Raw genomic sequence first — 224,653 nt, forward strand, 5'->3', positions numbered from 1 at the left:
CGTCTTGCGGATGATGTAGAGCTTCCGCTCGAGCGCATCCGTCACGACGATGTCCTTGCCCCGCCCGATGAAGATCATGCGGATGAGCGGCTCACTCGCCTTCACGGTCGGAGAAATAGGCATGTTGCCGTCGACCGGGACGTCGCGCCAGCCGAGCACGACCTGGCCTTCCGCCTTCACCGTGCGTTCCAGTTCCTGTTCGCACGCGAGCCGCGAAGCATGTTCCTTCGGCAGGAAGATCATGCCGACGCCGTATTCGCCGGCAGGCGGCAAAGTCACGCCTTGCTTGGCCATCTCTTCGCGATAGAAGCCGTCCGGAACCTGAATCAGAATGCCCGCGCCGTCGCCCATGAGCGGATCGGCGCCGACGGCGCCACGGTGATCGAGATTCTCGAGGATCTTGAGACCCTGCTGAATGATCTCGTGGCTCTTTTTCCCCTTGATATGGGCGACGAAACCGACGCCGCAAGCGTCATGTTCGTTGGCAGGGTCATACATGCCCTGCGCGGCGGGAGGCGAACCGACTGCCGGTTGCTGATGATCGTTCATGGGGACACCGTCTCTACTGTGAGGGGCCGACTCGGCCGTTGAACCATTTTTTATGTCGCCCGCGGCGTTTATTTCGACTTGGAAGCCGCGAAGCCGGTCGTGCAACGGGCGCGCTGCGCCGCAAAAACCGCCGGAAATCGAAATATACGCGACCAATCAAAGAGATGGCAAATAAAATATGATGATGCGTCACTAATTATCGATATGGTGCACGTATGCCCCAAAATATTGGTTCCATATCGATATTGGGCAAAAACAAACGGCGCGCCCGAATTTTCGTGCCGCCGTCCTTTTGAAGCGTCGTTTTCCGCGATGCCCGTGGTTATTGAGATTGAGGCGTCTCGCGCACTTTACGCGGCCGTCCGCGCGGCAATGGCGACACGCGCCGATTCGCCGCACGCGATGCCCAATCGCGATACGCATCGCTGCCGAGCACCCAGCCTTTCAGTGTGGCTTGCAGGAGACGATTGGCCTCACGCTCGTCGAGCGGCTGATCGCACAACTCCTTGTAGGCATGCTGGCGTTCGAACGGCGTGTTGCCGAGCGACCAGAAAAGCGGATGATCCGTGATCAGTCCGTCGAGCGTCAGCCCTATATGGTGCCGAAAACTCGACCACTTGTAGTCCTGCGGCGCGGCAACCAGACCCGCGCGAACCGGCGCGGTTTCAACCACGCGCGTGGCAAGCAGGAAATAACGTTCACCCTCGATGACCGTTGCGCGATATCGCCCTTCCCACAACGTCCCGCGCCGCGTGTAACGGCGATTGAAATGCGCCACGTAACGACGCCCGACTGCCTGCATCGCCTTGGGAAGGCTGGATTCGTCGCGCGGCGTGACAAGCAGATGCACCGCCTGCGGCATCAACGCATATGCATGAATGGAAAGATGATGATCACGTGATGCAGTTCTCAAGCAGTCGATGAAAAGCTCGTAGTCCTGGTCGTCGACGAAGGCAGGTTGCTGGTCGAGACCGCGCAGGATGACATGCTGCGGCTGATCGGGAACATAAAGTCGTGCAAGCCGTGCCATTCTGGATATTCCATTGATCGCGTTTGTGTTACCCCAATCGGGGACCTTGTGGAGATGTTGAGGCAGCGTGGACGAAACACATGCAAATGCCATGCAACACGATTCCAACGCCGCACACGTCTTAGGGAAAATGCTCTACGGCGACGCTATGGTTACTTTGAAATCTTATGCTCATAATGAGCGTGCTTTTCTGGAGGAGCACAAATTGAAAATAAAACAAGTCATGGTGGGAGCAGCGGCATTTGCGTGTGTAGCCAGCGCGGCGCACGCACAGTCGGCGGGTTCCTTCTACGCAACCGCTGGCTGGTTTCACTTCGCCCCGCAAGACAGCAGCGGCCCGCTCAAAGAGACAAGTGTAGGCGGATCTCCCGTCAATATCGACGTACAGGGCACGGGCGCCGGCATTTCAAGCGCGGATACGGCAGGCTTCACGCTTGGTTACTTTGCCACCGACCACATTGCGGCGGAATTCGAAATGGGCATTCCGCCCTCCTTCGACCTCGAAGGCACAGGCTCGTTCTCGCAATACGGCAAGCTCGGCAGCGCGAAACAATGGAGCCCAACGCTGCTTTTCAAATACTTCTTTAATGCTCCTCAAGCGAAGTTTCGTCCGTTCGTCGGCATTGGCGTAACGCGCACCTGGTTCACCGACGCCAAGATCACGAACTCATCGTTCGAAGGCAACGTCCTGCATGGTCCGACCTCCGTCGACACGGATAGTTCGTGGGCGCCGGTGTTCAACGTGGGCGCCGTCTATAACTTCACGGAGCATTGGTTCGCGGGTTTTTCCGTGTCGTTCATTCCGTTGAAGGCAACGGCGACTTTGAACTCGCAAGCGCAGACGCCGGTTGGCACGTTGAACGTGCAGTCGAAAGCGAAGATCACGTTGAATCCCATCGTGACTTATTTGCGTGTCGGCTATCGTTTCTAAGAACGCTGGATTAACCACGGCGTTCCCGAAATTTTATTTGCGGGCATGCAAATAAAAGCGCCGCCATGCATGAAGCGTGGCGGCATTTGATTTTACCGGCTCTTGTAAATGTGACCCGCGCATTTGCGGAGTTTGCGCATTTATTACGCTGTCGCAACGCCGTTCACCGACAGTCTTGCTGGTGACACGACCGTGCGCGCCCATGGGCATCGAATTTGCTGCATCATCGATTTCCCGCTCTTCGCGAGCGGTGTGGTCATCCATCCACGATTCATCCATCGACGGAGCGATCTATGAACGCATTGCCTAACACGCGAGACGCCATCGGAGATTCCTGGAGCAGCACCAACCGCCGTGCGCGCCGTATGGCGCGTCATGGCCGTGATGCCGCCGAGGACATCAGCGGCGAGTTGCGCGCGCTGCTTTCCGATCTCGAAGAAACGCTGTCGAACGGCGCATCGGCCGATGCCGCCATCTTGCGCAAGCAAATAAGTTCGCAACTGGACGGCGCACGTTCCCGTCTGAACGACACGCACGCCGCGCTCAGACAACGCGCCGGCGCTGCTCTAGACGACGCCGATGCGTATCTGCACGAAAAGCCCTGGCAGACGATTGCACTCGTCGGCGGCCTGGCGCTCGTCGCGGGCGTTTTGCTGGCCCGCGCTCGCTGACCGAACGAGCGGCGCCAGTATCAATGGTGCCGCGCGCGTCGTTCAACTTCCCGCGAGAAAATCCGCACCAATGATATCGATGCGATCCGTGCAGATCGCATCGACTCCCCATTGGGCGAGCAACTTCACGCGCTCAGGTTCATTCGGTGTGTAGGCAAGTACGCGCAAGCCCGCGTCCTTGATTTCGCGAACGAGTGCTTCGCTCAAATGCCGGTGACTCGCATGCAGCGACACGCATGCGAGTGCCGACGTTTGTTCGCGCCAGTCGACCGGAACTTCCTCGTACAGCATGCCGCGAGGAAGCTCTGGTGCCGCGTTGCGCGCGGCTTGCAGCGCCACGTATGAAAACGACGACAGCAACGGCGCTGGTTCCGCACTCGCCCACAAGCGCGCCGTCTCACGCGCGACAAGCTCACCCGTTTCGACTTCGCGTCCAGGACACGGCTTGATTTCCACGTTTGCCGCCATATCGAGTTCCGCGCAACGCGCGTGTACTTCAGCGAGCGTCGGCATATGCGCGCCCGCGAATGGCTTGCCGAACCACGAGCCCGCATCGAGTGCACGGATCTGCGCGTAAGTCATCGAGCGCGCGGGTCCATGACCGTTCGACGTGCGATCGACGTCATCGTCGTGCAGCAGAAAAACCACATTGTCGGCCGAGAGCTTTGCATCGAATTCGATCATGCGCAGACCGCGCCGCGCGCCTTCGTCGATGCCTTCGAGCGTGTTCTCGGGCGCGAGCTTGCCGCCGCCGCGATGCGCGACGATTGCGGGATAAGGCCAGGTTCTCATCGCGGATACTCCCTTCAGTCGACGCGCCGACCGCTCGCCGGATCGAAGAAATGCAGTTGTTGCGGCGGCACGGACACCGCCAGCTTTTCGCCACGCTGCGGCCGGTGCGTATGCGGCAAACGCGCCGCCACGTCGTGCTTGCCCCACTTGCCGTGCGCGAGATTGTCGGCGCCGAGCAGCTCGGTGGAATCGACATCGAGCGTCGCGCTCGCCGCGCCGACGATGCCCGGTGTCATATGCTCGGGACGAAGGCCGATGATCCACTCGCGGCCGTGCATCGTGCCGTTCAAACCGGCAGCGCCCGCAACCGGCAGCTTCGGTCCGCCGTCCGCCACCTCGAACGTCGAGCCGTTTTCCGACAAGCGCCCTTCGAGCAGATTCATCGCGGGCGAGCCGATGAAGCTCGCGACGAACACCGTCGCCGGCCGCTCGTAGACTTCGGTCGGCGCGCCGATCTGCTCGGCGTGTCCCTTGTTCATGACGATGACGCGTTGCGCGAGCGTCATCGCTTCGATCTGGTCGTGCGTAACGTAAAGGCTCGTGGTTGCGAGTCGCGCGTGAAGGCGTTGAATCTCGAGACGCATTTGCACGCGCAGTTTGGCGTCGAGATTCGAGAGCGGTTCGTCGAAGAGGAACACGGCCGGTTCGCGCACGATCGCGCGGCCCATGGCAACGCGCTGGCGCTGCCCGCCCGACAGTTCGCGCGGCTTGCGCGCGAGCAGCGGTTCGAGTTCGAGAATGCGCGCCGCATTCGCCACGCGGCTCTCGATAGTCGCGCGATCCGCGCCGCCGATCTTGAGCGCGTAAGCCATGTTCTGCGCGACGCTCATATGCGGATAGAGCGCGTAGTTCTGGAACACCATCGCGATGTCGCGATCCTTTGGCTCCAGCTTGTTGACGACCTTGCCGCCGATCTGGATCTCGCCCTCGGACACGCTTTCGAGCCCCGCGACCATGCGCAGCAACGTCGATTTTCCGCAGCCCGAAGGACCGACCATGACGACGAACTCGCCATCCGCGATTGCCACGTCGATGCCATGCAGCACGAAGTTCTTGCCGTCGTAGCTTTTCCTGACCGCCTTGAGATTCAACGCAGCCATCGATCAGTCCCGCAGCGCGCCGCACACCGTCGCGAAATGCGCGACCGCGATGCCCGGCTCATAGAAGCGATGCAGCAGCGCGCGCCATTGCTGGTAACCCGCCGATTGCCGAAAGCCCGGATCATGCGCCGCGACCGAATCCCAACGCACCAGCAACACGTATTGCGAGCCGTTGCCGGCGTCCGCCCCGCGCACGAGCTCATGCGAACGATAGCCCGGCTGCGCCGCGATGATCTTCTGCGCTTCGTCGAAAGCGGCTTCGAATGCGCTTTCCTCGCCGGCCATGACCGGCAACTGCGCGATTTCGAGAATCATGTCTGAAGTCTCCCGTTTGAGCCCGAGCGGACGCTTTCTGTTCTCGGGCGTCATGCCAAGGTGGTTGCGTTATTTTTCCGAATCGACGAGGCCGCGCACGAACCAGCGCTGCATCGTCAGGACGACCGCGAGCGGCGGCAACATGGCGAGCAAGGTCGCGGTCATGACGAGATGCCACTCGGTCGCGGTATCGCCTGATGCGATCATGCTCTTGATGCCCACCACCGCGGTTTGCAGCGACTGCTCGTTGGTGATGAGAATCGGCCACAAATACTGATTCCAGCCGTAGATGAACGTGATGACGAAGAGCGCCGCGATGTTCGTCTTCGACAGCGGCAGCACGACATCCCAGAAGAAACGCAGCGGCCCCGCGCCGTCGATGCGCGCCGCTTCCATCAGTTCGTCCGGCAGCGTCATGAAGAACTGGCGGAACAGAAAGGTCGCGGTCGCCGATGCAATGAGCGGCAGCGTAAGCCCGGCGTACGTGTTCGACAGATGCATCGACGACACGACCTGCACCGTCGGGAAAATACGCACTTCCACCGGCAGCATGAGCGTGACGAAGATCAGCCAGAACGCTAAGTTCTTGAACGGAAAGCGGAAGAACACGATCGCATACGCCGAGATGATCGACACCGCGATCTTGCCGATGGAGATCACGAGCGCCATCACGAGGCTGTTGATCAGCATGCGTCCGAAAGGCGCCGCCGCGTTGCCGCTGCCGTGCGTCCAGATGTTCGCCACGTTTTCGAAGAGATGCGTGCTCGGCACGAGCGAGAGCGGCACGGTGAAGACTTCCTTCGAATTCATCGTGGCCGCGCAGAACGCGACATACACCGGAAACACGATCAGCGCGACGCCTACGAGCAGCACCGCGTGACAGAAGATATCGAAGCCGCGTCGGTTCTCGATCATGAATATTGCACCCTGCGTTCGACGAAGCGGAACTGCACGATGGTCAACGCAACGACGATCACCATCAGCACGACCGATTGCGCGCCCGAACTACCGATGTCGAGACCCTGAAAGCCTTCCGCGAAAATCTTGTAGATGAGTGTCTTGGTCGACTGCGCCGGGCCGCCGCCGGTGGCGGCGTCGATCACGGGGAAGGTGTCGAAGAATGCATAGACCAGATTCACGACGAGCAGGAAGAAACTCGTCGGCGAAAGCAGCGGTAGCGCAATGCCGAAAAAGCGTCGCACGGGACCGGCGCCGTCGATGGCCGCGGCTTCGATCAGCGACTGCGGAATTGCCTGAAGTCCCGCATAGAAGAACAGGAAGTTGTAGCTGACCTGCTTCCACACCGACGCGAGCACGACGAGAAACATGGCCTGCGTGCCGTTCAGTGCGTGGTTCCACACGATGCCCTGCTTCGCGAGCGCATACGTCACGAGCCCGATGCTCGGGTTGAACAGAAACGACCACAACACCGCCGCAATCGCGGGCGCGACGGCATATGGCCAGATGAGCAACGTCTGATACGCTTTCGCGCCACGCGTCACGCGGTCGGCGCACGCGGCGAGCAGCAGCGAGATCACGAGTCCCGACACGGTAACGAGCGCGCAGAAGATCATCGTCGTATTGAACGACGACAGATAAAGCGGGTCCGCGAAAAGCTGCTTGAAGTTCGCGAGGCCGACGAATTCGCTCGACGTGCCGAACGCGTCCTGACTCTGCGTGGATTGCCAGAGCGCTTCGCCCGCCGGCCACAGAAAGAACAGCGCGGTGATCGCGAGCTGAGGCGCAACGAGCAGATACGGCAGGACGCTCGTATCGAAACGAGACCGTTTTTCCATCGATGTATCCTGAAACGGCGCCCGCGAGAAACACGCGGGCGCGCTGCGTCATGGGCGCTTAACCACCGCTCTTTTCGAAGCGGCGCAGCAGTTCGTCACCGCGCGAAACCGAAGAATCGAGCGCCTGTTGCGGCGTCTTCTTCTCCGCCCAGACCTGCTCCAGTTCTTCATCGACGACGGTGCGAATCTGCGGCATGTTGCCAAGACGCAAACCCTTGGTGAAGGCGAGCGGCGGCTTGTTCAGCATCTGCTTGATGGCGATATCCGCGCCGGGATTCTTGTCGTAGAACCCCTGCTTCTGCGTGAGTTCGTAGGCCGCTTGCGTGACCGGCAGATAGCCCGTGTCCTGATGCCACTTCGCCGCGACCGGCGGCGAAGTCAGATAAGCGAGAAACTTCGCGACGCCCTTGTACACGGCCGGGTCCTTGCCCGACAGCACCCAGAGACTCGCGCCGCCGATGATCGCGTTCTGCGGCGCGCCCTTCACGCTCGCGTCGTAAGGCATCATGCCGACGCCGTATTCGAACTTCGCGAACTTGTTGATGGTCGCGCGCGAGCCCGACGAGTTCGTGATGATGCCGCAATCGCCGCTATAGAACTTCGAGACCGGCTCGTCCCTGCGGCCCACGTAGGTGAAGTTGCCTTCTTTCGCCATCTTCTGCAGGAAGGCGATATGCGCGACTTGCAGCGGCTTGTTGAAGTCGAGCTTGGCGTCGAGCCCGTCGAAGCCGTTGTTCTTCGTCGCGAACGGCGCCGCATGCCACGCGCTGTAGTTTTCGAGCTGAATCCAGCTTTGCCAGCCCGACGAATAACCGCACGAGTAACCGGCGGCCTTTATCTTCTTTGCGTCGGTTTCGACATCGGCCCAGGTCTTCGGCGGCTGGTTCGGGTCGAGTCCCGCCTTCTTGAAGGCGTCCTTGTTGTAGTACAGAACCGGCGTGGAGCTGTTGAACGGCATAGAGATGAGATGGCCGGTCTTCGCGTCGCTGTAGTAACCGGAGATGGTCGGCACGAAGGCCTTCTCGTCGAGCGGCACGCCTGCCTGCTTGAAGACGTCGTAGACCGGAACGACGGCTTTCTTGCCCTGCATCATCGTTGCCGTGCCGACTTCGTAGACTTGCAGGATCGCGGGCGCGTTGCCGCTGCGAAACGCCGCGATGCCCGCCGCGAGCGTCTGATCATACGTACCCTTGAACACGGGGACGATCTTGTAATCGCTTTGCGACGCGTTGAAGTCGTTGGCGATGTCGTTGACGCGCTCGCCGAGCGCGGCTTCCATGGCGTGCCAGAACTGGATTTCCGTCGCGGCCTGCGCTGCGGTGCTGCCGGCGAACGCGAGCACGGCAGCTGCTGCGATCGAGCGGAACGAGGGCATGCGTCTCATCGAGAAAGTCTCCTTGAATTGATTCTTGCGCGTTGAAACGCGCGATATTAGTTGTTGTCGATGACAAACAGGCGTTGATACTCCTTCAGTGCATAGCGGTCGGTCATGCCCGCGATGTAATGCGCGACGAGCCGCGCCTGCGAGCTGTCGTGGCCGGTTGAACTCGCGTCGTTGGCCGACTCCTCCACCGCGGCCTGACGCGCCTGATAAGCGGGCGGCAACAGGCGCGGGTCGTCGGTGAACGCGTCGAAGAGACCCGTCACGACGCGCTTCGCCTTGTTTGCCATGCGCATCACGCGATAGTGCCGGTACAGGTTCCTGAACAGAAAACGCTTGAGCGCGGCAGCTTGCGCGGCAATTTCATCGCTATGCGCGACGAGCGGCGGCGCGTTGCGGATATCGTCGATGGACTTCGGCGCCACGCGCGTGAGATTGCGGCTCGTCGCCTCGATCAGATCGACGATCAACGTGTTGATGATGCTGCGAATGGTCTCGTGAATCAGCCTGCGTCCGCCGATATCCGGATACGCGGCGCGCGCGACATCGAAATGCGTATGCCAGAGGCTGACTTCGGAAAGCTGTTCGAGCGTGATGAAGCCGGAGCGCAAGCCGTCGTCGACATCGTGATTGTTGTAGGCGATTTCGTCGGCGACATTGGCGATCTGCGCTTCGAGCGACGGCTGCTTGCCCGTGAGAAAGCGTTCGCCGAGATCGCCGAGCTTGCGCGCATTTTCGCGCGAGCAATGCTTGAGAATGCCCTCGCGCGTCTCGAAGCAGAGGTTGAGGCCGTCGAATGCGCCGTAATGCTCTTCGAGCTGATCCACCACCGCGAGGCTTTGCAGATTGTGCTCGAAGCCGCCGTGATCGCGCATGCATTCGTTGAGCGCGTCCTGGCCCGCGTGACCAAACGGCGTGTGGCCGAGATCGTGCGCAAGCGAAATCGCTTCGACCAAATCTTCGTTCAAATTCAGATTGCGAGCGACCGAACGCGCGATCTGCGCGACTTCGAGACTATGCGTGAGACGCGTGCGAAAGAGGTCGCCTTCGTGATTGACGAACACCTGCGTCTTGTATTCGAGCCGCCGGAATGCAGTGGAGTGCACGATGCGGTCGCGGTCGCGCTGGAATTCGGTACGGGCGGCAGGCGGCGCTTCGGCGTACCGGCGTCCGCGCGACAACGCCGAATGCGCCGCGTACGGCGCGAGATACGCTTCGAACGAGCCCGATGGCGGCCCGCTCGACGGAAGTAGACTTTCTATTTCGCTCACCGGCTGCTCCGCTCAAGTCGTGGTTCCGGTTGTCTCCGGCATTGCCGCCGGGTCGGCGCCGATCCGATACTCAGACGCTTGCGGCGAGCGTCTCGCGCACGGCGTGGTCGGGCGCCTTTGCTATTTCGACCTCACCGAAGCGGGTCAGCAAAATGAACTTGATCTCGCCGGCTTCGGCTTTCTTGTCGACCTTCATCAGATCGATATAACGCCCCGCGCCGAGCGTGGGCGCCACGACCGGCAGCTTCGCGGCTTCGATCACGCGCACGAGACGCTTGCGCGCGGGCTCATCCAGTTTGCCGAGGCGCACGGAAAGATCCGCCGCCATCACCATGCCGCAGCCCACCGCTTCGCCGTGCAGCCATTCGCCGTAGCCCAGGCCCGCTTCGATGGCATGCCCGAAGGTATGACCGAAGTTGAGAATTGCGCGGCGTCCGCCTTCGCGCTCGTCCGACGCCACCACCGACGCCTTGATCTCGCACGAACGCTTGACCGCGTGAGCAAGCGCTTCTTCGTCGCGGTCGTTCAGCTTCGCGATGTTCGCTTCGATCCACTCGAAGAACTCGGCGTCCGCGATTGCCGCCGTCTTGATGACTTCCGCGAGTCCCGCAGCCAGTTCACGGTCTGGCAGCGTGCGCAAAGCGCCGATGTCCGCGATCACCGCTTGCGGCTGATAGAACGCGCCGATCATGTTCTTGCCGAGCGGATGATTGATGCCCGTCTTGCCGCCCACCGATGAATCCACTTGCGAGAGCAAAGTGGTCGGCACTTGAATGAACGGCACGCCGCGCATATACGATGCCGCCGCGAAGCCGGTCATGTCGCCCACCACGCCGCCGCCGAGTGCGATCAGCGTGGTCTTGCGGTCGGAGCGTTCGCTGAGGAGCGCGTCGAAGATCGTGTTGAGCGTTTCCCAGTTCTTGTGCGCTTCGCCATCCGGCAGCACGACGGTCGTCACCTTCTTGCCGAGCGTGGCGAGTGCGGCGCGGAGTTCGTCGCCGTAGAGCGGGTCGACGGTGGAGTTGGTGACGATGGCGACCGACGCGCCCTTGATATGCGGCGCGAAAAGCTCCGTGCGACCGATGAGGCCCGCACCGATATGAATGGGATAGGCGCGTTCGCCCAGTTCGACGTCGACGGTAATCGAGGGGGAAATCATGACGGACATTATGACTGAGCCGGTTTGATGACGCCGGCCACCTCCAGTTGCATCAGGACCATGTTGACGAGCGCGTTGACGGTAGGTCGGCCGGTTTCCACGACGAAATGCGCGCACTCGTTATAGAGCGGATCACGCGTCTGAAAGAGCGCTTCCAGCTTGCCGCGCGGATCGTCGGTCTGCAAAAGCGGCCGGTTCTTGTCGCGCCGCGTGCGCTGCCAGAGATCGTGCGGATTCGCACGCAGATAGATGACGACGCCGCGATTCTTCAGATGTTCGCGATTCTCCGGACGCAGCACCGCACCGCCGCCCGTAGCAAGCACGATACCGCTCTTTTGCGACAGCTCGTCGATAACGTTGGCTTCGCGCTGACGAAAACCCGCCTCGCCTTCGAGCTCCCAGATCACCGGGATGCGCGCGCCGGTGCGCGCCTCGATTTCCTGATCCGAATCGATGAATGAGCGCTGCAAGCGGCGCGCAACCGCGCGGCCCACGGTGGTTTTACCCGCCCCCATGAGTCCGACGAAAAAGATGTTCGCGTTCGCGTGCCCTTCCTGCAACTCGGTTTCCTTCAAGTCAATCGAATTTTGTTCGTGCGGCAGCTTAAGGGCAAATAGCCCGCTTTGTCGAGTCGGGCCGCCCGCTCGCGGCCCCGCTTTCCGCTTCTTTCCGCCTTCATCCACTCGAAGCAATGACGTGCGGCGTAATCAGGATCACCAGCTCGTTGCGCGAGCTGCGGCGCGCGTCATGGCGGAACAGCCAGCCGAGCCACGGCAGCTTCGACAGTCCGGGCACGCCCGTGACGTCGTTGCGCTCGTCTTCCGAGTAGATGCCGCCGATCGCCACCGTGCCGCCGTCCTCGACCTCCACGCGCGTCTGGACGTGCTTGGTGTTGATGGCCGGTCCCGCGTCGGTCTGCTCGCCGACGCTGTCTTTCGCGACATCGAGATCAAGGATGACGTGCCCGTGCGGGGTAATCTGCGGCTCGACCTCCAGTTTGAGCGCCGCGCGCCGAAACTGCACGCCGGAAACGCCGTTGCCCACTTTCGCCTGATACGGCAGCTCCGTGCCCTGCTCGACCAGCGCCTTCGCGCGGTCAGCCGTCACCACACGCGGCCGGGAGACTATCTGACCGCGTCCCTCGGCTTCGAGCGCGCTCAGTTCGATGTTCAGAAGCCGCGTGGCCTGAGCCGCGAACAGCGTGAGTCCGGCCGTGGCGGCGTCGAAACCGTTGATCGGCCGCGCCGATAAATCGTACACGACGCCGTCCTTGCCGCCCGAGAGACCGCGCGCCGGGTCGTTCACGCCCGCGACGCCCAGCTTGACGCCAAGCGTGCGCGAAATGCCCGCCTCGCCTTCCAGGATCTTCGCTTCTATCACGACCTGCGGCGTGGGCTTGTCGATCTGCGCGACGAGTTCGGCGATTTGCTTCACGCGCGCGTCGAGGTCCGTCACGAAGAGCAGATTGGTGCGCGTGTCGGCCATGGCGGAGCCGCGTTTGGACAGCACGCGCTGGCTCCCGGAGCCTGTCAGCAGCTTGCGGACGTCTTCCGCGCGCGGATAGCGCAGCACGAACGTGCGGCTCGCGAGCGGTTCGAGATCGGCGGCGCGCGCGTGCGTCTCGTAGCGCAGCTTCTCGCGTGCGGCGAGTTCCGCGAGCGGCGCGACCCAGATCACGTTGCCGTGCTGCTCCATGGCGAGGCCGTTCACGTCGAGCAGCGTGTCGAATGCGCGGCGCCACGGCACGGCGACGAGATTGATCGACACCTGGCCGCGCACCTTGTCGCTCGCGATGATATTGAGCCCGCTGAAGCGGGCAAACGCATGCAGCGCGGCGCCCAGGTCGGCGTTCTTGAGATCGAGCGTGATCGGCTTGCCGTCGTCGGCGCTGCCGGGCGATTGCGTGCTCAGACGTTCGGGCTGCGGCATCGGCACGGGCGGGCCTTCGAGCGACTCGCTCGTTTCCGTCGATGACTTCGCGGCAGCCACGGGCTCCGCACTCTGCGCGACGGGCGGCGACAAGAGCGCGGGCGGCGCGCTCGTATCGATGGCGAACTGGTCGGTCGACAAAGTCTCGTAGCCCGCGGGCAACGGCGGCAAAGGCGCAATGGGCTCGCTTTGATCGGCTTCGGCCCAGACCGCGTGCGACGCGAAAACGAGCGCCAGCGCCAGAACGAGTCTCTTAAAACGAAAAGTTGGCGGCGCGATCACTTGCGATCCTCCGCGAAACTCAGCGTGCGCGAAGCGCCGTCGTCACTCGCGAGCTCGACCGCGCGCGGCCGCACGCGTCCGAGCCATTCGTCTCCGATCTTCTCGCCGGGCCGGAAGTCGCCAACGCCCTCGCTGCTCTGCATCAGCGCCATCGCGCGATGACGTCCGAGAAGCGTCCCGACGAGCAACAAGTCCGCGCTGCGCGAAAAGCCACCGGCGCTTTCCTTGCCGAACGGATCGATGACGAAGGCGTTCGTGCGCGCCGGTTCGGGCAGCGGCACGGCCGGAAGATCGTCGTGAATGCGCAAGGTCGTATCGATGGAAAGTACACCCGTCTGCCGCCGGATTTGCACGCCTTCCGGTATGACGAGACGCGGCAAACCCGCGAGCGCCTCGATGAACCGCTTCATCTCAGCAAAGCCGCCTTCCGCGCGAAACCGGAGCGCGCGCGGTGCCTGGACCTCGGCGAGTTTCGTCTGAAGCGGCTCGATCTCCGTTACGTGCAACCCGCTTTGCGCGGCGAGACTGGCTACGGCGTGCAGCGCATCGGCGGCAGTCCAGTGTTCGGGGTTCAGACCGCCCGCCGCCACGCGTTTGCGCAGATCGGGCAATTGCGCCTCGATACCGCGCAGTTGGCCTGCTTTCTCCTGCGCGGCGGAGAGCGCCGCGTGGCTTGCATCGAGATCGATCAGACCGGCCGCGCGCCAGCCCTGCACGCCGATGACGCAGATGATCGCCGCGAGAAGCATCGCGCCGCAGAGCGTCCATCGAAGCGGCCATTCATGGAAGGCCGCGACTGAGCGCAGACGGCCGGCATCGTTAAAGGAAATCGTGTTCATTGACTGCTCCCGTGAGCGGTGTTGGTCGTGCGGCGGACGGCGAGCGCGGGTTGCGCGGTCTTTGCCGCCGCCGCGGTTTCGCGTGCGTAGCGCACCAGCGCCGTGAATTCGTAGCGTTCGACGTTCGATACGGCATCGCGCCTCGCCGGCGCCGGCGTGGTTGGCCGCCGCTTCATCTCGATCACTTCCACCGACTGCACGTCGCGCACGTCCTCCAGACGCTTGAGCCAGTTCGCCGCCGCTTGCGAATCGGGCGCGAGCGCCGCGAGTTCGACTTCGTCGGTCCGTTGCGAGACGCGTTGCAGCTCGACGCCGGGTTGCCGGGGCGCGTCAGCCAGCGCGTCGAGAAGCGCGAGAAAACGGTCGCGCGGCGCGGCAAGCGGTTGCGCGTTTTGGCGCGCGCGCCGCCGGTCGGCTTCGGCACGCGTGAGCCGTGCGTGCTCTTCGAGCTGCGCGCCCGATGTCCGTAGCGACGCTTCCAGCGCGAGACGCCGTTCATCCAGACGCGCGCGCTGCAAGGCATCCCAGCCCGCGACCGCGCCGACCGCCGCGCATCCGGCAAGACTCGCCGCCGCGAGAATCGCGAGCCGCTGACGGCGCATCTCGCGGCGCTTGCGCAAGCGGTAAGGAAGCAGGTTGAAGCCTTCGACCACGCTCGCGCCGCTCATTGCAGCACCTCGCGCAACGCCAGACCGAACGCCACCGCGAAGAGCGGCGAATGTTTGAGCGACGCATCGATGCCCGCCACGCCATTGCAATACGGCGCGCACTCGAACGGCAGCGCCGGGCAGCCGAACATCTTCGCCAGCGCGGGAAGTGGCAGCGCGGCCTGCGCCATCAGGTCCGCTTCGCCGCCGACGTACACGCAGTCGAGCGGCGCATCGGTGCCAGCGAGATCGCGGAGCGCGTCGGCGAGACATGAATGCTCGGGCGCCGGATACCGCACTTCGGACTCGACACCGTGAGCGCCGGCGACCCAGCCGTGCAGCCCCGTCTTTTCGAGCCAGCAAAGCATGAAGCGCGCATCCGGACCGAGCTCCACCTTGCCGGAATGACGCATTGCGCGCATGGCGGCCGCCGGTTCGCCGTCGATGGCGGACAGCGCGATTCCCGCCGCAGCCGCCGTTTCGACGCGCGCCTCGACATGCCGGCGCGCGGTGGCGGCAATCGCGACTTGCGCGCGGCCGTCCTCCTGCGTTTCGACTGACCAGTCGACCGCGAGCGCGCCGCGTTCGATGCCCGAGATGCGCTCGGCCTCCGCGAGCACGGCGGGTTCGAGCACGCCGCGCGGATCGCCGTCCGCCACGAGCGCGGGCGCATCGCGCGTCTCCAGCAACGCGGTGAGCGGCACGCGCGTGGTGAGCGTCGCGGACGACGGCAAGCCCATTGCGCAACGCAGCGCGCGCGACACGCCGTTCTGCGGCAAGCGCTCGACCGTATCGCAGAGCGCCGCGATCACGGCGGCGCGATCGACGAACTCGCCGTCGATCACCGCGCCCGGTTCGAGCGCCACCCAATCGATATGCTCGACGCACACCGCCGAGGGCGAACGCACGCGCTTGCTGAGCACCACTATCCGCACCGCGCTTTCGCTCACATCGATACCCGCTGCAAAGCGGCGCGTAACTGTCAATAAGGCCTTGTTCATGACTCACTCCATCGTCTCTTGCGCGCCGAACCTTTCGAGCGCTTGCACGAGAAGAATTGTGGTGAGCCGCGCGTCTTTCGAACATTCAGCCAAATGGCTAACGCGTGTGTTTGGCGCGTTTCAGAGGTGCTTATCCGCACGATCCCGCGTATCTTGAAGGGACGAAGTTCCGAAGCAGGAGAAACGGGACCGAAGCACGCCCGCGATTCGTCGCAAGTCTTAAGAAAGGCTCGAAACCCGGACGGCTATAATCCCGAGACTGTTTTTTGGTGGTGCCATGCAATCCTCTTCCCCGACCAACCCGCCATCCAAACCGCCCGAAGGTCAGACGACCAGGCGACCGTGGTATTTGCGGCTGCTTTCCGCGCTTGTCATCAGCTTTCTCGCGCTAATCGTTTGCGCGGCGCTCGTGCTCGGGTATGCGCTCGTCGTCGCGATGCCGAACCTGCCTTCGCTCGATGCGCTCACTGACTACAAGCCGAAGGTGCCGCTGCGCATCTATACGGCGGATCACGTGCTGATCGGCGAATTTGGCGAAGAGCGGCGCAGCGTCGTGCGCATTCGCGATGTGCCGGACCATCTCAAGAAAGCGGTGCTCGCCATCGAGGACTCGCGTTTCTACGACCACGGCGGCGTCGATCTCACCGGCATCCTGCGCGCGGGCACGGTGGCGCTGTCGAACGGTCACGCGTCACAGGGCGCAAGCACGATCACCATGCAGGTCGCGCGCAACTTCTTCCTGTCGAGCGAGAAGACCTACACGCGCAAGATCTACGAGATGCTGCTCGCTTACAAGATCGAGCGCGCGCTGACGAAAGATCAGATTCTCGAGGTCTATATGAATCAGATCTATCTCGGACAGCGCGCGTATGGTTTTGCGAGCGCCGCCCGGGTGTACTTCGGCAAGGATCTGAAGGACATCTCGCTCGCGGAAGCCGCCATGCTCGCCGGTCTGCCGAAGGCGCCGTCGGCCTATAACCCGGTCGTGAATCCGAAGCGCGCGAAGGTGAGGCAGGAGTACATACTTCAGCGCATGCGCGAACTCAACTTCATCACGCAGGACGAATACGACCAGGCGAAGAATCAGCCGCTCGTCGTGAAGGGACAAGGCCGCGAGTTCAGCGTGCATGCCGAATACGTCGCGGAAATGGTGCGGCAGATGATGTACGCGCAGTACAAGGAAGAGGCGTACACGCGCGGTCTCAATGTCGTGACCACGATCGATTCCGCCGATCAGGACGCCGCCTACCGCGCGGTACGCAAGGGGCTGATGGACTACGAACGCCGGCATGGATATCGCGGGCCCGAGGGTTTCATCGATCTGCCCGCGAATGCGGACGACCGCGAGCAGGCTATCGACGACGCGCTTGCCGAGCATCCGGACAACGGCGAGATCGTCGCGGCGGTGGTCACGTCGGCGAGCACGAAGGAAGTGAAGGCGAGCTTCATCGACGGCAACGTGGCGACCATCAACGGCGCCGATCTGCGCTTCGTCTCCAATGCGCTCTCCACGCGCGCACAGCCCAATGCCCGCATTCGTCCTGGCGCAATCGTGCGGCTCATGAAGAACGACGACGGCGAGTGGATCATCACGCAATTGCCGCAAGTGGAAGGCGCGCTGATCTCGCTCGTGCCGCAGGACGGCGCCATCCGCGCGCTTGTGGGCGGTTTCGACTTCAACAAGAACAAGTTCAATCACGTGACGCAAGCGTGGCGTCAGCCGGGATCGAGCTTCAAGCCGTTCATCTATTCGGCGTCGCTGGAAAAAGGCTTGTCGCCCGCGACCATCATCAACGATGGTCCGCTCTACTTCACCGCCGCCGAAACCGGCGGTCAGGCGTGGGAGCCGAAGAACTACGGTGGCGGCTTCGACGGACCCATGACCATGCGCTCCGCGCTGCAGAGGTCGAAGAACATGGTGTCCATCCGCATTTTGAACACCATCGGCACGAAGTACGCACAGCAGTACATCACGCGCTTCGGCTTCGACGCGGACCGGCACCCCGCGTATTTGCCGATGGCGCTCGGCGCGGGTCTCGTCACGCCGCTGCAGATGGCGACGGGCTACGCGGTGTTCGCCAATGGCGGGTATCGCGTGAATCCGTATCTGATCGCCGATATCACCGACCCATACGGCGCGGTCGTTTCGCATCCGCAACCGCTCGTCGCGCAGCAAAGCGCGCCGCTTGCCATCACGCCTCGCAACGCGTTCGTGATGAATAGCCTTTTGCAAAGCGTCGCGCAGCACGGCACGGCGGCCAAGACGAATCAGTTGAAGCGCACCGACCTCGCAGGCAAGACCGGCACGACGAACGATTCGCGCGATGCCTGGTTCGCGGGCTATCAGCGTTCGCTCGTGGCGATTGCGTGGATCGGCTATGACAATCCGCGCACGCTCGGCGACAAGGAAACGGGCGGCGGTCTCGCACTGCCTGTGTGGATGGATTACATGGCGCGCGCGCTGAAGGGCTTGCCCGAGTACAAGCCGATGACGCCGCCCGACGTGACCTCGCTCGGTGGCGAACTGTACTTCGACGACATGACGCCGGGCCACGGCTTCATCGCGACAATCGGCGTGAGTCAGGCGTCGTCGGCCGCGGGCGTGTCGGGCGTCACGGCTCCGGCGCCCGAAGTCGGCGAGCAGGAAAAGCAGGACATCATGAATCTGTTCAAGGGACAGTGACGTTCCTTGCCGGGCGCGCCTTACTTCGCTGAAAAGCGAACGGGCTCGCCCGCCTGTTCGGTCGAATACTTCGTGAGCGTGGCGAAAAACTCGCTGTTGTCGCGTGTGTCGCGCCAGGCGCCATCCACGTATTTGTAGTGAAAACCGCCCGCCTTCGCGGCTAGCCAGATCTCGTGTTTCGGCGGCTGAAGATTCACGATCACCTTCGTGCGGTTCTCGAATTCCAGCGTGAGCACATTGCCGCTACGCTCGAATTCGATATCGGCTTCAGCCCGATCCACAGCACGTTCGATGGCCGTCAGCGCGGCCTCTGCCAAGCTCAGGTATTCCTGGTCTGTCATGCTAAACTCCATCGATTCAATGGTACAGGGACGGTCATGCGAGTCGTTTTCAGGATGAGCGCGATTGTAGCGGCTTTGAGCATGAGCGCCGCGGCAACACTCGCACTCGGCGGTTGTGGACAACGTGGTCCGCTCTATCTTCCCACTGTCCCGCCACTGCCGCAGCGTCCTAGCGACCTTCAGGATACGCCGCCTTCCGCTTCCGTCGACAAGGCAAGCGCTGCATCGGCTGCGAGCGAGACTGGCGACATTCCCGATACCTCCGGCGCGCCGCTGTCGCTTTCGCCGGACACCACTCTGAAACCGGCGCCCGCCGGGTACTGACCTAAGCCTCACGCGCACCAAGCCGCGTACATCCGAATCCACGCATGAACGATTCCGCATTCCACTACGTCGACGGCGCGTTGCACGTCGAAGGCGTCCCCGCCGCGTCGCTCGCGGAACAGTTCGGCACGCCGCTTTACGTCTATTCGCGCGATGCACTGACGCGCGCCTATCGCGCTTACGCCGATGCCTGCGCGGGCCGCAAGGCAACGGTGCACGTCGCGGTCAAAGCGAACAGCAACCTCGCGGTGCTCAACGTGTTCGCGCGCCTGGGCGCGGGCTTCGACATCGTGTCGTCGGGCGAACTGGCGCGTGTGCTGGCCGCGGGCGGCAAGGCTTCCAACACGGTTTTCTCGGGCGTCGGCAAGAGCGCGGCCGAGATGCGCGAGGCGCTCGAAGCGGGCGTGAAGTGCTTCAACGTCGAGTCCATTCCCGAGTTGCACGCGCTCAACGAAGTCGCGAAGTCGCTTGGCAAGAAGGCGCCCGTGTCGCTGCGCGTGAATCCCGATGTCGACGCCAAAACGCATCCGTACATCTCCACCGGTTTGAAGTCGAACAAGTTCGGCGTGGCCTTCGGCGACGCGCGCGCGACGTATCGTGAAGCGCATGACATGGCGAATCTCGATGTCGTGGGTATCGACTGTCATATCGGTTCGCAGATCACCGAAGTGAGCCCGTATCTCGATGCCGTCGACAAGCTGCTCGACCTCGTCGAACAGATCGAGTCCGACGGCATGAGCATTCGTCACGTGGATGTCGGCGGCGGTCTCGGCATTACATACGACGACGAAACGCCGCCGGATATCGGCGACTTCGTGCGCACGTTGCTCGCGCATTTCGAAGAGCGCGGCCACGGTCAGCGCGAAGTGTATTTCGAGCCGGGACGCTCGCTCGTCGGCAATGCGGGTGTGCTGCTAACGCGCGTCGAGTATCTGAAGCCGGGTGAAGAGAAGAACTTCGCTATCGTCGATGCCGCGATGAACGACCTCGCGCGTCCCGCCATGTACGAGGCGTTTCATCGCATCGTGCCGGTCATCGAACGCAAGGCAAGCGCGCGTTTATACGATGTCGTCGGCCCGGTTTGCGAAAGCGGCGACTGGCTTGGACGCGATCGTGAACTGGCCGTCGAGCAAGGCGACTTGCTCGCCATTCTTTCGGCGGGAGCGTATGGCTTCGTCATGAGCTCGAACTACAACACGCGTGCGCGCGCCGCTGAAATCATGGTCGATGGCGAACGCGCGCGCGCGGTGCGCGAACGCGAAGAAGTGAAGCAGTTGTTCGCGGGCGAATCCATTTTGCCGGACTGAATCTTCGTGCCGTGAGCCAAAAAAGCGATGCCATGGCATCGCTTTTTTTTAAGCGCTCAACCGGCGTCGTTCGACTCGTCCTTTGAGCCACGCGATCAGCCGCCAGCCCAGCAACACGATCACGATTGCGCCGTAAATCTTCGGCAAGGCGAAATCGTGCTTGCCGGCCTTCATCCACCAGAAATGCAGGATGGCCAGAATGGCGACGAGATAGATGATCCGATGCAGCATCTGCCAGCGGCGGCCGAGCTTGCGGACCATCGCTTTCGGCGATGTCACCGCGAGCGGTATCAGCAACACGAACGCGGCGAAGCCCACGGTGATGAACGGCCGCTTGCCGATGTCCTTCAACATCGCGGCGGCATCGAACCATTTATCGAACCAAATGTATGTCGTGAAGTGCAGCACGGCGAAGAAGAACGCGTAAAGGCCGATCATGCGGCGAAAGCGCACGAGCGCCGTCACGCCCGTGAGCCGGCGCACCGGCGTAATGGCGAGCGTGATGCAGAGATAGACGAGTGTCCAAAGGCCGGTCGAACGCGTGATGAACTCGATCGGATTCGCGCCCAGTCCGCCCATGACGCCGAGCAACACAATGCGCGCCAGCGGATAGAGCGCCGCGATGAACACGATCACTTTTGCGGGCGCGATCCAGCGCGGCCCGGACCGCACGTTCGCGCGCGTTTGCGATCCCTTGAGTTCGGATACAGTGGGCATCGTTCAGAAGTTTTTCTTGAGGTCCATGCCCTGATAGAGCGACGCAACCTGATCGCCATATCCGTTGAACATGAGCGTCTTGCGCTTGGGCGCAAAGAAACCGTCCTCGCCAATACGCCGCTCCGTCGCCTGACTCCAGCGCGGATGATCCACGCCAGGATTCACGTTCGAATAGAAGCCGTATTCCGTCGGCGCGTATAGATTCCAGCTCGTCGGCGGCTGCTTTTCGACGAAGCGAATCTTGACCAGCGACTTCGCGCTCTTGAAGCCGTATTTCCACGGCACGACGATACGCACCGGCGCGCCGTTCTGATTCGGCAGCACTTCGCCATACAAGCCGACGGTGAGCAAGGTGAGCGGATTCATCGCTTCGTCCATGCGCAGGCCTTCGGAATACGGCCATTCGAGGATCGGCGTCGAAAGACCCGGCATCTGCGAAGGATCGGCAAGCGTGATGAACTGCACGTACTTCGCGCTGCCAGTAGGTTCCGCGCGCTTGATGAGCTCGGACAGCGAGACGCCGATCCACGGAATGACCATCGACCAGCCTTCGACGCATCGCAGGCGATACAAACGTTCTTCGAGTGGCGCGAGCTTCAGAAGCTCGTCGATGTCGTAGGTTTTCGGATTCTTGATCGCGCCTTCGACCGACACTTTCCACGGCCTCGGCCGCAACGTGCCCGCGTGTTCGGCGGGATCGCCCTTGTCGGTGCCGAACTCGTAGAAGTTGTTGTAGCTCGTGATGTCCTTGAGCGACGTCGCCTTGTCGAGCGCGATGAACTTCGGATTCGCTTTCGCCGCGAGTTTCTGGCCCTTCGCATCCGGCGATGTAAACGCCGCATTCGCGATGCCGCTCACGCCAGTCAAGCCAGTCGCCGCCAGCGCGCCGATCGAACGCAGCGCACGCCGCCGATTCTCGAACACATCGCGCGGCGTGATTTCGTGCGCGGCGATATCGTCACCATAAAGCGCGCGATTACGTCTGATCCACATGGAGCCATACTCCCTTTGCTTGCGCGGCATTGGATACGCCGCCCATCCATTCATATACGTGCAAACAGCAAACCGGATGCCGCTATTCCATCACAAGACAAAAAAAAACCGCCAGCGCGACGCATGGCGGTTTCTCTTCTTTCGATGGCGCGAGATCAGAGCTTGCCGTAACTGTGCAGTCCCGAAAGGAACATGTTGACGCCCAGAAACGCGAAGGTCGTGACGATCAATCCCGTCAGCGCCCACCACGCCGCCGCCGCGCCGCGCAGGCCCTTCATCAACCGCATGTGCAGCCACGCCGCGTAGTTCAGCCAGACGATCAGTGCCCACGTTTCCTTCGGGTCCCAGCTCCAGTAGCCGCCCCACGCTTCGGCGGCCCACAGCGCGCCGAGAATGGTCGCGATGGTGAAGAACGCGAAACCGACCGCAATGGACTTGTACATCACGTCGTCGAGCACTTCCAGCGACGGCAGACGGTCGGCCAAAAAGCCGCGCTGCTTAGCCAGATACGCGACGGAAACCATCGCGGAAAGCGCGAAACTGCCGTAGCCGATGAAGTTCGCCGGTACGTGAATCTTCATCCACCAGCTTTGCAGCGCGGGCACGAGCGGCTGAATCTGCTGCGCGTCGCGGGCAATCGAATACCACATCAGGAAGCCGACCGCCGCGCTGATCACGAGCAGCACGAACGCGCCCATCTGACGCGTCGCGTAATGCTGTTCGTAGTAGAGATAGAACAGTGACGTGATGAGGCAAAACAGTACGAACACTTCGTACAGGTTCGAGATGGGGATGTGTCCGACATCCGCGCCGATCATGTACGACTCGTACCAGCGCACCATCAGGCCCGTGAAGCCCATGAGCACCGCGACCCACGTCATGCGCGAGCCGATTGCTCCGCCCGTCTGCGAGCGCGACACGAGGCCGATCCAGTAAAAGAGCGTCGCCAGGATGAAGAGCGCGCTCATCCATAGAATCGCGGATTGGCTCGACAGGAAGTATTTGAGGAAGAAGTTGGTTTCGGCGCGCGCGAGGTCGTGCTGATAGAGCTGGATCGAGAACAGCGACATGACCGCGATCGTCGCGATGAGCAGCCGCGCCGGTTTCCAGCGCCAGCCGAGCACGACGAAGGTCGGCACTGCGGCGACCAGCACCGCCATGTCGTACACGTCCATGAACGCGTGATAGCGGTTGAGCGCGAAGCCCGCGCCCGCGACCATCGCAATGGCGAACAGCCAGTCGATTGCGCCCAGGCGTTTGAGGAACGGACGATCGTCGAAAACGGCGACATCGGGCAGGCCCGACGACGATGATGCCGGACGTTCCGTCTTGGGCTGCGCGTGGGAGGAGGTCTGAGAAAGGTCCATGATCTTACCGTGTTGATACTTCCGAGCCGGAGGCCGCGGATGGCTCGTGTGTTTGCGTCGCCGATGCTTTCGACGGATGCTGCGCCGCCGGATCGATTGGCGTGGTGCCGAGCGCCGCCGCGACCGTCGCGCGCGTACGCTCGAATTCCTTCTCGAAATCGAGCGTGCGGCGCGCCGTGGACATTGCCATCAAAACGCTCGCACCGCCTTGCCCTGAATCTTTGAGCCAGAACCAGAGCCGGCGTTCACGCACGTAAAACATCGAGAAAATGCCGAGCACGAGCAGGAGGCTGCCAAGATACACCACTTTTTTGCCCGGTGCGCGCGTTAGCTGGAATACCGATGCTTGCACCTGTTTGAAGGTGTCGAGCTGCAAAAATACCGGCGATCCGTACAGAAAGCTGTCGGAAAGCGCGTTGATGGACGACTGAACGAAGGCGCTGTTTTTCTCGTCCACTTTTGCGGCCGGCTCGCCGTTTTGTTCGCGGGAAATCTGCCAGACGTCCCACATTGCGCCTTCCAGCATGCGCATGAGCAAACCGGCGGCCTTTTCTTGCTCGCCCTTCGGCACCGAACGATCGATGAACGCCGCGATACTTTGAAATCCGCCGCTCATTTGCGGATTCGTGGACCCGTTGCCCGATTCATCCGCGCCGGCGAAAAGATTCAGCACGCGGATCGCGCTTTCGTCCAGGTGCTTCTGCAAATCGCCGTTTTCCTGGGGCACGGAACGCTGCGCGAACCGATGCGCAGCCTCGATGCGCGTCGCGGGCGTGGCAAGCGCGGCGCGCAGATTCATCCATTCCTTCACCGTGCCTTGCTCGTCGGCAGGAATGCGCAAGTAGCGGAACGGATCGCTCGGGCTCAGGCGCATGCCGGCGAGGAACATCCGCTGACCGCTGACATCGACCGGCAACATGTAGTTGCTGTACTCGCGCGCCTGACCGTCCGTGCCGCGCACCTTGTACTGCACCGATGGGCCGATATTGCGCAGATCCGTCGGCTTCGACGTCTTTGCGCCGGAGCCGAGGCGCTCGTCGAACGCATCGCGCAAGGTTTCCTTCTTGCCGACGCCGCGTGCGTCCGGCGCACCGTTGCCGTCCGTCATGTTTTCGACGTTGATTGCGCGGAAATCGGTGAATTCGACCGTTTGGCCTTGTGCACCGGCAATCTGCTGATTCACGGGCGCAGTGCCGCCGATCGTACCGTTGAAGGGCGTGGTTTTCGCGCTGCCGCTGCTCATGGGCCAGGCGGTCATCTGCATCTTCGAGCCGCCGTCCTGAAAACTCGACTGATAGATCGACACGCCGTCGTACGTGAACGGCTTGTTCACTTCGACGCGCGCCGGAATGCGCTTGCCGGTCTTGTGGTCGATCACCACGATGTCGCTAGCGAACAGCTTCGGCATGCCGGTCGAGTAGTAATCGACGATGAATTTGTCGAGTTGAATCGAGAACGGCAAGTCCTGAATGATCGAGCCGTCCTGCTGATTCAAGATTGCCGTGCCGACGTATTGACCTTCCGGCACCCACGCGTAACCGCGAAACGTCGGATTCGACACGGACAGGCGATGCTCCGCCGGAATGTCGTTGATGACCGCGTTGGTCTGAATGGGCGTCTTGTTGAAGAGCCACATCTGCAGCTTGATGGGCAGATTGCTGTCGAGCAGCCCGCCGACGCAAATGATCACGATAGCCAGATGCGCCGAGATGTAGCCGATCTTCGTGAGCGCCCCGCGCTTGCCCGCGATGAGCGTCGAGCCTGCGTCAATCTGACGCGTGACAAAGCGATAACCCATCTTCGCGGAAAGACGTTCGAGCGTGGCGGCCGTCTGCGCGCGATCCGCGCTGACCACGAATTCACCCTTGTGATGAAACGCGCGCAAGCCGCCTTCGTGAACGCGATCCTTCCAGCTTTTGAGGTCCGCGATCATTTTCGGGCCGTTGCGAATGACGCATAGCGAGACCGAAATCACGAGAAAGATCAGGATCAGCATGAACCACCACGCGCTGTACACGGTGTAGATGCTGATGCCGCGGAAGATGTCCGCCCAGAACGGGCCGAACTGATTGACGTAGTTGGGGTACGGGTCGTCTTGCGTAAGCACCGTGCCGATGATGCTTGCTATGGCCAGTACGACCAGCAAGGCGATGGCGAAGCGCATCGAACTCACGAGTTCGACAAAATGCCTGACTGCGCGACGGCTCGACTTCGACTGCAATCCCGATGTGGTGACGCTCATTCAAACTCCGACTGACAGCAAAAAAGGGTGGCGACGCGAGCGGTCTCGTCGACCGACGTCCCACCCTTTTCTTGTTTTCGCGCCGGCCTCGTTGGACCGGCTGCTTAATGTTTGCTCAGTGGCAACTTACGGGCAACGCTTGGGGCAACTCAGTATCGACGATTACCGGGTTCGATGCCGAAGAACGCATGCCCTGCCCGGATCAATGCAAACCGGCGATGTAATCCGCCACCGCTTTCATCTCCGTTTCGCTCAAACGGGAGGAGATGGCATGCATGGGCTCGCTATTGTTACGCGTGCCTTGCGCGAATGCATTCAACTGCGCCACCGTGTAATCGCCCCACTGCCACGACAGCCGCGGATATTGCACCGGGATACCCATGCCTGTAGCGCCGTGGCACGCCGCGCACGCCGGCACACCCTTGTCCGCGATGCCGCCGCGATAAATCTTCTGCCCGAGCACAACGTCGTTCTTGTCGCGCGCAAAGTTGGGCTTGGCCTTCTGCGACGCAAAGTATGCGGCGACGTTGATCATGTCCTGATCCGACAACGCGCCCGCAATGCCCGCCATGATCGGATTGTTACGCGTCGGCGCCTTGGCTCCCGGCTGCGTCTTGTAATCCTTCAACTGCTTGACGATGTATTCAGCGTGCTGGCCCGCGAGCTTGGGAAACGCCGCGCCAGCGCTGTTGCCATCCGCCGCATGACACGCCGCGCACACCTGGGTTGCAATGGCCTGACCTCGGGCCACATCCGGCTTTGCCGGTTGCGCGGGCTCCGCCGCGTTTGCTGATGCTGTTATCAATCCACCGAAAGCCGCCGCTGCCTGAATCAACATCAGAGACCTGTACAGTCGGTTCATTCGCGTACCCTGTTTTTCGTCTTGTGAGAATGTGAGGTTCTGCAAAAAACGACGGCGGCAAACCGGGAACGGCCACAACATGACCCGAACGAAAGGGCTCAAAAGACGCCCTTAAAACTGTCTCGCTCCATTGTGGGTGCGCTTGCAACCCGGGTCTTCCGTGCCCGTGCGGATCTTTAAAAAACCGTCGTATTGTACAATAACCCGCTACACGCAAAGACGCCAGTCGGGGCATGCCCAGTATTTGCCGGGTTCTCAAGGCTTCATGTTTTCGCAGCTCTCTCAGTCGACCCGCCAAATGCCATTTCTGCTCCATCAAGCTCGCTTCTTCACCACTGTCAATCACCTTCGTGATCTGCCGCCGACGCCGCAACCTGAAATCGCTTTCGGCGGCCGTTCCAACGCAGGCAAGTCCACTGCGATCAATGTGCTCTGCAATCAAAAGCGGCTCGCGTTCGCCAGCAAGACGCCCGGACGCACGCAGCACATCAACTACTTCTCCGTCGGGCCTGAAGACGAACCGACCGGCTTTCTGGTCGACCTTCCGGGTTACGGCTATGCCGAAGTGCCAGGCGCCGCAAAGGCGCACTGGCAGCAATTGCTTTCGACGTATCTGCAAAGCCGCGCTCAATTACGCGGCATGATCCTGATGATGGACTCGCGTCGTCCGCTCACCGAGCTCGACCAGATCATGATCGACTGGTTCGCGCCCACCGGTAAGCCCATTCACGCGCTGCTCACCAAATGCGACAAATTGACGCGACAGGAGATGACCAACGCCCTGCGCGCGACGAAAAAAGCATTCGGCGAGTACAAGGATGCGGGCTATCGCGGTGAATTGAGCGTGCAGCTTTTTTCAGCGCTCAAGCGCACGGGACTGGAAGAAGCGCATGAGCTTATTGAAGGCTGGCTCGCGCCTAAGCAAGCGGCTTCGGAAGACGTCGCGGAGTGAAAATCAACGCGTGCGGCATGAAAAAAACCCGCCGCATGACGGCGGGTTAACAGCCTGATCGATAACGACAGGCACCCGCTCAGGGAGGAGAAGCGGGGAGTTTAGCGCGAAGCGCCTTCCTCGATCGGTATGATATACCATTGTCTCAAAACGTTTCCGGACCGCTCCGAGCGCTTGCCCGGTAAGGCTTCGAGCATATTCGAAGCGCGTTTTCATCCTCGTCCCCGAAGCACTTCAAACCGAGCCAAGTCATGAGTTTCTATCCCCATCATCGCCCGCGCCGCATGCGCCGCGATGATTTCTCACGCCGTCTGATGCGCGAGAACATCCTCACCACGAACGATCTAATTTATCCCGTGTTCATCGTCGAAGGCACCAACGTGCGGCATGCCGTGCCGTCGATGCCCGGCGTCGAGCGCACGTCCGTCGACTTGTTGATGAGCGTGGCCGAGCAGTGCGTCGAACTGGGCGTGCCCGTGATCTCGCTCTTTCCGGCAATCGAGCCGTCGCTGAAAACACCGGATGGACGCGAGGCGATCAATCCCGAAGGTCTGATTCCGCGTGCCGTGCGCGAACTGAAGAAGAACTTCCCGACGCTCGGCGTGCTCACCGATGTCGCGCTCGACCCGTACACGAGTCACGGCCAGGACGGCGTGCTCGACGAAGAAGGCTACGTGAAGAACGACGAGACGAGCGAGATTCTCGTCGATCAGGCGCGCACCCAGGCAGAAGCAGGCGTGGATATCGTGGCGCCGTCGGACATGATGGACGGGCGCATCGGCGCCATTCGCGAGATGCTGGAAAGCGACGGCCACATCCACACGCGCATCATGGCTTACGCGGCGAAATTCGCGTCGGCGTTCTACGGCCCGTTCCGCGATGCCGTCGGCTCCGCCGCGAATCTCGGCAAGGGCAACAAGATGACGTATCAAATGGACCCGGCGAACTCTGATGAAGCGATGCGCGAAGTGCGCATGGACATCGAGGAAGGCGCGGACATGGTGATGGTCAAGCCCGGCATGCCGTATCTCGACATCGTGCGGCGCGTGAAGGACGAGTTCCGCTTTCCGACGTACGCCTATCAGGTGAGCGGCGAGTACGCGATGATCAAGGCCGCCGCGCAAAACGGCTGGCTCGATCACGACAAGACGATGATGGAAGCGCTGCTCGCGTTCAAACGCGCGGGCGCGGATGGCGTCTTGACCTATTTCGCGCTGGATGCCGCGAAGATTTTGCGGGCGTCGAAGTAAGTCGTTTCAGGGCGGTGCGCAATGCATCGCCCTTCGTCATCCGTTCGCCGGATTGACTTTATCGAGGCTTTTCAAAAACGTATCCGCGGATTCATAGCCAACCACGCGCGCGACCTCGTTGCCTTGCGCATCGAAAAAGATGATGCCGGGCGGGCCGAACAGCTTGAAGCGCTTGAGCAAGGTCTGATCATCGGTGTTGTTCGCGGTCACGTCCGCACGCAACAGATTGAGTTGCGCGAGACGCGCCTGAACGCGGGCGTCGGAGAAAGTCAGGTTCTCCATTTCCTTGCAGGACACGCACCAGTCGGCGTAAAAGTCGAGCATGGCGGGACGTGCCGCCGATTTCACCGCCGAATCCAGTTCCGTCGATGACTTGACCGGCGCGAAGATCGGCCCCGATGCTCGTGCCGTCGCGCCTGCATTGCTGCCGCCGCGCGCGGCTAGTACGGCTAGCGGGCGCAACGCATCCGTCGATCCCGCCGCAAGACCGACCAGCAACGCCGCCGCCCAGATGGCAAACGCGGCGCCCAGGCCGCGCCCCAGCCGCTTCCAGACGTTGACCGGCGCGATCGCGCCCGAAGCAAATAGGCCGAGCGATGCCGCCGCGACCAGCAGCCAAAGCGCGGCGAGCAACATTTGCGCGATGCCACCGATGACTGGCCACACGATCCACAAAGCGGCCGCAAGCAACGCGACGCCGAAAAACACCTTTACGCCGTCCATCCAGGCGCCCGCTCGCGGCAGCACCGACCCCGCGCCGAGACCGATGATCAGCAACGGCACACCAAGCCCGATACCCATGGCGAACAGCGCGGCCCCGCCGAGCACGGCGTTGCCCGTGTGCGCGACAAACGCGAGCACGGCGAAAAGCGGCGCGGTCATGCACGCGCCGACGACGAGCGCCGACAAGGCGCCCATCACGGCGACCGCCGCGAACTTACCGCCGCCGCGTTTCTGAGACGCCTCGTTGACGCCGCTTTGCCAGCGCTCCGGCAACGCGATATCGACTCCCGAGATCAGCGCGATCGCGAAAACCGCGAGCAGGATGCCGAACGCGCCCAGCACCCACGGGTTTTGCAGCCACGCGCCGAGGCTCTGACCGACGAGCGCCGCGGCAATCCCAAGCGCGGTATAGACAAGCGCCATGCCGACGACGTAGGACACCGACAGCGCAAAGCCACGCGTGCGCGTGACGCGCGCACCTTCGCCGACGATGATCGCGGAAAGAATCGGGATCATCGGATACGAGCAAGGCAACAAGCTCAACACCATGCCCGCCAGAAAGTACAAGCCGACCACAGCGAAGAAGCCGCCGCCTTCGAGCATCGACTGCGCGTAGTCGGCGCTCGTCGCGCGTTCGAACCAGGATTGGGACGACGCAGTGTTTGTCGCTGGAGACGTCGCAGAACCGGCACCCGCAGCTTGCAACGCGTCGCCCTTGACGCGATAAACGCGCTCCATCGGCGGATAGCAGATGCCCTGATCCGCGCAACCTTGCGACGTAACCGATAGCTCGAACGGCCCCTTTGCCTGAGTCACCGGGATGCGGATGAGTAGTTCGCCGCGATAGGTTTCGACGTCCTTGTTGAATGTCTGGTCGAAATGAACCTTGCCGGCGGGCAGTTGCGCCGCGCCGATAATTGCCTCGCCGCTTTTGACCGCGAAGGCAAAGCGCTCGCGATACATGTAGTAGCCGTCGGCGATCTTATAACGCACGTCCACTTCACCCGGCTGTTCGGACGCACTGAACTTGAAGGCGACGGCGGGATCGAGGAAGTCGTCCGCGGCGTGCGCGGCGTTTATCGCCAAAGGCAGAAAGGCGAGCGTCGCGGCCATCATCAGCCAACGCAAAACGAGACGAGGAAGATCAAACATGAAGAGGACGCTGCGTTTCTGCATTGACCCATTGTCCATATCCCGGCGATGCATCGGCCTGCCAGACAAGAGTTTCGGGCGTTTCATAAGGATGCGCCGCCGCGACGAAGCGCTGCAATTCGGCGCTGCACGCAAGGCTCGTCTTGAAGAGCAACTGCACTTCCCGCGATGTCTCCAGTGCGCCCTTCCAGTGATATTGCGATTGCACTTCGCCGAGTCTCGTCACGCACGCAGCCAGGCGCGCCTCGAGCACCGCTTGCGCCAACGTGTCGGCAGCGTGTGCATCGGGAACGGTGGTCAGCATAAGGACGACAGGGACATTCACTTCGGGCTCCGGTGCGGCGCGGCACGTGAGACTTGTGGATCGGGCCTTATCGTAGCACTCCGCTCACTTCGACGACCGCAACGACTCCGAAGCCCACAATGCAAAAAGGCCAAGCTACGCTTGACCTTTTCGTTCACCACCAACCGAATTTATTCAGCTTCCTGAACTTCTTCGGTTTCTTCGACTTCCGGGCGGTCCATCAGTTGAACCAGCGCCATCGGTGCGTTGTCGCCAACTCGGAAACCAAACTTCAGGATGCTGAGGTAGCCACCCGGACGGCTTGCGTAACGCGGGCCGAGGACGTCGAACAGCTTTGCGACGGAGTCACGATCGCGCAGGCGATTGAAAGCCAGACGACGATTTGCCAGCGACGGCTTCTTGCCGAGCGTGATGAGGGGCTCGACGACCTTGCGCAGTTCCTTGGCTTTCGGCAGCGTCGTCTTGATGACTTCGTGCTCGATCAGCGAGTTCGACATATTACGGAGCATTGCCAGACGGTGGCTGCTCGTGCGGTTCAGTTTCCGCAAACCATGCTTATGGCGCATTTCAGTTCCTTAAACGAGTTTTGATCCAGCTCTTCTATTGCGCTCTAAAGTGGCGCACGGGCCGGTCGAAGAAAAAGCAAGACGCGGATTTTAAAGCAAAATCCGCGTCTTTGCCAGTAACGCGATTGACTCTTGCGCTTACTTGTCGAGACCAGCCGGCGGCCAGTTTTCGAGCTTCATGCCGAGCGTCAGACCGCGCGAAGCCAAGACTTCCTTGATTTCGTTCAGCGACTTGCGGCCCAGATTCGGCGTCTTCAGCAGTTCGTTTTCCGTACGCTGGATAAGATCGCCGATGTAGTAGATGTTCTCGGCCTTCAGACAGTTCGCCGAGCGAACCGTGAGTTCCAGGTCATCCACCGGGCGCAGCAGGATCGGATCGATCTGCGGCGCACGCGACGGCGCTTCCGCTGCCGCTTCCGTGCCTTCCAGCGCTGCGAAGACCGACAACTGATCGACCAGAATACGCGCCGATTGACGGATCGCTTCCTCCGGCGAGATCACGCCGTTGGTTTCGATGTTCATCACGAGCTTGTCGAGGTCGGTACGCTGTTCGACACGCGCGCTTTCCACGGCATAGCTCACGCGGCGAACCGGCGAGAACGACGCGTCAAGCACGATACGACCGATGATCTTGGCCGATTCCTCGCCATAACGACGCACGTTGCCCGGCACGTAGCCACGGCCCTTTTCAATCTTGATCTGGACGTCGAGCTTGCCGCCCTTCGAGAGGTGGGCAATCACGTGACCGGGATTGATGACCTCGCAATCATGCGCGAGTTCGATATCGCCAGCCGTGACGAGGCCTTCGCCTTCCTTGCGCAGCGTCACCGTGACTTCGTCGCGGTTATGCAGCTTGAAGACGACGCCCTTCAGGTTCAACAGCAGGTTGACCACATCCTCTTGCACACCGTCGAGCGTCGAGTATTCGTGCACTACGCCTGCGATCGTCACTTCGGTCGGCGCGTAGCCCACCATCGACGACAACAGCACGCGCCGAAGCGCGTTGCCCAAGGTGTGGCCATAGCCGCGTTCGAACGGCTCCATAACCACTTTCGCATGGCTCTCGCCAAGCGATTCAACTGCAATGATCTTGGGCTTCAACAAACTGGTTTGCATAGGTTTTCCTTTTCAATACCCTCGGCTCGTTACACCGATAAGGCTGACCGGTAACAACCTGAAAAAAACAGCCGAGGCCGCCCTCTTGCCACCGGCAATCAGGGTCCCCGGCTGCCAATCCGGTTACCGCGCGATTAACCGCGCGATTAACGCGAATACAATTCGACGATCAGGCTTTCGTTGATGTCGCCAGCGATATCGCTGCGTTCCGGCATCGACTTGAACGTTCCTTCGAACTTCTTGGCGTCGACCGACACCCAGCTCGGCATACCGCCTTGCTCGGCGAGCGACAGCGCTTCGACGATACGAGCCTGCTTGCGCGACTGCTCACGCACGGAGATGACGTCGCCCGATTTCACTTGCAGCGACGGGATATTCGCGACTTGGCCGTTCACGACGATCGACTTGTGGCTCACGAGCTGACGTGCTTCAGCGCGCGTCGAGCCGAAGCCCATGCGATAAACGACGTTGTCCAGGCGCGATTCGAGCAATTGCAGCAGGTTCTCGCCCGTCGGACCCTTGCGGCGGTCGGCTTCAGCGAAGTAGCGGCGGAACTGACGCTCGAGCACGCCATAGATACGCTTCACTTTTTGCTTTTCGCGCAACTGAGTGCCGTAGTCGGACGTACGTGCGCCCGAAATGCGGCCATGTTGACCAGGCTTGCTGTCGAGCTTGCACTTGTCGGCGAGCGAGCGGCGTGCGCTCTTCAGGAACAGATCGGTGCCTTCACGGCGGGACAGCTTGGCTTTGGGACCGGTATAGCGTGCCACTTTGAATCCTTAAAAATTGATCACGCAAACTTTCGTCTGCGCTAGTTCGAACCCTATAGGCCGAACGGTGGGCTTAGTGAAATGCGCGAAGCAGATGCATAACGCACGAAGCCCGCCGACGCTTTCGCATCGACAGGAAACATGCGGTCGCGAATCAACTGATGCGCGACGTTAGATACGACGACGCTTCGGCGGACGGCAGCCGTTGTGCGGGACCGGCGTCACGTCGGAGATCGCGGTGATCTTGATGCCAAGACCATGCAGCGCGCGCACCGCCGACTCACGGCCAGGGCCGGGGCCCTTGATCCGCACTTCGAGGTTCTTCACGCCGTATTCCATTGCCACGCGGCCAGCCGATTCTGCTGCAACCTGAGCTGCGAAAGGCGTCGACTTACGCGAGCCCTTGAAACCCTGGCCGCCCGAGGTCGCCCATGCCAGCGCGTTACCTTGACGATCGGTGATCGTGATAATGGTGTTGTTGAACGACGCGTGAACGTGAACCACGCCCTCGGCGACGTTCTTCTTGACCTTCTTGCGAACGCGTTGCGCCGCGGAGTTGTTCGAAGCCTTAGCCATTACGTTTTCCTGTAACTGTCAGTTCCGCTTACTTCTTCAGCGATTGCGCTGCACGACGCGGACCCTTGCGAGTACGGGCGTTGGTGCGCGTGCGCTGGCCACGCAGGGGCAGACCCTTGCGATGACGCATGCCGCGGTAGCAACCCAAGTCCATCAGGCGCTTGATGTTCATCGTCACTTCACGGCGCAGATCGCCTTCGACGATGAACTTGCCCACTTCGTCACGCAGCTTTTCGAGGTCTGCGTCGGTGAGGTCCTTGACCTTCTTCGAAAATTCCACACCAGCAGCACTGCAAATGCCGCGGGAACGCGTGCGACCAATGCCGAAGATTGCCGTCAGGCCAATCTCGGTATGCTGGTGATTCGGGATGTTAACCCCTGCGATACGAGCCATTGTTTTTCCTCAAACAAAAAGCGCAAGCAAAAAGCGCGGCGTTCAGCCTTGACGCTGTTTGTGGCGCGGATCAGAGCTGCAAATCACGCGCACAACGCCCTTGCGCTTAATGATCTTGCAATTGCGGCAAATGCGCTTAACCGATGCCATCACTTTCATGATATTACCCTTTTTTCAAATCACTTCGCCCGGAACACGATCCGTGCACGAGACAGATCGTAAGGCGTCAATTCAACCGTAACCTTGTCGCCCGGTAGGATACGGATGTAGTGCATCCGCATCTTTCCGGATATGTGTCCCAGGACGACATGGCCATTTTCCAATTTCACCCGGAAAGTAGCGTTGGGGAGGTTTTCAATGACCTCACCCTGCATCTGGATTACATCGTCTTTGGCCATAGTCCTAACTAGCGCATCGGGACGTTGCCGCCCTTGAAGTTTGCCTTCTTGAGCAGCGATTCATATTGTTGCGACATAACGTACGACTGCACCTGAGCCATGAAGTCCATCGTGACGACGACAATGATCAGCAGCGACGTTCCACCAAAATAAAACGGCACGTTCCAACGCAACACCAGAAACTCAGGCAACAGGCACACAAACACGATGTAGATCGCACCGGCCAGCGTCAGACGCGTGAGGATGCGGTCGATGTACCGTGCAGTCTGATCGCCCGGACGAATACCCGGAACGAACGCACCGCTCTTCTTCAAGTTGTCGGCGGTTTCCCTGCTGTTGAACACCAACGCGGTGTAGAAGAAGCAGAAGAACACGATAGCCAACGCATACAGCAGCACGTACACAGGTTGACCGGGCTTGAGGGCTTCAGCCACGCTGTGCAGCGTGTTCGCGAACCAGCCGGTACGCGCTCCCGAACTGAACCCGTTCAGGATGGTTGCCGGGAAGAGAATGATCGACGACGCGAAGATCGGCGGAATCACACCCGACATGTTCAGCTTCAGCGGCAGATGTGACGACTGTCCACCGTAAATCTTGTTACCGACCTGGCGCTTCGCATAATTCACGAGGATCTTGCGCTGACCGCGTTCGATGAACACGACCAGATACGTAACCGCCGCGATCAACGCGACGATGATGATCGCCGAGATGATGCTCATCGAACCGGTGCGAACCAGCTCGAACAGACCGCCGATTGCATTCGGAAAGCCTGCCGCGATACCACCGAAAATGATGATCGAGATGCCGTTGCCGAGACCGCGCTCCGTGATCTGCTCACCAAGCCACATCAGGAACATCGTGCCCGTCACCAGCGTGACCACCGTCGTCAGCCGGAACACCATGCCGGGATCCAGTACCAGGCCGGGCTGATTTTCCAGCGCCACCGCGATACCGAAAGCCTGAAAGGTTGCCAGAACCACCGTGAAGATCCGCGTGTACTGCGTGATCTTTCGTTGACCTGCCTGTCCTTCCTTTTTCAACGCCTCCATTTGCGGCGACACGATCGACAACAACTGCATGATGATCGAGGCCGAAATGTAGGGCATGATGCCCAACGCGAAAATCGTGAATCGTGACAGCGCGCCACCCGAGAACATGTTGAACATGCCAAGGATGCCGCCCGACTGGCTTTGGAACAACTTCGCCAGCTGATCCGGATCGATGCCGGGAACCGGAATATGCGCACCAATGCGGTAGACAACCAACGCCAGCAGCAGGAACACTGCACGCCGACGCAGATCGCCAAATTTCGCCGCGCTTCGACCGGGTTTTGCGAGACTCGGGCTGTTAGCCAAGAACCTTCTCCGATGCTAGTGCTAGTAACGGCGAAATCGCGTTACTCGGCGAACGAGCCGCCAGCGGCTTCGATTGCTGCACGGGCGCCCTTCGTTGCCGTCAGACCCTTCACCGTGACCTTGCGGGTGATCTCGCCGGTCTTGATGATCTTCGCGCTCTTGATGAGCTCGCCGACCAGACCCGCTTGCTTCAAAGCCAACAGATCGATTTCGTCGACCGGCAGCTTCTCGAGATCAGCCAGGCGCACTTGACCGACGAATTCCTTCGTCAGCGAAGTGAAGCCGCGCTTCGGCAGACGACGCTGCAGAGGCATCTGACCGCCTTCGAAGCCGACTTTGTGAAAGCCGCCCGAACGCGATTTCTGACCCTTGTGGCCGCGACCTGCAGTCTTGCCGAGGCCCGAACCGATGCCGCGACCGACGCGACGCTTAGCGTGCTTCGCGCCTTCTGCCGGTTTCAGGTTATTCAATTCCATGTTCAACTCCTTGGATCCTAGTCGGCGGCCTTAGCCGATGACCTTAACGAGGTACGAAACCTTGTTGATCATCCCGCGCACTGCCGGCGTGTCCTGCAGCTCGCTCACCGAGTTGAGGCGACGCAGGCCGAGGCCACGCACCGTAGCGCGGTGCGTTTCGCGGGTCCCGATCAGGCTCTTGACGAGCTGAATCTTGACAGTTTTCTCAGACATGATGACCTCGAGGCTTAGCCCAAAATATCTTCGACGGACTTGCCGCGCTTCGCCGCGATGTCGCCCGGCGTGGACTGCTTACGCAGACCGTCGAGCGTTGCACGAACGAGATTGTACGGGTTCGTCGAACCGTGGCTCTTGGCCACCACGTTCTGCACGCCCATCACGTCGAACACTGCGCGCATCGGGCCGCCTGCGATCACGCCAGTACCGTCCTTCGCCGGAGCGAGGAGGACTGCGGAAGCGCCATGCTTACCGTGCACTTCGTGTTGCAACGTACCGTTCTTGAGCGGCACCTTGAACATGTTGCGGCGGGCTTGCTCCATTGCCTTTTGAACGGCGACCGGAACTTCCTTCGCTTTGCCCTTGCCCATGCCGACGCGGCCATCACCGTCGCCAACCACGGTCAGTGCGGCAAAACCGAGAATCCGGCCACCCTTTACGACCTTGGTCACGCGGTTGACCGAAATCATCTTTTCGCGCAGGCCGTCGTCGCGTTCGTCAGCCTGAACTTTCGCTTGCATCTTTGCCATGACGAATTCTTCCCTTAGAACTTGAGCCCGGCTTCGCGCGCGGCATCAGCCAGCGCTTTCACGCGGCCGTGGTAGCGGAAACCCGAGCGGTCAAAGGCGACGGATTCGATGCCGGCAGCCTTCGCCTTCTCGGCAATACGCTTGCCGATCAGGGTTGCAGCGTTGATGTTGCCGCCCTTGCCCGACTTGTCAGCCAGTTCAGCGCGCACTTCGGCTTCCAGCGTCGAGGCGCTTGCAAGCACCTTCGTGCCGCATGCCGAGAACACTTGCGCGTAGATATGCGTATTCGTGCGATGCACGGCGAGACGCGCGACCTGCAGCTCAGCGATCTTGATACGCGTCTGACGAGCGCGGCGCAGGCGAGATTGAGTCTTATCCATGATTGCGCACCCTTACTTCTTCTTCGTTTCTTTGAGGATCACGACCTCGTCGGCATAACGCACGCCCTTGCCCTTATAGGGCTCCGGCGGACGATAGCCACGAACTTCCGCCGCGACTTGGCCGACTTTCTGCTTGTCGATCCCCTTGATCACGATTTCGGTCTGCGTCGGGGTTTCAGCCTTGACGCCTTCCGGCATCTGGTGCACCACGGGGTGCGAGAAACCCAGCGACAGATTCAGCTTGTCGCCTTGCGCTTGTGCACGATAACCGACGCCAACCAGCGTCAGCTTGCGTTCGAAACCCTTGGTGACGCCATGCACCATGTTCGCCACCAGGGCGCGCATCGTGCCGGACATCGCGTTCGCTTCGCGGCTTTCGTCAGCCGGCGCGAAATTCAACGTACCGTTGTCGTTCGCCACGCTCACCAGCGGATTGCCCGCTTGCGAAATCGTGCCGAGCGGACCCTTGACGGTGATGACGTCGCCCTTGACGGCCACTTCGGCGCCTTGCGGCAACGCGATCGGGCTCTTACCTACTCGAGACATGTTTCTTCTCCCTTCGGCGTTAAGCGACGTAGCAGATGACTTCGCCACCGACGCCGGTCTGGCGCGCCTTGCGGTCAGTCATCACACCCTTCGGCGTCGAGACGATTGCAACGCCCAGGCCATTCATCACCTGAGGAATGTCGTTGCGACCGCGGTACACGCGCAGACCAGGCTTCGAGACGCGCTCGAGGCGCTCGATAACCGGACGGCCAGCGTAGTACTTCAACGCGATGTTCAATTCCGACTTCGCACCTTCAGCCTTCACTGCGAAATCGTCGATATAACCTTCGTCCTTCAAAACCTGCGCAATCGCAACCTTGACTTTCGACGAGGGCATAGTCACCGAAACCTTCTCAACCATCTGCGCATTGCGGATGCGAGTCAGCATATCGGCGATAGGATCACTCATGCTCATTTATGTTTCTCCTATTACCAGCTCGCCTTGGTGAGGCCAGGGATTTCACCGCGGAATGCGATTTCGCGGATCTTGCTACGCGCGAGTCCGAACTTGCGGAACGTGCCGCGAGGACGACCCGTGATCGCGCAGCGGTTACGCTTGCGAGTGGGGTTCGAGTTACGCGGCAATTGTTGCAGCGCGAGACGGGCGATATAGCGTTCTTCGTCCGACTTGCTTGCGTCGTCGATCACAGCCTTCAGCTCAGCACGCTTCGGAGCGTACTTGGCTGCGAGGCGTGCGCGCTTCTTTTCACGTTCGATCAGTGCCAGTTTAGCCACGGTAACCTCAGTTTCTGAACGGGAACTTGAAGCCGGCGAGCAGCGCCTTTGCTTCGTCGTCACTCTTCGCGGTGGTCGTGATGCTGATGTTCAGCCCACGCAGCGCGTCGATCTTGTCGTAGTCAATTTCGGGGAAAATGATCTGCTCTTTCACACCGATGTTGTAGTTACCACGACCGTCGAAAGCACGGCCCGAGACGCCACGGAAGTCGCGCACACGGGGGAGCGCAACCGTCACGAAGCGGTCCAGGAATTCGTACATCGCTTGACCGCGCAGCGTAACCATCGCGCCGATCGGGTAGCCTTGACGAATCTTGAAGCCCGCGATTGCCTTGCGCGCCTTCGTGATAACCGGCTTTTGGCCAGCGATCTTCGTCAGGTCGCCCACGGCGTTTTCGATAATCTTCTTGTCAGCGACCGCTTCGCCAAGACCCATGTTGAGGGTGATCTTGGTGATGCGCGGCACTTCCATGATGGACTTGTAGCCGAACTTTTCAACCAGTTGCGGCACAACCGTTTCTTTGTAAATTTCTTGCAGACGAGCCATTTTTTAACTCCGCGTCAGGCGTTAAGCGTGGCGCCGGTCGACTTCAAGAAGCGAACCTTCTTTCCATCTTCGACCTTGATGCCCACACGCGACGCCTTGCCATTCGCGTCGACCAATGCGACGTTCGAAATATGCAGCGGCATCGTTTTGGCTTCCACACCGCCCGTCGTACCCTTCATCGGGTTCGGCTTCACATGCTTCTTGACGAGGTTGATACCCTCGACCGTGACATGCTCTTCCGCAACGACCAGCACGGTACCGCGCTTGCCTTTGTCCTTGCCGGTAGTGACGATAACTTCGTCACCCTTGCGAATCTTGTTCATCGCGACTCCTTACAGCACTTCCGGCGCGAGCGAAACGATCTTCATGAATCGTTCGCTACGCAGTTCACGCGTCACCGGCCCGAAAATACGCGTGCCGATCGGCTCGAGCTTCGTGTTCAACAGTACGGCGGCATTGCCGTCGAACTTGATGAGCGAGCCATCCTGGCGACGCACGCCTTTGGCCGTGCGAACGACCACGGCGTTATAAATTTCGCCCTTCTTTACGCGTCCGCGCGGCGTCGCTTCCTTGACGGTCACCTTGATGATGTCGCCAATGCTAGCGTAACGACGCTTCGAACCGCCGAGCACCTTGATGCACATGACTTCACGCGCACCCGTGTTGTCGGCCACTTCAAGCCGAGTTTCGGTCTGGATCATGGTTTATCTTTCCCAACTTAATCCGGTCACACCACCATGGCGCATCCGGTCAGTCTTGGTCCCGTCAGCCAATCGGCTGCTTGGGTTAGAACAGGCAGCGAGGGCAGACGAAACCCGCCATCGCAATCCGGTGAATCTGTCGACTCAGGCTGGCGCCTGAACCGGCTTCCCCCACCAGTTTCGCCCGCGACGGGGCTCCCACAAAGAGGGAAGACCGAGATTATAACAAATAATCTCGGTCTTGCAAGCGAAACTTACTGCGACGCTAGGTACTGCATCGCGGCACTACAACTACAGACTTAGATCACGCGCGCCGCTTCGACCAACTTCGATACAACCCAAGCCTTCGTCTTCGAAATCGGACGAGTTTCTTGAATTTCGACGAGATCGCCTTCGTTGTACGTATTCGCGTCATCATGCGCGTGGTACTTCTTCGAACGCACGACGTACTTGCCGTAGATCGGATGCTTCACGCGGTGCTCGACCAGAACGGTGACCGTCTTGTCCATCTTGTTGCTGACGACCTTGCCGACCAGCGTCCGCTTGAGCGAGGTTTTTACGCTATCGTTCATTTCTGGTTCGCCTTCTCAGTCAGGACGGTCCGCACACGTGCGATGTCGCGACGAACCTTCTTCAGCTGGCTCGTGTTCGTGAGCTGCTGGGTCGCGAGTTGCATGCGCAGGCCGAATTGCGCCTTCAGCAGGTCCGTCAGCTCTTTATTGAGCGCGGCCTGGTCTTTCTGGTGAAGTTCAGATGCCTTCATCATTTACTCCTTAGGCGCCGAGCTGACGCACGACGAAGTACGTCTTGAGCGGCAGCTTGGCTGCAGCCAGACGGAACGCTTCGCGCGCCAGTTCTTCGGTGACACCGTCCATTTCGTACAGCATCTTGCCCGGTTGAATTTCAGCGACGTAGTACTCCGGGTTACCCTTACCATTACCCATACGTACTTCTGCCGGCTTCTGCGAAATCGGCTTGTCCGGGAAAATGCGGATCCAGATCCGGCCACCACGCTTGATGTGACGCGTCATTGCACGACGCGCGGCTTCGATTTGACGCGCGGTCAAACGGCCGCGACCGATAGCCTTCAGACCGTATTCACCGAACGACACCGCGTTGCCGCGCGTCGCCTTGCCGGTGTTACGACCTTTCTGCTCTTTGCGATACTTTCTGCGTTTCGGTTGCAGCATCGTTATTCTCCACTCTTCGCGTCACCGCCAGCGCCGCCACGACGGGGACCGCCGCGACGAGCACCTGCCGGAGCGCCTTCGCCATCACGGCGCGGACGGCGATCGCCACCCGGACGTGCGTTGCGGCGCGGACGCTTGTCTTCCGCCACTTCTTCCACCACCGGTGCTTCATTACGGCCCAGCGTGTCGCCCTTGTAGACCCACACCTTCACGCCGATGATGCCGTACGTGGTTTTCGCTTCCGACGTTGCGTAGTCGATATCGGCACGCAGCGTATGGAGGGGCACGCGACCTTCGCGATACCACTCGGTACGAGCGATTTCGATACCGTTAAGACGGCCCGCGCTCATGATCTTGATACCTTGCGCGCCAAGGCGCATGGCATTCTGCATCGCACGCTTCATCGCGCGACGGAACATGATCCGGCGTTCGAGCTGTTGCGTGATCGAGTCAGCGATCAGCTGAGCATCGGTTTCCGGCTTGCGAATTTCTTCGATGTTGACGTGAACCGGAACGCCCATGCGCTTCTGCAGTTCAGCCTTCAACAGTTCGATGTCTTCGCCCTTCTTGCCGATGACCACGCCCGGACGCGAGCTGTAAATCGTGATACGCGCGTTCTTTGCCGGACGCTCGATGATGACGCGACCAACCGAAGCGTTCTTCAGCTTCTTCTTCAGGTACTCACGAACACCGATGTCTTCCTGGAGCATCGCCGCGAAGTTGCTGTTGTTCGCATACCAGCGCGAAGCCCAGTTGCGGCTGACGGCCAAACGGAAGCCAGTCGGATGAATTTTTTGTCCCATCGTATGGCTCCTTAATTCCCGACCGTCACAGTGATGTGACAGGATTGCTTCTCGATGCGGTTACCACGACCCTTAGCGCGTGCGGTAAAACGCTTCAACGAAGCAGCCTTGTCGATATAGATGCTCGTGATCTTGAGCTCATCGATATCGGCGCCTTCGTTGTGTTCCGCATTCGCGATCGCAGACAGCACGACCTTCTTGACGATACCCGCCGCCTTCTTCGGCGAGAACGTCAGAACGTTCAACGCCTTGTCGACCGGCAAACCACGAATCTGGTCAGCCACAAGGCGCGTCTTCTGCGCCGAGATGCGGGCACCGCGATGAATTGCTTTCACTTCCATCTTGATAGCCCCTTATTTCTTGGCCTTCTTGTCGGCCGCGTGACCCTTGAACGTACGGGTCAATGCGAACTCGCCAAGCTTGTGGCCGACCATGTTTTCCGTGACATACACCGGAACGTGCTGACGGCCGTTGTGAACAGCGATCGTCAGACCGATGAAGTCCGGGAGAATCGTCGAGCGACGCGACCAGGTCTTGATCGGCTTCTTGTCGCGCGTAGCTGCAGCCGACTCAACTTTCTTCAGCAAATGAGCGTCGCAGAACGGACCTTTTTTAGCAGAACGTGTCATTGCCTACTCCTTAACGCTTGTGACGGCGCTGGACGATCATCGTCGTCGTGCGCTTGTTGCTACGGGTGCGATAACCCTTAGTCGGCGTGCCCCACGGGCTCACCGGATCGCGACCTGCAGCCGTCTTGCCTTCACCACCGCCGTGCGGGTGATCGACCGGGTTCATTGCAACGCCGCGCACCGTCGGACGGATACCACGCCAGCGGTTCGCGCCAGCCTTACCGATTTGACGGAGGCTATGCTCTTCGTTGCCCACTTCGCCGATCGTTGCGCGGCACTCGACGTGCACGCGGCGAATTTCGCCCGAACGCAGACGAACCTGCGCGTAGACGCCTTCGCGCGCCAGCAGCATTGCGGACGTACCAGCCGAACGCGCGATTTGCGCGCCCTTGCCCGGCAGCATTTCGATGCAGTGGATCGTGGTACCGACGGGAATGTTGCGGATCGGCAGCGTGTTGCCTGCGCGAATCGGCGCTTCCGAACCGGACATGAGCTGCGCGCCAACGACCACGCCCTTCGGGGCGATAATGTAGCGACGCTCACCGTCTGCGTACAGAACCAGCGCGATGTTCGCGCTACGGTTCGGGTCGTACTCGAGACGCTCGACCTTTGCCGGAATGCCGTCCTTGTTGCGACGGAAGTCGACGATACGGTAGTGTTGTTTATGACCACCACCCTTATGACGCGTGGTGATGCGGCCGTTGTTGTTACGGCCGGCGGTCACGGACTGCGAATCGAGCAGCGCCGCAAACGGCTTGCCCTTATGCAGATCCTTGTTGACCACCTTGACCATCGCGCGGCGACCCGGCGAAGTCGGCTTAACTTTAACGATTGCCATGATTACTTGGCCTCCGCTTCAAAGTTGATTTCCTGGCCGGGCTTCAAGCAGACGTACGCCTTCTTCACGTCCTTGCGCTTGCCGTTGAAGCGGCCAAAGCGCTTGGCTTTACCCTTCGTGACGAGCACGTTGACGGAATTGACTTCGACCTTGAACAGCAGCTCGACAGCAGCCTTTACTTCCTGCTTCGTGGCGTCCGGGGCGACTTCGAACACGACTTGTTCGTTCTTGTCGGCCACCAGCGTCGCCTTTTCGGAGATCACCGGCGCGAGCAGAACTTGCATCAAACGATGATCGTTTTTGCGAATCTCGCTCATGACAGCAACTCCTCGATCTGAGCGACCGCAGCCTTCGTGATCAGAATCTTCTTGAAGTAGATCAGCGAGAGCGGGTCGGCGTAACGCGGCTCGACAACGGCCACGTGGGCCAGATTGCGCGACGCGAGGTACAGGTTCTCGTCGACCGTATCGGTGATGACTAACACGGAATCGAGACCCATCGCCTTGAATTTATCGGCCAACAGCTTGGTCTTCGGCGCTTCAAGCGCGAGGTCTTCGACCACCGAGATACGGCCTTCGCGAGCCAATTGCGAGAAGATCGAGCAGAGACCTGCGCGATGCATCTTCTTGTTGACCTTGTGCGAGAAGTTTTCTTCCGGCGAATTCGGGAAGATACGACCACCGCCACGCCACAACGGGCTCGACGACATACCGGCACGAGCGCGGCCCGTACCTTTCTGACGCCACGGCTTCTTGGTGGTGTGCTTGACCTGCTCACGATCCTTCTGAGCGCGGTTGCCGCTACGTGCATTGGCTTGATAAGCCACGACGACCTGGTGAATCAGGGCTTCGTTGTAATCGCGACCGAACACGACGTCCGATGCGTTCACGCCAGCAGCTTCCTGACCATTGGCATTCAGGAGCTTAAGTTCCATTATTTCGCTCCTTTCACAGCACGCGTCTTGACGGCCGGCGTCACGAATACCTTGCCGCCCTTCGCACCCGGAACCGCGCCGCGAACCAGCAGCAGATTGCGGTCGGCGTCGATGCGAGCGATTTCGAGATTCTGAACCGTGACGGTTTCGTCACCGAGGTGACCCGTCATGCGCTTACCCGGGAACACACGACCCGGATCCTGCGCCATACCGATCGAACCCGGAACGTTGTGCGAACGCGAGTTACCGTGCGAGGCACGACCTGAGGCGAAGTTGTAACGCTTGATGGTACCGGCGTAGCCCTTACCAATCGACGTACCTTGCACGTCGACCTTCTGGCCAACTTCGAAAATGTCCGTACCGATCACAGCGCCGTTCGCCAATTCGGCGGCCTTCGCGGATTCGATCTGGAATTCTTTGAGGATTTCACCAGCTTGAACGCCGGCTTTGGCGAGGTGACCCGCCAGCGGCTTCGTCACGCGCGATGCGCGGCGAGCACCGAATGCAACCTGAACGGCGGTATAACCATCCGTTTCAACGGTCTTGATCTGCGTCACGCGGTTGTCCGACACGTCCAGCACGGTGACGGGAATCGAGTCCCCTTCAGGCGTGAAGATACGGGTCATGCCAACCTTGCGACCTACGAGTCCAAGGCTCATCGTTTTCTCCATTCCCGACTGCGATTGGTCGGGGCTGATTACAAAATGTCCACTTCGTTACGAGAAACTGGGCGGACTTTTTTGCGCAAGTGCGCGAAAAGCCTTGGAGTATAACAAGGCTTTCCGTTTTCTGCAAGCAATCAAAGACTTAGCTTCACCCGAAAACCCGGTGAAGCTTTAGAGGCTTACTGCAGCTTGATTTCGACGTCGACGCCAGCCGGTAGGTCGAGCTTCATCAGCGCGTCGACCGTCTTGTCGGTCGGATCGACGATGTCCATCAGGCGCTGATGCGTACGGATCTCGAGCTGATCGCGCGACGTCTTGTTGACGTGCGGCGAACGCAGAATGTCAAAGCGCTGAATGCGCGTCGGCAGCGGCACCGGGCCACGGACGATTGCGCCAGTACGCTTTGCCGTATCGACGATTTCGGCTGCCGATTGATCGATCAGGCGATAGTCGAATGCTTTCAGACGGATACGGATTTTTTGATTCTGCATGACGATTCCTTAAAAGAGCGAGGCGATGTTGCACCGCCGATTTGGCAAAAGAGCGAGAGACCGGGCATTCGCTTGGTGCGAACACCCGGCCTCGGTCACGTTACTTCAGTACTGCAACGACAGGTGAGCCCGAGATTTTACTCGATAATCTTGGCAACCACACCTGCGCCGACGGTACGGCCGCCTTCGCGGATAGCGAAGCGCAGACCTTCTTCCATGGCGATCGGTGCAATCAGCTTCACCGTGATCGACACGTTGTCGCCCGGCATCACCATTTCCTTGTCCTTCGGCAGCTCGATCGAGCCCGTCACGTCCGTCGTACGGAAGTAGAACTGCGGACGGTAGTTGTTGAAGAACGGCGTGTGGCGGCCGCCTTCGTCCTTGCTCAGCACGTACACTTCGGCCGTGAAGTGCGTGTGCGGCGTAATCGAACCCGGCTTGGCCAGAACCTGGCCACGCTCCACGTCTTCACGCTTCGTGCCGCGCAGCAGGATACCGACGTTGTCGCCCGCTTGACCTTGGTCCAGCAGCTTGCGGAACATTTCCACGCCCGTGCAAGTCGTCTTCACCGTCGGCTTGATACCGACGATTTCGATTTCCTCGCCAACCTTCACCACGCCGCGCTCCACGCGACCCGTCACCACCGTGCCGCGACCCGAGATCGAGAACACATCTTCCACCGGCATCAGGAAGGCTCCGTCCACTGCGCGCTCCGGCGTCGGGATGTACGTGTCCAGCGCGTCGGCCAGATTCATGATCGCCACTTCGCCCAGCTCGCCCGTGTCGCCTTCCAGCGCCAGCTTGGCCGAGCCCTTGATGATCGGCGTGTCGTCGCCCGGGAAGTCGTACTTCGACAGAAGCTCGCGCACTTCCATTTCGACGAGTTCGAGCAGCTCGGCGTCGTCCACCATGTCGCACTTGTTCAGGAACACGATGATGTAAGGCACGCCGACCTGACGCGCCAACAGGATGTGCTCACGCGTTTGCGGCATCGGGCCATCAGCGGCCGAGCACACCAGGATTGCGCCGTCCATCTGCGCTGCGCCCGTGATCATGTTCTTCACATAGTCAGCGTGGCCCGGGCAATCGACGTGTGCGTAGTGGCGGTTAGCCGTTTCGTACTCGACGTGCGCGGTGTTGATGGTGATACCACGTGCCTTTTCTTCCGGCGCTGCATCGATCTGGTCGTATGCCTTCGCTTCGCCGCCGAACTTCTTGGTCAGCACCGTCGTGATCGCTGCCGTCAGCGTGGTCTTGCCGTGGTCAACGTGACCGATCGTGCCCACGTTCACGTGCGGCTTGGTCCGCTCGAATTTACCTTTTGCCATGATTACCTTCTTTCAGAGATTGTTTATCGGTTAAAAGCTTGTGGCTCGCCGAATGACTTGCAGGGCTTACTTGCCCTTGGCGTTGATGATCGCTTCGGCAACGTTACGCGGAGCTTCAGCATAGTGCTTGAATTCCATCGTGTACGTAGCACGGCCTTGCGACAGCGAGCGCAGCGAGGTCGAGTAGCCGAACATTTCCGACAGCGGTACTTCGGCGCGAACGATCTTGCCGCCACCGATCATGTCTTCCATGCCCTGGACGATACCGCGACGGCCCGACAAGTCGCCCATCACGTTGCCCATGTAATCTTCCGGCGTTTCGACTTCCACGGCCATCATCGGTTCGAGGATGACCGGGCTTGCCTTGCGCATTGCTTCCTTGAAGGCCATCGAACCGGCCATGCGGAACGCGTTTTCGTTCGAGTCGACGTCGTGGTACGAACCGAACGTCAGGTGAACCTTCACGTCGACGACCGGGAAGCCAGCGAGCACGCCCGACTTCAGCGTTTCCTGGATACCCTTGTCCACCGCCGGGATGTATTCGCGCGGAATCACACCGCCCTTGATCTCGTCCAGGAACTCGTAGCCCTTGCCCTGCTCGTTCGGCTCGAGCGTGATGACCGCGTGACCATACTGGCCGCGACCACCCGACTGCTTGACGAACTTGCCGTCGACATCGGCAGCCGTCGCGCGGATCGTTTCGCGGTACGCAACCTGCGGCTTGCCGACGGTTGCTTCAACGCCGAATTCACGCTTCATCCGGTCGACCAAAATTTCGAGGTGGAGCTCGCCCATACCCGAGATGATGGTCTGGCCCGACTCTTCGTCCGTTTGAACGCGGAACGACGGATCTTCCTGAGCCAGACGGTTCAGCGCCAGACCCATCTTTTCCTGGTCGGGCTTCGTCTTCGGCTCGACTGCCTGCGAAATCACCGGCTCCGGGAAAATCATGCGTTCGAGAACGATCGGGCTCTGCGGGTCGCACAGCGTGTCGCCCGTGGTCGCTTCCTTCAGGCCCACGGCTGCCGCGATGTCGCCTGCGCGCACTTCCTTGATTTCTTCGCGCTGGTTCGCGTGCATCTGCAGAATACGACCCAGACGTTCCTTCTTGTCCTTGGTCGCGTTCAGCACGGTGTCACCCGAATTGACCACACCCGAATACACACGGAAGAAGATCAGCTGACCGACGAACGGGTCGGTCATGATCTTGAATGCCAGCGACGAGAATTTTTCGTCGTCGGCAGCACGGCGCTCGCCCTTCTCACCGTTTTCGAGTTCACCCGTAACCGGCGGAATGTCGACCGGCGACGGCAGGAAGTCGATCACGGCGTCGAGCATGCGCTGCACGCCCTTGTTCTTGAACGCGGTGCCGCACAGCATCGGCTGAATTTCGCACGCGATGGTCCGGTCGCGGATCGCCTTGACGATTTCCGCTTCGGTCAGCTCTTCGCCGCCGAGGTACTTTTCCATCAGTTCTTCGCTGGCTTCGGCAGCCGACTCGATCATCTTCTCGCGCCACTCGTTGCACGTGTCGACGAGTTCAGCCGGGATGTCGACGTAGTCGAACTTCGTGCCCTGGGACGCTTCGTCCCAAATGATCGCCTTCATCTTGAGAAGGTCGACCACGCCCTTGAAGTTTTCTTCCGAGCCGATCGGCACGACGACGGGAACCGGGTTCGCCTTCAGACGCGTCTTCAACTGGTCATAGACCTTGAAGAAGTTTGCGCCAGTGCGGTCCATCTTGTTGACGAACGCGAGACGCGGAACCTTGTACTTGTTAGCCTGACGCCACACGGTTTCCGACTGCGGCTGCACGCCGCCCACTGCACAGTAGACCATGCACGCGCCGTCGAGGACGCGCATCGAGCGCTCCACTTCGATCGTGAAGTCGACGTGCCCCGGGGTATCGATGATGTTGATGCGGTGCTCGGGATAGTTGCCGCCCATGCCCTTCCAGAAGGCCGTGGTAGCAGCCGACGTGATGGTGATGCCGCGCTCCTGCTCCTGCTCCATCCAGTCCATCGTTGCAGCGCCGTCGTGAACTTCGCCGATCTTGTGGTTCACGCCCGTGTAAAACAGGATGCGCTCGGTCGTCGTCGTTTTGCCGGCGTCGATGTGAGCGCTAATACCGATGTTGCGGTAGCGCTCGATAGGTGTCTTGCGAGCCACTTTGGATCCTTTTTTGGTCGACCCGCCGACTCGATCTATAACGAGCCGACAGCGTCCTAACACAAACGGGCGAGGCGCCTGGAGTAGCGCACCCGCCCTTATTTTTCCGTTTGCCCTACGAGCGGGAGCTTAGAAACGGAAATGCGAGAATGCCTTGTTGGCCTCTGCCATGCGGTGAACTTCGTCGCGCTTCTTCATCGCGCCGCCACGGCCTTCTGCCGCTTCGGAGAGTTCGCCTGCAAGACGCAGGGCCATCGACTTTTCGCTGCGCTTCTTCGCGGCTTCACGCAACCAACGCATCGCCAATGCCATACGACGCGAGGGACGCACTTCGACCGGAACCTGGTAGTTGGCACCACCAACGCGACGGCTCTTCACTTCGACCACCGGCTTCACGTTGTTGAGCGCAACCGTGAACACTTCCAGCGGGTCCTTGCCACCCTTGGTCTGGATCTGTTCAAAAGCGCCGTACACGATACGCTCGGCAACCGACTTCTTGCCTGAGAGCATCAGCACGTTCATGAACTTGGCTACATCTACGTTGCCGAATTTCGGGTCCGGCAACACTTCCCGCTTGGGGACTTCGCGACGACGCGGCATGATTCTTCCTTTACCTTTTCAGTTGGAGCCGACTCCGAACGAGTCTTTAAGCTCCGCGGCCACCAACAAACCCGATCCATCTTTTCGACAAAACCAGCTTGGCCGGGTGACCACTTACTCGATAGCACTGGCATTCCAGCACCACCGCCTAAACCGCCTTACGGCGACCTCAAACTACAAGCAGACGACTGCAGACCGGCGACTTACTTGCCAGCCTTGGCGCGCTTCGCACCGTACTTCGAGCGAGCTTGCTTACGATCCTTGACGCCCTGGGTATCCAGCGAGCCGCGAACCATGTGGTAACGCACACCCGGCAAGTCCTTGACACGACCGCCGCGAATCAGCACGACCGAGTGTTCTTGCAGGTTGTGGCCTTCACCACCGATGTACGAAATAACTTCGAAACCGTTCGTCAGGCGAACCTTCGCAACCTTACGAAGTGCCGAGTTCGGCTTCTTAGGCGTCGTGGTGTACACGCGAGTGCACACGCCACGACGCTGGGGGCAGTCCTGCAGGGCCGGCGACTTGCTCTTCGTCGTTTCCGACGTGCGGCCTTTGCGAACCAATTGATTGATGGTTGGCATCGTTTATTCCTGAAAATGATCAAATTCGGCGCGATTCTCGACGGGCAAAGCGTCGGAAAATGCGCGTCTAACGTTCTCGAAGAAGCTCGATCCCTTGTCGTACGCGGCGCTAAGCCGGTTCCGAAAACGGACCAAGAACGAGAACCTAGCATGATATGCTGAAAATCCCAATTGGGTCAACACGTTGCGCGCATTTCGGAGGACCGCGCGAAGCGTTGGCTTATTCAGTCGTCACGACATCCAGCAACTCGTCGCCGAAACGCTCCAGCTTGCGCGCGCCGATGCCCGGGATATGACGCAGATCATCCACCGTATCGGGATCGCTTCGAGCTATTTCGGCAAGCGTGGCGTCATGAAAAATGACGTAGGCCGGCACGCCGTCGCTCTTGGCGGTCTCTGCGCGCCATATGCGCAGACGCTCCCAGCGAGACTTCTGCCGCTGCGACATGCCCGTGGTGGGATCGGCGCGTTCCCGCGTGCGTCCCGACGATTGCCGGCTACGCACCGGCTTCACGTATTTGCGCAGCGTGACGTGCTCCTCGCCTTTCAGCACGGGCTTGCTCGCATCGGTGAGAACGAGCGCGCCGAAGCCGTCGTGGTCGATCGCCAAATAGCCAAAAGCGACGAGCTGCCGAAACACCGCGCGCCACTCTGGCTCGGAAAGCGCGGCGCCGACGCCGAACGTCGATAAATTTTCGTGTCCGCGCTGTAGGACCTTTTCGCTGCGCGACCCGCGCAGAATGTCGATCAGATGTCCCGCGCCGAAATGGAAGCCGCTCGCTTTGCGCGCGCGGAAGACGCAGGACAGCGCCATTTGCGCTTCGCGCGTGGCATCGAACGACGCGGGCGGTTCCAGGCATGTATCGCAGTTGCCGCACGGTTCGCTCGTCTCGCCGAAATAAGCCAGCAGCCGCACGCGCCGGCAGGCAGCCGTTTCGCACAAGCCAAGAAGCGCATCGAGCTTGCCGGTCTGTACGCGTTTGTGAGCGTCGTCGGCTTCGGATTCGTCGATCATCTTGCGCTGCTGCACGACATCGCCGAGTCCGTAAGCCATCCATGCGTTCGCCGGCATGCCGTCACGACCCGCGCGTCCGGTTTCCTGATAGTAGCCCTCGACGCTCTTTGGCAAGTCCAGATGCGCGACGAAGCGCACATCCGGTTTGTCGATACCCATGCCGAACGCAATCGTCGCGCACATCACGACGCCTTCCTCGCGCTGAAACATCTCCTGATGCTTCTGCCGCGTCTCGAATTCCATGCCCGCGTGATACGGCAGCGCGCGCACGCCCTGACCCTTCAGCCACTCGGCGGTCTCTTCCACCTTGCGACGCGACAGACAATAAACGACGCCTGCGTCCGTCGTGCCGTCCGTATTCGTATGCTCGGCGCGGATGAAATCGAGTAACTGCGAGCGTGCGTTGTCTTTCTCGACAATCCGGTAACGGATATTCGGCCGATCGAAACTCGATACGAAGATACGCGCGTCGTCGAGCGCCAGCCGATGCACGATCTCGTCGCGCGTGATGGCGTCCGCGGTCGCCGTGAGCGCGATGCGCGGCACCGAAGGGAACCGTTCGTGCAGCACGGAAAGCTGGATGTACTCCGGTCGGAAATCGTGTCCCCATTGCGACACGCAATGCGCTTCGTCGATGGCAAAAAGACCCACGCGCGCGCTTTCGAGCAATTCTAGAAAGCGCGGCGTCATGAGACGTTCGGGCGCCACATACAAAAGGTCGATGGTGCCGTTGCGCAGCGCGCGCTCCGTGGCGGCGGCCTCCGCGCCGGAGAGCGTCGAGTTCAAGTACGCCGCGCGCACGCCAAGCTCGGTGAGCGCCGCGACCTGATCCTGCATCAACGCAATCAACGGCGACACGACGATTCCCGCGCCGAAACCCGCCTCCTTGCGCACGAGCGACGGAATTTGATAGCAAAGCGATTTGCCGCCGCCCGTCGGCATGAGCACGAGTGAGTCGCCACCGTTGGCGACGTGTTCGACGATATCCGCCTGCTGTCCGCGAAAAGCCGGATAGCCGAAAACTTCCTTGAGGATCTGCAGCGGACGGGACATGGACGGGAGACGCTCACTACAACATGGAGATACCGAATTCTAACAACGCATGCTCGCCTGCCGAGGCGCTCGTTGCAGCGTTAGCCAATCGGCAGAGTGGAAATCGTCGAAAACGAACCGGCGAAAAAAAACCGCCCGGCTGAAAGCCGAGCGGTTCGATGTTGCAACCGACAATCCAGCGAGAGAACTTACTCGTTGGTATGCGGCGCCTGCTCCGTTGCCGGGGTTTCCGGCGTACCGAAATCGAATGCCTCTTCGGCAGCGATCTGGTCGAAGCGTTCGCGATCCGACATTTCCTTGCTCTTGCGCGCCTTGTGGAACGCGAGACCAGTACCAGCCGGAATCAGACGGCCGACGATCACGTTTTCCTTCAGGCCACGCAGATCATCACGCTTGCCCATGATCGCCGCTTCGGTCAGCACGCGGGTCGTTTCCTGGAACGACGCCGCCGAGATGAACGAATCGGTCGACAGAGAAGCCTTCGTGATACCGAGCAGCACGTTTTCGTACGTGGCCGGACGCTTGTCGTCCGCGGTCATGCGGTCGTTCTCATCGAGCATGTCCGACCGCTCGACTTGTTCGCCCGGGATGAAGCGCGTGTCGCCGTTGTCCGTGATCTGGACCCGACGCAGCATCTGACGCACGATCACTTCAATGTGCTTGTCGTTGATCTTCACGCCTTGCAGACGGTACACGTCCTGCACTTCGTCCACGATGTAACGCGACAGCGCCTCGATACCCTGCAAACGCAGGATATCGTGCGGATCGGCAGGACCGTCGACGATCATTTCGCCCTTGTTGACGACCTGACCATCGTGCACCAGCACCTGCTTTTCCTTCGCGATCAGGAACTCGTGCTGATTGCCTTCGAGGTCCGTGATGACGAGACGCTGCTTGCCCTTCGTGTCCTTACCGAACGACGTCGTGCCCGTGACTTCCGCCAGAATGCCGGCGTCCTTCGGCGAGCGCGCTTCGAACAGTTCGGCCACGCGCGGCAGACCACCGGTAATGTCACGCGTCTTCTGCGCTTCAACCGGAATACGTGCCAGCACTTCACCAACCTGCACTTGCTGACCATCCTTCACGGTGATCAGTGCGCCGACCTGGAAGCCGATCTGCACCGAATGCTCGGTGTTCGGGATCTTCACTTCCTCGCCGTTCGCGTCGAGCAGCTTCACCTGCGGACGCACGCTCTTCGAAGCCTGCGAACCACGGCGCTTCACGTCGATTACGACGAGCGTCGAAAGACCCGTGACGTCGTCGATCTGCTTCGCGACCGTCACGCCTTCCTCGACGTTTTCGAACTTCACCGTACCGCCCCACTCGGTGATGATCGGACGCGTCAGCGGATCCCATTGAGCCAGTTGCGAACCGGCCTTGATCTGCGCGCCGTCGAGTTGCAGCAACGTGGCGCCGTACGGGATCTTGTGACGTTCACGCTCGCGACCGAGGTCGTCCGCGATGATCGCCTCGCCCGAACGCGAGATAACGACTTGCTCGCCCTTCGCGTTGGTGACGTAACGCATCGTGGCCGTGAAGCGCACCGTACCGTTCGACTTCGCTTCGACCGTCGAAGCAACCGCCGCACGCGATGCCGCGCCACCGATGTGGAACGTACGCATCGTAAGCTGCGTGCCCGGTTCACCGATCGACTGCGCCGCGATCACACCAACCGCTTCGCCGACGTTCACGCGCGAACCACGACCCAGGTCGCGGCCATAGCACGAAGCGCACAAGCCATAACGCGTTTCGCAGGTCAACGGCGTGCGCACGCGCACTTCGTCGATACCGAGGCGTTCAATTTCCTCGACCGCGTCTTCATCGAGCAGATCGCCCGATGCGTACAGCGTTTCCTGCGTTTCCGGATTGACGACGTCCGCCACCGCGACGCGGCCGAGAATACGGTCACGCAGCGCTTCGACGACTTCACCGCCTTCGACCAACGCCTTCATCGCCACGCCGTTCGACGTGCCGCAATCTTCTTCGACGACGACCAGATCCTGCGTCACGTCGACGAGACGGCGCGTCAGGTAACCCGAGTTCGCCGTCTTCAACGCCGTATCCGCCAGACCCTTACGTGCACCGTGCGTCGAGATGAAGTACTGCAGCACGTTCAGGCCTTCGCGGAAGTTCGCGGTGATCGGCGTCTCGATGATCGAGCCGTCCGGCTTCGCCATCAGGCCGCGCATACCGGCAAGCTGACGAATCTGCACCGCGGAACCGCGCGCGCCCGAGTCGGCCATCATGTAGATGGAGTTGAACGATTCCTGACGCGTTTCCTTGCCGTCACGATCCGTCACCGGCTCCGTTGCGAGCTGTTCCATCATCGCCTTGCCGACCGCCTCCGACGTTGCCGACCAGATGTCGACCACGTTGTTGTAGCGTTCTTGCGCGGTGACGAGACCCGACATGTACTGACGGTCGTATTCCTTCACCTTCTTCGCGGCGTCACCGACGATCGTCTCTTTCTGCGGCGGCACGAGCATGTCGTCCACGCAGATCGAGATGCCGGCGCGCGTTGCAAGACGGAAACCCATTTGCATCAGCTGGTCGGCGAAGATCACCGTTTCGCGCAGACCGCACTTGCGGAACGCCGTGTTGATCAGACGCGAAATTTCCTTCTTCTTCAACGGCTTGTTCAGCACGGTGAAGGGCAGCCCCGGCGGCAGAATCTCCGACAGGATCGAGCGGCCGACCGTCGTTGCGAACAACGAGATCTTCGGCACGAACTTCGGCGCGCCTTCGCTCTGGTCTTCGTTGTGGACCATTTCCGTGATCCGCACGTTGACGCGCGATGCCAGCTCGACTTCCTTGTTCTCGTACGCGCGAATCACTTCCGACACGCCCGTGAACGTCATGCCTTCGCCCTTGCCATTCACCGCTTCACGCGATGCATAGTAAAGACCCAGCACGATATCCTGCGACGGCACGATCGACGGGTCGCCGTTGGCCGGGAACAGAACGTTGTTCGACGCGAGCATCAGCGTACGCGCTTCCATCTGCGCTTCCAGCGACAGCGGCACGTGAACGGCCATCTGGTCACCGTCGAAGTCGGCGTTGAACGCCGCGCAAACGAGCGGGTGCAGCTGAATTGCCTTACCTTCGATCAGCACCGGCTCGAAAGCCTGAATGCCGAGTCGGTGAAGCGTAGGCGCGCGGTTCAGCATGACCGGATGTTCGCGAATGACTTCTTCGAGAATGTCCCACACCACGGGCGTCTGGTTCTCGACTTCCTTCTTCGCGGCCTTGATGGTCGTAGCTACGCCCATCACTTCCAGCTTGTTGAAGATGAAAGGCTTGAACAGTTCGAGCGCCATCAGCTTCGGCAGACCGCACTGATGCAGCTTCAACGTCGGGCCGACCACGATCACCGAACGGCCCGAATAGTCGACGCGCTTACCGAGCAAGTTCTGACGGAAACGACCGCCTTTACCCTTGATCATGTCGGCGAGCGACTTCAGCGGACGCTTGTTCGCACCCGTCATTGCCTTACCGCGACGACCGTTGTCGAGCAGCGAATCGACGGCTTCCTGCAGCATCCGCTTTTCGTTGCGGACGATGATTTCAGGCGCCTTCAGTTCGAGCAGACGCTTCAACCGGTTGTTACGGTTGATCACGCGGCGATACAGGTCGTTCAGGTCCGACGTCGCGAAACGGCCGCCATCCAGCGGCACGAGCGGACGCAGTTCCGGCGGCAGCACCGGCAGCACTTCGAGCACCATCCAGTCAGGCTTGATGCCCGAACGCTGGAAAGCCTCGAGCACTTTAAGGCGCTTTGCGTACTTCTTGATCTTCGCTTCCGAACCCGTGTTCTTGAGTTCGGTGCGCAACATCTCGACCTGTTCGTCGATGTTGATCGAACGCAGCAGTTCGCGCACGCCTTCCGCGCCCATCTCGGCGCGGAATTCGTCACCGTACTCTTCGACCTTGTTGTAGTAATCCTCTTCGGTCATGATCTGCCGCGCTTTCAGCGGCGTCATGCCCGGATCGATCACCACGTATGCCTCGAAGTACAGCACGCGTTCGATGTCGCGCAGCGTCATGTCGAGCACCATGCCCAGACGCGACGGCAGCGACTTCAAGAACCAGATGTGCGCAACCGGCGAGGCCAGTTCGATATGGCCCATGCGTTCGCGACGCACCTTGGCGAGCGTCACTTCGACGCCGCACTTTTCGCAGATCACACCGCGGTGCTTCAGACGCTTGTACTTGCCGCAAAGGCATTCGTAGTCCTTGATCGGACCAAAAATCTTCGCGCAGAACAGACCGTCCCGCTCCGGCTTGAAGGTACGGTAGTTGATGGTCTCCGGCTTCTTCACTTCGCCGAATGACCACGAACGGATCTTGTCGGGCGAAGCCAGACCGATCTTGATCGCGTCGAATACTTCTTCTTGCTGGACTTGCTTGAATAGATCGAGCAGAGCTTTCATTGCTTTCTCTCCGTAGTCCGATTAGTTGCGGTCGAGATCGATATCGATACCGAGCGAGCGGATTTCCTTCACCAACACGTTGAAGGATTCCGGCATGCCGGCGTCGATCACGTGATCGCCCTTGACCAGGTTCTCATAAACCTTGGTCCGGCCTGTCACGTCGTCCGACTTGACCGTCAGCATTTCCTGCAGCACGTACGACGCGCCGTACGCTTCGAGCGCCCACACTTCCATTTCACCGAAACGCTGGCCACCGAACTGCGCCTTACCACCCAGCGGCTGCTGCGTGACGAGCGAGTACGGGCCGGTCGAACGCGCGTGCATCTTGTCGTCGACCAAGTGATGCAGTTTCAGGTAGTGCATGTAGCCAACCGTGACCGTACGCTCGAACGGTTCGCCCGTTCGGCCGTCGTGCAGCGTAACCTGATTCTTCGAAGGCGTCATGCCGAGGTTCTTCGCGATGTCATCCGGATAAGCCAGATTCAGCGCGCGCGACATCTCGTCTTCCGTTGCGCCGTCGAACACCGGCGTTGCGAACGGCACACCTTCGCGCAGGTTCTTCGCCAGTTCGACGATTTCGTCGTCGGAGAAGCTTTCCAGCTCTTCCTTGCGGCCCGACTCGTTGTAGATCTGGGTCAGGAACTGACGCAGTTCTTCGATCTTCGCCTGACGCTGCAGCATTTCGCCGATACGCCAGCCGAGACCCTTCGCGGCCCAGCCCAGATGCACTTCGAGAATCTGACCCACGTTCATCCGCGACGGCACGCCGAGCGGATTCAGCACGACGTCGGCCGGACGGCCATCGGCCATGTACGGCATGTCTTCGATCGGAACGATCTTCGACACGACACCCTTGTTACCGTGACGACCCGCCATCTTGTCGCCAGGCTGCAGACGACGCTTGACCGCGAGATACACCTTGACCATCTTCAGCACGCCCGGCGGCAGTTCGTCGCCCTGCGTGAGCTTCTTGCGCTTTTCCTCGAACGCGAGGTCGAACTGGTGACGCTTCTGTTCGATCGAGTCCTTGATGGCTTCGAGCTGCGCCGCTGCTTCTTCGTCCGCGAGGCGGATATCGAACCAGTGGTAGTGATCGAGGTCTTCGAGGTACGGAAGATCGATCGCCGTGCCCTTCGCCAGCTTCTTCGGACCGCCGTTCGCGACCTTGCCGTTCAGCATACGTGCGAGACGCGAGAAGGCGTCGCCTTCCACGATACGCAACTGGTCGTTCAAGTCGAGGCGATAGCGCTTCAGTTCGTCGTCGATGATCTGTTGCGCGCGCTTGTCACGCGTGATGCCTTCGCGCGTGAACACTTGCACGTCGATCACCGTACCGCTCATGCCCGAGGGCACGCGCAGCGACGTGTCCTTCACGTCCGACGCTTTCTCACCGAAGATCGCGCGCAGCAGCTTTTCTTCCGGCGTCAGCTGGGTTTCGCCCTTCGGCGTGACCTTGCCGACCAGCACGTCGCCCGCTTCGACTTCCGCGCCGATGTACACGATGCCCGACTCATCCAGACGGCCAAGCTGCACTTCCGCAAGGTTCGAGATGTCGCGCGTGATTTCTTCCGGTCCGAGCTTCGTGTCGCGAGCCACGACGTTCAGTTCTTCGATGTGGATCGACGTATAACGGTCGTCCGCCACGACTTTTTCCGAGATCAGGATCGAGTCTTCGAAGTTGTAGCCGTTCCACGGCATGAACGCGACCAGCATGTTCTGACCGAGCGCGAGCTCACCCAGATCCGTGGATGCGCCGTCGGCCAGCACGTCGCCGCGCGCAACCTTGTCGCCCACCTTGACGATCGGACGCTGGTTGATGTTCGTGTTCTGGTTCGAACGCGTGTACTTGATGAGGTTGTAGATGTCCACGCCGACATCGCCGGCGACGGCTTCATCGTCGTTCACGCGAATCACGATACGGCCGGCATCGACGTAATCCACGACACCGCCGCGGAATGCTTGCACCGTCGTACCCGAGTCGACCGCGACCGTGCGCTCGATACCCGTACCGACCACGGCCTTTTCAGGACGCAGACACGGCACTGCCTGACGCTGCATGTTCGAACCCATCAACGCGCGGTTCGCGTCATCGTGCTCAAGGAACGGAATCAGCGATGCCGCCACCGACACGATCTGCGACGGCGCCACGTCCATGTACTGGATGCGGTCCGGCGTGACCATCAGCGTTTCGCCTGCTTCACGCGACGAAACCAGTTCGTCGGTCAGCGTGCCGTCTTCGCCCACGGCGGCATTCGCCTGCGCGATCACGTAACGGCCTTCTTCGATCGCTGACAGATAGTCGATCTGATCCGTCACCTTGCTATCCACGACCTTGCGATACGGCGTTTCGAGGAAGCCGTATTCGTTCAGGTGCGCGTAAAGAGCCAGCGAGTTGATCAGGCCGATGTTCGGACCTTCCGGCGTTTCGATCGGGCACACGCGGCCATAGTGGGTCGGGTGCACGTCCCGAACTTCGAAGCCAGCGCGCTCACGCGTCAAACCGCCCGGGCCAAGTGCCGAAACACGGCGCTTGTGAGTGATTTCCGACAGCGGGTTGGTCTGGTCCATAAACTGCGACAACTGCGACGAACCGAAGAACTCGCGAATTGCCGACGAAATCGGCTTCGAGTTGATCAGGTCGTGCGGCATCAGATTTTCGCTTTCGGCTTGACCGAGGCGTTCCTTCACTGCGCGCTCGACACGCACGAGACCCGCGCGGAACTGGTTCTCCGCCAATTCGCCGACGCAACGCACGCGACGATTGCCCAAGTGGTCGATGTCGTCCACTTCGCCCTTGCCGTTACGCAGCTCGACGAGAATCTTGATGGTCGCGAGGATGTCGTCGTCTTGCAACGTCATCGGGCCGATGATTTCATCACGGCCAACGCGGCGATTGAACTTCATGCGGCCGACCTTCGAAAGGTCATACGCGTCTTCGCTGTAGAACAGACGGTTGAACAACGCCTCGACTGCTTCCTCGGTCGGCGGTTCGCCCGGACGCATCATGCGGTAGATCGCGATACGCGCGGCCATCTTGTCGGCGGTTTCATCGATACGCAGCGTCGACGAGATATACGGGCCTTGGTCCAGATCGTTCGTGTAGAGCGTCTGGATTTCCTTGACCTTCGCCTCGCGCAGCTTTTCGAGCACCGTCTCCGTGATTTCCTCGTTGGCGTTCGCGATCACTTCGCCCGTTTCCGGATCGATCACGTTCTTCGCCAGCACGCGACCGAGCAAATAGTCCTCGGGCACCGAGATGAACTTCGTCTTGGCGTTTTCGAGGTCGCGAATGTGCTTCGCGTTGATTCGCTTGTCCTTCGTGACAATGACATTGCCATCGCGGTCCTGGATGTCGAAGCGCGCGACTTCACCGCGCAGACGCTCCGGCACGAATTCCATTTGCGCGCCTTCGCCCATCAGCGCGAAGTTGTCGAACACGAAGAAGTTCGCGAGGATTTGCTCCGGCGTCATGCCGATAGCCTTGAGCAGAATCGTGACCGGCATCTTGCGGCGACGGTCGACGCGGAAGTACAGCACGTCCTTCGGGTCGAACTCGAAGTCGAGCCACGAACCGCGGTAAGGGATGATACGAGCCGAGAACAACAGCTTGCCGGAGCTATGCGTCTTGCCCTTGTCGTGCTCGAAGAACACGCCAGGCGAACGGTGAAGCTGCGACACGATCACGCGCTCGGTACCGTTGATGACGAACGAACCCGTCGGCGTCATGAGCGGAATTTCGCCCATGTACACTTCCTGTTCCTTCACTTCCTTGACCACCGGCTTGCTCGGCGATTCCTTGTCGAGCAAAACCAGACGCACCTTCGCGCGCAAGGCGGAGCAGTACGTCAGGCCGCGCTGCTGACATTCCTTAATGTTGAACGCGGGCGGCGACAGCATGTAGCTGACGAACTCGAGACGCGCAAACCCGTTGTGCGAAACGATCGGAAAAACAGAGGTAAATGCAGCTTGCAGGCCTTCCGCCTTGCGCTGCGTGGAGGACGTATCCGCTTGCAGAAACGTCTGGAATGATTCAAGCTGGGTCGCCAGCAAAAAGGGAACTTGGTGAACGATGGGGCGTTTCGCGAAACTCTTGCGAATACGCTTCTTCTCGGTGAAGGAATATTGCATACGATCTCCGAATCACGGCGGGCGTTGGCGAGGCGGGATACCTCGACGTCACGGCCCGGTGTTCACCGACTGAGATTCGCGCGAATGTCCGGGGAGGACGCGCGAATCTAGAAGCTTGGTGGTTGGCCGCTACCAACCGCTGGCTGACGGCAGCGGATGCCTGTGTTTCCCGCTACCCGACCAAACTTGCCTTCTGCAGTCGCTTCAGAAGACAAAGAGAACTGCCGGAAATTCATGCTGACCCGACTGTTCTCTTTGGCCTCTGCGAGGACATTTATGCCTGATTACACGCATAAAAACTCTGCCCTCACAAAGCACAAAAAGGCCGGCGGTGGAAAACCGCCAGCCTCAACACAGCGCAATGAAACTTACTTGATTTCAGCTTTCGCGCCTGCGTCTTCCAACTTCTTCTTTGCTTCGTCAGCAGCAGCCTTCGGCACCGCTTCCTTGATGGGCTTCGGTGCACCGTCGACCAGGTCCTTCGCTTCCTTCAGGCCAAGACCCGTCAGTTCACGAACGGCCTTAATCACGGAAACCTTGTTCGCGCCAACTTCGAGCAGGTTTACGGTGAACTCGGTTTGCTCTTCAACAGCAGCAGCAGCGCCGCCGCCTGCGGGGCCAGCGACTGCAACAGCAGCTGCCGACACGCCAAACTTCTCTTCGAACGCCTTGACCAGCTCGTTCAGTTCGAGAACCGACATCGAGCCAACGGCTTCGAGGATGTCTTCTTTTGCGATTGCCATTTGAAATACTCCTAGATTGAATTCGGATCGAGCTAGCGATCTAGCTAATACCTAACTGAGCGACTGGCGCCCAAGCGTGTGCGTTATGCAGCTTCGCCTTGTTTCTTTTCTGCCAGCGCGGCCAAAGCGCGCGCAAAGCCGGAAACAGGTGCTTGCATGACGAACAACAACTTGGAGAGCAGTTCTTCGCGGCTCGGGATGTTGGCCAGCGCTTGCACGCCTGCCTTGTCCATCACCTTGCCTTCGTAGGAACCAGCCTTGATGATCAACTTGTCATTGCTCTTGCCGAAGTCATTGACGACCTTGGCAGCGGCAATGGCATCTTCCGAGATGCCGTAGATCAGAGGACCGGTCATCTGCTCAGCCAGCGAAGCGAACGGGGTACCTTTGACGGCGCGACGCGCCAACGTGTTCTTCAACACGCGCAGATACACCTGTTGCTCACGCGCTTTCGCGCGCAGCTTGGTCAGATCGCCAACCGTGATCCCACGATACTCAGCGAGCACCATCGTCTGAGCCTTCGCGACTTGCGCGGCGACTTCAGCGACGACTGCCTGCTTACTTTCTTTGTTCAGTGGCACGGTTAAACCTCCAGATTCGATGCACTCGGGTTACCAACCCTCATGCACCACGTTCGACAACGGCGTCCGACTGTTAGGAGTATCTCGATCGATTGGTGTTCGCATCACAGCGCACGACAACCGACTTCAACCACTGCAAAACCGTTTCGGGTTCGCCATCTGCGTTGGCTTGAATTAAGGCAGTGTCCAACCGCGACGCCACCACCAACGGTCTTTGACAACCGGTTGCTCGATTTAGACTGCAACCTCGCAACCGCCCAAAGCCCTTTACAGCGCGGTCTCAAGACCGCGCCCAAATTCTTTACTGCTGCGCGAGCGTGGCTTGATCCACGCGTACGCCGACACCCATCGTGCTCGACAGAGCGATCTTGCGCAGGTACACGCCCTTACTCGTGGCCGGCTTGGCCTTTTGCAGCGCGTCGACCAGTGCTGCCAGGTTTTGACGCAGCGAAGCAGGTTCGAACGATGCACGACCGATCGTGCCATGAATAATACCGGCCTTGTCGACGCGGAACTGAACTTGACCAGCCTTCGCGTTACGCACAGCTTGCGCGACGTCCGGCGTGACCGTACCGACCTTCGGGTTCGGCATCAGGCCGCGGGGGCCGAGGATCTGGCCCAACGTACCGACGACGCGCATCGTGTCCGGCGAAGCGATCACGACGTCGAAATTCAGATTACCAGCCTTAACTTGCTCGGCCAGGTCTTCCATACCCACGATGTCTGCGCCCGCTGCACGTGCTTGCTCGGCCTTTTCGCCTTGCGCGAACACAGCAACACGAACCGACTTGCCCGTGCCTGCCGGCAGAACGACCGAACCGCGAACCACTTGGTCCGACTTCTTCGCGTCGATGCCGAGTTGGACTGCGACGTCGATCGACTCGTCGAACTTGGCGCTCGCGCATTCCTTCACGAGAGCCAATGCGTCGTCGATCGGGTACAGCTTCTGGCGATCAACCTTGCTTGCGAATGCCTGAAGGCGCTTAGAAAGCTTAGCCATTTACACGCCCTCCACAGTGATGCCCATCGAACGGGCGCTGCCGGCGATCGTGCGCACGGCGGCGTCAAGATCAGCTGCCGTAAGATCCGGCATCTTGGTCTTCGCGATTTCTTCCGCTTGAGCGCGGGTGATGTTGCCAACCTTATCGGTGTGCGGCTTTGCCGAACCCTTATCGACTTTGGCTGCCTTCTTGATCAGAACGGTAGCGGGCGGCGTCTTCATGATGAACGTGAAGCTCTTGTCCGCGAATGCCGTAATCACGACCGGCACCGGCAGACCCGGCTCCATGCCCTGAGTCTGCGCGTTAAACGCCTTGCAGAACTCCATGATGTTCAGGCCACGCTGGCCCAGTGCCGGACCGACCGGCGGCGACGGGTTGGCTTTACCTGCAGGAATCTGCAGTTTGATAAAGCCGATGATTTTCTTTGCCATTTTGAAAACCTCTGCTGAACGCGGAAACGTTCGATGAGTGATAGCGCGCGTTCAACAACGATGCCTACTGACGCTCCTCAACAGCCATTACGCGGACTGTAAGCGCAAAATCGCGCGAGAACCCAAAGGCCTCACGCGATAAAACTTTTTAAACCTTTTCGACCTGACCGAACTCGAGTTCGACCGGCGTCGAGCGCCCAAAAATCGTGACAGACACACGGACTCGGGACTTTTCGTAGTTCACTTCTTCGACGTTGCCGTTGAAGTCGGTGAAAGGACCTTCCTTCACTCGAACCATCTCGCCAACTTCGAACAACGTCTTGGGCCTAGGCTTTTCGACGCCTTCCTGCATCTGCGACATGATCTTTTCGACTTCACGCGGCGAGATGGGACTCGGACGATTGCGCGCTCCACCAACAAAGCCGGTGACCTTCGCAGTGTTCTTCACCAGGTGCCAGGTTTCGTCCGTCATCTCCATTTCCACCAGGACGTAACCGGGGAAGAAACGACGCTCAGTAACCGACTTGTGACCGCCCTTGACCTCAACCACCTCTTCGGTCGGGACGAGAATTTGACCGAACTGATCTTGCATGCCTGCTCGGTCGATACGCTCCTGAAGCGCACGTTGCACGCTCTTCTCCATTCCGGAGTAGGCGTGCACCACATACCAACGTTTTCCGCTCGGGGATGCCGGAGTATCGCTCATATCATTTCCAACCCAGAATCGCCGAGAAAATCACCCATTCGATCGACTTATCGCTAAGCCAAAGGAAGATGGCCATGATTAAAACAAACGCGAAAACCACGAGGGTCGTTTGCGTTGCTTCCTTGCGGGTGGGCCAGACAACCTTGCGGACTTCCTTATAGGAGTCTTTCGCGAAGGCGATGAAGCCCTTGCCCGGCGTCGAGAGGAGGCCGACTGCGACACCCGCGATGACACCAACAGCCAGCGCTGCGCCGCGGACGTACCACTCTTGGCCTGACAGCCAGAAGAAACCCACGAACCCGGCCAAGACCAACAATACGCCCGCCACCAACATCAACTTGTCGCCGGAAGTATTTACAGTTTCGACGGAAGGATTCGCCATAACACCTTAAGCAGCGCCACTTGGCGCAATAATTTGGCAGGGGCAGAGGGAATCGAACCCCCAACCTTCGGTTTTGGAGACCGACGCTCTGCCAGTTGAGCTATACCCCTAAACCATTTGGGGTCGACGGTTTCGCCGACCCCGAAAACTACAGACTACCGAGAGATTTCTGGCTCTTACTCGATAATCTTGGCAACCACACCTGCGCCGACGGTACGACCGCCTTCGCGGATAGCGAAGCGCAGACCTTCTTCCATGGCGATCGGTGCAATCAGCTTCACCGTGATCGACACGTTGTCGCCCGGCATCACCATTTCCTTGTCCTTCGGCAGCTCGATCGAGCCCGTCACGTCCGTCGTACGGAAGTAGAACTGCGGACGGTAGTTGTTGAAGAACGGCGTGTGGCGGCCGCCTTCGTCCTTGCTCAACACGTACACTTCAGCCGTGAAGTGCGTGTGCGGCGTGATCGAACCCGGCTTGGCCAGAACCTGGCCACGCTCCACGTCTTCACGCTTCGTGCCGCGCAACAGGATACCGACGTTGTCGCCCGCTTGACCTTGGTCCAGCAGCTTGCGGAACATTTCCACGCCCGTGCAAGTCGTCTTCACCGTCGGCTTGATACCGACGATTTCGATTTCCTCGCCAACCTTCACCACGCCGCGCTCCACGCGACCCGTCACCACCGTGCCGCGACCCGAGATCGAGAACACATCTTCCACCGGCATCAGGAAGGCGCCGTCCACTGCGCGCTCCGGCGTCGGGATGTACGTGTCCAGCGCGTCGGCCAGATTCATGATCGCCACTTCGCCCAGCTCGCCCGTGTCGCCTTCCAGCGCCAGCTTGGCCGAACCCTTGATGATCGGCGTGTCGTCGCCCGGGAAGTCGTACTTCGACAGAAGCTCGCGCACTTCCATTTCGACGAGTTCGAGCAGCTCGGCGTCGTCCACCATGTCGCACTTGTTCAGGAACACGATGATGTAAGGCACGCCGACCTGACGCGCCAGCAGGATGTGCTCACGCGTTTGCGGCATCGGGCCGTCAGCGGCCGAGCACACCAGGATTGCGCCGTCCATCTGCGCTGCGCCCGTGATCATGTTCTTCACATAGTCAGCGTGGCCCGGGCAATCGACGTGTGCGTAGTGGCGGTTAGCCGTTTCGTACTCGACGTGCGCGGTGTTGATGGTGATACCACGTGCCTTTTCTTCCGGCGCTGCATCGATCTGGTCGTATGCCTTCGCTTCGCCGCCGAACTTCTTGGTCAGCACCGTCGTGATCGCTGCCGTCAGCGTGGTCTTGCCGTGGTCAACGTGACCGATCGTGCCCACGTTCACGTGCGGCTTGGTCCGCTCGAATTTACCTTTGGCCATTTTCGACTCCTAACAGGATTTTCGCACCTTGCGCCACGCGCAACTTACTAGACTAATACTTCTGGTGCCCATGGGCAGGATCGAACTGCCGACCTCTCCCTTACCAAGGGAGTGCTCTACCACTGAGCCACATGGGCACTACAAACCGACACTGGAGCGGGTGAAGGGAATCGAACCCTCGTCATAAGCTTGGAAGGCTTCTGCTCTACCATTGAGCTACACCCGCTTGGGCTGGATTCCCTACCGCTTAAATTCTGGTGGAGGAGGTTGGATTCGAACCAACGTAGGCGTAAGCCAACAGATTTACAGTCTGCCCCCTTTAGCCACTCGGGCACCCCTCCGCAGAGAACTATCGATTATGGGGAAGAAACACGGTGTTGTCAAGCTTTCCGCGCGACCCGCATTAACTGAGGCTCTCACTTATAGTTGAAAGCGAAACGCAAAAACCCCACCTGTTTGGGGGTGGGGTTTTTGTTGCTGCATAAGGAGCCTGACGATTACCTACTTTCACACGGGAGATCCGCACTATCATCGGCGTGGAGTCGTTTCACGGTCCTGTTCGGGATGGGAAGGGGTGGTACCAACTCGCTGTGGTCATCAGGCATGACTTGTTGTCGTGCGCCGGTTGGGCACACAACCAATCCGGGAAGAAGCAGTAAATGTTGGGTGGCGATTGTCGCACACGCATAACTCGCCAGTGGTTCAAACACACTGGTTATAGGATCAAGCCTTACGGGCAATTAGTATCAGTTAGCTCAATGCATTACTGCACTTACACACCTGACCTATCAACGTCCTGGTCTAGAACGACCCTTCAAGGGGCTCGAAGCCCCGGGGATATCTCATCTTAAGGCGAGTTTCCCGCTTAGATGCTTTCAGCGGTTATCTCTTCCGAACATAGCTACCCGGCGATGCCACTGGCGTGACAACCGGTACACCAGAGGTTCGTCCACCCGGTCCTCCGTACTAGGAGCAGCCCCTTCAAATATCCAACGCCCACGGCAGATAGGGACCAAACTGTCTCACGACGTTTTAAACCCAGCTCACGTACCTCTTTAAATGGCGAACAGCCATACCCTTGGGACCGGCTACAGCCCCAGGATGAGATGAGCCGACATCGAGGTGCCAAACACCGCCGTCGATATGAACTCTTGGGCGGTATCAGCCTGTTATCCCCAGAGTACCTTTTATCCGTTGAGCGATGGCCCTTCCATACAGAACCACCGGATCACTATGACCTGCTTTCGCACCTGCTCGACTTGTCGGTCTCGCAGTTAAGCACGCTTATGCCATTGCACTATCAGCACGATTTCCGACCGTACCTAGCGTACCTTCGTACTCCTCCGTTACACTTTGGGAGGAGACCGCCCCAGTCAAACTGCCTACCATGCACTGTCCCCGATCCAGATCATGGACCAAGGTTAGAACCTCAAACAAACCAGGGTGGTATTTCAAGGACGGCTCCACCGAAACTAGCGTTCCGGTTTCATAGCCTCCCACCTATCCTACACAGATCGGTTCAAAGTCCAATGCAAAGCTACAGTAAGGTTCATGGGGTCTTTCCGTCTAGCCGCGGGGAGATTGCATCATCACAAACACTTCAACTTCGCTGAGTCTCGGGAGGAGACAGTGTGGCCATCGTTACGCCATTCGTGCAGGTCGGAACTTACCCGACAAGGAATTTCGCTACCTTAGGACCGTTATAGTTACGGCCGCCGTTTACCGGGACTTCAATCAAGAGCTTGCACCCCATCATTTAATCTTCCGGCACCGGGCAGGCGTCACACCCTATACGTCCACTTTCGTGTTTGCAGAGTGCTGTGTTTTATTAAACAGTCGCAGCCACCAGTTTATTGCAACCTCTTCACCCTTCCAGCGCAGGCTGGTTAAGCTACAGAGGCGTACCTTATCCCGAAGTTACGGTACCAATTTGCCGAGTTCCTTCTCCCGAGTTCTCTCAAGCGCCTTAGAATACTCATCTCGCCCACCTGTGTCGGTTTGCGGTACGGTCACTATTAGACTGAAGCTTAGAGGCTTTTCTTGGAACCACTTCCAATTGCTTCGCTTCCGAGGAAGCTCGCGCCACACCCTTGAATTATGTGCCCGGATTTGCCTGAGCACCTTCTCCAATGCAGCGACCGGGACGTCCAACACCCGGACAACCTTCCGCGATCCGTCCCCCCATCGCATCTAACAATGGTGCAGGAATATTGACCTGCTTCCCATCAGCTACGCATTTCTGCCTCGCCTTAGGGGCCGACTCACCCTACGCCGATGAACGTTGCGTAGGAAACCTTGGCTTACGGCGAGGGGCTTTTCACCCCTTTATCGCTACTCATGTCAGCATTCGCACTTCCGATACCTCCAGCACGCTTTTTCAACGCACCTTCGCAGGCTTACGGAACGCTCTCCTACCATGCATATAAATATGCATCCGCAGCTTCGGTGACTGGCTTGAGCCCCGTTACATCTTCCGCGCAGGACGACTCGATCAGTGAGCTATTACGCTTTCTTTAAAGGGTGGCTGCTTCTAAGCCAACCTCCTGACTGTTTTTGCCTTCCCACTTCTGTTTCCCACTTAGCCAATCTTTGGGACCTTAGCTGGCGGTCTGGGTTGTTCCTCTTGACACCGGACGTTAGCACCCGATGTCTGTCTCCCGTGATTGCACTCTTCGGTATTCGGAGTTTGCTATGGCGTAGTAATCCGCAATGGACCCCACAACCATGACAGTGCTCTACCCCGAAGGTGATACACGAGGCACTACCTAAATAGTTTTCGGAGAGAACCAGCTATTTCCAAGTTTGTTTAGCCTTTCACCCCTATCCACAGCTCATCCCCTAACTTTTTCAACGTTAGTGGGTTCGGTCCTCCAGTACGTGTTACCGCACCTTCAACCTGGCCATGGATAGATCACTTGGTTTCGGGTCTACGCCCAGCAACTGATCGCCCTATTCGGACTCGCTTTCGCTACGCCTGCCTTAATCAGTTAAGCTCGCTACTGAACGTAAGTCGCTGACCCATTATACAAAGGTACGCCGTCACCCCTTGCGAGGCTCCGACTGTTTGTATGCATGCGGTTTCAGGATCTATTTCACTCCCTCCCGGGGTTCTTTTCGCCTTTCCCTCACGGTACTGGTTCACTATCGGTCGATCACGAGTATTTAGCCTTGGAGGATGGTCCCCCATCTTCAGACAGGATTTCACGTGTCCCGCCCTACTTGTCGTACCCCTAGTTCTTCCACGCTGTTTTCGCTTACAGGGCTATCACCTGCTATGGCCGCACTTTCCAGAGCGTTCAGCTAACAACACAGATAAAGAGTACAGGCTGATCCCATTTCGCTCGCCACTACTCTGGGAATCTCGGTTGATTTCTTTTCCTGCGGTTACTTAGATGTTTCAGTTCACCGCGTTCGCTTCACTAAGCCTATGGATTCAGCTTAGGATGACCCATTCGGGCCGGGTTTCCCCATTCGGATATCGGTGGATCAAAGCTCGTTTGCCAGCTCCCCACCGCTTTTCGCAGGCTACCGCGTCCTTCATCGCCTGTGATCGCCAAGGCATCCACCACATGCACTTGTTCGCTTGACCCTATAACGAGTGTGTCTGCCAGCATTGCTGCCTTCAAGCCCACCGTCATAGGTTGAGTATTCGCGTTGTGCCGTATTCCAGCAATCTTTCGATCACCTTTTCATACTTGATACAATCACAACCCTGATTACCCTACTCACACCCATCTCTAAGTGCTTTCGAATAATCTCTTTACTACTTCTTCCAGATTGTTAAAGAACGACAGCCGATAGCGTGATCAATTCGATCACCTACCCGCGCTGACTGGCTCAATCGCCAATGCGCAACGTTGAACCCCGCGTTCAGCGCTGTGCATTGAGGATTGGTGGAGGATGACGGGATCGAACCGACGACCCCCTGCTTGCAAAGCAGGTGCTCTCCCAGCTGAGCTAATCCCCCGTGTGTGCCTGACTCAGTCTGCTCGCTTGGTCGTTTTAAGCACCGCTTGCTCGGGTGGTGGGTCTGGTTGGATTCGAACCAACGACCCCCGCCTTATCAAGACGGTGCTCTAACCGACTGAGCTACAGACCCTTAGCCTGTCTTTCTGACAGCCGATAAGCGTGAACACTTGAGTGGGCGAGCGTTTAAGCTCGAGAAAGGAGGTGATCCAGCCGCACCTTCCGATACGGCTACCTTGTTACGACTTCACCCCAGTCATGAATCCTACCGTGGTGACCGTCCTCCTTGCGGTTAGACTAGCCACTTCTGGTAAAACCCACTCCCATGGTGTGACGGGCGGTGTGTACAAGACCCGGGAACGTATTCACCGCGGCATGCTGATCCGCGATTACTAGCGATTCCAGCTTCACGCAGTCGAGTTGCAGACTGCGATCCGACTACGATCGGTTTTCTGGGATTGGCTCCACCTCGCGGCTTGGCAACCCTCTGTTCCGACCATTGTATGACGTGTGAAGCCCTACCCATAAGGGCCATGAGGACTTGACGTCATCCCCACCTTCCTCCGGTTTGTCACCGGCAGTCTCCCTAGAGTGCTCTTGCGTAGCAACTAAGGACAAGGGTTGCGCTCGTTGCGGGACTTAACCCAACATCTCACGACACGAGCTGACGACAGCCATGCAGCACCTGTGCGACGATTCTCTTCGAGCACCCCAGGCTCTCACCCGGGTTTCGTCCATGTCAAGGGTAGGTAAGGTTTTTCGCGTTGCATCGAATTAATCCACATCATCCACCGCTTGTGCGGGTCCCCGTCAATTCCTTTGAGTTTTAATCTTGCGACCGTACTCCCCAGGCGGTCAACTTCACGCGTTAGCTACGTTACTAAGGAAATGAATCCCCAACAACTAGTTGACATCGTTTAGGGCGTGGACTACCAGGGTATCTAATCCTGTTTGCTCCCCACGCTTTCGTGCATGAGCGTCAGTATTGGCCCAGGGGCTGCCTTCGCCATCGGTATTCCTCCACATCTCTACGCATTTCACTGCTACACGTGGAATTCTACCCCCTCTGCCATACTCTAGCCTGCCAGTCACCAATGCAGTTCCCAGGTTAAGCCCGGGGATTTCACATCGGTCTTAACAGACCGCCTGCGCACGCTTTACGCCCAGTAATTCCGATTAACGCTCGCACCCTACGTATTACCGCGGCTGCTGGCACGTAGTTAGCCGGTGCTTATTCTTCCGGTACCGTCATCCACACCCGGTATTAACAGGTAGGTTTTCTTTCCGGACAAAAAGTGCTTTACAACCCTAAGGCCTTCTTCACACACGCGGCATTGCTGGATCAGGGTTGCCCCATTGTCCAAAAATTCCCCACTGCTGCCTCCCGTAGGAGTCTGGGCCGTGTCTCAGTCCCAGTGTGGCTGGTCGTCCTCTCAGACCAGCTACAGATCGTCGCCTTGGTAGGCCTTTACCCCACCAACTAGCTAATCTGCCATCGGCCGTTCCTATAGCGCGAGGTCCCGAAGGATCCCCGCTTTCTTCCGTAGATCGTATGCGGTATTAATCCGGCTTTCGCCGGGCTATCCCCCACTACAGGACACGTTCCGATGTATTACTCACCCGTTCGCCACTCGCCACCAGGGTTGCCCCCGTGCTGCCGTTCGACTTGCATGTGTAAGGCATGCCGCCAGCGTTCAATCTGAGCCAGGATCAAACTCTTCAGTTCAATTCCTGTTACTGTTTTCGGTTGTTTTACCAACCGGTCGCTCACTCAACGTACTGACGATGATTAATCCGTCTTTCGACAGATAAACCTTCCTCTAATACTGTGTGAGACTTGATAACTTTCGCTAAACATCCCAACCCCGAAAGGTCAGAACCGCTCGCGCCATCAAGTGCCCACACTTATCGGCTGTTAGTTTTTAAAGAGCACATTCGCCAAGACTGCCTGCCAAGCGCGCCAAGCATTTTGCTCAGCACCGCTTCGTCTTGCGTCGCTGCATCTGCAGCAGAGAAACGAGATTATGAGGAATCTTTTTCTCGTTGTCAACAGCTTATTTCCGCTTTCGCATCAAAATCTGCCGACTTCGAGGCCGCCTGTTTCGCTGGCGGCTCCCGTCTTGCGACGAGGAGCGAAATATTAGGCGATGCGAACGCCAATGGCAAGACAGCGAGCCAACTTTTTTTGAAGCACCTCAATGCGCCGCTTTTGCCTGCCCAAACACCATGTCGAAGGGAACGGCTGCGGCCATCGCTGCGTAGCCGGCATCGCTTGGATGGATGTGGTCGCCGCTATCGAAACGCCGTTGCAGGACGTTCGGGCGCGCCGGATCGCGAAGCGCTTGATCGAAATCGATCACGCCATCGAACGCATGGCTCGAACGGATCGACGCGTTCACCGCCGTCCGGATGGCCTCGCGTTCCGGCGGCAGCGCTGCGGGCGTGAGCGTCGCGCCGTAGATCTTGATGCCGCGCTGATGCGCCTGCGCGATCAGCCGCTGGTATCCGCGCACCAGCGCGTCGGCGTTGACTTCCGTGTGCGGCGCGTCGCAGTCAAGTCCAGCGTGCGCGGGCATCGCCGCAAAGTTGATGTCGTTGATGCCGATCAACACGATGATCGCCCGCACGCCCGGCTGGCGCAGCGCGTCGCGCTCGAAACGGCTGACGAGCGCCTCTCCATAGCACGGCGAATTGCTGAGGAGCCGATTGCCGCTGATGCCCGCGTTCACTATCGCCGCCTGACCGCCACTTTTCTGCGCGACCTGTCTGGCGAGCACATCCGGCCAGCTTCGGTTGGCATTCAGCGTCGAGCGCATGCCGTCCGTGATTGAATCGCCGATTGCCACCACCGTCTGCGCGGACAGATGCTCGACCGACACATTCGTCAGCCACGCGTATTGGGTAAAGCGCGTGCGAAACGCATCGGCGGAAGCGTCGTTTGCGTGATTGCCGGGCGACGAAACGTAATTCACCTGGCTCGAGACCCGATGCCACGCCACGAGTTTCTGGTCCTTACCCATGAATGTGCTCACAGCGAGTGGCTGGAACGCGGTGACATCGAACGCTATGGGATCGCTGGTCGCCTGGCCGCCTGGCGGAACGGTTACCGCGTTGTGTCCACCGAACGCCACTGGCTTCGCGCTACCCGCGCGGATGGCCGGACTGCTGCCGCTGACGGCATTCGAGACGCTCATCGATTCGATGACAAGCGGCTCCGTTCCATACAGATTGCTGACGCGCAGCCGAAGTCGTTTCCCGTCGAGTTGCGGATAGATCAACTGCCGAACCGTCCGCCCGCCCACTTCAGGTGCCCGGTACAGCGGCGGCAGATTGGCTAATTGGGGAATGGACTGCAAAACAGTGCCCCAGGCGCTGACCCAATGTTCGTTGGCCGCGGCGTCGGCGGATTCGGCGGCGAACGTCTGCGGCGCGAAGGCGAATTGCGCGGCAAGCGCGGCCGCGCACAGCGAGGCAATGATTCTGAATTTCATTCGGCGATGGCGTTCCGACGAGCGCTCGATTGTGACAAAACGTGGATTGTGCCTGATCGACCGCGCCCAATTCGCCTTCAAAACTCGAAAGGTGCGACCGGCGCGAGTGAAATGGCATCAAAATGCTGCCAGTTCACTTTGCGGCCGGCAGCCGCTGGCCCGCACATCAAAAGACAACAATGCAATCTAAAAGCACGCCTCACGCCGACACTCCGCCAATCCTGCACTGGGAAGAGGACGGCGAAGAACGCTCCGCCCGCTGGCGTTCGGAAAGTAGCAACCCGGCGCCAAAGCGCATTGTCATTGGCGACGACCAGATGACGGCCGACAACGCGTATCGCCTTGCTTGCGAAGGAACCGGCATTCTTTGGCGCGGAGATTATCAGAACGCGCGGCAGTTGCTTCAGGCGATGGCGCGCCGTATCGACAACAAGCCGCGCAAGCCGAAAAAGGCGGCGGCGGAGAGGGAAAAAGCGGCGGCTGCTTCGCCGGTCGATACCTTCAATCTGCATCGTCTGGCGCAGTCGCAACGTGCGCGAACGCTGGCGATGCTGCTTCTGCCGCTAGACAAGCAGTATGCGATTCCGCTGCGCCGCGCGCCGAATGTACAGGAAGCGTGCGAAGAAGCGTACGGCGCGGCTCGTGACGCGTCGGTGGTTTCGTTGCGGGAAGTGCTCGGGCTGGTCGGCGCGCACGAGTGGCGCAAGAAAGGCGTGGATGTCGCGGCGGTGGGCGGGAAAATTCATCCCTATTACGGCGTTTTCTCGCCTGTGCGCGGCGAATATATCAACCTCGTTGCCAATCAGCCGCTTCCGTCGACTTCGCTGGCCTTCGATATCGGCACCGGTACGGGCGTTTTGGCGGCGGTGCTTGCACGGCGCGGCGTCGAACGAATCGTCGCGACGGACCTCGATCCGCGTGCGTTGGCTTGTGCACGCGAGAACATCGGGCAGCTCGGGCTGAATCGCCAAGTGAATGTGGTCGAAGCGAATCTCTTTCCTGAAGGACGCGCGCCGCTCGTCGTGTGCAATCCGCCGTGGCTGCCCGCGCGGCCGAGTTCGGCGATCGAGCACGCGATCTACGATCCCGAAAGCCGCATGCTGCGCGGTTTTCTCGATGGCCTCGCCGCGCATCTCACGCCCGGCGGCGAAGGCTGGCTGATTCTGTCCGATTTCGCCGAGCATCTCGGGCTGCGCACGCGCGCGCAGTTGCAGGAGTGGATCGACGCGGCGAAATTGAAAGTGGATGGCCGCATCGATATTCGGCCGCAGCATCCGCGTGCATTCGATAAAACCGATCCGCTGTATGCGGCGCGCTCGAAGGAAGTGACTTCGTTGTGGCGCTTGGTGGCGGCCTGAGCGCGCTTCAGCCGCGCGACGCCAGCCACGCGAGCGCGCCTTCCCCAGCCACGAGCCCGCTCGCAAAACACGCCGTCAATAAATAACCGCCTGTCGGCGCTTCCCAGTCGAGCATTTCGCCCGCGCAGAAGACGCCGGGCAGCGCGGTAAGCATCGAGCGCTCGTCGAGCGCTTCGAACGCCACGCCGCCCGCGCTGCTGATCGCCTCGGCGATCGGACGCGGGCGTAAAACGCGCAACGGCAGCGCCTTGATGCGTGCGGCGAGCGTTTCGGGATCGCCGAATTCCGCCTTTGTCAGACATTCCCGCAGCAATCCCGCTTTCACGCCGGTCAGATGCAGGCGGCTTTGCAAATGACTCGACAGCGAGCGCGCGCCACGTGGATGCAGCACCTCCGCACGCACCCGCTCGGCGGAAAGCTGCGGAACGAGATCGAGCAGAATGGTCGATGCTCCGCCGTCGTTTTCGGCGAGCCGATTGCGGATTGACGCCGACAGCGCGTAAATCAGACTTCCTTCGATACCGTGGTCCGTAATCAGCGCTTCGCCTGTGCGCCAGTCGAGCCGGCCGTCCGCGCGCGTCACACCGATCGCCACCGCCTTGAGCGGTTCGCCCGCGAAGCGGCTTTGGAAATGCGGCGACCAGTCGGTATCGAAACCGCAATTGGACGGCACGAAAGGCCGCACTGGCACACCGCGCGCGGCGAGATGCGCGATTGCGCCGCCATCCGAGCCGAGTTGCGGCCAGCTCGCGCCTCCCGCTGCGAGAATCAGCGCGTCGTGACGAATGCACTTTTCCCCGTCGGGCGTCGCGAAGCGCGAGATCGAGGCGCCGTCGTCGGTGAAACCGAGCCATCGATGCCGCATATGCTGCGTCACGCCGGACGCGCGCAGCCGATGCAGCCAGGCCCGCAGCATCGGCGCGGCCTTCATGTCGCGCGGAAAGACGCGGCCGGAACTGCCGACGAACGTTTCCACGCCAAGGCCGTGCACCCATTGGCGAAGCGCGTCGGCATCGAAGCGCGCGAGGAGCGGCGCGATTTCGGCACTGCGCGCGCCGTAGCGGCCTAGAAACGCGTCGGCGGCTTCGGAGTGCGTCAGATTCATGCCGCCCTTGCCCGCCATCAGGAATTTGCGGCCGACCGATGGCATCGCGTCGAAGACATCCACGCGCGCGCTGCCCGCCGCGAGCGCCTCGGCGGCCATGAGCCCGGCCGGTCCGCCACCGACGACCGCGACGTTCACCGTTTCGATGTTTTCTGCTGACGCCATGCTGAATGGAAAAAGAGAAAGAGCCGCGATTGTCGCATCCGCGCCGATGAAACTTGCAGCCTGAAAAGCCCGCCGGCGCGCGTAAGTCATTAAATAACAAAAAAGAATTTGGTCGCGGCAAGCCCTGCCAGTAGCATCGCGCGATTCGCTGCATCAACACTTTTTCACTTTCCGCCTGCTTATGTCCGTCTCACTCGCGTCCGAACGCGCTTCCGCTCCGGCCGCCGCCGATGCGCGCCCCGTCATCCGCAGCGCCGCCGATGTCTCCAGCCTCGTCAATCGTGGCGCCGCCATCGGCAGCGACGCGCGCGTGGTCGTCGCCATCGCGCTCGGCGGCATTTTCCTCGATGCCTACGATCTCGGCGCGCTCGCGTTCGGCATCAAGGACATCGCCCGTGAGTTCTCGCTAAGCCCGACGGGAACCGGTTTCGTCGCATCGGCGATCACGTTCGGCGCGATCATCGGCGCATTTCTCGGCGGCTATCTCACCGACAAGATCGGCCGATACCGCGTCTTCATGGCGGACATGTTCTTCTTCGTGATCGCGGCCATTGCCTGCGCGTTCGCGCCCAACGCGTGGGTGCTCGGCGGCGCGCGCTTCGTGATGGGGCTGGGCGTTGGCATCGATCTTCCGGTGGCAATGGCCTTTCTCGCCGAATTTTCGCGTCTGCAAGGCCGTGGCAACAAGGCCGCGCGCGTCGCCATGTGGTGTCCCACCTGGTACGCCGCGATCAGCGTGTCCTATCTGCTGGTGCTCGGTTTGTACGCGGTGCTGCCGGCGCATCACGCAGGCTTGCTGTGGCGGCTGATTCTCGGCTTCGGCGCTGTGCCGGCCATTCTCATCATCGCAATTCGCAGCCGTTACATGAGCGAGTCGCCCGTATGGGCCGCGAATCAGGGCGATCTCAAGGGCGCCGCCGAGATTCTCAAACGTTCGTATGGCGTCGAGGTTCGCGTCGAAGCGGCTGCGTCGACCGTTCCAAAGGCGCGCAAGGCGACGTGGAGCAACTACGGCGCGCTTCTGCGTGGCGTGTATTTACGCAGGACCGTGCTCGCGACCGTCATTGCGATTGCATCGTCCTTCGCCTACAACGCGGTCGCGTTCGGCTTGCCGGTGATCATTTCGAGCTTCCTCGCGCAGTCGATGCTCACCACGATTCTCGCCTCGCTCGCGCTCAATCTGCTGTTCGCGTTCACGGGCGGCCTGTTCTCCGTGCGCACCGTGCCAAAGTACGGCGCGTGGAATCTGACCGTGATCGGCTACGCGTTTCAGTTGGTGGCGCTCGTCGGGCTCGCTGTCGTCGGCAAGCCGGCAACCGGTGCGCAGGTGGCGATCGCGATCGCGCTGCTCGCCGCGTTCTTGCTCGGCCAGGGCGTCGGACCGGGCTCGCACAGCATGACGTTTGCGTCGCTGAGTTATCCGACGTCATTGCGCGGCGTGGGCGTCGGCTTCAATCAGACGTTGATGCGCGCTAGTTCCACCGTGTCCCTATTCCTGTTTCCGGTGCTGTCGGCGGCGTTGGGCACAAAGGTGTTCTGGATCATCGCGGTTGCGCCGCTTCTCGGCTTGATCGCGCTGTTCGCGGTGCACTGGGAACCGTCCGGCTACGACGTCGATGCCGAGGATTTCGCCGCCAGCGGCACGCGATAAGGCGTCTCTCGGCTAGAACGGCGTGGCCTCGCGGTCGCGCCGTTCGCGCTTCTGAAATGGTTTGCCGAAGCGCGCCAGCCCACAGCCGGTCGCAAATCGATTCGCGTAGACTGATTGCTGCTCGTCCGAGCGGCAAAACGCGAGTCCTTCTGGCAAATCCACAACAATGACCACGATCCACGTCACCAATGGCGACAGCGCGGCCCTGTCTCTCACCGAAGCGCTTCGACTAGCCGACCGTCCAGACCGTGTCATCCCTCTGCGCGACGATCTCGCGGTCGGCCCGCTCAGAGACGTCGACGACACTTCACTCACGCGCGCAGCGTTTTGGCGTCAAGTGCTCAACAGCACGAATGAATTCGAGGACGAACTCGAAGCGCAGCAGGCGCTCTTGACACGCCTCGTGCGCGGCGACGCGCAGATTGTCGTGTGGCACGGACAGAGCGCGGCCGACCAGCTCACCTTGCGGCGCGTCGCCTACCATCTGCGCAACGTGCCGCAACGTCTTAACGAGGCGAAGCTCAACTACGACGACCTGTCGATCGAAGCATCCGACGCGCATTCAGATCCGCTCCGGCGTGCCGATCGCGCAACCGCTGTCGGCATGTTTTCACCTGGACAGTTGCTAAAGAAGTTGCCGAGCGCCGCGCCGATTTCGGTGCTGCGCATTAGCCGGCTGGCGCTCGAATGGCAGGAGGCGAAGCATGCGAGCGCGGAGACACGTCGGCTGCGCGACAACATGCTGGTTTCGGGAAGCTGGTTCGACGTCGACGAAGCCCTGCTCGACCTAGCCAGCCCCGAATGGCAGCCCGCGCGGCGGATCGCCGGTGGCGCAATGGCGCGCCGCTTCGATTTCCTTCTCAGCGATTCGATCGCTTTCTGGCGATGCCGCGAACTCGTCACGGCGGGCCGGCTTAAAATACGCGGCACGCCGTCGGATATCGTGCAGGCCGAATTGCGGCGCTAAAACCGACAAGAACGCATCTTCCGACCCATGGCCCGAACCAAAGCGCCCGATCACGAGACGCAACGCGAACAGATTCTGGAGCTTGCCGCCGCGAAATTCGCGCAGACGAGTTACCCCAGCACGTCGATGGCCGACTTGGCCGCCGCGAGCGGCACGTCGAAAGCGCGCCTCTATCATTATTACGAGAGCAAGGAAGCGATTCTTTTCGATCTGCTCGACCGCTACACCAAGCGGCTGATGCTGATCATCGCGGAAGTGGAAGCCGCGAGCCAGCGACGCGGACTGGGCGAGCGCGAGGCTTTCGCCGAACTGGTGCGGGCGTTCCTTGCCGAATACGAGACCTCTCATAGCCGGCACGTCGCGCTATTGAACGACGTCAAATATCTGGAAGACGTGCAGCGCGAGATCGTTCTGGATCGCCAGCGGGATATCGTCGCTGCGTTCGCGCGGCAACTGGCGCGCGCGTATCCGAAGCGCGTAACGAGAGAAAATCAAACCGCGCTGACCATGATGGTTTTCGGCATGATCAACTGGACTTTCACGTGGCTCAAACCGGGCGGCAGGCTCGGATATCGTGAGTTCGGCGAGCAAGTCGTCGCGATGATCGAAAATGGCCTGAACACCGACGCCTGAGCGATATTGCGTCGCAGCATGAAGCTGTTGCACGCTGACACATTCTATAAGACATTGATTTCTTTAGATTACAAACGTTTTCCGTAGCTATTTAGAACGTCTCCTCCAGCTTTGATTAAGGGTTTTCCCGTACCCGCTTTCCTCGATTGGGCTAAAATCGTTTTTGCTGTGCAACATGCCCGCATCACCGAGGAGAATCATCGTGGAATTGAACATCGACCGCACTGCCGCGCAGATAGTCGCTAGCGATCCGCTGCTTGCATCCGCGAGTCTGCCGGTTCTGGTCCGCGAGTTGTCGTCGGCTGATCGCGAACGGCTGCAGACACACTTCCTCGCGCTCGACGAAGACGACCGACTGCTGCGTTTCGGGCAAATCGTGCCGGATCACGTCATCGAGAATTACGTTCGCAACATCAACTTTGCTAACGACACCGTTTTCGGCGTATTCGACAACGCGCTGCAGTTGATCGGCGTCGGCCATCTGGCCTATCTTCCGGTCGATGGCGAAAAGCGCACCGCCGAATTCGGCGTCTCAGTTCTCGAAAGCGCGCGTGGCCGCGGCATCGGCACCAAAATGTTCGAGCGCGCCGCCATGCGCAGCCGCAATTCGAAAGTCTCGCAGCTCTACATGCATTGTTTGTCGCGCAACAAGACCATGATGCACATCGCCCGGAAATCGGGGATGAAGATCGAATACGCGTATGGCGAAGCGGACGCGTATCTCTCGCTCGCGCCCGCCGATCAAGGCAGCATCATGGCCGAGATGCTTCAGGAACAGGCCGCCGTCTTCGATTACGCGATCAAACGGCAGGCACATCGGGCGTCAAAGGTTTTTCAGGCGTTCATGCCTGCGGCAACCGTGGCCTGAATCGCAGTCCACGTATCTCACCAAAGAAAGGGCGGCTCTGACCGCCCTTTTTTCATTTCAACGCAACGGCAGCGCCGTCGTGTCCTTGATTCGTTCGAGCGAGAAACTCGAACGCACGTCGATCACCGAAGGATGGTGCAGCAGCCGTTCCTGCATGAAGCGCGAAAAGTGCTCCATGTCGCGTACCTGAACGCGCAGCAGAAAGTCCATTTCGCCAGTCATCGCGTCGCACGCGACGACTTCGTCCCACGCGCGCACCGCGTCGCGAAACAGATCGGCATGCGTTGGCGGATTCTGCGACCCGGCCGCGAGTGGAACGCCGCCGCGTTTTTCCAGTCGCACGTTGATGTAGGCGAGCAGCCCAAGCCCGAGCTTTTTCGCGTCGAGCAGCGCGACGTAGCCGCGAATCACGCCAAGTTCTTCCAGGCGCCGAATGCGCCGCAAGCACGGACTCGGTGACAAACTGACTCTATCCGCGATTTCCTGATTCGAAAGCCGGCCGTTTTCCTGAAGAATCGCGAGAATCTTCCTGTCGATAGTGTCGAGTTCTATTTCGGGCACGTTCTGGCTCGTTTGAAGCGTGAGACGGCAGGTTGTTGCGCAATCTTAGAAACACGCGATTTGTTTCGCAAGCTTTTGCTTCTCCAGCTTGACTAGACTGTCTCGATATCGAAACGAACATCAGGAGACACGCGCATGACCGCATCGACTTGGGAAAATCCCGTTGGCACCGACGGCTTCGAATTCATCGAATACACCGCGCCCGATCCCGTCGCGCTCGGCAAACTGTTCGAGCAAATGGGTTTCACCGCCATTGCGCGGCACCGTCACAAGGACGTGACGCTTTACCGGCAAGGCGAAATCAATTTCATCGTCAATGCAGAGCCGGATTCGTTCGCGCAGCGCTTTGCGCGCCTGCACGGCCCGTCGATTTGCGCCATTGCATTCCGCGTCGCCGATGCCGCTCAAGCCTACAAACGCGCGCTGGACTTGGGCGCGTGGGGCTTCGACAACAAGAACGGCCCGATGGAATTGAACATTCCGGCGATCAAGGGAATCGGCGATTCGCTGATCTACTTCGTCGATCGCTGGCGCGGCAAGAACGGCGCGCAGCCGGGCAGCATCGGCGACATCAGCATTTACGACGTCGATTTCGAGCCGATTCCCGGCGCTTCGCCGAATCCGGTTGGCAACGGCCTCACGTATATCGATCACCTCACGCATAACGTGCATCGCGGCCGGATGGTCGAATGGGCCGAGTTTTACGAGCGGCTTTTCAATTTCCGCGAAGCGCGTTATTTCGACATCGAAGGAAAAGTGACGGCTGTCAAGTCCAAGGCGATGAGCTCGCCCTGCGGCAAGATCCGTATTCCGATCAACGAAGAAGGTTCGGAAAATGCCGGCCAGATTCAGGAATATCTGGACGCGTATCGCGGCGAAGGCATTCAGCACATCGCGCTCGGGACGGACGACATCTACAACACGGTCGACGGCCTTCGCGCGTCGAAAATCGCGCTTCTCGATACCATCGACACTTACTATGAACTCGTGGACCGGCGCGTGCCGGACCACGGCGAATCGGTCGCGGAACTAAAGAAGCGCAAGATTTTGATCGACGGTGTGCACGACGAAATCCTGCTGCAAATCTTCACCGAGAACCAGATCGGGCCGATTTTCTTCGAGATCATTCAGCGCAAGGGCAATCAGGGCTTCGGTGAAGGCAACTTCAAGGCGCTGTTCGAATCGATCGAACTGGATCAGATGCGCCGTGGCGTGCTGAAAGACACGACCGCCAACTAGTAACCAGCGTAAGCGCTAAAAGAAGAAGGGACATGACCTTTCAGGTTCATGTCCCTTCTTCTTTTCCGCGGTTCGTTCGACAGCGCCGAACCGCGAAGAATAGAGCGATTGGCTTTATGCGGCCGTGTCGTCGCTGCGTTCGGATTCACGGCGCATGCCGGCGCCGGTCTGTGCCGACGGCACGCGGACTTGCGAAACTCGCGAAACGGGCGATGCCGCGTTTTGCGGCGCATTCGCACGCGCACCGCCAATCGGTGCGTTGATAGCGAAAAAGGCCGCCGAGACCATTAAAAAGCTCTGGATGTGACGTTGCTTCATTTTTTATTGACTCCCTCTGACTGCGATTTACGGCACTTGCAACGACCGCCGCATTCCTTCCGGAATGGCGCGCATTCCCCACAAGCGCTCATTTAGACATGCGTCCGCGCATGGGTTCCGCGATTCGGTCGAACTTGCACGCCGTAACAAAACTGTCCTGAATCGCCCACTTGCGGCAACGTTTTAATGCAAAGCGCGAGTAAGTGCGTATTTTTCAACGGGTTAGTACCACTGTCTGAAATCCGTGAGCATCGGCAAACTGGGAAGTCCCGGCCTGAGCGTTCACAAGACGCTGCGGCCCGGAACATGCTTTGGTGATCCCAAACTCGGGTGGAGGAGTACACAGAATGAACGCCCCGCTAGACGCAGAACAAAGAGCTTCGCTAGAAGCCGCACTCAAATCCGTCACGCTAGACGACAAATACACGCTGGAACGCGGCCGCGCCTATATGAGCGGCATCCAGGCGCTGGTGCGTCTGCCGATGCTGCAGCAAGAGCGCGACAAAGCCGCTGGCCTTAACACCGCTGGATTCATTTCCGGTTATCGCGGGTCGCCGCTCGGCGGACTCGACCAGTCGCTCTGGAAGGCGAAAAAGCATCTCGCCGGACATCAGGTCGTGTTTCAGCCCGGCGTCAACGAAGACCTCGCGGCCACCGCCGTTTGGGGCTCGCAACAGGTCAACCTGTACCCGAGCGCCAAATACGACGGCGTCTTCTCGATGTGGTATGGCAAGGGTCCGGGCGTCGACCGCACCGGCGATGTCTTCAAACACGGCAATTCGGCTGGTTCGGCGACGCACGGCGGCGTGCTCGTGCTCGCTGGTGACGACCACGCCGCGAAGTCATCGACGCTCGCGCATCAATCCGAACACATTTTCAAGGCGTGCGGCCTGCCGGTTCTGTTTCCGTCGAACGTGCAGGAATATCTCGACTTCGGCCTGCACGGCTGGGCGATGAGCCGCTACTCCGGCCTCTGGGTCGCGATGAAATGCGTGACCGACGTGGTGGAATCGTCGGCGTCGGTGGATATCGATCCGCATCGCACGAAGATCGTGATTCCGACCGATTTCGCCATGCCCGACGGCGGCCTGAACATTCGCTGGCCCGATCCGCCGCTCGTGCAGGAAGCGCGTCTGCTCGACTACAAGTGGTACGCCGCGCTCGCCTACGTGCGCGCGAACAAGCTGGACCGCGTGGAAATCGATTCGCCCAACGCACGCTTCGGCATCATGACGGCGGGCAAGGCGTATCTCGACGTGCGTCAGGCGTTGACCGATCTCGGTCTCGACGACGCCACCTGCGCGCAAATCGGCATTCGTCTCTATAAGGTCGGCTGCGTGTGGCCGCTCGAAGCGCAAGGCGCGCACGAATTCGCGCGCGGTCTCGACGAGATTCTGGTGGTCGAGGAAAAACGCCAGATTCTCGAATACGCGATCAAGGAAGAGTTGTACAACTGGCCCGATGCGCAACGTCCGCGCGTCTTCGGCAAGTTCGACGAGAAAGACGGTGCAGGCGGCGAATGGTCCGTGCCGATGGGCAACTGGCTGCTGCCCGCGCACTACGAACTCTCGCCGGCGATCATCGCGAAGGCCATTGCGACGCGTCTCGACAAGTTCGATCTGCCCGCCGATGTACGCGCGGGCATCGCGGCGCGCATTGCCGTGATCGAGGCGAAAGAGAAAGCGCTCGCGCGTCCGCGTGTGGAAGTGGAGCGCAAGCCGTGGTTCTGCTCGGGCTGTCCGCACAACACGTCGACGAACGTGCCTGAAGGCTCGCGCGCGATGGCGGGAATCGGCTGCCACTACATGACGGTGTGGATGGACCGCAGCACGAGCACGTTCAGTCAGATGGGCGGCGAAGGCGTCGCGTGGGTCGGCCAGGCGCCATTCACGAACGACAAGCATGTCTTCGCCAATCTCGGCGACGGCACCTACTTCCACTCCGGCCTGCTCGCCATTCGCGCGGCGATCGCGGCGAAGGTGAACATCACCTACAAGATTCTTTATAACGACGCCGTCGCGATGACCGGCGGCCAACCCGTCGACGGCGTGCTGACCGTGCCGCAGATCACGCATCAGCTCGCGGCGGAAGGCGCGGCGCGCATCGTCATCGTCACGGATCAGCCCGAGAAGTACACGCCGAGCACGGGACTCGCGCCGGGCATCGACGTGCATCATCGCGATGAACTCGACGACATTCAGCGGCAACTACGCGAGATTCCCGGCACGTCCATCCTGATCTACGACCAAACCTGCGCGACCGAAAAGCGCCGCCGCAGAAAACGCGGCGCGTTTCCCGATCCGGCGAAGCGCGTGGTGATCAACGAAGCGGTCTGCGAAGGTTGCGGCGACTGTTCGGTGAAGTCGAACTGCCTTTCGGTCGAACCGCTCGATACCGAGTACGGCACGAAGCGGCAGATCAATCAGTCGAGCTGCAACAAGGACTATTCGTGTCTGAACGGCTTTTGCCCGAGTTTCGTCACGGTCGAAGGCGGTCAGTTGAAGAAGCCGAAGGCGACGACTGTCGAAGCCGGCGGCATGCCGGCCCTGCCCGCGCCTGACCTGCCGGATATCGGCCGGCCATATGGCGTGCTGGTGACGGGCGTCGGCGGCACGGGCGTCGTGACCATCGGCGCGCTGCTTGGCATGGCGGCGCATCTGGAGCAGAAAGGCGTGACCGTGCTCGACGTCACCGGCCTCGCGCAGAAAGGCGGCGCGGTGATGAGCCACGTGCAGATCGCCAACCGTCCGGGCGATATTCACGCAACGCGCATTGCCATGGGCGAGGCGGATCTCGTCATCGGTTGCGATGCGATCGTCACCGCCAGCGACGAATGCGGCTCGCGCATGCAGCCGGATCACACGCGCGTGGTCGTGAACAGCGCGCAGACGCCGACCGCTGCGTTCATCAAGGACCCGAACTGGCGCTTTCCCGGCGCGAGCGCGGAAGCCGATATCCGTGCGGCGGCGGGCGAACATGTCGCGCTCGTCGATGCCAACCGCTTCGCCGTCGCGCTGATGGGCGACGCCATCTACACGAATCCGTTCGTGCTCGGCTACGCATGGCAAAAAGGCTGGGTGCCGTTGCGGCATGAATCGCTCGTGCGCGCGATCGAATTGAACGCCGTACAGGTCGAAAAGAATCTGGCCGCGTTCGAATGGGGCCGTCGCGCCGCGCACGATCTCGACTCGCTACGCAAGCTGACCGAAGCGCAACGCGGCAGCGCACCGGAAGGCGCGGGCAAGATCATCGCGCTGCACACGCCGAAGGCGCTCGACGCGCTCATCGACAAGCGCCTCGACTATCTTGCGAAGTATCAGAACACCGCGTATGCAACGCGTTATGGCCGACTCGTCGCGTCGGTGCGTGCCGCCGAGGCGGAACTCGGCGTCGGCGATGGCCAGTATCAATTGACCGAAGCCGTCGCGAAGAATCTGCACAAGCTGATGGCGTACAAGGACGAGTACGAAGTCGCGCGTCTCTATGCGGACCCCGCTTTTCTCGACAAGGTGAAGAACAGTTTCGAAGGCGACTGGAAGATCAAGTTCCATCTCGCGCCGCCGAGCATGTCGAAGAAGGACCAGCACGGCCATCTGGTGAAAAAGCAATATGGCCCGTGGATGATGTCCGCCATGCGCGGGCTCGCGAAGCTCAAGTTTCTGCGCGGCACGGCGCTCGATCCGTTCGGCAGAATCGAGGAGCGGAAGATGGAGCGCGCGCTGATCGTGGAATACGAGGCGCTGGTGAAGGAGCTGATCGGTGGATTGACGCCGCAGAAGCTGGCGCTTGCCATCGAACTGGCGAATCTGCCGGATTCGATGCGCGGTTACGGCCACGTGAAGGACAACAACGTGAAGGCGGCGCGGATCAAGTGGAATGCGCTGCTGACGCGGTGGAGAAACAACGAGGGCGGTCAGGCGCGACAGGTAGCGTAAGGCCTGGGTTACGCGCTGTTTGAAACAGAAGGGCGATCCGCGAGGACCGCCCTTTTGTCTTTCGTGCGTCAAAAGAGAAGCGGCAACCTCTTCACGAGAAGCCGCCGTTTTGCCCCTTACTTGTTATTTGCCACCTTCGCGTTCGCCGAAGCCACCGCCGTCATATTGATGATCCGTCGCACGGTCGCGGCCGGCGTCAGGATGTGCACGGGCTTTGCCGCGCCCAGCAGGAACGGTCCGACCGTCACGCCCTCGCCGCTCACCATCTTGAGCAGGTTGTACGTGATGTTCGCGGCTTCCACGTTCGGCATGATGAGCAGGTTCGCTTCGCCGGTGAGCGTCGTGCCGGGGAACGAAGCCTTGCGTACCGCTTCCGACAACGCGGCGTCGCCGTGCATTTCGCCATCGACTTCGAGGTCCGGCGCGCGTTCGGCGATCAGCTTGCGTGCTTCGGCCATCCGCTTGCTCGACGCGCTCGGCACGCTGCCGAAGTTCGAGTTCGACACCAGCGCCACCTTCGGCGAAATGCCGAAGCGCTCGATCTCGCGCGCGGCGAGAATCGTCATGTCGGCAAGCTGCTCGGGCGTTGGCGTTTCGTTGACGTAGGTATCGCTGATGAAGAGATTGCGCCCTTGCAGCATCAGCAGATTCATCGCCGCGAAGTTGTTTGCGCCTTCGGACTTGCCCAACACCTGATCGATGAACTTGAGGTGATCCTGATACGTGTCGATGAGACCGCAGATCATGCCGTCGGCGTCGCCGGTATGAACCAGGATCGCGCCGATCAGCGTGTTGAACTTGCGCAGCGCGGCCTTCGCGCTTTCGGGCGTCACGCCTTCACGCGCGGCGATTTCGTGATACGCCTGCCAGCTCTTTTGATAACGCGGATCGTCTTCCGGGTTCACGATCTCGAAATCGACGCCAGGCTTGAGCTTCGAGCCCATCTTCTGCAGACGCATTTCGACGACAGCCGGCCGGCCGATGATGATCGGCTTCGCGATCTTCTCCAGCAACACGAACTGCGCGGCGCGCAGCACGCGCTCGTCTTCACCTTCCGCAAACGCGATGCGCGCGGGCGCAGCCTTCGCCGCCACGAACACCGGCCGCATCACCATGCCGGTGCGATACACCGTCGCGCCGAGCGTCTCGCGATACGCGTCCATGTCCTGAATCGGACGCGTCGCCACGCCCGAATCCATCGCGGCCTGCGCCACGGCCGGCGCAATCTTGATGATGAGTCGCGGATCGAACGGTTTCGGGATCAGATATTCCGGGCCGAATTCGAGCGAATGGCCTTCGTAGGCTTTCGCGACTTCATCGCCCTGGTCGGTTTCTTCCGCGAGTTCGGCGATCGCGCGCACGCACGCGAGCTTCATCTCTTCGGTAATGGTCGTGGCGCCCACGTCCAGCGCGCCACGGAAGATGAACGGGAAGCACAGCACGTTGTTGACCTGATTCGGATAGTCCGAACGGCCAGTCGCGATGATGCAGTCCGGCCGCACCTTCTTCGCTTCCTCCGGACGAATTTCCGGCTCGGGATTGGCAAGCGCGAGAATCAGCGGCTTGTCGGCCATCACCTTGACCATCTCGGGCTTGAGCACGCCCGCGCTCGAACAACCAAGGAAAACGTCGGCCTGATCGATGGCATCGGCGAGCGTACGCGCGTCGGTGGTCGCCTGATAGCGCTCCTTCGACACATCGAGGTTGCCGCGCCCTTCGTAGATCACGCCCTTCGAATCGACGACGAGCGTGTTCGACTTCTTCAAGCCCAGATCGACGAGCAAGTCCAGACACGCGATAGCGGCTGCGCCCGCGCCCGAACAGACGAGCTTGATTTCGTCGAGCTTCTTGCCGACCACTTTCAGGCCGTTGAGAATTGCCGCCGACGCGATGATCGCCGTGCCGTGCTGATCGTCATGGAAAACGGGGATCTTCATGCGCTCGCGCAGCTTCTTCTCGATATAGAAGCATTCCGGCGCCTTGATGTCTTCGAGGTTGATGCCACCGAGCGTCGGTTCGAGCATGGCGATTGCATCGACGAGCTTGTCGGGATCGGTCTCGTCGAGCTCGATGTCGAACACGTCGATGCCCGCGAACTTCTTGAACAGACACCCTTTTCCTTCCATCACCGGCTTGGCCGCGAGCGGACCGATGTTGCCGAGGCCGAGCACCGCCGTGCCGTTCGTCACCACGCCGACGAGATTCGCGCGCGAGGTGTATTTCTGCGCGTCGAGCGGTTCGTCGAAGATCGCCATGCATGCGGCGGCCACACCCGGCGAATACGCAAGCGATAAATCCAGCTGATTGGAAAGCGGTTTGGTCGGCGTGACGGAGATCTTGCCCGGACGCGGATATTGGTGATACGCGAGAGCGCTTTGCTTCAGTTGTTCGTCCATGATTAGCCTGAGACGTTAGAAATATTTTGAACAGGGTTCACACCGCCGACGACCGCTCAACATTGAGTGTGGAGTGTGATTCGATGGACCAATGTCTTCAGTCGCCCGGCGCATCGGATAGACGCGGCGTGCCGCCCGTAAGGATCAAACGGGACGGCCGGAGCTTCAATTTTTGGGACGACCAGTGTACACCTCGCCTTCCAGATGGCGCGCAGCAGCATTTTCCCTAGGCCGAACGGTCAATCAGTCGAGTTCGGCGCCGCGTTTTTCGGGAATGAGAAAGAGCGTGGCAAATATATCGAGTAAATAGATCGATGCCAGCAAGGCGAGCGCAGTCGCGAACGAATACTTCGCGGCAAGCGCGCCAACCACGACCGGACCCAGTCCGCCGACCGCGCGGCCGATATTGAACAGCACGTTTTGCGCGGTGGCGCGCGCCTCGGTCGGATAGATTTCGTAGATGAGCGCGCCGTAACCGCCGATCATTCCGTTGACGAACACGCCCATGACCGCGCCGCCTACCAGCAACGCGCCGGGGCTCGTCAAGTTCGAATAGACGAAGACCATTGCCACCGCGCCGATCTGATAGAAGAGAAACGCGGGCTTGCGGCCGAAGCGGTCGGCCGCAACGCCGAAGAGCCAGATGCCGAGCGCCATGCCGAGCACGGTGACGGCGGTCCAGAGACCCGACTTCGTGAGCGAATAGCCGAAGGTCTTGGATAGATAACTGGGCAGCCAGATCATCAGCCCGTAATAGCCGAAATTCTGCACCGAGCACAGCACGATCACGCCGAGGCTCGCACGCGTCGTGCGCGCGGTGTCGAAGAGACGTCCGAGCGGCAGCTTGCGCGGCGCGTGCTTCGCGCGACGTTCCGTGAAGAGCACGGGTTCGGCGACCTTGCGCCGCACGAAGAACGACGCGACCGCCGGCAACAAGCCGACGGCGAACATGCCGCGCCAGCCGATCATCGGCAGCAAAAGCGGCGTGAGAAGCGCGGCGGCAAGCACGCCGAGTTGCCAGCCAAGCCCGACATACGAGGACACGCGCGCCCGCAGCCGAGCCGGCCATGCCTCGGCGACGAGCGCCATGCCAATGCCGAACTCCCCGCCCAGCCCAATGCCCGCGATGGTGCGATAGACCAGCAAGTCGCCGTATCCTCTTGCAAGCGCGCACAGGCCGGTGAAGACGGCGAACAGGAGAATGGTCCAGGTCAGCATGCGCACACGGCCGAAGTAATCGGAGAGCATGCCGAACACCACGCCGCCCGCGACCGCGCCGGCCAGCGTCCACGTGACGAGCGACCCTGCCTGCGCGGGCGTGAGGTGCAGATCCACGGCGATCGCGGGCAGCATGAAGCCGAGGATCAGGAGATCGAAGCCATCCATCGCATAGCCGAGAATGGAAGCGATGAGCGCGTGCAGCGGGTGGCGGTGATTCGGGGTATCGACGGAAGGGGAAGCGGGAGTCATGTCGGAGCACGGCGGGCGAAGTTGCGCGAGTTTAAGTGCGACGACCACGCGGCTACAAGACGCTCAAAAAATAGGCGCTGTCCCGAGCGCCGCTCGCCCGAACGTCTCACCTCGGGTAAAATTTCGGCCTACGCGCGCAGGAACCGCACGAACGCCGTCCAAAAGCGGCTCGTTCTGCCTGTTAATGCGCCAGGGCCCCACGCGGCCGCCTCCCGCTTCGACCAAGCGCCACCATCCAAGTCCAAGGATTCGCCCATGACAGGCTTCGATCGCCAGACGATCTCCGACACCACCGCCAAGATTTTGCTCGAAGTACAGGCGGTGCACTTCAACGCGGAAAAACCGTATATCTTCACGTCCGGCTGGGCGAGCCCGGTGTATATCGACTGCCGCAAGCTGATTTCCTATCCGCGTGTGCGTCGCGGTCTGATGGAAATGGCCGAGGCGACCATTCTGCGCGACGTCGGCTACGAACAAATCGACGCGGTTGCAGGCGGCGAGACGGCGGGTATTCCTTTCGCGGCGTGGCTGGCGGATCGCCTGATGGTGCCGATGCAATACGTTCGCAAGAAGCCCAAGGGTTTTGGTCGCAACGCGCAGATCGAAGGTCTTCTGACCGAAGGCCAGCGCGTGCTGCTGGTGGAAGACCTGACCACCGACAGCCGCAGCAAGATCAACTTCATCAATGCGCTGCGCACGGCCGGCGCAACGGTGAACGACTGCTTCGTGCTCTTTCACTACAACATCTTCAAAGAGAGCGTGTCAGTGCTGAAGGATATCGACGTGAATCTGCACGCGCTCGCGACGTGGTGGGACGTGCTGCGCGTCGCCAAGGAACAAGGCTATTTCGAATCGAAGACGCTGGATGAGGTCGAGAAATTCCTGCACGCGCCTGCCGAATGGTCGGCGGCACACGGCGGAGCGACGGCTGCGCCGCAATAAGTCTTTAAAGCAATCGCTGGTTGAGAATCGAAACGAAAAAGCCGCTGACATGACATCAGCGGCTTTTATCAATTCGTCCAGCGGTTAAATAGTGCGAACCTAATTTGAATCTGGAATGGGCACGTCTTCCACGGAACCGTCGCCCGAATATGCCGAGAGATTCATCAAGCCATTACTTTGTGCATACTGAAACAATTCGGAATCTCGCTCGATACCCAGTTTGCGCATAGCGGTGTTCTTTTGCGTGCTGATGGTTTTAATACTGCGCCGCAATTGCCCCGCTATTTCAGTGATCGTCATGCCCGAGACGAAGAGCCGCACCACTTCGAGTTCACGCTTGGAAAGAATCACGCTGCGTTGCTGACCGCTTCCGCTCATTCCCATGCTGTCGAGCGCCGCCTTGACCGATGGCCCGAGATACTCCTGACCGCGCATGACGTGCTGAATTGCCCAGCCGATATGGTTCATGTCGTCGGCTTTGTTGATGATCGACATGACACCGACTTCGCGCAGACGTTTGAGCAAGGCCGGGTTTTCGAGCATGGTCAGGACAACGAGTTTTACCCGGGGAAATTGCCTGCCGATATAGCCGAGCAGCGGCATGCCATCGCCATAAGAGCCGCCCGGCATTGCAAGATCGGTTACGAGAACGTCGCAATGCGATTTTTGCAGCAATTGAATAAGCTCGGTGGATTGCTTGGCCTGACCAATGACGTCGACCTCCGGAAACTTGTTGAGCGCCTGAGTGGCGCCGAACAAGATGACCGGATGATCGTCTGCAATGATGACTTTTATTCGCTGGCTCATTTACTGCCCCAGAATATTGGTTCGTCTGATGCCGCGCGAATCACTGTCGGGATATTCATTTTCTCTTTGATAGCTGCCGAAGTCGCCGCCGTCAAGGCGTCATCTCGTTTTTAATTTCAGACACATTTGAACTGCGCCATAGGTTTAGTCTCAAGGTGCAAGCTTTTAATGCTTTGTTGCAATGTTAAACTGCAACTTGGCATGAAGCGCATCACTGAGACAAAAAACATCGTTGCAGCCATCGAAACGCTGATATAAGGCGCAACGACACTGACAGGAGTCAGCTACATGCGCCTCGCATGTCGAACCGAGAGTCCGGCCGGTCTTACGTTATTCGCACTCTCGACGTGGATATTGGCGGTGATTTTCATGCCACAAGACGCCGTGGCAGAACCGGCATTCACCGTTTCAAGCGTCGACTTAGTTCCGGGAAAGCCGGTTTCGCGCGATCTTCTTTTCAATGAATCCGACTGCAAGGGCGGCAATCGCTCACCGCAGCTTTCATGGCACGGCGCGCCCACCGATACGCGCAGTTTTGCGATCACCGTATTCGATCCTGACGCCCCTGGCCGCGGCTGGTGGCATTGGGCCGTCGCCGGCATTCCGGCGGGTGTGACGCATATACCGGCCAATGCGAGCGCCGCCGGCGCGCTGCGCAAAATGAGCGCGGTGGAAGCCCGCAACGACTGGGACACCGACGGTTACGGCGGTCCGTGCCCTCCGCCTGGCAAGGCGCACCGCTATATCGTGACGGTGTATGCGCTGCGCAGCGACGACCTGCGACTGCGGCAAGGTACGCCCGCGCTGATGTTCGAACACGAAATCCGCACGGTAAGCATCGCTTCGGCGCAGTTGACGTTCACTTACGGCCGGTAATGAACGGGCCGGCAAGCGTAACCCTGCCGCATCCGTGTCCGCAGAACGAAATTTGTCTTTGCTAGACTGGTTCCGCTCGCCCGCCGCCTTCGTCGAGTGATGGCTTCCATGCCGTCGTCGCGAAGAGCAAACCCACACGCGTGCAGTCGAGACGCACCGCGAATTCATCGCGGCTAAAGGAAACCATGTCGAACATCATCATCGTTTATCACAGCGGCTACGGCCACACGAAGAAAGCCGCCGAAGCCGTGCTGGCCGGCGCCACGGACGCAGGCGCCAACGCCAAACTGATCGCAGTCGGCGATCTCGACGACGCCGCCTGGGCCGACCTGGATGCCGCCGACGCCATCGTCTTCGGCTCGCCGACGTACATGGGCGGCCCGTCCGCCGACTTCAAGAAATTCGCCGACGCCAGTTCCAAACCCTGGTTCGCGCAAAAATGGAAAGACAAGATCGCGGCTGGCTTCACCAATTCCGCGACCATGAACGGCGACAAGTTCCTGACGATTTCCTACTTCGTCACGCTCGCCATGCAGCACGGCATGATCTGGGCGGGCACCGGCATGATGCCGTCGAACACGAAGGCCGCCACCCGCAACGACCTGAACTTCGTCGGCGGCTCGACCGGGTTGCTGACGCAATCGCCCGCGGATGCATCGCCGGACGAAGCGCCGCCGCCCGGCGATCTCGAAAGCGCCCGCGTTTTTGGCGCGCGAATCGCTGCCGTGACTGCTCGCTGGACCGGCAAGTAAGGCGCGCGCGCCGCTTGGGCGGCGCGTTTGACAGCCTGCACGCGCTCGTTGCGGACAACGGACATCAACGCGTCTCGGAAACGCCTTAAAATGTCCGTTTTTGCGGCGAGCGCGTAGGCGTTGCAACCATTTGCGTCGTCGCGCCGAACCAGTGAGATCGAGATGACCACGAAAGTATTTGTCGACGGACAGGAAGGCACCACCGGCCTTAAGATTTTCGAATATCTGTCGGGACGCCGTGACATCGAAGTGCTGCGTATCGACGACACGAAGCGCAAGGACGTCGAGGAACGCCGCCGCCTCATCAACGCATCCGACGTGACCTTTCTGTGCCTGCCGGATGTCGCCTCGCGAGAATCGGTTTCGCTTGTCGACAAGGACAACGCTCGCACCGTCATGATCGACGCCAGCACCGCGTTTCGCACGCAGGACGACTGGGCGTACGGTCTGCCCGAACTGTCGCGCGCGCAGCGGGAACGTCTGCGTACTGCGAAGCGCATCGCCGTACCGGGCTGCCATGCATCGGCGTTCGTACTGTCGGTACAACCGCTCGTCGCGGGCGGTCTCGTATCCGCCGATTTCGACGCGCACGCCTATTCGATCACCGGCTACAGCGGTGGCGGCAAGAAGATGATCGCCGAATACGAAGCCGGCGGCGACGCGCGTCTGGCGAGTCCGCGTCCGTACGCACTCGGCCTCACGCACAAGCATCTGCCGGAAATGTCGGTGCGCACGGGTTTGAAGCGCGCGCCGATCTTTACGCCAATAGTCGGCCCGTTCCTGAAGGGTCTGGCGGTGACGACATATTTCTCCCCCGACCAGCTCGCGCGCAAGGCGAAACCGCAGGACGTGCGCGATATGCTCGCCGAGTACTACAACAACGAGCCGTTCGTGCGCGTGCTTCCGTTCGATGCCGAAAGCAATCTCGACAACGGTTTCTTCGACGTGCAAGCGTGCAACGACACGAACCGTGTCGAGATTTTCGTGTTCGGCAACGAAGAGCGTTTCGTGACCGTGGCGCGGCTCGACAATCTTGGCAAGGGCGCATCCGGCGCGGCGATTCAATGCATGAATCTGGCCATCGGTGCCGACGAGGAAGCCGGGCTCACGCGCTGATCGTTATCCCTCGGAAAGCAGAAAAGCCGGTTCGCTTTGTCAGCGGATCGGCTTTTTTATCGGCTGCATCATTTGTTGCGGACGAAAAAAAGCCCGCCTAGTTTGGCGGGCTGAATCCATATCAGTGGAGACATGGAGGAGACAGGAGTAACTATATCGTTAAATTTGATGCGATGCAACATCTCCGTTGCATGCGATCAACACGGAATGTTTCACGGCTGCGTCATCGAGAGAATGAACTGCAGTTGATCCGATGAAATTGGCTTCACGAGATGTACGTCGAAGCCCGCATCCATCGTTAGTTCGCGGTGTTGCGGCTGCCCCCAACCCGTGAGCGCAACGAGCATCATCGCGTGACCTGTGGGCGTGCGGCGCAAATCACGCGCGGCGGCCAGCCCATCCAAAAGCGGCGCGCCAATATCCAGAATCACGACATCCGGCGAAAACTGCGCGGCCACGTGCACGGCTTGCGCGCCATTGGCGGCGAGCGCCACTTCATGCCCCATTCCATTCAGGAGATTGGCGAGACCGCTCAGGGCGTCGTCGTCGGCGTCGGCTATGAGGATGCGCTTCGTCACGATAGCCTCACCGGTTGCCGTAGATTTCGAGCTTCAGCTTGTTCTCGCCCGCCTGCGATGCCGCGATCTCCGTGCGCGCGCCGCGTGCGCCAAGATAAAAGTGCTGGCGCGCGGGCGAATTCTGATCGTGGGTGGCGTCCGGCAGACAGGAAGCGATGTCCGCCGCGACGCTTTGCAGCGCATCGGCGCTTGCTCCGCCGTGCGGCGTCCAGGTGCATCGATAGTTGCTTTGCGACGCCGCGCAGCTAGCGCCGTCGCCGTATGCCAACGCGACGGGCCGTCCATCGATTGCGGAGAGTGACGAGAAATTCGGCGCCGCCGCCACGATGCGCTTCAGCGCATCGCACGGGCTCGGGGTGTCGTCGGCGTGAGCGGGCGCGCTCGACAAGGCGCCCCAGCAAAGCGCGGCGAAGGCGATGCGGTTCGATGGCATGACGTCTCCCAGTTATTTTTAATTACGTTCGATGCATAGCCATCCCAGCAAATCACGAACCCGTTAGAACAGACGTTTCTTTTCGACGATCATCGTCCCGCGCGGCGCGCCGCCACTTGCCCGAGCACCGCGAAGTCCTTTTCGCCGTCGCCGTGGGCAAGCGCGTCGACGAGGTTGTCGCGCACCACGCTCGCGACCGGCAGCGGCACGTTGACCGCGTCGCCCGCGGCTATCGCGAGGCGCACGTCCTTCAGACCGAGCCGCGCCTTGAAGAGCGCGGGCTCGTAACGACGCTCCGCGATCATCTTGCCGTAGCCCTGATAAACCGGCCCCGGAAACAGCGAATTCGTGATGACGTCGAGCAACGTCTGCGCCTCGATGCCGTGTCCGCTCACGAGCGCGGCCGCTTCGCCGAAACTTTCTATCGCAGACGCCAACATGAAATTCGCCGCCAGCTTGAGCACGTTGGCGTGCTGCGGTTCGTGGCCCACGCGCCAGGTTTTTTGACCGAGCGCGTCGAAGACGGGTTGCACGCGCGCGATGTCGGCATCGGCGCCGGCCGCGAGAATGTTGAGCTTGCCCTCCGCCGCGACATCCGGCCGGCCAAGCACGGGCGCGGCCACGTAAGCGACGCCATGCTGCGCGTGCAATTGCGCGAGTTCGACGGCGAGCGCCGCCGAAATGGTCGCCATGTTCACGTGCACGAGGCCTTTCGGCGCGTGCTTGAGCAAGCCGCCATCGATCAGCACGGAGCGCAGCGCTTGATCGTCCGCGAGCATCGAAAAGGCGGCGTCGCCGGCAAATGCCTGCTCGGGGGTATCGACCACGGATGCGCCCTGGTCCGCGAGCGAACGCGTCTTGTCGCGCGAGCGGTTCCAGACGCGCACCGTGTGGCCCGCTTTCAGCGCGTTGACGGCCATGGCCGCGCCCATTTCACCCAGACCGATGAATCCGATATCCATGCTTACGCTCCATTCGTTGATTGCCGACCGAGCGCCAGTAGAGCACATCGACTGGCAGCACGCCGAATCCGCCGATGCGATACTCCCTGCATGGTCACGGCGCGCTTTCACTTCCATCGCGAACTGAACGACTTTCTGGCGCGGCCCCAACGCGGGCAGGCATTCGCTTGCGCCTGTCCGCCGTCTTCGTCGGCCAAACACATGATCGAAGCGCTGGGCGTGCCGCACACGGAAGTGGCGCTGATCGTGCGCAACGGGCATCCGGCCGGCTTCGACGCGCCAATCGAAGAAAACGATGTCATCGAGATCTATCCCGCGCGGCGCGTGCCGCCCGGCATGGCCGACGGCGCACGGCTTTTGCGGCCGGCGCTCGTCGCGGAAAATCTGCGCTTTATCGCCGATGCGCATCTCGGCGGCCTCGCGCAACTGTTGCGGCTCGCGGGTTTCAACACGCGTTACGACAACAACTTCGCCGACGATGAAATCGAGCGCCTTTCGCACGATGAAGCACGCATCGTCCTTACGCGCGACCGCGAATTGCTCAAGCGAAAAAATGTGCTGCACGGCTGCTACGTGCGCGCACTGCATGCCGACGAGCAATGGCGTGAAGTGGCGGAACGTCTCGATCTCGCGCCGCATGTGCGCGCGTTTCGCCTCTGCCTCATGTGCAACGCGCCGCTGCGTCGCGCGGCAGCGAGCGAGATCGACGACCGCGTGCCCGAAGGCGTGCGCGAACGGCACACGCGTTTCGTGACTTGCGATGTCTGCCGCCGCGTCTTCTGGGAGGGCTCACACTGGAAGCGCATGCGCGAGCGCATCGACGGACTCGCGGATGCAAGCCGCGTGTGAACCTCCACGTACAATACGGCCCCTGCCTATCAAAACGCCGCAACGGAGCATCGCGTGAACAAATTTCAACTGGAACAAACCAAGGCGTTCAAGCTCGCCAACGACCTGAAGCAAGGCGGCAAGCCGCGCGTGGGCGCAGCGGAAGCGCCGAAACTGGATCGCCGCGAGCAGCGCAAGCTGGATCAGGCCAAGGGTCTCGTGCCGTTTGCCTGCAAGCTGGACGAGAAGCTCGTGACGCAATTGAAGGAACGCGCCGCGAACCACGAAGGCGGTCTCTCCGAAGTCCTGGCGGAATTGCTCGTCGCAGCGGGTCTGGAGCGTTGAAGCGTCGCGCAGGCGCTCGACCGCCTAGCGGATGCCGTCACGCGCCTCGTCGACATCGACGTGACGCGTCGCCGGAATGCAGGCCACGGCGATGATCGAAAGCACGAGTCCCGCCATCACGTAGAAGGTCGGCGCGAGTTGCGAGCCCGTCGTCTTGATGAGCCACGTCACGATGAACTGCCCGAAGCCGCCGAACAGCATCACGGCGATGTTGTACGCGAGCGCAAGCCCGGTCGAGCGGATATGCGCGGGAAACAGCTCCGCGATCAGCGCGCCGAACGGCCCGTAGTAACCGGACAGCGTGATCGACAAGAGCGCCTGCACGACCACGAGCCGCGCCACGCTCGGCTCGGCGGCGAGCCACGCGAAGAGCGGATAGATGATCACGAGCGTGATGAGAAGCGACCACAAGGTCAGGCCCTTGCGTCCGATTCGATCCGACCACGCGCCCGCCACCGGCGAAAGCACGGTCAAGATGAGATTGCCGACGATCAGCGCCGTGAACGACTGCCCGAGCGGCAGCTTGAGTTGCTTGACCGCGAAGGTCGGCAGATAGGCGATCAGCACATAGACCGTCACCGTCAGCGCGATCACCGAACCGAGCCCGCACAGCACTTCGCGGCTGTGATTGCGGAAGACTTCACCAAGCGTCGCGCGGCGCGCGGTCTTCTTCGCGTGCAGGAACGCTTCGGTATCGGCCATGTTGCGCCGAATGTACAGGCCGATCGGCCCGATGATCAAACCGAGAACGAACGGCACGCGCCAGCCCCATGAATCGAGCGCTTCGGGCGACAGTCCGCGCGTGATCGCCGCGCCGACGAGCGCGCCGAGCAAGAGCGCCGCCGCCTGACTCGCCATCTGGAAACTGCCGTAGAAACCGCGTCGGGAAAACGGCGCTGCTTCGATCAAGAGCGCGGTCGCCGTTCCGAACTCGCCGCCGGCGGAGAAGCCCTGCAACAGCCGCGCGAACACGATCACGAGCGGCGCGCCGATCCCGATTGCCGAGTATGGCGGCGCTATCGCGAGCAGCAGAATGCCGATGGTCATCATCGCGATGACCAACGTGAGCGCCGCCTTGCGCCCCGCGCGATCCGCATAAAGACCCAGCACGATGCCGCCGACCGGCCGCATCACGAACGCGACGCCGAAGGTCGCGGTGGTCAGCAAAATGGATGAGTAGTCGCTATAGCTCGGAAAGAACAAGCGGGCGATGACGACAGTCATGAAGCCGAACACGGTGAAGTCGTACCACTCCAGCGCATTGCCGATGACCGCGGCCGCGACGGCGCGCGCATTCAATGGTCTGCCTGCCATGCGAATCCCTTTGGTTTGTCGATCATTGGGTTTCGTGCCATCGGACGGACCCCCGTTGGCCGCGTCGTGCGCGTATCGCCCGGCGCATCGAATGCATTTGCTCAGGCGAGGCGTAAGGCTGAATTTGCCTTGGCGAGTGTAAAGACCATGCGTTTGCTTATCAAGCGGCTACAACGCAAAACGCGCCGGGCAATGCCGCCAGGCGCGTTCGTCGTCCAACGAGGGAAGCTCAGGCCTTCTTTACATACGCGCCGCACCAGCCCTTCGAGGCGACCTGCTTGTTCGCGAACATCGGACACGGCGCGTAGGCATCGGCGGCCTTGCCTTGATAGAACTGGCAGTTGCCGCAGTCTTCGCCGGCGGCGTACTTGGCGAACTTGGCCTTATCGACCTTGGTCGCGTCTTCCTTGTAGCCGAGCGCCTTGGCGGTGGGATCGTTTTCGTCGACCTTCGGTGCGTCGGCGAAAGCGGCTTTCGAGCCGAGCGCGAACGTCGATGCAACGCCCACGCTGGTGATGAGAAACGTACGACGAGATGCCTTCATGGTGACTCGCTCCATGTTGTATTGGGGGAAAACGCCGTTCTGACGACGGCGATGCCCGAGCATAACAATCCGGAAGCGAATCGATGAAGCCAAATGTTATAGATAAGAACCCGGGGGAATCGCGGCTAACGCATCATGTCCGCCACGCGCTCGGCGATGGCGAGTGAAGCTGTCAGTCCGGGCGATTCGATGCCGAACAGATTCACGAGTCCCGGCACGCCATGCGCGGACTTGCCTTGAATCATGAAGTCGGCGGCTGCCTGCCCCGGACCCGAGAGCTTCGGCCTGATGCCCGCGTAGGCCGGCTGCAGCGCGTCGTCGGGCAGACCCGGCCAATACGCACGAATCGCGGCATAGAAGGAATCGGCGCGGCGCGGATCGACATCGTAATTGAGCGACTGCACCCATTCGACATCAGGACCGAACTTGGCTTGGCCGCCCATGTCGACGGTCAGATGCACGCCGAGTCCCGCTTCATTGGGCATCGGATAGATGAGCCGTTCGAACGGCGCGCGCCCGCTCACGCTGAAGTAGTTGCCCTTCGCGAAGTAGAGCGGCGGCACGTGACGATCGTCGAGACCGCGAATCTTGCTGGCGATCCTGTTCGCGTGAAGCCCCGCGCTGTTGATCAGAAACGACGCCCGGAAGCGCGCCGGGGCATCGCCGCCGGTCTCGACGATAAAGCAGCCCTCGCGCGCGTCGATGGCCGCCACCGGCGTATGAAACACGATGTTCGCGCCGTGATTCTCGGCATCGCCTTGTAGCGCCAGCATGTACTGGTGACTGTCGACGATTCCCGTACTCGGCGACCACACCGCCTCGACGCACGTCAGTTGCGGCTCCATCTCCGCCGCCTGTGCGCCGCTGATCCGCACGAGACCTTCCACGCGATTTTCCAGGCCCTTCTGTTCGATGCCCGCAAGCTGCGGAATCTGATTGCGCGCCGTGGCAACGAGCAGCTTGCCGCATTGCCGATGCGGCACGCCATGCTCGCGGCAGTATTTGTACAGCATTTCGCGCCCACGCACGCACAGCTCGGCTTTCTGCGATCCACGCGGATAGTAGATGCCCGCGTGAATCACTTCGCTGTTGCGCGAACTGGTGCCAATGCCGATCGCCTCGCCCGCTTCCAGCACGATCACTTCGCGCCCGCGCATCGCCAGTTGCCGCGCAATCGCAAGCCCAACCACGCCCGCGCCGATTACCACGCACTCGATCCGATCCATGTCCGTTCCGTCGCAAGATAGCTCGCAACCATTCTACGTTCTTGACTATTGCGAGTTGCACAACAAACGCATGGCAATTGAACCGAATTACGGAGCAATGCAGAAAAAGGCATGAAACTGGCCGTCCGATGACAAAAAAGCCATGTTTCCATGGCTTTTTTGGCAATTCCAAAAATTCGCGCGCTTTAAAAACCGATCGCTTTCTTGCGTGAATTACGGTCGAGCTGGATATCGCGCGCCTCGACGTGATGTCGTCCGTCGATACGCGCGTTGCCAAACGCGTTGAGCATCGCGCGCCGCATGCCGCGTGGCGAGGCTTGCGTGAGCGCATCGAGCGGGGCATCGCCGAGCGTTTCGGGAAAGCGCCGGCCCCACGCGTGCGTCGTGCGGATGTCGTCGTAAATTGCCTGCGCGATACGACGCGCGCCGTCGCGATCCGGCGCGGGAATCTCGTAGACGTTCATGCGGTTCATGATCGGCTCGGGAATGGCGCGCGCGTCGTTGGCCGTTGCAATCCACACGACGTTGCCCGCGTTGATCGGCACTTCCGCGAATTCGTCGATGAAAGTCTGCGCCGTGTCGTGTTCGAGCAACGCGTAAAGCGCGCCGAGCGGATCGTATTGCGCGTCGCCGGTGGCCTTGTCGATTTCATCGACGGTAATGACGGGGTTCGCGTAGCTGCCGTTCACGAGGGCGTCGAACACCTTGCCTGGCTTGGCGTTGCGCCATTGCGACGACGCGCCCGAGAGAATCCATCCGGCGGTGAGCGAACTCATCGCCACGTAATGCGACGTGGTCCCGAGCATTCGCGCAAGCTGCTTCGCAAAATGCGTCTTGCCGATGCCGGGTTCGCCGAGCAACAGCATTGGCATGAGTTCGAGGCGGTCCTCGGTTTCGAGGCACAGCGCGATCTGCTTGCGAATGTCGTCGAGCGGCTCCTCGAAGTTCGGCAGGGAAGCCGCAAGGTCGTCGATGCACGGCATGCGATTCGGCTTCACGCAGAAGCGCAGATTGCCGACCTTGAGCATCTTCTCGTAAGTGGCGCGCAGGGCGTCGCTTGCGCCTTCGGACAAATCGTTGAGCGCGGTTTCCACGTCGTCGAGACTGTAGACCTTGCTGAACGATGCCACCGCCAGTTCCTGTTTCACCACGGCTGTCGTCATGTCACGCCCCGTCATTGTTTTGGTCGACAAAGCCAGTGTAGCGACGACAAAACACCACGCAAGCGAGCAGTCTCGCGGGTCTGCTGCCAATTCCGCCGCATAGCGCAGGCGCGAGTATCATCGTTCGTCCCACGTGTGAGCGTGCCGCGAGCGGGTTCGAAACGTGCTGTTTTTCTGCGGCGTTTTTCCAACCTGGCTGCGAAGTGTTTTGCGCGGCCCCAGATGTCGGGTTTTGGTAAGGATTCTGGCTGAACCGTAGCCGTGCAGCCCGGTCAGAATCAAGTCGCCGAGGAAACGCCGATCCAGCGGCTTTTCGCCCAAGCAGATCACGCGCAAAAGCGAAACGCCGCCATCCGAACCGCCCGTGCGCCGGAGAAGCCTTCAATGCAAAGAACAACACGAACCGTCTTGCCGTTCCCCTTTCGATTTGTGCTTGCTGCAAGCGCGTGCCTCGCGGTGGTATCGGCGGGACCTGCCTGGGCGCAGTCAAGCACGCCGCAGCCTGTCGACTGGGAGTTGCAGGTCGTGCGCGACGGTCAGCAAATCGATTCGTTTTCCGCCACGACGAATGTCGGCCAGGCGCGCACCGATACGCATCACAACATCACGCAGAATCAGGTCGGCTGTGCGAATCAGCCAGCGGGCGACATCGATCTCACGCGCACCATCACCGTTTCGCCGACGCACGCAAGCGCCGACGACATCACGCTCGCCATCGACGCTCAGGAAACGCTTCAGGATGATTCCTCGCGGAGCACGGCGGCCGGCTGCAAATTGCCGCCGGTGCCGCGTCAGGTGAGCGGATCGCATCCGGGGCTCGTGCTGAAGCCCGGCGAATGGGGCGAATGGAAGATCGTCGACAGCAATCCGACGCTGCTGTATCGAGTGCGCGCGAGCATGGCTTCGGCACCAGCAACGCAATGACGGCCTTCGTGACATAAAGTAGAGAGGCCGCGCCACCACACAACGAACGCATGCGAAACTCAGAACATCTTCCGCCAGGTCCATCCACGCACAACGGCACGCCGGATTTCACCGCCGTAAGCTGGAACCTCCACAAGGGCCGCTCACCGCTCGGACTGCGCGCCTGGAACGCCATGCAGCGGTGGGTTCAGACCACCAACGCCGACGTCTATTTTCTCCAGGAAGCGATGGCGCGGCGCATGCCGCAGCCCGTGCTCGCAAGCGGTTTCGGCAACCCGCTTGCAGCGCCGCTCGACGATGTCTGGCATTGCCAGGCCACCGAAATCGCCACCGCGCTCGAATTGCAGATCGCCCTCGGGCCGAACGTGTTCAAGCCGTCGTGGCGGCACGGCAACGCCATCTTGTCGCCGCATCCGCTGGATCTATCCGGGCGCTGGGACATCTCGGCGCATCGCTTCGAAAAGCGTGGCTTGCTGGTCGCGCGCGCCACTTTCGCCGGGAAGGCCATCACGCTCTTGTGCGCGCATCTGGCGCTCACGCGTTCCGCGCGTCTGCGTCAGATGAACTGGATCGCGCACTGGATTGCGAAGGAAGCGCCGGAAGGCCCGCTCGTGCTGGCAGGCGATTTCAACGACTGGCGCAACGATTCCGTGCCGCTATTTCGCGAACTCGGCATGAGCGAGGTCGCGACGATGCTCGGCGAATCCGGCCGCACCTTTCCGGCGTTCTCGCCCGCGCTCGCGCTCGACAAGATGTTCGTGCGCGGTCTTAAGCCTGTCGAATGGCTCGTGCCGACGCAGGACACCGCATGGCTGTCCGATCACTTGCCGTATATGGCGAGACTGCGCGTCGAGGAATGAGGCGGCGTCAGCCGAGCAGCGCTTCCAGAGCGTCGATGGAAACCGGCTTGGTGAGGTGATGATCGAAGCCGGCATCGATCGAATTCTGCCGATCCGCGTCGCTGCCGTAACCGGTCAGCGCGAGCAGCAAGGCGTCGCGCGTGACGGGGCGCTTGCGCATCTCGCGCGCCACGTCGAAGCCGTTCATGCCCGGCAGACCGATATCGAGCAGCACCACGTCGGGTTTGAAATCGTCGATGGACTGCAGCGCGCGCGGACCGTCGTGCTCCGTGCGCACTTCGTGGCCCAGTGCCTCGAGCAGCATCGACATGGCAAGCGCGGCGTCCTCGCTGTCGTCGACAATCAGAATGCGCCGGCTCGACGCCGCGCCGCCGGTCGCTTCGGCGGTGGTGTTCATGCGTGTCCTCGTACATTTTCAAGATGGCGAGGCGACTGTAGCACAACGCCCGAGCCTGATGAAATGAGGGCGCAAGGCAGCATGCGACAGCTCTGCTATCGTGGACTTTTCCGCGCACGCCGGCGTTCCCATGTTCGATCTCTTCGACGACATTCCCAAACCCGATATCGTGTGGCACCCGGACTGGATCGACTCCGACGCCGGTTCCGATCTCATGGGCGAGCTGATCGCGGAAGTAAGCTGGCAGCAGGACACGATGAACACGCCCCGCGGCCGTTTGCCGCTGCCGCGCCTGACCGCGTGGCAAGGCGAGCCGGATGCCGTCTATGTTTACTCGGGCATCCGCAACGTGCCGCAGCCGTGGACGCCCGCCGTCGCCCGGTTGCGCGATGCCGCTCAGGACGTGTGCGCCGCGCGTTTCAACAGCGTGCTCCTCAACCGTTATCGCACAGGGCTCGACAGCATGGGCTGGCACGCCGACAAGGAACGCGAGCTCGGGCCCGAGCCGGTGATCGCGTCGGTGAGTCTTGGCGCCACGCGTGCATTCGAATTCCGCCACGCGCGCACGCATGCCACGCACGCGCTCGCGCTGACGCACGGCAGCCTGCTCGTGATGCGCGGACGCACGCAGCTCGAATGGGTGCATCGCGTGCCGAAGGAGCCGGGCGCGCGCGGCGAACGCATCAACCTGACGTTTCGCTGGGTCGACGCATCGAAGCGGCGTTGAACTTCAGGGCCGCCGCGCGACGAAATCGATCTCGACGAGCGCGTCGCGCGCAAGGCCCGTCACGCCGATGCACGTGCGCGCCGGCAGCGGCTTCGGCAGAAAGTAGGAGCGGTACACGGCGTTCATCGCGTCGTAGTCGCGCTTGAACTCGGTGAGGAAGATGCGCGCGCTCACCACGCTGTCGAGCGTGAGGCCGAGTCCCGTCAGCACGAGGATCAGGTTATCCATCACGCGGCGCGTCTGCGCGGCGACGCCCTCGGGCAGCGGGGCGTTGTCGTCGTTGGGGTCGGTCGGCATCTGGCCGGTGAGGAAAACCCAGCCGTCGGCTTCTGCCGCGTGGGAAAACGGGCCGACAGGCGTCGGCGCGGCATCGATCATCGAGAATTTGGGACGGTGGTTCACGTTGTCTCCTTGCAAGGAACCGGCACGTTAGCCCGCCAAAATATCCCGCGCGCGTCCGGACCTTTGATGCGAAGATGCAGCGTCCCTTTCAGTCCTGTTTCTTCGCAATGCTTCCTCAACCCATTCTCATCGATGCCGTCGTCCGCATGCTCGTCGCGGTGCTGATCGGCTGCATCATCGGCGTCGATCGCGATCTGCACGGCAAACCGACCGGCATGAAGACGCTCGGGCTCGTGTCGCTAGGTGCATGCATCGCGACCATGTGTGCGCTCGGATTTGCCACCGAGCCGCTCGCGCACAACACCGAAGTCTCGCGGGTGGTGCAAGGCATCGTGACGGGCATCGGCTTTCTGGGCGCGGGCGTGATCATTCAGAATCCGCGCGAGAACCGCATTCGCGGGCTGACCACGGCGGCTTCCATCTGGGTGACGGCGGCCGTGGGCATCCTGTGTGGGCTCGGCGTATGGAGTCTCGCGCTGATCGCCACGGTGATTCTCATCGTGCTGCTGACGGTTGGGCGGATCATCGAGAAAGGCTTGCTGAAGCGCTGGATGCGCAAGCCGCCGAGTCAACGTCCGGCGGGCATTGGCGAGGAAGAGTGACTGGCGGAATTGCCTGTGCGCATCGGCGCGCTCTCGCATCATTCAATGAACAACGCGGCGCAACCTTGCGGCCCGCCGCGTTTCCAGGCGCAGAAAGTCGATGCGCTTACCAGCCGTGATGTTCGCGCCAGCGTTCTTCGCGATGCATCTCATGCCGCCAATGACGCTCGCGCTCGTGGCGTCGCCATTCGTGTTCGCGCCAGCGTTCATCGCCGTAGCCGTATCCGTATGCGGGCTGCACGTAGACCGGCTGGGCCTGCGCATAAACCGGCACGCCGACGCCTACCGCGACATCGACATGCGCCGATGCTGCCGTCGATACCGCCAAACCCCCGAGTCCTGCCAACGCGATTGCCACAGTTGCAAGCTGCTTTTTCATGTCGCCTTCTCCTTGCCCCGATTGCGTGATGTCGAGTGCAGTCTAGAAGGCGATTCCTGACACAGGTGCAACAGACCCGCGAGAAAGGTAACGTCAGGTAACGGTCAAGTCAGAGCAAGCGTTTGCCTGCTTCGTCGATAACCACTTCGCCGTCTTCCTTTGCAAAAGGTCCTTTTTGCGGCTCCGGCAAAAGATCGATCACGAGTTCCGATGGACGGCACAGTCGCGCGCCTTTCGGGGTATCGACGAAGGGACGATTGATGAGGATTGGATGCGCGAGCATGGCGTCGATGAGTTGCTCGTCGGTGAGACTCGTGTCGCCCAAGCCGAGCTCGGCGTAGGGCGTGCCCTTTTCGCGCAGCGCTTCGCGCACGGAAAGCCCGGCGCGCGCGATGAGCGAAGTGAGCGTCGCGCGATCCGGCGGCGCGGTCAGATACTCGACGACTTTCGGCTCGATGCCCGCATTGCGGATCAGCGCGAGTGTGTTGCGCGAGGTGCCGCACTTCGGGTTGTGATAGATGATGACAGTCATGTCGGCGATGTCCTTGATGATCACATTCGGCATTCTAGGCCGACCTCACGATGACGCGCACGCCCGGCTTGCGTCAGGCCACCGACCGGATTGCCAGCGATGCAGCAAATACCCTGTTCAATCGCGGCTGCGCGGCCTATAACGAAGTGTGCAATGCGGCATGTCCTGGGTGCATCATCCGCCAGCGGTCTTACTGGCGTTCGGCCCTGACTGCTTCGCAGTCGCCTTCGAATTGCATATCTACAAGTCCAGCAAGTGGTCGCATGGCAGAAGCCGACCGGAACCGGCCCTGACGCCTCTTCGCGCACTGCCATCGAGTAGAACGCACCGTGGCACGTCGTGTGCGAACGACGGTTCGCTACAACGAATAGCGCGACCCGGCCATTGTCGGTTCGTGCATCTCATTCAAGGAGTCGATATGAAAACACGTCTCGTCGCGACGGCGCTTGCCGCCTCGCTACTGGTGGCTGTTGGCAGCGCCTCGGCGCAGGAAACGTATTACCGCACGGCGCAGGTGCCGGGACAAACCACGGCGGATACCTCGTCGCAACCGGCGATGCAAGGCAGCACGCAAGGCCAAACGGGCGATATGTCGTATGGCGGCGCGCCCGCCTCTCGTGGCGCCACTGGCGCAATCGGCACGACCGGAACCAACGCGGGCATTTCCAAGCCGTGCGTGCGCGGCCCGCCCTGCGACATATTCTTCGGCAACTGAAGCAGCAAGCGCGGCCTGAAAGTTGCGCTAGCATCCGGTGCATGATCCCGTGCGCTCGCATTCTCGTATGCGGGCGCCCTTTCCTTTTCCCTTTGGAACGATCGCCATGCACCGAGACGAATTCCTCGCCCTTCTTCCCGAGGAGGGCTTTCAAGAAGTCGTGACCGTCACGCGCGAGCCGAACGGCGCAATGGATATTCACGCGCATCCCTTCGAAGCCAAGGCGCTAATCGTCGAAGGCGAGATCACCATCCGCGTTGGCGATGACGAGCGGCTGTATCACGTCGGCGAGATCTTCCAGCTGTCCGCGAATCTCGAGCATGAAGAACGCTACGGACCGCAAGGCGTGACCTATCTGGTCGGGCGCAAGTAAGCCGCATCGGCGAACACACGACATCGAGGACGACATATGGCCACGCGAAAGACGGCGCGGATTCGCGTCGGTATTGGCGGATGGACGTTCGAGCCCTGGCGCGGCACGTTCTATCCGAAGGGACTCGCGCAGAAGCAGGAGCTCGAATACGCGAGCCGCGCGCTCACGACCATCGAGGTGAACGGCACGTTCTATGGCTCGCAAAAGCCCGAGACCTTCGCCAAATGGCGCGATGAAGCCCCGGACGACTTCGTGTTCTCGCTGAAGGCGCCGCGTTACGCGACCAATCGCCGGGTACTCGCCGATGCGGGCGAAACCATCGAGCGTTTCTTCAAGAGCGGCGTGTTGGAACTACAGAACAAGCTCGGCCCGATCAACTGGCAATTCGCAGCGACCAAGAAGTTCGATGCCGATGACTTCGGCGCTTTCCTCAAGCTGCTGCCCGCGAAAGTGGAAGGCCGCGCAATTCGTCATGCCGTCGAAGTGCGACACGAGAGTTTCAGCGATCCGGCATTCGTGGCGCTGGCGCGAAAGCATCGCGTGGCGATTGTCGTCGCGGGAGACTCGAAGTATCCGCAAATCGCGGATACGACCGCACCATTCGTCTATGCACGCATCATGGGAACGACAGAGAAGCAGAAGCAAGGTTACTCGAAGGCCGCGCTCGATGGCTGGGCGAGCCGCGCGAAAGAATGGGCGGCGGGTGGCGTGCCTGAGGATATGGCGAGGGCATCGACAAGCGCGGGTGCGAAGGTCGGTTCACGGGATGTGTTTCTTTACGTCATCAGTGGTTATAAGGAGCGCAATCCCGCTGCGGCAATCGCACTGACCGAACGAATCAATGGGACGACGTAATTCGACTGAGGCGAACGTTTCGCGGGTAGCGACCGGTGACGGTGTCTTTGTCGCTTCGTAGGTAAAGAGCCGTCACCGGATTTATGTCAGTTCACTTTCACAGGCGGTAGCAGGGTGTTGTAACCAAATGCCGTTCGGCCGATAAGGATCAATGCAAGTCCCAATGTCGCAGCGACGGCGAAGATTACGCCGAAGATTCCAGACGGCGAGAAATGTGCCGAAAGCACGGTAACTAGCGCTGCACTAAGCGGGATGGAGCACATGTTCATCAAGCCAATGACACCCGTGGTTTTTCCAAGGTGTTCTTTTGGAATGATCTGACTACGCACCGTGCGGATATAGACGCTGAAAGCGCCATCGCAAGCCATTAGCGCACTGTATCCCACCAAATAGACTGCATATTGGTTGGATAGCGCGAGTACCAGACCAGCCAGAATCATCGCGCAGAATGAACTGATGCCGAGCGCAGGCAATCCGAGTTTTCGCGCGATGCGCGGTACAAGCGTGCATGCCCCAATCGACGCAATGGCTGCCACGGTCTGAAGCAGGCCGAAGCGGCTTTCCGGCAATCCAAAGACTTTTACGACGACGGCCGCACTGACTACCAGCGCCGCGCCGTATACGAGGTTGACGACCCAAGTCAATGCCGAAAGATGGAACAACACCTTGTTCTGCATTAATACCTTCAGCGCTTGCTGATTAGACTGGCGTAATGCTCGCAGAGAAAAAGATTGATCGGCCGGCATGGGCTGCGTCTTGAAACCAAAAAGGATCACCGACGCTGTACCGAACATCGCAGCGCCAAGCATGAGAAGTGGATTCAAGCCATCCCACACCGAAATGAGTGCCGCAAGCGCGGGCCCTGCCACTTGCGTAATCTGCTCGACTGCCTGCAGCATGGAATGCGCCTTCGGTAGTTCTGAAGCCGCCAGATTGCGCGGAAGCATGGCCTCGGAGCCGACGAATGAAAGAATATAGGCGATTGAGAGAAAGGCCATCATCACGGACAGAACGCCGAACGTACTTACACCACATGCGATGAGTGCAAGCGCAATAATCAGCACTAAAGCTCTTCCAAATTCGATTCCGGAAAACAAATGCCCTGGCTTGAGCCGATCTGCGACAAACCCGGCCAAAGGAAAAAACACGATTCTCGGAATCCACTCGATGACAAACGCGAGTCCGGAATATTTGAGCTCACCGGTGCTTTTGAAGATGGTCAACGGGACGGCGAACAAGAGAAATTGATCAGCAAGGGCGCTGAGGAAGCGCGCAGCGACGAATCGCTTTAGGCGGAGAGTGGCGTGCTGCATGGCATCGATGATTGTCCGTTGAAGGCCGGGCGATTGCCCGAAAGCAAGAAAATTGTTCAGGTCTTGGCTCGGGGACAAGCAAGACCCGACTTCACCCTTTTCAATGTTCAGAACGCTTGATGGAGAAGATGTCGCGAGAAAGTTGCCGAGCAATTTGCAAATGCTCGTCAAAATCGTGTTCAGGCTTTCTGGCATTCCAGAAGAATTCAACAGACCCCTCGCGGGCGCGCCACGACAATGGCTTCTCCGACATGTCGAGAGGCTTTGCGGTGACCTGCATATTGACGACTGCATCCGGCAGTTCTTTGAGAATACGCACTCGTTCGATCATTCCCTGCGGCGCTTTCAAGAAGGCAATCGCAGAGAGGCCACGTGAGCGGGGGCTGTCTGACAGCGTAACGGGCATTCCCAAATAAGATGCGACGTGCAATTGATAAGGGTTGACGCCATAGCATCGTTCAACGAGATCCATAATCGCATCGCCGCCCGTACGTGCGCCGACTTCAATGATTCGGACATCGCCGTTTTCAGTGATCCGCGCTTCGAAGTGTGCTATGCCATATTGAATGCCAAGTGCCTTGCAAGCGCGTTCAGCTACATCACGCAAATTCTTGTTGCCGCTTTGCACAGATGGGACCGAGTGTCCAGTTTCGACGAAATAGGGTTCCGGTCCGAGGTACTTGTCGGTCACTGCAATAACTCGATGTATATCACCCTGGTTGAATACCTCGACGCTGACCTCATTGTCAGACTGGATGTATTCCTCCACGACAAATACGTCTTCCGGCGTCATATAGGCGCCGTTCAAGGCCTTGATATCTGCCACACATTGGCTGAATGCCGATTCAATGGCGTCGTAACTTGTTACCTTGATGACGCCTACACTCCCGGCAAGTTCGCGCGGTTTGATTACAACGGGCAGACCAATATCCCTGGTCAATTGCTTCAGTTCGTCGAGAGTGGCGAACGCGCCGAAACGCGGCACAGGCAAGCCCGCCTCGGCCAGCACCTGTTTCATCAGGTATTTGTCCCGACACTTGTTCACCGTGTCAGCGGAATTATGGTTTAGTTGGTAGTGACGCGAAACCTCCAGCGCACTTCGTACCGTGAAATCATTCATGGGAATCACCGCGGCCGGACGCGCGCCAAACTCCCGTTCATGGTGGAGCACGGCCGCGAGGACGCCTTCGGGATCGGACACATCGGCGGAGATAAATCCGTCGAAGAATTTGATTGTGTTAGACGTACGCGTCTTGGCCAACGTCAACACTCGCATGCCGTTGGATGCGCGTAGTGCGCCTGCCAGGACTCGCTCCCGGAGCGGAAATTCGCCGCCGAGAATCAGGATATAAGGTTCGTTCTGTTCAATCATCAATATGCTCCTTGTGTATCATTTAGCTGTGGCCGAGTCGGGACGATTCGTTTCATCGCCGAAGGATCATGCGAAGACCAGGCACTCACGAGTGGCGCGATCGCGAATGCCCCATAGGTTGTTACGTATGTTTGCGCGTAAAAGCCATCGGTCCAGACCGTCGTAAGAGGCCTCGAATTCGGTACGCGCATGCACTCCCTTCCGATTATTGATAAGCAATGCCTGGCCCGGGCGCAGACCTACTCCGTTGTTTTCGCCTACTTGTTGACATGCATCGAGCAGTGTCCGCAATGCATGCTCAGATTCCATATCAATGGCCCGCACTCCATTAGCCGCGACAAAAATCTCTGGAAAGTTCTCTGGGCCCGAAAGAATAGGAACCGGTGCCGACCAAACCTTTTCCCCGTTTGTCGCACCGTGAATCAACAGCGTGTAGTTGCTTGGAGCCGCCATTAGAAAGCGCGCCTGACGAAGGATCACAAGCGTATTTGCGTCCAAGCGGGATGCCACGTCGCGCGCATCGGCGTAGAGTGTTCGCGCAGTGCCGGCCTTATCCGCACGCAAGCAAAGCAGGAGAAGAAAGTCCGGATTGTGCGAATTGAATATCAACGACTCGTCATACATTGAATCGTTGTGAAAGTTCAGGAAGATCTTCGAGCTGCGATTCGATTGCGTGTATTCACCGCCTCGCATTGGAACGACGTGATGGACGACTTGGCCATCTTTCTCGGATAAATAGCCGACCGGTATTCCGATCAACTGAGCCAAACCAAGCAGCGACTTCTCCGACTTATCGGCAAGCGTCACGCCGACTTGCCCTTGAACTGGTGTTGCTGGCAACGGGTCGTCTATTGGAAGTCCGTCAATGAGCATGACACCGGCACTCGACGGATCACGTCCAAACTGAAAAATCTCGAACAAGAGTCCGTCGGGTAACGTTGCAAACACGCGATAAAGACTCGCCAAAGCCTTCGAATAGTTCCCGTGCGGCGGTTCGATATGTATATAAGCATCACTAAGCGCTGCTCGTTCTGTTTCTGTCAAAGAATAGGTTTTCAACGCAATGCTCCCAACTCGATAAAGAATAAGTGCGATCAGGCGACGCCGTCCGTTCCTTCCACCGCGAGTGCTTCCTGATTTTTATGACGACAGAACCACATAATGTCGGCCTCAAGTCTGTAGAAGATGTCCTCTTCGAGAACATGGCCGAGGGCTTTGAGGTGACGTCGTTTCAAATGCGAAGGAATCGGCAAGTTTCCGAAATCGAACATGCGTATTGCGCCGTCTGGAGCCCGCATCGGCACCACCTGCGAAAGCGCGTATCGACTTGCGCTAAAGGGCACGTCAAGCTGACCGGTGGAGAATGCGCGACATATCGATTCGATGAGATTGTCTGCGTCGAGAACTGGCGAGAGCAGCGCCGAGACTTCCGCGAGTATCCAGGCCAACTCATCTTCTACGCTGTCTTTTTGCGCATTGACCAGATCGAGAATCCAGCTGTTCGCGGCTTTACTTAAGAGCACTCCACTGACGTTGGCCTCCAAAGAAGGCACACCAGCCGACTCTTGGTAAGTCTTGTTGATCGTTTTTACTGCGCCGCCTGCTTTGGCCACCATCGCACCACGCAAGATCAGCGCGTCACAATCTTGCCGTTCGCGAGGGAATGCACCCATGAATTGATGAAAAACAGGGAAAACGTCGTCGACGCAGTCCGGCAATAAAAGCTCGGCCAAACGAGGTATGGCCCGCAACATTGCGATGTCTTGCACGGTGTTCCCCGTCTGGCACACAGCAATTGAAAGACAACGTACTCCGGCTGTGTGCGCCAAAATCGCCTCGAGAAAAGCGATTGCCAACTGAATGGATGGTGGCATTAACACGGCGGTTAAAGTACCGAAAAACTCTCGGTCCACGATCACGCCTCGGCGCGCGAGTTCGCCGCACTTTAAATCGACTTCGCTCCACCAATTCAGTGAGTCGCGCAGCGGCACGTCCTTGCAATACGGAATGTTGTAACCGATCCCACCGCCCTCGAACGCGCTGAATCCCGAAGCGAGCGAGACCTCGTATAACAGCCGGGGATCGGGCGAGCCATGACGGATCTGCACGGGCGCGATTACCGTTTCGTTCAGTTCTCTGCCAAGCCGCCATCCATGCGCGACCAGAGGGTAGCCATTTAGTTCGTTTGGCCGCTCTCTTGCAAGCTGGGTGGCAACATCGAACCGTTTTAGACGGGTATGGGCATCGATCGTGATCGTGGCGATATCGGGAGCAGCGTATTCTTCCAGTCCTGCGATCAGACCGCGCATGTTATCGTGACCACCCACACCGCAGCGTGGTTGAACCAGCATTCGACCGCTGCGCCGTGCTTCGAGCAACCGGTCATACACGGTCTCTTTCGGCAGCCTCTGCAAATAGTCGATCACTTCAGCCGTTTCCGGTGCCTCATGTCCAAACTGTCTGGCGTGCTGAATATATTCATCAAACATGGGGCACTCCTTCCGTACGGTCCCACACCGCAAGCATTCGACTAAACGGCGATCTCTCAATGGAAGCGGCTACGTCACCTGAGTTGGGCTTCGCGCAGTATCGTGCGTGCTGTTCCAGACTACGCTCGGCTAGCTGTATAGGCGGTACGAGCTCGTACAGGACCTTCCCTTCGGCGAGACAAACGGTCAGAAGTCGGCCTTCGATTGGCTGCAGGTCGAGGCCGTGGTCATCGATCAGAAAGCGCGACGAGTCAAAAAACCCGCACGTCACAACAAGTTTTTCGCTGCCGTCTTTGTCCTCGACCATGAGGTTCGGTACGCCCGCCTGATTGAGGACTGCGGCGCCCTTGTTTCGCATGTTCGTTGTTCCTGCGAAACAGCGCGAGCGCGTGTCTGGAATTACCGCCGGTACAAAGGGCGAATCCGAATCGATAACAGTACCGGCAGAAAATTCATCGTGATTTGCTCGGCAAACGATGCGTACACGACGCTGCGCGGCGTGCTCCACACCGCGGTGATGAAGCACTTTTGCACCGCAACGCGACATCGTCATTGCTTGCGTGTACGAAAGTGCCGGCAGCAGATGGGCATCCGTGACCGTGCTCGGGTCGCAACTATAGACACCCGGAACGTCGGAGAATATTTCTACCTCCTCACAGCCGAAAGCGGCAGCGAGAGCAATGGCCGATAAGTCGGAACTGTTTTTCCCCATCCATGTTGTTTCGCCGGTCTCCTCAGCGGACGCCTGACCGCCCGGAATCACAATGACGTCATGATGGTCGAGGGAGCGCGCTACGGGTTGGATATCGACCGACGTCAGGCGCGCACGTGAATAATTCAGGTCGGTCCGTATTCCGATCTGACTTCCAAGCGAGACCGTTGCATTCACGCCGGCTGCCTGCAAAGCGCTGGCAACCATGACGGCGCCAATACTGTCCGCAAGCGGAAGTCCGGCATCGATCAAACGGTCCGACGGATTGTCATTCAGCCCAAGCAAAGTGCTTCGATACTGTTCCGTCAGTCCAGTGGGTGCGCTCACCACGAATATCACGCGATGCGCGGGGCTTCGATGTTGCAATTCCTGCCGGAGCCACTGACAGACGAAGTGCATGCGCGCCTGGTCTGAGAATGAAGAGCCGCCGAACTTCATCACACTGAGAGGATAATTTCTATTCATGCCGATCTCGTCTTTCGTGTGCCTCACGCGTTGGCAAATCCGCGCGAATTGCGGAGGTCAAAGCGCTGCTGGGCAATCAGCGTCTCCGCGATTTGAACTGCATTGAGCGCAGCACCGATCCGAATGTTGTCGGACACCACCCAGAACCAGAATGCGTCAGCGTTCTCAGGATCTCGACGGATTCGACCAACGTGCACGAAATCGGATGAACCGACCATTCGAGGCGTCGGTACATCGGTCGCGTTCGCACCGTCATATACCCGAATCTCGGGCGCGGCACGCCAGAGCATTTTCAATTGCTCTGTATCTACCGCATGGCTACATTCGACATAGTTCGCAGCACTGTGACAGTTCCGCACCGGAACGCGCACACAAGTCGCGCTGACATGAATCTGCGGCGCCTCCAGAATCTTGCGGGTTTCCTGCACCATCTTCCGCTCCTCCAAGGTAAATCCATCCCCCTCCAGCACATCGATGGAAGGAACCACGTTGAAGCCAAGCGGAACGACGAATCGGCTGTGTACTGGCTCCTCTGTATCTCCGTCGAGGATTTCCCTGACGGAATCGTTGAGCTCATCAAGCCCTGTAAGTCCGGCGCCGGAGGCAGCCTGATAAGTGGCCGCGATTACTTTTCGCACCGGATTGATCCGGTGTACGGGATCAAGCAAACGAACGACAGGAATCGTGGAGCAGTTTGGATTGGCGATAATATTTGACTGTGGCCGGGTCGCCAATACGTGCGCATTCACTTGTGGGACGAGAAGCGGCGTGTCGCCATCCATGCGAAACGCATTCGTGTTGTCGATCACGAGCGCGCCCTGAGCAGCGGCGCGACGAGCGTGATGTCGGCTGACGGTCGAGCCGGCCGAGAAGAAGGCAATATCGACTTCACTAAAATCGAAATGCTCGAGATCAACCACGCGCCGGGCCTCGCCACGAAAGCAAATCTCCTTTCCGGATGACCGACTCGAAGCGGCAACGCCGACTAACTCGGCGTCGATATTTCGTTCCTCCATGAGGCGCAACAATTCCTGACCCACGGCACCTGTGGCGCCTGCGATAGCGACTTTGACAATGGATTTGCGCATGATTCGGTTTCCTCTTTTTATTCGAATTAACCTACGAACTCGGGTGTCTCGACCTGAAACGGCAAAACTGCTGGCGCCAGATTCGAAAGCACATGCATGACTTCTCTTGGATGCCTCAACACCATGTCGACGCCTAATGCATGAAGGTCCTGAACGACCTGGTCGCTCTTGACTGCTCCAACGGACAAATTTCCGCCAACGATGATGGGAGCGGTGACGTCGTAGCGAGCACGCAACTCGGGCAGATCGGCCAGATCGGCTCTCGCGTGACCGTTCAAGCTACCGATCAGAATTGCGACTAAATCGTCTGCTTGGCTCGCCGCCTGCATGAATTCCTCGCTGGAAGTGCAGGCGCCAAGATTTATTACCTTGAAGTTTTGGCGGCGTAGGTACATTGCGATCAAATGATTCGCGACCACGTGCGGATCGCTGACGGCAACGCCAAGCACGATGGTTCCTCGATTCTTCGCAAAAGGCGAATTACCGGAATACGTTGTGTCTGTTTTTTGAAGGGACGGCACGTTGAGCTCCTTTTCTTTTTATCAGCCAAAAGCAACGTATGGGCAGCGCTCTCCCGCGTTGCGAATGGCAGCCTCAAAAATCTTTCAAGTCAGTGAAATTCCGGGGAGATTAGAAGACCCCCTCGCGACCACAGATCGTTTTTCAGCCGGGGCAGCTTTAGGGGAGATGCATGTCCAAGATGCGCAGCGAAGATATCCGCGTAGTTTCCAACCTGCTGAACGATACGTAGCGCAAACCTTGGCTGGAGCCCGAGTGTCTTTGATTTGTCCTCGGAAGCATTCAAGAACTCACGAACATGAGCCGGTCCCTTTTTAGCGAGGTCGTCGCAATTCCCTGCGTTAATTCCGAGCTCCTCGGCTTCGATGAGAACGCGCATGATCCACGCAATCGCCCGTTGCCACGCAGGGTCTCCATAACGAATTACTGGGCCCATTGCTTCCTTGGATATATGATCGTCCAGAATGACATGAGCGTCCGGGTCCGGCAGTCGGAGACGTTCGCCAGTCAGGGGAATACGGTCGAGAGCGTACAACGTGCATTCGCCTTCGGCGTACGCTTGTAAAGCTTCGGCTGGCGTTGCGTAGGAACGCTGCACATACGCGAGTTCGCGCGCGCCGAAATAGCGTTCGAGGTTGACCTGCGTGGTTGCACCGCGCTGGACGGCAACGATGCGATTCGCCAGCACACGGACACCCTGCCTGGCGTCCAACCCAACCATGTCCACCGCTTTCACCATTAGCGCTTCCCCGTCGTATAACATTGCCTTCGGGAAGATCACGCCGTGCTCCAGTTCACGACCCAACGTGGCACTTGCGTTGAACGTTCCGACGTCAACTTGTCCGGATGCCACCGCAACGCAACGCTGATCCGGCGCTATTGGAAAAAACTCGATTGCCGAGGCGTCTCCAAGCACGGCAACCGCAATAGCGCGAGCGAGTTCAACATCGAATCCTTGCCAATGTCCGGTTTGCGGATCGCGAGAGGAAAGACCGATGATTCCCTTGCTCACGCCTGCCAACAAGTGACCGCGCCTACGAATTTCTCGAAGCACGGATGCTGTTTCGACAAGTGGTTGGTCCTGCATGCCCGCCTCGATTTCCGTTTAGACCAGAACGATTATCGATGCGGCAATGAGCCCATGAAACTTAGTTTTTCTTTGGGATGCTTAGAATTACTGTCTATCTCTATTTTAAGCCAGCTGATCAAGTCGCTGCTGAGTCTGAACCGTTTGAAGCATGACCCAATCTCGAAGTGTACGAGCGATGGACGTTAAACCAACGAACGATGGATAAACCAAAAAATAGCCGAGTTCGGTTTCAAAACTCGGCTCATCCAGTGCGACCAAAAGCCCTTGATCCAGCAGGCCACCAATCAACACATGGCGTCCGAGCAAAAGTCCGCAGCCACTGACCGCAGCTTCAATCGAGGTGTTCGCGTCGGTACAAATCATTTTTCGCTCCGGCGGTCTTGGCGCAATACTTCGCTTTGCGAACCAGTCATTCCACGTCACTTGCTCCCCTGACCGCATACCGACATCGAGAATAAAGCAGACTTCATCGAAGCTGCCCTCCGCAATTTTTGTTTCTATTTCGTCTTTGAGCGAAGGGGCGCAGACGGCCTGAAAACGTTCTTTGAAAAGAAGGTCGGCGCTTAGTGGCTCGTAACGTCCAGAGCCAAATCGAAAGGCCATGTCGAATGATTCATTCGAGAAATCGACGAGCCGTGGGGAACCGTCGACGTATAGCTCGATTTCTGAATTTTCCTTGAAGAAAGCAGGCAACCTGGGATTGAGCCATCGGCTGGCAAACGCAGGGAGCGCGCTGATCGCTATGCGCGAAGACTGCTGTTCCGTTGGCCGAAACGCACGCGAGATGAGGTCAAGCGCATTGGAAATGTCGGCAATGGCACTTTTACTAATGTCGGTTGGAATAAGCTGATGCTTGCGCTGAAGAAATAGCCTACGGCCGATATAGTCTTCCAATGTTCTTATTTGTTGACTTATTGCCGATGGCGTAACGTTGAGTTCGTGAGCGGCCTGCGTTAATGAACCCAAGCGAGCAACAGATTCAAATACTTTTACCGCATTTAGCGGCGGCAACCGTCGGCGGATCTTCCGCAATTCGCCGTGCGCCTGTGGTTCGAACGCTTCTACATTGAGTGGCGCGTCTGCGCTTTTTGTCGCCAAGATAATGCCTCAAGCGTGGAAGGTTCAGTACGCCGGGGTCAGAGTCTCCGTTCATTAAGGAACGGCGCAAAAAGGCTGCCATCCAACAAAATTTTTTATTTGACCCCCTAGTCAAACGACTTTAACCACGCCTTAGGTGTTCTGACACTAGAAATTTCCTAATTCAAATAAATGTGCGCCAACAAATGCTTGGTTTTTCAAAGCGGGTTGCGCCACTAGTGCCAGACAGTCATCGACGCAAGGTTCTACTACTGATTGCTCCTTCCCTCGCGACAAAAATGCCCCGCCCCCAAACGAAGCATTTTCGCCGCAGTCCCTTAGATCACTGCCCGCTCATCGCACCATGCAAGGCCTCTTGTTATCGAACTTCCAGTTCGGAATCAGATACTGCATGGCGACGCCATCATCGCGCGCGCCGAGTCCGTGTTGCAGATACAGCGCGTGCGCCTTCTCCACTTCATCCATATCGAGTTCTACGCCTAAACCCGGCTGCTCCGGCACCTTCACCTTGCCGCCCACGATTTGCAGCGGATCTCGCGTCAGACGCTGGCCATCCTGCCAGATCCAGTGCGTATCGATCGCCGTGATCTTGCCCGGCGCGGCGGCGGCCACATGCGTGAACATCGCGAGCGATACATCGAAGTGGTTGTTCGAATGCGATCCCCACGTAAGACCCCAGTCGTTGCACATCTGCGCGACGCGCACCGAGCCTTGCATGGTCCAGAAGTGCGGATCGGCAAGCGGAATATCGACGGATTGCAACTGGATTGCGTGGCCCATCTGCCGCCAGTCGGTCGCGATCATGTTGGTGGCCGTCGGCAGGCCAGTCGCGCGGCGGAATTCGGCCATCACTTCGCGGCCCGAGTAACCGTTTTCCGCGCCGCACGGATCTTCGGCGTAGGCCAGAACGTCGCGCTTGTCGCGACACAGGCGGATGGCTTCGGCAAGCGACCACGCGCCGTTCGGATCGAGCGTCACGCGCGCTTCCGGGAAGCGTTCCGCGAGCGCGGTCGTCGCCTGCATCTCTTCGTCGCCGGATAGCACGCCGCCCTTCAACTTGAAATCGTTGAAGCCGTAGCGCGCCTTCGCGGCCTCGGCCAGACGGACGACCGCTTCCGGTGTCATCGCTTCTTCGGTGCGCAGGCGTTCCCAGTCGTCGCGGCCATCCGCGCCGCTCGCGTACGGCAGGTCCGTCTTGTTGCGATCGCCGACATAGAACAGATAGCCGAGCATCTCCACTTCGTCGCGCTGCTGCCCTTCGCCGAGCAACGCCGCGACCGGCACGCCCAGATGCTGACCGAGCAAATCGAGCAGCGCCGCTTCGAGCGCGGTGACGGCGTGGATGGTCGTACGCAAGTCGAACGTCTGCAGGCCGCGGCCGCCCGCGTCGCGATCCGCGAATTGCGTGCGCACGCGGTTCAGCACCGCCTGCATGTTGCCGATGGATTGCCCGACGACGAGCGCGCGCGCATCGTCGATCGTCTTGCGGATGCTCTCGCCGCCCGGCACTTCGCCGACGCCCTGATTGCCCGCGCTATCGGTGAGGATCACGATGTTGCGCGTGAAGAACGGCCCGTGCGCGCCACTCAGGTTCATGAGCATGCTGTCACGGCCCGCGACCGGTACGACGCGCAGGTCGGTGACTTTGGGTGTGGCGTTCGCTTGAGGTGCTTGAGTGGACATGGTCGGGGCTTCGTTGGGTTGGTTTGCGCTGCGCTTGTTTTCGCGCGAGAGCACATTGAGTCGCGGCACCGATGGCACGCGGAGAACCAAGACGATGTCTCGCGCGCCGCAACGCCGGTATCCATGAAAGTGACGTAGCGCGTCTTCGTCGTCGTTCCGCGCAATATACGATCAGCGGTTCGCGCGCGTTATGTGACATGCAAAAGCACGCCGATACCGTTATATGTTGTCAGATGACATGGTATCGCGAGTCGTCATGAACACCAATTCGGCGTTTACCCTGTCGCGCTTAAGTCCTTTCGTACAAGCCCTCTACAGCGCTCGATCCTTCTAGCAGTTCGAATGGGCAAAGGCCAATTAAGACGTCCGACAACTAATAGCGAGTGCGCCCGCGTCGAGCCTCACGGCAAGGGCCAAGCTCCAACGAGCCAGCCAAAAACAAAAGCCGGCGAACGCCGGCTTGTCGACGACAGTTGAACCGGCGTCTTACTTCTTTTCCTGCCCAATCTCATGATTCGCCATGATCTCCAGCGCGCGAACCATTCCCGAGTGATCCCACGCCTTACCGCCATGCGCGCTGCACGAGTTGAACAACTGCTGACACGTCGCCGTGTTCGGCAGCGACACGCCAAGCGACTGCGCGGTCGCCAGTGCCAGATTCAAGTCCTTCTGATGCAATTCGATCCGGAAGCCCGGATTGAATGTGCGCTTAGTCATTCGCTCGCCGTGCACTTCGAGAATGCGTGACGACGCGAAGCCGCCCATTAGCGCGGTGCGAACCTTCTCGGCATCGACGCCGGCCTTCGACGCCAGCAGCAGCGCTTCGCCGACTGCTTCGATGGTTGCCGCGACGATCACCTGATTCGCCACCTTGCAGACCTGCCCGGCGCCCACTTCGCCGATCAGCGAGATGTTCTTGCCCATCATGTCGAAGTACGGCTTGACCTTGTCGAAGGTCGCCTGCGTGCCGCCGACCATGATGGTGAGCGATGCCGCCTTCGCGCCGACTTCACCGCCGGAAACGGGCGCATCGAGGTAATCCGCGCCGCGCTCGCGCACCTTCGCCGCGAACTCGCGCGTGGCGATGGGCGAAATCGAGCTCATATCGACGACGATCTGACCCGCGCGCAAGTTCTGCGCGACGCCGTTCTCGCCGAACAGCACGCGCTCTACGTCGGGCGTGTCCGGCACCATCAGGAAAATGATGTCGGCCTGGGCGGCGACATCCGCCGGGCTATCGCACGCCTTGGCGCCCGCGCCGGTCAGATCGGCGGGCACGCCGCTGCGCGTGAATGCCGCAAGTTCGACGCCGTTCTTGAGGAGATTGGCGGCCATGGGATTGCCCATGATGCCCAGTCCGATAAAGCCTGCCTTTTGCATTGTGTCGCTCCTTGGTCGGTTTTCAGATTCGATTCTCGAAGTCAGCCGCGGGTCTTGCCACCCGCGCAGCTTACTCCTGGATGAAGTGCTTCTTCACGCCCTGCGCGGCGTTCCGGAGCAGCCCCAGGTCGGCGCAGACCGCGACCATCGTGCAGTCCAGCGCGAGATAGCGCTCGGCTTCCTGCTGCACTGGCGCGAGAATGCCGCTCGACTTGCCAGCCGCGTGCACGCGTTCGAAGACATGTTTGATGGCGGCTTGCACGTCCGGATGATTCGCATTGCCGAGATGTCCGTACGATGCCGCGAGATCCGAAGGCCCGACGAAGAGCGCATCGACGCCGTCGACGGCCGCGATTTCGTCGATGGCTTCGACGGCCGCGCGGCTTTCGATCTGCACCGCGACGGCGATGTTGTCGTTGGCCAGGTCGAAGTAATTGGGCACCGTGCCATACCGGTTGCCCCGATGCCCGACCGACACGCCGCGAATGCCCTGCGGCGGATAGCGCGTGGATGCCACGGCGCGGCGAGCGTCGTCGGCGCTATCGACGAACGGAACGAGAAAGTTGACGAAGCCCGCGTCGAGCAAGCGCTTGATGGCGACGGCGTCGTTGGCCGGTGGCCGCACCACGGGCGCACTGACGCTGTCTTTCAGCGCCATATGCTGCGGAATCAGCGTGATGGAATCGTTGGGCGCGTGCTCGGCGTCGAGCAGAATCCAGTCGAAGCCGACAACGCCGAGCAATTCCGCGACGATAGGACTGGCAAGCGACGTCCAGCATCCAATCACTTTCTTGCGTGCGAGAAGCGCCGCCCGGAAGGTATTGGGCAAAGCTTGATAAGGTGCCGTTGATGACATGGTGTCTCCTTGAGCGACTGTCTTTCGATGAGAAGCCGGTGTCTGAGATTGCGAATGTCATCAGACGTCTTAACACAGGGTACTGTGTTTTCATCCACATTAGACAGCGGAGTTAACCCTTAATCCTTTTTCCGGCGACGTTTAAAGCGGTATCGTTAAGCGCGACAAGTTATATGACATCCTATTTGTTAAGCGCTGCGAGCGCTGGAATCGCCGAATTGACGAACGAACGGCGTGACGACATGATGCGTTGTCTGACATCCAAGTTACAGGCTGCCCACGGCGCGGACAGGATGTCCGACCACACCATTCTTCCCAACATCGAAAGAACATGGCGAGTTTGACCGATAAAGTTGTCACCACGTTGTTCGAGGACATCGAGCGCGGCGTTCTGCGACCTGGCGACCGAATTCCGACCGAAGCCGCGTTGATGAAGCAACTGTCGGTGAGCCGGTCGGTGGTGCGCGAAGCGGTGTCGCGGTTGCAGGCGGCGAATGTCGTCGAGACGCGGCATGGCGTCGGCACTTTCATTCTGGCGCCGTCCGGGCGCGAGACCGTTCGCTTACCGGGCGTCGAGTTGTCGAACCTGCTGGACATCATGGCGATCATCGAGTTTCGCATCGACCTGGAAGGCGCGGCCGCCGCGCTCGCCGCGGCACGCCGTACGGAGCAGCATCTGAAGCAGATTGCCGCGACGCTCAGAAACTTCGAGGATCAACTGACGAGCGGCAGCACCGATGTTCTCGAACACGACGTCGAGTTTCATCTGCAAATTGCGCGGGCAAGCGGCAACCGATATTTCTACGACGTCCTGAGCCAGATGGGCCGAGGCGTAAGTCCGCGCACGCGGCTTGGCCGGGCGGAGTTGGCAGAGCTGGATCAGATCGAACGCCTGCGCAATGTTCTGAATGAACACAAGGCGATTTATCGGGCGATCGTGCGTCAGGACAGCGACGACGCACGCGCCGCGATGCGCCTGCATCTTAGTAACAGCCGTGAGCGGTTGAAAGACGTGCATGCGTCGGCTGCGGTCTGAAACATCGCACGGGTTTTGAGCAGCGCGCCTCGTCTGTCTAAGTTAACAAAAGGATTCGTATGTATACGTAGTAATAGTTAACAAGCACGAGGCGTTTCAGTGGATAAGTACCGTCGTGCTTTTCCGATCAACGAGTTGGCGCTTTAACAAGTCCGGTATGGCGAGCGCGTTTGCGGACGGAAGCTGGGACAACTTTCGGTGTTTGCGGGTTAACGCGAAGTTATCCAGAAACCGCCAACAGACGAACAGTCGAGCTGTTGACAGGGTTGTCCACAGGCGTGAGGCCACGCGCACCTGGTTGGTCGAGATCCTCTTGGTCATGGCGTCGAGGGTTTCGACGGTTATCGGCAGGTGGTCGGCGTAGCGTTTGAAGTCCGATGCGATGGCCGCGATTCGATCGATGGAGGGCGCAGCGACACGTGGCGCGATGCCGGTCTTGCTGGCGAGCTTCATGAGATGCTCGCGCGTCACGGCCCTTGCCTCTCCACAGACATCCATTTGATGCTCGCCGCCCGGACCTGAATTAAACGTGAGGTCGTACGCGGGTGGAAACTGCCAGCGGCCATCCGCGTCCATCACGAAGAATAAGTTCTTGGCGTGATCGTCGCGATTGTCGAAGACGACGTCGAACACGCATCGCTCGAAGGCCTGAAGTACTTCGCGTGCATCGCGCGTCATGAACAGCGTGAGTCTCAAGAGCGTGACGTAGTGCATCTGAGGGACGCGAAAGTCGGCGTGCGCCACGCCGGCTGCCGTATGCATGGGACGCGCATGCCGCTCGCGCGATCGAATCGTTCGATACCAAAGGCGGCCATGGAATCGCCGAGATCGAAATAAGCCGTGACGGGCATTCGTAGCTCGCACGCAGTTGCAATGGCGCCGTACATGGCCTCGACCGCGCAGACTTCCTTGTGATCGGAGCGCGGCTTGAGTTCGAAAGGGAGATCCAGATTGTCGGCAAGGCCCAACATGCCATTGCGACGCGGATAAAAGAATCGAGCGACCCTTGTCCGCCGCGTTCGATATCGCGCAGTGCACGCGTCGTTATGCCGGCGCGGCTTGCCACGTCTTCCCTGTTGGAGATTTTGCAAGGCGATGAGCGCGCAGGCGCTGGCCTAATTCCTCTGAAATCTCAGCTGAGCTTGCTAAGTTAAAGCGCATTTTTTTGCCGGATAAATGCAAAGATTGACGCTTACCGGCGTTGTTTTACCGCTTAGAAAAGGGTGCCACTTGTTTCAGGATATGCCCATCCAACAAAAACGCCCCCGAAGGGGCGCTTTACAAAACCCGCGACAGCACCAACCCAACTTCACTCCACCGTCACCGACTTCGCCAAGTTCCGCGGCTTATCCACATCCGTCCCACGCGCACAAGCGGTGTGATACGACAGCAATTGCAGCGGCACCACATGCAAAATCGGCGAGAGCGCGCCGTAATGCTCGGGCATGCGGATGACATGAATGCCCGCCTCGCTGACGATGCGCGTATCCGCATCCGCGAACACATAAAGCTCACCGCCGCGCGCCCGCACTTCCTGCATGTTCGACTTGAGCTTTTCAAGCAGCGTATCGTTCGGCGCGACGGTCACGACCGGCATCGCCTCGGTCACCAGCGCGAGCGGCCCGTGCTTCAGTTCGCCCGCCGGGTAAGCCTCCGCGTGGATATACGAAATCTCCTTGAGCTTCAACGCGCCTTCCAGCGCGATCGGATAATGCAGCCCGCGCCCGAGGAAAAGCGCATTCTCCTTGCGCGCGAATTCCTCCGACCACGCGATGATCTGCGGCTCCAGCGCCAGCACGCTATTCAACGCCGCCGGCAAGTGACGCAACTGACCGAGATAAGCCGCTTCCTGCTTTGCATCGACGAAACCGCGCAGCTTACCGAGCGTCACCGCCAGCACGAACAAGCCGACGAGCTGCGTCGTGAACGCCTTCGTCGACGCCACGCCAATCTCCGTGCCCGCATGCGTCAGGAACGCGAACTCGGTCTGTCGCACCATCGCGCTCGTCGCAACGTTGCAGACCGCGAGCGTGTGCTTGTGGCCGAGCGATTGCGCATGCTTGAGCGCGGCGAGCGTGTCGGCGGTTTCGCCCGATTGGGATACCACCACGACCAACGCTTTCGGATTCGGCACCGACTCCCGATACCGATACTCGCTCGCAATCTCGACCTGCGTCGGAATCTTCGCGATCGATTCAAGCCAGTACTTCGCCGTCAAACCCGCGTACGAACTCGTGCCGCACGCCAGAATGAGCACGCTGTCGATTTCCGCGAACACCTCGCCGGCCGTCGCGCCGAATAGCTCCGGGTCGAAGTGATCGGCTTGCGGAATCGTGTCGGTGATAGCGCGCGGCTGCTCGAAGATTTCCTTTTGCATGAAATGGCGATACGGCCCAAGCTCCACGGCGCCGCCGTACGCCGTCACCACGCGCACTTCGCGCTTCGCGGGCAGACCCGCCCGATCGAAAATCTTCACGCCATCGAGCGAAAGTTCGACGACATCGCCTTCTTCGAGGAACGAGAAACGGTCCGTGCTGCCCGCAATGGCGAGCGCATCGGACGCGAGGAAATTCTCGCCATCGCCCAGACCGACGACGAGCGGCGAACCCTGCCGCGCGCCCACCACCGTATGCGGCTGATCCTTATGAATGACCGCGATGGCATACGCGCCATGCAATTGCGCGACGGCTTCGCGCACGGTCTGGAACAGATCACCGCGATACATGCTGTGAATCAGATGCGCGATGACTTCGGTATCCGTCTGCGATACGAACTCGTAGCCCTTGCCGCGCAGCATCTCGCGCAACGCCTCGTAGTTCTCGATGATGCCGTTATGCACGAGCGCCACGGTATCGCGCGAAAAGATGGGGTGTGCGTTGTCGGTGACGGGCGCGCCATGCGTAGCCCAGCGCGTGTGCGCAATGGCCGTCATGCCGGCGAGTCCCGATTGCTTCACCTGTTCGTCGAGATCGGCCACGCGGGCGACGCTGCGCGCGCGGCGCGGCTCGCCGTTGCTCAATACGGCGACGCCGCACGAGTCGTAGCCGCGATATTCGAGGCGTCGCAGGCCTTCGACGAGCACCGGGACGATATTACGTTGCGCAACCGCGCCGACAATTCCACACATGGCGTTGATCCTTTCAGACTTAGTTTCGTGCGCGCGCCGCAATGCAGTCCGCGCGCGTTGTTCAGACCTTCTTCGCCTTGACCGGGCGAACGTAGCCCGGCTTGCTGACCTGCACTTTCTCGTTCAGCACGAGTTCGCCTTCGCCGACATCCTTCCACACGGTCGTGCCCGCCGCGATGGTCACGCCACGACCTACGCGCACGGGCGCGACGAGCTGCGTATCCGAGCCGACGAACACGTCGTCTTCGATGATCGTGCGATGCTTGTTCGCGCCGTCGTAGTTACAGGTAATGGTTCCGGCGCCGACATTTACCCGCGCGCCGATGTCCGCGTCGCCGATATAGGTCAGGTGGTTCGCCTTGGAACCGTGGCCTAGCACCGCGTTCTTCACTTCGACGAAGTTGCCGACGTGCGCTTCGTCGCCAAGCACCGCGCCCGGACGCAGCCGCGCATACGGCCCGAGCACGACATTCGCGCCGGTCTTGCCGCCTTCGATATGCGTGTACGCGTCCACGCGCGCGCCTGTGCCGATGGTGGCATTGCGAAGCACGCAGTTCGGACCGATGGTCACGTTATCCGCCAGCGTCACGCGGCCTTCGAAGACGCAATTCACGTCGATGAAAACGTCCGCGCCGCATTCGAGCGTGCCGCGTACGTCGATGCGGGCCGGGTCCGCGAGCGTCACGCCCGCTTCGAGCAGCGCGTAAGCCACGTTGCGCTGATGCACGCGCTCCAGTTCCGCCAGCTGAATCTTGCTGTTTACACCGAGCGTTTCCCATTCGGCATCGGGCTGCGCCGTCACCACTTCGACGCCTGCTTCGATGGCGCGCTCGACTACATCGGTGAGATAAAACTCGCCCTGCGCGTTGTTGTTCTTAAGCGACGCGAGCCACGCTTCGAGCGTGCGCGTGGGCGAAACGACAATGCCCGTGTTGATCTCCGCAATCCGCCGCTCTTCCTCGCTCGCATCTTTCTGTTCGACGATCTTCTGCACGGAACCGCTGGCATCGCGCACGATCCGGCCGTAGCCGGTCGGATCAGCCACCGTTACCGTCAGCACGCCGTAGCGTTCGCCGCCGGCAGCATCGAGCAGGCGTTGCAACGTGCTTGCGCGCGTGAGCGGCACGTCGCCGTAGAGCACGAGCGTCGGCACGGAGGGATCGAGCAGCGGCAGCGCCTGTTGCACCGCGTGGCCCGTGCCGAGTTGCTTGTCCTGGACGGCGAACTGCACGTCGGGCGCGCCGACGGCTTCGCGCACTTTCTCCGCGCCGTGACCGATCACCACGACGAGCCGCGTTGGCGAAAGCGTGCGCGCCGTGTCGATGACATGCGCGAGAAGCGGCTTGCCCGCCAGCGGATGAAGGACCTTCGGCAGAGCGGAGCGCATGCGCTTGCCCATGCCGGCAGCCAGAATCACGATGTTCATTGACGGATTTCTTGCGAAGAATGGTTGCGGCCAATATAGCACGCAGGCCTTTTGACGCAGTGCGGTAAATGCCACGCTGCGCCTTGTCGGGAAAGGCTCAAAGGTCGTCGAACTGCACGATTGAAATCGCGTTTGCCGGCCCGGACGGTTCGCTCGCGCACGGTTCTTCGTCGAAGGCAATATCGCCATTTGCGTCCGCCTCGCCCGTCGCGCGCAATCCGGCGAACGGAAAGAGCTTGTGATCCATCAAATGAGACGGCACGACATTGGTCAGCGCGTTGAACATGTTGTCCACTCGACCGGGAAAACGCTTGTCCCAATCGCGCACCAGCGCCTTCATTTCCGCGCGCTTCAAGTTGGGCTGACTGCCGCACAGATTGCACGGGATGATCGGAAACTCGCGCAACTCGGCGTATTTTTCCAGATCGGTTTCCTTCACGTAGGCAAGCGGGCGAATTACGATGTTCTTGCCATCGTCCGATTGCAGCTTGGGCGGCATGCCCTTCAGCTTGCCGCCATAGAACATGTTGAGCAACAGCGTTTGCAGAATGTCGTCGCGATGATGCCCGAGCGCGATCTTGGTCGCGCCCAGTTCGCCCGCCACGCGGTACAGAATGCCGCGCCGCAGCCGCGAGCACAGCGAACACGTCGTCTTGCCTTCCGGCACCAGCCGCTTGACGATGCTGTACGTATCCTGGTTCTCGATATGAAACGGAATATCGAGCTTGCTCAGATATTCGGGCAGCACATGCTCCGGAAATCCCGGCTGCTTCTGATCCAGATTGACGGCCACGAGTTCGAAGTTGATCGGCGCGCGCTCGCGCAGGCGCATGAGAATTTCGAGCATCGCGTAACTGTCCTTGCCGCCGGACAGACACACCATGACCTTGTCGCCTTCCTCGATCATGTTGAAGTCGCCGATCGCCTCGCCGACTTGCCGCGCGAGCCGCTTGAAGAGCTTGTTGTTCTCGTAGGCTTCCTTCTGCTGACGGCGCGTCAGCGCTTCGCGCGCGGGCTTTTGCTCGTCGGGCGCTTGCAGTGTCTCGGGCGCGTTCATGCTCGTTCCTCTTTGATACGGAAGACTTCGACGCCCACCGCGTCGCAGTCGGGATACACGTCGGGTTTTTCTGTCGATACCACCACGGCCCGCACATTCGGATGCGCGAGCAGCGCGGCGGCGACATCGTCGCAGAGTGTTTCCTGCAGATGGATGTGGCCGCGCTTCACGCGCTCGGCGATGGTCGAGCGCATGAAGTCGTAGTCGACGACTTCGGCGAGCTTGTCCGCGACGGGCGTGGACAGCGCGAGCGGCACGAACAGTTCGACGTTGATCACGACGCGTTGCTCGCCGCGCTTCTCGAAGTCATGCACACCGATATTGATGCGCACTTCGTAGTTGCGCAGAAAAAGCCGCCGGCAATCGGCCAGCCGGGGATGCGAAAGTGCGGCAAGCATGGGTTCGTTCCAAAAGTTGATACGCGGCGCGCGGGCTACAGCTTCGGCGCGCCGAACAGGTACATCACGTCGCGCGGGCTCGGCACGAGATGCTGGCCGCCATCGACCACGAGCGTCGTGCCGGTCATGCCGTGCGCGTTCGCCAGAAAGCACGCGGCCTCCGCGACGTCGCGCACCGTGGACGCCCGCTTGAGCGGCGTCACGCGATGCGCCGCCGCGAACGATTCCGGCGTCTGCCCGGCGGAAATCAGCGTCAGTCCCGGCGCGAGGCCGACGACGCGCAGCTTCGGCCCCAGCGCCTGCGCGAGCGCGACGGTGGCGTTTTCCAGCGCGGCCTTCGTGAGCGTGTACGACAGGTAATCCGGATTCATGTTGTACAGCTTCTGATCGAGCACGTTGATGACAACGCCGCGTTGCGTGTCGTCATCGGCGGCGGATTCAGGCGTGATTTCGTGCAACAGACGCGCAAGCGTGAGCGGCGCGGCGACGTTGATCGCGGTCATCTCGAGCAGCTTTGCGTAGCCGAAGTCGGTGGCCGTGTCTTCGTCGAAACGCGATGCGCAGTTCACCACGCAATTCAGCGCGCCGAATGCCTCGACACACGCCGGCACGAGCCGCGCCACGTCCGCTTCGATGCCGAGATCCGCGTGCAATGCGGCCGCGCGCCGGCCAAGCGCTTCGATTTCGGCGACGGTTTCGAGCGCTTCACGCGCAGAGCCGCCGTAGTGCACGGCGACGTCCCAGCCCTGGCGAGCGAATTCCAGCGCGACGCCGCGCCCTATGCGCCTGGCGCCGCCGGTCACGAGTACGACGCGGGCCCGCGCAGCCGAAGCGGGCGAAAGCGGCAAATTTGCGGAAGATAACGGCGTGGAGGCGCTCATTTACAATACTGGGATGAATCCGAAAGCTCGACAATCCGACAGTTTACCTGCTCCCGGCGCGGATGCACTCGCCCAGTCCGACGCACTTTCCGCGCTGATTTGCGAGCGTATCGCCGAGGCGGGCGGCTGGCTGCCGTTCGACCGCTACATGGACCTCGCGCTGTATGCGCCCGGACTCGGCTATTACAGCGGCGGCGCGATGAAGTTCGGCCGGCGCGCGGAAGACGGCAGCGACTTCGTCACCGCGCCGGAATTGTCGCCCTTGTTCGCAACGACGCTCGCGCGGCCCGTGGCGCAGGCGCTCGAACAGAGCGGCACGCGCCGGCTGATGGAGTTCGGCGCGGGCACGGGCAAGCTCGCGGCGGGTTTGCTCAACGCGCTAGCCGAACTAGACGTGGCCTTCGATAGTTACGCAATCGTCGATCTTTCCGGCGAATTGCGCGCGCGCCAGCGCGAGACAATCGAAGCGCAGGCGCCCTCGCTCGCCGCCAAGGTCATCTGGCTCGATGCATTGCCGGATTCGTTCGAAGGCGTGGTGATCGGCAACGAAGTGCTGGACGCCATGCCGGTGCGGCTCGTGGTGCGCAAGCTCGGCGCGTGGCACGAGCGCGGCGTGGTCGTGCTGAACGACCGTTTTGCTTTCGATGACCATCCCGTGGAAATCGACGAGCAAATCGAATTGATCGATGCCGCCATCGACGAAGCCAACGACGAGCCATTCACCGAATACGTGACCGAAACGCACGAGGCGGCGCTCGGCTTCACGAAGACCGTTTGCACCATGCTCACGCGCGGCGCGGCGTTTTTCATCGACTACGGATTTCCGCGCCGCGAGTTCTATCACGCGCAGCGCGCGACCGGAACGTTGATGTGTCATTGCCGGCATCGCGCGCACACGGACCCGTTTCTCTATCCGGGCTTGCAGGACATCACGGCGCACGTCGAATTCACGGGGATCGCGGAAGCAGGCACGGAAGCCGGCGCCGATCTGCTGGGCTTCACGTCGCAGGCGCGCTTTCTGATGAACGCCGGTATCACCGACGTACTCAACGAACTCGATCCCGCCGACGTACGGCGCTTTTTGCCCGCCGCCAACGCCGTGCAGAAATTGCTTTCGGAAGCAGAGATGGGCGAACTCTTCAAGGTGATCGCGTTTTCGCGCGGCATTCCCGGCACGCTCGACGCCTTCTCGGCCGGCGACCGTTCCCATACGCTCTGAGCCATTGCCATGATCCGCTGGCTTCTGACTACGTTTGTCGCGCTGATGGTGCTGTCGGCTTGCTGGCCGTGGCTCCGCAAGCTCGGCGTCGGGCGCTTGCCGGGCGATTTCACGCTGCGCATCTTTGGACGCGAATACTCGTTTCCGTTCATGTCGACGCTGCTGCTGTCGATGTTGCTGTCGCTGATCGCGCGCGCGCTCTAGCCGTTACAGAACCGCCTTCACCGCTTCGACCCGCGCATCGTGCACGGCGTCCTTTATGCGCGCGGGCTGATTGGCGAAGCGTTGCGCGACCGCGCCGGCATCGACGGAACGGGCCGCGACTAGCGCCTCGCGCAGCCGTTCAGCCTGTGGATAAGGCTGCTGTTCCAGACCGAGCCGACCGCGCGCATCGGCGAGACATGCCTGCAAGGCTTCCGCGAAACGCGCGGGTTTGCGCAACGCGTCGGCGCGTTCGAAGAGGCGCACCAGCGCGGCCGCGCCCGCGTCCATGACGCGATGAATGTTGCCGTGCTCGCGCGCGACGAGTACCGCCAGATCGCGGCACTCGTTTGGCACGCGCAAGCGGTCGCAAAGCGGCTTCAGGAGATCGACGCTGCGCCCTTCGTGACCAAGATGGCGCGGCAGGATATCGTCCGGCGTGGTCGCCTTGCCGAGATCGTGAGTGAGCGCGGCGAAGCGCACCGGCAACGCAAACCCCTGCGACGCCGCGTAGTCCACCACCATCATCACGTGGACGCCGGTGTCCACTTCGGGATGGTAGTCGGCGCGTTGCGGCACGCCCCAAAGCGCGTTGACTTCGGGGAGAATGCGCGCCAGCGCGCCGCAACCGCGCAGGACCTCGAACATGCGAGAAGGCTTCTTTTCCATCAGACCGCGCGAGACTTCCTGCCATACGCGCTCGGGCACGAGGGCATCGACTTCGCCCGCCTCGACCATTTTCTTCATCAGCGCTTCGGTTTCCGGCGCGACTGAAAAATCGGCGAAGCGCGCCGCGAAACGAGCGAGACGAAGAATACGCACCGGGTCTTCGATGAACGCATCGCCCACATGCCGGAAGAGTTTCTGCGCGAGATCGGCGCGGCCGTTGAACGGATCGATCACCGGGCCGGTCAGTTCGCCATCGGGATTCACTTCGCGCGCCATTGCATTGATGGTCAGATCGCGCCGCGTCAAGTCCTCTTCGAGCGTCACGTCCGGCGAGTAGTAAAACTGGAAGCCGTGATACCCCGCCGCCGTCTTGCGCTCGGTGCGCGCGAGCGCGTATTCCTCGTGCGTCCGCGGATGCAAAAACACCGGGAAATCCTTGCCCACCGGCTTATAGCCTTGCGCCACCATTTGCTCGGGCGTGGCTCCAACCACGACATAATCGCGATCCACCACCGGCACGCCGAGCAACTCGTCGCGGATCGCGCCGCCAACCGCGTAAATGTTCATTGCGCGATTTCCTGCTTTGCATCCTCGATCCACGCCGCGACCGCGGGCAATGCGGTCACGCGCTGCGCATAGGCACGCGATTCATGGTCAAGCGACGGCTCGTAGGAATTGAAGCGCATGACGACCGGCGCGAACATGGCATCCGCAATACCGAACTCGCCGAACAGAAACGGCCCGCCCGACTTCGCCAGGCAATCGGCCCACAACGCTTCGATGCGCGCGATATTCGCCAATGCGCCTTCGCTTGCGCCTTTGCCTGGCGCGTGCGTGCGAATTTCCATGGGCATCGACTGACGCAAGTCAGCGAAACTCGCGTGCATCTCGGCGCTGATGCTGCGCGCATGTGCCCGCGCACCGGCATCGCGCGGCCACATCGCGTGGTCGGGAAGGCGCTCGGCGAGGGTCTCCATGATCGCAAGCGACTCCCACACGGAGGCGCCGTCGTCGGTGACGAGACACGGCACCTTGCCCGATGGCGACACTTCGAGAATGCGCGCCTTGGTATCGGGCTGACCGAGACGGATCAGCGTTTCCTCGAAGGGAATGCCGAAGTGCTTCATCAGCACCCAAGGGCGCATGGACCAGGAAGACGTGTTCTTGTCACCAATGACGAGTTTCATGCGATCGATGTTCAGCGATGCGCCGTGGCGCGAAAAGAATTGAAGCGCGAGCGATTCGACGCGCCCGTCAGATACAACGGCGCAATCGCCTCGATGCTCGCCGGTTCGCCGATGCCCAGTTCGGGCGCAAGCGGGCCGCTCGCAATATTCGGCGTTTTCATGGAATCGAGATTGTCGCGCGAAATCAGCGGTTCACCGGGCGCGAGTTCGAGCGTCATCGCCTGAAGGCGGCCAAGGCTCTCGGGCAACTTGATGATGCGCGAATGCTTGCCGATGGTCGCGCCCGCAAAGCGCACCAGCTCCGCGAGCGTGAAGACGCCCGGCCCCGCGAGCTCGTAGACCATGCGGTTGGCCGCGTCGAGGTCGAGCACGTTGACCATGGCCTTGGCCACGTCGCCGACGAAAATAGGCTGGAACTGCGCGTCGGCGCAAGCCAGCGGAATCACCGGGAACATGCGTTCGAGGAAGGCGAACTGGTTCAGCAGATTGTCCTCGGGACCGAAAACGACGGAGCTTCGGAAAATGGTCCAGTCGAGGCCCGAGTCGCGCACCGCCTTTTCGCCATCGCCCTTCGAGCGCAAATACATGCTCGGACCTTCCGAATCCGCACCGATCGCGCTCATGTGCAGCAGCCGGCGCACGCCTTTCGCCGCGCACGCCGCCGCGATCTTGCGCGGCAACTCGACGTGTGCTTTCTCGAACTCAGGCCCATAAGGCTCGCCGCGCCGCCCTTGCAGCACGCCGACGAGGTTGATCACCGCGTCGGCCTCCGCGACGAAAGCCGCGAGTTGCGCGGGATCGTGAATATCGGTTTCGATGACATCGACGGGAAGAAGCGTCAGATGCGCCGCGTTGGAACGGCGCCGCGTGGCAATTCGCACGTTCTTGCCGAGATCGACCAGCGCGTTGACGAGATGACTTCCGATGAAACCCGAACCGCCGATGAGCGCTACCTTTTGATGTCGCATATTCGCCTCTAGAGTCGCGGCTTTGTGAGTGCGCTTTGACGAATGCGAACGGCGAAGGGGCAGCCGCGCGCCCGTTCCGTCTATTCGTGCAACGAAACCGCGACGCGCGGTGCAAAAGAACTACGGCGCGATATATCCCAGCCGCGTCTTCAGCGATTGCGGACGGCCTTCGAACAGTGCCGCGTAGTAGACGGTGTTCGACAGCACGTTCTTGACGTAATCGCGCGTCTCGGTGAACGGAATGGTTTCAGCAAAAATCGCGCCCTCGACAGGCGCGCGCAAATCCTGCCGCCATTGCTTCGGCCGGCCGGGACCTGCGTTGTAACCGGCAGTGGCGAGCACGGGTGAGTTATCGAATTGATTGTAGATCATCGACAGGTAATTTGTGCCGAGCAGAATGTTGGTGTTGATGTCGTTCATTTGCGCGCGCGACACCGGACCCATGCCGATTTTCTTGGCGACGAGTTGCGCCGTGCCAGGCATCAGTTGCATCAAGCCGCCCGCGCCTACTTCCGAACGCGCGTTGATGATGAAGCGCGATTCCTGGCGGATAAGCCCGTATGCCCATTCGATATCGAGCCCGGTGGTTTGCGCATCGCGCTCGACGATATCGCGGAACGGCGACAGATAACGCAGCGTGAAGTCGTGCTCGGTCTTAGTCTTGTCGGCGGTGTTCACCGTGCGGTCGAACAGTTCGATGCGCTTTGCATACTGCGCGGCGGCGATGAGTTGCCGGTCCGTCATGCTGCGCAATGGCCAGTTCCATTCGCGGTTGCCTTCGAGCCGCATGTTCAGCGAGTAGAAACGTTGCGACAGCGCGAAGCCCGGCACCGACTGCATCTGCGCGATTTCAGCATCGCTCACGGTGGTGCGCGGCGGGACGCTGATCTTCTGGCCGGTTTCTTCCAGCGCGAGCTGGCCGTAGAAGTTGTATTGGTCCGCGATCGACTGGAATTCCTGATTGGCCGTTGCGGCGTCGCCCGCTTGCTTGACCGCGCGGCCGTGCCAGTAAGTCCACGCAGGCTGGCTGCGCAAGGTGGGCGGCATCTGGTCGATAGACCAGCGCACCATGTTCCAGTCGCCCGCAAGCAGCGCGCTGCGCGTGCGCCATTCATATGCGGGGTTCGACAACTGCGCGTTCGCCGATAGCCGATACCAGTCCGACGCGGCCGGCATGCGCTTGATCGCCGCCTGATAGCCGATGGTGCCCCAGCCGATCGCGCGTTCCTGCGCAGTGAGACTCGGCGCGACCGAACTGAACGTGGCCGCGGCCATTGCCGGATCGTTGCGAGCCATGCGCGTGATGGCGAGCAAGGTCAGTTGGTGCGCCGGCGTGTTCGGCATGACGCCGCGCGCGAGGTAAAGCGGCGGCTTGTTGACCGCGTCGTCGAGAAGCGAGCCTTTCGGCTTTTCCTGCCCGAGCGCTTCGACGATATTCGATCCGGTCGACGTGTAGTTCTGTTCGTAAGCGATGCGAATCTGCTGCCAGATGTCGTCGCTCGTGAACTGGCCTGACTCCGCAAGTGCGCCGATGAGATCGACGCAGCCGTCGCCGTACCATTTGGGATCGACGAGCAGCGCGCGCGCCGCTTCCGCGACGTTCTCGCCCTTCGAGAGACGCGCTTCGAGTGCATAGCACTTGACCTGCGTGTCGTCGTTGAGCACGAAGCGGGCATATTGCTGCTCGAAGTTCTTCCAGTCGTGACGGCTGCCGAGCACGACGAGATAATCGTTGCGCATGCGGTCGGCAATGGCCTGGCCGTCGTTGCGCTGCAGGAACGAGAGCACCGGCGCATCGGGCGCGTCGATGCGCGCGTGGCCTTGCGAATCGAAGAGTTGCGGCTTGATCGTGAAGTACTCGACGTAACTCGGCGCCGGATAGTTCGGGATTTGCGCGGCAAGAACGCCGGCTTTGGCCGGATCGTTCGCGCGCGCGGCATCGCGCAACTGCATGAAGATGCGGTCGTCGGACGACGGCGAGAAGTCTTCGTCGGGGCGAACCGCGGAAGCTGTTCCACAAGCGACGAGCGTCACTGCGGCAAGTGCGGTACCAGCCGCAAGATATACTCGGTCGAGGCGTTTTGACATCGTTATTACTGGAGCGCGAGGTGGTCCAAAGATCGGTTGAAAGCATAGCACGCAACGTTTGCGCGAAACCTAAAAGCGCATTGCGTTCCACGCTTCTCGCAAGCCGCGAAGCACAGCGTGACGATCCCGCGCAAGCCGAAAGAAACAAGGCGCTCGCGACACGCATCGAGGCGTTGCTCGCGGAGCATGCGGTCAAGTGCATCGGCTTTTATTGGCCCGTTGCGGGCGAATTCGATGCACGCGCTTTGCTCACTCGCTGGCTCGCGGCAGACGCGACGCGCGCCGCCGCGTTGCCCGTGGTGGTCGAGCCCAAGGCGCCGATGGCCTTCCACGCATGGCATGCGCAAATGCCGATGAACGAAGGCCGCTATCGCATTCCCGTGCCTGCCCAGGAAATCCGCGTGACGCCGGATCTGTTGCTGATTCCATGCGTCGGTTTCGATCTCCAGCGCTTGAGACTGGGTTACGGCGGCGGCTACTACGATCGCACGCTCGCCGCCTGGCCGAATGGCGAGCGCCCCGTGACTATCGGGATTGCCTACGAATCGGGCAAATGCGATGCGCTCCCGCGCGAGACCCACGACTTGCCGCTTGGAGCCATCGTCACCGAGGCTGCCATCTACTGACTCAAAGCGATGTCGCCGCGCGCGCGGCGGTATCGTAAAGACCGGATGCGTTGCGCATGAGTTGCGCGGCGTCGCCAATCTGCTCGTTTGTCAGCCCGCTTTCGCGCAGCGTCGACATGAGACAGCTCTCCCGCACTTCACGATACTTCCCGCACAACTCGCGCCCTGCCGCCGTTGCGGAAAAGAACACTTCCTTGCCCGTCTTCTCGCTTTTAACGTAACCGCGCGCCACCAGTTTCTTGAGTGCATACGTGGCAACGTGGGTATCCTCGATATTCAGGACGAAGCAGATGTCGGCGAGCTTTTTCTTGCGATCGCGATGGCTCACGTGATGCAGCAGCGATACTTCCACGGCGGTCATGTCCTTCGCGCCCGCCGCCGACATGCAACGCACCATCCAGCGATTGAACGCGTTGCTCACCATGATGAGCGCGTATTCGAACTCCGATAACTCGGCGCTGACTTCTGACACGAGATGCTCGGACGAGACGATCTTGGTAGGGTGACGCGACATGGCGAGGACCGTTGAAAAGTGCGTGGAGTGTATCCGAACGATATCGCGCAGCCGCGACCTTGCGTCACGAACTACACTCCGAACAAACGCTTATTGATAAATTGTCGATAATTTATTGACAATGTAGCATTCTGACGCGTTGCTGGCCGCATGGACGGCGCGCGCAAGGGACCAGAGAGGCATGACGAAACCACGTATTCATCCGCTTGGCGACAACGCGCTCGTGTGCGAATCCGCGCCACCGGCGACGCTCGATTGTCAGCGCCGCATCTGGGCGCTCGCCGACATCGCGCGGCTCATGCCGCACGTCGTCGAAGTCGTGCCGGGCATGAACAACCTGACCATCGTCTTCGACCCGCTCGAAGCCGATTACGAAGCCCTCGCGGCGCAACTCGAAGATGGTTGGGAAGCGGCCACGCCATCGGATACGGGCGGCGCGGAGATCGAGATTCCGGTGCGCTACGGCGGCGCGGACGGCCCCGATCTGAGTTCGCTCGCCAAGCACGTCGGCCTTTCCGTCGATGAAGTCGTGAAGCGTCACACCGAAGCCGAATACGTCGTCTTCTTTCTCGGTTTTCAGCCGGGCTTCGCCTACATGGGCGGCCTCGATCCCGCGCTGCACACGCCGCGCCGCGCGGAACCGCGCCTCGAAGTGCCGGCGGGTTCGGTCGGCATCGGCGGGGCGCAGACGGGTATCTATCCCGCTGTATCGCCCGGTGGATGGAATCTGCTCGGCCGCACCGACCTCAAGCTTTTCGATCCGGCCCGCAACCCGCCGACGCTCATGCAGCCCGGCGACCGCGTGCGCTTCACGGCGCTGGAGGTGCGCGCATGATCGAAGTAAAACGCGCGGGCGTGCTCTCGTCCGTGCAGGATCTCGGGCGCCACGGTTATCGGCATCTCGGCGTGAGTTCGGGCGGCGCGCTCGATGCGCTGTCGCTGGAAATCGGCAATCGTATCGTCGGCAACAAGGCGGATGCGGCGGGTATTGAAGTCACGTTTGGGCCGACCGTGCTGCGCTTCTCGCGCGCGACGCGCGTGGCGATTACCGGCACGGACTTCGGCGCGACGCTCGACGACGAGCCGGTTTATTCGTGGTGGAGTCTGCCCGTGCGCGCGGGCCAGGAACTGACGCTGCGCGCGGCCAAGCGCGGCATGCGCGGCTACGTGTGCATTGCGGGCGGTATCGACGTCTTGCCGATGCTCGGCTCACGCAGCACCGACCTCGGCGCATGCTTCGGCGGCCTGGGCGGACGCGCGCTTGCCGACGGCGACCGTTTGCCCGTCGGCGTGCCGCAACCGCACAAGGGCATCGCGTTTTCGCCGGAAGAACCGGCCTTCGGCGTGAAGGCGCCCGCGTGGTGCAAGTTCGTGCTCGTCGATGAACCCGTGCGGCGCGGCCGACATGCGCCGGGCGTCGACTGGGCCGTGCCGATTCGCGTGCTGCGCGGTCCGGAATACGCGAGCTTCACGGAGAAGGCGCAGCGCGACTTCTGGAACGAGGAATGGACCATCACGCCAAACAGCAACCGCATGGGCTTTCGCCTTGCGGGCACGGAGCTCGAACGCGGCGAGAAAATCGAACTGCTGTCGCACGCGGTCTTGCCCGGCACGATTCAAGTGCCGCCGAACGGCCAGCCCATCGTCCTGATGGGCGACGCGCAATCCACGGGCGGCTATCCGAAGATCGGCGCGGTCATCAAGGCGGATTTGTGGAAGCTCGCGCAAGTGCGGTTGAACGGCGGCGTGCGCTTCATCGAAACGTCGCTGGAAGAAGCACGCCATGCGCTCGCCGAAGAGCGGCGCTATGTCAGTCAGGTGGGCACGGCCATCGCGATGCACGAGGAACGCTGCGCGCGTCTGGCTAAATCAACGTAACGACTTTGAACGATACGACATCATGGAAATCGATCTGAACGCCGATCTCGGCGAAGGCTGCGGCACCGACGAAGCGCTGCTCGAACTCGTCAGCTCCGCGAACATCGCGTGCGGCTGGCATGCGGGCGGCGCCACCGCGATGCGCGAGTGCGTGCGCTGGGCGGTGCAAAAAGGCGTGGCGATCGGCGCGCATCCGAGCTTCAACGATCCCGAGAACTTCGGCCGCAAGGAAATGGACTTGCCGCCCGAGGAAATCTACGCGGGCGTGCTGTATCAACTGGGCGCGCTGTCGGCCATTGCGCGGGCGGAAGGCGGACGTATCGCGCATGTGAAGCCGCACGGCGCGCTCTACAACCAGGCCGCGAAAAGCCCCGGGATAGCGGATGCCATCTGCTCCGCCGTGCATGACTTCGATCCGTCGCTGCTGATCTTCGGTCTCGCCAACAGCGGTCTCGTCGATGCGGCGCGGCGCGCGGGCTTGGTCGCCATCGAGGAAGTCTTCGCGGATCGCGGCTATCGCGCGGATGGCTCGCTCGTGCCGCGCAAGGAACCGGGCGCGCTGCTCGAGGATGAAACCGAAGTGCTCGACCGCACGCTCGCGATGGTGCGCGAGCAACGCGTGCAGGCCGTGTCCGGCGAATGGGTGCCGCTCAAGGCGCAGACCATCTGCCTGCATGGCGATGGCGCGCACGCACTCGAATTCGCGCGACGCATTCGCGGCGCGCTCGCCGATGCGGGCGTCGATGTCCGCGCCGCCCGCGCCGCCCGCGCCGAATAAGCGATTTTCCGATGCATCGAACGCCCCGCCTGCCGGGGCGTTTTAACAAGCGCTATTTACGCGTCCGCTTCGAGGCGCGATGTCTAACCCCTGGTCTGGAGATCTCATGGCAACCGCAGTCAACTTATGGCCGCTCATCGGCGTGGCCGTCATCATCGTGGGCTTCGTGCTGCGCTTCAATCCGATGCTGATCGTCGCCGCAGCGGCGATCGTCACCGGCTTCGCGGCGCACTTTCCCGTGGAGCGCATTCTGACCACCATCGGCACCGGCTTTCTGAAGACGCGCAATATTCCGCTCATCATCTTGCTGCCGCTCGCGGTGATCGGCCTGCTCGAACGGCATGGCTTGCGTGAACGCGCGCAGACGTGGATATCGAGCATTCGCGCGGCGACGGTCGGGCGCCTGTTGATCGTCTATCTGCTCGTGCGCGAACTGACGGCGGCGGTCGGCCTCACGGGTCTCGGCGGCCATCCGCAAATGGTGCGACCGCTCCTCGCGCCGATGGCCGAAGGCGCCGCCGAAACGCGTTACGGCAAGCTCTCCGACGCGGTGCGCCACAAGCTGCGCGCATATTCGGCGGCAACCGACAACGTCGGCCTCTTCTTCGGCGAGGACATCTTCGTGGCGTTCGGCGCCATCGTGCTGATGGTCACGTTCCTCAAGGAAGCGGGCATCGTCGTGGAACCCATGCATGTTGCCGTGTGGGGCATTCCGACCGCGTTCTGCGCGTTCCTCATCCACGGCTTTCGGCTGTGGCTGCTCGACCGGCGCCTGACGCGCGAACTCGGCGCGCTCACGCGCAATCTCGCGGGAGAGAAAGCATGACGCTCACCATCAACTATCTCTTCTATCTCGTCGGCATCGTGCTGGTGGTGGTCGCCGGCATGATCCTCACCGACAAGTCGCATCCGCGCCGCCTGACGACGGGCGTGTTCTGGCTCGTGTATGCGCTCGTGTTCCTGATCGGCGACTGGCTGCCGCCCGCGGTCGTCGGCGGCTCGTGATAGCGATGGCGCTCATCGCCGGACTCGGCGGCGTGACCGGCGCGAAGCCGAAAATGCTGTCGGAGCAAACGCGCCGGCAGAGCGCCGCGCGGCTCGGCAACAAGCTCTTCGTGCCCGCGCTGACCATTCCGGTCGTCACCGTGATCCTGACGCTCGGCGCGAGCCATCTCGTCTTCGGCGGGCAACCGTTGATCGAGTTGAAGAACGTGACGCTGATCGGCTTCGGCATAGGCTGCGTGATCGCGCTGGCGGTGGCGTGCGTCATGACGCGCGATACCGTCGGCCAGTCGATGCGCGAGGCGCGCCGTCTCATCGACGCGCTTTCGTGGGCCGCCGTGCTGCCGCAAATGCTCGGCATGCTCGGGCTCGTGTTCTCGGACGCAGGCGTCGGCAAGGCGGTCGCGCATGTGACGACGGCCTACATCAACCTCGACTATCGGCTCGTCGCGGTGACGGTCTATGTCGTCGGCATGGCGCTTTTCACGATGGTGATGGGCAACGGCTTCGCCGCGTTTCCAGTGATGACGGGCGGTGTCGGCGTACCGATTCTCGTCGGCGTGTTCCACGGCAATCCGGCGACGATGGCCGCCATCGGCATGTTCTCGGGCTACTGCGGAACGCTGATGACGCCGATGGCCGCGAACTTCAACATGGTTCCGGCGGCGTTGCTGGAGTTGCCCGACAAGAACGCGGTGATCAAGGTGCAAGTGCCAACGGCGTTGTCGCTTCTGATCGTGAACATCTTTTTGCTGAACTGGCTGATGTTCATCTGAATCGGCAAAGCGTTCAGCCAGCCACCACGACGAAGCCGCGCTTTCTCAGCAATTCGAGCACGCCGCGCGACCCGCCGAGATGCAGCGCCCCGATAGCCACGAACACCGGCTTGTCGGGCGCTGCCAGTTGCACCATCCGCGCGACGAAGCGGCGATTGCGCTCATATACCACGCGGTTATCCACCTGATCCGCGAGCGGCTTCGAGCGCGCAAGCTTGTTGCCCTTGGCGTCGTCCCAGGCTTTGAGCGCGTCCGCGTCGCCGATTCGCCAGAGCCGGTGCAGCTCTTTCACGTCGGCGATGTTTTCGGTTGGCGTCTGCACGAGATCCTGTGCGAGCATCTCGCGCTGTTGCGCGGAAGTCAGACGCGTGAACGTCGATATCTGTTCGTTCAAGGTTTCGAGCCCGACGATTTTTCCTCGCACATGCAGATAGACATTCTGCAACTGCGCCTCGGTGCCGTACTCGCTCTGAAAACCGGCCTTGAGCGTGTCGTATGTTTCGATCAGCATCGACGCGAGCCACGGACGCGTGTGCCGCAATTCCTTCAGCGCATCGGGATTGTTGCGCATGCGCGCTTGCACCGCCTGCCACATTGAATCCGGCAAATAATCGATCAGACATTCGCTGCGGCACATGCCGAAGCGATTCACGTCCTCTTGCGAAACGAGCAGTTCGTCGGGAGAGATTTCGAGCGCGAGTGTGGGCGATGCATAGAGCGCAGCCAGTATCGACTGGCGAAACGGCTGTTCGGCCGGATAGTCGGTCGCGAAACCGACATGCAGCGTGCCGAGCAAATAGATGGTGGTCGTGCCTTTGGTCGCAACGTAGAACGGCATGCGCGCCGGCGCCGCGCGCACGGGGCCGCTTGCCGTCGTGCCATCGGATCGATCCACGGCCGGCGCGGGTGCCGATGCGCCCGGTGCCGCCGCTACGTCCGCGCCGCCTGCGGGCTGCGGAGTGCCACCTGCCGGCGTACGCGATCCGACGACCGCAAAACCGGATGGCGTAACGACCGCGCCTGCCATGAACAGTACGAACGACAGCACAATGGCTGTCGCTCTGGCGGACGCCACGCGCGCGGCGCGCGGCTGGTCATATGAATACGGCACGAGCGACATCTTAAAACATTCACGCGACCCGCTGGACACGCGCTGTCGCTTCGAGACAATCGACTTGGAGCTTGACCGCGCGCCGCCTTCTTTGAACGAAGCTGGCGCGCGTCAAACCGCGCGTCGATGCGATTCAAACCTCCACGTCACCTACCTCCTCGGCGCGATGACACGAGACTTGCCGCCCGTCGACGACGCGCAGCGCCGGTTCCTCGGTTCTGCAACGATCGATCGCGTACGGGCAGCGCTGATGAAACGTGCAGCCTGATGGCGGATTGAGCGGCGAAGGCATTTCGCCCTGCAGCTTGATCTTGATGCGGCGATCTTCCTCGAACAACGCGGGCGTTGCCGACATCAAGGCGCGCGTGTACGGATGACGCGGTCGCGCGAAGATGGTTTTCTTGTCGCCGAGTTCGGCCACGCCGCCGAAGTACATCACCATCACGTCATCGGCAATATGCTCGACCACCGACAGGTTGTGCGAGATGAACACGTAGCTCGTGCCGAACTGCGCTTGCAGGTCCATGAACAGATTGAGAATCTGCGCCTGGATCGAGACATCGAGCGCGGAAACGGGTTCATCGGCGACGACGATTTGCGGGTCGAGAATCATCGCGCGCGCAATCGCCACACGTTGCCGTTGACCGCCCGAAAACATGTGCGGGTAGCGCGTCGCGTGTTCCGGTCTCAGGCCGACGGTGCGCATCATCTGCGCAATGCGTTGAGCGCGTTCGGTTGCGTTGAGCTTCGTGTTGATGGCGAGCGGCTCGCCGAGCGTCTGCTCGACGGTCTTACGCGGATTGAGCGAGGCAAACGGGTTCTGAAACACCATCTGCACGCGCTGCCGCAACGCGGCGATCTTGTCCTTGCTCGCGCCCGCCACGTCCTCGCCATCGATCAGAAGACGGCCCGATGTCGGCGTTTCGATCATCGTCAACTGACGCGCGAGCGTGGACTTGCCGCAACCCGATTCGCCGACGACAGCAAGCGTGCGCCCGCGCTGCAACTCGAACGACACGCCGTTCAGCGCCTTCACCGTGCCCTGTTCGAACATGCTGCGCTTGACGCTGTAATGCCGCGTGAGCTGATCGGCGGCGAGCACGATGTCCTTGTTGATTTCCTTCGGTACGGCGTTCATCGCGCGCCTCCTTCCACCACCACTTCGACATTCAACGGCTTGATGCAACGCGCGCGCACGGCCGCGTCGTTGGGGTCGAGCTGGAACAGATTCGGCCGCCCCTTCCAGCAGTCCTCGACGGCATATTTGCAGCGCGGCGCAAAGAGGCATCCACTGGGTCTGTCGTCTCGGCCCGGCACCATGCCCGGCAACGCCGCCAGACGATCCGCGCCGCGGCTATGTTCCGGAATCGCGGCGAGCAACGCTTCCGTGTACGGATGATGCGGCTCGCTGAAAATGGCAGGGACGTGATTCGTTTCGATGATCTCGCCCGCATACATCACCGCGACGCGCTGCGCCACTTCCGACACCACCGCGAGATCGTGCGAAATCAGCACGAGCGCCATGCCGCGTTCCTTTTGCAAGCGCACGAGCAGTTCCATGATCTGCGCCTGAATGGTCACGTCGAGCGCGGTCGTGGGCTCGTCGGCGATCAGGAGTTTAGGATTGCAGGCGACCGCCATTGCGATCATCACGCGCTGATTCATGCCGCCCGACATCTGATGCGGAAACGCGTCGATGCGGCTTTTCGCATCTGGAATGCCGACTTGATCCAGCAGTTCGAGCGCGCGTTTGTTGAGTGCGTCGCCGCGCAAGCCTTCGTGCAGTCTCAGCGATTCCTTGATCTGATAGCCGACCGTGTAGCTCGGGTTCAGGCTCGTCAGCGCGTCCTGAAACACCATCGCGATGTCCTTGCCGATGATCTTGCGACGCTCGCGCGCCGAGGCCTTCAGCAAATCTCGCCCATCGAAGGTGACCTGATCGGCCGAGACCTTGCCGGGTGCATCGATCAGGCCCATGAGCGCCATCATCGTGACGCTTTTGCCCGAGCCGGATTCGCCGACCACGCCGACCACTTCGCCCGGCTTGACCGAGAGGTCGATGCGATCGACCGCCTGTGTGCCGCCGAACGTCACTTGCAGATTACGGATAGTGAGTAGATCGTTCATGTCATCCCATCCGTTTCAGTTTCGGGTCGAGGGCGTCGCGCAGACCGTCGCCGAGCAGATTGATGACGAGCACCGAGATCAGGATGGAGAGACCGGGCATCGTGACGATCCACCATGCGCTTTCGATGTAATCGCGCGCCGAAGCCAGCATGGCGCCCCACTCGGCCGCGGGCGGTTGCACGCCCAAGCCGAGGAAGCCGAGCGCGGCGGCGTCCAGAATGGCCGATGAAAATCCGAGCGTCGCCTGCACGATGAGCGGCGCGGCGCAGTTTGGCAGCACTTGCGAGAACATCAGCCGCACAACGCCCGCACCCGCGACGCGCGATGCCGTCACGTATTCCTTTTGCAATTCGCCAAGCGCCGATGCGCGCGTCAGACGCACATAACCCGGCAGCGCGACGATGGCGATGGCAAGCATGGTGTTGACGAGCCCCGGCCCGATGATCGCGACCACGGCGACCGCGAGCAAGAGCGAAGGCAGCGCGAGGAGCACATCCATGATGCGCATGATCGGCGTATCGAGCCAGCCGAAGAACGCGGCCATGAGCCCCAGCACGACGCCCGGAATGAGCGCGAGCACGACCGATACGAAGCCGATCCAGAACGACAGCCGCGCGCCGTACATGAGACGCGAGAGAATGTCGCGGCCGGCTTCATCGGTGCCGAGCAGGAACATGCGGTTGCCGCCTTCGAGCCACGCGGGCGGAATCTTCACGTATTCGCGATATTGCTCGATGGGGCTGTGCGGCGCGATCACGGGCGCGGTGAGCGCCACCAGAATCAGCACGAGCACGATGAAGCCCGCGACCACTGCGCCGCGATTGCGCGAGAAGTTCGCCCAGAACTCGCGGCCCGCGACCATGCGGCCGCTGGGTGGCGGTGTTACTGCCTGGGGGGGTAGGTTGTTTTGAATGTCGGCCATATCATGCCTCTCGCCGAGCCGCCTCAAGAGAGGCATGCGCCCCCTCGGGGGGCAGCGAACGAATGTGAGCGTGGGGGTGGTACATGTTCACCTTGTATGGCGAATGCGCGGATTCAACACGCCGTACAGCAGATCGACGATCAGATTCACGAAGATCACGAGCGACGCGATCATCAGAATGCCGCCCTGCACGACGGGATAATCGCGACGCGAAATGGCATCGATCAGCCACTTGCCGACGCCCGGCCACGAGAACAACGTCTCCGTCAACACCGCGCCCGCGAGCAACGTGCCAACCTGCAAGCCGATCACGGTCACCACGGGAATCAGCGCATTGCGCAACGCATGCACGATCACCACCCGCAACGGCGAAAGCCCCTTCGCGCGCGCCGTGCGAATGTAGTCCTCGCGCAGCACTTCGAGCATCGACGAACGCGTCATGCGCGCAATCACCGCGAGCGGAATCGTGCCGAGCACGATGGTCGGCAATATCAGATGGCTCACCGCGGACTTGAACGCGCCTTCATCGGTGGAGAAGATCGAGTCGATCAGCATGAAGCCCGTGACGTGCGGAATGTCGTATTCCACCGCGATCCGCCCCGACACCGGCGTCCAGCCGAGCCTCGCCGAGAAGAACATGATGAGGATCAAGCCCCACCAGAAGATCGGCATCGAATAGCCCGTGAGCGCGGTGCCCATCACGCCATGATCGACCACCGTGCCGCGCTTGAGCGCCGCCGCCACGCCCGCCGGCAGACCGACGATGAGCGCGAAGATCATCGCGCAGATGGAGAGTTCGACGGTCGCCGGAAAGCGCGCCATGAATTCGCTCATCACACTCGTATTGGTGATGATCGACATGCCGAGATCGCCCTTGAGCGCATGGCCAACGTAGTGGAGATATTGAAGCGGCAAAGGCTCGTCGAGACCTAAGCGCTTCATGGCTTCGGCGTGCATCGCCGGGTCCACGCCGCGTTCGCCCATCATCACTTCGATGGGGTCGCCCGGGATCAGGTGGATGAGCGCGAACGCGAGAATCGTAATGCCGATGAACGTCGGTATCACCATTCCTATGCGTCGCAAAACGAATCGGAACATGATCGCCCTTTGGTTCGTACTTGGGGATTTGGAAGAGTGACCGGCGGCGCGGATCGTTTTCGACCCGCGCCGCCGGCCCTGTTCGACTAATTATGGTTTAGTGCAAAAAGCGTTCCGCTTGCAAGCTGCGTTTTGCGGATGCTCTCGCTTTACTGCATGCCCACGCCGTCGAAACGGACATAGCCGAGCGGTTCGATCTTCAGGCCCGTCACCTTCTTGCTGGCCGGCTGATACACCGTCGAATGCGCGATCGGCGAGAACGGCAGCTGTTGCGCGAAGATCTGCTGCGCGTCCATGTAGGCCTTCGTGCGCGCCGCGACGTCGCTCGTCGAACGGCCCTTCACGACCAGATCGTCGAACGGCTTATAGCACCACTTCGAAAAGTTGCTGCCCTTCACCGCGTCGCAACCGAGCAGCGTGCCGAGCCAGTTGTCGGGGTCGCCGTTGTCGCCGGTCCAGCCGATCAAGAGCGCCTGATGCTCGCCCGCGTGCGCGCGCTTGAGATACTCGCCCCATTCGTACGACACGATCTTTGCCTTCACGCCGATCTTCGCCCAGTCGGCCTGGATCATCTCGGCCATCAGACGTGCGTTCGGGTTGTACGCGCGTTGCACGGGCATGGCCCAAAGGTCGATATCCATGCCGTTCGGAAAGCCGGCCTTCGCAAGCAGATCCTTGGCCTTGGCCGTATCGTACGGACTCGTCTTGAGGTTCTTGTCGTAGGACCATTGAGTCGGCGCCATCGGAGCGGTGGCCGCCTGGCCCGCGCCCTGATACACGGAATCGATGATCGCCTTCTTGTTGATCGCCATGTCGAGCGCGCGGCGCACGTCGGTGTTGTCCAGACCCTTCTTGGTCACGTTATAGGCCACGTAACCTTCGTTGAAACCGGCCTGCGACGGCGTATCAAGATTCGATGCGGACTTGAGCGACTCGATGTCGCCCGGACGCGGATAGCTCATCACCTGGCATTCGTTGCTTTTCAGCTTCTGCACGCGCACGGCGGCATCGGGCGTGATCGAGAAGATCAGCTTCGACACCTGCACCGCGTTCGGCTTCCAGTAATCCGGATTGCCGTCGAAGCGAATGGTCGCATCCTTTGTATAGCTACGGAAGATGAACGGTCCCGTGCCAACCGGATACTGATTGATGTCGGCGGCCTTGCCGTCCTTCACCAGCTTGTCCGTGTATTCGGCCGAGAGAATGGACGCGTATTCCATCGCCATGTTCTGGATGAACGGCGCGTTCACTTCCTTGAGCGTGAACTTCACGGTGTAGGGATCGACCTTCTCCACCTTCGCGATGAGCTTGTCGAGGCCCATGTCCGTGAAGTACGGGAACGCAACCGGGTACGCCTTGCGGAACGGCTGGTTCGGGTCGAGCATGCGGTTGAACGTGACGAGGACGTCATCCGCGTTGAATTCGCGCGTCGGCTTGAAGTACGACGTCGTCTGGAACTTCACGCCGTGACGCAGATGGAAGGTGTAGGTCAAACCGTCCGCCGACACGTCCCACTTTTCGGCGAGACCCGGCTCGACCTTCGTGCCGCCGCGCTCGAATTCGACGAGGCGGTTATAAACCGTGAACGTGTTCGCGGTGAAGTCGGTGCCGGTGGTGTATTGCGCGGGATCGAAACCGGCGGGACTGCCTTCCGAGCAGTACACCAGCGTCTTGTTGGGGATGGCGGCATTCGCGACGTTCGCCGCGAATAGCGTTGCCGTGGCGACGGCGCCCATGAGCGCCGACACGCGGGCGACTCGCAACAGGCCATTCTTCTTCATGTTTCCTCCAGGTCGATGCCAGCTTTCAACTGACGTAGCGCGATATTACTTGATCGCATCGGCGGTGCTGCCAGCCGTGCGAATCTGCCGGATGAAACGGCGCAAGCAAATTCGGGCGCTACCCTAGCATGAACAAATATTACGTGTGTGGTCGTTTTCCCCACTGGATTTACGGCTGCCGGTTGGTTCGATGCGGTTAGGTTATCGCCTATGCCTAAGCGTGATAGCTCGGATGGCGAAATATCCGCGCAAGGTGCCGGCAGCGTGCGCAAAGTGCGCCGTCGGGTACTAAAACGCCCGAAAAAAGTGCTAAACGAGGAGGAAAGTAAGAACCGCGCGGACGAACGCCGCGCGGGTAAAACAAACTCAGACGCTCTTGACGCCGAGCCGCTCGCAAACCGTCTTCGACGCCCACGCGCCGTTGAGCGTGTAGAAATGCAAGCCGGGCGCGCCGCCGTCGATCAGACGCTGGCACAGACCCGTCACCACATCGACGCCGAATTCGCGGATCGACTCGCGGTCGTCGCCGTAACTTTCGAGCCGGCGCGCGATCCACTTCGGCACTTCCGCGCCGCACATCTCGGAAAAGCGCATCAACTGCGTGAAGTTGGTGATCGGCATGATGCCCGGCACGATAGGCACATCGACGCCGAGCTTTTTCGCTTCATCGACGAATTCGAAGTAGGCGTCCGCGTTGAAGAAGTACTGCGTGATCGCGGAGTTCGCGCCCGCCTTTACCTTGCGCGCGAAGTTTTCGAGATCGGCGCGCGGCGAACGCGATTGCGGATGGAACTCCGGATACGCCGCCACTTCGATGTTGAACCAGTCGCCGTGCTCCTGGCGAATGAACGCCACGAGTTCGGACGCATAGCGCAACTCGCCGACTTCACCCATGCCCGAAGGCAAGTCGCCGCGCAATGCGACGATATGGCGAATGCCGTGCTCCCGATACTGCGAAAGAATCGCGCGCAGGCTGTCTTTCGACGAGCCGATGCAAGACAGATGCGGCGCCGCTTCGAAGCCTTCCGCGGCCATTTCGAGCACGGTGTCGAGCGTGCCTTGCTGCGTGGAGCCGCCCGCGCCGAACGTCACGGAGACGAACTTCGGCGCGAGCGTTTTCAGTTGCGCGCGCGAGGCGCGCAGTTTGTCCACACCTTCCTGCGTCTTCGGCGGGAAAAACTCGAATGAAAGTTCGATCGGTTTCATGATGGTGTGTGTACGCGCGGGGAGGCGTGTGTGCGCGGCGTCAGCCGAAGTTGCGCTGTCCGAAGATGAGCGCCGACAGAAGCCACGACACGATGCTATAGAGAATCGAGCCGAAGAACGCGGACCAGAAACCCGTCACCTCGAAGCCTTTCAAGAGCGACGAGCACAGCCAGAAACACAGCGCATTCACCACGAGGATGAAGAGGCCGAGCGTCAGGATGGTCACGGGCAACGTGAGAATGATGAGCACCGGGCGCAGCACTGCGTTGATGAGCCCGAGCACCACGGCCACGATGAGCGCCGTGCCGAAACTGCGGATGTGGATCGACGGCACGAGATAGGTGATGATCAGAAGCGCGAGCGCGTTGATCAGCCATGTCAGCAGCACGGTCATCGAGTGTTCTCCGGTTGATGCAATGTGTCTTTGTACCGCGCACGAACCTCCCGATCCGTGCGCGGCCACGCCGCCGCGTGCCTTGTCAGTAGCGGATTAATAGCGGTAGTGGTTCGGCTTGAACGGACCGTTCTTGTCGACGCCGATATAACCGGCCTGCTCCGTCGAAAGCACCGTCAGTTCCGCGCCGATACGTCCCAGATGCAGACGCGCGACCTTCTCGTCGAGATGCTTCGGCAGCACATACACCTTGTTCTCGTACTTGTCGCCTTGCGTGAACAGTTCGATCTGCGCGAGCGTCTGGTTCGTGAACGAGTTCGACATCACGAACGACGGATGGCCGGTTGCGCAGCCGAGATTCACGAGACGTCCTTCGGCCAGCAGAATGATGCGCTTGCCGTCCGGGAAGATGATGTGATCGACTTGCGGCTTGATGTTGTCCCACGAGTATTGGCGCGTGGAAGCGACGTCGATTTCGGAGTCGAAGTGACCGATGTTGCAGACGATGGCGTTGTTGCGCATCGCCTTCATGTGGTCGTGGTTGATGACGTGGTAGTTGCCCGTTGCCGTCACGAAGATATCGGCCTTGTCGGCGGCATATTCCATCGTCACGACGCGGTAGCCTTCCATTGCCGCTTGCAGCGCGCAGATCGGGTCGATCTCCGTGACCCAGACAGTGGCGCCCAGACCGCGCAGCGACTGCGCGCAGCCCTTGCCCACGTCGCCGTAGCCCGCCACGACCGCGATCTTGCCGGCGATCATCACGTCGGTGGCGCGCTTGATGCCATCCACGAGCGATTCGCGGCAGCCGTACAGATTGTCGAACTTCGACTTCGTGACCGAATCGTTCACGTTGATGGCCGGGAACGGCAGACGCCCTTCCTTCTCCATCTGATACAGACGATGCACGCCCGTGGTCGTTTCTTCCGTCACGCCCTGGATGTGCGCGAGGCGCGTGGAGTACCAGGTCGGGTCGGCATCGAGGTGCGAAGCGATCGACTTGTACAGCGCGACTTCTTCTTCATTAGTCGGCTTGCCGATGACCGAGCGGTCTTTTTCGGCCTTCGAACCGAGGATGAGCAAGAGCGTGGCGTCGCCGCCGTCGTCCAGAATCATGTTGGCGAATTCGCCGTTCGGCCATTCGAAGATGCGGTGCGAGAACTCCCAGTATTCGTCGAGCGATTCGCCCTTGAACGCGAACACCGGCGTGCCGCCCGCGGCGATGGCGGCGGCAGCGTGATCCTGCGTGGAGAAGATGTTGCACGATGCCCAGCGCACGTCGGCGCCGAGTGCGGTCAGCGTTTCGATCAGCACGCCGGTCTGGATGGTCATGTGCAGCGAGCCTGCGACGCGCGCGCCTTTCAGCGGCTGTTGCGCCTTGTATTCCTCGCGCGTCTGGATGAGACCGGGCATCTCCGTTTCGGCGATGTCGAGTTCCTTGCGGCCCCATGCGGCGAGCGACATGTCGGCAACAACGTAATCCTGGGAATTCTTGGAATCGAGAACTGCGGCGTTCATCACGCCCTCCTTTCTAAAAAAGACTAGAAATTTTGACGTGAGCGCCGTTCGATGCGGTGGCTCAGCGGGCTTGTTTATGTGCCTTCGAACCGTCCGATTGAAGCCTCCGAGCCTGGCGGGTGAAACCCGTCGCAACGCTCCTCGGGGGCGAGCGAAGATTGTAGCAAAAGTCGGCGGAATGCGAATGCGGGATTAAGCGCAGTCTGATTGATGGGGGTGACTAAGCGTAGGGAGGCGTTCAGGCTCGATCGACTATTGACTCAGCAATTGCCGGACATCGCCGTGCGGGCGCGTGCGACGAATTGTTGAATGGCCTCGGTGGTCGCCCAATGCTCGTCGAACGGCGTTTCGGCGCCTCCTGCGCGGCTGAAATACAACGCCACGTGGCTCCCCGGATGATAGTTGACGCGAACGCCTTTCCTGGCTTCCAGGCGATAACAACCGTAAATGTCGATGATTGCATTTGAAAGCGCCGAATCCTCGCCGCCATAACGCCGGAAAACTTCTGCTGTAGCGAAGCCGCCCAGCGCAAGGAAGGTTGCGCGCTGAATTACAAGCGTGCTCGCCACCGTGTCGCTCATGATGTCGGCGTGGCGTTCGAAGTCGGGGAAAGCACGCAGTTCGGCGGGAAAGTCGCTGAAATCGGCGCTGAAACGGACTGCGGGTTGCCGAGGCGTGTTGCGCAGATAGAGTACGGCAGTCGCCAGTGCGCCTGGCTGGTACTCGTCGTCGGCGTCGAGGAACGCAAGAATGGAGTGTGCCGCAAAGTTCGCACCGCGATTGCGCGCCCGAGCCGGACCGCCGTTTTCCGGCATCTGCACCAGCTCGACGCGTCGGTCCTTGAGGGAATAAAACTTCGCGACCGCCGCCGATGCGTCCTGCGAGCCATCGTCCACCACGATGATCTGCGCTGCTTCGGTTTGCAAAAGACAACTATCGAGCGCGCGTGCCAGCGTTTTTGCCGAGTTGAAACAAGGAATGATGACTGAGACGCCGGAGCGCTGAGAGACTAGTGACATTGGGCTCTAACCGAAAAGTTGAGCCCGGATTGTCGCAAGAGATGCTCTGAGAATCGCTAGCGAAAACTCCTAAACAGCGGCGCGTGCGCGTAATTTGCCTATATCGGCAACATGCTCAAAACCGGCGCGAGCAGCACCATCACCACGCCCGCGATCATCATCGTCAAGCTGGCGACAACGCCCTCTTCGTTCCCGAGTTCGCGCGCCTTCGCGGTGCCGACGCCATGCGCCGCCGCGCCGAACAACGCGCCGCGCGCAAGCCGCGTGCGCAGCGGCACCAGCGCCAGCACGATCTCGCCGAAGAGCATGCCGCACACGCCCGTCGCGATGACGAAAAGCGCGGTCAGATCGCGCGGCGCGTGAATCTTGTCGGATACCGCGAGCGCAAATGGCGTCGATATCGAACGCGTCGCGAGACTGCGCTGCAGTTCCGGCGACAGATGCAGCAACTTCGCAAGCGCAATCGACCCGCCGACCGCCACCAGAATGCCAACCGTCACTCCGACGCTCAACGAAATCCAGTGCCGCTTCAGGAGCGACCGGTACTCGTAGATCGGCACCGCGAACGCCACGGTGGCTGGCCCGAGCAGCCACATGAGCCAGCGCGTATCGGCGAAATAGACGGGGTATGGAATGCGCGCCGTCACGACGATCACCGCAAGCACCGCCGGGACAGCCAGAAGCGGCGTCAGCCACGGACTTTTGAAGCGCGCGTAAAGCCGCTTCGACACGAAGTACAGGACGACGGTCATCACGAAACATCCGGCAGCGATCAGCCGTGCAGCGTCGTCTTGGAGCAGCGAAGCGTAGAAGTGGCTCATGGCTCAGGCGCGCGCCGCTTGGCGCGCGTTGAGCGCCCGGCGCAGCGCGAGGTGACGCTCCAGGCGCGCCGCTCGATCCACGGCGAACGCCACCGCCACCATCACCATCAGCGTTCCCGCGACGACAACCAGCGCCAAACGCCAGCCTTCTTCCATGAAAAGCCCGCCGTATTGGACCGCCGCCACGGCCGCCGGGATGAAGAACAGCAGCATGTCCGACAGCAGCCAGTCGGCGCCCGCCTTCACCCAGCGCGGCGCCACGCCGCCGCAGAACAGGAGCGCCAACAACGCGACTAGTCCGACGACGCCACCTGGCACCGGCAGCGCCAGCTTGCGCGCGGCCAGGTCCGCGACGAACCAGATCGCCGCGAGCGCCGCCGATTGAATCGCGATGCGCGTCACGCGAGCAAACGCCATGCGGGCGTTGGCGAAGGCGGAAGGGGCGGAAAGAACGGTGGACATGGCGGGCTCGGGGCGAATGACTAGGGTTAACCTGTAGGCGGAGTATAAGTGCACCATTTACATAAAAAAAATGACTTAGCATTATCCAAATCATTCCAATCTGGAATCTCACATGGAATTGCGCGCGTTGAGGTATTTCGTCGAGGTGGTCAAGCAAAAGAGCTTCACTGCTGCCGCCGAGCATATGTTCGTCACTCAGCCGACCATCAGCAAAATGGTCAAGTCACTGGAAGACGAGGTCGGCTCGCCGCTTTTATTGCGGGAAGGCCGTCAGATGGTCCTGACCGATGCCGGACAAATCGTCTATCAGCGTGGCGTCGATGTGCTCGCGGCCCATGCGCGGCTCGAAGCGGAACTGAACGATCTGGGCACGTTCGGGCGTGGCACGCTGACGATCGGCATTCCGCCGATGGGCGGCGCGCTCTTCACGCCCGTCATTGCTGCTTTCAGGGAGCGGTATCCGAAAATCGAGCTGAAGCTGTTCGAGCAAGGCTCAAAGGCGATCGAGGCTGCGTTGATCGAAGGCGAACTCGAACTTGGCGGCGTGCTGCAGCCAGTCGATGCCGAAACGTTCGATGTGCTGCCCGTCAGCCGGCAACTCTTGTGGCTCGTGGCGCAAAAAGGTTCGCGCTGGGACGGTCTGAACGAGGTAGTGCTCGCCGATCTGGCAGCCGAACCCTTTGTGTTCTACGGCGAAAGTCTCGCGCTCAACGACGTCGTGCTGAACGCGTGCCGCGCGGCGGGGTTCGCGCCGACGATCGTCGGTCGCAGCGGGCATTGGGATTTCATGGCGGCGTTGGTACAGGCTGGCATCGGCATCGCGCTGTTGCCCGCGCCTTATTGTGGCCGCCTGGATGCCGAGGCGTTCACCTGCCGGCCGGTCGTCGCGCCCGAGATTCGCTGGGATATGGCCGTCGGCTGGCGGCGCAACGGATATCTGTCGCATGCGGCGCGAGCGTGGATCGAAGTCGCGCGCGAAATACTGCCCGCGAATGTCGATCAGGATTTCATGGCCGATGGCTTTCCGCGGCTGAAGCGTGGCGAGGCGCTGTAATGCGTTGAACGGGAATTCCCTTGCCTGATGCGCCTGGCGCGCAGTAAAAAAAGCGCCGAACCGCTTCAGAGCGGTCCGGCGCTTTTTCGACGCATCGCGCCCGAGATGGCGCGTGAAGCTCAGTCGGCTTGCTTGAACTCGATACGTCGATTAGCCATGCGGCCAGCGGCGGTCGAGTTGTCGGCGACCGGATTGGCGTCGCCAAAGCCTTGAGCCGTCAGCGAATCAGAAGGAATGCCGTGCTGAACCAGGTACGAACGCACCGCTTCCGCACGCTTCTTCGACAACTGAAGATTCAGCGCCGCGCCGCCCGTGTTGTCCGAATAGCCTGCGATCTGAAGCTGAATTGGCTTTGCTTGCGTGTCGCAGGCCTTCAGCGCCTTCGCCGATGCAGCGAGCGCCGCCATGGCAACCGGCGGCGGCGTGTTCGAACCGGTGCCGAAGTTGACCGGCTTCAGGTTCAGCGTCTTGACGATAGACGGAGCCGAGCAGGCATCCGCGTCTTGATTGGCTTGCGCTTCCGATGCCGGAGCCGCAACCGGAGCCGATTGCGTGCCGACCGTCCAGCCGGCGCCGAACAGCGCCTTCAGCTTGTCGACCCAGCCGAGCTTCGGCTCGCTTGCGCCGCCGCTCAAGGTGATCGTGTCGCCGGTAATCTGCAGATCGGCGCCCGGCAGCGTCATCAACGGCAGCAGGCCTTCGAGCTTGTCGAGCCACGCGGCGGGCTTCGTGTCGGGATCGACGGTCACGTTCGCGTGGAACTTGTCCGCGCCGAGCTTGGCCGACAGCATGTCGATCAGGCGTTGACGTTCCTGCTCGCTGTTCACCGTGGCTTTCAGCGTGGGAATGCCGGAGGCGTCGACCGTCATGGACAGGCTTGCGTCCTTGCCCGGCAAAATGGTCGGCAACGATGCCTGATCGGGCGCCACAGCCGTGGCTTGCGATGCCTGATCGTCACTGGCGCTAGCGCTGGCGCTGGCTGCAGATGCGGCGTCGGATGCCGCCGAGGCGTCCGTGCGCGTTTCGGCCGTCATGTCTTTCGACTTGTTTTCGGTCGAACAGCCGCGCGCAACGAGCGCGGCCAGCAACGCGAGGGCAGCGGCGTTGGCGACCCACAGCCATTTGCGGCGCGGACCCTTGTCGTTTGTTTGCGCGGTTTCCACGGCCGGTTCTTGTTCGCCATGAATGGGGAACGACGCTGCTTCTTGGGTAGCCGGATGACCGAGATGCGAGGACACCGCCTTCAACCGCGAGGCCACGCCCGCGAGGAACGCGCCGACCGAGCCGAGCCCCAGCGCATTCGCGAACGAATCCGTCATGTTGGCCCGCACGACCGGCAGTTGATGCCCGAGCAGCGTGGGCAACTGGCCGATATGGCCGTTGTGCTGCGTGAAATGGCGCTTGAGGATACCGAGAATGGTCGCGCCCACGACGCCCGACAACGTGCGCGATGCGCTCGCTGCCACGCCCGTGTATTCGGAAATACGCTCGGCGAGCGCATTGAGATTGTCGTGCGAGGCAATGACGCCATCCACCGTCGAATGGGTGGCGAGGAGCGTTTGCATGCCTTCGTCGTTGAGAACGAAGTGCGGCAGTTCCTCGGCGATATGCGTGTTCACGCCCGGCGACATGACGGATGCAAACAGATTGCGTGCGCCATCCAGCGACGCCGCCTTGTTCATCATCGAGCCGATGAGTGCTGGCGCGCATAGTCCGACGACGCGCCTCGCGGACTCCTGCGTGCAGCCAACGCGTGCAGCCAGGTGTTGCAATACGCTCTCGGTCAAGGCGCCTTGAACGAGTTGATTGAGGTTGATGCTCATTGAGAAGACTTCCAGAAGAGGCCTGTAAACCTCAGGCCATAAGGGTCTCGGCGATTATAGGTTCGGCCTCCTGTCCGTCAGCCGTGGTAGCCAAACAATCGGATTTCTCTCATCCGGTTGGTCTTTAAGAGTTCGCATCAGAAAAATATAGGAATGGTTTAAGACCAAACGCGAGCGCCCGGCCAGATTGAAGCGAGCGGCAGCGCTACACGCTAGTCGGGCGTGCGGCCTATCATCGTTAAATAGAGATAGAGGATCATTTTTGACCACGCGTGTTGCGATTAGCCGACGCAAGCTCGCACGGGAGACACACGATGAACCACGCACCCTTGTTCGAGACACACGAAGTCACGAATCAGTCGCCGCCGCTTGTTGACTACGACGCCTTCGCCGCGGACCGCGCGCTCGTTGCCGCGCTCGAGCGCGAAGGCGCGCACTGGCATGCCGAGGCGCTCCACCGCGACGGCCGCGCGCTTACACAACCGGAAGTGCTCGCGCTCGCCGATCTCGCCAACCGGCATACGCCAGATCTGAGCACGCACAGCGCGCGTGGCGAGCGTATCGACGCAATCGAGTTTCATCCGGCCTGGCATGAACTGCTGCGACGTCTGCGGCAAGAAGGTCTGCACGCGCTGCCGTTCGAACCTTCGGCGCGCGCCGGGTCGATGGCCGCGCGCGCCGCCGGTTATTTTCTGCACGGACAACTCGAATCCGGATCGCTGTGTCCGGTCACGATGACCTTCGCGAGCATCCCCGTTTTGCGCAATGAACCCGCGCTTTATGAACGGCTCGCCGCACCGCTCCTGTCGCGCGAGCACGATTCGCGCGACATCGCCCTCGAAGCCGGCAAGCGATCGATGTTGATCGGCATGGGCATGACCGAAAAGCAGGGCGGCTCCGACGTGCGCGGCAATCGCACGCGCGCGCATGCGCTCGGCACACCCGGGCGCGGCGGGGACTATCGGTTAATCGGACACAAGTGGTTTTTCTCGGCGCCGCAGTGCGACGCGCATCTCGTGCTCGCGCGCACGGCGGACGAAGGCGGACTCTCCTGCTTCTACGTGCCGCGCTTTGTGCCCGACGGCCGCAAGAACGCCGTGCACGTGCAGCGTCTGAAGGACAAGCTCGGTAATCGCTCGAACGCGAGCAGCGAAGTCGAGTTTCTCGATGCCTACGGCGTGATGATCGGCGATGAAGGACGCGGCGTGCCGACCATCATCGAAATGGCGAACTACACGCGGCTCGATTGCGTGATCGGCAGCGCGGCGTTGATGCGCGCGGCGCTGGTCGAAGCGATCCATCATGCGCGGCATCGCAGCGCGTTTGGCGCGCATCTCGCCGATCAGCCCTTGATGCGCAACGTGCTCGCCGACCTCGCGCTCGAATCGGAAGCCGCGACGGTGCTGTTCATGCGGCTGGCCGGGGCGTTCGAGCAGAGCGCATCGGCGGGAGCGGCGTTGCGCGAACGCGCGTGGCGGCGCATCGTCACGCCTGCGGCGAAGTTCTGGGTCTGCAAGCGCGCGCTCGAATTCACCGGCGAGGCGATGGAAGTGTGGGGCGGCAACGGCTACGTCGAAACCGGGCCGATGGCGAGGTTTTATCGCGAGGCGCCGGTCAATTCGATCTGGGAGGGTTCGGGCAACGTCATGTGTCTAGACGTGCTGCGTGCGTTCGAGCGCGAGCAGGACGCGGCGCACGCACTATTCGACGACTGGCGCGATACGGCAAGCGCGCATCCGGCGCTCGGTGCGGCTTTGCAGACGCTCTTGACTAGTTTGACGAGCGATCCGGCGTCGCGCGAGGCATCGGCGCGGCGCATCGCGCAGCAATTGACCTTATGTGCACAAGGCGTATTGTTGGCGAGACATGCGCCGGACGAGGTGGCACAGGCGTTCATCGAAACCCGTTTGGGCGATGCGCGCGGCGAAACCGGCCGCGTGTATGGCACGTTGCCCGCGCGCTTCGATCATGCGGCGATCGTGAGGCGGGCTTTCGAGTTTTAGCGGCGTCCCGCTTCCCTCACCGGCTCCTCGTTCTCCAGCCGATAAACCCAGGCCAGCAGTTCCGCCACCGCCTGATAAAGCGCGGGGGGAATATGCGAATCGAGATCGACCTGCATCAAGAGCGACACCATTTCCGGCGAGTCATGGACATACACGCCCGCTTCCTTCGCGCGCTGCACGATCATTTCCGCGACCACGCCGTAGCCCTTTGCCACGACGCGCGGCGTCGTTTCGCGGCTGCCCGCATCGTAAGTGAGCGCGGTGGCCTGCTTGCGCGAATACAGTGGATTGCTCATGTCACTTCTCCACCCGGCGGCGCGCGGAATAAATGCTCGAGCGGCGAACGCACCGGTTTCGGCGCATCCAGGTCGATGTCGCCCGTGGCGGCGCCCGAGCCATCCATCGAACGCACGCTGAACGACGCCAGCGCGATGCCCGCCGCTTCGAGCTGACGCTGGAACGCGGCGGCATCGGCGGAAAAACGCGATGCGCCCGTATCGCTCGCCCTCAGACGCGCGACCAGCTTGTCGCCGGTCAGCACGAGTTCGGCGTCCACCATGCCGAGCGCGGGCAACGACAACGTGACGCGCGTGCGCCACGCGCGTTGCTCGCTGGTATCCACTGCGGGACGCGGCTCTCGCGCCACTTCCCAGTCGAAACGCGTCCCCGGCCACGCTTCGCCCTGCCAGCGGAATTGCTCGTTGGCGAGTATGTCGAGTTGCTGACGCACGACCGTGAGCGTCGCTGGATGAATACCCGCATCGAGCGATGCCTGCAGCGCCGATTCATGCTGGCTCGGCTGCGGCGCGGCGGGCGGCGAAGCGGGCGAGGACGGCGCGCTTTGCGAATTCGACAGCGCCAGCGCGGGCGCATCCCGTACCGATGCCGCGAGCGCCGCCGCTTGCTGCGGCGTTTGCGGCATCGCGACGTTATGCGTTTCGGCGTGCAGATCGGACAGATCGGTTTGTGTCGAGGCAAACGCCGGTGGGCGCGTGTCGTCGAAGGCGGCATCGCGCGCGATGCTTTCGTCGCCCGGCAAATCGAGCGGCAAGGTCAGCGCGCGCGGATCGATGCGCGCCTGCGGTTCGCTCGCGAGCGACGCCGTGCTGCGCTGCCCGGCCATCCATTGCACGAGATGCGACTCGTAGAAGAGGCCGCTTTGCGCCACCGTTTTCGCAAGCTCCGATGCCAGCGCGGACGCCGGCAACGGCGGCAGATTCTGGCTCGCCGCACGCGCGGCCGCGACGGCGGCGGCATTGGAGGAGAAAGCGGTATCGAAAAGCCCCGTGGTCAGCGCGGCGAACGCGCTCGCGGGACGCGGCGGTGTCGGCCAGAGCGGGGCATCGCCGAGAATCGCGGGCGCGGCGCCGCCCAGGCGGGAAATGACATCGAGCGTGCGGGCCACGCTCGACAGTTCGGTTTGCGCGGACGCCACCGGAGCGAGCGTCGGCGCGGATGCGCCCGCCGCGGTTCCGGCGGGCGTCGCGACGGACAAGGAAACGCCCGTCTGCGTGGTCGGCTGGCCGGTCGAACCGGCGTTGGCGCGCAGCGCGGACAGAAGGAGCTCGGTCCGGCTGGCGATAATCGTGGCGATCGCGGAATCGAGTCCTGACATGCCGGCATCCTGGAAAGACCGCGCGCGAGGGCCGGGCCAGACGCCGGAAGAGTTTTCCGTCGCAAGCCGCGTTGTCTAGCGCAGTCCGATCATCTTTTTAAGTACGCGCGCCGGGCTGTTGGTCGTGAAGAGCGCGGAAAGACGCGCGAGGCTCGGCGAACTGAGGTCGCGAATCGCGGCATCGTCGGCGAGGATCTTCTTCACGAGGTCCAGCTTGCGCGCACGGGCGGTGTCGTCGAGTTCCGAGCCGGTATCCACGTCCTTCAACCGTTCGATCAACTCGCGATACCTGCCCTGCATCGTCTTCAATTCGCTCCACTCGCCACTGCGCGCCGCAGCCAGCATCTGGCCGGACAGCGCAGCAATCGCCTCGTAGTGCGCGAAATATTCGTCTGTGGTATTCATTCTTGTCAGGCAGTCGCCATGGCTGCCGCTCAGACGGCTGCCGCGGTCGTTCTCGCCACTTCCGGTCCAATGCCGACCCACGCCTCTTCGAGCGTAGCCAGCAGATTGTCCACTTCCACGAGCATCGACTCGTCCTGGTTCAGATTCGCTTCCAGGAGCCGGCGTGCCATGTACGAGTACAGCGCGTCCAGACGCAGCGCGACTTCGCCGCCCGCTTCCTTGTTGAGCGCCTGCTGCAACCCGGTCTCGATGATGTTGATCGCCTTGCTGATCGCCGTTCCGCGCGCGCCCACGTTCTTCTGCTGCAAGTGCATCCGCGCCTGTGCAATCGACTGCCGCGCGCCCTGATAGAGCATCACGATCAGCCGGTGCGGGCTCGCTCCCATCACCCCTGTCTGAACGCCGACGCGTGCATATGCGTTGGCTCCCGCCTGTCCTGGGGAATACATCCGTGGTTCTCCTTATGCGATACCGAATAACGCCCGCGGCACGTGGCGCGCGGTGCTCGGACGACGGCGCAAAGGCCGCTTCGTCCGACCGGTAAGAATCGGTGCTGGCGATCGAACCATCGTTCGCCGTGCTGTTATCGAGGTTATCGGAGAATCGCGGCAAAGCTTTAGGGCGCAAGGCTCTGGGGCCGTATCGGCATGATGGGGACGGATTCGAAACGCACGCGCCAGCCACAGCGCGTTACACCGAAATTTGCATGATGTCGTTGTAGGCCGACACGAGCTTGTTGCGTACTTGCAAGCCGAACTGCATGCCGACGTTGGCCTTTTGCATATCGACCATCACGTCGTTGAGCGAAACGTTCGGCGCGCCGATTTCGAACGCGTGCGCTTCGGACAGCGCCTTCGTCTGGTTGTCGCTGATCTTGCTGATCGACGACTGCAGCGCGTCCGCGAACGTGCCCGCGCTCACCGCGCCCGACTGGCCGATTCCCGCGTCCTGTCCGGATACGGCACCCGTGGCGACCGTGGGGCTGCCGGCGGCCTGCGTCGCCATCGACTGCATTGTGCTCAGCGCGGAGGTGAGCGGATTGATCGGGAAGTTCATGGTGTCTCCGATTGACAAGTAAAGAGCCGGTTCAGCGCCCAAGTGCGAAAGACGCTCGTCGCCGGGTTCGGGGCGGCGTGCGAACGGTCGTCCGAACGCTTTTACCGAGTACGAGAAAGATTAGCAGCGCGGCATTTTCCAAAGCGCTGGAAGAACGGGGGAAACCCGGCTCTATTCGCCGAATCGACTTGCAATCTTCTGCGGATAATCCATCTCGTCAAAAGTCCTCCGGCGCCGCATCACGGGCAGTACGACCGGCCAGAGGGGAACGCAAAAGATTCGGAGCTTCGACGCTAAATGGATACGCCCAACAACTCACTGATCACGCCAGACGCCAGAATGGGCCTGGCAGGCGCGCAGCCTGGCGCCTCGGCGAGCGCCGCGAGCCCCAGCCTCACCGGCGGCGCTGGCGGCGCCGACTTCGGCGGCTTCGCTCAGCGCATGCCGATGCTCTCGCAATTCCGCTCGAACCCGCGCGTGCCGCTCATCATCGCCGTGGCGATTCTGGCGATGGTCGTGGCGGGGCTCGTCATGTGGACGCGCCAGCCCGACTACCGCGTGCTGTTCTCGAATCTCTCCGACCGCGACGGCGGTGCGATCGTCGCCGCGCTCCAGCAGGGCAACATTCCCTACAAGCTTTCCGACGGCGGCGGCGCGATCCTCGTTCCGGCCGAGTCGGTGCACGAAACGCGTCTGCGCCTCGCAAGCCAGGGCTTGCCGAAAAGCGGCTCGGTCGGCTTCGAACTGATGGACAACCAAAAGTTCGGCATCAGCCAGTTCGCGGAGCAGATCAACTACCAGCGCGCGCTCGAAGGCGAACTGGAACGCACCATCGGCGCAATTTCCTCGGTGAAGTCGGCACGCGTGCATCTGGCCATTCCGAAGCCGAGCGTGTTCGTGCGCGACAAGGAACTGCCGACCGCGTCCGTCATGGTCAACCTCTTTCCCGGCCGCGTGCTCGACGAAGGACAGGTTTCGGCGATCGCGCACATGGTGTCGTCGGGCGTGGCGGACATGCCGGTCAAGAACGTGAATATCGTCGATCAGGACGGCAACCTGCTCACGAACCAGAGCGCCGCGAACGGTCTCGACGCATCGCAACTGAAGTACGTGCAGCAGATCGAGCACAACACGCAAAAGCGCATCGACGCGATTCTTTCCCCGCTCTTCGGCGGCGGCAACGCGCATTCGCAAGTGAGCGCGGACATCGACTTCTCGAAGCTCGAACAAACCGCCGAAAGCTACGGCCCGAACGCCAACCCCCAGAACACGTCGATCCGCAGCCAGCAATCGAGCGAATCCAGCGAAACCTCGGGCAGCGGCCCGTCGGGCGTGCCGGGCGCGCTGTCGAACCAGCCGCCGCAGCCGGCATCCGCGCCGGTCACGGGCGGAGCATCGGACGCAACCGGCGCTGCCGCCGCGAAGTCCACGCCGCAGAACCTGCGCAAGGACACGACGACCAATTACGAAGTGGACCGCACCGTGCGCCACTACGAACAGGCGACAGGCGGCATCAAGCGTCTTTCGGTGGCGGTGGTCGTGAACTATCAGCGTCAGGTCGATGCGAAGGGCAACGTCACGATGACGCCGCTCGCCGCCGACAAGCTCGCGCAAGTCCAGCAACTCGTGAAGGACGCGATGGGCTACGACGAGAAGCGCGGCGACTCGGTCAACGTGGTGAACAGCGCGTTCAACTCCGACCAGAACGTGACGCCCGATGTGCCGTGGTGGCGCACGCCGGACATGATCATGCGCGGTATTCAGTTGGCGAAGTACGTGGGCATCGGCATCGTCGCACTGTTCCTGTACTTCAGCATGGTGAAGCCGGCAATGCGCCGCGCCTTCCCCGTGCCGGAACCGGCGGCGCCCTCGCTCAACGCGCCAGACGAACTCTCGCTGCTCGACGGCCCGACGCTCGAAGGCGGCGCCAAGAATGACGATGATGACAAGGATGCCGAGGTAAGTCTCCTCGGTCATGAAAGCAACAAGGCCAAGTTCGATCGCAATCTCGACTACGCGCGCATGGTGGCGCGTCAGGACGCGAGAATCGTGGCGACGGTCGTGAAGAACTGGGTGTCCGATGAACGCTGAAGGTCTCAATAAAGCCGCGCTCCTCCTGATGTCGATCGGCGAGGAAGAAGCCGCCGAAGTTTTCAAGTATCTCGCTCCGCGCGAGGTGCAGAAGATCGGCGCGACCATGGCGGCGCTCAAGAACGTGACGCGCGAGCAGCTCGACAACGTGCTGACCGAATTCGTCAGCGAAGCGGAGCAGCACACCGCGTTGTCGCTCGATTCGAGCGAGTACATCCGCTCGGTGCTCACGAAGGCGCTCGGCGAAACCAAGGCTGGCGCGCTCATCGACCGGATTCTGCAAGGCAGCGATACGAGCGGTATCGAAGGTCTGAAGTGGATGGACTCGGGCGCGGTCGCGGAACTCATCAAGAACGAGCATCCGCAGATCATCGCGACGATCCTCGTGCACCTGGACCGCGATCAGGCTTCGGAAATCGTCTCGCTGCTCAACGACCGTCTGCGTAACGACGTGCTGCTGCGTATCGCCACGCTCGACGGTATTCAGCCCGCCGCGCTGCGCGAACTCGACGATGTGCTGACCACGCTTCTCTCCGGCAGCGACAACCTGAAGCGCGCGCCGATGGGCGGTATCCGCACGGCGGCCGAGATTCTCAACTTCATGTCGAGCAACCATGAAGAGGGCGTGATCAACAACGTCAAGGAATACGACGTGGAACTCGCGCAGAAGATCATCGACCAGATGTTCGTGTTCGAGAACCTGCTCGACCTGGAAGACCGCGCGATCCAGTTGCTGCTGAAGGAAGTGGAATCCGAAACGCTGATCGTCTCGCTCAAGGGCGCGCAGCCCGCGTTGCGTCAGAAGTTCCTGTCGAACATGTCGCAACGCGCGGCCGAATTGCTTGCGGAAGACCTCGATTCGCGCGGTCCGGTGCGTGTGTCGGAAGTCGAGCAGCAGCAACGCAAGGTGCTTCAGGTGGTGCGTAATCTGGCGGAAAACGGCCAGATTCAATTAGGCGGCAAGGCAGAGGATGCATATGTCTAATCCGGCCCAGAACCCGAAGGCGCCGCTCTCCGCGTATCAACGCTGGGAGATGGCTTCGTTCGATCCCGTCACCGTGGACCACAGCGCGGCGGATCAGGCAGCGCTCGAAGCGCATTTGCGCCGCGTCGAGGAAGACGCGCATGCGCAAGGTCTTGCCACGGGTCATGTGGCTGGACAGGCGATCGGGTATCAGGCCGGTTTCGAACAAGGTCACGCCAAGGGTTTCGAGGACGGCCGCAAGGAAGCGCTCGCCGAAGCGGCGCGTCTCGCGGAAATCGCCGATGCGTTCAGGATCGCGCTGCAAGCCGCCGATGCCGCCATCGCGGAAACGCTCGCCGCGCTCGCGGTCGATATCGCGCAGCAAGTGGTGCGGCAGCATCTGGCGCACGATCCGACGGCGCTCGTCACCGTGGCGCGCGAAGTGATCGCGGCCGAGCCGGAACTCACGGGATCGCCGACGCTGATCGTGAATCCCGCCGATTTGCCTATCGTCGATGCGTACTTGCAGGAAGAACTCGGCGCGGCTGGCTGGATGGTGCGGCCCGACCCGCTCGTGGAACGCGGCGGCTGCCGCGCGCACGCGGCGAGCGGCGAAATCGATTCGACCAATGCGTCGCGCTGGGAGCGTGTCGCGGCGGCATTGGGGAGGAACAAGCCGTGGTAAATAGCGCAATGACGCATCGCATCACGCAGGACGGACTAAGCGAGCTGGAGCAGGAAATCGCGCGCGCGTCGTTCGGGCCGGAGGCTGTCGTCGAGGAAGAATCGCCGGAGGAACTCGCTGCGCGGACCATCGCGGAACTCGCGAACATGGCGGGCAATCCGCATATCGACGCCTGGCGCGACAAGCTCGACGCCCTCAAGGCGCGTACCGCGATCGCCAAGCCGCTGCGTCCGTGCGGACGTCTCACGCGCGCCGCCGGCCTCGTGCTCGAAGCGGTCGGACTGAAGATGGGCGTCGGTTCCGAATGCATGATCGAACTGCCGCCGGGCAGCGCCATTCCGACCGCCGAAGCCGAAGTCGTCGGCTTCGCGGGCGACAAACTCTTCTTGATGCCGACCACGGAAATGGCCGGCCTCTTGCCCGGCGCGCGCGTGTATCCGCTGGAAAGCGCGCCGATCAACGATCCGATGGCAGGCGCGAAACGTCTGCCGGTCGGCTGGGAGATGCTCGGCCGCGTGGTCGATGCATCCGGCCGTCCGCTCGACGGACTCGGCCCGCTCGGCGCAAAAGTCGATGCGCCGTTGTCATCGCCGGTCATCAACCCGCTGAATCGCGAGCCGATTCACAAAGTGCTGGACGTCGGCGTGCGCGCAATCAATTCGCTGCTGACGGTTGGACGCGGCCAGCGCATGGGCCTGTTCGCGGGTTCGGGCGTCGGTAAATCGGTGCTGCTCGGCACGATGGCGCGCTACACGAGCGCGGAAGTGATCGTGATCGGACTGATCGGCGAACGCGGCCGCGAAGTGAAGGAATTTATCGAACAGATTCTCGGCGAAGACGGTCTCGCGCGTTCGGTCGTCGTGGCCGCGCCGGCCGACGTTTCGCCGGTGCTGCGCATGCAGGGCGCGACTTACGCGACTTCGCTCGCCGAATATTTCCGCGATCAGGGCAAGCATGTGTTGCTGCTAATGGATTCGCTGACGCGTTACGCGATGGCGCAGCGCGAGATCGCACTTGCGATTGGCGAGCCGCCCGCGACCAAGGGTTACCCGCCGTCGGTGTTCGCCAAGCTGCCCGCGCTGGTCGAGCGTACCGGCAATGGCCCGGAAGGCGGCGGTTCGATCACCGCGTTCTACACCGTGCTCACCGAAGGCGACGACCAGCAAGATCCGATCGCCGATTCGGCCCGCGCCATTCTCGACGGCCATATCGTGCTGAACCGCTCGCTCGCCGAGGCGGGGCATTATCCGGCTATCGATATCGAACAGTCGATCAGCCGCGCGATGACCGCGCTCATCGACGACAAGCATCTCGAACACGTGCGCCTTTTCAAGCAGATGCTCTCGCGTTATCAGCGCAATCGCGATCTGATCAACGTGGGCGCGTATTCCAGCGGCCGCGATGCCCTGCTCGACCGGGCCATCGCGCTTTATCCGCGAATGGAGTCGTTTTTACAGCAAGGCTTTCGCGAGCAGGCGAATTTCGAACCGAGTCTTGGTTTATTGCATCAACTTTTCAACTAGTATTTGCAGCCGCACCTATATTTGTCATAAGTTATTAAAAAAACCGCGCGACCACAGAGACCAACTCGTCCATGTCAAAGAATCTGCCGATCAACACCCTGATCGAACTCGCTCAGGAAGAACTCGACGCCGCGACCAAGAAGCTGGGCAAGCTTCAGCAGGAGCGCAACGAAATCGAGGGGCAACTCAATTCGCTCGTGACGTATCGCGACGAATATCACGCGCGTTTCACGGCGTCGGCGCAGCAAGGCACGACGGCGCAGACGCTGCGTAACTTCCAGGCGTTCGTCGACACGCTGGACTCGGCGATCGCGCAACAGCGCACGTTGCTCGTGATGGCCGACCAGCGCATCGAGGCGGCGAAGCCGGAATGGCGTCTCAAGAAGCAGAAGGTCGGCAGCTACGAGGTGCTCGCGGCGCGCGGCGAGGCGTTGCTCGCCAAGAAGGCGGCGCGCGTGGAACAGCGCGAATCGGACGAGCACGCGGCCAAGGTGCTGCGCATGCGCGCCGAACGCGCCTGAATTTAACTACCGGACTTTTTCGAGGTAACGCATGTCCTCCGTTTCTTCCATCGGCGCGCAGTCGGGCGTTTCGTCATCTTCGGCTGCCAAAAAGCGTGCAGCGGACGCAGGCGCGTCGTTCGGCCTGACGCTGCAGAGCATGACCGACAAGGCCAATGCCGACGCACAGGCAGCCAAGGCGCTGGCGGCGTCGTCCTTGTCCTCGTCCACTGCGGCCAAGTCGAGCGTGCATGACGTGCCGAAGTCCGACGACACCGCGAGCGCCAGCAAGTCGGACGACGCGAGCGACGTGAAGAAGAGCGATAGCGCGACAGACACGCAGGCGTCGTCGTCGGCCGACAAGAGCGGCAAGACGGATTCGACGAAGGAGGCATCGAAGCCTTCGGGCAAGACCGAAACGGCGGATGCGTCCAAGCCTGCCGCCCCGGCAAAGCCCGCGAAAGCGACGGATGCCGCCGATGCGGCCGAGCGCGCGGACGCCGCCCAAGCTGCGAATACCACCGTGTCCGACGTGACCGATGCGGCCGCGACGGCGGTTGCATCGACGGATGACGACAAGACCGCGACCGGCGACACGCACAAGAGCGGCGACGCCAAGTCCGCGCAAGATGCGCTGCAGGCCGCGCTCGCCGCGATGAACAACGTGCCGGCGAATGCCGTGCCGATGAACGCGGCGGCATCGGCGCATGCGGGCGCGGGCGCGGCCACGGGCGCTGGAAAGAGCGACGAGGCGTCGGGCGCCATGGTCGGCGAAGGATCGAAGGGTAATCGCTCGGGCGGCCTGCTCAACGCGCTCGCCGGCGATGCCAGGGACAACGCGGCGCCGGCGACGACCGCGGCACTGGCAAGCGATGCGGCAGCGGTTCAGGCCGCGCTGACCCCGCAAGCCGATGCGGGCAGCGCGGCGTACAAAGCCATCTCGCAGCAAGCCGATGCAGCGGCGCGCGCGGTGGCGATGCAATCGGCATCGGCGGGGTCGGCGGTATCGAGTGCGCAAGGCGAGATGACGGCGGCGACCAGCGCGGCGATTGCGCCGCACGTGGGCGCTGGCGGCTGGGACGATGCGTTCAGCCAGAAAGTCGTGTTCCTCTCGAATTCGCAGCAACAGAGCGCGGAGTTGACGCTCAATCCGAAGGATCTCGGCCCGTTGCAGGTCACTCTGCAGGTTTCCGAGAATCATGCGCACGCGCTCTTCGTGTCGCAGCATGCGCAGGTGCGCGAAGCGGTCGAGGCCGCGATGCCGAAGCTGCGAGAGGCGATGGAAGCCAACGGTATCAGCCTAGGCTCCACCAGCGTTTCGGATGGATTCGCGCGCCAGTCGTCGCAACAGGACCGCGGCGAGGGCCGCTCGTCGTCGGGCAACGGACGCGGCGTGGGCGGTGTTGGCGGCGTCGGCGGTAGCGATTCGGGCGTGGCAAGCACGGTGACGATGCCGGTGCGGCGCACGGTCGGGTTGGTGGATACGTTTGCTTGATGGCCGTGGTGCAATCGATTCGGCTTCTTGGGACGAACCGATTGCAATCACATTGATCAAGCACAGGTTGCGCGTCCTCGCTGACGCGTGATTGCTTTTTCTACTTCCTGCCAAATTCCGTTGAGTGTCACCCGAAGATACAGAACGCTGAGTTCGTGTCGCAGACGGAAGAAAGCAGACGCGTCGCGTTTCAAGAGGAGTTTCCTGACTTCATCGATCACCGTTTGATCATCGAATGAAAGCCAGATCGGCGGCGCTGCAGTTAAGGCGTTCGGACCGCACACTGGAGCGACCTCCCGAAAGAAAATCTTTTTGAGTTCTTTCAATGGATAGACACATATTTTCGATGCTTGGTAGTCGTAGTCGATTTTGTTATCGACGAAGAATTCCGCCATCGTCGTCCAAATGCGCTCCCTTGCCTGCTGATCTATCTGATGCCCCACGTGCGGAATTCCTCCAATTCGTCGAGATAAGCGTCCTGAGCCGTTTGAGTTACGACAGAACCGAGAGTTGAACCGATCAAGACGACACCGAGAGCACATATTGGGGCTCCCGGTCCGCAGATTGATCCTACGGCAAGACCCGCAAGCGCACCGCCGATCAACCCGCCTTCAATGGACGCAATTTGGCGTTCAGCTTCGCTTATCTTGTCTCTGGCGTTCAAAATCTCATATCCGGCGAGCACTCCTGTTATCAAGAGGCCGACCTTGCCCATCAATTTCATTCGGGCCGTTTTTGCGTTGACCTTGGCGTTACTCCTTCCCGCCGATTCGATTATCGAGAAGTAAGCGCGGTCTTTTTCAGACTCGGTCAATGCATGAAACGGCTTGGAAAAGTTTTTAACCGAGTACTTGTCGAGAAGCTTTTCAAGGCCAAGCCCTTCTGCCTTATATGCCTGTGCTTTTGCCAAACTCGTGGGCGAAGTGGCCGTCCTCGCCTCTTCCATGATGCGATTGCGCATGTCCTGGCAGAAGGCCGCACCCTCTGCAGCGGTCATGCGTCCAGCGTTGACTTCGGTTTGAACGGTCTCGCTCATTCGCTCGATGCCAGCGGCATAACGCGCTCGCACGCTCGCGTCGCTGATAACGCTTTGGGAGAAATACGCTCCAGCGCCTTCGAGAGCGGCGCGCGCATCGGCCAGAATCCGGGAATCAATCTGGTGATCTTTGTTCGCCGCGAAAGAACCTCTGATGGTACTGCCGCTTACTGGCGCTTTTGTGTCTGGCATTAAGCTCGAATAATCGATAAAAGTGCTTGAGATACGGTCGCTTCCTCACTGGGAGAAACGCTTACCGCGATCTCGATACGTGTGCATGCGCTGTTGTTCGATCTAGCGAACCGGATGTTGTTGCCGCCGCCGATACTGCCTCGCTCGCTGGACCCGTCCGCGAAGCGTGCGACGCATGACATGCCTTCGTAGCTTTCCGGCTCGCGCAGAGTGAAGCTGATCCAGTGGTCTGCATCAGGAGGTACCGGCGGCTCTGCCGAAGCACTGCTCGACGAGAAGCGCGTGATGGGCGCGTGATCGAATATCCGGCATCGTCTTCCGTGAGCCGGATAGATGATCGGAGACGTCGAGCACTGGCAAAGAACCCGGTCGCCGCCAAGCGCCCAATCGCGTCCCCGATCTTTAGGTCTGCGTCCCGGTGTTAGATGGACACCGTAGGTAATTTCGCCCGTGCTCTCGCAAGCTGTGCAGAAAGCGAAGTCGCCGATCACTGCCGCGCCGCGCAGTCGACCGCTTTCGTCTGCAATGCGCCGAGTTCGCCCTTGCGCGATTACGTAGCTCCCCTCTTCGCTGGTGAGCGGGTCGCCATCCACGGCGGCGTAATAGACGGTCATTTCGCTATTGCCTTTCTTGTACGTCGGCGATGACAACACGTTCGTGTCTAACGTCGATTTGTAGATATGCGAGTTAAATGCAAAAAACGTCGTATAGGCGAAGGCGTTATAGCCGCATCTAACACCTTCCAGCAAGCGGCCTGAAACGCTTGGCGTATCGCCCGTACCGCAGTTTCACATGACCGAAGAGACCTTACTGAAAAATAGTGTCAAATGCTGTGCATGGGCAACTTTCTTGCGGCAATGCGTTCGCGCGCCCATTTTCAGCGTTCGCTCACGGGCCGTCGAGACCGGAATAACAAGGCTTTGCATCCGCCAGCAAGCTGCCCTAACCCACGAGTTAGCCCCAAATCCCCCCTCTTTTCGCCCCATCGCTCAACGGCGTTATAGCCAACAATTCAACCTATCGAAAGAGGGCAAGAATTCATGGCTACCACCACTGCAAATCCGAAAGACATCGTTCCCGCGAAGAGCGGCAAGCTCAAGAAGACTCTGATCATCGCCATTGGCGCGGTCGTTCTGCTGGGTGCTGGCGCCGGCGGCGCTTACTTCATGCTCGGCAAGCAGCCTCACGGCCCCGCCAAGCCCGCACCGGTGCCGCCGCCCGTGTTCTTCCCGCTCGATTCGCTGACCGTCAACCTGCAAGCCGACGACGGCATCATGCACTACCTGCGCGTCGGTCTGTCGCTCAAGCTCGCGGACGAAAAGGCTCAGGTGCAGATCACCGAACGCATGCCTGAGATCCGCAGCCGCGTGCTGATGCTCATCTCCGGCAAGCACCCCGAAGAGATGGCGACCGTCGAGGGCAAGCGAAAGCTCGCCGACGAACTGCGCGAAGCCGTCGAGAAGGCCGCCAGCGCGCCGGATCATCCCGCCCACGTCGAAGAAGTGTTGTTCACCGAATTCGTCGTGCAGTAAGCCCGCGCACCAGATTCAAGGAAACGGAAAAGAGTCATGGGCCACGAAGAGTTCATGTCGCAGGAGGAGGTCGATGCCCTCCTCAAGGGCGTCACCGGCGAAGTCGATCAGGTCTCAGACGACAGCAAGCCCGCCGGCGTTCGTCCTTACAACATCGCGACGCAGGAACGCATTGTCCGCGGCCGGATGCCCGGCCTCGAAATCATCAACGACCGCTTCGCGCGCCTGTTGCGCGTGGGCATCTTCAACTTCATGCGGCGTTCGGCGGAAATCTCCGTCGGCCCGGTGAAGGTGCAAAAGTACAGCGAATTCACGCGCAATCTGCCGATCCCGACCAACCTCAACCTGGTCCATGTGAAGCCTCTGCGCGGCACGTCGCTGTTCGTGTTCGATCCGAACCTCGTGTTCTTCGTGGTCGACAACCTCTTCGGCGGCGACGGGCGTTTCCATACGCGCGTCGAAGGCCGCGAGTTCACGCAGACCGAGCAACGCATCATCCACAAGCTGCTCACGCTGGTATTCGAGCACTACTCCGCTTCGTGGAAGAGCGTGCGTCCGCTGCAGTTCGAATTCATGCGCTCGGAAATGCACACGCAGTTCGCGAACGTGGCGACGCCGAATGAAATCGTCATCGTGACGCAGTTCACCATCGAATTCGGTTCGACGGGCGGCACGCTGCATATCTGCATGCCCTACTCGATGATCGAGCCGATTCGCGATCAGCTCTCCTCGCCGATTCAGGGCGAAGCGCTCGAAGTGGATCGCCGCTGGGTGCGCGTGCTCTCGCAGCAAGTGCAATCGGCGGAAGTGGAACTGACGGTGGAACTCGCCGAGATCCGTTCGTCGTTCGAAAGGCTGCTCAACATGCGCAAGGGCGACGTGCTGCCGATCGACGTGCCCGAGCATGTCGTCGCCAAGGTGGACGGCGTGCCGGTGATGGAATGCGGCTACGGAATTTTCAATGGTCAATACGCGCTGCGCGTGCAGAAAATGGTCAGCGCGTCGGACAACATGAAGGAAGGTGGATATGAGTGATCTCTTGCAGGAAGGCACACTGCCCGGCTCGACCGGCGTGGGCGACATGAAGGCGGAAGAGTTGTCGATGGACGACTGGGCGAGCGCGCTCGCCGAGCAGAACGGCAACGAAACGCCTGCCGTGGCCAGCGCGGGCGTGTTCCAGCCCTTGTCGAAAGCCGCGGCGCCTTCGACGCGCAACGACATCGACATGATTCTCGATATCCCCGTGCAGATGACGGTGGAACTCGGCCGCACGAAGATCGCGATTCGCAACCTGCTGCAGCTCGCGCAGGGTTCGGTCGTGGAACTCGACGGCATGGCGGGCGAGCCAATGGACGTGCTCGTGAACGGTTGTCTTATTGCGCAAGGCGAAGTGGTCGTCGTGAACGACAAGTTCGGTATTCGCCTGACCGACATCATCACGCCGTCCGAACGTATCCGGAAGTTGAATCGATGAAACGCTTTGCCGCCGTCCTGATTGCCTTCGTGCCTGCGCTGTCCCGCGCAGCCGATATGAACGCCGTGAACCACGCCGCGCAGATCGCTTCGAGCGTCGGCGCGGGAAGCGCCGTGCCGTCGCTCGGTTTCGGCGCGGTGTTGCAGACGCTGTTCGGTCTCGTCATCGTGATCGGCTTCGTGTTCGGTTGCGCGTGGCTCGCTCGCAAGTTCGGCTTGCAAGGCGGCAGGAAAGGCGGCCTCGTGAAAGTAGTGGGCGGCGCGTCGCTCGGCAACAAGGAGCGCGTGGCGGTCGTCGAAATAGGCGATACCTGGCTCGTGCTCGGCGCGGGGCCCGGCAACGTGCGCTTGCTGCATACCATGCCCGCCGGATCGGCGGAAGCGGACGTAAGCGGCGAACCAACGCCGTTGGCCGCGCAAACGTTGCAAGGCAGTTTTGGTCAGCGGTTTCGCGATGCCCTCGCCGGTGAAGCGAACAAGCGTCTTCAGAAGTTCGTGGGCGGGAGCAAGTAATGCAGGTCAGTCGTAACATCGTGCGCGGCGTGAAACTGGCGCTGCCGGTCGTGATCGCCTTGTTGCCGGTCGCGGCGCTCGCGCAAAGCACGGCGGGTCTTCCCGCCTTCAATACCAGCCCCGGCCCGAACGGCGGCACGACGTACTCGCTCAGCGTGCAGACGATGTTGCTGCTGACGATGCTCTCGTTCCTCCCGGCCATGGTCCTGATGATGACGAGCTTCACGCGCATCATCATCGTGCTGTCGCTCTTGCGCCAGGCGCTCGGCACGACGAGCACGCCGCCTAATCAAGTGCTCGTGGGCCTCGCGTTGTTTCTCTCGTTTTTCGTGATGTCGCCGGTGCTCGACAAAGCCTACACCGACGCATACAAGCCCTTCTCCGACGGCACCATCGCGATGGATCAGGCCATGCAGCGCGGCGTCGCGCCCTTCAAGCAGTTCATGCTGAAGCAGACGCGCGAAGCGGATCTCGCGCTCTTCGCCCGCATCTCGAAGGCCGCGCCGATGAACGGTCCGGAAGACGTGCCGCTGTCGCTGCTGGTGCCTTCGTTCGTGACGAGCGAACTGAAGACGGGGTTTCAGATCGGCTTCACCATCTTTATTCCGTTCCTCATCATCGACGTGGTGGTGGCGAGCGTCTTGATGTCGATGGGCATGATGATGGTCTCGCCCACGACGATAGCGCTGCCCTTCAAGCTCATGCTGTTCGTGCTCGTCGATGGCTGGCAGTTGCTGATCGGCTCGCTTGCGCAGAGCTTCGTTTCGTAACGTTATCGTTTCTATTGAGGTTGCTGGAATGACACCCGAATCGGTCATGACCATCGCGCATCAGGCGATGTATGTCGCGTTGCTGCTGGCTGCCCCGCTCTTGCTGGTCGCGCTCGTCGTGGGTCTGGTGGTTAGTCTCTTTCAGGCGGCCACGCAGATCAACGAATCGACGCTCTCCTTCATTCCGAAGCTGATCGCCGTGGCGGTGACGCTCGTGATCGCAGGACCGTGGATGCTCACGACCATCCTCGATTACATGCGGCACGTGTTCACCATCACGCCTGCGATCACGGGCTGATTCGTTCGATGTTCTCGGTTACTTATGCGCAACTGAACGGCTGGCTCACGGCGTTTCTGTGGCCGTTCGTGCGCATCCTCGCCTTGATGGCCACCGCGCCGGTGCTGAACCATATGGCGTTGCCCACGCGCGTGAAGATCGCGCTGGCGGCCTTCATCACGCTGATCGTCGCGCCCACCTTGCCCGCCATGCCCGACGCCACGGTGTTCTCAGCGGCGGGCGTGTGGATCATCGTCAATCAGTTCCTGATTGGCGCGGCCATTGGCATGACGATGCAAATAGCCTTTGCCGCCGTCGATGCGGCTGGCGAGTTCATCGGACAGCAAATGGGCCTCGGTTTCGCGATGCTTTACGATCCGCGCGCGGGTGGCAATGCCGTGGTGGTATCGCGCTATCTCAACACGCTGGCGATGCTGGCGTTTCTCGTCTTCGACGGGCATCTGCAACTGATCGCGGCACTGATCATGACCTTCCAGAGTGTGCCCGTCGATGTCAATGTCGTGGCGTCCGCTTCGCATGCGCAAGGTTGGCGGGTGATGGTGGGTTATGGCGCTTCGGTTTTTTCCACCGGGTTGTTGCTGTCGTTGCCGGTCGTGGCGGCGCTTCTTATCGCCAATCTCGCGCTCGGCATTCTGAATCGCGCGGCGCCACAGATCGGCATCTTCCAGGTGGGTTTTCCGGTCACCATGCTCGTCGGCTTGTTGCTGCTTCAGTTGATGGTGCCTAATTTGATGCCGTTTTTTCAGCGGATCTTCGAGGCGGGGTTGGGACAGGTGGGAAGGATCGCGGGCTCGATGGGTTCTTGACGCGTCATTGCCCGCATCGTGGCTCACGGTGCGCGCATGCACGGCGCGACGTGCCCGACATACATGGGCCGTTCACCATACCGAACGACAGCGCCGTTGCGAATAAGGAACCAGCGGCGCTTGGCTCCCGTGTAACCGCCATAGCTGTTCTTCGCGTTGATGTCCGTGCACACGAGATAACCATAAACGGCACGGTGCTCCGTCATGTTCTCGATAGCCTGATCCTTCGTTGGCGTGGAGAAATCGCCATAGCGCGCCGACTCAGGGTCTTTGAGCGTCTTTGCCATGGCCGCCTTGATAATGTCCTGATAATTCGACGGATACTCACCGTAGTCAGCGTCCGGCTCCGGCAGCGTCGCGGCCCACTGTGCCCGCCCGGCGTCGAGTTGTGCCGTGTTCTTGCGGGCAGGCGGCGAATCCGCGCCGCTTCCACACGCGACAAGCATGATCGGACATGTCATTGCACCGAGCACAACGAGCGCGCGATCAATCCTCATTTCCGTCACCCGTCTCACCAAGCAGTCGGTATCTCATGGCGCACGAATCCTCGACGTTGCACTTAAGTCCGGTGCGTCAATCATAGGCAATCGTTCCCGGCTTCTTCCACTGAAAAAACGAAAAAAAGAGCATCGCCAAACCGCACGATGCCCTTCTCGAAGTTCCCTTAAAAAGCGAGAGACAAAGGCCCCTTATTAGCTGAGGTAATTGAACAACGACAACTTCTGGATCTGCGAAAACGCCTGCTGTGCCGCCGTCAACGAGTTCTGCGTGAGCTCATAAGAACTGATCGCCGAAACCAGATCGATGCTCGTCAGATTCGCAAGATCGCTGGCGGTCTGCGTCTGCGAAGTCGCCATCGACGTCTGCGTGGCCTTCACTTCCTGCTCGCGGCCACCCACCACCGTCTGCGCAGACAACACGTTCGTGTAGGTGTTGTCGAGCTTGGTCGAAGCCGTCGACAACGCGTTGGTCAACGTCGCTTCCGAGGCTGGCGTGCCCGTCGGCTGCTTGAGCGCGCTGATCAAATTGTCGAGCGTCGCGAACACATCGTTGTTGCCCGATGCCGCCGGCTGCACCGTGAAGCTGTCGCCGTTCGCGGGCGCGCCGCTGACCGTCACCTTCTGACCGCCGAACGAAATCGCCGTGCCGGCCGTGTATGCGGTCGGTGTCGTCGACAACGACGAGTCAGGCGGCGTTGCGGTCACGAGGTAGCTCGTCGAACCATCCGTCGACGATACCGAAAACGCGATGGAATACGTGCTCGCATTGTTCGCGTTGCCCGGATCGGTCGTGCTCACCTTGCTGATCGTGGCCGTGCCCGTATTGGTCGCCGATGCCGACGGTACCGCGTCGCTATCCGTGGGCGACACGCCCATGAAAATCGACGAGCCGGTGTCGCCCACGGGAATCGAGCGGCCCGAGCTGATCTGCACCGTGCGCTGGCCGGCATCGCCCGAATACGTCGTGCCTACGCCGGAAGCATTGTTCGAAAACGGCGCGGTGCCGCCCTTTAGACCCGAGAAAATGTAATTGCCTTCGCTGTCGGTCGTGTTCGCGACGCTCATCAACTGGTCGCGATAACCCTGCAGCGTATCCGCAATCGATTTGCGATCCGCGTTCGTGAGGGAGCCATCGCCCGCGCGCACGACTTGCGTCTGAATGCTTTGCAGCACGCCGCTCACGTCGCTCAAGGTCGAATCTTCCTGCTGCAACGACGAAAGCGCCGTGGTCTGATTCGCGCTGTATTGCGTGAGCGTGGCGGTCTTCATCGTGAGCTGCACGGCCTGCGCGGCACCGAGCGGGTCGTCGGAAGCGGTCAGAATGCGCTTGCCCGACGAGATCTGCTGATACATCGAGGCAAGCGAGCTCTGCTGGTCGCTCATCGAAGCGACGTTCATGTTGAAATACTGCGAACTGGATATACGCATCGCTAAATGCCTCAGTTAAAGATGCCAAGCAGCGTCTGAAACAGCGTCGAAGCCGTCTGAATCACTTTGCTGTTCGCCTGATAAAGCTGCTGATACTGCATGAGGTTCGCCGCTTCCTCGTTCAGGTTCACGCCCTGCACGGACTGTTGCGCCGATGTCGCCTGACTGAGCAGCGCCGTTTGCGACGAGCTCGTGCTCTTCAGCTGGTTCGTCTGGTTGCCGATCTGGTTCACGTAGTTCGCATAGGAATTCGTGAGCGTGTCGGTGCCGTTCATCGACTTGGTCGACACCAGGTTCGACATGGTGAGCGCGTTGCTGCCGTCGCTCGTGCCGCCCGTGTTCGGATTGATGTTGAACACGTCCGTATTGGCCGGCTTGCCGCTGATCGTCGCGCTGATGCCGTTCGACGTGACAGTGAGCCCCTTCGACGAATCGTAGGGAATGGTCGTGTTGGCCGGGTAATTCGTGGTGCCCACGGTCACCGCGACATTCGACGTGAAGCCGCCCGCCGTCGAGTTGTACGTGAGCGCGATAGCCGAAGGCGTGCTGTAACCCGCCGCGACCGTCGCCGAGGAAATCGTGGCCGTACCGGTGTTCGCGGTCGCCGCCGATGTCACCGCGGGCGAAGCGGCCGCGATCGCGGAGCCGTTGGTCGTCGCGAGCTGGAAGTTGTCGAGCGAGGCGCGCGTCGGCTGAATGGAGAACGAGTCGCCCGCTTGCATCGTGCCCGACGGCGTGATCTTCAGACCGTCGAACGCGTTGGGCGGCGTGAAGCTGCCGAGCGCCTTGCCGCTCTGGGTATCGGTCACGTCGAAGCCGGTGCCGTTATAGGTGACCGTGAGATCGCTGGACGTGGGCTGCGTGGCATCGGAGAACTCGGCCGTGACCGTGCCGGTGCCCTTGTTGCGCGCGTCGGCGTAGACGGTGGGCGAACCCGCCGAGAAGAGCGCGCCGCCAGCCTGGCCGTTCAGATCGAGGCCGAGCGAGTTCTGTCCGTTCAGTTGCGCGGCAAAGCTCGTCGCAATCGCGCCGAGTTGCGCTTGCGCCGGATCGAGCGTTTGCGAGCGGAAGTCCATCAGGCCGCCGACCACGCCGCCCGACAACGCGCTGGTATCAAGGTATTGCGTCTGCGCGGCGGTCGGCGTCGTGCCGTCCTTGCTCTTGAACGCGACCGTCAATTCGCTCGGGTCAGTCGGCGATGTCACCGTCTGCAATGCCGAAGCCGTGCCGCCGACGACGAGCGGCTGTCCGTTGCCGACGAAGATGTTGTAGTTGCCATCCGTTTGCACGACCTGCACGCCGACCATCGAGCTGAGACTCGCGACGGCCTGATCCCGCTGATCCATCAACTGATTGGGCTGCTGACCTTGCGCGCTGGCGACGTTGATCTGCTTGTTGAGATCAGCGATCTGTTGCGTGTAGCTGTTGATCGACGAGACCGCGCTCGTCAGTTGCGTGTTGACGCTCGAACGCAACTGGTCGTATTGCTCACCTGCCGAATTGAGCTGATTCGCGAGCGTCTGCGCGTTGCTCATGAGCGACTGGCGCGACGACGTGCTGCTCGCCGAATTCGCCACCGACTGCATGCCCGAAAAATAGTTGCTGATGCCGGTTGCGATACCGGTGGTGGGATCGCCAACCAGGTTGTTCAGCTGCGAGATCAACGAGTAATAGGTGTTGGCGGCGCTGCTCGACGCGGTCGTGTTGTTGACCTGCGTGGTCAGATACTGGCTGTATTGACGCGTGACGGTAGTCGTCTGCACGCCGCTGCCGAGATAGCCGGAACCCGTGTACTGTCCCGACGACTCCTGAAACGAAGCCTTTTCGAGCGTATAGCCGGGCGTCGCCGCATTGCTGATGTTCTGCCCGGTGACTGTCAGGCCCCATTGAGCCGCATTCAGTCCCGACAGGCCGATATTGAAGATGTTGTTGGACATGCGTTGATCCTTGTCTTGGCGGCGATGGCGTCATGCAACGCCGCCGGATAGCTGCCTTGTTTATCGGCGAAGCGCCGGGAAAGTTGAGCGTTTCGGCAAACGTTCGCGGACCGGTTCTTCAACGCGGATACCGTGGACGGTTTGCTCGACTTGGGCATTATCGGGCGCGTCGTGCAAGCGCAATTTGCCGATTTGAAGGGGGTTTTGGGGCTTATTCGGATTCGATTCCGGCGGGCGCTTTTAGCTGTATCGCGACGCGAGGGAATGGAAAAAGCCGGGACCCTTTGCAGCAGAACGGGCGGCGCTTAGAGCAGCGCCGCCGCGAGGGATGAAACCAATATGAACGGCCGCCTTACTTCGCCAGCGCGCGCCGCTTCATTTCCAGTTGCGTAATGAGCCGCTGCAGCGTGTTTTCCGCCGATCCCGGCATCGAAATGAATTTGAAGCCGAGCGTGAAGCGGCGATCGCCCTTGGCCGTCGTCGATTCCCTGTGCGACACCAGCTTGATATCCACGGTCACCTTGCCGGTGGTCGTGAAGTGCAGTTCGGCATCCTGAATCACGATGCCCATCTCCAGGTCGGCCACGCGTTCGTCCGTGGTTCGCAACGCGACGCCGCCGAGCGAAAGATCATGCACTTCGAAGCGAAAGCGCTCGCCATCCGGCAGCGAACCGCTGCAAATGTAGGGGTCGAGCACTGGCGCTTCGACGCGGAAATATTCGCGACGCTGCATGTAGTAAAGCACCGGCGGAAACTCGGCCTCGAAAGCGGGACGTCCGTCGAACACGGTCTCACGCGCGGCGCCCGTGGTGAATTCGAGTCGCACGCCGTCCGGCGCCGAACTGAAAATCAGCTTGGGCGCAGCCAGCACGTGACGATTCTGTTCCGCCATGCCGCCCCAGTCGAACGTAAAGCGATGTCCCGTAACATCGACGTCCAAAAGGCGCGTAACAATCTGCCCGTCACCGTATTGCGCGGTCAAAAAGTCGCCGCGATGGGCAAGGTTGCGCAACGACACACCGATCTCCAGCGGATTGCGTCGTCCAAAGTCCACGATCGGCGCAATGTCGTCGTCGGCGAAGTCCTGCATGTGATTGATATTCATTGTGCTGGCCGTATTCATTGGTCGCGTACCGTCCATTTCCGCTACGCCACGTGTCGAACCGGCTCACCTTCGAACCGGCAGTTTCTTCTTAGGGATAGCGGCAAACTGCCAGCAAAGTTTAGACAGGCAGCCCCGAAAAATATGTGGCGCGCCGTCCCTACGAGGACTAAAACGTTTGCACATGCACGAAGCAGGCCAAAGAGCGCGCATGGCTCTAAATCAACGTATTGAGCGCCGAGCGCAAAAAGGCAGGATCGTTCCGCCGTTGACGAAACGCCTGCCTTTCGGTCGAATTCGAAAACGCTTCGTCAGGCGATCTGACGCATGATCGAGATCAACTTTTTCGCGTATTGGGGATCGGTCGCGTAGCCTGCCTTCTGCATGCCGTGCGCGAAGCCCGCGACATCGCGCGATGCCTCCACGACCGGCGCGTAACGCGGATTGTTCTTGATGACGCTCGCGTAGTCGGTGAGCGCGGCTTCGTAGGAATCGTAGGCGCGAAAGCGCTCCACGACCTTCTTCGGCTGACCGTTGACGTATTCCGTCGTTACCGAATCCACTGTCTTGCCGGTCCAGCTCGACGTCGCCTTGATGCCGAAAATGTTGTGGCTCGTCGCGCCGTTCGCGTACTTGATCTCGCGCTTGCCCCAGCCCGATTCCAGCGCCGCCTGGCCGATGATGAAGCGCGCCGGAATGCCCGTTGCCGCGCTCGCGGCTTGCGCGGGCGTGGCCAGCCGTTCGACGAACGCGTTGACCTTGTCCGAACCGTTGCCGCGCACGCCCGGATCGAGCGCGTCGGCGCCCGTGTAGCCGTTGCCGCTGTTGAGCGATGCGCCGCTCTTGTTGGCCTGCGCCGCGGCGTAGGCCTTGGCCATTGCGTTCATTGCGGCGATGTTGCCCGCGTTCGCGTCGCTGCTGCCGCCGCCGCCCGACAGCGCGTTCATCGCGTTCATGCCGTTTGCCGCGCCGCCCGTGGCCGACGTGTCCTTGATGCCCGCCGTGCGCATGAGTTGCTTGTACATCGCGTCCGCCACGCCAATACCCTTCGACGACATCTGCTGCGACAACTGCTGGTCGAGCATCGCCGTGAACGACTTCGTATCGTTCGACTCGAACGGGCTGTCCGAGGGCGTCGCATCGCGCATGCTCTTGAGCATCATCGTCGTGAAGACCGCATCGAACTGCTTGGCTGCCGCCTTCAAACCCTGTTGCGGCGATGCGTTGGCCTGCGCGCGCAACGCGTCGAAGCCCTGCGTATCGAGCGCGAAGCGGTTGGTCAGGTTCGACAGTCCGCCCGTCTCGGTAGATGCCAATGCCGTGTTGGCGATACCGCTCGAAGTCGAGTTCATGTGCCGTCGTCCCTTAGATGATTTCGAGGTCGGCGCGCAGTGCGCCCGCCGCCTTCATCGACTGAAGGATCGAGATCAGATCGGCCGGTGTCGCGCCGAGTGCGTTCAAGCCCTTCACCACGTCCGCCAGATTCGCGCCCGCCGAAAGCATCTTGAGCGCGCCGCTATCCTGCTTCAACTGAATCGACGATTCCTTCGCGGCGACCGTCTGGCCGTTCGAGAACGCGTTCGGCTGGCTCACCGCCGTCTTCGTGTTGATGACGACCGACAGGTTGCCGTGAGCGACCGCGCAATTCTGCAGCGTGACCATCTGATTCATCACGATGGAGCCGGTGCGTGCATTCAGAATGACCTTGGCCGCGGCTTGCGCCGGACGCACGTCGATGTTTTGCAATTGCGCCATGAACGAGACCTGTTCGCTCGCTTCGGACGGCGCGCGCAACTGAATCGTGCGGCCGTCGAGCGCGAGCGCCGTGCCCGTGCCGAACTGGTTGTTCACGGCCGCGACGATGCGCTGGGTCGTGTCGAAATCCATCTCGCGCAGTTCCATCTGCATGGTGCCGCCTTGTTGCAGCACCGTGCTCTGCACTGCGCGTTCGACGAGCGCGCCGCCGGAAATGCGGCCCACCGCGAGTTGATTGACCTGCACCTTGCTGCCGTTCGCACTTGCGCCCGCGCCGCCGACGACGAGGTTGCCCTGCGCCATCGCGTAGACCTGACCGTCCGCGCCCTTCAACGGCGACATCAGCAAGGTGCCGCCGCGCAGGCTCTTGGCGTTGCCGAGCGAGGATACGGTCACGTCGATCGCTTCGCCGGGACGCGCGAACGGCGGCAACGTGGCCGTCACCATCACGGCGGCGACGTTCTTCAATTGCATGTTCGACGTGGTCGCTGAATTCACCGTGATGCCCAGGTTGCCGAGCATGTTGGTCAAGCTCTGCGTGGTGAACGGCGTCTGCATGGTCTGGTCGCCCGTGCCGTCGAGACCGACGACGAGGCCATAACCGATCAGCGGATTGTCACGCACGCCTTGAAAGGAGACGAGGTCTTTCAGGCGCTCGGCGTGCGCATGCGGAACGGAGCCGATGGCGACGACAGCAGCCGCGAGCGAGAACGAGAGAAAGCGAAGGAGCGAATTCATGATCGGTCAGAACGGCGCGACGTTGAGGAAGAAGCGCTGGAGCCAGCCCATGTTTTGCGCTTCGTCGATATAACCCTTCGCCGAATATTCGATCTTCGCATCGGCGATCTGCGTGGAGTAGACCGTGTTGCTGCCCGAGATGGTCGTCGGATTGACGACGCCCGAGAAACGCACGTATTCGTTACCCTGGTTGATGAGCATCTGCTTTTCGCCGCTGACCATCAGATTGCCGTTCGACATCACTTCGGTGACGGTGACGGTGAGCGTGCCGCTGAACGTGTTGGCCGCGCTTGCGCCGCCGCCCGCCGTGAACTTGTTGGCGCCCGTGGCCGACAGGTTCGTGTTGTTGAAGAGGCCGCCGAAGACGCCCGGCACGGTCGGCACGGCGAACGCGCCCGTGCCGGTGCGGTTGGTGTTCGCCGCCGACGACTTCGTCGCGTTGACGTTTTCCGAGATCACGATGGTCAGGATGTCGCCGACGTTGCGCGGACGCTGATCTTCGAACAGCGGCCGGCCCGCATAGCCCGCGTTGTAGATCGCGCCGGGCGAGCGCGTGCCGATGGGCGGCTGCGGCGGACGCGCGGTCATCGGCTGCTGGATGATCGGTTCCTTCGGCACGAGGCCGCAAGCGGCAAGCGCCGCGCCGAGCGCGAGAAGCGATGCAAGGCGTGACGCGCGAACGATAGTGTTGAGTGGCGACATCTTGATGATCCGTTTAATGCTTCTGCGTCAAACCTGCATCTGGGAAAGCGTCTGCAGCATCTGGTCGGACGTGGTCACGGCCTTGCTGTTGATCTCGTAGGCGCGCTGCGTCTGGATCATGTTGACCAGTTCCTGCACCACGTTCACGTTCGACGCTTCCACATAGCCTTGTTGCAGCGAGCCCGTGCCATTCAGGCCCGGTTGCGAAACGTTCGGCGCGCCCGAGCTGCCCGTTTCGGCGAAGAGGTTTTCGCCCTTCGCTTCGAGACCGGCCGGGTTGATGAACGACGCGAGCGTGATCTGGCCGACCGTCGTGCTGGCCGTGCTGCTCGGCTGCGTGACCGAGACCGTGCCGTCCGAGCCGATGGTGATCGCGGTCGCGTTTTGCGGAATCGTGATCGCCGGATTCAATTGATAGCCGCTCGACGTGACGAGCTGGCCTTGCGCGTTGGTCTGGAACGAACCGTCGCGGGTGTAGGCGGTCGTGCCGTCGGGCATCGTCACCTGGAAGAAGCCTTGACCGTTGATCGCGACGTCCTTCGAGTTGCCGGTCTGTTGCAGGTTGCCCTGCGTGTAAAGGCGTTCTGTCGCGACTTGCTGCACGCCGGTGCCGAGCTGGCTGCCCGACGCGAGTTCGGTTTGCTGCGTGGAGTTCGCGCCCGGCTGACGCACGGTCTGATAAAGCAGATCCTCGAACACCGCGCGCGAGCCCTTGAAGCCGTTGGTGCTCACGTTGGCGAGGTTGTTCGAGATCACGTCCATCTGCGACTGCTGGGCATTCATGCCGGTCGCGGCGATATAGAGGGAGCGGTTCATGTCGTTCGTTTCCTAATGTCTTGGCTGTGCGGCTTAGCTGAAGTTCAGCAGCTTGTTCGCCGATTGTTCGTTCTGGTCCGCGGATTCCATCAGCTTGGTCTGCATCTGGAACTGGCGTGCGTTGGAGATCATCGAGACCATCGCGGAGACCGGGTTCACGTTGCTGCCTTCGAGCGAGCCGCCTGCCACGACCACATTCGGGTCCGCTTCGGCGGGGTCGCCATCGGCGGTATGGAAGAGGCCGTCATCGCCGCGCGACAGCGTCGACGGATCGGGATTCACGAGCTTCAGCTGATCCACCGTCGCGATCGCCGTGGGCGGATCGCCCGGAATCAGCGCGGACACCGTGCCGTCCTTGCCGACCGTCACTTCCGCGCCCGGCGGAATGGACAGCGGGCCGCTCGTGCCGAGCACCGGCAAGTTGTTCGCCGTGACGAGCTGACCGTTCTGATCCACGTGCAGATTGCCGGCGCGCGTGTAGGCCTCGTTGCCGTCGGCCGTTTGCACCGAGAGCCAGCCGGGTCCCTGAATCGCGACATCGAGCGGATTGCCCGTTTGCGAGATCGGGCCTGCCGAGTAGTCCGCGTTCGGCGTGGACGAGAGCACGAAAGTGCGCGTCGTGCCATCGGCGGACTGGTTCTCGAACGACATTGGCACTTGACGGAACGCCGCGAGTTGAGCCTTGAAGCCCGTGGTCGATGCGTTCGCCAGGTTGTTCGCCACGACGCTCTGTTGTTCGAGCGCCTGGCTTGCGCCGGTCATCGCGGTGTAGATCAGACGGTCCATGAATCGCTTCCTTCCTTGACTGACTTGACGACGCTTACAGGTTGATGACCGCTTGATCGACGGCCTGCTGCGTCTTGATCGTCTGCGCGTTCGCCTGATAGTTGCGCTGCGCGGTGATCAGGCTCACGAGTTCGCTCGTCAGATCGACGTTCGAGTCTTCCACCGCGCCGCCTTGCAGCACGCCGTGGTTGGTCGAGCCCGGAACCGCGACCTGCGCCGCGCCCGAAGCCGCCGTCTGCGCGTAGACGTTGCCGCCCAGGTTCTGCAGACCGTTCTGGTTGTTGAAGTTGGCAATCGCGATCTGGCCGAGCGACTTGGTCTGGCCGTTCGAGTAGTTGCCCGTCAGCATGCCGTCCGTGCCAACCGTGAAGCCGGTCAGTTCGCCCGTGCTGTTGCCGTCCTGATGCAGATTCGCGAGACCGCTCGTCGCGCCGTATTGCGTCGTGCCGGTGAGATCGAGCGTGAGCGACTGCGTGGTCGTGCCGCTCGGGTCCGCGCCGTTGGGAATCGTGAAGGTGTATTTCGGGCTGCTCGTCAGGTTGCCCGACGTATCGAACGTGACCGCGCCGAGATCCGACTTTTGCGTGACCGGATCGCCGTAACCCGCGAACGCCTCCCACGAGCCCGTCGCGGACTTCGTGAAGTACACCGAGACCTTCTGCGTGCCGCCGAGCGAATCGTAGGCATCGACCGAGGTCGAGGCGTTGTACGTGTTGCCGTTGGTCGGATCGAACGCGGCCTTGTCCTTCACTGCGTCCTGCGAATTCAGGTTGAACGACGCGGTGATGGTCTTCGTCGCGGTCGGCGCGATATTGGCCGTCGGCACCGACAGCGGCACCGTGCTTGCGCTGTTGACCACACCGTTCGAATCCGCCGCGTAGCCCATCAGTTGCAGGCCGGCCGAGTTGACGATCTTGCCGGTGTTGTCGAGGTGGAACACGCCGTTACGCGAGTACACGGTCGAACCGTTGTTCGACAACTGATAGAAACCGTTGCCGTTGATGGCGACGTCGAGCGCCTGGTTGGTCGTCGTGATCGTGCCTTGCGAGAACTGCTGCTGCACTTCGGACAGACGCGTGCCGATACCGATCTGGTTGCTGACGGCGGTGGCCATCGAGCTTGCGTACATATCGGCGAATTGCGCCTGTCCTTGCTTAAAGCCGACCGTGTTCGCGTTCGCGATGTTGTTGCCGATCACGTCGAGGTCGCTCGATGCAGCGCCCAGACCGCTCAGTGCTTGTTGATAGCTCATGTGTTTCTCTCTGGAATGTCTGTTTGTTTAAAGAATCGAGGCGACGCTCGACAGTGCGACCGTGGAGCCGTTCGCGAGCTTGAGACCCGGTGCGCCGCCCGTCATCTGCACGACGCTTTGGACTTGCGAGGCCGCGAGCGTGGTCGCCGTTGCCTGCTGGCCGTTGATCGTGCCTTGCGCGGTGATCGTGTAAGTGCCGTCGGCGAGCGTGTTGCCCTTCGAGTCGACCGGCTTCCAGCCCGAGACCGGCACGACGCCTGCGCTCTGCGCGCCGAGGTCGAGCGTGTTGACGATCTGGCCGGACGAGTTCTTGACGACCACCTGAAGGTCGCTCACGTCGTTGGCGAGCTGCACGCCGAAAGTCGACGACGCGCCGCTCGATACCGACACGTTGCTGCCCGAGGCGAGCACGGTCGAACCGATGAGCATCGCCGCTTGCGTCGACTGGCCGGCGGAAAGCTGCGTGGCGAGCGAGGACAGCGACGTGTTCAACTGACCGATGCCCGACACCGTGTTGATCTGCGCGAGCTGCGAAGTCATCTGCGAGCTGTCGGCGGGGTTGGTCGGGTCCTGGTTCTTCAACTGCGTCACGAGCAGCGTGAGAAAGGTGTTCTGCAGGTCCGATGCGGACGTGCCCGAAGTCGAACCGGAGCTCGAGCTGGACGACGTCGAGGAAGCCGACGACGCGCCGTTCATGGTGTCGAGGAGCGTCTGCGACACCGTGGTGCCGTTGCTGCCGATGGTTGTGCTGGTTGTCACGTTATGTTCCTTCAGGTTCCGATGGTGAGGGTCTTGAGCATCAATTGCTTCGCGGTATTGAGCGTTTCGACGTTCGCCTGATAGGAACGCGACGCGGACATCATGTTGACCATTTCCTGCACCGGATCGACGTTCGGCAGCGTCACGTAGCCGTCCGCGTTCGCCGCCGGGTTGCTCGGGTCGTAGCTGGTTTTCATCGGGCTCGGGTCGTCGATCACGCCGGTGACCTGCACGCCGCCGACTTGCTGGCCGGAGCCGCTCTTCGCGCCGCCGAGCGGATCGACCGCGAACACGACCTGCTTCGCCTTGTACGCCTGGCCGTCGGGGCCGGTGGTGCTGTCCGCGTTGGCCAGATTCGACGCGGTGACGTTCAGGCGTTGCGCCTGAGCCGACATCGCCGAACCGGCCACGCTGAAAATGTTCATCAAAGAAGGCATGGTTTTCTGGCTCCTTAACTGTTCGACGTGATCGCCGAAAGCATCGACTTGATCTGCGAACTCAACACCGTCATGCCGGCTTCGAAGTGCAGCGCGTTGTCCGCGAATTGCACGCGCTCGGCGTCGAGATCGACCGTATTGCCGTCGAGCGACGGCTGGTTCGGCACGCGATAGGCGAGGCGGCCGTAGTCGTCGCTCGAACCGCCGGATGCGGTGAGCGTCGAAGTGCCCGACATGTGGCCGCGCGCCGTGACCGCCATTGCCGCGCCAGCGCTCACGCTGACCGGCTGCGCCATTGCCAGCGTGCCGGTGCTGCTCGTGCCCGCGCTGCTCGCCGTGCCAGTGGCGCCGCCTTTCTTCAGCGCGCCGGCAAGGGCGGACGAAAAATCGACGTCGCGCGCCTTGTAGCCCGGCGTGTCCGCGTTGGCGATATTCGACGAAAGCAGTTCCTGCCGATACGCGCGGACATCGAGCGCTTCGCGGCCGAAGGCGAATTCCTTGTCGAGTTTGTCTAGCATCACCGTCCTCTACAGATGTTTGGTCCGGGTCCGGCATCGCCAAGACCTTTTTGCATGACACGAATATTAGGAGCGGCGCGCAACAACTAATCCGACGAATAACCGGGAAACGGGGCCTCTATTCGACGCTTGATCGCCGCGCGGTCTATCTAGAATCTGGTTCGTGGTCGAAAGGAATGGTTTGGGAGTCGAAGCGGCTGTGATGTTCGTGGGACTTCGGGTGGATGGGCTCGGCCGCCGTGGCATTGCGGCGGCGTTTGTCCAGCGATGTGCAGTTGCCGTCTTGTCCGCGCCCCGGCCCTGGGCAAGACGAGTCAGTCGAATGGGAGTGCCGCCGTGGAAATCGCGGCGTGTCGTTAGCGGTTTGCAGTCGCCGTCCTGTCCGCGCCCCCGCAAAGGGCGGGACGGCTCAATCGAATCAGAACGCCGTCGCGGCATTCGCGGCGCGCGAGGGAGAGAAGTAATGAGCAGGTCCGCCAGTCATTCGTCGAAGGCTCTTGCCCGCGTCGCCGCGATGGAGCGCCGCGTGCAGAAGGCGTCGCTTGCGCGACGCTCGGCGGCTGGCGTGGCCCTCGTGTTCGTCGGGGCCGCTGGTTTTGGCTTTGCGGCGAGCGCTTACGCGCAGCAGGACGATGGTCCCATCGTCATTCCAGGCAATGCGGAGACGAATCCGGCAGCCGCGGCGGAAATGGCGAAGGGTCTCAAGACCGCGAAAGCCGCGCCCGCGACCGCGCCCGCACCGGTGGCGGCCGTTTCTCCGGCAGCAATTTCATCCGCGATGATGTCGCGCCCGAGCGGCTACGGCGATGCCAGCAAAGCCGCCGATGCCGCCATGCGCCACGCCGCGCTCGCGCTCGAAGCACGCGCCGAAGCCGCCGACGACGCCATGGACGACGCAAGCGGCATGATCGTCATTCCCGGTCCGGGCGAAGCGAAGGCGCAAACGGGCGTTGGAACGGCGCGCGCGGCGGCCTCTGCTAATCAGAATGCAGTAAGCGGCGCGATGAGCGCGCCCGTTTCCAAGGTTGCCGATGCTCTGGGCGCCGCTCAAACCGCAGCTCAACCCGATACCGCCGCGAACGCGAATCTGCGCAGAGTCGCCTCCGTCACGCCATCGCGCGATGTGATTCCCGTGGTCGTCACCCGCGACGACGCCATTCCCGCCCGCAACGGCGCCGTGCGTCCGATCGCGGCAGGCACGACGGCGCCCGTTTCCAGCGCGGCATCGCCGATGAAGCGCGTCAGTTTCAATCCGTCCGCCACGGCGGGAGCCGCCGCAGCGCCCGCCGCGACGACGCTGCCACAGGCGAACGCCACCGGCGCCACCGTCCAGGACGGCGAGAGCATTCGCGCGGCTGCCGTGGCTTTTCTTCAGCAACAAACCGCCGGACTGCCGGGCAAGGTCGAGATCACCGTGACGCCTGCGTTCCCGCGAGGTCTCGCGCCGTGTTCGTCGATCGATCCGTTCATGCCGACCGGCGCACGGCTCTGGGGCCGTATGACAGTAGGCGTGCGCTGCGTCGGCGAGCGCCCGTGGACGCTCTATCTGCAAGCGCGCGTGGCGATCAACGCGACTTACTACACGGCGGCGCGCGCGATCGCACCCGGCGAGATGCTCGGTCAGGGCGATGTGGTCGCCCACGAAGGCGATATCACCGCGATGCCGCAGGCCACCGTCACCGATCCCGCGCAAGCCGTGGGCGCCATCGCGCTGTCGCGCGTGCCGGCGGGGTTGCCGCTGCGCACCGACATGCTGCGCGCCGCCAGCTCGGTTGCGGTCGGCCAGACGGTGCACGTCGTCACGGATGGCTCCGGATTCTCGATTTCCGCCGAAGGCAGCGTGATGAACAACGCCGCGCCCGGCCAGCAAGTCCGCGTGAAGACGGCCAACGGACAGATCATTACCGGCATCGTGAAGGACAGTCAGACCGTCGAGATACGGATGTGAGACGGCTTGAGGCAGATATCTGCGAATCAGGTCGTGAAAGACAGTAAGACCGTCGAGATGCGTATCCGAGGGTGGCTCTTTTCGGCTCTGCCGCGTTCAAACGAATCAGTCTGAAAGAGCCGCTAGAGCCCTTATGTGGGCCAGATAACAGTTTGTTTCACTTTGTTGCAATTGCTTTGAAGCCCGCCACGTAAGGCTTTGCGGGCGACGAGCGAGTCGATGCCCCGTATGGGTCCCCCGGTTGGGTAAAGTTTCCAAACACCCCCGCCGATAAAGGACTCAACAAGTACGGGAATAGACATCGTGAAAATCGAATCGAACAGCAACATCGCACTGGCTGGAATTCAAGACGCTACGCAACGTGCATCGCAAAACGACGCCAAGAGCGCTTCTAGCGTGGCGCAAGCCGGCACGACCGCCGCGCAGAACTCGAAAGTGAGTCTGTCATCGCTGTCGTCGGGTCTGCGCGCGTCGAACAGCGCCGACGTCGATACGGCGAAAGTCGATTCGATCAAGGCTGCACTGCGCGACGGCAGCTATAAGATTGACGCCGGCAAGATCGCCGACGGCATGCTGAGTTCCGCGCGCGACATGCTGCAAACCAGAACCGCGCCCGCTGGCGCCTGAGTTCTTTCTCCGCCGCGCCCGCTTTCGCTTCGAAAGCAGACGCGCAACGGAACCGGAATTCGACGGCGGCAGGCGCATTGTGAAACCCGCGTTTTTTTAGCGAGCTGCAATGAGAGACGCCCTGCTGTCCACCGTTACCGAAGAAGTCGCCGCCGTTCTGGCGTTCGAAGCCCTCCTCGCCCACGAGGAAAAGGCGCTGATCGCCGCGCAGCCGCTCGAAGCGCTGCCGGAAATCATCGAGAACAAGACCGAGTTGACCGAGCGCATCGCCGCGCTCGAGAAAGATCGCGACGCGCATTTGCACGCGCTCGACCTGCCGGGCGGTTTCGCCGGCATGGAAGTCGCCGCTCAGGGCGATGCGCGCATCGCCGAGCAATGGGCGTTGTTGTGCGCGGCCGCTCGCCGTGCGCGTCAAGGCAACAACAACAACGGCGTGCTGATCCGCACGCGCATGGAATACAACCGCAAGGCGCTCGCCGCGTTGCAGGTTGCGCCGTCGAAGGCGGGCTTTTATGGGCCGGATGGGCGGTTGCCGGGAGCTTGAGGATTTGTTGGAGGGTTGCATTTGCCGGGTGCGCTTTCGGGCCGGCGCGGCTTGCTCCGCTGGCATTCGGTAAACGACAGCCGTTCTTTTCAACGCTTTCCCGGGCTTCTTGTCTCGATCGGGGCGCACGTCGCTTGGCGCTCCTGGCTGGCGGCCGAGGCTGGTTATCTGTCGGCGGGTTGGTTTTTCGACGCGGTCGCGCCTGATTCGATCGCCGGCTTGCTGACGCCTCTGGCTCTTGCGAAAGCCCGCTGATTTGCAGTCGTTCGAAGCTCCGCGCAGCCTCTAGCCGGGCGGGCGCGATGAACGATCCGCGCCTTTCTAACCGTCGGCACATGATTCCGCCGAGTGTGCCGATGGCCGCAGCGGCAAGCGTCGACGCTCCCTTTCACCGATTAGCCTCGCACTTTTTGTAGCGTCGGAGCTTGCTTTAGTCCGCTGGCGTCCGACTTTCGGCGAATGCCAACGCTTACATCCGATCGGCGCGGCACATCGCCGGATCAACGCTTCCGCCGCGCGGCGCGTCCGTTCCAACGCCTCCCATCACCCGAATAAACCCCCTTTCCCCGGCCTTATCCGCCGATGGTGGCTCGACGTCCTCCGCAATAATCGCTTTCATCAAGAAGCGGCTTCGCGCCGCGCATGGCGATTAACGCAGTCGAACCGGAGTCGAAGCGCGGTGGCAGAAGAAAGCGATCTCGAAAAAACCGAATCAGCCACTCCCAGGCGCCTCGAAAAGGCGCGGGAGGAAGGCCAGGTTGCGCGCTCGCGGGAACTCGCATCGTTCGCGCTCCTCGCGGCGGGATTTTTCGGGGTATGGGGTTTGTCGGGTCCGATCTACGGTCATCTGCAAGGCATTCTGCGCGGCGCGTTCACCTTCAATCACGAGAACGTGCTCGATACTCACCAGATGATGATCGGCGCCGCCAACGCCAGCAAGGAAGGCATGCTCGCCATGCTGCCGGTGCTCGCGCTCACCGCCGCCGCCGCGCTCGCCGCACCCATGGCGCTCGGCGGCTGGCTCATCACCACGAAGCCGCTTGCCCCGAACTTCGGCCGGCTCAATCCGATCAGCGGCCTCGGCAAGATGTTCTCGTCGAACGGTCCGATCCAGCTCGGCATGTCGATGCTGAAAACCGTGGTCGTCGGCGGCATGGCGGGCTCGGCCATGTGGAGCCGCAAGGCCGAAGTGCTCGGTCTTTTGACCAAGCCGCTCGACCTCGCGCTCGCCGACGCCATGCATCTGCTGTTCGTGTGCTGCGGCATGGCCATCGGCGGCCTCTTTCTCGTCGCCGCCGTCGATGTGCCGTATCAGCTTTATTCGCACGCGAAGAAGCTGCGCATGAGCAAGGAAGAAGTGAAGCGCGAACACAAGGAAAGCGAAGGCGACCCGCACGTGAAGGGCCGCATCCGTGCGCAACAACGCGCCGCCGCCCGGCGCCGCATGATGCAGGCAATTCCGACCGCCGATGTCATCGTCACCAACCCGACGCACTTCGCCGTCGCGCTCAAATACGCCGATGGCGAAATGCGCGCGCCGAAGGTCGTCGCCAAGGGTGTGGATCTGGTGGCCGCGCGTATCCGCGAATTGGGCCGCGAGCATAACGTGCCGCTGCTCGAAGCGCCGCCGCTTGCGCGTGCGCTCTATCACAACGTGGAAATCAACCGCGAGATTCCAGGCGCGCTGTACGGCGCTGTCGCGCAGGTGCTGGCGTGGGTTTATCAGCTGCGCCGGTATCGCGAAGACGGCGGCGCCAAGCCGGACGATCCGTCCGATCTCGAAGTACCGAAAGAACTCGACAAGGGCAGCGTCTCCGACGCCGATGCCGAACAAGAAGCCGCCGACGTACTCGGCGCCGATGACACCTCGAATGGAGCCGCAGCATGAACGCGCGCGCTGGATTTTTCGCCAAACGGCCCGACGCGCTCGGCACGCAGAATTTGCGCGCGCTCGCCGGTCCGATCCTGATCTGCATGATCCTCGGCATGATGATCTTGCCGTTGCCGGCGTTCCTGCTGGATCTACTGTTCACCTTCAACATCGCGCTTTCGGTGATGGTGCTGCTCGTCAGCATGTACACACAGAAGCCGCTCGACTTCGCGGCCTTCCCCGCCGTGCTGCTGTTCTCGACGCTGCTGCGCCTGTCGCTGAACGTGGCGTCCACGCGGATCGTGCTGCTCGAAGGTCATACCGGCCCGGACGCTGCCGGTCAGGTGATCGAATCGTTCGGCCACTTTCTCGTTGGTGGCAATTTCGCCGTGGGTATCGTCGTCTTCGTGATTCTGATGATCATCAACTTCATGGTGATCACGAAGGGCGCGGGACGTATCGCGGAAGTCGGCGCGCGCTTCACTCTCGACGCGATGCCCGGCAAGCAAATGGCCATCGACGCCGACCTGAACGCCGGCCTCATCAACGAAGAAACCGCGAAGAAGCGCCGCACGGCGGTGGCGCAAGAAGCCGAGTTCTACGGTTCGATGGACGGTGCGAGCAAGTTCGTGCGCGGCGACGCGATTGCGGGCTTGCTGATCATGGTGATCAACATCGTGGGCGGGCTGATCGTCGGCATGCTTCAGCACGACATGGACTTCGGCCACGCGGCGACGAACTATACGCTCCTGACTATCGGCGATGGCCTCGTCGCGCAGATTCCTTCGCTCATCATTTCGACGGCGGCGGGCGTGATCGTGTCGCGCGTCGCGACCGAGGAAGACATCGGTACGCAGTTGACCGGCCAGTTGTTCCAGAACCCGCGCGTGTTGATGATCACGGGCGTGATCATCGGCGTGATGGGGTTGATTCCGGGCATGCCGCACTTTGCGTTCATGCTGCTCGGCGGCGGCTTGATCTACGCCGCGCGTTCGATGAACAAGCGCGCCGAAGCGAAGAAGAAAGCCGGCAACGTTACGGACATCACGCCGGTCGCGGCCGCGCCGGTGGAGAATGCCGAAGCGAGCTGGGACGATGTCGCGCTGATCGATCCGCTCGGCCTCGAAGTGGGCTACCGGCTGATTCCGCTCGTCGATCGCAATACGGATGGAGAATTGCTCAAGCGTATCAAGGGCATTCGCAAGAAGTTCGCGCAGGAAATCGGGTTTTTGCCGCCTGTCATTCATATTCGCGACAACCTGGAATTGCGGCCGAACGGCTATCGCATTGCGCTGAAGGGCGTGGAAGTGGGCGTTGGCGAGGTGTTTCCGGGACAGTGGCTCGCGATCAATCCGGGGCAGGTGTCGGTGACTTTGCCGGGCCCGCAGACGCAGGACCCGGCGTTCGGCCTGCCGGCAGTGTGGATCGACACGAATATGCGCGAACAGGCGCAGGTTTATGGCTACACGGTCGTCGATGCCAGCACGGTGGTCGCGACGCATTTGAATCATCTCGTCGTGACGCACGCGGCGGAATTGCTTGGGCGTCAGGAAGTGCAGGCGTTGCTGGATCGTATTGGCAAGGACACGCCGTCGCTCACCGAGGATCTCGTGCCGAAGACCATTTCGCTCACGCTGTTGCAGAAGGTGCTGCAAAATCTGCTCGACGAAAGCGTGCCGATTCGCGACATGCGCACCATTCTCGACGCGGTGCAGGAGCACGCGCCGCGACTCGCCGATCCGTACGAGCTTACGGCCGCGGTGCGCCTTGCGCTCGGCCGCGCGATTTCGCAGCAGTGGTTTCCGGGCACCGACGACCTTCAGGTGATGGGCCTCGATCCGATGCTGGAGCGTGTGTTGTCGCAGGCGCTTTCGACGGGCGCGAACCCCGGCCTGGAGCCGGGGCTTGCGCAGACGCTGATGAACTCGACGCAGAACGCGATGCTGCGTCAGCAGAACTTGGGCTTGCCGCCGGTGCTGCTCGTGCAGCATTCGCTACGCGCGATGCTTGCGCGGTTCCTGCGCCGAAGTCTGCCGCAGTTGAAGGTGCTTTCTTATGCGGAAGTACCGGATACGCGGAATGTGAAAGTGGTTAATTTGATTGGGGCTTGAGGTGCGGGCCTTGATTCGATAATCAATTAAGCGTTGCGCTGATCAGACTTCGAAGATTGCGCGCATCGAACACAACGGTTTTCCACGTGTAGTAATTCGCGCGTTCGAACTGAATCTTGCCGACCGCTTGTTGCGACTCCGCAATTGCCAAGACCGCGCCCGGCATCTTTTGGGCGCGGTACTGCAAATGAATGATCTCCCCTTCTAGAAGACGCTTCGCGCTCGTCGCGGCAATCACGATGGAAGGCGTGGGCGTATCGATGACATGGTCGGCGATCAAGCCACCGGATATCGGCAACTCAACGTCCGACACATGCGCGAGGCCCAAATCGCTTGCAATCTCGTCGATCGCGCATTTCAAGCGGACCGTGAACTCATTGCTTCCCTGGCGTTCGGCGCGAGACGTAGCTACGCCATAAAGCTGTTGCGCTGCCTCCGCGACGCGGAACACATAGGGCGCAAGAAGACGTTCGTCGATTGTCGTAGCTCGGATTACTTCGTCATCGCAGAGGCGCGCCGGACTGTCTTGAGCAAACGCTTCCGACCAGCGCTCGACGGCGCCCGACTCGACATCGCCACCCGCCATACTTGCGTGAAAGCAGGCTTCTCCGTTTTCATCGATAACAAAACCGGCTCTTTTAAAAACGGAGTGGGTAACGGCCTTCAGCGGGCATGCGAGTTGAATGCGGAGAAGTCGAGTTTGCCTGCGATAAGAAACAGGACCGTTCGCATGGTTTCGAAGCGAGCGTATCCGCGTGCCTTGCGCTTGGCGGCCTGAAACAGTCCGTTGATGGCTTCGATGAAGCCGTTGGTCTGGCGGGTCTGGGTCCAGGCGACGATGCCGTCGAAGTGTCGGCGAATCAATCGCACCACGTCCTTCATCGGTTCGACCTTCGAGCGCATGACGTTGGTGCACCACTGTTGCAACATCTCGGAGACGACATTGATTTGCTTGCGTTCGAGAATATCTCGCAGTTGCTCGCGATACAGCCAGGCGCGTGCCGTGCGGCTGGTAGTGTACTGGCTGACGAGCGCCTCGAGCTCAGTCAGTTGAGCCAGATTGAGCCTATTCGCGTCTTTCAGCAGCGTCCAGCGCATGCCTTTAAGTTCCGGGTCGACCTTCTGTTGTTGGCGACGCACTGTATCGAGCGCCTTGGACGCGTGCGCGACGACGTGAAACTTGTCGAAGGTCAGCCGTGCATCGGGCAGATGTTCGTTGACTCCCTTGATGAAAGCTGGCGACATGTCGATGCTGACCGGGCCGACCTGTTCGGGCTTGCCACCGTGTTGGCCCAGATAGGCGGCGAAGCGTTCAATCGTGCTGGCATCCTTGCCGGTCGTCACGAACACGACCCGCCGCGCCTGCATGTCGGCCACCAGTGTCAGATACTCGTGACCGCGCCGGTAAGAGGTTTCATCAATCGCCACTGTCGTCACCTCCGACAGGTCCGCCGATGCGAGCGCCAGTTCCACATAGCGCGAGCAGATGGCGTGAACCCGGTGCCACGACAGGTTGACGATGCGCGCCACGGCAGCAAACGGCATCTGCTGAGCGAGCATCATCACGAGCGCCTCGAACAGCAACGTGAAGCCGCTGAGTTGGCCGACCCAATCAGGTTCCACCAACCGTACCGAGCCGTCCGGCAAGCGCACGCGCGGCACCCGTACTTCCAGATAGCACTCGTGCTGGAAGAAATTCAGATGGCGCAGACGCTTGATTTGCGTGTCGTGCACCGGGTGCTCGCCGGCGACGCTGGCATAACCGAACCGGCTGCCCGCGACGAAGTTCACCGCAATCGTGAGCTGGCGTTTGCCGGCATCAAAGTCGACGCTTTGTACGTACCACGGGGCCTTGATTCCCAGCGCGGCTTCAAACAGTTGGTCCGTCATTGTTCGTTTCGTCTTGCATGGCTGGTTGCAGCATTCTGCCGCAACCAGCGATGACTCACCTTATCGAATCAGTGCGCCTCAAGGGCTCGCTGCGCCGGGCTTACGCCCGCCCTTGACCCGCCAAACCACCCACTGAGAATTCAAAAGAGGCACAAAACCGTCGTCGCGAGAACGAATACGCACCACCACGCGATCGCCTGTTCCCGGATATTCGAGCGGCGTAATGACGCGATACACGCCGTTCGAGTCAGCGTGAACTTCGAATAGCGCGCAGATTGTTTGTTTAAGTGTGTCTGCTAGCACAATAAGTCGCCCTGGCCGTCTTGCTCGTTTGAGATCGTGATGCCCGTCGCCTTGCAGAACAACACGATCAAAGCGCCACGATCATTTTCCGCACGTGGATCGAAACGTTTCGACGACTTAAGGTTAAGCTCCGGCGCGCCCGGCAGCAAGCGGTTCCGATAATCGCTTGTCGTCCGACACGGCACCTTGCAGTGCAAACCCTTATGGCTTGGATGGTAGTGAAACTCGAGCAAGGGATAGAGATCGCCCTTCGGCAGCGAGCAAAGCAGATGCGCGTAGAACGCGCGGTCTTCGAGTTGTTCTCCGTCGCGCCAAACGAACAATACGAAGTGGTCGTCCGACACGCGAATGAGTTCGGTGGCGTGAACGCGCGGCCTCGCCATCCGATTAAATGGCTTCGGCCACTTGTTCTTGACCATCTGCTTGAACTTTGGCGAGCCGGTCAGCGTTTTGCGCACTTGCTTATGCGCAGCAAGATCCTGTGGAAGCAAGGCGGTCTCTCAAGTATTTGAACCGACCGCGTCGCACCGAAGGAGCAGTCGATAGATTCGTTTTAGTTCTATCGATGCTAACCGCCTTGCGTGATGGAAACTGCTTCGTCCACCGAATTTTTCAATCGCCCTGACAATTTCTGCTTGGAGCCTCAACACTCCACGATATTCACCGCCAACCCACCCCGCGAAGTCTCCTTATACTTCGTCTTCATATCCGCCCCTGTCTCGCGCATGGTTTTAATGACCGAATCCAGCGAAACATAATGCGATCCATCGCCACGCATCGCCATGCGCGCCGCGTTGACAGCCTTCACCGACCCCATCGCGTTACGTTCGATGCACGGAATCTGCACCATGCCGCCCACCGGGTCGCACGTGAGCCCAAGGTTGTGCTCCATGCCGATTTCCGCCGCGTTCTCCACCTGCGCGGGCGTGCCGCCCATCACCGCCGCAAGTCCCCCGGCGGCCATCGAGCACGCAACGCCCACTTCGCCCTGACATCCCACTTCCGCGCCCGAAATCGACGCATTCATCTTGTAGAGGATGCCAATGGCCGCCGCCGTCAGCAGAAAATCGATCACGCCCTGCGCATTCGATCCCGGCAAAAACCGATCGTAGTAATGCAGCACCGCCGGAATGATGCCCGCCGCGCCGTTCGTCGGCGCCGTAACCACTCGGCCGCCGACCGCGTTCTCTTCATTCACGGCGATGGCGTAGAGGTTGATCCAGTCCATCATCGATAGCGGATCGCGCAGCGCCTGCTCGGGTTTGCCGGCGAGCGCGCGATACAACACCGGCGCACGCCGCTTCACCTGGAACGGACCCGGCAGATGCCCATCCGCATCCGGATTGCCGATGCCGCAGCCGCGCGCGACGCAATCCTGCATCACGTCCCAGATTCGCAACAAGCCCGCGCGAATCTCGTCCTCGCTACGCCACACGCGCTCGTTTTCCCACATCAGTTGCGCGATGGACTTGCCCGAATCGGCGCACATCTTCATCAACTCATCGCCCGTCTTGAAGGCGTAGGGCAAGTGTTCGATGGCCGTAAGCACCGCCGTGTTCGCCGCGCCCGCCGTCACCACGAAGCCGCCGCCCACCGACAGATATGTCGCCTCGTGCAACGGCTCGCCGCTCGCATCGAATGCGTGCAGCTTCATGCCGTTCGGATGCTCCGGCAACGCCTGCCGATAGAACGCAATGTTCTCCTTCAGCGTGAACGGAATCTTGTGAGTGCCGAGCAGCGCGAGCGTCCTGGACGTGCGTACGGTTTCGAGGCGCGGCGCGATGGTGCCCGCATCGACCGTGTCGGGGGCATCGCCCATCAAGCCGAGCATGACGCCGCGGTCCGTGCCGTGGCCTTTACCCGTCGCACCGAGCGATCCGTACAGCTCGCATTTCACCGATGCCACCGCGTCCAGCAGCCCATCGCGTTCGAGCCCTTGCGCGAACATCAGCGCGGCGCGCATCGGGCCCACGGTATGTGAACTCGAAGGTCCGATGCCGATCTTGAAGAGGTCGAATACGCTGACTGCCATGAATGCTCCTTGCTTGAGCTGCTTGAGACGGGATCATCGCGCCGGCAACGGCAGACACACCGCGAGCCACGCAGGCGGCGTCGGCGCGAGCCGCAACGCCACCGGCGCATAACGGCCGTCGAGACGCGCCGCGAGATGAAAGAGTTCCGCCGAGTTCTTCGGGTCCCACTGACCCGAGAATCCCGGCAATCCGGCTTCGCGACGCTTGGCATCGAAAGGCACGGTCGAATGCACGAATTCGTCATGCGTGCGGGTGCCGAGCGCATAAGGCGTAAGCCAGTTGAGCGCTTGCGCGAGCGTTGCGCCCGACTGCGCGCGCTCCGGCAGCCAGTTGCGGTTATGCCGTCGCGCGGCCAGCGCCGCCGTCACGAGCGGCTGAAGATCGTAGGTGACGTAGCGCAAGGCATCGCGTTCGGCGAAATCGACGGTCGACCCATCCGGCGCGATGTTGTCGCCGATATGCTCGACGAACAGCCGCTGCGCCGCGTTGATGAGCTTGCGGTCGTCGATGGTGAATGCGCCCATCGCCACCAGCTTCACGCGATGACTCTGCCAGTTGTTCCGATACGTGCCCGTGAGCGGGCGCTTCTGCTTGTCCATGTCGGCGACGTAGCCCGTCACCATCTTCGTGATGAACGCGTTCGCCGCGTTGCGCGTCTTCACCGGCAACGCGCTCGCGGTCAGATCGTAGGCGAGGATCAGCGACTCGAAGTTGGTCTCGTCGATCGGATTGAAACTCGGCTGATACGTTGTCGTCCACGCGAACAGAAAGCGGTCGACGAGACGCAGATAACGCTCGTCGCCGGTCGCGCGCCAGGCGAGCGCGGCATCGCGCATCAAGCCGAGATCCTTTTCGGCTTCGATGCTCTCGTCACGTATGCCTTCGTGCGGCAGCGTGCCTTCGGTATGCAATTTCGCGAGCGGCTTCGGCTGGTCGTTGACGTGCGATTGCACCATCTGCACGAGCGCCTTCACGCCGGGATCGGCATTGGTGCGCTCGCTCGTCTGCATGGCGGGCGCGGCGCAGAAATTCATCGCCGCATGCGCGGACGGCGCGGCGCAAGCCAACGCCCACAGCATGAATCGCGCGGCATGGAAGCGCTTCGTCTCGTTCACCTCTCGCACCCTTGTCGCCATATGAACTCCCTGTTTTGGCTTTTGGTCCGGGGTGAGATGTTAGCCCTTCTGACTCGCGCTGCAAAACCGCCCGACAATGCTTGACGTTTCCGGGCGGTTCCGCGGTTTTGATCGATTACTCGTCCGCGTACTCCGAGATCGGCACGCACGAGCACATCAGATTGCGGTCGCCATACGCGTTATCCGCGCGGCCAACCGGCGACCAATACTTGCGCGTCACGAGCGACTTCAGCGGATACGCCGCCGCTTCACGCGTGTACTTGTGGTCCCACGCATCCGACGTAACGACCGCCGCCGTGTGCGGCGCGTTCTTCAGCACGTTGTCTTCGCGATCCGCGCTGCCTTCTTCCACCGCGCGAATCTCGTTGCGAATGGCGATCATCGCGTCGATGAAGCGATCCAGCTCTTCCTTCGACTCCGATTCGGTCGGTTCCACCATCAGCGTGCCGGGCACCGGAAAGCTCATCGTCGGCGCGTGGAAGCCGTAGTCGATCAGACGCTTGGCCACGTCTTCCACCGAGATGCCGCTCGATTCCTTGATCGGCCGGACATCGAGAATGCATTCGTGCGCGACGAGCCCGCCCGGCCCGCTATACAGCACCGGATAATGCGGCGCGAGGCGCTTCGCGACGTAGTTGGCCGCAAGAATCGCGCTTGCCGTGGCGGCGGTGAGACCTTCCGCGCCCATCATCGCGATATACATCCACGAGATCGGCAAGATCGCGGCCGAGCCGTAAGGCGCCGACGATACCGCGCCGATGCCCGCGTCATCGCGCTTGTAACCGGTCGAAGCCTGATTCGGCAGAAACTTGGCCAGATGCGCGCCAACCGCTACCGGACCCACGCCCGGTCCGCCGCCGCCGTGCGGAATGCAGAACGTCTTGTGCAAGTTCAGATGCGAGACATCGCCGCCGAACTGGCCGGGCGCGGTGAGGCCGACCATCGCATTCATGTTTGCGCCGTCGACATACACCTGGCCGCCGTGCGCGTGCACGATCTCGCAGATTTCGCGGACGTTGCGCTCGAACACGCCATGCGTCGACGGATACGTGATCATGATCGCCGCGAGATTCGCCGAATGCTTTTCGGCCTTCGCCTTCAGGTCTTCGATATCGACGTTGCCGTTCGTATCGCATGCAACGACGACGACCTGCATGCCCGCCATCTGCGCCGAAGCCGGATTCGTGCCGTGCGCGGACGCCGGAATCAGACACACATTGCGATGCCCTTCGCCGCGCGACTCGTGATACGCGTGAATGATGAGCAAGCCGGCGTATTCGCCCTGCGAACCGGCGTTCGGCTGCAACGACACCGCCGCATAGCCGGTGCACGCGACAAGCATCTGTTCGAGCTGATCGATCATCGTGCGATAGCCGACCGTCTGTTCCGCCGGCGCGAATGGATGAATCTGCGCGAACTCGGGCCACGTGACCGGCAGCATTTCGGAGGTCGCGTTGAGCTTCATCGTGCAGGAGCCGAGCGGGATCATCGTGCGGTCGAGCGCGAGGTCCTTGTCCGCGAGACTGCGCAGATAGCGCAGCATTTCGTGCTCGGAATGATGGCGATTGAAAACCGGATGCGTGAGGTATTCGCTCGTGCGCTTGAGATCTGCGGGCAATGGATCGGCAAGCGATGCATCGAGCGCGTCGATATCGAACGTCTCGTTCTTGCCCGCGACTTCGGCAAACAGCGCGAAGAGCTTCGTGAGATCGTCGCGCGTCGTGGTTTCATCGAGCGACACACCGACGCGATTCGCGCTCACATGACGCAGATTCACATGCGCGGCGTAAGCGGCCTGATGCAGCGCGTTGGTGCTCGCGCCGCTTTCGATGGTCACGGTATCGAAGAACGTGTCGTTGGTCAGCGCGTAGCCGAGCTTTCGCACGCCCGCCGCGAACACCGACGCGACGCGATTCACGCGCAGCGCAATGGTCTTGAGACCCTCAGGGCCGTGATAGACCGCGTACATGCTCGCCATGATCGCGAGCAGCGCCTGCGCCGTGCAGACATTCGACGTCGCCTTCTCGCGGCGAATATGCTGTTCGCGCGTTTGCAGCGCGAGACGCAGCGCGGAATTGCCTTGCGCGTCGATAGTCACGCCGACGAGACGGCCCGGCATCTGACGCTTGAATTCGTCGCGCACGGCCATGTACGCCGCGTGCGGACCGCCGAAGCCTACCGGCACGCCGAAACGCTGCGTATTGCCGATAGCCACGTCCGCGCCCCATTCGCCCGGCGGCGTGATGAGCGTGAGCGCCAGCAAGTCGGCTGCGGCGATCACGTAACCGCCCGCCGCATGCACCGCTTCGGCGAGCGCGCGGTAGTCGCGAACGTCGCCATTCGCGCCGGGATATTGCAGCAGCACGCCGAATGCGTTCGCGCTCGCGGCATCCGCGGCCGGTCCCACCCGCACGTCGATGCCCGCCGGCTTAGCGCGTGTCTTCACCACTTCGATGGTCTGCGGCAGCACGTCGTCGGCCACATAGAACACGTTCGATTTCGGCTTGCCGACGCGTTGCAGAAGCGTCATGGCTTCGGCGGCGGCGGTGGCTTCGTCGAGCAGCGACGCGTTCGAGATGGCGAGGCCCGTGAGATCCATCACCATCTGCTGAAAGTTCAGAAGCGCTTCCAGACGCCCTTGCGAAATCTCGGGCTGATACGGCGTATAAGCCGTGTACCACGCCGGATTTTCCAGCACGTTGCGCAGGATCACGCCCGGCGTGTGCGTGCCGTAATAACCCTGGCCGATATACGTGCGAAACACGAGATTCTCGTTCGCCAGCTTGCGCAGCGACGCGAGCGCTTCCGCTTCGCTTTTCGGCTGCGTGAACGCGCCGAGCGGCAGCGTTTCCTGGCGGCGGATCGATTCCGGAATCACCGCGTCGATGAACGCCGCGCGCGATGCGAACCCGAGCGCGTCGAGCATGGCGCGCTGATCGGCATCGCCGGGACCGATGTGCCGTGCCGCGAATGCGTCATGGCATTCGAGCGCGGCGAGGGACAGGGAGGTGCGGTTCATCAGGTGATCCGGATGTTCGAGCTTCATGTGAATTCCTGCAAAGCGGCCGGTTGGAAACGCAACCGCTTTCGTCATTGAGATGAGTTATTCGCCGATCGACTTGCCGTAGCCTTCGGCGTCGAGCAGCTTGTCGAGACTGGCGTCGGCGGCCGGCTTGATCTTGAAGAGCCAGCTTTCGTACGGTGCGCCATTCACCGAATCCGGCGACGAAGTCAACGCGTCGTTCGCGGCGACGACTTCGCCCGACACCGGCGCGTAAATATCGGATGCCGCTTTCACGGATTCGATCACCGCGATGGCGTCGCCCGCCGCGACTGCCTTGCCCGCCGCGGGCAGTTCGACGAACACGATGTCGCCCAGCGCTTCTTGCGCGTGATCGGTAATGCCGATGGTCAGTGTGCCGTCGGATTCGGCGCGGACCCATTCATGCGATTCGGTATATTTCAGATCGGCCGGGATGCTCATTGGATGCTCCTTGCGTAATTCGTTCGTGGGGTTCGTGATCGGATGGCGCGCGCCACGTTCGTCCGCTGTCGGGCCTCAAAGGCTCACGAGCGTCTTGCCGTTGCGCACGAACGGAAGTTTTACCACGCGCGCGGCAACTTGCTTGTCGCGGATGAGCACTTGCACCGTATCGCCGATCGCCACTTGCGTCGGGACGCGAGCGAACGCAATCGACTCCTGCATCGACGGCGAAAACGTGCCGCTCGTGATCTCGCCTTCGCCGTGCGCCGTGACGACCTTCTGATGCGCGCGCAGCACGCCAGCCGCACGCCCGTTCTCCTTGATGAGCACGAGCCCGACGAAGTTCGACTGCGAGCCGTTCGCTTCGAGCGCGGCGCGGCCGACGAAATCGCGCGGGGTCTTCAGGTCGACGGTCCAGGCGAGGCCGGCGTCGAGCGGCGACACGGTTTCATCCATGTCCTGGCCGTAGAGATTCATGCCGGCTTCGAGACGCAAGGTGTCGCGTGCGCCGAGGCCTGCGGGCTTCACGCCGGCTTCACGGAGCGCGTTCCACAGCGCTTCCACGTGCGTGGCGGAAACCACGATCTCGAAGCCGTCCTCGCCCGTGTAGCCGGTGCGCGCGAGCATCAGTTCGCCGAAGGGCGTGGTTGCGAACTTCGCCGCATTGAAGGGTTTGAGCGATTCGGTTTCGGCGCGCGTCTGCGGCAGCACTTGCCAGACCTTTTCGCGTGCATTCGGACCTTGCACCGCGATGATGCCGAAATCGCCGCGCGGGCGGATCGACAGATCGAAACCACCTTCCGCGTTCAGTTGCTGGAACCACGCGATGTCTTTATCCGCCGTGCTCGCGTTCACGACCACGCGGAAACTCGTTTCGGAGAAGTAGTAGACGATCAGATCGTCGATGACGCCGCCGTCGGTCTTGAGCAGGCACGAATACAGTGCGCGACCGGGCGTTGTCAGCTTGTCGACGTTATTGGCGATGGCGTGCAGAAAGAAGGGCCGAACGGCGTCGCCGTCGAAATCGACGACGCGCATGTGCGATACGTCGAACATGCCCGCGTCGGTTCGGACGGCGTGATGTTCGTCGATTTGCGAACCGTAGTTGACGGGCATGTCCCAGCCGCCGAAATCGACCATGCGCGCGTTGAGCGCGAGGTGGGCGGCATGCAAGGGCGTGTGTTGAAGAGCGGTCATCGGGGCCTCGGTTCGCGAAACAAAAAAGGCCACGCAGCGCGCAGATATCTGCCTTCGCCGCGACTATGCCTTTGCTCGCTGACTTTCAGCAGCGCAAAGCGCATACCGGCTGGCGGTTGCGATGCGTGACCCCTCTGTCCTCGGTACCTGAGAGATTGCGCGGATCAAAAAAATCCGTCGCGCGCCCCTTCGGTGGGCTGCTGACATCGTTCGATGCCGCTGCCGCTCTCCAGAGTGCGAAAAAATTGCCCGAAAGGGCGATTTCTTCGACGCGGCCGGTCCTTTTGCCTGAGAGTTTGTGGGTGTGCCCCTTCGGCGGCGCGGCTCGCTTGGCGATCTTTGAATCGACAGAAGCCACGCGCTCTCCCGACGCGTGCGGCCGAATTTACGCGACCGAATTAGGCTTGTCAAACGGATTCGGACGGGGCTGAGTGTGCGGTGGAGCGGGTTGTGGCTGGCGACGATGCCTCGCCATGCGTCGGCCTCAGAACGTCGTTGACAGGGTCGAGTTGATTTGCCCCTGAAATGCATCGGTTTTCGGCAAGAACGCCAGACAGCTCGCGACGAGGTCGGTGGCGTCGTGCTGACTAAACGGCTCCGTGAGATGGTAATCCGCGTGCGTACGCACTTTTTTCAGGTCGATGAGCACGTAGGCCAGCGCCCGGCCTTTGTTCCCTACGGTCATGAGCCGATTTGTCAGCCGTTCATGTTGACCGGCAACCTCGCGCGTTGACGGCAAGCAGGCGTCCGCCACGGCAAGCGTTTTGTGATAAGCGGCGTAATAAGCTCGCGACGCGCCGGATCGCCATTCGCATTCGCTATTGCCTGCCGACAACTGCTGCGCCAGATGCAGCAGATCGGAAACCTGGATGCTCATTGCACCACCTCCGTTAGCGCACTGCGGGATGCAAGCGCACTAAGCGAACCAACAGGGCGACAGACGAAGGTAATCACCTCTGGGTACGCGTTATCGAAGGTCGTGGTCAATGCCTCGGCAATCGCGAAGTTGACGTTTCCACACTGGCTTGCAGTTTCGTCGACATAAAGCTCGTATCTCGTTGTGTCGTCGTAAATCATCAACCTGCTGCCGCGAATCATGCAGCCCTGCGAGCGGATTGCTTCGACCGCCGTTTCCAACAAAGCAAGCCGTTGCTCGGCATCGACGCCGCAACGAAGAAAGATCTGTGCCGTCGCTTCGATGTCGCGCGGTAGCTCCGCATCGCCTTCGGCAACGGTTGCATTGAGATCATGAGCAAGCATGATTGCCGCCGCCTCTTCGGCATGCAGCGCCGTGACGAATACACGCGCTGCCTTGATCCGGCTTGTCGGGTCGCTACGCTGCGTATCGGCGAGCAAGCGCGCGTAGTTCACCGCCATGCGCGGCTCTCCGAGATCGCACATTAGCGACGCCACATTGGTCAGAATGGTGACGTGATGCCTCGCCAATGCCTGCGCGGCTTCGGAGCAACGAACGCATTCGTCGCGATCACCACGGAGGAACGCGGTGAATGCGAGTACGAGCCAACATATCTCAGGACGTTCGCGGCCCTTGCTCAAGAACGCAAGCGCTTCTCGCTCGATGCGCCTTACCTGGAATTCGTTGCTCTGCGCCGTGATCACCATATCGATCAGATCGCATAGCCACTCTGTTGCAACAGCTTTCGGGACATTCAAGGGAACGCACTCCGGATATTCGTTTGCGGTCGATTCGAAATACTACCGCCTCGATCGCGCCAGGCGTTTGTCTCTTTAATGTGAATTAAATGCCCCTGCTGGAAGGCACGGAATTATTGCCGCAATCGTTCGAGTGAGCGCAAAAGCCGCCTCGTCAATGTCGAACAAACTCTACCCGCCGCCCTTCCTTTTCACTCTGAATAGCCAGCTCGATGATCGCCATCACATCCACCGCATCCTGCGGCTTAACGGGGAACGGTTTGCCATCCGACACGGCCCCCGCCAACGCCCGATAAAACTCCACATACGCTCCGTCGCGGGTGGCGAAAGCCTGACGCAGATCGTGATCGCCATCGACTTCGCGCAGCAAGCCCGGCGGGTTCTTGCCGAATTCCGAATGCCCCGGCCGCATGCCGGAGCGCAGTTGATCTTCCTGCACATCGACCCCGCTCTTCACATAGCTGCCGCGCGTGCCGTGAATCGTGAAACGCGGCGGATCGAGCGCCGCGAGCGCGCTTGCATGCAGAACGACTTCCTTATCCGCATAGCCGAGCACGAGATGCACGTAATCCGGCGCATGCGCGTGGTCGCGATGCGCCTTCACGAACGCCGTCACCGTCGCGGGCGCGCCGAACAACGTGAGCGCCTGATCGATCAGATGCGGCCCGAGATCGAACAGCAAGCCGCCGCCGCGCGATGCTTCCTCACGCCAGCGCTGCGGCACTTTCGGACGAAAGCGGTCGAAATGCGATTCGTAATGCGTGATGCGCCCAAGCCGCCCGCTTTCGATCAACGCGCGCACGGTCATGAAATCGCCATCCCAACGGCGATTGTGGAACGGCGCGAACAGAAGCCCGCGCGATGCGGCGAGATCGGCGAGCGTGCGGGCATCGCGCGAGGAAAGCGTCACGGGTTTGTCGACGACCACATGCTTGGCCGCCGACAACGCGCGATGCGCGAGGTCGAAGTGCGTGTCGTTAGGCGTGGCGATGACGATGCAATCGAGCGCGTCGATGGCAAGGAGCGCATCGAAATCGGCGACGATCCGTGCATCGGGATAATCGGCCTCGGCGCGCTCGGCCTGGCTCGTCGCGATGGCCGTCACCTCCGCGCGGCCGCAGTGTTCGATGACCGGCGCGTGAAACGTCGCGCCCGCCAGACCATAGCCCATCACGCCGACTTTCAGTTTTGAACTCATGCTTGGCGTCCTTTGAATCGGTAATCCGGCTGGATATTGTGGCATGTCAGTTGGACGCGGCGCGCTCGGTGCGTCGTTCACGGCGGCGTCACGATCATCCACCGATTGACGGACGATGGTCCCGTTCGGCGACAAGACGCAATCGCGAGCGCCACCCATCGTCCGAACGAACGAGGGCCAAAACCCGTCGCGTTCTATCGTGTTAACATCGCGCTCTCGCGCATTTTTTGCGGTCGCACGCGCGTCGCTGCGATGCGCGCAGTCCATCAGGCACCGGCGCCGCCGCGAGCCTCAACTCAAAGTCCAAAACGATGTCCGCAGGTCTGAACGCCGCGCAAAGCGAAGCCGTGCGCTATCTCGACGGTCCCTGTCTCGTGCTCGCCGGTGCGGGCAGCGGCAAGACGCGCGTGATCACGCAGAAGATCGCGCATCTGATCGAAGGACGCGGCTTCGAGCCTAGGCACATTGCCGCCCTCACCTTCACCAACAAGGCCGCGCTCGAAATGCGCGAGCGCACCGCGAAGCTGCTCGAAGGCAAAACGCTCACGACGCCCGGCAAGGAAGGCCGCAAGGTGCCCGTGAATCAGTTGACCATCTGCACGTTTCACTCGCTCGGCGTGCAGATCATGCGTCAGGAAGCGGAACATGTCGGCCTTAAACCGCAGTTCTCCATCATGGATTCGGACGATTGCTTCGGCATGGTTCAGGAGCAGCTCGGCACGACCGACAAGGGCTTGATCCGCAAGGTGCAGTCGATCATCTCGCTGTGGAAGAACGCGATGGTCTCGCCCGATCAGGCGTCCGTGCTCGCGAATAACGAAGACGAGCATCAGGCGGCGATTGTTTATCGGAGCTACGCGGCGACCTTGCATGCGTATCAGGCGCTGGATTTCGACGATCTCATCCTGCGTCCCGCGCAACTGTTCGCCGAAAACGAGCAGGTTCGCGACAAGTGGCAGAACCGTCTGCGATATCTCTTGATCGACGAGTATCAGGACACCAACGCCTGTCAGTACGAGTTGTTGAAGCTGCTGGCTGGTCCGCGCGCCGCCTTCACCGCCGTGGGCGACGACGATCAGGCCATTTACGGCTGGCGCGGCGCCACGCTGGAAAACCTCGGGCAGTTGAGCAAGGACTTCCCGAAACTGCATGTGGTGAAGCTGGAGCAGAACTATCGCTCGACGGTGCGGATTCTGACAGCGGCGAACAATGTGATCGCCAACAATCCCAAACTGTTCGAGAAGAAGCTCTGGTCCGAGCACGGCATGGGCGACAGCATCACCGTGACCGGTTGCAATGACGAAGAGCACGAAGCGGAGTCCGTCGTGTTCCGGCTGTCGGCGCACAAGTTCGAACGGCGCGCGGCGTTTCGCGACTACGCCATTCTGTATCGCGGCAACTTTCAGGCGCGCATCTTCGAACAGGTTTTGCGGCGTGAGCGCATTCCGTACGTGCTGTCGGGCGGGCAGTCGTTTTTCGACCGCGCCGAGATCAAGGACATCATCGCGTATTTGCGGCTGATCGCGAATCCCGACGACGATCCCGCGTTCATCCGCGCGATCACGACGCCGCGCCGCGGTGTCGGCAACACGACGCTCGAAGCGCTCGGCGCGTTCGCCGGCGCGGCGAAGGTGTCGCTCTTCGAGGCCGTGTTCATGGGCGGTATCGAGGCGCGCTTGTCGGCGCGGCAAGTGGAACCGCTGCGCACGTTTTGCGAGTGGATTCGCAGGCTGTCGGACCGCGCCGCGCGCGATCCGGCGAGCACCGTGCTCGACGACATGATGGAAGCGATCCACTACGAAGCGTATCTCTACGATGCCTACGACGAACGGCAGGCGCAATCGAAGTGGCAGAACGTTCTCGAATTCTGCGAGTGGCTCAAGCGTAAGGGCACGAAGCCGGAGCCATCGGCGGAAGCGGAACAGACCGGGTTCGATACGGCCGACGGTCTTTCGGATGACGGCAAGAATCTGCTCGGCCTGATTCAAACCGTCGCGCTGATGTCCATGCTCGAAGGCCGCGATGAAGATCCGGACGCGGTGCGGCTATCGACGGTGCATGCGTCGAAGGGGCTCGAATATCCGCACGTGTTTCTGGTGGGCGTGGAGGAAGGCATCATGCCGCATCGCGGCAGTTCGGACGATGACGCGCCAGTGGATTCCGCGCGTATCGAGGAAGAACGGCGGCTCATGTATGTGGCGATCACGCGGGCGCAGCGCAGCCTGCATCTGAACTGGTGCAAGAAGCGCAAGCGCGCGCGGGAAACGGTGGTGTGCGAGCCATCGCGCTTCATCCCCGAGATGCTGCTCGACGATGCACCGCCGCCGACGGCCGAAGAAGCGCCGTTGTCGCCGAAGGATCGGATGGCGATGTTGAAGGCGATGTTGCAGAAGGGGTGATGAGCGCTGGCGCGTTCGGCAGTCTTGAAGCGCGTCGAGCGTATGCGTGAGATTTTCTGCGCTATCAAGCTGCAGACGCGGTCCCGGCGGCTACCGTCGAAAGGCAAGCCGGCTAACTCCTCGTTCGACGAATATTGCGTTGTAAAAGCAAAGCCCCGCGACGCTCACACGCACGCAGTGCTTTTACCGCCGCCATTCACTTCGAAGCATTCACCATGTAATCGACGGCGGCTTTCACGTCCGCATCGGATGCATTCGATCCGCCTTTCGCCGGCATCGCGCCCTTGCCGTGCAGCGCGTAGTTGTAGACGGTGTCCATCGGATCTTTCAAGCGCGGCGCCCATGCTTCCTTGTCGCCGAACTTCGGTGCGTTGAGCACGCCGGCCGCGTGGCACGCCTGACAAACCTGCTCATAGAGCGCCTTGCCGGCTTGCGATGCATCGGCGCTTTGCGCGCCCGCTGCCGGAGCAGCAGCCTGCGGCACCGATGCCAGCGCGGCGACTGCCGCCGCAGCCTGAGCGTTCTCCGTCGAACTCGCGCCAGCCGCCGCGCCGGATGCTCCGGCTGCGGGAGCCGCGGCGCCTGCCGTTGCGCCAGAAGCGGGTTGAGCCGGTTCGGGGAACTTGGCGCCGCCGTCGTTGGCCATGTAGACGACTGCGCGAGCGATTTCGAAGTCGCTATAGTCGTCGGGGCTCGTGCCGCCGCGCGCGGGCATGGCGCCCTTGCCGTTGAGCGCGTTATGCAGAAGCGTGTCGTAGCCTTCGCTGATGCGCGGGGCCCAGGCGCTGGCATCGCCGAACTTGGGCGCGCCTGCGGTTCCTGCCGCGTGACAGGCCGAGCACACGGCCTTGAAGACTTGTTCGCCGGTCTTGTAGACGCGTGGCGCGTTGGCGTCGCGGATATCGACTTGAGCGGCCGGTGCGATACGTTCCTTGACCGAAGCTTCGAGGTCGGTGCCGGCGCCGGTGCGAGTCGAGTTATTCACATAGACCGCGAGCAGGATGATGATGGCGACCGGTATGCCAAACCCCGCGATCACCGCCGCGATGAGTTGGCCGGGTGTTTTTATTGGGGCTCCGTGGGGTGCTTCGCTCATGCTTGTCTCGTCTCCCGTTTTTTCTAGGTGAGTCGGTTCAGTGACAGCGTGTGGCTACCGCGATTGCCCTCCTTCTGTATGAGGGCACGGTCGATTATAGACGGAACGTTTAACGCAGGGCGTGGGCCGCCTGCTTTGGTTTCACGCGCGTTTACCCGAACCGGCGCGGGTTCCGAGCTTCCACGAAAGGCGCTCGCGCGGGCCGCGCGATGGACGGATTCATCGAAAACAGGTATTCTCTCGGATTAGCATGGGTCTTGCAGACGCTTCTCCAGCGTCCCCCGCAGCCAAGATCCTCGTCAACGCGCCCGTAGCTCAATGGATAGAGTACTGCCCTCCGAAGGCAGGGGTTGCTGGTTCGATCCCAGCCGGGCGCACCACGTAGTTCTCGGCAATGCCGTTCAGATCAACTCGACGCCCGCTTCCGTGACGACCTTCCAGTCGAATTCATCATGCCCGCAAATCTGCTCCATGGCGCTCGAGAATTCGCCCACCGTGGCTTGCAGATAACGCAGGTTGTCGCTCCACTCCGGCACCGCGCCCTCCTGCGTCGTCAGCACCACGGTCATATGATTCCTGAGCGGACCTCGCGCATGATGTCGCAAGCTGTCCTGCACCTTCCGCGCATCTCCTTCCGGGTCGAGAATCAACACGGCTGGAATCCGCTCCGGTCCACTTGCCGACGCTCCACCGAGCTTGAGCCCCAGGCCCCGCAAATACACTTCGTGATATTGCGCCAGTTGCGACTGCACTGAACCGCTCTTGTAGACGATGGCTTGCGCCGTACGTGCAAGGCTACGGCGCTGCGCCGGGTTGGTGATCAAATTCGCGATCGCAGTGACCCAGGCATCGGCCGATGCCGAATCCACACGCACGCCCGAACAGGCATCGCGCACCAGGTCGCTGTATGCGGGATGCTCGCTGCCGAGCGTCGCCACGCCTGCCGCCGCGTATTCGAGCCATTCCGTCCGCGCTTCGCCATTGTCGACTTCCGACGCGGCACGCGGCATGAGGCCGATATCGAGTTCAAGTTGCCGGAAGACCTTCGCGTGCTCCTCGTAGGTTTCGGCTACGCCAACCAGGGTGACATCCGGCTGTCCCATCCAGTCCGGCGGAGGCGGCGCGCCGACGAACACGAATTGCACGTCGCCAGCGAAGCGCGCGCGAAGCGCCATCAGCGCCGGTTCGATGACTGCGAAATTGCACGGCTTCGTCGCCGAACCCATGATGCCGATGCGTACCTTCTCCTCGTTCATTCGGACCGGACTGTAGAAGCGGTCGAAGTCCACGCCCGTCGGCAACACGTGAATGTTGCCATTCCACGGACGCATCGCCTCCGCTAGCGCCGGCGTCGTGACGATCAGCGCGTTCGCACGGCGCATGACGTACTCGACCTTCTCGCCCGCGCGCCGGCTCAAGAAGTGCAGCGGATGGGTCTCGGGAAGGTCGTGATACGGCTCGTTGGTCTCGTAGATCACCGGCTTGCCGAGCCCGAAGATCGCTTCGAGTTGCTCGGGCGTGGCGGCCATCGGAAAGCGCCGCTGCATCAAAACGATGTCGGCCGACGCAATCTTCTCCTCGGTGTTCTGGATCGGCCAAATCAGTTCCCAATGGTCGGCCAGGAGTTCGAACGGCTTCTTGACGCGCGATGTCGACCAGCGGTGCGCGACCGGCTCGGTCGTCAGTGCCGCGATCCGCCGTTTCGGGGTCTTCGGCACGTTCGACGAAGCAACCCGCAGTTCGGCCGGGCGCCGAAGCGCTTTTCGCGCCGCATCCTGAGTCTTCTCCAGAAACACGGGCAGGTCCGCCCGGAACACGTTGCCGAGCGCCACCAGGGTCGGATATATCGTGTCCACGGTCGCCAGGGCGCGCGCGTAGCCATTCTTCTCGTTCGCCATGGCCGCCCCGTTGACGCCGAAGGCGAACTGATCCGGCACGGCCTTCAATCCGCCCTCGGGCAGGTAGATGACAGGGCAGCCGCACGCCATGGCCTCGTTACAGACAGACGACTGCTCGTAGGAGTAAAGCACCCGGCCGCCTTGCAGCTTCTTCGCGAGTTCGGGAAGCGTCACGGGGTTCGCCATCGACAGTAGTTCGGTGCCGGGCGGGAAAAGCGAAAAGTCGATCTTGTCGAGCGGATGCCGGTAATGGAAGACGAACGTCCGGTCCTTCTTGACCGTGGGATCGGGCTTGAACAGCTCCGTATCGATCACGGGCAGGAACAGAAAATCGACGTCCTTCTTGTTCGCGCTACCGAGGAAGTTCTCCGAAAAATAGAAGACCAGATCGTCCTTGCCCTCGTTGAGCGGCTTTCCTGACAGGAACCCGATGTGGTTGAGGATATAGCGTACGCATACATCGGCATTCATCGGGTTGCCCGACACGATCTCCGGATAGACGACGATCGGCATGCGGCCCTCCAACCTGTGTCGGGCCTGCACCTCGAATGTGGCAAGCGGCGTGTCGAACCGTGGGTTGACGACATCGGTCGCGGAGATATAGGCGTCGTATCCCTCGCGATTGAGCAGGTGACAGAGCGTGTGCATCACGACGATCCCGGCCGATGACTCCCGGTAAGCCGGCGCATAGATGTAGTACGGATGCCCCTTGCGTGAAGCTCTGGTGCTGGCGATGTTCATGTGGCACTACCTTGCGGTCTGGTTGCTGGCTTTCGGCCGGTTCGACGAATGGATGAGGAGCGCCGGCATTTCGCGGTCGATCTTCCCGAGCGTGAAGTCTGCGGGCAGACGCGTCCCGTCGATCACGCGAACAGACCGGTTTTGGCACGTTATCTCGCCGCATTGCCTGCGCGGCCTTGACCAGATAATTCATCGGAATCGCCCTGACAGGCCGGCATAGGTGTTTTCGGCTGGCGCATGGGACGCCGCCAGCCGCGCGGCGACAACATCACCCTCGGAACACGAAAGACATGACAGCCAGCCTGCCTCCCGAATCAGTTTCCGCGCTGCCGCTGGAGCGAATGTTCGTCACGCAGCCGCATCTGCCGCCGCTCGCGGAATTTTTGCCCTACCTCGAGCAAATCTGGGAGAGCAAGGTCCTGACCAACGGCGGGCCGTTTCATCAGCGCTTCGAACAGGCGCTCGGCGAACACTTAGGCGTCCGGCATCTTTCGCTGTTCAGCAATGGCACGCTCGGGCTCGTCACGGCGCTGCAGGCGCTGCGCATCACGGGCGAAGTCATCACGACGCCGTACTCGTTCGTGGCGACCGCGCATTCGCTGTTGTGGAACGGCGTCAAACCCGTATTCGTCGATGTCGATCCTGTCACGCTGAATCTCGACCCCGCGAAGATCGAGGCGGCCATCACGCCTCAGACCACGGCGATCCTGCCGGTTCATTGCTACGGCAATCCGTGCGATGTCGATGCAATCCAGCGGATCGCGGACAACTACAACCTGAAGGTCATCTACGACGCCGCCCATGGCTTCGGCGTGCAGACCGAAGCGGGCAGCATCCTGGCGCACGGCGATCTGTCCGTTCTCAGCTTCCACGCGACAAAGGTGTTCAACACTTTTGAAGGCGGCGCAATCGTCTGTCCGGACGCAAAGACCAAGCTGCGCATAGACCAGCTCAAGAACTTCGGTTTCGTCGACGAAACGACGGTGGTGGCGAGCGGCATCAACGCGAAGATGAGCGAGATCAACGCGGCGTTCGGCCTGGTTCAACTCGAACACATAGAAGATGCGCTCGCGCGCCGGCGAGAGATAGACGCGCTGTACCGCGAAATGCTGCGCGATGTGCCGGGTATCCGTTGCCTGCCAAGAGGCTCGCAGACCGTTGCCAACTGCTCGTACTTTCCGATACTCGTCGAAGCCGATTTCTCGCTCACCCGCGATGCGCTATACGAACATCTGCGCAGTCGGCAGATCTATGCGCGCCGCTATTTTTATCCGCTTATCTCCGATTTCCCGATGTACCGCGGACTTCCCTCGGCGAGCCGCGCGAATCTGCCGGTCGCGGCCAATGCGGCCAGCAAGGTACTGTGTCTGCCGATCTACCCGGCCTTGAGCGACGAGCATGTCGCCTTCGTCGTCGAGACGATCTTGAGCGCTGCAAACGGCCGCTCTCACGACCTGAAATGACCGTCAAATCACCGTCTGTTCGCGCGATGAGGTCTTGCAGCGACATGGCAGAATTTTTCCTGAGATTCGGGCTGCAAGGCGCACGGCGCTAGATGTTCCGCATGACGACGACGCGCGTCAGCCCGACCGCTTTTATCGATGCTTTTTTCAGGACGCAGGCCGCACCATGATGATCAACGTGCTCGAATATTTCGAAGGAGGTGCGCTGGCACGTATGCCGGAAAAGACCGCCATCGTCGATGGCGACAAGCGCTATAACTTTCGCGAGCTCGAAGTTCATGCGAAGGCATTCGCCGCCGCCATTCGCGCGCGTACCGATGCGATCCGCAATCCGATTGCCGTGTTTCTGCCGAAGTGCGCCGAAACCATCTTCGCCGACTTGGGCATCGTCTACACGGGAAACTGCTACGCCAATCTCGACATCAAGCTGCCCGCCATCCGCCTCAAGGCAATTCTCGATAATCTGGACGCACCGCTCATCGTGACGAACGCCGCGCTGGCGTCTTCCTTGAACGCAGTCGGAATCGATGACAAGCACATTCTCCTTATCGACGACGTGGGGCATACGGACCACGCTTCGTCGAACGTCGAACTGGATTGGTGCCTCGACAATATCATCGACACGGACCCGCTTTGCATCATCCACACGTCGGGTTCCACGGGCGTGCCGAAAGGCGTTGCACTCAATCATCGCGCGACCATCGACTTCATGGACTGGGCATTCGAACGTCTGGCGCTCGATGGCAGCGAGACGATCGGCAGCCTGTCTCCTTTGTACTTCGATATTTACTCGCTCGAACTCTTCCTGTGTCTCGCGAAGGGCGCGACCATCTCGCTGATCCCGGAACAGATCGCGGCTTTCCCGGCTTCGCTTCTCCAGCACCTGATCGATCAGAACATCAGTTTCATTTTCTGGGTGCCCACGATCATGGTGAACATCGCGAATCAGGCGCTGCTCGAACGCTTGCCGCCCGTCGCGCTGAAGAAGATTCTTTTCGCAGGCGAAGTATTCCCCACGCGGCCGCTGAACATATGGCGCAAGCACTTGCCGCAAGCCATGTTCGTGAATCTGTACGGGCCGATCGAGGCGACGGTGGATTGCACGTACTTCATCGTCGAGCGCGACTTCGGCGACGACGAGAAGCTGCCCATCGGCTTTCCCTGCCGCAATTCGGATGTGCTGATCCTGACCGACGAGGGGCGCGCCGCGCGCATCGGCGAGCACGGTGAGTTGTGCGTGCGTGGCAGTTCGCTCGCGCTCGGATACTGGAACAATCCGCGGAAAACGGCGGATGCCTTCACGATGAATCCGCTGCAGCCGCATTATCCCGACCGACTTTATCGCACGGGCGATACGGTTTATCGAAACGAGCGCGGCGAGATCATGTTCGTCGGCCGCCGCGACTATCAGATCAAGCATTTGGGTTATCGCATCGAGCTTGGCGAAATCGAGCACGCCGCGTTGCAGATCGAAGGCATTGCGCAGGCATGTGTGGTGTACGACTCGGCGAAGAAACAGATCGCGCTGTATTTCGAATCGGACGAGAACGTTTCCGCCGCCGCCATCCGCACGGCGCTCGGCGCGCGCTTGCCGAAGTACATGCTGCCGACCGCCTTTATGCGTATCGACAGCATGCCGCGAAACCCCAACGGCAAGATAGACAGGCTCGCGCTCTCACAAAAGCAAGCGGCGCCGCGCCCGGCCGTCGAGGCGTGAAACAGGCTGGATTCGCCGCGACAGAAGTCGCATTGGCGCCGGTATTCGAACACGGAGTGGAATTTATGTTGGCAGCAAAGTTGATGGACTTGCTCAAGAGCGTGCGCCCCGAAAGCGACTTCACGCGGTCCGAGGATTTTCTCGAAGACGGTTTGCTCGATTCGTTCGACATGCTGACACTGGTCTCGACCATCGACGACGAATTCGACATTTCGATCGATGGTCTCGACATCGTGCCCGACCACTTTCGCAACGTGCAGGCCATTTCCCTGCTCATCGCGAGATATGGAGTGACGCAGTGAACCTGTTCTTCAAGGGCAAGCGCATCAGCAGTCTGCTGACCGTCGTGCCCGCTCGCGAGCAATCGTTCGTCGAGGACATGAAGCGCTTCGACTTTCCAGAGGCGCGCTCGCGCAAACTCATGCAGGTCATGGGCTACGACAAGCACCGTCTCGTCGATGCCGATACCTGCGTGTCGGACCTCGCCGTCTTCGGGCTGGAGCAGTTGTTCGCGAGAAAGGTGATCGCTCGTGACGAAATCGATGCCCTCGTGCTCGTCACGCAAACGCCCGACTACCTGATGCCGCCGACGAGCAGCATCGTGCAGGGACGACTCGGCCTGAAGCAGGACATGTTCTGCATGGACATCAACCAGGGATGCGCGGGCTTCGTCGTCGGTCTCATTCAGGCGTTCATGCTGCTCGAACAACCGAATATCCGGCGCGTCGCACTCGTCAACGCCGACGTGATGAGCCGCAGGACTTCGCCCAGGGACCGCAACAGCTATCCGCTGGTTGGCGACGCGGCGTCCATCGCCATTGTCGAATCGGCGGCGCCGGATCGCGTGGTCCATGCCAATCTGAAGATGGACGGCACGCGACACGCGGCCCTGATGATTCCCGCCGGCGGAATGCGCATGCCGTGTTCGCCGGCAACGGCCGAGTTGCGGGACGAAGGCGATCACAATTTTCGTGCGCTGGATCATTTGAAGATGGAAGGCTCGGAGGTCTTCACGTTCGTCCAGACGGAGGTCCCGCCGATGATCACGGCGCTGATGAATCAGGCGGAAACGACCATCGACGAGATCGACTGGTTTCTGTTCCATCAGCCCAACCGCTTCATGCTGCAAAAGCTCGCGGACAAGATAGGCATTCCGTACGGCAAGCTGCCCATGAACGTGGTGGAAAAGTACGGCAATAGCAGCGGCGTGACGATTCCAATGGCAACCGTCGAAAACCTGCGCGAAGTCCTGACGCAGCACGAGGCGCTGGTATGTCTCGCCGGATTCGGCGTCGGTCTCACATGGGGATCGATGCTCATGCGTCTCGGACCGCTGGACGTATGTGAAATGGTGCAATATCCCTGACAGGAGTTTCCAGATGAAAGACGTTTTTTACGCCAACCTCGCCGAGTTGCTCGAAGTCGATTCGGTCGACCCAGACCTGCCGCTCGACCATTACGACAACTGGGATTCCCTGACCGCGCTCGCATTGATTGCGTGGCTCGACAAGGAGCTTGGCGTCGCGATCAGCGCCAAGGGCATCAGCGAATTCGCTTGCGCCGCGGACTTGTTCGCCGCGCTCGAAAAACAGCACGCCTGAGCATTCATGTCGAATCCTCTGAACCTCGAAGGTCAACGAATCCTCGTCACGGGTGCGGCGTCGGGCATCGGTCTCGCGACCAGCCAGTTGTTCAGCGCGCTGGGCGCGGCCGTCGTCATGCTGGATCGTGACGATGCGCGGCTTCAGCAAGCAAGCGCCGGCCTCAACGCGAAGACGGTGACCTTCGATCTTCTCGATACCGAACGCCTGCCCGGCCTCTTCGCCGAGTTGGCGCAAGCCGGGGGACCGTTCTCCGGGCTCGTGCACGCGGCGGGAATCAGTTCCATTGCGCCTACCCGCTTGCTGACGCCCGCGCGCTATCGTGAAGTGTTCAGCGTGAATGCCGAAGCTGCGCTCGCGTTGCTGCGCGGCTTTCAGCACCGCAGCGTATGCCGCGCAAATGGCGGCTCGGTGGTGTTCATCTCGTCGGTCATGAGCATCGTCGGCTCCGCCGGTGCGTCGGCTTATGCCATGTCGAAAGCCGCGCTCACCGGCCTTGCAAAATCGGCGGCTCTGGAGTTTGCGCCGAGAAGTATCCGCGTCAATTGCATTGCTCCCGGATTCGTCAAGACCGCGATGTTCGACGAAAACTCCCGGCACTGGAGTGAAGAGCAGCGCAAGCAGATCGAATCCGCGCATCCGCTGGGTCTGGGCACGCCCGAAGACATCGCCAATGCGGCCGCCTTTCTCGTTGCCGACTCCGGTCGCTGGATCACCGGTTCGGTGCTGGTCTGCGACGGCGGCTACACCGCGTCCTGAGCGAGACAGTCATGAGCCACGAATTTCATAGCCTGATTACGGGCGCCTCATCGGGCATAGGCCGGGCAACGGCCATTCAGCTTTCCTCCACGCGGTCGCTCGTGTTGCACGGCAGGGACCGGGCGCGGCTGGAGGAGACGCGACAGCTTTGCGCTAACCCCGACGCCCACGCATTGTGGGTGCAGGATCTTCGCGAACTGGACGAGATCGAGTCCGGCTTCGTCGATTTCGTTTCGTCTCGCGGCATGCGTATCGAGAACTACGTCCACTGCGCCGGCGCGTGGATCATCGGCCCGCTTCGTTTGCTCGAGCGCGCGAGCGCGGTGGAAGTCATGAACGTGAACTTCATGTCGGCCATGGAAATTTCTCGCCTGCTCGTGCGACGCAAGGTGAACGACAAGGCGCTCCGCAACATCGTGTTCGTGTCGAGTACGGCGAGTCAGTTCGGCGCCAAGGGACTCGGGGTTTATTGCGCGAGCAAGGGCGCGCTCGATGCCTATATGCGCGCGCTCGCCGTCGAACTGGCGCCATCGGTTCGCGTCAACTCCATCCTGCCCGGCGCGGTTCATACGCCCATGACGGATTCGATATTCGGCAACGAGCAAGTGCGCGAGCGCATGGCGGAGTCGTATCCGCTAGGTCTCGGGCGTGAAAGCGACATAGCCGGCATGGCCGAATTCCTGTTGTCCGACAATGCACGCTGGATCACGGGCCAGCAACTCGTGGTCGATGGCGGCCGCTCGGTGAACATTTCCGCATGACACACACGCTCGCAGCCGTGACCGGCATCAAAAATCTCATTATCGTGGGCGCGGGCGCGTTGGGGCGGGAAGTGCTCGTCTGGTCGCAACAGGCCATCGCTGCGGGAACGCCATGGAAGGTCAAGGGGTTTCTCGACAGCCGCACCGACATGCTCGACGGCTTTGCGTGCGGCGCGCCCATCATCGGCTCGCCCGAAGCTTATCTACCGCTCGACGACGACATTTTTCTCTGCGCAATAGGCGATCCGTCGCAGAAGCGCGCCTACGTCACCCTGCTCGAAGACAAGGGCGCGGAGTTCGGTATCCTCGTGCATCCGACGGCGCTCGTGGGCAGGGACGTGAAACTCGGCGCGGGCTCAATCATCTGTCCGTTCACGCAGATGTCGTGCGATATCGACGTGGGCCGCCACGTGTTTATCGGCACTCACAGCAGCGTGGCGCATGACACGTCTATCGGCAGCTACACGCAGATTTGCGGTGCATGCCAACTGAACGGTCACGTCAACGTGGGAGAGGAAGTGTTTATCGCGAGCAGCGCGACGCTGCTGCCGAAGTGCAACGTCGGCGACCGCGCGTATGTCGGCGCAGGCAGCGTGGTCTTGCGACGCGTGAAGGCGCGTACCAAAGTGTTCGGCAATCCGGCGATGGTCATCGGCGAAATGGGCAACGAGCGTTGACATGGCACGCGTTAAAACGGCCGCGCGGCTTGAACACATCGACGGTTATCTGTCGCAGCTCGGCTTTCGCGCCAGCCCCGAGCCGACGCTCGCCACGTTGCGAGCCTTGCAGGAACGCCACACCCGCCGCTTTCCGTTCGAAAACCTGTCGACGCTCTTGCGGGAGCCTACGTCCATCGACGTGGCATCGCTCGAACAAAAGATCGTGCTCGGCGGGCGAGGCGGTTACTGCTACGAGCTCAACCTGCTTTTTCTCGCATTGCTCAGGCAGTTGGGATTCGACGCGCGCGGCCTGACGGGACGCGTCGTCATGGGCGGCCCGGAAACCGCGTGGGCGCCGCGAACGCATATGTCGATTCTCGTGACGTTTGGACCGGGCGACGACTACATCTCGGATGTGGGCTTCGGCCGCATGGTGCCGACGACTCCGCTGCGGCTCGATACGGATGCCGAGCAAACGACATCGCTCGAACGTTTCAGGCTGCTGCAACGCGAGGCCGGTTACGTGCTTCAGGCGCGGATAAACGGCGTCTGGCGCGCGCTATACGTATTCGACTTGCAACGTCAGGAACAGATCGACTTCGAGATAGGCAACTGGTTCATCTCGACGCATCCGGCGTCACCGCTTGCGTCGCAATTGGTCGTTGCGCGCACGGACGAGGGAAGACGCAAGAGTCTCGTCGATGGCAACTACGGCGTCCATCATCTCGATGCGGTCGCCGAGCGCCGTCAGATTTCCTGCACCGACGAACTGCTGGCCGTGCTGCAAGACGAGTTCGGCATCCGCCTGCCCGGCGGCGACTTGACGAACTTGCTGGGTCGACTCATCAAGCGCGTTTGATGCGGTGGCTTACCGGCCATCGAATCACGCGCTCGTCGTCCCCCACCCAAACGCCATTCCCGCCAACCATCTCCGATACGCCACCGACATCCGGTCGCACTTCTGATGCAACTCCGCATCGAGCGCGAGCGGCAGCAGCTTCGGCCATTGCGACTCCACGATCGGCGTGTCCTGCAGCAGAATCTCCATATTGAAGTCGTACAGCTCCTCGTCGCTGTGCGAAGTCTCGTCTTCGTGAATGGAAACGAGCCACGCGCGGGTCTCGGTCTGCGTCACGGGCGACGCCACCAGCATGATATGCAGTGCGCCCATTGCCCCCGACGCCATCTTCGTGAGACTCGCAACCAGCGGCCGCTTCACGCGATAAACGTAATCCATCATCGCGCCGCCCTGCCCCGGCAAACCCGCCGGCTGCCAGAAACGGCACTGGCGCGCTTCGAGTCCGTCGGCGCTTTCCACGACTTCATAGTCCGGCACTTCGGTATGCGCATCCTCGCCGAGAATGCCCACGTGCACGAACGAAAAGTGCGCCATGTCCAGGAAGTTTTCGACGACACGCGGCGCGGATGACTTCACCGTCTGCGGCGCAAGGTTGATGCGCCGTCCGCCCGGAATGGCGGCTTCGGGAAAGAAATCGAGCGCGTGCGCGGGCTCGCCGAAGCACATCCACACGACGCCGTATTTCTCCTCGGCGACGAACGCGGTGG

Annotated in this window: 220 protein-coding genes, 7 tRNA genes, 3 rRNA genes, 2 pseudogenes and 3 riboswitches (2 of these 235 only partly in view); of the genes and pseudogenes, 67 read left to right on the forward strand and 165 right to left on the reverse strand. The window is 61.0% G+C overall.

The features are described from left to right. Both LDZ28_RS12250 and LDZ28_RS12255 read right to left on the reverse strand, forming a co-directional pair. On the reverse strand, positions 1-549 hold the 5' end (the start) of the coding sequence (locus tag LDZ28_RS12250; RefSeq protein WP_244826395.1) for a glutamate synthase-related protein. Its footprint begins 4,155 nt before the window's first position; only the first 549 of its 4,704 coding nucleotides appear in the window; its start codon is at positions 547-549; its stop codon lies off the left edge, out of view. A 322-nt stretch (positions 550-871) separates the two neighbouring features. Next, complete coding sequence (locus tag LDZ28_RS12255) at positions 872-1,579, reverse strand: transposase (RefSeq protein ID WP_244826396.1); 708 nt, start codon at positions 1,577-1,579, stop codon at positions 872-874. Between the two features lie 223 nt (positions 1,580-1,802). Here LDZ28_RS12255 and LDZ28_RS12260 point away from each other — a divergent pair, with 223 nt between their 5' ends. Further along, positions 1,803-2,510, forward strand: coding sequence for an OmpW family protein (locus LDZ28_RS12260; protein ID WP_370652139.1), 708 nt, complete (start codon positions 1,803-1,805; stop codon positions 2,508-2,510). A gap of 33 nt (positions 2,511-2,543) precedes the next feature. Here the strand turns inward: LDZ28_RS12260 and LDZ28_RS12265 are convergent, their stop codons facing one another. Beyond that, the gene (locus LDZ28_RS12265; protein ID WP_244826398.1) at positions 2,544-2,774 is read right to left on the reverse strand and encodes a hypothetical protein; all 231 of its coding nucleotides are present in this window, start codon (positions 2,772-2,774) and stop codon (positions 2,544-2,546) included. Positions 2,775-2,803: 29 nt separating this feature from the next. Here LDZ28_RS12265 and LDZ28_RS12270 point away from each other — a divergent pair, with 29 nt between their 5' ends. Then, positions 2,804-3,181: a YqjD family protein gene (locus LDZ28_RS12270; RefSeq protein ID WP_244826399.1), complete on the forward strand. Its 378-nt coding sequence runs from the start codon at positions 2,804-2,806 to the stop codon at positions 3,179-3,181. 42 nt (positions 3,182-3,223) lie between these two features. Here LDZ28_RS12270 and ugpQ read toward each other — a convergent pair whose 3' ends face one another. From ugpQ to pilM, 13 genes and pseudogenes are all read right to left on the reverse strand, one after another. Further along, positions 3,224-3,973 (reverse strand): glycerophosphodiester phosphodiesterase, encoded by a 750-nt coding sequence (ugpQ, locus tag LDZ28_RS12275; RefSeq protein ID WP_244826400.1) that lies wholly within the window; start codon positions 3,971-3,973, stop codon positions 3,224-3,226. A 14-nt stretch (positions 3,974-3,987) separates the two neighbouring features. Continuing rightward, positions 3,988-5,073, reverse strand: a complete 1,086-nt coding sequence (locus tag LDZ28_RS12280) for a sn-glycerol-3-phosphate import ATP-binding protein UgpC (protein ID WP_244826401.1) — start codon at positions 5,071-5,073, stop codon at positions 3,988-3,990. A 3-nt stretch (positions 5,074-5,076) separates the two neighbouring features. Next, a complete protein-coding gene (locus LDZ28_RS12285) occupies positions 5,077-5,388 on the reverse strand; it encodes an antibiotic biosynthesis monooxygenase (protein ID WP_244826402.1) in 312 nt (103 codons plus the stop codon). A 69-nt stretch (positions 5,389-5,457) separates the two neighbouring features. Next, positions 5,458-6,303: a sn-glycerol-3-phosphate ABC transporter permease UgpE gene (gene ugpE / locus LDZ28_RS12290; RefSeq protein ID WP_244826403.1), complete on the reverse strand. Its 846-nt coding sequence runs from the start codon at positions 6,301-6,303 to the stop codon at positions 5,458-5,460. Next, positions 6,300-7,184 carry a sn-glycerol-3-phosphate ABC transporter permease UgpA gene (ugpA, locus tag LDZ28_RS12295; protein WP_244826404.1) on the reverse strand — a complete coding sequence of 295 codons (885 nt, stop codon included), beginning with the start codon at positions 7,182-7,184 and terminating at the stop codon, positions 6,300-6,302. The genes ugpE and ugpA overlap by 4 nt, the downstream gene beginning before the upstream one ends. 58 nt (positions 7,185-7,242) lie before the next feature. Then, positions 7,243-8,568, reverse strand: a complete 1,326-nt coding sequence (ugpB, locus tag LDZ28_RS12300; protein ID WP_244826405.1) for a sn-glycerol-3-phosphate ABC transporter substrate-binding protein UgpB — start codon at positions 8,566-8,568, stop codon at positions 7,243-7,245. Positions 8,569-8,615: 47 nt separating this feature from the next. Then, positions 8,616-9,782, reverse strand: a pseudogene (locus tag LDZ28_RS12305) (deoxyguanosinetriphosphate triphosphohydrolase); the annotation flags it as partial. A gap of 124 nt (positions 9,783-9,906) precedes the next feature. Continuing rightward, positions 9,907-10,995, reverse strand: a complete 1,089-nt coding sequence (gene aroB / locus LDZ28_RS12310; RefSeq protein WP_244826407.1) for a 3-dehydroquinate synthase — start codon at positions 10,993-10,995, stop codon at positions 9,907-9,909. An 8-nt stretch (positions 10,996-11,003) separates the two neighbouring features. Then, positions 11,004-11,510, reverse strand: a complete 507-nt coding sequence (locus LDZ28_RS12315) for a shikimate kinase (protein ID WP_244828131.1) — start codon at positions 11,508-11,510, stop codon at positions 11,004-11,006. Positions 11,511-11,670: 160 nt separating this feature from the next. After that, positions 11,671-13,206 carry a type IV pilus secretin PilQ gene (locus LDZ28_RS12320; RefSeq protein WP_244826408.1) on the reverse strand — a complete coding sequence of 512 codons (1,536 nt, stop codon included), beginning with the start codon at positions 13,204-13,206 and terminating at the stop codon, positions 11,671-11,673. Then, positions 13,203-14,045 carry a type 4a pilus biogenesis protein PilO gene (gene pilO / locus LDZ28_RS12325; protein WP_244826409.1) on the reverse strand — a complete coding sequence of 281 codons (843 nt, stop codon included), beginning with the start codon at positions 14,043-14,045 and terminating at the stop codon, positions 13,203-13,205. Before pilO ends, LDZ28_RS12320 begins: the two co-directional genes overlap by 4 nt. Next, positions 14,042-14,713: a fimbrial assembly family protein gene (locus tag LDZ28_RS12330; RefSeq protein WP_244826410.1), complete on the reverse strand. Its 672-nt coding sequence runs from the start codon at positions 14,711-14,713 to the stop codon at positions 14,042-14,044. The genes pilO and LDZ28_RS12330 overlap by 4 nt, the downstream gene beginning before the upstream one ends. Beyond that, complete coding sequence (gene pilM, locus LDZ28_RS12335) at positions 14,710-15,693, reverse strand: pilus assembly protein PilM (protein WP_244826411.1); 984 nt, start codon at positions 15,691-15,693, stop codon at positions 14,710-14,712. Before pilM ends, LDZ28_RS12330 begins: the two co-directional genes overlap by 4 nt. 277 nt (positions 15,694-15,970) lie before the next feature. Here pilM and LDZ28_RS12340 point away from each other — a divergent pair, with 277 nt between their 5' ends. After that, positions 15,971-18,376 (forward strand): penicillin-binding protein 1A, encoded by a 2,406-nt coding sequence (locus LDZ28_RS12340; protein ID WP_244826412.1) that lies wholly within the window; start codon positions 15,971-15,973, stop codon positions 18,374-18,376. Positions 18,377-18,396: 20 nt separating this feature from the next. Here the strand turns inward: LDZ28_RS12340 and cyaY are convergent, their stop codons facing one another. Then, the gene (cyaY, locus tag LDZ28_RS12345) at positions 18,397-18,717 is read right to left on the reverse strand and encodes an iron donor protein CyaY (protein WP_244826413.1); all 321 of its coding nucleotides are present in this window, start codon (positions 18,715-18,717) and stop codon (positions 18,397-18,399) included. 36 nt (positions 18,718-18,753) lie between these two features. Between cyaY and LDZ28_RS12350 the strand changes: the two genes are divergently transcribed. Continuing rightward, positions 18,754-19,041, forward strand: coding sequence for a lipoprotein (locus LDZ28_RS12350; RefSeq protein WP_244826414.1), 288 nt, complete (start codon positions 18,754-18,756; stop codon positions 19,039-19,041). 44 nt (positions 19,042-19,085) lie between these two features. After that, positions 19,086-20,348: a diaminopimelate decarboxylase gene (gene lysA / locus LDZ28_RS12355; RefSeq protein ID WP_244826415.1), complete on the forward strand. Its 1,263-nt coding sequence runs from the start codon at positions 19,086-19,088 to the stop codon at positions 20,346-20,348. A 48-nt stretch (positions 20,349-20,396) separates the two neighbouring features. Here lysA and msrQ read toward each other — a convergent pair whose 3' ends face one another. From msrQ to LDZ28_RS12380, 5 genes are all read right to left on the reverse strand, one after another. Beyond that, positions 20,397-21,065, reverse strand: coding sequence for a protein-methionine-sulfoxide reductase heme-binding subunit MsrQ (gene msrQ, locus LDZ28_RS12360; RefSeq protein WP_244826416.1), 669 nt, complete (start codon positions 21,063-21,065; stop codon positions 20,397-20,399). Positions 21,066-21,068: 3 nt separating this feature from the next. Then, positions 21,069-22,058, reverse strand: a complete 990-nt coding sequence (gene msrP / locus LDZ28_RS12365; RefSeq protein ID WP_244826417.1) for a protein-methionine-sulfoxide reductase catalytic subunit MsrP — start codon at positions 22,056-22,058, stop codon at positions 21,069-21,071. 155 nt (positions 22,059-22,213) lie between these two features. Beyond that, positions 22,214-23,425, reverse strand: coding sequence for a c-type cytochrome biogenesis protein CcsB (gene ccsB / locus LDZ28_RS12370; RefSeq protein WP_244826418.1), 1,212 nt, complete (start codon positions 23,423-23,425; stop codon positions 22,214-22,216). Positions 23,426-23,429: 4 nt separating this feature from the next. Beyond that, complete coding sequence (locus LDZ28_RS12375) at positions 23,430-25,667, reverse strand: cytochrome c biogenesis protein ResB (protein WP_244826419.1); 2,238 nt, start codon at positions 25,665-25,667, stop codon at positions 23,430-23,432. A 202-nt stretch (positions 25,668-25,869) separates the two neighbouring features. Continuing rightward, entirely contained in the window at positions 25,870-26,529 is a 660-nt protein-coding gene (locus LDZ28_RS12380; protein ID WP_244826420.1) for a cytochrome c, read from the reverse strand. Between the two features lie 298 nt (positions 26,530-26,827). On the opposite strand from LDZ28_RS12380, the gene yihA reads away from it, so the two are divergent. Together yihA and hemB are read left to right on the forward strand one after the other, a co-directional pair. Next, positions 26,828-27,481 (forward strand): ribosome biogenesis GTP-binding protein YihA/YsxC, encoded by a 654-nt coding sequence (gene yihA, locus LDZ28_RS12385; RefSeq protein WP_244828132.1) that lies wholly within the window; start codon positions 26,828-26,830, stop codon positions 27,479-27,481. A gap of 251 nt (positions 27,482-27,732) precedes the next feature. Next, positions 27,733-28,731, forward strand: a complete 999-nt coding sequence (gene hemB, locus LDZ28_RS12390; RefSeq protein ID WP_244826421.1) for a porphobilinogen synthase — start codon at positions 27,733-27,735, stop codon at positions 28,729-28,731. 36 nt (positions 28,732-28,767) lie between these two features. Here the strand turns inward: hemB and dsbD are convergent, their stop codons facing one another. The 55 genes from dsbD to LDZ28_RS12665 all read right to left on the reverse strand — a co-directional run bounded on the left by dsbD (position 28,768) and on the right by LDZ28_RS12665 (position 73,741). Beyond that, the gene (gene dsbD / locus LDZ28_RS12395; protein ID WP_244826422.1) at positions 28,768-30,606 is read right to left on the reverse strand and encodes a protein-disulfide reductase DsbD; all 1,839 of its coding nucleotides are present in this window, start codon (positions 30,604-30,606) and stop codon (positions 28,768-28,770) included. Then, on the reverse strand, positions 30,599-30,931 hold the full coding sequence (gene cutA / locus LDZ28_RS12400; RefSeq protein ID WP_244826423.1) for a divalent-cation tolerance protein CutA: 333 nt from the start codon (positions 30,929-30,931) through the stop codon (positions 30,599-30,601). Before cutA ends, dsbD begins: the two co-directional genes overlap by 8 nt. A 149-nt stretch (positions 30,932-31,080) precedes the next feature. Further along, positions 31,081-31,476: a 50S ribosomal protein L17 gene (rplQ, locus tag LDZ28_RS12405; protein WP_016346459.1), complete on the reverse strand. Its 396-nt coding sequence runs from the start codon at positions 31,474-31,476 to the stop codon at positions 31,081-31,083. 138 nt (positions 31,477-31,614) lie between these two features. Further along, a complete protein-coding gene (rpoA, locus tag LDZ28_RS12410; RefSeq protein ID WP_244826424.1) occupies positions 31,615-32,592 on the reverse strand; it encodes a DNA-directed RNA polymerase subunit alpha in 978 nt (325 codons plus the stop codon). A gap of 146 nt (positions 32,593-32,738) precedes the next feature. Further along, positions 32,739-33,362, reverse strand: coding sequence for a 30S ribosomal protein S4 (gene rpsD, locus LDZ28_RS12415; RefSeq protein WP_244826425.1), 624 nt, complete (start codon positions 33,360-33,362; stop codon positions 32,739-32,741). 171 nt (positions 33,363-33,533) lie between these two features. Continuing rightward, positions 33,534-33,938 (reverse strand): 30S ribosomal protein S11, encoded by a 405-nt coding sequence (gene rpsK / locus LDZ28_RS12420; protein WP_006052224.1) that lies wholly within the window; start codon positions 33,936-33,938, stop codon positions 33,534-33,536. A gap of 28 nt (positions 33,939-33,966) precedes the next feature. Beyond that, positions 33,967-34,332 carry a 30S ribosomal protein S13 gene (rpsM, locus tag LDZ28_RS12425; RefSeq protein WP_061179113.1) on the reverse strand — a complete coding sequence of 122 codons (366 nt, stop codon included), beginning with the start codon at positions 34,330-34,332 and terminating at the stop codon, positions 33,967-33,969. Positions 34,333-34,374: 42 nt separating this feature from the next. After that, positions 34,375-34,491: a 50S ribosomal protein L36 gene (gene rpmJ, locus LDZ28_RS12430; protein WP_004199844.1), complete on the reverse strand. Its 117-nt coding sequence runs from the start codon at positions 34,489-34,491 to the stop codon at positions 34,375-34,377. A 20-nt stretch (positions 34,492-34,511) separates the two neighbouring features. After that, entirely contained in the window at positions 34,512-34,730 is a 219-nt protein-coding gene (gene infA, locus LDZ28_RS12435) for a translation initiation factor IF-1 (RefSeq protein ID WP_004521905.1), read from the reverse strand. A gap of 8 nt (positions 34,731-34,738) precedes the next feature. After that, positions 34,739-36,085: a preprotein translocase subunit SecY gene (secY, locus tag LDZ28_RS12440; RefSeq protein WP_244826426.1), complete on the reverse strand. Its 1,347-nt coding sequence runs from the start codon at positions 36,083-36,085 to the stop codon at positions 34,739-34,741. Between the two features lie 41 nt (positions 36,086-36,126). Continuing rightward, complete coding sequence (gene rplO / locus LDZ28_RS12445; RefSeq protein WP_244826427.1) at positions 36,127-36,561, reverse strand: 50S ribosomal protein L15; 435 nt, start codon at positions 36,559-36,561, stop codon at positions 36,127-36,129. Between the two features lie 30 nt (positions 36,562-36,591). Next, entirely contained in the window at positions 36,592-36,774 is a 183-nt protein-coding gene (gene rpmD, locus LDZ28_RS12450; RefSeq protein ID WP_016346466.1) for a 50S ribosomal protein L30, read from the reverse strand. A 14-nt stretch (positions 36,775-36,788) separates the two neighbouring features. Continuing rightward, on the reverse strand, positions 36,789-37,307 hold the full coding sequence (gene rpsE / locus LDZ28_RS12455) for a 30S ribosomal protein S5 (RefSeq protein ID WP_244793886.1): 519 nt from the start codon (positions 37,305-37,307) through the stop codon (positions 36,789-36,791). Between the two features lie 14 nt (positions 37,308-37,321). Continuing rightward, positions 37,322-37,687 (reverse strand): 50S ribosomal protein L18, encoded by a 366-nt coding sequence (gene rplR, locus LDZ28_RS12460; protein ID WP_035967614.1) that lies wholly within the window; start codon positions 37,685-37,687, stop codon positions 37,322-37,324. 12 nt (positions 37,688-37,699) lie between these two features. Then, positions 37,700-38,233 carry a 50S ribosomal protein L6 gene (gene rplF / locus LDZ28_RS12465; RefSeq protein ID WP_244826428.1) on the reverse strand — a complete coding sequence of 178 codons (534 nt, stop codon included), beginning with the start codon at positions 38,231-38,233 and terminating at the stop codon, positions 37,700-37,702. Between the two features lie 19 nt (positions 38,234-38,252). Further along, complete coding sequence (gene rpsH / locus LDZ28_RS12470) at positions 38,253-38,648, reverse strand: 30S ribosomal protein S8 (protein ID WP_062638157.1); 396 nt, start codon at positions 38,646-38,648, stop codon at positions 38,253-38,255. A gap of 14 nt (positions 38,649-38,662) precedes the next feature. After that, positions 38,663-38,968 carry a 30S ribosomal protein S14 gene (gene rpsN, locus LDZ28_RS12475; RefSeq protein WP_244826429.1) on the reverse strand — a complete coding sequence of 102 codons (306 nt, stop codon included), beginning with the start codon at positions 38,966-38,968 and terminating at the stop codon, positions 38,663-38,665. A 7-nt stretch (positions 38,969-38,975) separates the two neighbouring features. Continuing rightward, positions 38,976-39,515 (reverse strand): 50S ribosomal protein L5, encoded by a 540-nt coding sequence (gene rplE, locus LDZ28_RS12480; protein ID WP_244826430.1) that lies wholly within the window; start codon positions 39,513-39,515, stop codon positions 38,976-38,978. A 14-nt stretch (positions 39,516-39,529) separates the two neighbouring features. Beyond that, positions 39,530-39,838, reverse strand: a complete 309-nt coding sequence (gene rplX / locus LDZ28_RS12485; RefSeq protein WP_244826431.1) for a 50S ribosomal protein L24 — start codon at positions 39,836-39,838, stop codon at positions 39,530-39,532. A gap of 9 nt (positions 39,839-39,847) precedes the next feature. Beyond that, the gene (rplN, locus tag LDZ28_RS12490) at positions 39,848-40,216 is read right to left on the reverse strand and encodes a 50S ribosomal protein L14 (protein WP_006998478.1); all 369 of its coding nucleotides are present in this window, start codon (positions 40,214-40,216) and stop codon (positions 39,848-39,850) included. Positions 40,217-40,515: 299 nt separating this feature from the next. Then, the gene (rpsQ, locus tag LDZ28_RS12495) at positions 40,516-40,788 is read right to left on the reverse strand and encodes a 30S ribosomal protein S17 (RefSeq protein WP_008343854.1); all 273 of its coding nucleotides are present in this window, start codon (positions 40,786-40,788) and stop codon (positions 40,516-40,518) included. Continuing rightward, on the reverse strand, positions 40,785-40,979 hold the full coding sequence (gene rpmC, locus LDZ28_RS12500) for a 50S ribosomal protein L29 (protein ID WP_035933103.1): 195 nt from the start codon (positions 40,977-40,979) through the stop codon (positions 40,785-40,787). Before rpmC ends, rpsQ begins: the two co-directional genes overlap by 4 nt. 10 nt (positions 40,980-40,989) lie before the next feature. Then, complete coding sequence (rplP, locus tag LDZ28_RS12505; RefSeq protein ID WP_061170924.1) at positions 40,990-41,406, reverse strand: 50S ribosomal protein L16; 417 nt, start codon at positions 41,404-41,406, stop codon at positions 40,990-40,992. 2 nt (positions 41,407-41,408) lie between these two features. After that, a complete protein-coding gene (gene rpsC, locus LDZ28_RS12510) occupies positions 41,409-42,209 on the reverse strand; it encodes a 30S ribosomal protein S3 (protein WP_244826432.1) in 801 nt (266 codons plus the stop codon). 11 nt (positions 42,210-42,220) lie between these two features. Continuing rightward, positions 42,221-42,550, reverse strand: a complete 330-nt coding sequence (gene rplV, locus LDZ28_RS12515; RefSeq protein WP_011490054.1) for a 50S ribosomal protein L22 — start codon at positions 42,548-42,550, stop codon at positions 42,221-42,223. 12 nt (positions 42,551-42,562) lie between these two features. Then, positions 42,563-42,838, reverse strand: a complete 276-nt coding sequence (gene rpsS / locus LDZ28_RS12520) for a 30S ribosomal protein S19 (protein ID WP_035506764.1) — start codon at positions 42,836-42,838, stop codon at positions 42,563-42,565. A 10-nt stretch (positions 42,839-42,848) separates the two neighbouring features. After that, positions 42,849-43,676 carry a 50S ribosomal protein L2 gene (rplB, locus tag LDZ28_RS12525; protein WP_244826433.1) on the reverse strand — a complete coding sequence of 276 codons (828 nt, stop codon included), beginning with the start codon at positions 43,674-43,676 and terminating at the stop codon, positions 42,849-42,851. A gap of 2 nt (positions 43,677-43,678) precedes the next feature. Then, the gene (rplW, locus tag LDZ28_RS12530) at positions 43,679-43,993 is read right to left on the reverse strand and encodes a 50S ribosomal protein L23 (protein WP_008343846.1); all 315 of its coding nucleotides are present in this window, start codon (positions 43,991-43,993) and stop codon (positions 43,679-43,681) included. Beyond that, entirely contained in the window at positions 43,990-44,610 is a 621-nt protein-coding gene (gene rplD, locus LDZ28_RS12535) for a 50S ribosomal protein L4 (protein WP_244826434.1), read from the reverse strand. Before rplD ends, rplW begins: the two co-directional genes overlap by 4 nt. Then, positions 44,610-45,269 carry a 50S ribosomal protein L3 gene (gene rplC / locus LDZ28_RS12540; protein WP_244826435.1) on the reverse strand — a complete coding sequence of 220 codons (660 nt, stop codon included), beginning with the start codon at positions 45,267-45,269 and terminating at the stop codon, positions 44,610-44,612. The genes rplD and rplC overlap by 1 nt, the downstream gene beginning before the upstream one ends. A gap of 185 nt (positions 45,270-45,454) precedes the next feature. After that, positions 45,455-45,766, reverse strand: a complete 312-nt coding sequence (gene rpsJ, locus LDZ28_RS12545) for a 30S ribosomal protein S10 (RefSeq protein ID WP_006998489.1) — start codon at positions 45,764-45,766, stop codon at positions 45,455-45,457. 137 nt (positions 45,767-45,903) lie between these two features. Continuing rightward, the gene (tuf, locus tag LDZ28_RS12550) at positions 45,904-47,094 is read right to left on the reverse strand and encodes an elongation factor Tu (RefSeq protein ID WP_090541958.1); all 1,191 of its coding nucleotides are present in this window, start codon (positions 47,092-47,094) and stop codon (positions 45,904-45,906) included. Between the two features lie 66 nt (positions 47,095-47,160). Further along, on the reverse strand, positions 47,161-49,263 hold the full coding sequence (gene fusA / locus LDZ28_RS12555) for an elongation factor G (protein ID WP_244826436.1): 2,103 nt from the start codon (positions 49,261-49,263) through the stop codon (positions 47,161-47,163). 129 nt (positions 49,264-49,392) lie between these two features. Further along, the gene (gene rpsG / locus LDZ28_RS12560) at positions 49,393-49,863 is read right to left on the reverse strand and encodes a 30S ribosomal protein S7 (protein WP_006053291.1); all 471 of its coding nucleotides are present in this window, start codon (positions 49,861-49,863) and stop codon (positions 49,393-49,395) included. 203 nt (positions 49,864-50,066) lie between these two features. After that, the gene (gene rpsL, locus LDZ28_RS12565; protein WP_006053290.1) at positions 50,067-50,447 is read right to left on the reverse strand and encodes a 30S ribosomal protein S12; all 381 of its coding nucleotides are present in this window, start codon (positions 50,445-50,447) and stop codon (positions 50,067-50,069) included. A 220-nt stretch (positions 50,448-50,667) separates the two neighbouring features. Further along, complete coding sequence (gene recQ, locus LDZ28_RS12570; protein ID WP_244826437.1) at positions 50,668-52,515, reverse strand: DNA helicase RecQ; 1,848 nt, start codon at positions 52,513-52,515, stop codon at positions 50,668-50,670. A 188-nt stretch (positions 52,516-52,703) separates the two neighbouring features. Further along, the gene (rpoC, locus tag LDZ28_RS12575; RefSeq protein WP_244826438.1) at positions 52,704-56,945 is read right to left on the reverse strand and encodes a DNA-directed RNA polymerase subunit beta'; all 4,242 of its coding nucleotides are present in this window, start codon (positions 56,943-56,945) and stop codon (positions 52,704-52,706) included. 21 nt (positions 56,946-56,966) lie between these two features. Further along, positions 56,967-61,073, reverse strand: a complete 4,107-nt coding sequence (gene rpoB, locus LDZ28_RS12580) for a DNA-directed RNA polymerase subunit beta (RefSeq protein WP_244826439.1) — start codon at positions 61,071-61,073, stop codon at positions 56,967-56,969. A 368-nt stretch (positions 61,074-61,441) separates the two neighbouring features. Further along, positions 61,442-61,816: a 50S ribosomal protein L7/L12 gene (gene rplL / locus LDZ28_RS12585; RefSeq protein ID WP_244826440.1), complete on the reverse strand. Its 375-nt coding sequence runs from the start codon at positions 61,814-61,816 to the stop codon at positions 61,442-61,444. An 83-nt stretch (positions 61,817-61,899) separates the two neighbouring features. Next, positions 61,900-62,397, reverse strand: a complete 498-nt coding sequence (gene rplJ / locus LDZ28_RS12590; RefSeq protein WP_244826441.1) for a 50S ribosomal protein L10 — start codon at positions 62,395-62,397, stop codon at positions 61,900-61,902. A gap of 301 nt (positions 62,398-62,698) precedes the next feature. Further along, the gene (rplA, locus tag LDZ28_RS12595; RefSeq protein ID WP_244826442.1) at positions 62,699-63,397 is read right to left on the reverse strand and encodes a 50S ribosomal protein L1; all 699 of its coding nucleotides are present in this window, start codon (positions 63,395-63,397) and stop codon (positions 62,699-62,701) included. After that, complete coding sequence (gene rplK, locus LDZ28_RS12600) at positions 63,398-63,829, reverse strand: 50S ribosomal protein L11 (RefSeq protein ID WP_244826443.1); 432 nt, start codon at positions 63,827-63,829, stop codon at positions 63,398-63,400. Positions 63,830-63,977: 148 nt separating this feature from the next. Next, positions 63,978-64,535, reverse strand: coding sequence for a transcription termination/antitermination protein NusG (gene nusG / locus LDZ28_RS12605; protein WP_244826444.1), 558 nt, complete (start codon positions 64,533-64,535; stop codon positions 63,978-63,980). 1 nt (position 64,536) lies between these two features. After that, the gene (secE, locus tag LDZ28_RS12610) at positions 64,537-64,917 is read right to left on the reverse strand and encodes a preprotein translocase subunit SecE (protein WP_244826445.1); all 381 of its coding nucleotides are present in this window, start codon (positions 64,915-64,917) and stop codon (positions 64,537-64,539) included. A gap of 34 nt (positions 64,918-64,951) precedes the next feature. Continuing rightward, positions 64,952-65,027 (reverse strand) — tRNA-Trp (locus LDZ28_RS12615). 66 nt (positions 65,028-65,093) lie between these two features. Further along, positions 65,094-66,284, reverse strand: a complete 1,191-nt coding sequence (gene tuf, locus LDZ28_RS12620) for an elongation factor Tu (protein ID WP_090541958.1) — start codon at positions 66,282-66,284, stop codon at positions 65,094-65,096. Positions 66,285-66,346: 62 nt separating this feature from the next. Further along, a tRNA-Thr gene (locus tag LDZ28_RS12625) sits at positions 66,347-66,421 on the reverse strand. A gap of 15 nt (positions 66,422-66,436) precedes the next feature. After that, positions 66,437-66,510: transfer RNA gene (locus LDZ28_RS12630), tRNA-Gly, on the reverse strand. A gap of 29 nt (positions 66,511-66,539) precedes the next feature. Beyond that, positions 66,540-66,625 (reverse strand) — tRNA-Tyr (locus tag LDZ28_RS12635). A 147-nt stretch (positions 66,626-66,772) separates the two neighbouring features. After that, positions 66,773-66,886 (reverse strand): 5S ribosomal RNA (gene rrf, locus LDZ28_RS12640). Between the two features lie 117 nt (positions 66,887-67,003). Then, positions 67,004-69,873: ribosomal RNA gene (locus LDZ28_RS12645) — 23S ribosomal RNA — on the reverse strand. 302 nt (positions 69,874-70,175) lie between these two features. Further along, a tRNA-Ala gene (locus LDZ28_RS12650) sits at positions 70,176-70,251 on the reverse strand. A 55-nt stretch (positions 70,252-70,306) separates the two neighbouring features. Further along, positions 70,307-70,383 (reverse strand) — tRNA-Ile (locus tag LDZ28_RS12655). Positions 70,384-70,447: 64 nt separating this feature from the next. Continuing rightward, positions 70,448-71,976 (reverse strand): 16S ribosomal RNA (locus LDZ28_RS12660). The 16S, 23S and 5S rRNA genes sit together here with 5 tRNA genes alongside, the layout of an rRNA operon. Before the next feature lie 469 nt (positions 71,977-72,445). Further along, positions 72,446-73,741: an SGNH/GDSL hydrolase family protein gene (locus LDZ28_RS12665; RefSeq protein WP_244826446.1), complete on the reverse strand. Its 1,296-nt coding sequence runs from the start codon at positions 73,739-73,741 to the stop codon at positions 72,446-72,448. Positions 73,742-73,920: 179 nt separating this feature from the next. On the opposite strand from LDZ28_RS12665, the gene LDZ28_RS12670 reads away from it, so the two are divergent. Beyond that, on the forward strand, positions 73,921-75,099 hold the full coding sequence (locus LDZ28_RS12670; RefSeq protein ID WP_244826447.1) for a class I SAM-dependent methyltransferase: 1,179 nt from the start codon (positions 73,921-73,923) through the stop codon (positions 75,097-75,099). Positions 75,100-75,106: 7 nt separating this feature from the next. Here the strand turns inward: LDZ28_RS12670 and LDZ28_RS12675 are convergent, their stop codons facing one another. Next, on the reverse strand, positions 75,107-76,369 hold the full coding sequence (locus tag LDZ28_RS12675; protein WP_244826448.1) for a TIGR03862 family flavoprotein: 1,263 nt from the start codon (positions 76,367-76,369) through the stop codon (positions 75,107-75,109). Positions 76,370-76,550: 181 nt separating this feature from the next. On the opposite strand from LDZ28_RS12675, the gene LDZ28_RS12680 reads away from it, so the two are divergent. The 4 genes from LDZ28_RS12680 (at position 76,551) to LDZ28_RS12695 (ending at position 80,488) form a co-directional block, all read left to right on the forward strand. Continuing rightward, positions 76,551-78,020 (forward strand): MFS transporter, encoded by a 1,470-nt coding sequence (locus LDZ28_RS12680; RefSeq protein WP_244826449.1) that lies wholly within the window; start codon positions 76,551-76,553, stop codon positions 78,018-78,020. A 166-nt stretch (positions 78,021-78,186) separates the two neighbouring features. Continuing rightward, positions 78,187-78,987 (forward strand): DUF1835 domain-containing protein, encoded by an 801-nt coding sequence (locus LDZ28_RS12685; RefSeq protein WP_244826450.1) that lies wholly within the window; start codon positions 78,187-78,189, stop codon positions 78,985-78,987. 27 nt (positions 78,988-79,014) lie between these two features. Further along, the gene (locus tag LDZ28_RS12690) at positions 79,015-79,620 is read left to right on the forward strand and encodes a TetR/AcrR family transcriptional regulator (RefSeq protein WP_244826451.1); all 606 of its coding nucleotides are present in this window, start codon (positions 79,015-79,017) and stop codon (positions 79,618-79,620) included. 175 nt (positions 79,621-79,795) lie between these two features. After that, the gene (locus LDZ28_RS12695) at positions 79,796-80,488 is read left to right on the forward strand and encodes a GNAT family N-acetyltransferase (protein WP_370652041.1); all 693 of its coding nucleotides are present in this window, start codon (positions 79,796-79,798) and stop codon (positions 80,486-80,488) included. A 57-nt stretch (positions 80,489-80,545) separates the two neighbouring features. Here the strand turns inward: LDZ28_RS12695 and LDZ28_RS12700 are convergent, their stop codons facing one another. Continuing rightward, positions 80,546-81,049, reverse strand: coding sequence for an Lrp/AsnC family transcriptional regulator (locus tag LDZ28_RS12700; protein WP_244826453.1), 504 nt, complete (start codon positions 81,047-81,049; stop codon positions 80,546-80,548). A gap of 135 nt (positions 81,050-81,184) precedes the next feature. On the opposite strand from LDZ28_RS12700, the gene hppD reads away from it, so the two are divergent. Then, positions 81,185-82,288: a 4-hydroxyphenylpyruvate dioxygenase gene (hppD, locus tag LDZ28_RS12705; protein WP_244826454.1), complete on the forward strand. Its 1,104-nt coding sequence runs from the start codon at positions 81,185-81,187 to the stop codon at positions 82,286-82,288. A gap of 114 nt (positions 82,289-82,402) precedes the next feature. Here the strand turns inward: hppD and LDZ28_RS12710 are convergent, their stop codons facing one another. Continuing rightward, the gene (locus LDZ28_RS12710) at positions 82,403-82,606 is read right to left on the reverse strand and encodes a hypothetical protein (RefSeq protein WP_244826455.1); all 204 of its coding nucleotides are present in this window, start codon (positions 82,604-82,606) and stop codon (positions 82,403-82,405) included. Positions 82,607-82,953: 347 nt separating this feature from the next. Here LDZ28_RS12710 and LDZ28_RS12715 point away from each other — a divergent pair, with 347 nt between their 5' ends. Then, complete coding sequence (locus LDZ28_RS12715) at positions 82,954-86,541, forward strand: indolepyruvate ferredoxin oxidoreductase family protein (RefSeq protein WP_244826456.1); 3,588 nt, start codon at positions 82,954-82,956, stop codon at positions 86,539-86,541. Positions 86,542-86,657: 116 nt separating this feature from the next. Here the strand turns inward: LDZ28_RS12715 and LDZ28_RS12720 are convergent, their stop codons facing one another. Continuing rightward, complete coding sequence (locus LDZ28_RS12720; protein ID WP_244826457.1) at positions 86,658-88,937, reverse strand: NADP-dependent malic enzyme; 2,280 nt, start codon at positions 88,935-88,937, stop codon at positions 86,658-86,660. Positions 88,938-89,180: 243 nt separating this feature from the next. Then, complete coding sequence (locus LDZ28_RS12725; RefSeq protein WP_244826458.1) at positions 89,181-90,407, reverse strand: MFS transporter; 1,227 nt, start codon at positions 90,405-90,407, stop codon at positions 89,181-89,183. Positions 90,408-90,662: 255 nt separating this feature from the next. On the opposite strand from LDZ28_RS12725, the gene LDZ28_RS12730 reads away from it, so the two are divergent. Then, the gene (locus LDZ28_RS12730; protein WP_244826459.1) at positions 90,663-91,349 is read left to right on the forward strand and encodes an orotate phosphoribosyltransferase; all 687 of its coding nucleotides are present in this window, start codon (positions 90,663-90,665) and stop codon (positions 91,347-91,349) included. A 99-nt stretch (positions 91,350-91,448) separates the two neighbouring features. Here the strand turns inward: LDZ28_RS12730 and LDZ28_RS12735 are convergent, their stop codons facing one another. Then, entirely contained in the window at positions 91,449-92,156 is a 708-nt protein-coding gene (locus LDZ28_RS12735; protein ID WP_244826460.1) for a response regulator, read from the reverse strand. A gap of 369 nt (positions 92,157-92,525) precedes the next feature. On the opposite strand from LDZ28_RS12735, the gene LDZ28_RS12740 reads away from it, so the two are divergent. The 3 genes from LDZ28_RS12740 (at position 92,526) to argC (ending at position 94,900) form a co-directional block, all read left to right on the forward strand. Continuing rightward, the gene (locus LDZ28_RS12740) at positions 92,526-93,032 is read left to right on the forward strand and encodes a YbhB/YbcL family Raf kinase inhibitor-like protein (RefSeq protein ID WP_244826461.1); all 507 of its coding nucleotides are present in this window, start codon (positions 92,526-92,528) and stop codon (positions 93,030-93,032) included. A 185-nt stretch (positions 93,033-93,217) separates the two neighbouring features. Then, positions 93,218-93,784: a flavodoxin family protein gene (locus tag LDZ28_RS12745; protein WP_244826462.1), complete on the forward strand. Its 567-nt coding sequence runs from the start codon at positions 93,218-93,220 to the stop codon at positions 93,782-93,784. Between the two features lie 162 nt (positions 93,785-93,946). Beyond that, positions 93,947-94,900 (forward strand): N-acetyl-gamma-glutamyl-phosphate reductase, encoded by a 954-nt coding sequence (argC, locus tag LDZ28_RS12750; protein WP_244826463.1) that lies wholly within the window; start codon positions 93,947-93,949, stop codon positions 94,898-94,900. A gap of 212 nt (positions 94,901-95,112) precedes the next feature. On the opposite strand, the gene LDZ28_RS12755 is transcribed toward argC, so the two are convergent. The 3 genes from LDZ28_RS12755 to LDZ28_RS12765 form a co-directional block, all read right to left on the reverse strand. Beyond that, positions 95,113-95,478: a response regulator gene (locus LDZ28_RS12755; RefSeq protein ID WP_244826464.1), complete on the reverse strand. Its 366-nt coding sequence runs from the start codon at positions 95,476-95,478 to the stop codon at positions 95,113-95,115. Positions 95,479-95,485: 7 nt separating this feature from the next. Continuing rightward, on the reverse strand, positions 95,486-95,911 hold the full coding sequence (locus LDZ28_RS12760) for a hypothetical protein (RefSeq protein WP_244826465.1): 426 nt from the start codon (positions 95,909-95,911) through the stop codon (positions 95,486-95,488). 89 nt (positions 95,912-96,000) lie between these two features. Continuing rightward, entirely contained in the window at positions 96,001-96,873 is an 873-nt protein-coding gene (locus LDZ28_RS12765) for an NAD(P)-dependent oxidoreductase (protein WP_244826466.1), read from the reverse strand. Positions 96,874-96,963: 90 nt separating this feature from the next. On the opposite strand from LDZ28_RS12765, the gene LDZ28_RS12770 reads away from it, so the two are divergent. Together LDZ28_RS12770 and LDZ28_RS12775 are read left to right on the forward strand one after the other, a co-directional pair. Beyond that, positions 96,964-97,722, forward strand: a complete 759-nt coding sequence (locus tag LDZ28_RS12770) for a Mut7-C ubiquitin/RNAse domain-containing protein (RefSeq protein WP_244826467.1) — start codon at positions 96,964-96,966, stop codon at positions 97,720-97,722. A 54-nt stretch (positions 97,723-97,776) separates the two neighbouring features. Then, positions 97,777-98,046 (forward strand): hypothetical protein, encoded by a 270-nt coding sequence (locus LDZ28_RS12775; protein WP_244826468.1) that lies wholly within the window; start codon positions 97,777-97,779, stop codon positions 98,044-98,046. A 24-nt stretch (positions 98,047-98,070) separates the two neighbouring features. Here LDZ28_RS12775 and LDZ28_RS12780 read toward each other — a convergent pair whose 3' ends face one another. From LDZ28_RS12780 to LDZ28_RS12795, 4 genes are all read right to left on the reverse strand, one after another. Then, positions 98,071-99,360 (reverse strand): MFS transporter, encoded by a 1,290-nt coding sequence (locus tag LDZ28_RS12780; RefSeq protein WP_244826469.1) that lies wholly within the window; start codon positions 99,358-99,360, stop codon positions 98,071-98,073. Positions 99,361-99,589: 229 nt separating this feature from the next. Continuing rightward, positions 99,590-99,904 (reverse strand): high-potential iron-sulfur protein, encoded by a 315-nt coding sequence (locus LDZ28_RS12785; RefSeq protein ID WP_244826470.1) that lies wholly within the window; start codon positions 99,902-99,904, stop codon positions 99,590-99,592. A gap of 125 nt (positions 99,905-100,029) precedes the next feature. Next, positions 100,030-101,130 carry an NAD(P)/FAD-dependent oxidoreductase gene (locus tag LDZ28_RS12790; protein ID WP_244826471.1) on the reverse strand — a complete coding sequence of 367 codons (1,101 nt, stop codon included), beginning with the start codon at positions 101,128-101,130 and terminating at the stop codon, positions 100,030-100,032. A 185-nt stretch (positions 101,131-101,315) separates the two neighbouring features. Further along, positions 101,316-102,293 (reverse strand): AAA family ATPase, encoded by a 978-nt coding sequence (locus LDZ28_RS12795; protein ID WP_244826472.1) that lies wholly within the window; start codon positions 102,291-102,293, stop codon positions 101,316-101,318. A 384-nt stretch (positions 102,294-102,677) separates the two neighbouring features. Between LDZ28_RS12795 and LDZ28_RS12800 the strand changes: the two genes are divergently transcribed. Beyond that, positions 102,678-103,217 carry a hypothetical protein gene (locus LDZ28_RS12800; protein ID WP_244826473.1) on the forward strand — a complete coding sequence of 180 codons (540 nt, stop codon included), beginning with the start codon at positions 102,678-102,680 and terminating at the stop codon, positions 103,215-103,217. A 50-nt stretch (positions 103,218-103,267) separates the two neighbouring features. Beyond that, complete coding sequence (locus tag LDZ28_RS12805) at positions 103,268-104,077, forward strand: endonuclease/exonuclease/phosphatase family protein (protein WP_244826474.1); 810 nt, start codon at positions 103,268-103,270, stop codon at positions 104,075-104,077. Between the two features lie 7 nt (positions 104,078-104,084). Here the strand turns inward: LDZ28_RS12805 and LDZ28_RS12810 are convergent, their stop codons facing one another. Beyond that, a complete protein-coding gene (locus tag LDZ28_RS12810; protein WP_244826475.1) occupies positions 104,085-104,474 on the reverse strand; it encodes a response regulator in 390 nt (129 codons plus the stop codon). 130 nt (positions 104,475-104,604) lie between these two features. Here LDZ28_RS12810 and LDZ28_RS12815 point away from each other — a divergent pair, with 130 nt between their 5' ends. Further along, positions 104,605-105,201: an alpha-ketoglutarate-dependent dioxygenase AlkB gene (locus LDZ28_RS12815; protein WP_244826476.1), complete on the forward strand. Its 597-nt coding sequence runs from the start codon at positions 104,605-104,607 to the stop codon at positions 105,199-105,201. A 3-nt stretch (positions 105,202-105,204) separates the two neighbouring features. On the opposite strand, the gene LDZ28_RS12820 is transcribed toward LDZ28_RS12815, so the two are convergent. Further along, complete coding sequence (locus LDZ28_RS12820) at positions 105,205-105,579, reverse strand: RidA family protein (RefSeq protein WP_284503230.1); 375 nt, start codon at positions 105,577-105,579, stop codon at positions 105,205-105,207. 131 nt (positions 105,580-105,710) lie between these two features. Between LDZ28_RS12820 and LDZ28_RS12825 the strand changes: the two genes are divergently transcribed. Next, the gene (locus tag LDZ28_RS12825; RefSeq protein ID WP_244826478.1) at positions 105,711-106,205 is read left to right on the forward strand and encodes an MgtC/SapB family protein; all 495 of its coding nucleotides are present in this window, start codon (positions 105,711-105,713) and stop codon (positions 106,203-106,205) included. A gap of 106 nt (positions 106,206-106,311) precedes the next feature. On the opposite strand, the gene LDZ28_RS12830 is transcribed toward LDZ28_RS12825, so the two are convergent. Further along, entirely contained in the window at positions 106,312-106,584 is a 273-nt protein-coding gene (locus LDZ28_RS12830) for a hypothetical protein (RefSeq protein ID WP_244826479.1), read from the reverse strand. Between the two features lie 109 nt (positions 106,585-106,693). Beyond that, positions 106,694-107,116, reverse strand: a complete 423-nt coding sequence (gene arsC, locus LDZ28_RS12835; protein WP_244828133.1) for an arsenate reductase (glutaredoxin) — start codon at positions 107,114-107,116, stop codon at positions 106,694-106,696. A 418-nt stretch (positions 107,117-107,534) separates the two neighbouring features. Here arsC and LDZ28_RS12840 point away from each other — a divergent pair, with 418 nt between their 5' ends. From LDZ28_RS12840 to LDZ28_RS12850, 3 genes are all read left to right on the forward strand, one after another. Then, entirely contained in the window at positions 107,535-107,831 is a 297-nt protein-coding gene (locus LDZ28_RS12840; protein WP_244826480.1) for a hypothetical protein, read from the forward strand. A 106-nt stretch (positions 107,832-107,937) separates the two neighbouring features. Further along, positions 107,938-108,204: a cupin domain-containing protein gene (locus tag LDZ28_RS12845; protein ID WP_244826481.1), complete on the forward strand. Its 267-nt coding sequence runs from the start codon at positions 107,938-107,940 to the stop codon at positions 108,202-108,204. Between the two features lie 36 nt (positions 108,205-108,240). Continuing rightward, a complete protein-coding gene (locus LDZ28_RS12850) occupies positions 108,241-109,059 on the forward strand; it encodes a DUF72 domain-containing protein (RefSeq protein WP_244826482.1) in 819 nt (272 codons plus the stop codon). 86 nt (positions 109,060-109,145) lie between these two features. On the opposite strand, the gene LDZ28_RS12855 is transcribed toward LDZ28_RS12850, so the two are convergent. From LDZ28_RS12855 to garL, 12 genes are all read right to left on the reverse strand, one after another. Next, positions 109,146-110,567: an MFS transporter gene (locus LDZ28_RS12855; protein ID WP_244826483.1), complete on the reverse strand. Its 1,422-nt coding sequence runs from the start codon at positions 110,565-110,567 to the stop codon at positions 109,146-109,148. After that, entirely contained in the window at positions 110,473-111,744 is a 1,272-nt protein-coding gene (locus LDZ28_RS12860; protein WP_244826484.1) for an acetyl-CoA carboxylase biotin carboxylase subunit family protein, read from the reverse strand. The genes LDZ28_RS12855 and LDZ28_RS12860 overlap by 95 nt, the downstream gene beginning before the upstream one ends. A gap of 66 nt (positions 111,745-111,810) precedes the next feature. Further along, on the reverse strand, positions 111,811-112,803 hold the full coding sequence (locus LDZ28_RS12865; protein ID WP_244826485.1) for a TauD/TfdA family dioxygenase: 993 nt from the start codon (positions 112,801-112,803) through the stop codon (positions 111,811-111,813). A gap of 35 nt (positions 112,804-112,838) precedes the next feature. After that, positions 112,839-114,233 (reverse strand): hypothetical protein, encoded by a 1,395-nt coding sequence (locus LDZ28_RS12870; RefSeq protein ID WP_244826486.1) that lies wholly within the window; start codon positions 114,231-114,233, stop codon positions 112,839-112,841. Next, a complete protein-coding gene (locus LDZ28_RS12875) occupies positions 114,226-115,410 on the reverse strand; it encodes a hypothetical protein (RefSeq protein ID WP_244826487.1) in 1,185 nt (394 codons plus the stop codon). The genes LDZ28_RS12870 and LDZ28_RS12875 overlap by 8 nt, the downstream gene beginning before the upstream one ends. A gap of 23 nt (positions 115,411-115,433) precedes the next feature. Then, entirely contained in the window at positions 115,434-116,498 is a 1,065-nt protein-coding gene (locus LDZ28_RS12880) for an aspartate-semialdehyde dehydrogenase (RefSeq protein ID WP_244826488.1), read from the reverse strand. 26 nt (positions 116,499-116,524) lie between these two features. Then, the gene (locus tag LDZ28_RS12885) at positions 116,525-117,019 is read right to left on the reverse strand and encodes a cobalamin-dependent protein (protein ID WP_244826489.1); all 495 of its coding nucleotides are present in this window, start codon (positions 117,017-117,019) and stop codon (positions 116,525-116,527) included. Between the two features lie 89 nt (positions 117,020-117,108). After that, complete coding sequence (locus tag LDZ28_RS12890) at positions 117,109-118,104, reverse strand: transporter substrate-binding domain-containing protein (RefSeq protein WP_244826490.1); 996 nt, start codon at positions 118,102-118,104, stop codon at positions 117,109-117,111. Between the two features lie 105 nt (positions 118,105-118,209). Continuing rightward, positions 118,210-119,205, reverse strand: a complete 996-nt coding sequence (locus LDZ28_RS12895; RefSeq protein WP_244826491.1) for a LysR substrate-binding domain-containing protein — start codon at positions 119,203-119,205, stop codon at positions 118,210-118,212. 333 nt (positions 119,206-119,538) lie between these two features. Then, positions 119,539-120,888 (reverse strand): glucarate dehydratase, encoded by a 1,350-nt coding sequence (gudD, locus tag LDZ28_RS12900; protein WP_244826492.1) that lies wholly within the window; start codon positions 120,886-120,888, stop codon positions 119,539-119,541. Positions 120,889-121,374: 486 nt separating this feature from the next. Continuing rightward, positions 121,375-122,268, reverse strand: coding sequence for a 2-hydroxy-3-oxopropionate reductase (locus LDZ28_RS12905; protein WP_244826493.1), 894 nt, complete (start codon positions 122,266-122,268; stop codon positions 121,375-121,377). A gap of 70 nt (positions 122,269-122,338) precedes the next feature. Next, entirely contained in the window at positions 122,339-123,124 is a 786-nt protein-coding gene (gene garL, locus LDZ28_RS12910; RefSeq protein ID WP_244826494.1) for a 2-dehydro-3-deoxyglucarate aldolase, read from the reverse strand. 331 nt (positions 123,125-123,455) lie between these two features. Here garL and LDZ28_RS12915 point away from each other — a divergent pair, with 331 nt between their 5' ends. Beyond that, positions 123,456-124,160, forward strand: a complete 705-nt coding sequence (locus LDZ28_RS12915) for a FadR/GntR family transcriptional regulator (RefSeq protein WP_244826495.1) — start codon at positions 123,456-123,458, stop codon at positions 124,158-124,160. 96 nt (positions 124,161-124,256) lie between these two features. Here LDZ28_RS12915 and LDZ28_RS12920 read toward each other — a convergent pair whose 3' ends face one another. The 6 genes from LDZ28_RS12920 to LDZ28_RS12945 form a co-directional block, all read right to left on the reverse strand. Then, a complete protein-coding gene (locus LDZ28_RS12920) occupies positions 124,257-125,198 on the reverse strand; it encodes a HipA domain-containing protein (protein ID WP_370652044.1) in 942 nt (313 codons plus the stop codon). Between the two features lie 271 nt (positions 125,199-125,469). Beyond that, positions 125,470-127,287: a glutamine--fructose-6-phosphate transaminase (isomerizing) gene (glmS, locus tag LDZ28_RS12925; RefSeq protein ID WP_244826497.1), complete on the reverse strand. Its 1,818-nt coding sequence runs from the start codon at positions 127,285-127,287 to the stop codon at positions 125,470-125,472. Positions 127,288-127,348: 61 nt separating this feature from the next. Continuing rightward, positions 127,349-128,713: a bifunctional UDP-N-acetylglucosamine diphosphorylase/glucosamine-1-phosphate N-acetyltransferase GlmU gene (gene glmU / locus LDZ28_RS12930; protein ID WP_244826498.1), complete on the reverse strand. Its 1,365-nt coding sequence runs from the start codon at positions 128,711-128,713 to the stop codon at positions 127,349-127,351. 97 nt (positions 128,714-128,810) lie between these two features. After that, positions 128,811-129,770 (reverse strand): tRNA 2-thiocytidine(32) synthetase TtcA, encoded by a 960-nt coding sequence (ttcA, locus tag LDZ28_RS12935; protein WP_244826499.1) that lies wholly within the window; start codon positions 129,768-129,770, stop codon positions 128,811-128,813. After that, a complete protein-coding gene (locus tag LDZ28_RS12940; RefSeq protein WP_244826500.1) occupies positions 129,767-130,168 on the reverse strand; it encodes a dihydroneopterin aldolase in 402 nt (133 codons plus the stop codon). The genes ttcA and LDZ28_RS12940 overlap by 4 nt, the downstream gene beginning before the upstream one ends. A gap of 35 nt (positions 130,169-130,203) precedes the next feature. Continuing rightward, a complete protein-coding gene (locus LDZ28_RS12945) occupies positions 130,204-131,049 on the reverse strand; it encodes an SDR family oxidoreductase (protein ID WP_244826501.1) in 846 nt (281 codons plus the stop codon). Between the two features lie 13 nt (positions 131,050-131,062). Between LDZ28_RS12945 and LDZ28_RS12950 the strand changes: the two genes are divergently transcribed. Both LDZ28_RS12950 and LDZ28_RS12955 read left to right on the forward strand, forming a co-directional pair. Beyond that, positions 131,063-132,268, forward strand: a complete 1,206-nt coding sequence (locus LDZ28_RS12950) for a class I SAM-dependent methyltransferase (RefSeq protein WP_244826502.1) — start codon at positions 131,063-131,065, stop codon at positions 132,266-132,268. Between the two features lie 9 nt (positions 132,269-132,277). Continuing rightward, positions 132,278-132,472 carry a DUF2905 domain-containing protein gene (locus LDZ28_RS12955; RefSeq protein ID WP_244826503.1) on the forward strand — a complete coding sequence of 65 codons (195 nt, stop codon included), beginning with the start codon at positions 132,278-132,280 and terminating at the stop codon, positions 132,470-132,472. Positions 132,473-132,475: 3 nt separating this feature from the next. Here the strand turns inward: LDZ28_RS12955 and LDZ28_RS12960 are convergent, their stop codons facing one another. From LDZ28_RS12960 to LDZ28_RS12975, 4 genes are all read right to left on the reverse strand, one after another. Then, on the reverse strand, positions 132,476-133,705 hold the full coding sequence (locus tag LDZ28_RS12960; protein ID WP_244826504.1) for a multifunctional CCA addition/repair protein: 1,230 nt from the start codon (positions 133,703-133,705) through the stop codon (positions 132,476-132,478). Further along, positions 133,702-134,325, reverse strand: a complete 624-nt coding sequence (locus LDZ28_RS12965; RefSeq protein WP_244826505.1) for a glutathione S-transferase family protein — start codon at positions 134,323-134,325, stop codon at positions 133,702-133,704. Before LDZ28_RS12965 ends, LDZ28_RS12960 begins: the two co-directional genes overlap by 4 nt. 11 nt (positions 134,326-134,336) lie before the next feature. Next, positions 134,337-135,293, reverse strand: coding sequence for a complex I NDUFA9 subunit family protein (locus tag LDZ28_RS12970; protein WP_244826506.1), 957 nt, complete (start codon positions 135,291-135,293; stop codon positions 134,337-134,339). Positions 135,294-135,413: 120 nt separating this feature from the next. Further along, a complete protein-coding gene (locus LDZ28_RS12975) occupies positions 135,414-137,381 on the reverse strand; it encodes a lytic transglycosylase domain-containing protein (RefSeq protein ID WP_244826507.1) in 1,968 nt (655 codons plus the stop codon). An 8-nt stretch (positions 137,382-137,389) separates the two neighbouring features. On the opposite strand from LDZ28_RS12975, the gene LDZ28_RS12980 reads away from it, so the two are divergent. Continuing rightward, positions 137,390-138,007: a 5-formyltetrahydrofolate cyclo-ligase gene (locus LDZ28_RS12980; RefSeq protein ID WP_370652140.1), complete on the forward strand. Its 618-nt coding sequence runs from the start codon at positions 137,390-137,392 to the stop codon at positions 138,005-138,007. A 1-nt stretch (position 138,008) separates the two neighbouring features. Here the strand turns inward: LDZ28_RS12980 and LDZ28_RS12985 are convergent, their stop codons facing one another. Then, positions 138,009-138,521: a winged helix DNA-binding protein gene (locus tag LDZ28_RS12985; protein ID WP_244826509.1), complete on the reverse strand. Its 513-nt coding sequence runs from the start codon at positions 138,519-138,521 to the stop codon at positions 138,009-138,011. Positions 138,522-138,702: 181 nt separating this feature from the next. Here LDZ28_RS12985 and pxpB point away from each other — a divergent pair, with 181 nt between their 5' ends. From pxpB to LDZ28_RS13010, 5 genes and pseudogenes are all read left to right on the forward strand, one after another. Then, positions 138,703-139,356: a 5-oxoprolinase subunit PxpB gene (pxpB, locus tag LDZ28_RS12990; RefSeq protein WP_244826510.1), complete on the forward strand. Its 654-nt coding sequence runs from the start codon at positions 138,703-138,705 to the stop codon at positions 139,354-139,356. After that, positions 139,353-140,399, forward strand: a complete 1,047-nt coding sequence (locus LDZ28_RS12995; RefSeq protein ID WP_244826511.1) for a biotin-dependent carboxyltransferase family protein — start codon at positions 139,353-139,355, stop codon at positions 140,397-140,399. The genes pxpB and LDZ28_RS12995 overlap by 4 nt, the downstream gene beginning before the upstream one ends. 22 nt (positions 140,400-140,421) lie before the next feature. Further along, complete coding sequence (pxpA, locus tag LDZ28_RS13000) at positions 140,422-141,177, forward strand: 5-oxoprolinase subunit PxpA (RefSeq protein WP_244826512.1); 756 nt, start codon at positions 140,422-140,424, stop codon at positions 141,175-141,177. A gap of 106 nt (positions 141,178-141,283) precedes the next feature. Beyond that, positions 141,284-142,003, forward strand: a complete 720-nt coding sequence (locus LDZ28_RS13005) for a DUF969 domain-containing protein (RefSeq protein WP_244826513.1) — start codon at positions 141,284-141,286, stop codon at positions 142,001-142,003. Continuing rightward, positions 142,000-142,955, forward strand: a pseudogene (locus LDZ28_RS13010) (DUF979 domain-containing protein). Before LDZ28_RS13005 ends, LDZ28_RS13010 begins: the two are co-directional and overlap by 4 nt. Before the next feature lie 13 nt (positions 142,956-142,968). Here the strand turns inward: LDZ28_RS13010 and LDZ28_RS13015 are convergent. The 12 genes from LDZ28_RS13015 to LDZ28_RS13070 form a co-directional block, all read right to left on the reverse strand. Further along, a complete protein-coding gene (locus tag LDZ28_RS13015; RefSeq protein ID WP_244826514.1) occupies positions 142,969-144,075 on the reverse strand; it encodes a TraB/GumN family protein in 1,107 nt (368 codons plus the stop codon). 124 nt (positions 144,076-144,199) lie between these two features. Beyond that, on the reverse strand, positions 144,200-145,204 hold the full coding sequence (locus LDZ28_RS13020; RefSeq protein ID WP_244826515.1) for a peptide ABC transporter ATP-binding protein: 1,005 nt from the start codon (positions 145,202-145,204) through the stop codon (positions 144,200-144,202). After that, positions 145,201-146,193, reverse strand: a complete 993-nt coding sequence (locus tag LDZ28_RS13025) for an ABC transporter ATP-binding protein (protein WP_244826516.1) — start codon at positions 146,191-146,193, stop codon at positions 145,201-145,203. The genes LDZ28_RS13020 and LDZ28_RS13025 overlap by 4 nt, the downstream gene beginning before the upstream one ends. A gap of 1 nt (position 146,194) precedes the next feature. Continuing rightward, positions 146,195-147,115: an ABC transporter permease subunit gene (locus LDZ28_RS13030; protein WP_244826517.1), complete on the reverse strand. Its 921-nt coding sequence runs from the start codon at positions 147,113-147,115 to the stop codon at positions 146,195-146,197. 87 nt (positions 147,116-147,202) lie between these two features. Further along, positions 147,203-148,213 (reverse strand): ABC transporter permease subunit, encoded by a 1,011-nt coding sequence (locus LDZ28_RS13035; protein ID WP_244826518.1) that lies wholly within the window; start codon positions 148,211-148,213, stop codon positions 147,203-147,205. 149 nt (positions 148,214-148,362) lie between these two features. Next, positions 148,363-149,994 (reverse strand): ABC transporter substrate-binding protein, encoded by a 1,632-nt coding sequence (locus tag LDZ28_RS13040; RefSeq protein ID WP_244826519.1) that lies wholly within the window; start codon positions 149,992-149,994, stop codon positions 148,363-148,365. A gap of 366 nt (positions 149,995-150,360) precedes the next feature. After that, on the reverse strand, positions 150,361-151,200 hold the full coding sequence (metF, locus tag LDZ28_RS13045; RefSeq protein ID WP_244826520.1) for a methylenetetrahydrofolate reductase [NAD(P)H]: 840 nt from the start codon (positions 151,198-151,200) through the stop codon (positions 150,361-150,363). 40 nt (positions 151,201-151,240) lie between these two features. Then, positions 151,241-151,594, reverse strand: coding sequence for a phage holin family protein (locus tag LDZ28_RS13050; RefSeq protein ID WP_244826521.1), 354 nt, complete (start codon positions 151,592-151,594; stop codon positions 151,241-151,243). A gap of 96 nt (positions 151,595-151,690) precedes the next feature. Further along, entirely contained in the window at positions 151,691-153,112 is a 1,422-nt protein-coding gene (ahcY, locus tag LDZ28_RS13055) for an adenosylhomocysteinase (RefSeq protein WP_244826522.1), read from the reverse strand. Positions 153,113-153,144: 32 nt separating this feature from the next. Then, positions 153,145-153,261: riboswitch (S-adenosyl-L-homocysteine riboswitch) on the reverse strand. A gap of 111 nt (positions 153,262-153,372) precedes the next feature. Next, entirely contained in the window at positions 153,373-154,131 is a 759-nt protein-coding gene (locus LDZ28_RS13060) for a glycosyltransferase family 2 protein (RefSeq protein WP_244826523.1), read from the reverse strand. Positions 154,132-154,229: 98 nt separating this feature from the next. Beyond that, positions 154,230-154,952: an LrgB family protein gene (locus LDZ28_RS13065; protein ID WP_244826524.1), complete on the reverse strand. Its 723-nt coding sequence runs from the start codon at positions 154,950-154,952 to the stop codon at positions 154,230-154,232. 3 nt (positions 154,953-154,955) lie between these two features. Continuing rightward, on the reverse strand, positions 154,956-155,414 hold the full coding sequence (locus LDZ28_RS13070) for a CidA/LrgA family protein (protein WP_244826525.1): 459 nt from the start codon (positions 155,412-155,414) through the stop codon (positions 154,956-154,958). A gap of 112 nt (positions 155,415-155,526) precedes the next feature. Here LDZ28_RS13070 and LDZ28_RS13075 point away from each other — a divergent pair, with 112 nt between their 5' ends. Continuing rightward, positions 155,527-156,468, forward strand: a complete 942-nt coding sequence (locus LDZ28_RS13075; protein WP_244826526.1) for a LysR family transcriptional regulator — start codon at positions 155,527-155,529, stop codon at positions 156,466-156,468. Between the two features lie 119 nt (positions 156,469-156,587). Here the strand turns inward: LDZ28_RS13075 and LDZ28_RS13080 are convergent, their stop codons facing one another. Beyond that, positions 156,588-158,291, reverse strand: coding sequence for an OmpA family protein (locus LDZ28_RS13080; protein WP_244826527.1), 1,704 nt, complete (start codon positions 158,289-158,291; stop codon positions 156,588-156,590). Between the two features lie 314 nt (positions 158,292-158,605). On the opposite strand from LDZ28_RS13080, the gene LDZ28_RS13085 reads away from it, so the two are divergent. Beyond that, on the forward strand, positions 158,606-160,294 hold the full coding sequence (locus LDZ28_RS13085; protein ID WP_244826528.1) for an isovaleryl-CoA dehydrogenase: 1,689 nt from the start codon (positions 158,606-158,608) through the stop codon (positions 160,292-160,294). Here LDZ28_RS13085 and LDZ28_RS13090 read toward each other — a convergent pair. The 5 genes from LDZ28_RS13090 to fliE all read right to left on the reverse strand — a co-directional run bounded on the left by LDZ28_RS13090 (position 160,291) and on the right by fliE (position 163,370). Next, positions 160,291-160,590: an EscU/YscU/HrcU family type III secretion system export apparatus switch protein gene (locus tag LDZ28_RS13090; RefSeq protein WP_244826529.1), complete on the reverse strand. Its 300-nt coding sequence runs from the start codon at positions 160,588-160,590 to the stop codon at positions 160,291-160,293. The two genes, LDZ28_RS13085 and LDZ28_RS13090, sit on opposite strands and share 4 nt — an antisense overlap. Further along, positions 160,587-161,909 carry a flagellar hook-length control protein FliK gene (locus LDZ28_RS13095; protein ID WP_244826530.1) on the reverse strand — a complete coding sequence of 441 codons (1,323 nt, stop codon included), beginning with the start codon at positions 161,907-161,909 and terminating at the stop codon, positions 160,587-160,589. Before LDZ28_RS13095 ends, LDZ28_RS13090 begins: the two co-directional genes overlap by 4 nt. Before the next feature lie 75 nt (positions 161,910-161,984). Further along, a complete protein-coding gene (locus tag LDZ28_RS13100) occupies positions 161,985-162,314 on the reverse strand; it encodes a flagellar protein FliT (RefSeq protein ID WP_244826531.1) in 330 nt (109 codons plus the stop codon). 29 nt (positions 162,315-162,343) lie between these two features. Next, positions 162,344-162,763: a flagellar export chaperone FliS gene (gene fliS, locus LDZ28_RS13105; protein ID WP_244826532.1), complete on the reverse strand. Its 420-nt coding sequence runs from the start codon at positions 162,761-162,763 to the stop codon at positions 162,344-162,346. Between the two features lie 241 nt (positions 162,764-163,004). Then, the gene (gene fliE, locus LDZ28_RS13110) at positions 163,005-163,370 is read right to left on the reverse strand and encodes a flagellar hook-basal body complex protein FliE (RefSeq protein WP_244826533.1); all 366 of its coding nucleotides are present in this window, start codon (positions 163,368-163,370) and stop codon (positions 163,005-163,007) included. Between the two features lie 297 nt (positions 163,371-163,667). On the opposite strand from fliE, the gene fliF reads away from it, so the two are divergent. The 6 genes from fliF (at position 163,668) to LDZ28_RS13140 (ending at position 170,628) form a co-directional block, all read left to right on the forward strand. Beyond that, a complete protein-coding gene (fliF, locus tag LDZ28_RS13115; protein ID WP_244826534.1) occupies positions 163,668-165,461 on the forward strand; it encodes a flagellar basal-body MS-ring/collar protein FliF in 1,794 nt (597 codons plus the stop codon). Further along, positions 165,451-166,446 (forward strand): flagellar motor switch protein FliG, encoded by a 996-nt coding sequence (gene fliG, locus LDZ28_RS13120; protein ID WP_244826535.1) that lies wholly within the window; start codon positions 165,451-165,453, stop codon positions 166,444-166,446. Before fliF ends, fliG begins: the two co-directional genes overlap by 11 nt. Continuing rightward, the gene (gene fliH / locus LDZ28_RS13125) at positions 166,439-167,110 is read left to right on the forward strand and encodes a flagellar assembly protein FliH (protein WP_244826536.1); all 672 of its coding nucleotides are present in this window, start codon (positions 166,439-166,441) and stop codon (positions 167,108-167,110) included. Before fliG ends, fliH begins: the two co-directional genes overlap by 8 nt. Before the next feature lie 8 nt (positions 167,111-167,118). Beyond that, entirely contained in the window at positions 167,119-168,633 is a 1,515-nt protein-coding gene (gene fliI / locus LDZ28_RS13130; protein WP_244828134.1) for a flagellar protein export ATPase FliI, read from the forward strand. Between the two features lie 71 nt (positions 168,634-168,704). Continuing rightward, a complete protein-coding gene (fliJ, locus tag LDZ28_RS13135; protein WP_244826537.1) occupies positions 168,705-169,154 on the forward strand; it encodes a flagellar export protein FliJ in 450 nt (149 codons plus the stop codon). Positions 169,155-169,185: 31 nt separating this feature from the next. Beyond that, positions 169,186-170,628, forward strand: a complete 1,443-nt coding sequence (locus LDZ28_RS13140) for a flagellar hook-length control protein FliK (RefSeq protein ID WP_244826538.1) — start codon at positions 169,186-169,188, stop codon at positions 170,626-170,628. Between the two features lie 56 nt (positions 170,629-170,684). Here the strand turns inward: LDZ28_RS13140 and LDZ28_RS13145 are convergent, their stop codons facing one another. Genes LDZ28_RS13145 through LDZ28_RS13155 form a run of 3 tightly spaced genes read right to left on the reverse strand, consistent with a single transcriptional unit; the run spans position 170,685 to position 172,605 of the window. Further along, a complete protein-coding gene (locus tag LDZ28_RS13145) occupies positions 170,685-171,071 on the reverse strand; it encodes a hypothetical protein (protein WP_244826539.1) in 387 nt (128 codons plus the stop codon). Next, positions 171,056-171,856 carry a hypothetical protein gene (locus tag LDZ28_RS13150; RefSeq protein ID WP_244826540.1) on the reverse strand — a complete coding sequence of 267 codons (801 nt, stop codon included), beginning with the start codon at positions 171,854-171,856 and terminating at the stop codon, positions 171,056-171,058. Before LDZ28_RS13150 ends, LDZ28_RS13145 begins: the two co-directional genes overlap by 16 nt. Then, entirely contained in the window at positions 171,856-172,605 is a 750-nt protein-coding gene (locus LDZ28_RS13155) for a hypothetical protein (RefSeq protein WP_244826541.1), read from the reverse strand. The genes LDZ28_RS13150 and LDZ28_RS13155 overlap by 1 nt, the downstream gene beginning before the upstream one ends. 291 nt (positions 172,606-172,896) lie before the next feature. Here LDZ28_RS13155 and fliL point away from each other — a divergent pair, with 291 nt between their 5' ends. Genes fliL through fliR form a run of 7 tightly spaced genes read left to right on the forward strand, consistent with a single transcriptional unit; the run spans position 172,897 to position 177,248 of the window. Beyond that, a complete protein-coding gene (fliL, locus tag LDZ28_RS13160) occupies positions 172,897-173,388 on the forward strand; it encodes a flagellar basal body-associated protein FliL (RefSeq protein WP_244826542.1) in 492 nt (163 codons plus the stop codon). Between the two features lie 36 nt (positions 173,389-173,424). After that, positions 173,425-174,423, forward strand: a complete 999-nt coding sequence (gene fliM / locus LDZ28_RS13165; RefSeq protein WP_244826543.1) for a flagellar motor switch protein FliM — start codon at positions 173,425-173,427, stop codon at positions 174,421-174,423. 46 nt (positions 174,424-174,469) lie between these two features. Further along, on the forward strand, positions 174,470-174,862 hold the full coding sequence (gene fliN, locus LDZ28_RS13170) for a flagellar motor switch protein FliN (protein WP_244828135.1): 393 nt from the start codon (positions 174,470-174,472) through the stop codon (positions 174,860-174,862). Continuing rightward, a complete protein-coding gene (fliO, locus tag LDZ28_RS13175; RefSeq protein WP_244826544.1) occupies positions 174,859-175,374 on the forward strand; it encodes a flagellar biosynthetic protein FliO in 516 nt (171 codons plus the stop codon). The genes fliN and fliO overlap by 4 nt, the downstream gene beginning before the upstream one ends. Next, positions 175,374-176,144: a flagellar type III secretion system pore protein FliP gene (gene fliP, locus LDZ28_RS13180; RefSeq protein WP_244826545.1), complete on the forward strand. Its 771-nt coding sequence runs from the start codon at positions 175,374-175,376 to the stop codon at positions 176,142-176,144. The genes fliO and fliP overlap by 1 nt, the downstream gene beginning before the upstream one ends. Positions 176,145-176,172: 28 nt before the next feature. After that, a complete protein-coding gene (gene fliQ, locus LDZ28_RS13185) occupies positions 176,173-176,442 on the forward strand; it encodes a flagellar biosynthesis protein FliQ (protein ID WP_244826546.1) in 270 nt (89 codons plus the stop codon). An 8-nt stretch (positions 176,443-176,450) separates the two neighbouring features. Next, entirely contained in the window at positions 176,451-177,248 is a 798-nt protein-coding gene (gene fliR, locus LDZ28_RS13190) for a flagellar biosynthetic protein FliR (RefSeq protein ID WP_244826547.1), read from the forward strand. A 23-nt stretch (positions 177,249-177,271) separates the two neighbouring features. Here fliR and LDZ28_RS13195 read toward each other — a convergent pair whose 3' ends face one another. From LDZ28_RS13195 to flgB, 13 genes are all read right to left on the reverse strand, one after another. Continuing rightward, positions 177,272-177,745 carry a hypothetical protein gene (locus LDZ28_RS13195; RefSeq protein ID WP_244826548.1) on the reverse strand — a complete coding sequence of 158 codons (474 nt, stop codon included), beginning with the start codon at positions 177,743-177,745 and terminating at the stop codon, positions 177,272-177,274. 195 nt (positions 177,746-177,940) lie between these two features. After that, entirely contained in the window at positions 177,941-179,176 is a 1,236-nt protein-coding gene (gene flgL, locus LDZ28_RS13200) for a flagellar hook-associated protein FlgL (RefSeq protein WP_244826549.1), read from the reverse strand. 11 nt (positions 179,177-179,187) lie between these two features. Further along, the gene (gene flgK, locus LDZ28_RS13205) at positions 179,188-181,113 is read right to left on the reverse strand and encodes a flagellar hook-associated protein FlgK (protein ID WP_244826550.1); all 1,926 of its coding nucleotides are present in this window, start codon (positions 181,111-181,113) and stop codon (positions 179,188-179,190) included. Between the two features lie 352 nt (positions 181,114-181,465). After that, positions 181,466-182,254 carry a flagellar brake protein gene (locus tag LDZ28_RS13210; protein WP_370652046.1) on the reverse strand — a complete coding sequence of 263 codons (789 nt, stop codon included), beginning with the start codon at positions 182,252-182,254 and terminating at the stop codon, positions 181,466-181,468. Between the two features lie 272 nt (positions 182,255-182,526). Continuing rightward, positions 182,527-183,567 (reverse strand): flagellar assembly peptidoglycan hydrolase FlgJ, encoded by a 1,041-nt coding sequence (gene flgJ / locus LDZ28_RS13215; RefSeq protein ID WP_244826552.1) that lies wholly within the window; start codon positions 183,565-183,567, stop codon positions 182,527-182,529. 13 nt (positions 183,568-183,580) lie between these two features. Continuing rightward, positions 183,581-184,708: a flagellar basal body P-ring protein FlgI gene (locus LDZ28_RS13220; RefSeq protein ID WP_244826553.1), complete on the reverse strand. Its 1,128-nt coding sequence runs from the start codon at positions 184,706-184,708 to the stop codon at positions 183,581-183,583. Positions 184,709-184,714: 6 nt separating this feature from the next. Further along, on the reverse strand, positions 184,715-185,410 hold the full coding sequence (locus LDZ28_RS13225; RefSeq protein ID WP_244826554.1) for a flagellar basal body L-ring protein FlgH: 696 nt from the start codon (positions 185,408-185,410) through the stop codon (positions 184,715-184,717). Positions 185,411-185,437: 27 nt separating this feature from the next. Beyond that, positions 185,438-186,226, reverse strand: a complete 789-nt coding sequence (gene flgG / locus LDZ28_RS13230) for a flagellar basal-body rod protein FlgG (RefSeq protein ID WP_244826555.1) — start codon at positions 186,224-186,226, stop codon at positions 185,438-185,440. 33 nt (positions 186,227-186,259) lie between these two features. Further along, positions 186,260-187,012, reverse strand: a complete 753-nt coding sequence (gene flgF, locus LDZ28_RS13235; protein WP_244826556.1) for a flagellar basal-body rod protein FlgF — start codon at positions 187,010-187,012, stop codon at positions 186,260-186,262. Between the two features lie 34 nt (positions 187,013-187,046). Next, positions 187,047-188,264: a flagellar hook protein FlgE gene (gene flgE / locus LDZ28_RS13240; protein WP_244826557.1), complete on the reverse strand. Its 1,218-nt coding sequence runs from the start codon at positions 188,262-188,264 to the stop codon at positions 187,047-187,049. 27 nt (positions 188,265-188,291) lie between these two features. Next, entirely contained in the window at positions 188,292-189,023 is a 732-nt protein-coding gene (locus LDZ28_RS13245; RefSeq protein WP_244826558.1) for a flagellar hook assembly protein FlgD, read from the reverse strand. An 11-nt stretch (positions 189,024-189,034) separates the two neighbouring features. Further along, entirely contained in the window at positions 189,035-189,460 is a 426-nt protein-coding gene (gene flgC, locus LDZ28_RS13250) for a flagellar basal body rod protein FlgC (RefSeq protein ID WP_244826559.1), read from the reverse strand. Positions 189,461-189,474: 14 nt separating this feature from the next. Beyond that, a complete protein-coding gene (gene flgB / locus LDZ28_RS13255; RefSeq protein WP_244826560.1) occupies positions 189,475-189,978 on the reverse strand; it encodes a flagellar basal body rod protein FlgB in 504 nt (167 codons plus the stop codon). Positions 189,979-190,441: 463 nt separating this feature from the next. Between flgB and flgA the strand changes: the two genes are divergently transcribed. The 5 genes from flgA (at position 190,442) to flhA (ending at position 197,078) form a co-directional block, all read left to right on the forward strand. After that, positions 190,442-191,926 carry a flagellar basal body P-ring formation chaperone FlgA gene (gene flgA / locus LDZ28_RS13260; protein ID WP_244826561.1) on the forward strand — a complete coding sequence of 495 codons (1,485 nt, stop codon included), beginning with the start codon at positions 190,442-190,444 and terminating at the stop codon, positions 191,924-191,926. A 303-nt stretch (positions 191,927-192,229) separates the two neighbouring features. Continuing rightward, on the forward strand, positions 192,230-192,553 hold the full coding sequence (flgM, locus tag LDZ28_RS13265; protein WP_244826562.1) for a flagellar biosynthesis anti-sigma factor FlgM: 324 nt from the start codon (positions 192,230-192,232) through the stop codon (positions 192,551-192,553). A 109-nt stretch (positions 192,554-192,662) separates the two neighbouring features. Then, complete coding sequence (locus LDZ28_RS13270) at positions 192,663-193,097, forward strand: flagella synthesis protein FlgN (protein ID WP_244826563.1); 435 nt, start codon at positions 192,663-192,665, stop codon at positions 193,095-193,097. Positions 193,098-193,776: 679 nt separating this feature from the next. Continuing rightward, the gene (flhB, locus tag LDZ28_RS13275) at positions 193,777-194,985 is read left to right on the forward strand and encodes a flagellar biosynthesis protein FlhB (RefSeq protein ID WP_244826564.1); all 1,209 of its coding nucleotides are present in this window, start codon (positions 193,777-193,779) and stop codon (positions 194,983-194,985) included. Further along, positions 194,982-197,078: a flagellar biosynthesis protein FlhA gene (gene flhA / locus LDZ28_RS13280; RefSeq protein WP_244826565.1), complete on the forward strand. Its 2,097-nt coding sequence runs from the start codon at positions 194,982-194,984 to the stop codon at positions 197,076-197,078. Before flhB ends, flhA begins: the two co-directional genes overlap by 4 nt. A gap of 22 nt (positions 197,079-197,100) precedes the next feature. Here flhA and LDZ28_RS13285 read toward each other — a convergent pair whose 3' ends face one another. The 11 genes from LDZ28_RS13285 to LDZ28_RS13335 form a co-directional block, all read right to left on the reverse strand. Next, positions 197,101-197,439, reverse strand: coding sequence for a hypothetical protein (locus LDZ28_RS13285; protein ID WP_244826566.1), 339 nt, complete (start codon positions 197,437-197,439; stop codon positions 197,101-197,103). A gap of 302 nt (positions 197,440-197,741) precedes the next feature. Then, complete coding sequence (locus tag LDZ28_RS13290) at positions 197,742-198,968, reverse strand: ISL3 family transposase (RefSeq protein ID WP_244826567.1); 1,227 nt, start codon at positions 198,966-198,968, stop codon at positions 197,742-197,744. Between the two features lie 296 nt (positions 198,969-199,264). Next, positions 199,265-199,762 (reverse strand): hypothetical protein, encoded by a 498-nt coding sequence (locus LDZ28_RS13295; protein WP_244826568.1) that lies wholly within the window; start codon positions 199,760-199,762, stop codon positions 199,265-199,267. A 152-nt stretch (positions 199,763-199,914) separates the two neighbouring features. Continuing rightward, positions 199,915-201,303, reverse strand: coding sequence for an L-serine ammonia-lyase (locus LDZ28_RS13300; RefSeq protein WP_244826569.1), 1,389 nt, complete (start codon positions 201,301-201,303; stop codon positions 199,915-199,917). Between the two features lie 33 nt (positions 201,304-201,336). Further along, entirely contained in the window at positions 201,337-202,383 is a 1,047-nt protein-coding gene (locus LDZ28_RS13305) for an alginate lyase family protein (protein WP_244828136.1), read from the reverse strand. Between the two features lie 172 nt (positions 202,384-202,555). Further along, complete coding sequence (gene gcvP, locus LDZ28_RS13310) at positions 202,556-205,486, reverse strand: aminomethyl-transferring glycine dehydrogenase (RefSeq protein ID WP_244826570.1); 2,931 nt, start codon at positions 205,484-205,486, stop codon at positions 202,556-202,558. A gap of 57 nt (positions 205,487-205,543) precedes the next feature. Beyond that, complete coding sequence (gcvH, locus tag LDZ28_RS13315; RefSeq protein ID WP_244826571.1) at positions 205,544-205,924, reverse strand: glycine cleavage system protein GcvH; 381 nt, start codon at positions 205,922-205,924, stop codon at positions 205,544-205,546. Between the two features lie 75 nt (positions 205,925-205,999). Continuing rightward, the gene (gene gcvT, locus LDZ28_RS13320; protein ID WP_244826572.1) at positions 206,000-207,121 is read right to left on the reverse strand and encodes a glycine cleavage system aminomethyltransferase GcvT; all 1,122 of its coding nucleotides are present in this window, start codon (positions 207,119-207,121) and stop codon (positions 206,000-206,002) included. Between the two features lie 124 nt (positions 207,122-207,245). Further along, positions 207,246-207,364, reverse strand: a riboswitch (glycine riboswitch). Positions 207,365-207,386: 22 nt separating this feature from the next. Continuing rightward, positions 207,387-207,500: riboswitch (glycine riboswitch) on the reverse strand. A gap of 105 nt (positions 207,501-207,605) precedes the next feature. Then, the gene (locus tag LDZ28_RS13325; RefSeq protein WP_244826573.1) at positions 207,606-207,998 is read right to left on the reverse strand and encodes a hypothetical protein; all 393 of its coding nucleotides are present in this window, start codon (positions 207,996-207,998) and stop codon (positions 207,606-207,608) included. Beyond that, positions 207,995-208,498, reverse strand: coding sequence for a hypothetical protein (locus LDZ28_RS13330; protein ID WP_244826574.1), 504 nt, complete (start codon positions 208,496-208,498; stop codon positions 207,995-207,997). The genes LDZ28_RS13325 and LDZ28_RS13330 overlap by 4 nt, the downstream gene beginning before the upstream one ends. Positions 208,499-208,949: 451 nt before the next feature. After that, positions 208,950-209,993: an oxidoreductase gene (locus tag LDZ28_RS13335; protein ID WP_244826575.1), complete on the reverse strand. Its 1,044-nt coding sequence runs from the start codon at positions 209,991-209,993 to the stop codon at positions 208,950-208,952. 311 nt (positions 209,994-210,304) lie between these two features. On the opposite strand from LDZ28_RS13335, the gene LDZ28_RS13340 reads away from it, so the two are divergent. Further along, a complete protein-coding gene (locus tag LDZ28_RS13340; protein ID WP_244826576.1) occupies positions 210,305-212,392 on the forward strand; it encodes a UvrD-helicase domain-containing protein in 2,088 nt (695 codons plus the stop codon). Between the two features lie 196 nt (positions 212,393-212,588). Here the strand turns inward: LDZ28_RS13340 and LDZ28_RS13345 are convergent, their stop codons facing one another. Further along, positions 212,589-213,488 (reverse strand): cytochrome c5 family protein, encoded by a 900-nt coding sequence (locus tag LDZ28_RS13345; protein ID WP_244826577.1) that lies wholly within the window; start codon positions 213,486-213,488, stop codon positions 212,589-212,591. 304 nt (positions 213,489-213,792) lie between these two features. Here LDZ28_RS13345 and LDZ28_RS13350 point away from each other — a divergent pair. After that, positions 213,793-213,868: transfer RNA gene (locus LDZ28_RS13350), tRNA-Arg, on the forward strand. A gap of 21 nt (positions 213,869-213,889) precedes the next feature. Here the strand turns inward: LDZ28_RS13350 and LDZ28_RS13355 are convergent. Continuing rightward, a complete protein-coding gene (locus LDZ28_RS13355; protein ID WP_244826578.1) occupies positions 213,890-216,127 on the reverse strand; it encodes a glycosyltransferase family 4 protein in 2,238 nt (745 codons plus the stop codon). Positions 216,128-216,417: 290 nt separating this feature from the next. Here LDZ28_RS13355 and LDZ28_RS13360 point away from each other — a divergent pair, with 290 nt between their 5' ends. The 9 genes from LDZ28_RS13360 to LDZ28_RS13400 all read left to right on the forward strand — a co-directional run bounded on the left by LDZ28_RS13360 (position 216,418) and on the right by LDZ28_RS13400 (position 223,946). Then, a complete protein-coding gene (locus LDZ28_RS13360) occupies positions 216,418-217,590 on the forward strand; it encodes a DegT/DnrJ/EryC1/StrS aminotransferase family protein (protein ID WP_244826579.1) in 1,173 nt (390 codons plus the stop codon). Between the two features lie 166 nt (positions 217,591-217,756). Then, positions 217,757-219,307 carry an amino acid adenylation domain-containing protein gene (locus LDZ28_RS13365; protein WP_244826580.1) on the forward strand — a complete coding sequence of 517 codons (1,551 nt, stop codon included), beginning with the start codon at positions 217,757-217,759 and terminating at the stop codon, positions 219,305-219,307. A gap of 65 nt (positions 219,308-219,372) precedes the next feature. After that, on the forward strand, positions 219,373-219,609 hold the full coding sequence (locus LDZ28_RS13370; protein ID WP_244826581.1) for an acyl carrier protein: 237 nt from the start codon (positions 219,373-219,375) through the stop codon (positions 219,607-219,609). Then, a complete protein-coding gene (locus tag LDZ28_RS13375; RefSeq protein ID WP_244826582.1) occupies positions 219,606-220,673 on the forward strand; it encodes a 3-oxoacyl-ACP synthase III family protein in 1,068 nt (355 codons plus the stop codon). The genes LDZ28_RS13370 and LDZ28_RS13375 overlap by 4 nt, the downstream gene beginning before the upstream one ends. 13 nt (positions 220,674-220,686) lie before the next feature. Further along, positions 220,687-220,908 carry an acyl carrier protein gene (locus LDZ28_RS13380; protein WP_244826583.1) on the forward strand — a complete coding sequence of 74 codons (222 nt, stop codon included), beginning with the start codon at positions 220,687-220,689 and terminating at the stop codon, positions 220,906-220,908. A gap of 6 nt (positions 220,909-220,914) precedes the next feature. Continuing rightward, positions 220,915-221,667: an SDR family NAD(P)-dependent oxidoreductase gene (locus LDZ28_RS13385; RefSeq protein ID WP_244826584.1), complete on the forward strand. Its 753-nt coding sequence runs from the start codon at positions 220,915-220,917 to the stop codon at positions 221,665-221,667. A gap of 11 nt (positions 221,668-221,678) precedes the next feature. Then, entirely contained in the window at positions 221,679-222,428 is a 750-nt protein-coding gene (locus tag LDZ28_RS13390; protein WP_244826585.1) for an SDR family NAD(P)-dependent oxidoreductase, read from the forward strand. Further along, on the forward strand, positions 222,425-223,105 hold the full coding sequence (locus LDZ28_RS13395; RefSeq protein ID WP_244826586.1) for an acetyltransferase: 681 nt from the start codon (positions 222,425-222,427) through the stop codon (positions 223,103-223,105). The genes LDZ28_RS13390 and LDZ28_RS13395 overlap by 4 nt, the downstream gene beginning before the upstream one ends. A gap of 1 nt (position 223,106) precedes the next feature. Next, positions 223,107-223,946 carry an arylamine N-acetyltransferase gene (locus LDZ28_RS13400; RefSeq protein WP_244826587.1) on the forward strand — a complete coding sequence of 280 codons (840 nt, stop codon included), beginning with the start codon at positions 223,107-223,109 and terminating at the stop codon, positions 223,944-223,946. Positions 223,947-223,970: 24 nt separating this feature from the next. Here LDZ28_RS13400 and LDZ28_RS13405 read toward each other — a convergent pair whose 3' ends face one another. After that, positions 223,971-224,653: the 3' portion of an aromatic ring-hydroxylating dioxygenase subunit alpha gene (locus LDZ28_RS13405; RefSeq protein WP_244826588.1), read on the reverse strand. It continues 301 nt past the right edge of the window; the window shows 683 of its 984 coding nt (coding positions 302-984); its start codon lies off the right edge, out of view — the gene reads right to left on this strand; the stop codon is at positions 223,971-223,973.

The sequence above is a fragment of the Caballeronia sp. TF1N1 genome (assembly GCF_022878925.1).
Taxonomy (GTDB): Bacteria; Pseudomonadota; Gammaproteobacteria; order Burkholderiales; family Burkholderiaceae; genus Caballeronia.

What these genes read in the sequence shown, in the direction of transcription:
- LDZ28_RS12255 (WP_244826396.1), bottom strand. Translation starts at nt 1,579, where the DNA reads ATGGCACGGCTTGCACGACTTTATGTTCCCGATCAGCCGCAGCATGTC.
- LDZ28_RS12260 (WP_370652139.1), top strand. Translation starts at nt 1,803, where the DNA reads ATGGTGGGAGCAGCGGCATTTGCGTGTGTAGCCAGCGCGGCGCACGCA.
- LDZ28_RS12265 (WP_244826398.1), bottom strand. Translation starts at nt 2,774, where the DNA reads ATGGATGACCACACCGCTCGCGAAGAGCGGGAAATCGATGATGCAGCA.
- LDZ28_RS12270 (WP_244826399.1), top strand. Translation starts at nt 2,804, where the DNA reads ATGAACGCATTGCCTAACACGCGAGACGCCATCGGAGATTCCTGGAGC.
- ugpQ (WP_244826400.1), bottom strand. Translation starts at nt 3,973, where the DNA reads ATGAGAACCTGGCCTTATCCCGCAATCGTCGCGCATCGCGGCGGCGGC.
- LDZ28_RS12280 (WP_244826401.1), bottom strand. Translation starts at nt 5,073, where the DNA reads ATGGCTGCGTTGAATCTCAAGGCGGTCAGGAAAAGCTACGACGGCAAG.
- LDZ28_RS12285 (WP_244826402.1), bottom strand. Translation starts at nt 5,388, where the DNA reads ATGATTCTCGAAATCGCGCAGTTGCCGGTCATGGCCGGCGAGGAAAGC.
- ugpE (WP_244826403.1), bottom strand. Translation starts at nt 6,303, where the DNA reads ATGATCGAGAACCGACGCGGCTTCGATATCTTCTGTCACGCGGTGCTG.
- ugpA (WP_244826404.1), bottom strand. Translation starts at nt 7,184, where the DNA reads ATGGAAAAACGGTCTCGTTTCGATACGAGCGTCCTGCCGTATCTGCTC.
- ugpB (WP_244826405.1), bottom strand. Translation starts at nt 8,568, where the DNA reads ATGAGACGCATGCCCTCGTTCCGCTCGATCGCAGCAGCTGCCGTGCTC.
- aroB (WP_244826407.1), bottom strand. Translation starts at nt 10,995, where the DNA reads ATGATTTCCCCCTCGATTACCGTCGACGTCGAACTGGGCGAACGCGCC.
- LDZ28_RS12315 (WP_244828131.1), bottom strand. Translation starts at nt 11,510, where the DNA reads ATGGGGGCGGGTAAAACCACCGTGGGCCGCGCGGTTGCGCGCCGCTTG.
- pilO (WP_244826409.1), bottom strand. Translation starts at nt 14,045, where the DNA reads ATGAACACGATTTCCTTTAACGATGCCGGCCGTCTGCGCTCAGTCGCG.
- LDZ28_RS12330 (WP_244826410.1), bottom strand. Translation starts at nt 14,713, where the DNA reads ATGAGCGGCGCGAGCGTGGTCGAAGGCTTCAACCTGCTTCCTTACCGC.
- pilM (WP_244826411.1), bottom strand. Translation starts at nt 15,693, where the DNA reads ATGAACAAGGCCTTATTGACAGTTACGCGCCGCTTTGCAGCGGGTATC.
- LDZ28_RS12340 (WP_244826412.1), top strand. Translation starts at nt 15,971, where the DNA reads ATGCAATCCTCTTCCCCGACCAACCCGCCATCCAAACCGCCCGAAGGT.
- cyaY (WP_244826413.1), bottom strand. Translation starts at nt 18,717, where the DNA reads ATGACAGACCAGGAATACCTGAGCTTGGCAGAGGCCGCGCTGACGGCC.
- LDZ28_RS12350 (WP_244826414.1), top strand. Translation starts at nt 18,754, where the DNA reads ATGCGAGTCGTTTTCAGGATGAGCGCGATTGTAGCGGCTTTGAGCATG.
- lysA (WP_244826415.1), top strand. Translation starts at nt 19,086, where the DNA reads ATGAACGATTCCGCATTCCACTACGTCGACGGCGCGTTGCACGTCGAA.
- msrQ (WP_244826416.1), bottom strand. Translation starts at nt 21,065, where the DNA reads ATGCCCACTGTATCCGAACTCAAGGGATCGCAAACGCGCGCGAACGTG.
- msrP (WP_244826417.1), bottom strand. Translation starts at nt 22,058, where the DNA reads ATGTGGATCAGACGTAATCGCGCGCTTTATGGTGACGATATCGCCGCG.
- ccsB (WP_244826418.1), bottom strand. Translation starts at nt 23,425, where the DNA reads ATGGACCTTTCTCAGACCTCCTCCCACGCGCAGCCCAAGACGGAACGT.
- LDZ28_RS12375 (WP_244826419.1), bottom strand. Translation starts at nt 25,667, where the DNA reads ATGAGCGTCACCACATCGGGATTGCAGTCGAAGTCGAGCCGTCGCGCA.
- LDZ28_RS12380 (WP_244826420.1), bottom strand. Translation starts at nt 26,529, where the DNA reads ATGAACCGACTGTACAGGTCTCTGATGTTGATTCAGGCAGCGGCGGCT.
- yihA (WP_244828132.1), top strand. Translation starts at nt 26,828, where the DNA reads ATGCCATTTCTGCTCCATCAAGCTCGCTTCTTCACCACTGTCAATCAC.
- hemB (WP_244826421.1), top strand. Translation starts at nt 27,733, where the DNA reads ATGAGTTTCTATCCCCATCATCGCCCGCGCCGCATGCGCCGCGATGAT.
- dsbD (WP_244826422.1), bottom strand. Translation starts at nt 30,606, where the DNA reads ATGTTTGATCTTCCTCGTCTCGTTTTGCGTTGGCTGATGATGGCCGCG.
- rplQ (WP_016346459.1), bottom strand. Translation starts at nt 31,476, where the DNA reads ATGCGCCATAAGCATGGTTTGCGGAAACTGAACCGCACGAGCAGCCAC.
- rpoA (WP_244826424.1), bottom strand. Translation starts at nt 32,592, where the DNA reads ATGCAAACCAGTTTGTTGAAGCCCAAGATCATTGCAGTTGAATCGCTT.
- rpsK (WP_006052224.1), bottom strand. Translation starts at nt 33,938, where the DNA reads ATGGCTAAGGCTTCGAACAACTCCGCGGCGCAACGCGTTCGCAAGAAG.
- rpsM (WP_061179113.1), bottom strand. Translation starts at nt 34,332, where the DNA reads ATGGCTCGTATCGCAGGGGTTAACATCCCGAATCACCAGCATACCGAG.
- rpmJ (WP_004199844.1), bottom strand. Translation starts at nt 34,491, where the DNA reads ATGAAAGTGATGGCATCGGTTAAGCGCATTTGCCGCAATTGCAAGATC.
- infA (WP_004521905.1), bottom strand. Translation starts at nt 34,730, where the DNA reads ATGGCCAAAGACGATGTAATCCAGATGCAGGGTGAGGTCATTGAAAAC.
- rplO (WP_244826427.1), bottom strand. Translation starts at nt 36,561, where the DNA reads ATGGAATTGAATAACCTGAAACCGGCAGAAGGCGCGAAGCACGCTAAG.
- rpmD (WP_016346466.1), bottom strand. Translation starts at nt 36,774, where the DNA reads ATGTCTGAGAAAACTGTCAAGATTCAGCTCGTCAAGAGCCTGATCGGG.
- rpsE (WP_244793886.1), bottom strand. Translation starts at nt 37,307, where the DNA reads ATGGCAAAGATGCAAGCGAAAGTTCAGGCTGACGAACGCGACGACGGC.
- rplR (WP_035967614.1), bottom strand. Translation starts at nt 37,687, where the DNA reads ATGGATAAGACTCAATCTCGCCTGCGCCGCGCTCGTCAGACGCGTATC.
- rplF (WP_244826428.1), bottom strand. Translation starts at nt 38,233, where the DNA reads ATGTCTCGAGTAGGTAAGAGCCCGATCGCGTTGCCGCAAGGCGCCGAA.
- rpsH (WP_062638157.1), bottom strand. Translation starts at nt 38,648, where the DNA reads ATGAGCATGAGTGATCCTATCGCCGATATGCTGACTCGCATCCGCAAT.
- rplE (WP_244826430.1), bottom strand. Translation starts at nt 39,515, where the DNA reads ATGGCTCGTCTGCAAGAAATTTACAAAGAAACGGTTGTGCCGCAACTG.
- rplX (WP_244826431.1), bottom strand. Translation starts at nt 39,838, where the DNA reads ATGAACAAGATTCGCAAGGGTGACGAAGTTATCGTCACTACCGGCAAG.
- rplN (WP_006998478.1), bottom strand. Translation starts at nt 40,216, where the DNA reads ATGATCCAGACCGAAACTCGGCTTGAAGTGGCCGACAACACGGGTGCG.
- rpsQ (WP_008343854.1), bottom strand. Translation starts at nt 40,788, where the DNA reads ATGAACGATAGCGTAAAAACCTCGCTCAAGCGGACGCTGGTCGGCAAG.
- rpmC (WP_035933103.1), bottom strand. Translation starts at nt 40,979, where the DNA reads ATGAAGGCATCTGAACTTCACCAGAAAGACCAGGCCGCGCTCAATAAA.
- rplP (WP_061170924.1), bottom strand. Translation starts at nt 41,406, where the DNA reads ATGCTGCAACCGAAACGCAGAAAGTATCGCAAAGAGCAGAAAGGTCGT.
- rpsC (WP_244826432.1), bottom strand. Translation starts at nt 42,209, where the DNA reads ATGGGACAAAAAATTCATCCGACTGGCTTCCGTTTGGCCGTCAGCCGC.
- rplV (WP_011490054.1), bottom strand. Translation starts at nt 42,550, where the DNA reads ATGGAAGTGAAAGCAATTCATCGCGGTGCCCGCATCTCGGCGCAGAAG.
- rpsS (WP_035506764.1), bottom strand. Translation starts at nt 42,838, where the DNA reads ATGACACGTTCTGCTAAAAAAGGTCCGTTCTGCGACGCTCATTTGCTG.
- rplB (WP_244826433.1), bottom strand. Translation starts at nt 43,676, where the DNA reads ATGGCAATCGTTAAAGTTAAGCCGACTTCGCCGGGTCGCCGCGCGATG.
- rplW (WP_008343846.1), bottom strand. Translation starts at nt 43,993, where the DNA reads ATGAGCGAGATTCGCAAAAACGATCATCGTTTGATGCAAGTTCTGCTC.
- rplD (WP_244826434.1), bottom strand. Translation starts at nt 44,610, where the DNA reads ATGGAACTTAAGCTCCTGAATGCCAATGGTCAGGAAGCTGCTGGCGTG.
- rplC (WP_244826435.1), bottom strand. Translation starts at nt 45,269, where the DNA reads ATGAGCCTTGGACTCGTAGGTCGCAAGGTTGGCATGACCCGTATCTTC.
- rpsJ (WP_006998489.1), bottom strand. Translation starts at nt 45,766, where the DNA reads ATGCAGAATCAAAAAATCCGTATCCGTCTGAAAGCATTCGACTATCGC.
- tuf (WP_090541958.1), bottom strand. Translation starts at nt 47,094, where the DNA reads ATGGCAAAAGGTAAATTCGAGCGGACCAAGCCGCACGTGAACGTGGGC.
- rpsG (WP_006053291.1), bottom strand. Translation starts at nt 49,863, where the DNA reads ATGCCGCGTCGTCGCGAAGTCCCCAAGCGGGAAGTGTTGCCGGACCCG.
- rpsL (WP_006053290.1), bottom strand. Translation starts at nt 50,447, where the DNA reads ATGCCAACCATCAATCAATTGGTTCGCAAAGGCCGCACGTCGGAAACG.
- recQ (WP_244826437.1), bottom strand. Translation starts at nt 52,515, where the DNA reads ATGTCCCGTCCGCTGCAGATCCTCAAGGAAGTTTTCGGCTATCCGGCT.
- rpoC (WP_244826438.1), bottom strand. Translation starts at nt 56,945, where the DNA reads ATGAAAGCTCTGCTCGATCTATTCAAGCAAGTCCAGCAAGAAGAAGTA.
- rpoB (WP_244826439.1), bottom strand. Translation starts at nt 61,073, where the DNA reads ATGCAATATTCCTTCACCGAGAAGAAGCGTATTCGCAAGAGTTTCGCG.
- rplL (WP_244826440.1), bottom strand. Translation starts at nt 61,816, where the DNA reads ATGGCAATCGCAAAAGAAGACATCCTCGAAGCCGTTGGCTCGATGTCG.
- rplA (WP_244826442.1), bottom strand. Translation starts at nt 63,397, where the DNA reads ATGGCTAAGCTTTCTAAGCGCCTTCAGGCATTCGCAAGCAAGGTTGAT.
- rplK (WP_244826443.1), bottom strand. Translation starts at nt 63,829, where the DNA reads ATGGCAAAGAAAATCATCGGCTTTATCAAACTGCAGATTCCTGCAGGT.
- nusG (WP_244826444.1), bottom strand. Translation starts at nt 64,535, where the DNA reads ATGAGCGATACTCCGGCATCCCCGAGCGGAAAACGTTGGTATGTGGTG.
- secE (WP_244826445.1), bottom strand. Translation starts at nt 64,917, where the DNA reads ATGGCGAATCCTTCCGTCGAAACTGTAAATACTTCCGGCGACAAGTTG.
- tuf (WP_090541958.1), bottom strand. Translation starts at nt 66,284, where the DNA reads ATGGCCAAAGGTAAATTCGAGCGGACCAAGCCGCACGTGAACGTGGGC.
- LDZ28_RS12665 (WP_244826446.1), bottom strand. Translation starts at nt 73,741, where the DNA reads ATGAAATTCAGAATCATTGCCTCGCTGTGCGCGGCCGCGCTTGCCGCG.
- LDZ28_RS12670 (WP_244826447.1), top strand. Translation starts at nt 73,921, where the DNA reads ATGCAATCTAAAAGCACGCCTCACGCCGACACTCCGCCAATCCTGCAC.
- LDZ28_RS12675 (WP_244826448.1), bottom strand. Translation starts at nt 76,369, where the DNA reads ATGGCGTCAGCAGAAAACATCGAAACGGTGAACGTCGCGGTCGTCGGT.
- LDZ28_RS12680 (WP_244826449.1), top strand. Translation starts at nt 76,551, where the DNA reads ATGTCCGTCTCACTCGCGTCCGAACGCGCTTCCGCTCCGGCCGCCGCC.
- LDZ28_RS12685 (WP_244826450.1), top strand. Translation starts at nt 78,187, where the DNA reads ATGACCACGATCCACGTCACCAATGGCGACAGCGCGGCCCTGTCTCTC.
- LDZ28_RS12690 (WP_244826451.1), top strand. Translation starts at nt 79,015, where the DNA reads ATGGCCCGAACCAAAGCGCCCGATCACGAGACGCAACGCGAACAGATT.
- LDZ28_RS12695 (WP_370652041.1), top strand. Translation starts at nt 79,796, where the DNA reads ATGCCCGCATCACCGAGGAGAATCATCGTGGAATTGAACATCGACCGC.
- hppD (WP_244826454.1), top strand. Translation starts at nt 81,185, where the DNA reads ATGACCGCATCGACTTGGGAAAATCCCGTTGGCACCGACGGCTTCGAA.
- LDZ28_RS12710 (WP_244826455.1), bottom strand. Translation starts at nt 82,606, where the DNA reads ATGAAGCAACGTCACATCCAGAGCTTTTTAATGGTCTCGGCGGCCTTT.
- LDZ28_RS12715 (WP_244826456.1), top strand. Translation starts at nt 82,954, where the DNA reads ATGAACGCCCCGCTAGACGCAGAACAAAGAGCTTCGCTAGAAGCCGCA.
- LDZ28_RS12720 (WP_244826457.1), bottom strand. Translation starts at nt 88,937, where the DNA reads ATGGACGAACAACTGAAGCAAAGCGCTCTCGCGTATCACCAATATCCG.
- LDZ28_RS12725 (WP_244826458.1), bottom strand. Translation starts at nt 90,407, where the DNA reads ATGACTCCCGCTTCCCCTTCCGTCGATACCCCGAATCACCGCCACCCG.
- LDZ28_RS12730 (WP_244826459.1), top strand. Translation starts at nt 90,663, where the DNA reads ATGACAGGCTTCGATCGCCAGACGATCTCCGACACCACCGCCAAGATT.
- LDZ28_RS12735 (WP_244826460.1), bottom strand. Translation starts at nt 92,156, where the DNA reads ATGAGCCAGCGAATAAAAGTCATCATTGCAGACGATCATCCGGTCATC.
- LDZ28_RS12740 (WP_244826461.1), top strand. Translation starts at nt 92,526, where the DNA reads ATGCCACAAGACGCCGTGGCAGAACCGGCATTCACCGTTTCAAGCGTC.
- LDZ28_RS12745 (WP_244826462.1), top strand. Translation starts at nt 93,218, where the DNA reads ATGTCGAACATCATCATCGTTTATCACAGCGGCTACGGCCACACGAAG.
- argC (WP_244826463.1), top strand. Translation starts at nt 93,947, where the DNA reads ATGACCACGAAAGTATTTGTCGACGGACAGGAAGGCACCACCGGCCTT.
- LDZ28_RS12760 (WP_244826465.1), bottom strand. Translation starts at nt 95,911, where the DNA reads ATGCCATCGAACCGCATCGCCTTCGCCGCGCTTTGCTGGGGCGCCTTG.
- LDZ28_RS12765 (WP_244826466.1), bottom strand. Translation starts at nt 96,873, where the DNA reads ATGGATATCGGATTCATCGGTCTGGGTGAAATGGGCGCGGCCATGGCC.
- LDZ28_RS12770 (WP_244826467.1), top strand. Translation starts at nt 96,964, where the DNA reads ATGGTCACGGCGCGCTTTCACTTCCATCGCGAACTGAACGACTTTCTG.
- LDZ28_RS12780 (WP_244826469.1), bottom strand. Translation starts at nt 99,360, where the DNA reads ATGGCAGGCAGACCATTGAATGCGCGCGCCGTCGCGGCCGCGGTCATC.
- LDZ28_RS12785 (WP_244826470.1), bottom strand. Translation starts at nt 99,904, where the DNA reads ATGAAGGCATCTCGTCGTACGTTTCTCATCACCAGCGTGGGCGTTGCA.
- LDZ28_RS12790 (WP_244826471.1), bottom strand. Translation starts at nt 101,130, where the DNA reads ATGGATCGGATCGAGTGCGTGGTAATCGGCGCGGGCGTGGTTGGGCTT.
- LDZ28_RS12795 (WP_244826472.1), bottom strand. Translation starts at nt 102,293, where the DNA reads ATGACGACAGCCGTGGTGAAACAGGAACTGGCGGTGGCATCGTTCAGC.
- LDZ28_RS12800 (WP_244826473.1), top strand. Translation starts at nt 102,678, where the DNA reads ATGCAAAGAACAACACGAACCGTCTTGCCGTTCCCCTTTCGATTTGTG.
- LDZ28_RS12805 (WP_244826474.1), top strand. Translation starts at nt 103,268, where the DNA reads ATGCGAAACTCAGAACATCTTCCGCCAGGTCCATCCACGCACAACGGC.
- LDZ28_RS12810 (WP_244826475.1), bottom strand. Translation starts at nt 104,474, where the DNA reads ATGAACACCACCGCCGAAGCGACCGGCGGCGCGGCGTCGAGCCGGCGC.
- LDZ28_RS12815 (WP_244826476.1), top strand. Translation starts at nt 104,605, where the DNA reads ATGTTCGATCTCTTCGACGACATTCCCAAACCCGATATCGTGTGGCAC.
- LDZ28_RS12820 (WP_284503230.1), bottom strand. Translation starts at nt 105,579, where the DNA reads ATGATCGATGCCGCGCCGACGCCTGTCGGCCCGTTTTCCCACGCGGCA.
- LDZ28_RS12825 (WP_244826478.1), top strand. Translation starts at nt 105,711, where the DNA reads ATGCTTCCTCAACCCATTCTCATCGATGCCGTCGTCCGCATGCTCGTC.
- LDZ28_RS12830 (WP_244826479.1), bottom strand. Translation starts at nt 106,584, where the DNA reads ATGAAAAAGCAGCTTGCAACTGTGGCAATCGCGTTGGCAGGACTCGGG.
- arsC (WP_244828133.1), bottom strand. Translation starts at nt 107,116, where the DNA reads ATGACTGTCATCATCTATCACAACCCGAAGTGCGGCACCTCGCGCAAC.
- LDZ28_RS12840 (WP_244826480.1), top strand. Translation starts at nt 107,535, where the DNA reads ATGAAAACACGTCTCGTCGCGACGGCGCTTGCCGCCTCGCTACTGGTG.
- LDZ28_RS12845 (WP_244826481.1), top strand. Translation starts at nt 107,938, where the DNA reads ATGCACCGAGACGAATTCCTCGCCCTTCTTCCCGAGGAGGGCTTTCAA.
- LDZ28_RS12850 (WP_244826482.1), top strand. Translation starts at nt 108,241, where the DNA reads ATGGCCACGCGAAAGACGGCGCGGATTCGCGTCGGTATTGGCGGATGG.
- LDZ28_RS12855 (WP_244826483.1), bottom strand. Translation starts at nt 110,567, where the DNA reads ATGCCAGAAAGCCTGAACACGATTTTGACGAGCATTTGCAAATTGCTC.
- LDZ28_RS12860 (WP_244826484.1), bottom strand. Translation starts at nt 111,744, where the DNA reads ATGATTGAACAGAACGAACCTTATATCCTGATTCTCGGCGGCGAATTT.
- LDZ28_RS12870 (WP_244826486.1), bottom strand. Translation starts at nt 114,233, where the DNA reads ATGTTTGATGAATATATTCAGCACGCCAGACAGTTTGGACATGAGGCA.
- LDZ28_RS12875 (WP_244826487.1), bottom strand. Translation starts at nt 115,410, where the DNA reads ATGAATAGAAATTATCCTCTCAGTGTGATGAAGTTCGGCGGCTCTTCA.
- LDZ28_RS12880 (WP_244826488.1), bottom strand. Translation starts at nt 116,498, where the DNA reads ATGCGCAAATCCATTGTCAAAGTCGCTATCGCAGGCGCCACAGGTGCC.
- LDZ28_RS12890 (WP_244826490.1), bottom strand. Translation starts at nt 118,104, where the DNA reads ATGCAGGACCAACCACTTGTCGAAACAGCATCCGTGCTTCGAGAAATT.
- gudD (WP_244826492.1), bottom strand. Translation starts at nt 120,888, where the DNA reads ATGTCCACTCAAGCACCTCAAGCGAACGCCACACCCAAAGTCACCGAC.
- LDZ28_RS12905 (WP_244826493.1), bottom strand. Translation starts at nt 122,268, where the DNA reads ATGCAAAAGGCAGGCTTTATCGGACTGGGCATCATGGGCAATCCCATG.
- garL (WP_244826494.1), bottom strand. Translation starts at nt 123,124, where the DNA reads ATGTCATCAACGGCACCTTATCAAGCTTTGCCCAATACCTTCCGGGCG.
- LDZ28_RS12915 (WP_244826495.1), top strand. Translation starts at nt 123,456, where the DNA reads ATGGCGAGTTTGACCGATAAAGTTGTCACCACGTTGTTCGAGGACATC.
- glmS (WP_244826497.1), bottom strand. Translation starts at nt 127,287, where the DNA reads ATGTGTGGAATTGTCGGCGCGGTTGCGCAACGTAATATCGTCCCGGTG.
- glmU (WP_244826498.1), bottom strand. Translation starts at nt 128,713, where the DNA reads ATGAACATCGTGATTCTGGCTGCCGGCATGGGCAAGCGCATGCGCTCC.
- ttcA (WP_244826499.1), bottom strand. Translation starts at nt 129,770, where the DNA reads ATGAACGCGCCCGAGACACTGCAAGCGCCCGACGAGCAAAAGCCCGCG.
- LDZ28_RS12940 (WP_244826500.1), bottom strand. Translation starts at nt 130,168, where the DNA reads ATGCTTGCCGCACTTTCGCATCCCCGGCTGGCCGATTGCCGGCGGCTT.
- LDZ28_RS12945 (WP_244826501.1), bottom strand. Translation starts at nt 131,049, where the DNA reads ATGAGCGCCTCCACGCCGTTATCTTCCGCAAATTTGCCGCTTTCGCCC.
- LDZ28_RS12950 (WP_244826502.1), top strand. Translation starts at nt 131,063, where the DNA reads ATGAATCCGAAAGCTCGACAATCCGACAGTTTACCTGCTCCCGGCGCG.
- LDZ28_RS12955 (WP_244826503.1), top strand. Translation starts at nt 132,278, where the DNA reads ATGATCCGCTGGCTTCTGACTACGTTTGTCGCGCTGATGGTGCTGTCG.
- LDZ28_RS12960 (WP_244826504.1), bottom strand. Translation starts at nt 133,705, where the DNA reads ATGAACATTTACGCGGTTGGCGGCGCGATCCGCGACGAGTTGCTCGGC.
- LDZ28_RS12965 (WP_244826505.1), bottom strand. Translation starts at nt 134,325, where the DNA reads ATGAAACTCGTCATTGGTGACAAGAACACGTCTTCCTGGTCCATGCGC.
- LDZ28_RS12970 (WP_244826506.1), bottom strand. Translation starts at nt 135,293, where the DNA reads ATGCGACATCAAAAGGTAGCGCTCATCGGCGGTTCGGGTTTCATCGGA.
- LDZ28_RS12975 (WP_244826507.1), bottom strand. Translation starts at nt 137,381, where the DNA reads ATGTCAAAACGCCTCGACCGAGTATATCTTGCGGCTGGTACCGCACTT.
- LDZ28_RS12985 (WP_244826509.1), bottom strand. Translation starts at nt 138,521, where the DNA reads ATGTCGCGTCACCCTACCAAGATCGTCTCGTCCGAGCATCTCGTGTCA.
- pxpB (WP_244826510.1), top strand. Translation starts at nt 138,703, where the DNA reads ATGACGAAACCACGTATTCATCCGCTTGGCGACAACGCGCTCGTGTGC.
- LDZ28_RS12995 (WP_244826511.1), top strand. Translation starts at nt 139,353, where the DNA reads ATGATCGAAGTAAAACGCGCGGGCGTGCTCTCGTCCGTGCAGGATCTC.
- pxpA (WP_244826512.1), top strand. Translation starts at nt 140,422, where the DNA reads ATGGAAATCGATCTGAACGCCGATCTCGGCGAAGGCTGCGGCACCGAC.
- LDZ28_RS13005 (WP_244826513.1), top strand. Translation starts at nt 141,284, where the DNA reads ATGGCAACCGCAGTCAACTTATGGCCGCTCATCGGCGTGGCCGTCATC.
- LDZ28_RS13015 (WP_244826514.1), bottom strand. Translation starts at nt 144,075, where the DNA reads ATGTCGCTCGTGCCGTATTCATATGACCAGCCGCGCGCCGCGCGCGTG.
- LDZ28_RS13020 (WP_244826515.1), bottom strand. Translation starts at nt 145,204, where the DNA reads ATGAACGCCGTACCGAAGGAAATCAACAAGGACATCGTGCTCGCCGCC.
- LDZ28_RS13025 (WP_244826516.1), bottom strand. Translation starts at nt 146,193, where the DNA reads ATGAACGATCTACTCACTATCCGTAATCTGCAAGTGACGTTCGGCGGC.
- LDZ28_RS13030 (WP_244826517.1), bottom strand. Translation starts at nt 147,115, where the DNA reads ATGGCCGACATTCAAAACAACCTACCCCCCCAGGCAGTAACACCGCCA.
- LDZ28_RS13035 (WP_244826518.1), bottom strand. Translation starts at nt 148,213, where the DNA reads ATGTTCCGATTCGTTTTGCGACGCATAGGAATGGTGATACCGACGTTC.
- LDZ28_RS13040 (WP_244826519.1), bottom strand. Translation starts at nt 149,994, where the DNA reads ATGAAGAAGAATGGCCTGTTGCGAGTCGCCCGCGTGTCGGCGCTCATG.
- metF (WP_244826520.1), bottom strand. Translation starts at nt 151,200, where the DNA reads ATGAAACCGATCGAACTTTCATTCGAGTTTTTCCCGCCGAAGACGCAG.
- LDZ28_RS13050 (WP_244826521.1), bottom strand. Translation starts at nt 151,594, where the DNA reads ATGACCGTGCTGCTGACATGGCTGATCAACGCGCTCGCGCTTCTGATC.
- ahcY (WP_244826522.1), bottom strand. Translation starts at nt 153,112, where the DNA reads ATGAACGCCGCAGTTCTCGATTCCAAGAATTCCCAGGATTACGTTGTT.
- LDZ28_RS13060 (WP_244826523.1), bottom strand. Translation starts at nt 154,131, where the DNA reads ATGTCACTAGTCTCTCAGCGCTCCGGCGTCTCAGTCATCATTCCTTGT.
- LDZ28_RS13065 (WP_244826524.1), bottom strand. Translation starts at nt 154,952, where the DNA reads ATGAGCCACTTCTACGCTTCGCTGCTCCAAGACGACGCTGCACGGCTG.
- LDZ28_RS13070 (WP_244826525.1), bottom strand. Translation starts at nt 155,414, where the DNA reads ATGTCCACCGTTCTTTCCGCCCCTTCCGCCTTCGCCAACGCCCGCATG.
- LDZ28_RS13075 (WP_244826526.1), top strand. Translation starts at nt 155,527, where the DNA reads ATGGAATTGCGCGCGTTGAGGTATTTCGTCGAGGTGGTCAAGCAAAAG.
- LDZ28_RS13080 (WP_244826527.1), bottom strand. Translation starts at nt 158,291, where the DNA reads ATGAGCATCAACCTCAATCAACTCGTTCAAGGCGCCTTGACCGAGAGC.
- LDZ28_RS13085 (WP_244826528.1), top strand. Translation starts at nt 158,606, where the DNA reads ATGAACCACGCACCCTTGTTCGAGACACACGAAGTCACGAATCAGTCG.
- LDZ28_RS13090 (WP_244826529.1), bottom strand. Translation starts at nt 160,590, where the DNA reads ATGAGCAATCCACTGTATTCGCGCAAGCAGGCCACCGCGCTCACTTAC.
- LDZ28_RS13095 (WP_244826530.1), bottom strand. Translation starts at nt 161,909, where the DNA reads ATGTCAGGACTCGATTCCGCGATCGCCACGATTATCGCCAGCCGGACC.
- LDZ28_RS13100 (WP_244826531.1), bottom strand. Translation starts at nt 162,314, where the DNA reads ATGAATACCACAGACGAATATTTCGCGCACTACGAGGCGATTGCTGCG.
- fliS (WP_244826532.1), bottom strand. Translation starts at nt 162,763, where the DNA reads ATGTATTCCCCAGGACAGGCGGGAGCCAACGCATATGCACGCGTCGGC.
- fliE (WP_244826533.1), bottom strand. Translation starts at nt 163,370, where the DNA reads ATGAACTTCCCGATCAATCCGCTCACCTCCGCGCTGAGCACAATGCAG.
- fliF (WP_244826534.1), top strand. Translation starts at nt 163,668, where the DNA reads ATGGATACGCCCAACAACTCACTGATCACGCCAGACGCCAGAATGGGC.
- fliG (WP_244826535.1), top strand. Translation starts at nt 165,451, where the DNA reads ATGAACGCTGAAGGTCTCAATAAAGCCGCGCTCCTCCTGATGTCGATC.
- fliH (WP_244826536.1), top strand. Translation starts at nt 166,439, where the DNA reads ATGTCTAATCCGGCCCAGAACCCGAAGGCGCCGCTCTCCGCGTATCAA.
- fliI (WP_244828134.1), top strand. Translation starts at nt 167,119, where the DNA reads ATGACGCATCGCATCACGCAGGACGGACTAAGCGAGCTGGAGCAGGAA.
- fliJ (WP_244826537.1), top strand. Translation starts at nt 168,705, where the DNA reads ATGTCAAAGAATCTGCCGATCAACACCCTGATCGAACTCGCTCAGGAA.
- LDZ28_RS13140 (WP_244826538.1), top strand. Translation starts at nt 169,186, where the DNA reads ATGTCCTCCGTTTCTTCCATCGGCGCGCAGTCGGGCGTTTCGTCATCT.
- LDZ28_RS13150 (WP_244826540.1), bottom strand. Translation starts at nt 171,856, where the DNA reads ATGCCAGACACAAAAGCGCCAGTAAGCGGCAGTACCATCAGAGGTTCT.
- fliL (WP_244826542.1), top strand. Translation starts at nt 172,897, where the DNA reads ATGGCTACCACCACTGCAAATCCGAAAGACATCGTTCCCGCGAAGAGC.
- fliM (WP_244826543.1), top strand. Translation starts at nt 173,425, where the DNA reads ATGGGCCACGAAGAGTTCATGTCGCAGGAGGAGGTCGATGCCCTCCTC.
- fliN (WP_244828135.1), top strand. Translation starts at nt 174,470, where the DNA reads ATGAAGGCGGAAGAGTTGTCGATGGACGACTGGGCGAGCGCGCTCGCC.
- fliO (WP_244826544.1), top strand. Translation starts at nt 174,859, where the DNA reads ATGAAACGCTTTGCCGCCGTCCTGATTGCCTTCGTGCCTGCGCTGTCC.
- fliP (WP_244826545.1), top strand. Translation starts at nt 175,374, where the DNA reads ATGCAGGTCAGTCGTAACATCGTGCGCGGCGTGAAACTGGCGCTGCCG.
- fliQ (WP_244826546.1), top strand. Translation starts at nt 176,173, where the DNA reads ATGACACCCGAATCGGTCATGACCATCGCGCATCAGGCGATGTATGTC.
- fliR (WP_244826547.1), top strand. Translation starts at nt 176,451, where the DNA reads ATGTTCTCGGTTACTTATGCGCAACTGAACGGCTGGCTCACGGCGTTT.
- LDZ28_RS13195 (WP_244826548.1), bottom strand. Translation starts at nt 177,745, where the DNA reads ATGAGGATTGATCGCGCGCTCGTTGTGCTCGGTGCAATGACATGTCCG.
- flgL (WP_244826549.1), bottom strand. Translation starts at nt 179,176, where the DNA reads ATGCGTATATCCAGTTCGCAGTATTTCAACATGAACGTCGCTTCGATG.
- flgK (WP_244826550.1), bottom strand. Translation starts at nt 181,113, where the DNA reads ATGTCCAACAACATCTTCAATATCGGCCTGTCGGGACTGAATGCGGCT.
- LDZ28_RS13210 (WP_370652046.1), bottom strand. Translation starts at nt 182,254, where the DNA reads ATGGACGGTACGCGACCAATGAATACGGCCAGCACAATGAATATCAAT.
- flgJ (WP_244826552.1), bottom strand. Translation starts at nt 183,567, where the DNA reads ATGAACTCGACTTCGAGCGGTATCGCCAACACGGCATTGGCATCTACC.
- LDZ28_RS13220 (WP_244826553.1), bottom strand. Translation starts at nt 184,708, where the DNA reads ATGAATTCGCTCCTTCGCTTTCTCTCGTTCTCGCTCGCGGCTGCTGTC.
- LDZ28_RS13225 (WP_244826554.1), bottom strand. Translation starts at nt 185,410, where the DNA reads ATGTCGCCACTCAACACTATCGTTCGCGCGTCACGCCTTGCATCGCTT.
- flgG (WP_244826555.1), bottom strand. Translation starts at nt 186,226, where the DNA reads ATGAACCGCTCCCTCTATATCGCCGCGACCGGCATGAATGCCCAGCAG.
- flgF (WP_244826556.1), bottom strand. Translation starts at nt 187,012, where the DNA reads ATGGACCGTCTGATCTACACCGCGATGACCGGCGCAAGCCAGGCGCTC.
- flgE (WP_244826557.1), bottom strand. Translation starts at nt 188,264, where the DNA reads ATGAGCTATCAACAAGCACTGAGCGGTCTGGGCGCTGCATCGAGCGAC.
- flgC (WP_244826559.1), bottom strand. Translation starts at nt 189,460, where the DNA reads ATGCCTTCTTTGATGAACATTTTCAGCGTGGCCGGTTCGGCGATGTCG.
- flgB (WP_244826560.1), bottom strand. Translation starts at nt 189,978, where the DNA reads ATGCTAGACAAACTCGACAAGGAATTCGCCTTCGGCCGCGAAGCGCTC.
- flgA (WP_244826561.1), top strand. Translation starts at nt 190,442, where the DNA reads ATGAGCAGGTCCGCCAGTCATTCGTCGAAGGCTCTTGCCCGCGTCGCC.
- LDZ28_RS13270 (WP_244826563.1), top strand. Translation starts at nt 192,663, where the DNA reads ATGAGAGACGCCCTGCTGTCCACCGTTACCGAAGAAGTCGCCGCCGTT.
- flhA (WP_244826565.1), top strand. Translation starts at nt 194,982, where the DNA reads ATGAACGCGCGCGCTGGATTTTTCGCCAAACGGCCCGACGCGCTCGGC.
- LDZ28_RS13290 (WP_244826567.1), bottom strand. Translation starts at nt 198,968, where the DNA reads ATGACGGACCAACTGTTTGAAGCCGCGCTGGGAATCAAGGCCCCGTGG.
- LDZ28_RS13300 (WP_244826569.1), bottom strand. Translation starts at nt 201,303, where the DNA reads ATGGCAGTCAGCGTATTCGACCTCTTCAAGATCGGCATCGGACCTTCG.
- LDZ28_RS13305 (WP_244828136.1), bottom strand. Translation starts at nt 202,383, where the DNA reads ATGCTGTGGGCGTTGGCTTGCGCCGCGCCGTCCGCGCATGCGGCGATG.
- gcvP (WP_244826570.1), bottom strand. Translation starts at nt 205,486, where the DNA reads ATGAAGCTCGAACATCCGGATCACCTGATGAACCGCACCTCCCTGTCC.
- gcvH (WP_244826571.1), bottom strand. Translation starts at nt 205,924, where the DNA reads ATGAGCATCCCGGCCGATCTGAAATATACCGAATCGCATGAATGGGTC.
- gcvT (WP_244826572.1), bottom strand. Translation starts at nt 207,121, where the DNA reads ATGACCGCTCTTCAACACACGCCCTTGCATGCCGCCCACCTCGCGCTC.
- LDZ28_RS13325 (WP_244826573.1), bottom strand. Translation starts at nt 207,998, where the DNA reads ATGAGCATCCAGGTTTCCGATCTGCTGCATCTGGCGCAGCAGTTGTCG.
- LDZ28_RS13330 (WP_244826574.1), bottom strand. Translation starts at nt 208,498, where the DNA reads ATGGCGGTGAACTACGCGCGCTTGCTCGCCGATACGCAGCGTAGCGAC.
- LDZ28_RS13335 (WP_244826575.1), bottom strand. Translation starts at nt 209,993, where the DNA reads ATGAGTTCAAAACTGAAAGTCGGCGTGATGGGCTATGGTCTGGCGGGC.
- LDZ28_RS13340 (WP_244826576.1), top strand. Translation starts at nt 210,305, where the DNA reads ATGTCCGCAGGTCTGAACGCCGCGCAAAGCGAAGCCGTGCGCTATCTC.
- LDZ28_RS13345 (WP_244826577.1), bottom strand. Translation starts at nt 213,488, where the DNA reads ATGAGCGAAGCACCCCACGGAGCCCCAATAAAAACACCCGGCCAACTC.
- LDZ28_RS13355 (WP_244826578.1), bottom strand. Translation starts at nt 216,127, where the DNA reads ATGAACATCGCCAGCACCAGAGCTTCACGCAAGGGGCATCCGTACTAC.
- LDZ28_RS13360 (WP_244826579.1), top strand. Translation starts at nt 216,418, where the DNA reads ATGACAGCCAGCCTGCCTCCCGAATCAGTTTCCGCGCTGCCGCTGGAG.
- LDZ28_RS13365 (WP_244826580.1), top strand. Translation starts at nt 217,757, where the DNA reads ATGATGATCAACGTGCTCGAATATTTCGAAGGAGGTGCGCTGGCACGT.
- LDZ28_RS13370 (WP_244826581.1), top strand. Translation starts at nt 219,373, where the DNA reads ATGTTGGCAGCAAAGTTGATGGACTTGCTCAAGAGCGTGCGCCCCGAA.
- LDZ28_RS13380 (WP_244826583.1), top strand. Translation starts at nt 220,687, where the DNA reads ATGAAAGACGTTTTTTACGCCAACCTCGCCGAGTTGCTCGAAGTCGAT.
- LDZ28_RS13385 (WP_244826584.1), top strand. Translation starts at nt 220,915, where the DNA reads ATGTCGAATCCTCTGAACCTCGAAGGTCAACGAATCCTCGTCACGGGT.
- LDZ28_RS13390 (WP_244826585.1), top strand. Translation starts at nt 221,679, where the DNA reads ATGAGCCACGAATTTCATAGCCTGATTACGGGCGCCTCATCGGGCATA.
- LDZ28_RS13395 (WP_244826586.1), top strand. Translation starts at nt 222,425, where the DNA reads ATGACACACACGCTCGCAGCCGTGACCGGCATCAAAAATCTCATTATC.
- LDZ28_RS13400 (WP_244826587.1), top strand. Translation starts at nt 223,107, where the DNA reads ATGGCACGCGTTAAAACGGCCGCGCGGCTTGAACACATCGACGGTTAT.